Annotated in this window: 179 protein-coding genes, 1 tRNA gene, 11 pseudogenes and 1 CRISPR repeat array (1 of these 192 cut by a window edge); of the genes and pseudogenes, 165 read left to right on the top strand and 26 right to left on the bottom strand. The window is 42.9% G+C overall.

The annotated features are described in order from the left end of the window. The 3 genes from HF992_RS00960 to HF992_RS00950 all read left to right on the top strand — a co-directional run. A protein-coding gene (locus HF992_RS00960) for a beta-glucuronidase (protein WP_168548199.1) crosses the window boundary here: on the top strand, positions 1–390 show its 3' end. The gene continues 1,146 nt to the left of window position 1, outside the view; 390 of the gene's 1,536 nt are visible here — the last part of the coding sequence; its start codon lies off the left edge, out of view; it ends in the stop codon at positions 388–390. 78 nt (positions 391–468) lie between these two features. Then, positions 469–1,209, top strand: a complete 741-nt coding sequence (locus HF992_RS00955) for an HAD family hydrolase (RefSeq protein WP_168548231.1) — start codon at positions 469–471, stop codon at positions 1,207–1,209. Positions 1,210–1,219: 10 nt separating this feature from the next. Further along, on the top strand, positions 1,220–3,034 hold the full coding sequence (locus tag HF992_RS00950) for a glycoside hydrolase family 3 protein (protein ID WP_168548198.1): 1,815 nt from the start codon (positions 1,220–1,222) through the stop codon (positions 3,032–3,034). 444 nt (positions 3,035–3,478) lie between these two features. Here the strand turns inward: HF992_RS00950 and HF992_RS00945 are convergent, their stop codons facing one another. Beyond that, positions 3,479–3,652, bottom strand: coding sequence for a DUF3042 family protein (locus HF992_RS00945; protein WP_168548197.1), 174 nt, complete (start codon positions 3,650–3,652; stop codon positions 3,479–3,481). Between the two features lie 125 nt (positions 3,653–3,777). Here HF992_RS00945 and miaA point away from each other — a divergent pair, with 125 nt between their 5' ends. From miaA to HF992_RS00840, 21 genes are all read left to right on the top strand, one after another. After that, complete coding sequence (miaA, locus tag HF992_RS00940) at positions 3,778–4,686, top strand: tRNA (adenosine(37)-N6)-dimethylallyltransferase MiaA (RefSeq protein ID WP_168548196.1); 909 nt, start codon at positions 3,778–3,780, stop codon at positions 4,684–4,686. Further along, positions 4,679–5,926, top strand: coding sequence for a GTPase HflX (gene hflX / locus HF992_RS00935; protein WP_168548195.1), 1,248 nt, complete (start codon positions 4,679–4,681; stop codon positions 5,924–5,926). The genes miaA and hflX overlap by 8 nt, the downstream gene beginning before the upstream one ends. After that, positions 5,910–6,551: a cystathionine beta-lyase gene (locus HF992_RS00930; RefSeq protein ID WP_168548194.1), complete on the top strand. Its 642-nt coding sequence runs from the start codon at positions 5,910–5,912 to the stop codon at positions 6,549–6,551. Before hflX ends, HF992_RS00930 begins: the two co-directional genes overlap by 17 nt. A 26-nt stretch (positions 6,552–6,577) precedes the next feature. Further along, positions 6,578–7,507: a ribonuclease Z gene (gene rnz, locus HF992_RS00925; protein WP_168548193.1), complete on the top strand. Its 930-nt coding sequence runs from the start codon at positions 6,578–6,580 to the stop codon at positions 7,505–7,507. After that, on the top strand, positions 7,504–8,259 hold the full coding sequence (locus HF992_RS00920) for an SDR family NAD(P)-dependent oxidoreductase (RefSeq protein WP_168548192.1): 756 nt from the start codon (positions 7,504–7,506) through the stop codon (positions 8,257–8,259). Before rnz ends, HF992_RS00920 begins: the two co-directional genes overlap by 4 nt. Positions 8,260–8,476: 217 nt before the next feature. Next, on the top strand, positions 8,477–10,219 hold the full coding sequence (locus HF992_RS00915; protein WP_168548191.1) for an ABC transporter ATP-binding protein: 1,743 nt from the start codon (positions 8,477–8,479) through the stop codon (positions 10,217–10,219). A gap of 1 nt (position 10,220) precedes the next feature. Beyond that, positions 10,221–11,984, top strand: coding sequence for an ABC transporter ATP-binding protein (locus HF992_RS00910; protein ID WP_168548190.1), 1,764 nt, complete (start codon positions 10,221–10,223; stop codon positions 11,982–11,984). Positions 11,985–12,578: 594 nt separating this feature from the next. Continuing rightward, positions 12,579–13,439 (top strand): glycerophosphodiester phosphodiesterase family protein, encoded by an 861-nt coding sequence (locus tag HF992_RS00905; RefSeq protein WP_168548189.1) that lies wholly within the window; start codon positions 12,579–12,581, stop codon positions 13,437–13,439. Then, the gene (locus HF992_RS00900) at positions 13,426–14,487 is read left to right on the top strand and encodes an extracellular solute-binding protein (protein ID WP_168548188.1); all 1,062 of its coding nucleotides are present in this window, start codon (positions 13,426–13,428) and stop codon (positions 14,485–14,487) included. Before HF992_RS00905 ends, HF992_RS00900 begins: the two co-directional genes overlap by 14 nt. A gap of 28 nt (positions 14,488–14,515) precedes the next feature. After that, positions 14,516–15,529, top strand: coding sequence for an ABC transporter ATP-binding protein (locus HF992_RS00895; RefSeq protein ID WP_168548187.1), 1,014 nt, complete (start codon positions 14,516–14,518; stop codon positions 15,527–15,529). Between the two features lies 1 nt (position 15,530). After that, on the top strand, positions 15,531–17,228 hold the full coding sequence (locus HF992_RS00890; RefSeq protein ID WP_168548186.1) for an ABC transporter permease: 1,698 nt from the start codon (positions 15,531–15,533) through the stop codon (positions 17,226–17,228). After that, positions 17,228–17,932, top strand: coding sequence for an MgtC/SapB family protein (locus tag HF992_RS00885; protein ID WP_168548185.1), 705 nt, complete (start codon positions 17,228–17,230; stop codon positions 17,930–17,932). Before HF992_RS00890 ends, HF992_RS00885 begins: the two co-directional genes overlap by 1 nt. 113 nt (positions 17,933–18,045) lie before the next feature. Continuing rightward, the gene (locus HF992_RS00880) at positions 18,046–18,645 is read left to right on the top strand and encodes an HAD family hydrolase (protein WP_168548184.1); all 600 of its coding nucleotides are present in this window, start codon (positions 18,046–18,048) and stop codon (positions 18,643–18,645) included. An 11-nt stretch (positions 18,646–18,656) separates the two neighbouring features. Then, entirely contained in the window at positions 18,657–20,690 is a 2,034-nt protein-coding gene (locus tag HF992_RS00875) for an extracellular solute-binding protein (RefSeq protein WP_168548183.1), read from the top strand. 154 nt (positions 20,691–20,844) lie between these two features. After that, positions 20,845–21,279: a PTS sugar transporter subunit IIA gene (locus tag HF992_RS00870; protein WP_168548182.1), complete on the top strand. Its 435-nt coding sequence runs from the start codon at positions 20,845–20,847 to the stop codon at positions 21,277–21,279. Next, positions 21,263–21,736 (top strand): PTS sugar transporter subunit IIB, encoded by a 474-nt coding sequence (locus tag HF992_RS00865; RefSeq protein ID WP_168548181.1) that lies wholly within the window; start codon positions 21,263–21,265, stop codon positions 21,734–21,736. Before HF992_RS00870 ends, HF992_RS00865 begins: the two co-directional genes overlap by 17 nt. Then, a complete protein-coding gene (locus HF992_RS00860; protein ID WP_168548180.1) occupies positions 21,733–22,506 on the top strand; it encodes a PTS mannose/fructose/sorbose/N-acetylgalactosamine transporter subunit IIC in 774 nt (257 codons plus the stop codon). The genes HF992_RS00865 and HF992_RS00860 overlap by 4 nt, the downstream gene beginning before the upstream one ends. Next, complete coding sequence (locus HF992_RS00855) at positions 22,503–23,309, top strand: PTS system mannose/fructose/sorbose family transporter subunit IID (protein ID WP_168548179.1); 807 nt, start codon at positions 22,503–22,505, stop codon at positions 23,307–23,309. Before HF992_RS00860 ends, HF992_RS00855 begins: the two co-directional genes overlap by 4 nt. 3 nt (positions 23,310–23,312) lie before the next feature. Beyond that, complete coding sequence (locus tag HF992_RS00850; protein ID WP_168548178.1) at positions 23,313–24,356, top strand: tyrosine-protein phosphatase; 1,044 nt, start codon at positions 23,313–23,315, stop codon at positions 24,354–24,356. A 19-nt stretch (positions 24,357–24,375) separates the two neighbouring features. Beyond that, positions 24,376–26,241: an HTH domain-containing protein gene (locus HF992_RS00845; protein ID WP_168548177.1), complete on the top strand. Its 1,866-nt coding sequence runs from the start codon at positions 24,376–24,378 to the stop codon at positions 26,239–26,241. Positions 26,242–26,259: 18 nt separating this feature from the next. After that, positions 26,260–28,155, top strand: a complete 1,896-nt coding sequence (locus HF992_RS00840; protein ID WP_168548176.1) for an ElyC/SanA/YdcF family protein — start codon at positions 26,260–26,262, stop codon at positions 28,153–28,155. Between the two features lie 112 nt (positions 28,156–28,267). Here the strand turns inward: HF992_RS00840 and HF992_RS11850 are convergent. Continuing rightward, positions 28,268–29,444: pseudogene (locus tag HF992_RS11850) on the bottom strand (IS3 family transposase); the annotation flags it as partial. A gap of 330 nt (positions 29,445–29,774) precedes the next feature. Here HF992_RS11850 and HF992_RS00820 point away from each other — a divergent pair. From HF992_RS00820 to HF992_RS00795, 6 genes are all read left to right on the top strand, one after another. Further along, positions 29,775–30,845 (top strand): FtsX-like permease family protein, encoded by a 1,071-nt coding sequence (locus HF992_RS00820; RefSeq protein ID WP_168548172.1) that lies wholly within the window; start codon positions 29,775–29,777, stop codon positions 30,843–30,845. Between the two features lie 9 nt (positions 30,846–30,854). Next, positions 30,855–31,544 (top strand): ABC transporter ATP-binding protein, encoded by a 690-nt coding sequence (locus tag HF992_RS00815; RefSeq protein ID WP_168548171.1) that lies wholly within the window; start codon positions 30,855–30,857, stop codon positions 31,542–31,544. A 46-nt stretch (positions 31,545–31,590) separates the two neighbouring features. Then, positions 31,591–32,211, top strand: coding sequence for a hypothetical protein (locus tag HF992_RS00810; protein WP_168548170.1), 621 nt, complete (start codon positions 31,591–31,593; stop codon positions 32,209–32,211). A gap of 521 nt (positions 32,212–32,732) precedes the next feature. After that, the gene (locus HF992_RS00805) at positions 32,733–34,277 is read left to right on the top strand and encodes a peptide chain release factor 3 (RefSeq protein ID WP_168548169.1); all 1,545 of its coding nucleotides are present in this window, start codon (positions 32,733–32,735) and stop codon (positions 34,275–34,277) included. Between the two features lie 916 nt (positions 34,278–35,193). Then, positions 35,194–38,037, top strand: a complete 2,844-nt coding sequence (locus tag HF992_RS00800) for a C39 family peptidase (RefSeq protein WP_168548168.1) — start codon at positions 35,194–35,196, stop codon at positions 38,035–38,037. Positions 38,038–38,466: 429 nt separating this feature from the next. Then, on the top strand, positions 38,467–38,847 hold the full coding sequence (locus HF992_RS00795; protein ID WP_168548167.1) for a PH domain-containing protein: 381 nt from the start codon (positions 38,467–38,469) through the stop codon (positions 38,845–38,847). Positions 38,848–38,995: 148 nt separating this feature from the next. Here HF992_RS00795 and queA read toward each other — a convergent pair whose 3' ends face one another. Beyond that, positions 38,996–40,042, bottom strand: a complete 1,047-nt coding sequence (queA, locus tag HF992_RS00790; RefSeq protein WP_168548166.1) for a tRNA preQ1(34) S-adenosylmethionine ribosyltransferase-isomerase QueA — start codon at positions 40,040–40,042, stop codon at positions 38,996–38,998. Between the two features lie 148 nt (positions 40,043–40,190). Here queA and HF992_RS00785 point away from each other — a divergent pair, with 148 nt between their 5' ends. Further along, positions 40,191–40,901, top strand: coding sequence for a glucosamine-6-phosphate deaminase (locus HF992_RS00785; RefSeq protein WP_168548165.1), 711 nt, complete (start codon positions 40,191–40,193; stop codon positions 40,899–40,901). Between the two features lie 191 nt (positions 40,902–41,092). Here the strand turns inward: HF992_RS00785 and HF992_RS00780 are convergent, their stop codons facing one another. Next, on the bottom strand, positions 41,093–42,544 hold the full coding sequence (locus HF992_RS00780; protein WP_168548164.1) for a UDP-N-acetylmuramoyl-L-alanyl-D-glutamate--L-lysine ligase: 1,452 nt from the start codon (positions 42,542–42,544) through the stop codon (positions 41,093–41,095). Between the two features lie 98 nt (positions 42,545–42,642). Between HF992_RS00780 and HF992_RS00775 the strand changes: the two genes are divergently transcribed. The 39 genes and pseudogenes from HF992_RS00775 (at position 42,643) to HF992_RS00585 (ending at position 91,210) form a co-directional block, all read left to right on the top strand. Continuing rightward, positions 42,643–44,274 carry a putative polysaccharide biosynthesis protein gene (locus tag HF992_RS00775; RefSeq protein WP_168548163.1) on the top strand — a complete coding sequence of 544 codons (1,632 nt, stop codon included), beginning with the start codon at positions 42,643–42,645 and terminating at the stop codon, positions 44,272–44,274. Positions 44,275–44,453: 179 nt separating this feature from the next. Then, on the top strand, positions 44,454–45,554 hold the full coding sequence (locus HF992_RS00770; protein ID WP_425505543.1) for a cystathionine gamma-synthase: 1,101 nt from the start codon (positions 44,454–44,456) through the stop codon (positions 45,552–45,554). Then, positions 45,544–46,707, top strand: coding sequence for a MalY/PatB family protein (locus HF992_RS00765; protein ID WP_168548161.1), 1,164 nt, complete (start codon positions 45,544–45,546; stop codon positions 46,705–46,707). The genes HF992_RS00770 and HF992_RS00765 overlap by 11 nt, the downstream gene beginning before the upstream one ends. Before the next feature lie 103 nt (positions 46,708–46,810). Further along, positions 46,811–47,440, top strand: coding sequence for a uracil phosphoribosyltransferase (gene upp / locus HF992_RS00760; RefSeq protein WP_168548160.1), 630 nt, complete (start codon positions 46,811–46,813; stop codon positions 47,438–47,440). A 394-nt stretch (positions 47,441–47,834) separates the two neighbouring features. Then, positions 47,835–48,425: an ATP-dependent Clp protease proteolytic subunit gene (locus HF992_RS00755; protein ID WP_168548159.1), complete on the top strand. Its 591-nt coding sequence runs from the start codon at positions 47,835–47,837 to the stop codon at positions 48,423–48,425. 378 nt (positions 48,426–48,803) lie between these two features. After that, the gene (locus HF992_RS00750) at positions 48,804–51,650 is read left to right on the top strand and encodes an endonuclease/exonuclease/phosphatase family protein (protein ID WP_168548158.1); all 2,847 of its coding nucleotides are present in this window, start codon (positions 48,804–48,806) and stop codon (positions 51,648–51,650) included. Positions 51,651–52,098: 448 nt separating this feature from the next. Then, on the top strand, positions 52,099–53,007 hold the full coding sequence (locus HF992_RS00745; RefSeq protein ID WP_168548157.1) for a magnesium transporter CorA family protein: 909 nt from the start codon (positions 52,099–52,101) through the stop codon (positions 53,005–53,007). A gap of 583 nt (positions 53,008–53,590) precedes the next feature. Next, positions 53,591–55,057: an LCP family glycopolymer transferase CpsA gene (gene cpsA, locus HF992_RS00740; protein ID WP_168548156.1), complete on the top strand. Its 1,467-nt coding sequence runs from the start codon at positions 53,591–53,593 to the stop codon at positions 55,055–55,057. 1 nt (position 55,058) lies between these two features. Continuing rightward, the gene (gene cps4B, locus HF992_RS00735; RefSeq protein ID WP_168548155.1) at positions 55,059–55,790 is read left to right on the top strand and encodes a capsular polysaccharide biosynthesis protein Cps4B; all 732 of its coding nucleotides are present in this window, start codon (positions 55,059–55,061) and stop codon (positions 55,788–55,790) included. A gap of 8 nt (positions 55,791–55,798) precedes the next feature. Then, on the top strand, positions 55,799–56,476 hold the full coding sequence (locus HF992_RS00730) for a Wzz/FepE/Etk N-terminal domain-containing protein (protein ID WP_168548154.1): 678 nt from the start codon (positions 55,799–55,801) through the stop codon (positions 56,474–56,476). A gap of 12 nt (positions 56,477–56,488) precedes the next feature. Further along, the gene (locus tag HF992_RS00725; protein ID WP_168548153.1) at positions 56,489–57,187 is read left to right on the top strand and encodes a tyrosine-protein kinase; all 699 of its coding nucleotides are present in this window, start codon (positions 56,489–56,491) and stop codon (positions 57,185–57,187) included. A gap of 20 nt (positions 57,188–57,207) precedes the next feature. Then, positions 57,208–59,007, top strand: coding sequence for a polysaccharide biosynthesis protein (locus HF992_RS00720; protein ID WP_168548152.1), 1,800 nt, complete (start codon positions 57,208–57,210; stop codon positions 59,005–59,007). Between the two features lie 2 nt (positions 59,008–59,009). Continuing rightward, positions 59,010–59,729 carry a Fic family protein gene (locus HF992_RS00715; protein ID WP_168548151.1) on the top strand — a complete coding sequence of 240 codons (720 nt, stop codon included), beginning with the start codon at positions 59,010–59,012 and terminating at the stop codon, positions 59,727–59,729. Between the two features lie 17 nt (positions 59,730–59,746). Continuing rightward, complete coding sequence (locus HF992_RS00710; protein ID WP_168548150.1) at positions 59,747–60,973, top strand: DegT/DnrJ/EryC1/StrS family aminotransferase; 1,227 nt, start codon at positions 59,747–59,749, stop codon at positions 60,971–60,973. A gap of 8 nt (positions 60,974–60,981) precedes the next feature. Then, a complete protein-coding gene (locus HF992_RS00705) occupies positions 60,982–61,689 on the top strand; it encodes a sugar transferase (RefSeq protein ID WP_168548149.1) in 708 nt (235 codons plus the stop codon). Then, the gene (locus HF992_RS00700) at positions 61,682–62,509 is read left to right on the top strand and encodes a glycosyltransferase (protein ID WP_168548148.1); all 828 of its coding nucleotides are present in this window, start codon (positions 61,682–61,684) and stop codon (positions 62,507–62,509) included. The genes HF992_RS00705 and HF992_RS00700 overlap by 8 nt, the downstream gene beginning before the upstream one ends. Positions 62,510–62,513: 4 nt before the next feature. Beyond that, positions 62,514–63,608 (top strand): glycosyltransferase, encoded by a 1,095-nt coding sequence (locus HF992_RS00695; protein ID WP_168548147.1) that lies wholly within the window; start codon positions 62,514–62,516, stop codon positions 63,606–63,608. Between the two features lie 45 nt (positions 63,609–63,653). After that, positions 63,654–64,475 (top strand): LicD family protein, encoded by an 822-nt coding sequence (locus HF992_RS00690; protein ID WP_168548146.1) that lies wholly within the window; start codon positions 63,654–63,656, stop codon positions 64,473–64,475. A gap of 6 nt (positions 64,476–64,481) precedes the next feature. Further along, complete coding sequence (locus tag HF992_RS00685; RefSeq protein WP_168548145.1) at positions 64,482–65,405, top strand: glycosyltransferase family 2 protein; 924 nt, start codon at positions 64,482–64,484, stop codon at positions 65,403–65,405. An 81-nt stretch (positions 65,406–65,486) separates the two neighbouring features. Next, positions 65,487–66,737, top strand: a complete 1,251-nt coding sequence (locus tag HF992_RS00680) for an O-antigen polymerase (protein WP_281346958.1) — start codon at positions 65,487–65,489, stop codon at positions 66,735–66,737. Between the two features lie 50 nt (positions 66,738–66,787). Continuing rightward, entirely contained in the window at positions 66,788–67,516 is a 729-nt protein-coding gene (gene ispD / locus HF992_RS00675; protein ID WP_168548143.1) for a 2-C-methyl-D-erythritol 4-phosphate cytidylyltransferase, read from the top strand. 3 nt (positions 67,517–67,519) lie between these two features. After that, positions 67,520–68,563: an NAD-dependent epimerase/dehydratase family protein gene (locus HF992_RS00670; protein WP_168548142.1), complete on the top strand. Its 1,044-nt coding sequence runs from the start codon at positions 67,520–67,522 to the stop codon at positions 68,561–68,563. 7 nt (positions 68,564–68,570) lie between these two features. After that, on the top strand, positions 68,571–69,986 hold the full coding sequence (locus HF992_RS00665; protein ID WP_168548141.1) for an oligosaccharide flippase family protein: 1,416 nt from the start codon (positions 68,571–68,573) through the stop codon (positions 69,984–69,986). A 605-nt stretch (positions 69,987–70,591) separates the two neighbouring features. Then, a pseudogene (locus HF992_RS00660) lies at positions 70,592–70,846 on the top strand (ISAs1 family transposase); the annotation flags it as partial. 198 nt (positions 70,847–71,044) lie between these two features. Further along, positions 71,045–72,337 carry a glycosyltransferase gene (locus HF992_RS00655; protein WP_168548140.1) on the top strand — a complete coding sequence of 431 codons (1,293 nt, stop codon included), beginning with the start codon at positions 71,045–71,047 and terminating at the stop codon, positions 72,335–72,337. Continuing rightward, positions 72,330–73,214 (top strand): glycosyltransferase, encoded by an 885-nt coding sequence (locus HF992_RS00650; RefSeq protein ID WP_168548139.1) that lies wholly within the window; start codon positions 72,330–72,332, stop codon positions 73,212–73,214. Before HF992_RS00655 ends, HF992_RS00650 begins: the two co-directional genes overlap by 8 nt. Before the next feature lie 36 nt (positions 73,215–73,250). Then, on the top strand, positions 73,251–74,399 hold the full coding sequence (cps2T, locus tag HF992_RS00645) for a beta 1-4 rhamnosyltransferase Cps2T (protein WP_168548138.1): 1,149 nt from the start codon (positions 73,251–73,253) through the stop codon (positions 74,397–74,399). After that, on the top strand, positions 74,396–75,334 hold the full coding sequence (locus HF992_RS00640) for a glycosyltransferase (RefSeq protein WP_168548137.1): 939 nt from the start codon (positions 74,396–74,398) through the stop codon (positions 75,332–75,334). The genes cps2T and HF992_RS00640 overlap by 4 nt, the downstream gene beginning before the upstream one ends. A gap of 25 nt (positions 75,335–75,359) precedes the next feature. Then, positions 75,360–76,163 (top strand): ABC transporter permease, encoded by an 804-nt coding sequence (locus HF992_RS00635; protein WP_168548136.1) that lies wholly within the window; start codon positions 75,360–75,362, stop codon positions 76,161–76,163. After that, positions 76,163–77,389 carry an ABC transporter ATP-binding protein gene (locus tag HF992_RS00630; RefSeq protein ID WP_168548135.1) on the top strand — a complete coding sequence of 409 codons (1,227 nt, stop codon included), beginning with the start codon at positions 76,163–76,165 and terminating at the stop codon, positions 77,387–77,389. Before HF992_RS00635 ends, HF992_RS00630 begins: the two co-directional genes overlap by 1 nt. Before the next feature lie 45 nt (positions 77,390–77,434). Next, positions 77,435–79,099, top strand: coding sequence for a glycosyltransferase family 4 protein (locus HF992_RS00625; protein ID WP_168548134.1), 1,665 nt, complete (start codon positions 77,435–77,437; stop codon positions 79,097–79,099). Next, entirely contained in the window at positions 79,096–80,844 is a 1,749-nt protein-coding gene (locus tag HF992_RS00620; RefSeq protein ID WP_168548133.1) for a rhamnan synthesis F family protein, read from the top strand. Before HF992_RS00625 ends, HF992_RS00620 begins: the two co-directional genes overlap by 4 nt. Next, complete coding sequence (locus HF992_RS00615; RefSeq protein ID WP_168548132.1) at positions 80,841–83,351, top strand: LTA synthase family protein; 2,511 nt, start codon at positions 80,841–80,843, stop codon at positions 83,349–83,351. The genes HF992_RS00620 and HF992_RS00615 overlap by 4 nt, the downstream gene beginning before the upstream one ends. Before the next feature lie 9 nt (positions 83,352–83,360). After that, on the top strand, positions 83,361–84,296 hold the full coding sequence (locus HF992_RS00610; RefSeq protein ID WP_168548131.1) for a glycosyltransferase family 2 protein: 936 nt from the start codon (positions 83,361–83,363) through the stop codon (positions 84,294–84,296). Next, complete coding sequence (locus tag HF992_RS00605; protein WP_246201192.1) at positions 84,277–86,316, top strand: DUF7657 domain-containing protein; 2,040 nt, start codon at positions 84,277–84,279, stop codon at positions 86,314–86,316. Before HF992_RS00610 ends, HF992_RS00605 begins: the two co-directional genes overlap by 20 nt. Positions 86,317–86,341: 25 nt before the next feature. After that, complete coding sequence (locus HF992_RS00600) at positions 86,342–88,174, top strand: hypothetical protein (RefSeq protein WP_168548130.1); 1,833 nt, start codon at positions 86,342–86,344, stop codon at positions 88,172–88,174. Further along, a complete protein-coding gene (locus tag HF992_RS00595) occupies positions 88,161–88,601 on the top strand; it encodes a GtrA family protein (protein ID WP_168548129.1) in 441 nt (146 codons plus the stop codon). The genes HF992_RS00600 and HF992_RS00595 overlap by 14 nt, the downstream gene beginning before the upstream one ends. Before the next feature lie 100 nt (positions 88,602–88,701). Further along, positions 88,702–90,384, top strand: coding sequence for an ABC transporter ATP-binding protein (locus HF992_RS00590; RefSeq protein WP_168548128.1), 1,683 nt, complete (start codon positions 88,702–88,704; stop codon positions 90,382–90,384). After that, positions 90,374–91,210: an energy-coupling factor transporter transmembrane component T family protein gene (locus tag HF992_RS00585; RefSeq protein ID WP_168548127.1), complete on the top strand. Its 837-nt coding sequence runs from the start codon at positions 90,374–90,376 to the stop codon at positions 91,208–91,210. Before HF992_RS00590 ends, HF992_RS00585 begins: the two co-directional genes overlap by 11 nt. Positions 91,211–91,927: 717 nt before the next feature. Here HF992_RS00585 and HF992_RS00580 read toward each other — a convergent pair. Next, positions 91,928–93,012 (bottom strand): annotated as a pseudogene (locus tag HF992_RS00580) (IS3 family transposase). 309 nt (positions 93,013–93,321) lie between these two features. On the opposite strand from HF992_RS00580, the gene HF992_RS00575 reads away from it, so the two are divergent. After that, positions 93,322–93,513 (top strand): hypothetical protein, encoded by a 192-nt coding sequence (locus HF992_RS00575; protein WP_168548126.1) that lies wholly within the window; start codon positions 93,322–93,324, stop codon positions 93,511–93,513. Positions 93,514–93,549: 36 nt separating this feature from the next. On the opposite strand, the gene HF992_RS00570 is transcribed toward HF992_RS00575, so the two are convergent. Beyond that, positions 93,550–95,874, bottom strand: a complete 2,325-nt coding sequence (locus HF992_RS00570; protein ID WP_168548125.1) for a hypothetical protein — start codon at positions 95,872–95,874, stop codon at positions 93,550–93,552. Between the two features lie 665 nt (positions 95,875–96,539). Next, positions 96,540–99,026: pseudogene (locus HF992_RS00565) on the bottom strand (pneumococcal-type histidine triad protein); the annotation flags it as partial. 136 nt (positions 99,027–99,162) lie between these two features. Between HF992_RS00565 and HF992_RS00560 the strand changes: the two are divergent. Beyond that, the gene (locus HF992_RS00560; RefSeq protein WP_168548123.1) at positions 99,163–100,095 is read left to right on the top strand and encodes a DHH family phosphoesterase; all 933 of its coding nucleotides are present in this window, start codon (positions 99,163–99,165) and stop codon (positions 100,093–100,095) included. A gap of 406 nt (positions 100,096–100,501) precedes the next feature. Here the strand turns inward: HF992_RS00560 and HF992_RS00555 are convergent, their stop codons facing one another. Both HF992_RS00555 and HF992_RS00550 read right to left on the bottom strand, forming a co-directional pair. Next, the gene (locus tag HF992_RS00555) at positions 100,502–101,656 is read right to left on the bottom strand and encodes a hydroxymethylglutaryl-CoA synthase (protein WP_168548122.1); all 1,155 of its coding nucleotides are present in this window, start codon (positions 101,654–101,656) and stop codon (positions 100,502–100,504) included. A 15-nt stretch (positions 101,657–101,671) separates the two neighbouring features. After that, a complete protein-coding gene (locus HF992_RS00550) occupies positions 101,672–102,847 on the bottom strand; it encodes an acetyl-CoA C-acetyltransferase (RefSeq protein WP_168548121.1) in 1,176 nt (391 codons plus the stop codon). A 219-nt stretch (positions 102,848–103,066) separates the two neighbouring features. Between HF992_RS00550 and HF992_RS00545 the strand changes: the two genes are divergently transcribed. The 4 genes from HF992_RS00545 to HF992_RS00530 all read left to right on the top strand — a co-directional run bounded on the left by HF992_RS00545 (position 103,067) and on the right by HF992_RS00530 (position 107,850). Next, positions 103,067–103,762, top strand: a complete 696-nt coding sequence (locus HF992_RS00545; protein WP_168548120.1) for a phosphoglycerate mutase — start codon at positions 103,067–103,069, stop codon at positions 103,760–103,762. A 357-nt stretch (positions 103,763–104,119) separates the two neighbouring features. Continuing rightward, positions 104,120–105,337, top strand: a complete 1,218-nt coding sequence (gene sstT, locus HF992_RS00540) for a serine/threonine transporter SstT (RefSeq protein WP_168548119.1) — start codon at positions 104,120–104,122, stop codon at positions 105,335–105,337. 124 nt (positions 105,338–105,461) lie between these two features. Further along, positions 105,462–106,229, top strand: a complete 768-nt coding sequence (locus tag HF992_RS00535; RefSeq protein WP_168548118.1) for an ABC transporter ATP-binding protein — start codon at positions 105,462–105,464, stop codon at positions 106,227–106,229. Further along, positions 106,219–107,850: a hypothetical protein gene (locus HF992_RS00530; RefSeq protein WP_168548117.1), complete on the top strand. Its 1,632-nt coding sequence runs from the start codon at positions 106,219–106,221 to the stop codon at positions 107,848–107,850. Before HF992_RS00535 ends, HF992_RS00530 begins: the two co-directional genes overlap by 11 nt. 378 nt (positions 107,851–108,228) lie before the next feature. Here the strand turns inward: HF992_RS00530 and HF992_RS00525 are convergent, their stop codons facing one another. After that, a complete protein-coding gene (locus HF992_RS00525; protein WP_168548116.1) occupies positions 108,229–109,695 on the bottom strand; it encodes an alpha-amylase in 1,467 nt (488 codons plus the stop codon). 324 nt (positions 109,696–110,019) lie between these two features. Between HF992_RS00525 and pbp2b the strand changes: the two genes are divergently transcribed. From pbp2b to HF992_RS00455, 14 genes are all read left to right on the top strand, one after another. Then, a complete protein-coding gene (gene pbp2b, locus HF992_RS00520; protein ID WP_210729376.1) occupies positions 110,020–112,107 on the top strand; it encodes a penicillin-binding protein PBP2B in 2,088 nt (695 codons plus the stop codon). A 9-nt stretch (positions 112,108–112,116) separates the two neighbouring features. Further along, the gene (gene recR / locus HF992_RS00515; RefSeq protein ID WP_168548115.1) at positions 112,117–112,713 is read left to right on the top strand and encodes a recombination mediator RecR; all 597 of its coding nucleotides are present in this window, start codon (positions 112,117–112,119) and stop codon (positions 112,711–112,713) included. Positions 112,714–112,740: 27 nt separating this feature from the next. Continuing rightward, the gene (locus HF992_RS00510; protein WP_168548114.1) at positions 112,741–113,784 is read left to right on the top strand and encodes a D-alanine--D-alanine ligase; all 1,044 of its coding nucleotides are present in this window, start codon (positions 112,741–112,743) and stop codon (positions 113,782–113,784) included. A gap of 102 nt (positions 113,785–113,886) precedes the next feature. Beyond that, positions 113,887–114,618, top strand: coding sequence for a hypothetical protein (locus HF992_RS00505; protein ID WP_168548113.1), 732 nt, complete (start codon positions 113,887–113,889; stop codon positions 114,616–114,618). Between the two features lie 378 nt (positions 114,619–114,996). Beyond that, entirely contained in the window at positions 114,997–115,155 is a 159-nt protein-coding gene (locus tag HF992_RS00500) for a hypothetical protein (RefSeq protein ID WP_168548112.1), read from the top strand. Between the two features lie 89 nt (positions 115,156–115,244). Then, complete coding sequence (yycF, locus tag HF992_RS00495; protein WP_168548111.1) at positions 115,245–115,949, top strand: response regulator YycF; 705 nt, start codon at positions 115,245–115,247, stop codon at positions 115,947–115,949. Next, positions 115,942–117,324, top strand: coding sequence for a cell wall metabolism sensor histidine kinase VicK (vicK, locus tag HF992_RS00490; protein ID WP_168548110.1), 1,383 nt, complete (start codon positions 115,942–115,944; stop codon positions 117,322–117,324). The genes yycF and vicK overlap by 8 nt, the downstream gene beginning before the upstream one ends. Next, positions 117,311–118,114 carry an MBL fold metallo-hydrolase gene (locus HF992_RS00485; RefSeq protein ID WP_168548109.1) on the top strand — a complete coding sequence of 268 codons (804 nt, stop codon included), beginning with the start codon at positions 117,311–117,313 and terminating at the stop codon, positions 118,112–118,114. The genes vicK and HF992_RS00485 overlap by 14 nt, the downstream gene beginning before the upstream one ends. A gap of 344 nt (positions 118,115–118,458) precedes the next feature. Beyond that, positions 118,459–119,157 (top strand): ribonuclease III, encoded by a 699-nt coding sequence (rnc, locus tag HF992_RS00480; RefSeq protein WP_168548108.1) that lies wholly within the window; start codon positions 118,459–118,461, stop codon positions 119,155–119,157. Continuing rightward, on the top strand, positions 119,148–122,687 hold the full coding sequence (gene smc / locus HF992_RS00475; RefSeq protein WP_168548107.1) for a chromosome segregation protein SMC: 3,540 nt from the start codon (positions 119,148–119,150) through the stop codon (positions 122,685–122,687). Before rnc ends, smc begins: the two co-directional genes overlap by 10 nt. Positions 122,688–122,914: 227 nt before the next feature. Then, positions 122,915–123,718, top strand: coding sequence for a Cof-type HAD-IIB family hydrolase (locus HF992_RS00470; protein ID WP_168548106.1), 804 nt, complete (start codon positions 122,915–122,917; stop codon positions 123,716–123,718). Beyond that, the gene (locus HF992_RS00465; protein ID WP_168548105.1) at positions 123,706–124,524 is read left to right on the top strand and encodes a Cof-type HAD-IIB family hydrolase; all 819 of its coding nucleotides are present in this window, start codon (positions 123,706–123,708) and stop codon (positions 124,522–124,524) included. Before HF992_RS00470 ends, HF992_RS00465 begins: the two co-directional genes overlap by 13 nt. Continuing rightward, positions 124,524–126,215: a signal recognition particle-docking protein FtsY gene (gene ftsY / locus HF992_RS00460; RefSeq protein WP_168548104.1), complete on the top strand. Its 1,692-nt coding sequence runs from the start codon at positions 124,524–124,526 to the stop codon at positions 126,213–126,215. The genes HF992_RS00465 and ftsY overlap by 1 nt, the downstream gene beginning before the upstream one ends. Before the next feature lie 9 nt (positions 126,216–126,224). Continuing rightward, the gene (locus HF992_RS00455) at positions 126,225–126,953 is read left to right on the top strand and encodes a class I SAM-dependent methyltransferase (RefSeq protein ID WP_168548103.1); all 729 of its coding nucleotides are present in this window, start codon (positions 126,225–126,227) and stop codon (positions 126,951–126,953) included. Between the two features lie 248 nt (positions 126,954–127,201). Here HF992_RS00455 and zwf read toward each other — a convergent pair whose 3' ends face one another. Next, complete coding sequence (gene zwf / locus HF992_RS00450; RefSeq protein ID WP_168548102.1) at positions 127,202–128,695, bottom strand: glucose-6-phosphate dehydrogenase; 1,494 nt, start codon at positions 128,693–128,695, stop codon at positions 127,202–127,204. Between the two features lie 554 nt (positions 128,696–129,249). Next, on the bottom strand, positions 129,250–130,305 hold the full coding sequence (locus tag HF992_RS00445; RefSeq protein ID WP_168548101.1) for a zinc-dependent alcohol dehydrogenase family protein: 1,056 nt from the start codon (positions 130,303–130,305) through the stop codon (positions 129,250–129,252). A 534-nt stretch (positions 130,306–130,839) separates the two neighbouring features. Between HF992_RS00445 and HF992_RS00440 the strand changes: the two genes are divergently transcribed. Together HF992_RS00440 and HF992_RS00435 are read left to right on the top strand one after the other, a co-directional pair. Further along, positions 130,840–132,180: a UDP-N-acetylmuramoyl-tripeptide--D-alanyl-D-alanine ligase gene (locus HF992_RS00440; protein WP_168548100.1), complete on the top strand. Its 1,341-nt coding sequence runs from the start codon at positions 130,840–130,842 to the stop codon at positions 132,178–132,180. A 10-nt stretch (positions 132,181–132,190) separates the two neighbouring features. Beyond that, on the top strand, positions 132,191–132,886 hold the full coding sequence (locus HF992_RS00435; RefSeq protein ID WP_168548099.1) for a TMEM164-related integral membrane acyltransferase: 696 nt from the start codon (positions 132,191–132,193) through the stop codon (positions 132,884–132,886). 258 nt (positions 132,887–133,144) lie between these two features. Here HF992_RS00435 and HF992_RS00430 read toward each other — a convergent pair whose 3' ends face one another. Genes HF992_RS00430 through HF992_RS00415 form a run of 4 tightly spaced genes read right to left on the bottom strand, consistent with a single transcriptional unit; the run spans position 133,145 to position 137,716 of the window. Then, on the bottom strand, positions 133,145–134,374 hold the full coding sequence (locus HF992_RS00430) for an aminoacyltransferase (RefSeq protein WP_168548098.1): 1,230 nt from the start codon (positions 134,372–134,374) through the stop codon (positions 133,145–133,147). After that, the gene (locus HF992_RS00425) at positions 134,374–135,594 is read right to left on the bottom strand and encodes an aminoacyltransferase (RefSeq protein WP_168548097.1); all 1,221 of its coding nucleotides are present in this window, start codon (positions 135,592–135,594) and stop codon (positions 134,374–134,376) included. The genes HF992_RS00430 and HF992_RS00425 overlap by 1 nt, the downstream gene beginning before the upstream one ends. Beyond that, a complete protein-coding gene (gene yidA / locus HF992_RS00420) occupies positions 135,594–136,403 on the bottom strand; it encodes a sugar-phosphatase (protein ID WP_168548096.1) in 810 nt (269 codons plus the stop codon). Before yidA ends, HF992_RS00425 begins: the two co-directional genes overlap by 1 nt. A 5-nt stretch (positions 136,404–136,408) precedes the next feature. Beyond that, the gene (locus tag HF992_RS00415) at positions 136,409–137,716 is read right to left on the bottom strand and encodes an HD domain-containing protein (protein WP_168548095.1); all 1,308 of its coding nucleotides are present in this window, start codon (positions 137,714–137,716) and stop codon (positions 136,409–136,411) included. A gap of 677 nt (positions 137,717–138,393) precedes the next feature. Between HF992_RS00415 and rexB the strand changes: the two genes are divergently transcribed. From rexB to HF992_RS00360, 11 genes are all read left to right on the top strand, one after another. Beyond that, complete coding sequence (gene rexB, locus HF992_RS00410; RefSeq protein WP_168548094.1) at positions 138,394–141,627, top strand: ATP-dependent nuclease subunit B; 3,234 nt, start codon at positions 138,394–138,396, stop codon at positions 141,625–141,627. A 179-nt stretch (positions 141,628–141,806) separates the two neighbouring features. Then, positions 141,807–145,472 carry a helicase-exonuclease AddAB subunit AddA gene (gene addA, locus HF992_RS00405; protein WP_168548093.1) on the top strand — a complete coding sequence of 1,222 codons (3,666 nt, stop codon included), beginning with the start codon at positions 141,807–141,809 and terminating at the stop codon, positions 145,470–145,472. Between the two features lie 28 nt (positions 145,473–145,500). Next, entirely contained in the window at positions 145,501–146,205 is a 705-nt protein-coding gene (locus HF992_RS00400; RefSeq protein WP_168548092.1) for an ATP-binding cassette domain-containing protein, read from the top strand. After that, a complete protein-coding gene (locus tag HF992_RS00395) occupies positions 146,192–147,841 on the top strand; it encodes a hypothetical protein (protein WP_168548091.1) in 1,650 nt (549 codons plus the stop codon). Before HF992_RS00400 ends, HF992_RS00395 begins: the two co-directional genes overlap by 14 nt. Positions 147,842–148,092: 251 nt before the next feature. Next, entirely contained in the window at positions 148,093–149,205 is a 1,113-nt protein-coding gene (locus HF992_RS00390) for a 5-methyltetrahydropteroyltriglutamate--homocysteine S-methyltransferase (protein ID WP_168548090.1), read from the top strand. Between the two features lie 342 nt (positions 149,206–149,547). Then, positions 149,548–150,834: a peptidase U32 family protein gene (locus tag HF992_RS00385; RefSeq protein ID WP_168548089.1), complete on the top strand. Its 1,287-nt coding sequence runs from the start codon at positions 149,548–149,550 to the stop codon at positions 150,832–150,834. A 265-nt stretch (positions 150,835–151,099) separates the two neighbouring features. Further along, positions 151,100–151,840, top strand: coding sequence for a response regulator transcription factor (locus tag HF992_RS00380; protein ID WP_168548088.1), 741 nt, complete (start codon positions 151,100–151,102; stop codon positions 151,838–151,840). Beyond that, positions 151,833–153,176: a sensor histidine kinase gene (locus tag HF992_RS00375; protein WP_168548087.1), complete on the top strand. Its 1,344-nt coding sequence runs from the start codon at positions 151,833–151,835 to the stop codon at positions 153,174–153,176. The genes HF992_RS00380 and HF992_RS00375 overlap by 8 nt, the downstream gene beginning before the upstream one ends. Before the next feature lie 130 nt (positions 153,177–153,306). After that, complete coding sequence (locus HF992_RS00370) at positions 153,307–154,047, top strand: ABC transporter permease (protein WP_168548086.1); 741 nt, start codon at positions 153,307–153,309, stop codon at positions 154,045–154,047. 21 nt (positions 154,048–154,068) lie between these two features. Further along, positions 154,069–154,944: an ABC transporter ATP-binding protein gene (locus tag HF992_RS00365; RefSeq protein WP_168548085.1), complete on the top strand. Its 876-nt coding sequence runs from the start codon at positions 154,069–154,071 to the stop codon at positions 154,942–154,944. A 1-nt stretch (position 154,945) separates the two neighbouring features. Next, positions 154,946–155,719, top strand: coding sequence for a hypothetical protein (locus HF992_RS00360; RefSeq protein ID WP_168548084.1), 774 nt, complete (start codon positions 154,946–154,948; stop codon positions 155,717–155,719). A 43-nt stretch (positions 155,720–155,762) separates the two neighbouring features. Here HF992_RS00360 and HF992_RS00355 read toward each other — a convergent pair whose 3' ends face one another. After that, positions 155,763–156,077 (bottom strand): hypothetical protein, encoded by a 315-nt coding sequence (locus HF992_RS00355; RefSeq protein WP_168548083.1) that lies wholly within the window; start codon positions 156,075–156,077, stop codon positions 155,763–155,765. An 88-nt stretch (positions 156,078–156,165) separates the two neighbouring features. On the opposite strand from HF992_RS00355, the gene HF992_RS00350 reads away from it, so the two are divergent. Further along, complete coding sequence (locus tag HF992_RS00350) at positions 156,166–156,378, top strand: YdbC family protein (protein WP_168548082.1); 213 nt, start codon at positions 156,166–156,168, stop codon at positions 156,376–156,378. A gap of 52 nt (positions 156,379–156,430) precedes the next feature. Here HF992_RS00350 and HF992_RS00345 read toward each other — a convergent pair whose 3' ends face one another. Beyond that, entirely contained in the window at positions 156,431–156,976 is a 546-nt protein-coding gene (locus HF992_RS00345) for a biotin transporter BioY (protein ID WP_168548081.1), read from the bottom strand. Positions 156,977–157,194: 218 nt separating this feature from the next. On the opposite strand from HF992_RS00345, the gene HF992_RS00340 reads away from it, so the two are divergent. From HF992_RS00340 to HF992_RS00250, 19 genes are all read left to right on the top strand, one after another. Next, positions 157,195–158,325: a 5-methyltetrahydropteroyltriglutamate--homocysteine S-methyltransferase gene (locus HF992_RS00340; RefSeq protein WP_168548080.1), complete on the top strand. Its 1,131-nt coding sequence runs from the start codon at positions 157,195–157,197 to the stop codon at positions 158,323–158,325. A 258-nt stretch (positions 158,326–158,583) separates the two neighbouring features. Then, on the top strand, positions 158,584–159,618 hold the full coding sequence (locus HF992_RS00335) for a DUF6574 domain-containing protein (RefSeq protein WP_168548079.1): 1,035 nt from the start codon (positions 158,584–158,586) through the stop codon (positions 159,616–159,618). A gap of 31 nt (positions 159,619–159,649) precedes the next feature. Then, positions 159,650–161,371, top strand: coding sequence for a TcaA second domain-containing protein (locus tag HF992_RS00330; RefSeq protein WP_168548078.1), 1,722 nt, complete (start codon positions 159,650–159,652; stop codon positions 161,369–161,371). 23 nt (positions 161,372–161,394) lie between these two features. Further along, positions 161,395–162,231: an LD-carboxypeptidase LdcB/DacB gene (gene ldcB / locus HF992_RS00325; protein WP_168548077.1), complete on the top strand. Its 837-nt coding sequence runs from the start codon at positions 161,395–161,397 to the stop codon at positions 162,229–162,231. A 286-nt stretch (positions 162,232–162,517) separates the two neighbouring features. Continuing rightward, positions 162,518–163,357 (top strand): thymidylate synthase, encoded by an 840-nt coding sequence (locus HF992_RS00320; protein ID WP_168548076.1) that lies wholly within the window; start codon positions 162,518–162,520, stop codon positions 163,355–163,357. A 9-nt stretch (positions 163,358–163,366) separates the two neighbouring features. Then, positions 163,367–163,918, top strand: a complete 552-nt coding sequence (locus tag HF992_RS00315) for a YdeI/OmpD-associated family protein (protein ID WP_168548075.1) — start codon at positions 163,367–163,369, stop codon at positions 163,916–163,918. Positions 163,919–164,005: 87 nt separating this feature from the next. After that, entirely contained in the window at positions 164,006–164,509 is a 504-nt protein-coding gene (locus HF992_RS00310; protein ID WP_168548074.1) for a dihydrofolate reductase, read from the top strand. A 340-nt stretch (positions 164,510–164,849) separates the two neighbouring features. Next, complete coding sequence (clpX, locus tag HF992_RS00305) at positions 164,850–166,079, top strand: ATP-dependent Clp protease ATP-binding subunit ClpX (RefSeq protein WP_168548073.1); 1,230 nt, start codon at positions 164,850–164,852, stop codon at positions 166,077–166,079. Between the two features lie 107 nt (positions 166,080–166,186). Further along, complete coding sequence (gene yihA, locus HF992_RS00300; RefSeq protein ID WP_168548072.1) at positions 166,187–166,786, top strand: ribosome biogenesis GTP-binding protein YihA/YsxC; 600 nt, start codon at positions 166,187–166,189, stop codon at positions 166,784–166,786. Positions 166,787–167,211: 425 nt separating this feature from the next. After that, on the top strand, positions 167,212–167,535 hold the full coding sequence (locus tag HF992_RS00295) for a hypothetical protein (RefSeq protein WP_168548071.1): 324 nt from the start codon (positions 167,212–167,214) through the stop codon (positions 167,533–167,535). Next, positions 167,525–169,522 carry a V-type ATP synthase subunit I gene (locus HF992_RS00290; RefSeq protein WP_168548070.1) on the top strand — a complete coding sequence of 666 codons (1,998 nt, stop codon included), beginning with the start codon at positions 167,525–167,527 and terminating at the stop codon, positions 169,520–169,522. The genes HF992_RS00295 and HF992_RS00290 overlap by 11 nt, the downstream gene beginning before the upstream one ends. Next, positions 169,523–170,002: a V-type ATP synthase subunit K gene (locus tag HF992_RS00285; protein WP_168548069.1), complete on the top strand. Its 480-nt coding sequence runs from the start codon at positions 169,523–169,525 to the stop codon at positions 170,000–170,002. Between the two features lie 33 nt (positions 170,003–170,035). After that, entirely contained in the window at positions 170,036–170,614 is a 579-nt protein-coding gene (locus HF992_RS00280) for a hypothetical protein (protein WP_168548068.1), read from the top strand. Positions 170,615–170,626: 12 nt separating this feature from the next. Beyond that, on the top strand, positions 170,627–171,637 hold the full coding sequence (locus HF992_RS00275; RefSeq protein WP_168548067.1) for a V-type ATPase subunit: 1,011 nt from the start codon (positions 170,627–170,629) through the stop codon (positions 171,635–171,637). Further along, a complete protein-coding gene (locus tag HF992_RS00270; protein WP_168548066.1) occupies positions 171,627–171,947 on the top strand; it encodes a V-type ATP synthase subunit F in 321 nt (106 codons plus the stop codon). Before HF992_RS00275 ends, HF992_RS00270 begins: the two co-directional genes overlap by 11 nt. Before the next feature lie 79 nt (positions 171,948–172,026). After that, complete coding sequence (locus HF992_RS00265) at positions 172,027–173,817, top strand: V-type ATP synthase subunit A (RefSeq protein ID WP_168548065.1); 1,791 nt, start codon at positions 172,027–172,029, stop codon at positions 173,815–173,817. Continuing rightward, positions 173,804–175,204, top strand: a complete 1,401-nt coding sequence (locus HF992_RS00260) for a V-type ATP synthase subunit B (protein ID WP_168548064.1) — start codon at positions 173,804–173,806, stop codon at positions 175,202–175,204. Before HF992_RS00265 ends, HF992_RS00260 begins: the two co-directional genes overlap by 14 nt. Before the next feature lie 73 nt (positions 175,205–175,277). Next, positions 175,278–175,910 carry a V-type ATP synthase subunit D gene (locus HF992_RS00255; RefSeq protein WP_168548063.1) on the top strand — a complete coding sequence of 211 codons (633 nt, stop codon included), beginning with the start codon at positions 175,278–175,280 and terminating at the stop codon, positions 175,908–175,910. A gap of 537 nt (positions 175,911–176,447) precedes the next feature. Next, complete coding sequence (locus HF992_RS00250; protein WP_168548062.1) at positions 176,448–176,690, top strand: DUF6171 family protein; 243 nt, start codon at positions 176,448–176,450, stop codon at positions 176,688–176,690. Positions 176,691–176,753: 63 nt separating this feature from the next. On the opposite strand, the gene HF992_RS00245 is transcribed toward HF992_RS00250, so the two are convergent. Further along, a complete protein-coding gene (locus HF992_RS00245; RefSeq protein WP_168548061.1) occupies positions 176,754–177,644 on the bottom strand; it encodes an ArsR/SmtB family transcription factor in 891 nt (296 codons plus the stop codon). 284 nt (positions 177,645–177,928) lie between these two features. Between HF992_RS00245 and HF992_RS00240 the strand changes: the two genes are divergently transcribed. The 16 genes from HF992_RS00240 (at position 177,929) to HF992_RS00165 (ending at position 198,894) form a co-directional block, all read left to right on the top strand. Continuing rightward, the gene (locus HF992_RS00240; RefSeq protein ID WP_168548060.1) at positions 177,929–179,263 is read left to right on the top strand and encodes an ABC transporter substrate-binding protein; all 1,335 of its coding nucleotides are present in this window, start codon (positions 177,929–177,931) and stop codon (positions 179,261–179,263) included. A 162-nt stretch (positions 179,264–179,425) separates the two neighbouring features. After that, complete coding sequence (locus tag HF992_RS00235; RefSeq protein ID WP_168548059.1) at positions 179,426–180,337, top strand: carbohydrate ABC transporter permease; 912 nt, start codon at positions 179,426–179,428, stop codon at positions 180,335–180,337. A gap of 9 nt (positions 180,338–180,346) precedes the next feature. Then, positions 180,347–181,180, top strand: coding sequence for a carbohydrate ABC transporter permease (locus HF992_RS00230; protein WP_168548058.1), 834 nt, complete (start codon positions 180,347–180,349; stop codon positions 181,178–181,180). Positions 181,181–181,184: 4 nt separating this feature from the next. Beyond that, a complete protein-coding gene (locus HF992_RS12310) occupies positions 181,185–181,799 on the top strand; it encodes a DUF624 domain-containing protein (protein ID WP_168548057.1) in 615 nt (204 codons plus the stop codon). Beyond that, the gene (locus HF992_RS00220) at positions 181,792–183,228 is read left to right on the top strand and encodes a glycoside hydrolase family 43 protein (RefSeq protein WP_246201191.1); all 1,437 of its coding nucleotides are present in this window, start codon (positions 181,792–181,794) and stop codon (positions 183,226–183,228) included. Before HF992_RS12310 ends, HF992_RS00220 begins: the two co-directional genes overlap by 8 nt. After that, a complete protein-coding gene (locus HF992_RS00215) occupies positions 183,225–184,199 on the top strand; it encodes a glycoside hydrolase family 43 protein (RefSeq protein WP_168548055.1) in 975 nt (324 codons plus the stop codon). The genes HF992_RS00220 and HF992_RS00215 overlap by 4 nt, the downstream gene beginning before the upstream one ends. A 47-nt stretch (positions 184,200–184,246) precedes the next feature. Beyond that, a complete protein-coding gene (locus HF992_RS00210; RefSeq protein ID WP_168548054.1) occupies positions 184,247–186,574 on the top strand; it encodes a family 43 glycosylhydrolase in 2,328 nt (775 codons plus the stop codon). A gap of 33 nt (positions 186,575–186,607) precedes the next feature. Then, a complete protein-coding gene (locus HF992_RS00205; protein ID WP_168548053.1) occupies positions 186,608–187,810 on the top strand; it encodes an arabinan endo-1,5-alpha-L-arabinosidase in 1,203 nt (400 codons plus the stop codon). 14 nt (positions 187,811–187,824) lie between these two features. Continuing rightward, positions 187,825–189,333 (top strand): arabinosylfuranosidase ArfA, encoded by a 1,509-nt coding sequence (gene arfA / locus HF992_RS00200; RefSeq protein ID WP_168548052.1) that lies wholly within the window; start codon positions 187,825–187,827, stop codon positions 189,331–189,333. Between the two features lie 61 nt (positions 189,334–189,394). Further along, positions 189,395–190,834: an alpha-N-arabinofuranosidase gene (locus tag HF992_RS00195; protein WP_168548051.1), complete on the top strand. Its 1,440-nt coding sequence runs from the start codon at positions 189,395–189,397 to the stop codon at positions 190,832–190,834. 16 nt (positions 190,835–190,850) lie between these two features. After that, entirely contained in the window at positions 190,851–191,669 is an 819-nt protein-coding gene (locus tag HF992_RS00190) for an aldo/keto reductase (protein ID WP_168548050.1), read from the top strand. 95 nt (positions 191,670–191,764) lie between these two features. Continuing rightward, on the top strand, positions 191,765–193,354 hold the full coding sequence (locus HF992_RS00185; RefSeq protein ID WP_168548049.1) for a xylulokinase: 1,590 nt from the start codon (positions 191,765–191,767) through the stop codon (positions 193,352–193,354). A gap of 8 nt (positions 193,355–193,362) precedes the next feature. Beyond that, a complete protein-coding gene (locus HF992_RS00180; protein ID WP_168548048.1) occupies positions 193,363–194,058 on the top strand; it encodes an L-ribulose-5-phosphate 4-epimerase in 696 nt (231 codons plus the stop codon). 48 nt (positions 194,059–194,106) lie between these two features. Next, positions 194,107–195,528 carry an L-arabinose isomerase gene (gene araA, locus HF992_RS00175; protein WP_168548047.1) on the top strand — a complete coding sequence of 474 codons (1,422 nt, stop codon included), beginning with the start codon at positions 194,107–194,109 and terminating at the stop codon, positions 195,526–195,528. A gap of 245 nt (positions 195,529–195,773) precedes the next feature. Then, entirely contained in the window at positions 195,774–197,123 is a 1,350-nt protein-coding gene (locus HF992_RS00170; protein WP_168548046.1) for an MATE family efflux transporter, read from the top strand. A 367-nt stretch (positions 197,124–197,490) separates the two neighbouring features. After that, a complete protein-coding gene (locus tag HF992_RS00165; protein WP_168548045.1) occupies positions 197,491–198,894 on the top strand; it encodes a polysaccharide deacetylase family protein in 1,404 nt (467 codons plus the stop codon). Positions 198,895–199,380: 486 nt separating this feature from the next. On the opposite strand, the gene HF992_RS00160 is transcribed toward HF992_RS00165, so the two are convergent. Together HF992_RS00160 and HF992_RS00155 are read right to left on the bottom strand one after the other, a co-directional pair. After that, complete coding sequence (locus HF992_RS00160) at positions 199,381–200,481, bottom strand: DEAD/DEAH box helicase (protein WP_343032935.1); 1,101 nt, start codon at positions 200,479–200,481, stop codon at positions 199,381–199,383. Next, positions 200,465–201,457 carry a Gfo/Idh/MocA family protein gene (locus tag HF992_RS00155; protein WP_168548043.1) on the bottom strand — a complete coding sequence of 331 codons (993 nt, stop codon included), beginning with the start codon at positions 201,455–201,457 and terminating at the stop codon, positions 200,465–200,467. Before HF992_RS00155 ends, HF992_RS00160 begins: the two co-directional genes overlap by 17 nt. A gap of 360 nt (positions 201,458–201,817) precedes the next feature. Here HF992_RS00155 and HF992_RS00150 point away from each other — a divergent pair. Further along, positions 201,818–203,070, top strand: a pseudogene (locus HF992_RS00150) (IS110 family RNA-guided transposase). A 440-nt stretch (positions 203,071–203,510) separates the two neighbouring features. Beyond that, positions 203,511–204,607, top strand: a pseudogene (locus tag HF992_RS00145) (IS3 family transposase). 49 nt (positions 204,608–204,656) lie between these two features. Here HF992_RS00145 and HF992_RS00140 read toward each other — a convergent pair. After that, positions 204,657–205,043: pseudogene (locus HF992_RS00140) on the bottom strand (helix-turn-helix domain-containing protein); the annotation flags it as partial. A gap of 174 nt (positions 205,044–205,217) precedes the next feature. On the opposite strand from HF992_RS00140, the gene HF992_RS00135 reads away from it, so the two are divergent. Beyond that, a tRNA-Arg gene (locus HF992_RS00135) sits at positions 205,218–205,289 on the top strand. 258 nt (positions 205,290–205,547) lie between these two features. Here HF992_RS00135 and HF992_RS00130 read toward each other — a convergent pair. The 4 genes and pseudogenes from HF992_RS00130 to HF992_RS00115 all read right to left on the bottom strand — a co-directional run. After that, positions 205,548–206,260, bottom strand: a pseudogene (locus tag HF992_RS00130) (transposase); the annotation flags it as partial. 46 nt (positions 206,261–206,306) lie between these two features. Next, positions 206,307–207,399, bottom strand: a protein-coding gene (locus HF992_RS00125; protein WP_168548042.1) for an IS3 family transposase whose coding sequence is annotated in 2 segments (ribosomal slippage) — positions 206,307–207,129 and positions 207,128–207,399 — 1,095 coding nt in all. Because the reading frame shifts where the segments join, the coding sequence is not laid out codon by codon here. Between the two features lie 73 nt (positions 207,400–207,472). Continuing rightward, a pseudogene (locus HF992_RS00120) lies at positions 207,473–207,808 on the bottom strand (IS110 family transposase); the annotation flags it as partial. A 458-nt stretch (positions 207,809–208,266) separates the two neighbouring features. Next, entirely contained in the window at positions 208,267–209,103 is an 837-nt protein-coding gene (locus HF992_RS00115) for a Cof-type HAD-IIB family hydrolase (RefSeq protein WP_168548041.1), read from the bottom strand. A 184-nt stretch (positions 209,104–209,287) separates the two neighbouring features. On the opposite strand from HF992_RS00115, the gene ybeY reads away from it, so the two are divergent. The 23 genes and pseudogenes from ybeY to HF992_RS00005 form a co-directional block, all read left to right on the top strand. Further along, entirely contained in the window at positions 209,288–209,782 is a 495-nt protein-coding gene (gene ybeY, locus HF992_RS00110) for an rRNA maturation RNase YbeY (RefSeq protein WP_168548040.1), read from the top strand. After that, positions 209,766–210,242 carry a diacylglycerol kinase family protein gene (locus tag HF992_RS00105; protein ID WP_168548039.1) on the top strand — a complete coding sequence of 159 codons (477 nt, stop codon included), beginning with the start codon at positions 209,766–209,768 and terminating at the stop codon, positions 210,240–210,242. Before ybeY ends, HF992_RS00105 begins: the two co-directional genes overlap by 17 nt. Positions 210,243–210,254: 12 nt before the next feature. Next, positions 210,255–210,789, top strand: a pseudogene (locus HF992_RS00100) (NUDIX domain-containing protein). A 124-nt stretch (positions 210,790–210,913) separates the two neighbouring features. After that, positions 210,914–211,225, top strand: coding sequence for a DUF6881 domain-containing protein (locus HF992_RS00095; RefSeq protein WP_168548038.1), 312 nt, complete (start codon positions 210,914–210,916; stop codon positions 211,223–211,225). A gap of 18 nt (positions 211,226–211,243) precedes the next feature. Beyond that, entirely contained in the window at positions 211,244–212,143 is a 900-nt protein-coding gene (era, locus tag HF992_RS00090) for a GTPase Era (protein WP_168548037.1), read from the top strand. Positions 212,144–212,351: 208 nt separating this feature from the next. Next, on the top strand, positions 212,352–212,717 hold the full coding sequence (locus tag HF992_RS00085) for a GNAT family N-acetyltransferase (protein WP_281346957.1): 366 nt from the start codon (positions 212,352–212,354) through the stop codon (positions 212,715–212,717). Positions 212,718–213,130: 413 nt separating this feature from the next. After that, positions 213,131–214,033, top strand: coding sequence for a hypothetical protein (locus tag HF992_RS00080; RefSeq protein ID WP_168548036.1), 903 nt, complete (start codon positions 213,131–213,133; stop codon positions 214,031–214,033). A 138-nt stretch (positions 214,034–214,171) separates the two neighbouring features. Next, the gene (locus HF992_RS00075) at positions 214,172–214,510 is read left to right on the top strand and encodes a DUF2500 domain-containing protein (RefSeq protein WP_168548035.1); all 339 of its coding nucleotides are present in this window, start codon (positions 214,172–214,174) and stop codon (positions 214,508–214,510) included. 75 nt (positions 214,511–214,585) lie between these two features. Continuing rightward, complete coding sequence (locus HF992_RS00070; protein WP_168548034.1) at positions 214,586–215,059, top strand: 8-oxo-dGTP diphosphatase; 474 nt, start codon at positions 214,586–214,588, stop codon at positions 215,057–215,059. A gap of 482 nt (positions 215,060–215,541) precedes the next feature. Further along, entirely contained in the window at positions 215,542–219,639 is a 4,098-nt protein-coding gene (cas9, locus tag HF992_RS00065; protein ID WP_168548033.1) for a type II CRISPR RNA-guided endonuclease Cas9, read from the top strand. Next, positions 219,636–220,505: a type II CRISPR-associated endonuclease Cas1 gene (cas1, locus tag HF992_RS00060; protein WP_168548228.1), complete on the top strand. Its 870-nt coding sequence runs from the start codon at positions 219,636–219,638 to the stop codon at positions 220,503–220,505. Before cas9 ends, cas1 begins: the two co-directional genes overlap by 4 nt. Beyond that, the gene (cas2, locus tag HF992_RS00055; RefSeq protein WP_168548032.1) at positions 220,502–220,858 is read left to right on the top strand and encodes a CRISPR-associated endonuclease Cas2; all 357 of its coding nucleotides are present in this window, start codon (positions 220,502–220,504) and stop codon (positions 220,856–220,858) included. The genes cas1 and cas2 overlap by 4 nt, the downstream gene beginning before the upstream one ends. Continuing rightward, positions 220,830–221,495, top strand: coding sequence for a type II-A CRISPR-associated protein Csn2 (csn2, locus tag HF992_RS00050; RefSeq protein ID WP_246201189.1), 666 nt, complete (start codon positions 220,830–220,832; stop codon positions 221,493–221,495). Before cas2 ends, csn2 begins: the two co-directional genes overlap by 29 nt. 88 nt (positions 221,496–221,583) lie before the next feature. Then, positions 221,584–222,280: a CRISPR direct-repeat array (repeat unit 37 nt; unit sequence TGTTTTAGAGCTGTGCTGTTTCGAATGGCTCCAAAAC). Positions 222,281–222,360: 80 nt separating this feature from the next. Further along, positions 222,361–222,579, top strand: a pseudogene (locus HF992_RS00045) (class I SAM-dependent methyltransferase); the annotation flags it as partial. A gap of 9 nt (positions 222,580–222,588) precedes the next feature. Beyond that, positions 222,589–223,416 carry a DNA-formamidopyrimidine glycosylase gene (gene mutM / locus HF992_RS00040; protein ID WP_168548030.1) on the top strand — a complete coding sequence of 276 codons (828 nt, stop codon included), beginning with the start codon at positions 222,589–222,591 and terminating at the stop codon, positions 223,414–223,416. A gap of 61 nt (positions 223,417–223,477) precedes the next feature. Then, on the top strand, positions 223,478–223,612 hold the full coding sequence (locus tag HF992_RS12140; protein ID WP_281346956.1) for a hypothetical protein: 135 nt from the start codon (positions 223,478–223,480) through the stop codon (positions 223,610–223,612). Positions 223,613–223,702: 90 nt separating this feature from the next. After that, complete coding sequence (gene coaE / locus HF992_RS00035) at positions 223,703–224,305, top strand: dephospho-CoA kinase (protein WP_168548029.1); 603 nt, start codon at positions 223,703–223,705, stop codon at positions 224,303–224,305. Between the two features lie 139 nt (positions 224,306–224,444). Then, a complete protein-coding gene (locus HF992_RS00030) occupies positions 224,445–225,956 on the top strand; it encodes a helicase HerA-like domain-containing protein (protein ID WP_168548028.1) in 1,512 nt (503 codons plus the stop codon). Positions 225,957–226,114: 158 nt separating this feature from the next. Continuing rightward, positions 226,115–226,264 carry a 50S ribosomal protein L33 gene (gene rpmG, locus HF992_RS00025; protein WP_168548027.1) on the top strand — a complete coding sequence of 50 codons (150 nt, stop codon included), beginning with the start codon at positions 226,115–226,117 and terminating at the stop codon, positions 226,262–226,264. Between the two features lie 45 nt (positions 226,265–226,309). Next, positions 226,310–226,543: a preprotein translocase subunit SecG gene (secG, locus tag HF992_RS00020; RefSeq protein ID WP_168548026.1), complete on the top strand. Its 234-nt coding sequence runs from the start codon at positions 226,310–226,312 to the stop codon at positions 226,541–226,543. A 54-nt stretch (positions 226,544–226,597) separates the two neighbouring features. Further along, positions 226,598–228,919: a ribonuclease R gene (gene rnr, locus HF992_RS00015; protein ID WP_168548025.1), complete on the top strand. Its 2,322-nt coding sequence runs from the start codon at positions 226,598–226,600 to the stop codon at positions 228,917–228,919. After that, positions 228,882–229,349, top strand: a complete 468-nt coding sequence (gene smpB, locus HF992_RS00010; protein ID WP_168548024.1) for an SsrA-binding protein SmpB — start codon at positions 228,882–228,884, stop codon at positions 229,347–229,349. Before rnr ends, smpB begins: the two co-directional genes overlap by 38 nt. 861 nt (positions 229,350–230,210) lie before the next feature. Then, positions 230,211–230,686 (top strand): helix-turn-helix domain-containing protein (locus HF992_RS00005; protein WP_168548023.1); only part of this gene is annotated, 476 nt, incomplete at its 3' end.

Genomic DNA, 230,686 nt, shown 5'->3' with positions numbered 1-230,686 from the left:
GTGGTCTTTACCCCACGGCCAAATTACTTTGCTGTGCTTCTTTGGAATCGCTTGATGGGAGAACAGGTCTTTGCCAGTGGAGAGCCTATCCGAGAAGGCGCACATGTTTTTGTTCACTCTCGTCAAGACGGCAAGGCAGGCTACGCCTACCTGATTGTCAATAACTCAGAGACGGCAACGACAAGTGTGACCTTGCCGACTGCAGCAGACCTTTACCTGCTTGCCCCTGCTGAGGGGAATCCCCGTTCGTCTGTCATGACCTTGAATGGACAGGTCTTGCAGTTAACGAATTCTGAGTGCTTGCCAGAGTTATCGGCTGTCAGACAGTCTGCAGGAGAGGTGGAGTTGCCACCGATTAGCTGTGCCTTTATCCTAGTTGATGCCGACTAAGCAAATCATTCGAATAAGGAGAACACTGTGACAAAACAAACAACCTATCTTTTCTGTGTGGATTCGGATGGCTGTGCCATGGATACCATGACTTACAAGCACGAGCTTTTCTTTGGTCCTTTAATAGCGAAGCATTTTTCGATTGCAGATCCTGAAAATTTTCAAAAGCATTGGGAGACGTTGAACCTTTATTCACGGACACGGGGCGTCAACCGTTTTACGGGATTGGTCATGGCCCTTCAATCAGCAGGACTATCAGACATTGATCATTTAGTCGCATGGGCTGAAACAACGGATTCACTCTCTAATGCTTCGCTGGAAAAGGCTATTGAAAAAGAGGCGTCAGCTGATTTAGAAAAGGCTCTTGCCTGGTCTAATGATGTGAATCGCCATATCAAAGCTTACGAGGGTGAGGCGCTCGCTTTTCCCAATGCCAGAGAAGGGCTGAAAAAACTCAGCCAGCTGGGCCAGGTCTATGTGGTCAGTTCTGCCAACCGTGAAGCAGTGGAAGAAGAATGGCATGAGCAGGGATTGATGCCCTATGTGACAGACCTCTACTGTCAAGACCGCGGGAAGAAGGAAGATGTCTTGGCACAGTTGCTTGATAAGGTTGAGTCACCGAGTCAGATTTTAATGATTGGTGATTCCCCAGGTGATTGTTATGCAGCTGAACAAAATGATGTTAGTTTCTACCCGATTATCGTGGGAGAAGAGGCGACGTCTTGGTCAGATTTGATGAGTATGGAAGCGGAAAACTTTGTAGCTGGGTGTTATGATGAAGCAGCTTACAAGGAACGTTTTTGGAAAAACCTAGAGTAAGGAGAAGAACATGACAAACCTAGTTGATTTAAGAAAAAAGCCCTACAACTTGGATGACCAAGCTGTTGAATGGGTGGAAGAAACCATTGCGAATATGACCTTAGAGGAGAAAATCGGTCAGCTTTTTGTCAATATGGGAAGTCTTCGGACAGAAGAATACTTGACTGGGGTGCTCGATGATTATAAAATTGGAGCTGTCCGCTATGCACCGGGGCCAGCAACAGATATTTGGGAGCAGAATTACATTCTCCAAACCAAGTCAAAAATCCCTTTATTAATTGCAGCCAATACCGAATCGGGTGGTAATGGAGCTGTGACAGATGGGACTAAGATTGGTGATGAGGTCAAGATTGCAGCCACCAATGATCCTAAATATGCTTATGAGTTGGGACGTATTGCTGGTCTAGAAGCATCAGCAGTCGGCTGCAATGCATCGTTTGCGCCGATTATGGATTTGAGTCGCAACTGGCGCAACCCCATCATCGCCAACCGTACTTGGGGGGCTGATGTTGACCAAGTCATTGAACTCTCCAAAGAATACATGCGTGGTATTATGCAGCATGGGATCATTCCTTTTGCTAAACATTTTCCTGGAGATGGGATTGATGAACGTGACCATCACTTGTCTTACGCTTCAAATCCCATGAATAAGTCAGAATGGATGGAAACCTTTGGTCGTATTTATGGAGAAATGGCTGAAGCTGGTTTGCCTGGTATCATGGCAGGGCATATTCATCTCCCGAATGTTGAGAAGGAAATGCATCCTGATCGAGACTTGGATGAGATGTTACCGGCTTCACTCAATAAAACCTTGCTGGATGAACTTTTGCGTGGGGAGTTGGGCTATAATGGCGCTATCGTAACCGATGCGTCGCATATGGTAGCCATGACAGCTTCTATGCCAAGGCGCGAGTTGTTGCCGACAGCTATCGAGGCAGGGTGTGACCTCTTCCTCTTCTTTAATGATCCAGATGAAGACTTGCAGTGGATGAAGGAAGGTTACGAAAACGGCCTCCTCTCAGACGAACGTTTGCACGACGCCCTCCGTCGTACCCTAGGCCTAAAAGCCAAGCTAGGTCTCCATACTTTTGAAGGCCGTCGCGAGGCAATCATGTTGCCTAAGGAGGAGGCTCTGAAGCTTATTGCGACCGCTGAAGCGGCAGAAATCGCTGCAGAAGTAGCAGACAAGGCAATCACGCTGGTCAAGGCAAAAGAAGAAGGCATTTTCCCAGTGACTCCGGAACGCTACAAGCGGATTTTACTGGTTGAAGTTGATGGTTACAAGGGTGGCTTTGGTGCCCTGATTAATTCTGGTAAAAAGCGCGCTTCAGATACCTTGAAGGAGGTATTGGAAGCACGGGGGCATGAGGTCTCTATCTGGGAAAACACAGAAGAACGCATCAAAAAGCTTCCAGAAAATGAGCGCCCTGCGGCCATTCAAAATGTCTATGCCTCCAAACGTCCGATTGCTCAGATTACGGATCATTATGATCTGATCATCAATCTGGTTGATGTTAACTCTGGAGGAACCACCCAACGGATTATTTGGCCTGCTGCTAAAGGGACACCGGATCAACCTTTCTATGTTCATGAAGTACCGACAATCGTGGTCTCCGTTCAACACCCATTCGCGTTGGCGGACATGCCACAGGTCGGGACCTACATCAATGCTTACGATGGCCTGCCAAGCACGATTGAAGCCTTGGTTGCCAAGCTGGCTGGGGAATCAGAATTTACGGGTGTCTCGCCAGTTGACGCGTTCTGCGGTCTGATAGATACCCAGATTTGGCGGAAACCAAGTGTACCAAGAACAACTCAAAACTAACTTGATAAAACCTCCTTTATAAAATACAGTTAATCCAAAAATCCTCCGCAGAACATCTAACCTGTGGAGGATTTTGGGTATAGATTTGTCCTCTGATACTGGTCAGTACACTATATGGCAAGTAAGTTTTTGTAGTCTCACTATGAAGCAGCTGGTAACGAGGTTGTCCCTGTTTCATGGTATGTACAGTCAAACCTCAAAGTGCGCTATTTACAGATTTTAAATAACATGAATCTGCCTTGTGTTTGCTTTGGTTGAAGAGTATCCGTACTATTAGATGACCATCCATCTCTGAGTGAGTCGGTAGTCAGGGAGTCCCTATTTTTAAGCCATATAGCAAGCCAAAATAGCTTTGAAGAGGCCATTATGAGTATAAAGTTTTTCTAACGTGAAGCTACAGAAAAAAAACCACCAGCTATGCTGATGGTTGAGGGAGGCTCTTACTTAGCGAGAGACGCGACGGCGAGCTGCTTTCTTACGGTTTTCTTCGATGAAGGCTGCTTTTTCTTCTTCGGGTTGAATCACTTTTTTGTTAAATGTGTAGACAGCCCCTGCCACAGCTGCAACTGTACCAGCGACACCTGCTGCAAGACCTTTGATAAAACTATTTTTAGCCATGAGCATTCTCCTTTCGTTTCGATGAATGGTCATTTGGCCAGTTCTGGTGAACGGACGTTTGAATGACCCACATCTTGTGTTATAATAAATAATAGCGAAAAAATGGTTAATTTTCAAGGAAAAAGATGAAAAAAAAAGTTATAGTTGTGTTAGGGCCAACAGCTGTCGGAAAAACGGCTCTGGGGATTGAACTCGCTCAGCGCTATGGAGGTGAAATTATCTCAGGAGACAGTCAGCAGGTCTATCGAGGGCTTGATATAGGAACAGCCAAGGCGACTAGTGAAGAACAAGCTGCAGCCAAGCATCACTTGATTGATGTCCGTGAGGTGACACAGACTTACTCGGCCTATGAGTTTTGCCAAGAGGCCAAACAGGCTATTGAAGTGATCAACTGCTCTGGCAAGATTCCCTTGATTGTAGGTGGGACTGGGCTTTACTTGCAAAGTTTGCTAGAAGGGTACCATCTCGGTGGGGAGGTTGATCAGGCCCAAGTGTTAGCTTATCGAGCTCTTCTGGAACAAGAAAGCGATGTTTCTTTACTAGCGCTTTTAGAAAAGGAGTCGGTGCAGCTGGAACAGTTTAGCCGCAGGCGAGCGATCCGTGCTCTGGAACTAGCTAAATTTGGTAAGGATTTGGCTAATGAAGAGCCACCTTACGATTACCTCTTAATTGGATTGACAGATGAGCGAGAGAGGCTTTACGATCGGATTAACCAGCGGGTCGATCGGATGGTTGAGGAGGGGCTTTTGACAGAAGCGGAGTGGTTGTACAGGCATCACCCGACGGTCCAAGCAACGCGAGGGATTGGCTATAAGGAACTTTTTCCTTATTTTGCAGGAGAACTTTCGTTGCAAGAAGCTTTGGACCAGCTCAAGCAAAACAGTCGTCGGTTTGCTAAAAGGCAGTTGACTTGGTTTAAAAACCGTATGCAGGTTTCGTTTTATGAAGTTGGGACAGCTGACTTTAAGGAGCGGGTTTATAGGGCAGTGGAGACATTTTTAACCGATGAAGCAAGGGAGGAAAGTCATGATTGAAACCCAAAAAGGACAAGAACGTGTTCTTCTCGTTGGGGTTGACCTGCAGGAGTCAGACCACTTTGCTATGTCCATGCAGGAGCTGGAAAGTCTTGCTAAAACAGCAGGAGCAAAGGTCAAAGGAAAAGTGGTGCAAAAGAGAGAGCGCTATGACAGCAAGACCTTTGTTGGCTCAGGGAAATTGGAAGAAATTGCCGAGTGGATAGAGGCTGAGGAAGTTGATACGGTCATCGTTAATAATCGCCTTACGCCACGTCAAAATAGCAATTTAGAAGCCATTCTAGGCGTTAAGGTGATTGACCGGATGCAGCTGATCTTGGATATTTTTGCCCTGAGGGCGCGTAGCCATGAAGGAAAACTTCAGGTCCATCTAGCTCAACTGAAATATATGCTTCCTCGCTTGGTTGGTCAAGGGATTATGCTCAGCCGACAGGCTGGGGGAATTGGGAGTAGAGGTCCCGGCGAGAGCCAATTGGAGTTGAATCGGCGTTCCATTCGAAACCAGATACATGATATTGAGCGTCAGCTTAAGGGCGTTGAGAAGACGCGGACGCGGATTAGGGAAAAGCGCTTGTCGTCTGGAATCTTTAAGGTTGGGTTGATTGGCTACACCAATGCAGGGAAGTCGACCATTATGAATGTGCTTAGCCGTAAGGCACATTATGAGGCTGATGAGCTCTTTGCGACGCTGGATGCGACAACTAAGCAAGTCCAGCTGGCAGACCAGTTTCAGATGACCCTGACAGATACGGTTGGGTTTATTCAGGACTTGCCAACCGAGTTAGTTTCGAGCTTTAAATCAACCTTAGAAGAAAGCCGCAATGTGGATTTGCTTCTCCATGTTATTGACGCTTCTGATTTTGACCATGCCAGGCAAGAAGAGGTCGTCTTAAAGATTTTGGAAGAGTTGGATATGTTGGAAATCCCTCGGATGACGCTCTACAATAAGGCAGACTTGGTTGAGGAATTTATCCCGACCCTGACACCCCATGTTTTATTGTCAGCCAAGTCTGCTAGTGCGAAGCAGGATTTGCAAGAAGCGATTCAGCAAAAAATTAAGGACTTATCTGAACCTTTCAACTTGCTAGTCCCTTTTTCAAAATCCTATTTACTTCATGAGTTAACCCAATTTGCTCTCATAGAAGAAAGCCAATTGACGGAAGAAGGGGAGCACATTTCAGGCTATATCCTTCCTGAGAATCGCTGGCGTCTGGAGGTGTTTTATGATGGAGCTACTTGATTTAGCCTTGACATATGGCGGCTTTACAAGTCTAGATAAGGCTTATCTCAGCCAGCTTTTTCAAGGGTTATCAGAGGCTGAGTGTTTGCGTTTGATTACCCCACCGCCCAGTGTTTTGAACGCCTACTTTGCAGAGACCTACGAAAAGCAAGGACCTGAGGCGGCGACTGCCTACTTCTTCCAAGTCAGTCAGGCCTTGGGCCTCTTTCAAACCGCCCCTAGCTTTGAAGAAAAAAAGCCCTTTATCCGTCTCAATCTCCTTGGAAAATCCTATGGGTTTTGTTATGAGAACGACCAGGAGGTTGCGGTGGTTTTTCCGGAAATAGCTGAGCAGATGACTGATATAGACTTGTTGGAGTTGGCCCAGATTTTTCCGCATTATCAGGTTTATCAAGAAAAAGGAAAGATTAAGATGTCGCCCCTTTGTTTGGAAGACGAGGTGGTAGAGGTTATTGTTTTAGATCAATCGGTCTCTCTTCTAGCCGAAGCTCACAAGTTGGTTTCAGGTGCCGTTCGTCTCTCTAGTTTCAACCGTGACGATCTTTTGGCACTGATCGATCATTTTCCTCAAAGGAAACCTTATTACGCTTATGCCAATCGGCAATTTAAGGTCTACCTTGTTTAGATTTAGAAAGAAGTTTATTACCCACTATGCAAATTCAATTTTTAGGCACCTCAGCTGGTCAGCCGTCCAAAATGCGAAACGTCTCTAGTCTAGCACTCAAGCTCTTGGATGAAATCAATGAGATTTGGCTCTTTGATTGCGGCGAAGGGACGCAAAATCGTATCTTAGAAACCACTATTCGCCCGCGTAAGGTAACTAAGATTTTCATTACTCACCTGCATGGTGATCATATTTTTGGCTTGCCAGGTTTTCTGGCCAGCCGTTCCTTTCAGGCGAATGAGGAACAAACAGATTTGACTATTTATGGGCCGATTGGGATTAAATCGTTTGTCCTCAACAGCCTTAAGGTTTCGGGAACTCGGTTGCCCTATAAGATTCATTTCCATGAGTTTGGAGAGATTTCGCAAGAGTTGATTATGGAGAACGATAAATTTCAGGTGTTTGCGGACAAGCTAGACCATACAGTTTTCTGTGTCGGTTATCGTGTGGTCCAAAAAGATTTGGAAGGTTCCTTGGACGCAGAGGGCTTGCGCGCTGCTGGTGTGCCCTTTGGTCCTTTGTTTGGTCAACTCAAAAACGGGAATAATGTCACCTTGCCAGATGGCCGAGAAATTATTGCGAGGGACTATCTTTCGCCGCCTAAACCTGGTAAGGTTGTGACCATTTTAGGCGATACACGTCAGACGGCAAGTAGTGTGCGCTTGGCAGTGAATGCGGATGTCTTGGTGCATGAGGCGACTTACGGCAAGGATGACTACGTTATTGCTAAAAAGCATGGGCATTCGACCAATGTTCAGGCGGCCCAGGTGGCTAAGGAAGCAGGTGTGAAGCGCCTTTTTCTCAATCATATCTCTCCACGCTTCTTATCTCGGGATGTTAAAAAACTTCGTCTGGAAGCGAGTCAAGTTTTTGAAAAGGTCTGGGTGGTGAATGATTTGGAGGAGTATGACTTATGAGAACAATTCTGATAACAGGTGCAACAGGTGGACTTGCTCAGGCGATTGTGACGCTCTTGCCAGATGACCACCTTATCTTAACTGGACGGAGTTTAGCGAAACTGTCAGCGTTGTATGGACAACGGCCAAAAACCACCTTGCTCGAAATTGATCTAACAGATCCTCAAGCGATTGACCAGATGGTAGCTGGCTTCGACCAAGAGGGAATTAGTGTTGATATCCTGATTAACAATGCCGGTTATGGGGAGTTCAAGGCGTTTGATCAAGTGAGTGATGAGGAAGTCAGAAGCATGTTTGAAGTAGATGTCTTTGCGCTCATGCAGTTGTCACGATTGATTGGGCTGCGGATGAAGGTTGCTGGGAAGGGCCATATTGTCAATATTTCGAGTGTGCTGGGGCTAATGGCGACCAGCAAAGCTAGCGTCTACAGTGCTGCTAAATTTGCAGTGACAGGGTTTTCCAGCGCCTTGCGCTTAGAATTGGCTGATTATGGCGTCTATGTCACCACGGTTAATCCGGGTCCGATTCGGACAGGTTTCTTTGATCAGGCAGACCCGTCAGGCACCTACCTCAAACGGGTTGAACGTTACGCTTTGAATCCGGACCAGGTGGCTGCGCGCATTGTTCGCAGTTTAGGGCACAATCAACGAGACCTTACTCTCCCTTTTTCGCTGAAGGTGGCTCACCGTTTCTATCATTTGTTTCCAACGATTGGTGATTATCTGGCCAGGAAAGTTTTTAATTACAAATAATTCAAAAGTAAAACGCAACCTCTAAAGTGTTTTTCGAAAGAAAAACAGAAAAAAGGCTTGCCTGCCAGTTTAAATTACGTTACACTGGAAACAACTGAAAATTGAGTATTCCCAACTGAGTCTAGGATCTTTTCCCAGGCTTAGTCTTTTTACACTCTACAGAGTAAAATCTTAGGGGCCGGTTTTTCGGAAAAGACTGTTGAAAAAAGGAGGAGATATGCGTTATATTTGGTCTTATTTGAAAAGACATCCCAAGCTATTGATGCTCAATATCTTTGGTGCGCTGATGTTTGTCATGGTCAACTTGGGTCTGCCGACCATTCTGGCTCGGATGATTGATGAGGGATTGACCCGCAACCAACCAGCTAAGCTTTATTATTGGGCTTTTGTGATGCTTGTGATCATTTTAGTTAGTGCACTAGGTCGGGTGGTACTTACTTATGCATCTAGTAAAATGACCACCACTATGATTCGGGATATGCGGGTGGATCTTTATCAGAAGCTACAGACATACTCCCATCACGAGTATGAGCAGATTGGGGTGTCTTCCCTAGTGACTCGGATTACAGGAGATGCTTTTGTCCTCATGACCTTTGCTGAGCAAGCGTTGCGAATGGGAATCATCACTCCCTTGATGATGGTGTCTTCAATGATGATGATTATCCTATCCAGTCCATTTTTGGGGTGGGTTGTAGCTGGATGCCTCCCCTTTCTCGTAATTGTGGTGTGGTATATTGCCCATAAAACAGGGCCGCTATCTGAAAAGCAACAAAAGACGCTGGACAAGATTAACCAATATGTCCGTGAGAACTTGACAGGATTGCGCGTGATTCGAGCCTTCGCACGGGAGGATTTCCAAGAGGAACGCTTTGGTCAAGCCAATGAAAGCTATGCCGCAACGTCTAGCAAGCTCTTCAGATTGACGGGCCTTGGAGAACCGCTTTTTGTTCAGCTGATCATTGTGATGATTGTGGCTATTGTCTGGTTTGCCTTGCCGCCAATCAGTCGAGGCGATTTGCAGGTCGGTCATTTAGTCGCCTTTATTGAGTACGCCTTTCACGCTCTCTTTTCTTTCTTGCTTTTCGCCAATCTCTTCACCATGTACCCGAGAATGGCTGTATCAGCTAAGCGATTGCAGGAAGTCATGGATATGCCGATTTCGATTGATCCGAATGAGGGAGGGATCACACAGACAAAGACGAAGGGCTATCTGGAATTTGACAATGTGACCTTTGCCTACCCTGGTGAAACAGAGAGCCCAGTCCTCCATAACATCAGCTTTAAGGCTAAGCCGGGAGAAACGATCGCCTTTATCGGATCAACTGGATCAGGCAAGTCGTCCCTTGTTCAATTGATTCCAAGGTTTTACGATATTACACTAGGTCGGATTTTGATTGATGGTGTAGATGTGAGGGACTATCATCTCAAAGCCCTGCGTAGCAAGATTGGGTTCATTCCACAGAAGGCACTTCTGTTTACTGGCACCATTGGAGAGAATCTGCGCTACGGAAAAGAAGATGCCAGCCTTCCTGAGTTAGATCAGGCCATTGCGGTTTCACAGGCAGAACAGTTTGTTAAATCAACCGAAAAAGGTTATGAACATCACTTGGCAGAAGGTGGTAGCAACCTATCTGGAGGCCAAAAACAGCGTCTGTCTATTGCGCGTGCAGTGGTCAAAAAACCTGACATCTACATCTTTGACGATAGTTTCTCAGCACTGGATTATAAGACCGATGCGGAACTTCGCCGCCGCCTCAAAGAGGTCACTGGAGAAGCTACCGTGCTCATTGTTGCCCAACGGGTAGGAACCATTATGAATGCGGACCAGATCATTGTCCTCAACGAGGGAGAAATCGTCGGGCGTGGAACCCATGAGCAGCTGATGGCAAGCAATGCCATCTATCGTGAAATTGCGGAGAGTCAGCTCAACAATCAATCATTGACGGAAGGAGAAGCCTAATATGCCAACAGAAAATGTGTATAAACGCCTCTGGCACTATTTAAGGAGTTATCGCCGTTCTCTCTTTCTCTCTGTCTTTTTCAAAATTTTGAGCGCAGCCATGAATGCCTTGGAACCCTTGACCTTTGGTTTGATCATCACAGAGATCACTGCTAATGTCAAGGACATGATGGCTGGTGTCCAAGGAGCCGGGATTAACTACCGTTACATTATCCTAATTTTAATCATCTACTACATACGTGGAAGTCTTTATTCGTTGGGATCATGGTATGCCAATGTCTTCATCACGAAAGCAGTGCAGTCTACGATTAGGGACCTTCGTAAGGAGATGAGCCAAAAGATCAATCGGATTCCGACCTCTTACTTTGACCGTCATCAGTTTGGGGATATGCTAGGTCGATTTACTTCAGATGTGGAAACGGTCTCTAACGCTCTGCAACAGTCTTTTCTTCAAATTATCAATGCATTTTTGACGATTATATTGGCTGTTTCTATGGCGGTTTACATTAGTCCTAGCCTTTCTCTAATTGTGATTGCTAGCATTCCGTTGACTTATTTTTCAGCCAAGTTTATCATGACCAAGTCCCAGCCTTATTTTAAACGTCAGGCTCAGCTTTTAGGTGACATGAATGGTTTTGTTCAAGAAAATTTAACCGGATTCAATGTGATCAAACTCTATGGACGTGAGGAGCATTCTGAGGCAGAATTTGGTCAGATTATGGACGACTTGCAAGCGACGGGGTTCAAGGCGAGCTTTACCTCTGGAATTATGATGCCTGTCTTGTCTACCATCTCGAATTTGGCCTATCTGCTCATTGCTCTTTTGGGAGGATTTCGAGTTTTGGCAGGTCAACTGACTGTTGGGAATCTGCAAGCCCTGGTTCAGTATGTCTGGCAGGTGAATCAACCGATTCAGACGATTACTCAATTGGCAGGTCAATTGCAGTCGGCTCAATCTTCTCTCGAGCGGATTTTTGCGGTATTGGATGAGACAGACGAAGTTAACCAGGTTACTGAGCGCTTAGAGAAGCCTTTGACAGGTCAGGTGTCTTTTGAGGCCGTTGATTTCCAGTACTTGCCCGATAAACCTTTGATCCGTAACTTTAACCTTGATGTCCAGCCGGGTGAGATGGTCGCTATAGTCGGTCCAACTGGCGCGGGTAAGACGACCTTGATTAATCTCCTGATGCGCTTTTACGATGTGACTTCAGGAGCTATCAAAGTCGATGGGCATGATATCAGAACCTTGTCTCGTCAAGATTACCGTAAACAGTTTGGGATGGTGCTCCAAGATGCCTGGCTCTATGAAGGCACCATTAAGGAAAACCTTCGGTTTGGCAATCTAGAAGCTACTGATGAAGAGATCATTGCAGCAGCAAAGGCCGCCAATGTGGATCATTTTATCAGAACCCTTCCTGGTGGCTACAACATGGAAATGAATCAGGAATCCAGCAATATTTCATTGGGGCAAAAGCAGTTGTTAACCATTGCCCGTGCCCTCTTATCTGATCCTAAGATTTTAATTTTAGACGAAGCAACGTCATCTGTGGACACCCGTCTAGAGCTCTTGATCCAAAAGGCTATGAAGCGTTTGATGGAAGGTCGCACGAGCTTTGTGATTGCCCATCGTCTATCCACCATTCAAGAAGCGGATAAAATCCTAGTCTTAAAGGATGGTGAAATTATCGAACAAGGTACGCATGCCAGTCTTTTAGCTGATAAAGGTTTTTATTACGACCTCTATCAGAGCCAATTTGCGGACTAGATCAAACTGGTTTCTCACTTAAGGGATATTATAACAAGTCAAGCCTCTTCTAGTTAAACCTAGGGGAGGTTTTATGATTTTCGATCAGATCGCTCCTTGCTTTCACGCCGTTAATGGGCGAATGCATGCTTATTTAAACACAGAATCTGAACATAGTAGCCTTTCCAACTATTTTGAGGTTGCTGCATGGCTTAAACAATAGTTACCCGATGACCACCAAATGATTCGGATTTTGATTTTTGTTAAGCGATGAGCATAAATTCTGGTTAGGGGCTTACTCTAAAGACAGCCCTAACTTTTGGAAAAGGGAAGCAGTTAATCCTGTTCTTGCTAGTTGTAGAGTTGCCTGTGGGTTAGTGTACTGTTAATGAGTTAACATAGGTTTGAAAATTTTCTATATTGGAATAAAAGTAACTCGGTTGGTGACAATGTCCTGTTTTATAAGATTTTGGATATAAATCATAAGTTTAATTTAGTACTTCCTACATAAATACTAATCTACAAAATACGAAACTAAGAAAACCTCAAAAAAACTTGACACGTTCCAAAAAATCGCTTACAATATTCTTGTAAAGAAATAAAGGAGGAAGTGAGATGAATCTGTTACAGAAATATCAGGAAGAAAGGGGGGTGCTAATTGCGGTTCATCGTGGTACAAATGGTGGTAACATCATTCAAAATACTACAAAGGCTTACCTGAACGCCATTCGTCACAAAGGTGATATGGTTGAAGTTGATGTCATCCGAACGGTTGATGGTGAATTTTTTGCATTTCATGATGGCCAAGAAAAGTTGGTTTTTGATATGGATATTGATCTTCGTCTTTTGCCGGCGGAACAAATTAAAGGTTTACCTTGTTTCAACTCGCTTGCTGAGCCAGTAGATCAAAGATTAGAAACGATTGAGGAAGTTCTTGCCAATCTTGAAGGGAAGAGCCTAATAAACATTGATAGGAGTTGGTTCTATTGGGATACCTTCCTTGATAAACTTAAAACCTATAAGTCATTAAGCCAAGTCTTGCTCAAGGCACCGGCAAAAAGAGAGTTGCTGGAACAATTGCGAGATTCTGAATTAGATGTTATGTTTATGCCGATTGTCAAAACGGTTGAAGAACTTGAGTTAGTTCTGAACTTTGGAGGTATTAACTTAGTTGCAGTAGAATTGATTTTTGAAGATTTAGATTCAGAATTGATTAGTCCTGCCACTATGCAACGACTTCGTAATAAAGGCATTCTTACCTGGGTAAATGCTCTTCGTCTAAATGACACGATTGTACTGGCTGCAAGAATTGATGATGAAGTAGCTCTGTTTGATAATGGCTATTCTTGGATCAAATTAGTTGAACTGGGTTTTGATATTATTCAAACAGATTGGCCATACTTATTGTATTCTTGCTTAATTGAAAATAACTACAAAAAAATATTAAATAGGAGAAATTCTTATGAAACACTTTAAAAAACTTTGCATGTTCGCTAGCGCAGCACTCTTGTTGACTGCTTGTAGCACATCTAAATCAGCTGAGCCAGCTAAAGAGAGTGCACCAGCTGAAATTGACTACTCACAAGAGATTGTCATCTATTCTAACTCAACAACTGATGGCCGTGGTGAATGGCTCAAAGAAAAAGCAGCTGAAAAAGGCTTTAAAATTTCATACGTTGATATCTCTGGTGGTGAATTGGCTGACCGATTGATTGCAGAGAAAAACAATGCGATTGCTGATATGGTATTTGGTTTGAACAACTTGGAGTTCAACCGTATCAAAGATGAAAAATTACTCGTTAAATACAGTCCAGAGTGGGCTAACGAAGTAGATGCTACACTCGGTGATGCTGATGGTTATTACCACCCAATTGTTGTTCAACCATTGGTACTGATCGGTAACGCAAAAGCTGATATGCCAAATGACTGGACAGATTTGACCAAAGATTCTTATAAAGGGACTTATGGTATTTCTGGCTTGAACACAGGTACTTCTAAAAACATCTTTGCAAGCATCGTTAGCCGCTACGCTGATGAAAAAGGTGATTTGGGTATTTCCGATGAAGGTTGGGAAGTAGCTAAGAAGTACATTCAAAATGCACATACTTATGCACAAGGTGAAGATTATATCTCTGCTCTTATCGACGATAGCAACCCATTGAACTACAGCATGATGTGGGGTTCAGGTGTTCTTCAAAACCAAGCTGAACGTGGCTATAAATTCCAAGTCATGAGTCCTAAGGTGGGGGTTCCTTACGTCACAGAGCAAGTTGGAATTTTGTCAACTAGCAAGAAAGAAGCCCTTGTCAAAGAATTTGTCAACTGGTTTGGTAGTGCAGAGGTTCAAAAAGCATGGAGTGACGATTTTGGTTCAATCCCTGCTAACAAGACAGCTCTTGAAGGTGCTAAGGCTGAAATTAAAGAATTTGCAAGTAGCGTTAAATCTCAGAAATTGGATTGGGAGTTTATCGGTGAGAATATCAGCTCATGGGTGGAAAAAGCTGAACTGGAATTTGTAGAATAGTAACATTTAAAAGTGAGGAGAGGTGTATATGATTACCTTTAACGATATACAAATCAAATATGCAGATTTTATTGCGATTGACAATTTGAATTTAGAAATCAAGGAAGGGGAGTTCTTTACATTTCTCGGACCAAGTGGTTGTGGTAAATCAACAACCTTGCGTACCTTAGTGGGGTTTATTAACCCCTCTAAGGGTACTATTTGTGTTGGTGATAAAGACATCACGAATTTGGATCCAGAAAAACGTGAGATTGGTATTGTTTTCCAAAGCTACGCGTTATTCCCTACAATGACAGTGTATGATAATATTGCTTTTGGTTTGAAGGTTAAGAAGGTTTCGCCTGAAATCATAAAAGCCAAGGTTCATGAGGTTGCTAAGAAAATCAAAATTTCGGATGAGCAGTTGAAGCGTAATATTTCGGAACTTTCTGGTGGACAGCAGCAACGGGTTGCTTTGGCTAGGGCTTTGGTCTTAGAGCCTAAAATTCTTTGCTTGGACGAACCGCTTTCGAATTTGGATGCCAAATTACGGGTAGATCTTCGCTTAGAGTTGAAGCGACTGCAAAAAGAACTAGGTATCACAACCCTTTATGTCACTCACGATCAAGAAGAAGCCTTGACCTTATCGGATCGTATTGCGGTCTTCAATAATGGTTTCATTGAACAAGTGGGAACACCGTATGAAATTTACAATCAGTCTAAGACAGAATTTGTCTGTGATTTCATCGGTGATATTAACCACCTGTCAGAGCAAACCTTGGCTCTACTTGCTAATGGGTTGCCAATTTTTGAACCAAACAGTGGCTATGTTCGCTTAGAACGTGTACGACTGGAAAGACAAGCTGAAAGTGATTTATCTATTCAAGGGAAAATTGTTGATCTGGAATTCAATGGTGTTTTCATCAAATATACTGTTATATTGGAGAATGGACAGCAAGTTAATATCATTGAAAAGAATGACGGGCATTCCAGCCATGTTATCGATGATGTCGTGACGCTATTTATCAATCCGAAAGACATTATGCAATACGGAGGTCAGTAGCATGTTCAAAGATATCAAATGGAAAGACTGGTTACTACGGATCGGTGTTCTGTGGCTACTGGTAGCCTTCATCATTTATCCCAATATCGGACTTCTGACAAATGTCTTTTTCAAAGATGGTGAGTTCTCCTTACGGGCTTTGGATAAGATTATGAGTTCGGAAAGGGCTCTAAACAGTATTGCGAACAGTTTCAAACTAGCTATTTCTATGGTGATAACTGTTAACATTGTTGGGACTCTGGTAGTTCTTTTGACTGAGTACTGGGATATCAAGGGAGCCAAAGTTCTCAAACTTGGCTACATGTCTTCTTTGATTTACGGTGGTATTGTTCTTGCGACTGGCTATAAATTTGTATATGGTAGCAATGGGCTTATCACTAAGTTATTGCTATCAGTCTTTCCAAGTTTGAATCCAGATTGGTTTCATGGTTTCGGAGCGGTTTTATTTATCATGACTTTCGCTTGTACCTCAAACCATATCATGTTTTTGACGAATGCTGTCCGTAGTGTTGACTACCATACGATTGAAGCTTCTCGAAACATGGGTGCGAAACCAATGACCGTATTTTTCAAGGTGGTGCTTCCTACCTTTAAGCCAACCTTGTTTGCCTTAACGATTTTGACCTTTTTGACGGGCTTGTCAGCCGTTTCTGCCCCACTTATTGTAGGTGGAAAAGAGTTTCAAACGATTAACCCGTTGATTATCAGTTTTGCAAAATCAAATGGTTCACGTGACCTAGCAGCTTTCTTAGCCATCATGTTGGGCTTAGCAACAATTTTGTTGTTAACGTTACTTAACAAGGTAGAAAAAGGTGGCAACTATGTTTCTGTATCAAAAACAAAAGCAGGCCTAAAAAAACAAGCAATCACCTCTCCAGTTTGGAATGCCATTGCTCACATTGTTGCCTACGTGCTATTTGTGATCTATATGTTGCCAATTACCCTGGTTGTCCTTTATTCCTTCACGGATGCATTAACAATTAAGACTGGTAATCTAAGCCTATCAAGTTTTACGTTGGCAAACTATCAGGAGTTGTTTTCTAATGCGGAGTTCTTCAAACCTTATCTAGTAAGTTTGATCTATGCAGCTTCAGCAGCCTTTATTGTTACTGTTATTGCCATCATTATTTCAAGAATTGTTCATAAAAACACTTATAAGTTCGATAAATTTTTTGAGTATGGCGCTTTAATTCCATGGATTTTACCAAGTACATTGATTGCACTGGGGCTGATGTTTACTTTTAACGAGCCTCGTTTAATTGTCTTTAATCAGGTTCTGATTGGGACCTTAGGTATGATGCTTATTGCTTACATTATCCAAAAACTTCCGTTTTCTTATCGGATGATTCGAGCAGTATTTTTTAGCATTGACAGTGATATGGAAGAAGCAGCTCGTAGTATGGGAGCATCAAGCTTTTACACCATGATAAAAGTCATTATTCCATTTATCATGCCAGTTGTACTCTCTGTTGTGGTGTTAAATTTTAACTCCTTACTCTCAGATTATGATTTATCGGTTTTCCTCTATCACCCTTTGTTTAAGCCGCTTGGTGTTGTCATTAAATCGGCAACTGATGAGACGGCCACTGTTAATGCAATTGCAATGATGTTTGTCTATTCGGTTATCTTAATGGTGATGTCAACCTTGGCTCTCTATCTTAGTCATCGTTTTAGAACGCAAAAGGGAACACGTCAGTAATGGAGACTCTAGGAGAATTAACCCTGCCAATTATTTTACTGAGAATTCTCTTGTCTGTCGTTTTAGGTGGTATTATCGGTTTTGAACGAGGTGTTAAAAACCAAGCGGCAGGTATTAGAACATACATTCTGGTTTGTTTGGCATCTGCGATGGTAATGATGACCAACCAGTATATTGTCTTGAAATATGGCATAGGAGATCCGACACGAATGGGAGCACAGGTCATTAGTGGTTTAGGATTTTTAGGTGCTGGAACGATCTTAGTCACCGACAACCAAAAAATTCGTGGCTTAACGACAGCAGCGGGCCTATGGGCGTCAGCTGTTGTGGGATTGGCTACTGGTATTGGTTTTTATTCAGGTGCTCTGATTTCAACAGCTACTTTAATTGGCATCATGACCTTGGTTTCACCTTTAAAAGATTACTTGAATAGTCGTTCAAAAGTTGCTGATTTTCATATTATTTTTAATTCATTGGAGGGATTTAATCGTCTTCTGATTTTTCTAAACACCTCCGATATAAAAATTTTAGATATGCAAAATGGGCTTAGTTATAGTGATAAAAAGCAGAAAATTTATCAAGCAGAAACTAGTCAAGTGTCTTGTTATTTGTCTTTAAAATTGAATGAGTCCTTTAATCATTTAAAATTGATGGAGGATTTATCGAAGATACCTGGTGTGATTTATTTGGAGGAATTGAAATAGGGTGTTGTTTTGACAGCACCTTATTTTGATAAAGTGACTACGAAAATGTTTTGAAATTTGGTAGAATAGAAAGTGACATACGACTGCTGTAAAGTGAAATATGGGGTATTGAAATGAATTTAGTATTTGATTTTGGCAATGTGATTATTGAGTGGGATAAGAACGTTTTTTTAAAAGCTTTGTTACCCGTAGATGAATCACGCCGTCGCGTAGACGCGGCTATTTTTGGCTCAGGTTTATGGGAAGAGATGGATGCCGGGCTGTATACAATTGAAGAAGTTGAAAATAAAGTTAATGAAGCCTTATTAAATGAATTTGAAGAAGAAGTTCATCAAATCATGTGGTATTGGTATCGTTATGTCAGTTTCTACGATGATGTTGTTAAAAAAATGGTTTCCCTAAAACAACATGGACATAAGTTATTTATTCTTTCAAATACGTCTCAATTATTTTATCCATGTATGGAAGAACGAGCGCCAGAACTCTCATCAATTTTGGATGGTAAAATTTTATCTTATAAGGTTAAGCAATCCAAGCCAGATCCTAAGATTTATCAGACTTTATTAACTACTTTTGAGCTTGAGCCAAGCCAAACTTATTTCTTTGATGATCTAGAGAAAAATCTTGAGGCGGCTCGAAATCAGGGGATAAATACCTATCAGGTAACAGATATAACATTATTTTTAGAGTATTTGGATGGTTTTTTAAAGTAAGAGGCTAATTTATGGTTACTATTAAAGATATTGCACGTGAGGCTGGAGTTTCACATGGTACAGCATCAAATGTCTTAAATAAACGAGGAAATGTTAGAGCCTCAAAAATTAAGTTGGTAGAAGAAGCAGCAAAGCGACTTGGTTACCAATTAAATTCTCAAGCTCAAGTCCTTAGAAAAGGTTTATCAAAAAAAGTCTGCGTTTTTATTCCCTATTTTGGTCGTTTCCATTACTCAGACCTTATTGATTTTCTAGTGACCTTTGATAGTGATGACTATGATATTGAATTGTTTTATTTCAAAAATCAGGTTGATTTAGATGAACGAATTGCTAAGATTAGTTCTCTTTTACCACTTGCTGTTGTTAGTCTTGGGCTTGAACCAACACGAGCCACTGACTTAGACCAGCAAGGAACTAAGCTTATCTTGATTGATACTGATAACGATGCTGGCATCAACTTTAATAGTGATCATATCCAAAAACTTGTGGTAAATTTTTTAGAACCACGTTCCGATGGAATTGTTACACTTATAAGTCCATATGCAGGTTTTGCCCTATTTGCTAATCTGCATAGAACGTTACTCAAATCTGATTTCAGAGTACGGCTATTGACTGATTCTGACAATACCAATATTGTGATGATGTATTCCAAATTGTCTCATCTAACGTCTAAAGACACTTTAGTTGTCTCTGATAGAAAGGTTGTTAAGGAATTAAACGACTTATTAGACTGGTTTGGAAAAACAGAACGGCCTCATATTTTGGTTCTTGGTTGCCGTGATATCATCGGGCAGCAGAATATTTCGTATTTGAACTTAGATTATAAATTAGTTGCCAAGCGGTTGATAGCGGCTTTGGACACCGATAATTATTCTCTTATTGAACCCAAAGGTGTTGAGAACCAGAATGAGGAAATGACGAATCCAGTCGCTATAACTTTAACCCTTGCAATCGTTGAATCACCAATGTCAAACGCCATTAAGGTACTTGTTGAAAAATACAAAACTCTAACCGGCATGACGATCCAGATTGAAGAGTTTACATATCAAGAATTGCTTGTCAACTTATCAAATCAAGATTTTTTGAATCGGGTTGATTTGATTCGTGTCGATATGGCTTGGTTACCCAATTTTGCTGAAACGGTTTTTCAGGAGGTGACAAATCAGGAGCTTACTCAGGTGATTAACAGCAAGTTGATGCCTAATATTGCCTCAGAGTATAGCCATCAGTCAGATAGACAGTACACTTTCCCATTTGATATTTCCAGTCAAGTCTTGGTTTATCGGAAAGACCTATTTGATAATACGCTACTCCAGCGACAGTTTTACGAGAAGTACAAAAAGCAATTGGATGTGCCAAAAACATTTGAAGAGTTTGATCTAGTTTCTTCTTTCTTTAGTAAGTCTTTTAACAAAGATTCGGAGACAGATTTTGGTCATACACTAGCAGTCAAGACCCCTATTGTAGCAACTTGTGACTTTATGCCAAGATATAGAGAAAAGTTATTGGGCAATAACATGGATTTGTCTGTTATCAATGAGACATTTAAAGACTATAAAAATAGTGTGACATATACCAACGGTAAACTGGACTTATGGTGGGAAGACCATGTGAGACATTTACGTCTAGGTCATACCGCAATGGAAATTGTCTTTTCAAACTATATCTCACCCTTGTTCTCGGGTTCAGAAAAACATGATGTTGCCTACCAATTTGATATTGCTAGTGTTCCAGGCAAGCAAGCGATGACCGGAGGTGGTTCTATTGGTGTTAGTCTATACTCTGTCCAAGTTTCTCAGTGTTTAAACTTTTTGAATTGGCTGTATTCTGCTGAGGTTTCACGCTTATTAGCCTATCTTGGAGGTGTGCTTCCTGTTGAAACAGTTATTGAAGATAGTAATCTAGGACAAATATATCCATGGTTTGAGAATTTTAATGAGACTTTCAGTCAGGGAAGTAGAAGTCATTGGCATGATTTTGTTACTGATTTAGACTTTGAAACGATTTTAGGACAAGAGTTGATGGAGAGAGTTTCTAAATTATAAGAGTAGCAGTTAGTCTGTTGGCTAGTTGCTTCTTTTTTTCAAAGCCTTCACTTTATAAAGTGAAAAACCTTTCATTGAAACCGTATTCCGTTCCCTTTATAATTAACTTATAAAAACCAAGTTTTTATTTGATTAAAAAAAGCAGGAGGATAATATGGCAGACAGTATTGCACTACTTCTAATGTCGCACGGTAATTTTGCGAAGGCAGCAATTGAAAGTGCAGAGTTGATTGTCGGTAAGCAGAACAACTTTCAGACATTAGGGATATATACAGTTGATGATGTCGAGGTTTTAAAAGAAGAAATGCTTCAGAAGGTTTCCTCGTTGGATACTTCTAAAGGACTGGTAGTTCTTACGGATATTATCGGAGGAACACCAATAAACTTAGCATCACAGCTACTATCTCAAGAAGAGGTGGTTGTGGTTTCAGGGTTAAATTTACCTATGCTTTTAGAAGTTCTGATGAATCGTGGACAGCAAATTGAATCATTAGCTGCTGTATTAAAGACAGCTTATGACCAAGGATTTAGTGTCAGGACTAAACAAGATTTAATTGAAGAAGGAGAAGAAGATGACTATAGTCTTTAGTAGGATAGATGATCGCTTAATTCACGGTCAAGTAGTTACGACCTGGGTTAATATGCATAAGATTGAGCAAATTATTGTTTTGAATGATAAAGTTGCTGGCGACAAAACTCAAAAAAGTATTTTGACTATGGCAGCTCCACAAGGAATTTCTGTAAAAGCATTTCCTGTTGAAAAATTTGGTGAAATTATCAAAACAAACAAAATTACTAGACGAACAATGCTACTATTTACGACTAGTGAAGATGCATTAAGAGCTTACGAAGCTGGTGTTCCAATTCCTTCTCTTAATGTGGGTGGAATGAGGTTCCAAGAAGGTAGGGAGAAGCTAACTAAGTCAGTTGCTGTTACACCTTCCGAGAAGGAAGCATTCAAGAAATTATTGGAAAACTCAGTGGAAGTAACAATTCAGATGGTTCCAAACGACGAAAAAATTAAATTAGAGGAGGTCATTTTATGATTCAGGCATTACTAATTGCAGCGTGGGCTGGTCTATGTGCAATTGATGATATTGGTACTCAGATGTTGAGACGTCCTTTGCTAATTGCTCCTGTCATTGGTTTGATTATGGGGGATGTGCATACATCATTACTCATTGGTGCTTCGCTAGAAGTAATGTGGATGGGGATTGGTAACGTAGGAGCTTATTCAGCACCTGACATCATTTCAGGTACTGCAATCGGGACGGCATTAGGTCTTGCATCAGATGGTGTTGCGACTGCTGTAGCAGTTGCAGTTCCAGCTTCTCTATTAGCTCAACAATTACTCGTACTATATCGTTCAAGTATTGTTTATTTGAATCCAATCGCTGAAAAAATCGCAGAGACTGGTGACTTTAGTAAAGTTTATCGTATTAACTATATTCCAATGGTAATTGCCTTCCTTATTCGTGCAGTTCCAACTTTCATTGCTGTATATCTCGGTGCTGGTGTAGTAGACCAAGTTGTTGCTGCACTTCCAAAAGAAATTATGTCAGGTCTTTCAGTAGCAGGTAAGATTATTCCTGCTGTGGGTATTGGTCTCTTGATGCTGATGATGTTGAAAAAAGCTGAGCTTTGGACATTCCTAATCGCTGGTTTTGCTCTAGCAGTTTATCTGCAGCTCTCAGTTTTACCAATCACTCTAATCGCTTTACCGATTGCTTTGATTTACGACTTGGCAACTCAAAAAGCTCAAGTTAAAGAAGTGTTCGGACAAATTGATAATGATGAGGAGGACTATGATCTATGAGTAACAAAATTACAAAGCAAGATTTAAACAAAGTATTCTGGAGAATGCAATTACTAAACGTAACTAATAACTTCCAATCAATGCAAGCTATTGGTTTCTTATCAAGTTTTACACCTGTTCTTGAACGTTTGTACAAGGATAAGCCAAAAGAGTTGCGTGTGAAAGCTATGAAGCGCCATCTTGAATTCTTTAACAGTCATGTTAACTCAGATGCCTTGATTCTTGGAATTTCAGCTGCCGTGGAAGAAACGACAACTGAAGATCAGAAGGATACTGTAACTGGTATCAAAACTGGCCTAATGGGACCACTCGCAGGTATTGGTGATAGTGTATTGAAATTCACTTGGTTACCAATTTGCGGAAGTATTGGTGCAGCCCTAGCATTAAATGGTAGTGTCCTCGGTCCGATTGTAATGTTCTTACTCTATAACTTTGTAAACATTGCGTCTAAATATTATGGTATCCACTTAGGCCACGCTAAAGGTGTAGAATTGATTGAAGGAGTAGGTGGCAATATCCTGCAACGTCTATCAAATATTGCGAATGTTGTCGGTCTTATGGTTATCGGAGGACTTATTGCTTCTGTCGTTAAAGTAAATGTTGTCTCTGAAATTAAGGCTGGTGACAACGTTATCCTCTTCCAAGAAATGTTTGACAAAGTTATGCCTGGGCTGTTTAGCATTCTGTTAACTTTTGTTATCTATAAAATTTTGAAGAAAACAAATGGCAAACATGCTCCACTATTGATCTTTGGAATTATGGTTATTTCTATCCTCTTGACCTATTTGAAAGTGTTAGGTTAGATTATGGCTAAAGAGTTTGAAGTGAAACAGTTTCAGAAGAATATCTACACTTTTATTAGAGAAAGTGATTCTGAAAATGGAGAAGTCGAAGTATTTCTGTTAAGTAGCTCAGACGGTGAGCCAATTAAGTTTCTAAAGAAAACTGATGATAACAAATTTGAAATTCTGCTAGAGTTAGATAGAAGACCGTATTTCCTGATTAAATCCAAGTCAGGCGAGTACAAAGTTGCTGAAAGAACTTTACCAGTGTCTGGAATGAATAATTTTAGAGATATGGGTGGTTATAAAGCTAATAACGGTAAGAGAGTAAAATGGGGGGTGTTATATCGTTCTGATCATATTCACAATGCAACAGAAGATGGTTTAGAATATCTAAGACAGTTGAACTTAAAGACAATTGTTGATTATAGGAGTGATAATGAGGTGTCAAAGTACCCCAATCCTATAATTCATACAGGTGTCACGAGCTTTCAACTAGATCCATCTGCTCATGTTGCAGAGCTCGCAGCTCAATTTCAGTCTTCTAAAGAGGATGAGGACATTAACCTTATCAATAAAATAATTGAGCAACAAAAATCAGGTCAATTAGTTGATCACTCAGAAGTTGTCTATTCACAATATAGAACATTTGCAGAAGGTAAAGAATCTAAAACAGCATTTTCTAAAATGCTAACGGTTCTTGCAAATCCAAATTCACCAGCTAGTGTTCAGCATTGTCGAGGAGGCAAAGATCGTACTGGTTACGGAGCTATGTTACTCTTAGGAATTCTCGGTGTCAGTAAGGAGGATTTAATTCAAGATTATCTCATTACTGGAAAAAATCGTGAGGAACGAAATAGAGTAAAAATGGAAGGGTATAGAAAACTAACAACCGATGAAAAAGTGTTAGACCATCTCTATTCTTTTATTGATACAAAGTCAGATTTTATTGAAGCCTCTATCAATTCTATTTTTGATGGTTATGGTTCAATTGAGCAATATGCTATCTCAGAGTTAGATATTGATAAGGAAATTATCGATAGACTGAGAGAAATGTATTTAGAGTAAAATATAGGAGGATAATATCGTGGGTAAGGAAGTATCGGAGAGACTAAAAATCTTAGATAGCAAACCTAGACTTAAGGCTTTATTTATCCTCCTTTTTCGTTCGGAAGATTTTGTAACGAGTTCGTATATAGCTGAAAAGTTAAATGTAACATCACGAACAATAAAATCAGATATCAATGAATTAAAATCATGTATCCAGGATTTAGGAAGTATTGAATCCAAACGGTCATTTGGTTACAAATTGCATATCAACAATCCTAGTTATATAGAGCAAATCAAAGAGCTATTTCAGATATTTCCCTCTGTCAAGTTAGAAAATGAGAAAGATACATTTGTCTTACATATTCTTAGAAGGCTGGTATCATCTACAATACCACTCAAAATTGAAGACTTTCAGAGTGAACTACTCACGACTAGTCCTTTGACAAGAGAATTACAGGAGGTGAAAAATCTCGTTTCGAAATATGGACTAACACTCCAGATGCGTCCGAAGTATGGTATCGAGATTGTTGGCCCACAATTTAAGAAAGTGATGCTGACAATCAGAATATATAGGTATTTTGATAGATACACTACTTATAAGTCAGGGGTACCTGATTATGAAAATTTGTTTGCTTGTTCCGATTTTGACAAGGAACTTATCCGAAAAACAATTTTAAGCTCAATTACTAAATCTCGGATAGTTTTTTCGGACCTTAATATTGAAAGATTTATCATCTATTTAATTTATTTCCGAAATAATTATTATCAGAAAAATCAGGATCTAGAACTACAACCAATAAATTTTTGTTATGAATCTACGGATGAACATAAATTGGTTGTTGAAATTATTGAGAAATTAAATAGCCGTCTGTATGGATTTGTTTTCGAAAAAGAAATAATTCAGTTTTTAACTTACATTGCTGTTATAAGTACGGATTTATATAGATTCTCAGATTGTTCTAGTGAAAATTATAGTCAGCTTATTATACTTGCTCAAGAAACAAGAAACTTTATCCTTAGAGAGTTATCAGATTACTTCCGATTTGATTTCTTTGAAGATTACACTTGTTTTAAAGATACTTTGAAAATAATGCTTCCGATTAGCTTAAAGATACTGCTGAAAGTATCTGACAGTATTGATTTACGCTATAAGGATTTTAGCAGGAACGATGAGCAACCAATTCTAAGGTATTTTGTAGAGAAATTATCTTCAAAATTTTATGAGAAGTATGCTTATGAGTTTTCTAAAAGGGAACTAGATATACTATATCTGACATTTTTAGGTGTCTTTAATCGGATTGTTCTTGATCGAAAAAAATTAAGGCTTGCCATTATTGCTATTGATGGTAGATTATCAACTCAGCAACTAAAGTTCAATCTACAACACTATTTTTCAAATTATATAGAAAGGATCGAAACAAAAACTTTATATGAACTAAATTACAGTGACGATAAAAACTATGACTATTACCTTTGTTCCAACTTTGGTAAGAATTTAAATATTTCACAAAGTCCAATTTACTATGTAAAAGATGGATTATCAGAATTTGATTATGATGATTCCTTTAGTACGATATTTTTTGATTCGTATTCGTATGATACAAAATTCCCAGCAATAGAGTTTAGGAATAATTTTATTGAAATTGAACCTACGGATAATTTTGAAATCATTGAAATTGAAAAAAATGGTACAAAAATTAGATTTAACCTGGAGCTTTCATCTGAGGAGAATAATATTATTGTCTATCGGAATCTATCTCAAGAATATATTATTGATGTAGATATAAACGTTGAAAATAATCCTCAGCGTTTAAAAATGCTGTTAAATATCCTTAATAGTATGGTCTTAAGAAGTGATTTGCTTTCTAATAGTCATGTTTCTTATCGTGATTTATTGATATAAAAATTTTGGAGGACACTCATGTTCAATACAAATAATAATTCTTACAGAGCAAGAAAGTTTAGAGCATTGAAATTAACTTCAATTTCTACACTAGCTTTATTCTGGCTTTTGTCATCAGGACCAAATGTACAGGCTTTAGATAATAATAGCGAAAACTTGTCTACTAGCGTTTCTGTTACTAGTACTATTGATAGCTCACAAAGTATTGATACTACTACTTCAGAAATTAGTACAGAGACAGGAGTAGCTGAAAACGAAACAACTACTTTAATCAGTACTGATGATTCAGCACCTGGAGTGCAAACTAGAGCTTATTCAGCTGCATCAGATACCGAGGAAGCTTCAATTTCAAAAGATTTTTATGAAAATCTTACGAATGAACGAGTTGACTATACTAGTGAAATCGGTTTTGATTTCTACTCAGAATTGCCTGCTCCAGGTGCAAAAGCCGATGGTAGAGGTGAACCTTTGGAAAAATTGATTTCCAACTATGGTGATTCTTATGCCAATGATTCTGTTCTAAGTGAAGATGTTACTAGATTTAGACGTTGGGAATGGCAAGATCTGTATAAATCTTTAGATCAGAAAGCTCAGGAAAATCCTGACTATTTGAACACTTATCGTTTACAGGCAGAGGTTTATTTAGTAAATAAAAATTATAAGGAGGCTTTTTCACAGCTAGATAGAATCTTAAGAAGAGATCCAAGCGATATTCATGCCTTATCTTTGTCTATTCTTGCTGCTAAAGTGACAGGTGAAAAGGAGCAAGTAAAAAACCGCTTAGCTGCTTTAAAATATATCTCACCAGAAGCAGAAGAAGCTGTTCATAATGTATTAAAATTTTCTGATGCCAATAATGCTAAAAAAGTAAACTATGGCTCGGACCAGCTTACCGATATGGTTCCAGACGTCATTGCAGTTTTTGGTCAATCCCCAAATCCTGATGGTACACCTTCACCAGCATTAATTACTCGTCTCGAAAAGACAAAAGAAATGGCTGAAAGGTATCCAAATATTCCAATTGTTCTTAGTGGAGGTCCAGTACGATATGAATATGCAGAAGCAGATGTAATGGCTAAGTGGCTTATCGAAAATGGAATCTCTGCGGATCGATTGATTTTGGATGATATAGCTCGCGATACTCCGGGTAACGCAGTCGGAATGGTTAAAGCATTCAAAGAACATGGAGCTAAAAAAGTCCTAGCTGTTGGTACAATTTTACATTTGCCACGAGCCACAACAGTTTTAAAAGCTTATGCGGATGCAGTTGGATACGATATTACTATTGATTCTGCTGGTGGCGGCACTCAGCCTTCAGGTTCTAAACAAGAGAGTGAAAGACTGTATACCTATGTAAATGCTTTGCGTGCAGGTTTCTTATATACCAAGGATGACTTTGCTAAGTTTTCTAGACGAACAGTTAAAGTTTCCTACAAGGACCAGGATGAAAAAGTAATTGAAGAACGAGAATACAAGCTAGGTGAAAAAATTGAGTTCCCTACTTTTGCTAGAGATGGCTTTACTTTAAAAGGTTGGACAACCAATTCAGAAGGCACAAAACTAGATGAGTTCTTCCCTAAATCAGATGCAACACTTTACGCAATTTGGGAGAAAAATCCTGAGAATTTACCTTCAGAAAAACCAAAAGAACTAAGCCAAACTGGTTCAAAAGCACTTGTAATTGAAGCTCCAGGTGATAAAGAAAGTTATAAGAAAGCAGAATCTTCAACTATCGTAATAAAGGTATCTGAAGAGAATAAGCATTCATTACCTGAAACTGCCTCTACAGTAGCTCAAACAAAATCTCTACCTAAGACAAATTCAGTTAATAATTTTGCTTACTCTTTGTTTGGCTTCTGTTTGGTTGGACTATCTTTTGCCGGTCGTAAAAAAAGATTCAAAAATAATGTTTAAAAATAAATGATATTCAGAGGTTGAGTAAAAACTAGTTTCAGAATCGAAAAAACTAGCATTTCCGCAGTTGGTGAACTGCTCCCTGTCAAGTGGACAATGAACTAATAAAAGATTAGGCAACGGCCTTGTTTCTCATTTCAAGAGGGGCAAGGCTGTTATGCTTCTCTTGAAATAGTTCATTGTTGTAAAAATAGCTATATTCATCACTATCAGCGACTAACTCCTCAAATATTTTGTAGGTCTTCAAATCATAACATTCTGTTTTAAAGTGATCAAAGAAGCTCTCGATAGGGGCATTGTCAATGCATTTGCCAACTCGTGATATAGAGCGAGTTAATTCATACTATGTTGTTACCATTCGTTAGTCTCGTGAAGTGTATTGGGAGCCTCAATCACTATGAAGCAGTAGCATCGCTCCTAGATTGGCTTCTATAGTCTTTCTTAGATTTTCCATAACTAAGGGCTTATCATTGTGCTTACTGATGTGATAAGCCACGATGGAGCTATCATAAAGGTCTTTAATAACACTTAAATAAGCCTTACAGCCTCATCCATATTGCAAGAAAGTCGCATCTGTACACCATTTGATTAGGGACCATGAGCTGTGAAATCTTTATTGAGACTGTTCTCTTCAATATTCACAAAATTGGTCTTCGTGCAATTGTCTTAAGAATGACGGATAATTGATGAGATACCAAGAATTCGCTTCTTGTTATAAGTAGTTCCAAGTTTACGATTAATAGCTCGTGTCATTCGACGGTACCCTAAAATACCTTTGTGTTTCAGATGAAAATCCTTGAGGATCTCCGATAGTGATTGATTTGTTCGCTCTGAGTCTGTTCCATTGTGGTTAGCCACTTGTAATAGCCTGATCGAGACACTCCAAGCAATTGGCATAACTGGCTAATAGGGGCTCCACTATGCTTATCTGAATAATCTTTGATGGCTTGAAATTCTTCCAAGTAACGTCCAATCCTTACCGTCGGTTTCTGCGTCTGCTGTCTTCCAACTTTTTGGCGCTAGCCGTTCGAAGCAAAGCGAGTTACGGATAGCCCTGCAAGGCTTGTCCAAGCGTTAGGAACAAGGTGACGACACGATTGGCAACAAGCAACTGCAAGCAGTCCTACCTCCATCTCTAAATAGCGGTTGCGCTCTTCTAGTTGCTTGATTTTGAGCTGTAACGCTTCTTCTGGGGTAAGATTCGGTTTACTGTTTAATCCTTTACCTCTGCGATCTAGGAGTCCTTGACTACTATCCCTTAACCAAGTTGGGGCGTTTTGAAGGGCGATAGTAGTTATTCCAAAGTTTTTCTGAGTTTTTAAAAGTTTTTTTGGTATCAAGTGGACCATAAAGGATACAACAAACAATAGATTTTTGACGGACATTGATTTCAGAATAAGTTTCAATCCTAACTTTTGGAAAAGGGAAGCAGATAATCCTGTTCTTGCTAGTTGTAGAGTTGCCTGTGGGTTAGTGTGGGGTCTTTTAAAATGGAAACAAGACAGGAAAAATCCTTTTTTAATCAGTGATTTTTGTTCCCCTCTCTTTTTGTGCTATAATGGTAAAATAATTTACTGTTTCAGAAACGTTATCAAGCGATGGAAACAGATGGAGGAAAGATGTTTTTAGCAATCGAAGAAATGAAGCAAAACAAGCTACGCTACGGCTTGATATTGGGGCTCTTGGTTTTGGTCGCCTATCTGGTCTTTTTCTTGACAGGATTGGCTTACGGTTTGATGCAACAGAACCGAGCGGCCGTCGACAAATGGCAGGCGGATACGATTTTCCTGTCAACAGAGGCCAATAAATTACTGGCACCATCAATAATGGATGAGGCATTAGTGGACCAAGTTAAAGCCGAGGAGAAGGCCTCACTCTTTTTCCGGTCGGGTGTCGTCTGGGCAGAAAACAATCCAGTCAGCGATGAAAACAAGGAGCGGGTAGCCGTTTTTGGTGTCGATGCAGCAACCTTTTTGATGCCTTCTATTATTGAGGGACGGGGATTTGAAAAGGAAAATGAGGCAGTCGTTGCCCTGGAATTGCTAGAGGAGCTGGACTTGTCGATTGGTGATCAGTTAGCCTTGGGGGAGAGCGATAAAGAATTGACTGTCGTAGGAATAACGGATCGAGCAGCCTACGGTGTGGCACCTGTAGTTTACCTCTCTCAGTCAATGTTCAAAACCATTTACCAGAAGGGGCAACCGATGAACCTAGCCAGTGCGATTGTGGTCAGGGGAGAAGTGACCAGCTATCCTGAGGATAGTCTTGAACAGCTTGACATACCAGCGTTTATTGACAAGCTCCCAGGATACACGGCACAGAACTTGACCTTTGCCTTTATGATTGGTTTTTTGGTGGTTATTGCAGCAGTCGTTATCGGCATTTTTATCTTTGTCTTGACAACACAAAAGGCACCGATTTTTGGGCTGATGAAGATTCAAGGCTTGTCAACGCCTTATATTGCTAGCTCTGTACTAGGACAAACCTTGGTCTTGGCTGGTTTAGGAACAGGTATTGGACTTGGGTTAACTCTTCTGTCTTCCCTAGTTTTACCCTCGGCGGTTCCTTTTGAGCATAACTGGCTCTTTTACAGCGGCATTTCAGGGGGCTTGATTCTCTTTGCTCTGTTGGGGGCACTCTTCTCGGTCGGTGCTATCGTTAAGGTGGATCCGCTGGAGCATATTGGGTAGGAGGTTGACATGACTATTTTAAGATTAACAGCCGTTAGTAAAAGTTTTCAGGATGGTGATAGCATCATTGAGGCACTAAAACCAACAGACTTTGACATAGCTGCAGGAGAGTTTATCGCTATTATTGGTCCGTCTGGCTCTGGCAAAAGTACTTTATTAACCTTAGCTGGCGGGTTGCAAACACCAACAGCTGGTCAAATCTTGATCAACGGAACAGATTACTCCCAGCTTCCTGAAAAGGAGCGGGCTCGCTTACGTTTTCAAGATATTGGCTTTGTCCTTCAATCGTCTAACCTCATTCCATTTCTGTCGGTGGAGAAGCAGTTGGATTTGGTTGATCGGATAAATGGCAGAGCTGATAAGCAGAGACAGCTCGAGTTACTTGAGGAGCTAGGGATTGATCACTTGGTCAAAAAGTTTCCCAAAGAGCTCTCAGGCGGCCAGCGGCAACGAGTGGCTATCGCACGAGCGCTCTACAATGATCCAGCTCTGCTATTAGCAGACGAACCGACAGCCAGCCTCGATACTGACCGTGCCGTCGAGGTCGTTGAACTACTGGCTAAAGAGTCCAAGGAACGTCAAAAAGCGGTTATCATGGTAACCCACGATCATCGCATGACGACCTATTGCGATAAGGTTTATGAGATGCGTGATGGTGTCTTGCGTCAAGTTGAAAAAGACAAATCTTCAGTATTATAGTATAATAGAGAGTGCATGGCACTCTTTTTTGAGGAGGGACTGAAAGATGTTGAGTTTTATCTGGTTTATCCTTATCCTCATGTTCCCGTTTCATTTGCTCACGATTCTGCTAATGGGAATCGCTAGCTATCAACAGTGGTCACGGAGATGGCAACTCTCGATCGCTTTGATCGGGATGTTGGTGTCACTCGCTCAGTTGCAGCCTATTTTTTACCTTGGTCTTTATGGATTTGCCTGTTTGGCGCTTGGTTATCTCATCAGCTTTTTAATAGGAAAAATCCGTCGATGCTATTGGCGGTACCTGCTCAGTGTTCTCAGTGTCTTGATGACACCTGCTGTTGTGTATTTGGGGACAGCTCTAGCTGTTGTCCTGTTGACTATTGGGCAATGGTCCTATGGCTACGCTGATGTCGTCTATCAAGGGCAGGCTTACACCATTGTTTATACCCATAAGACCTCTGGTTTTCTTTTTTCAGAAAACCAAGCCTTAACCGAGTATTTGTACCGTAAAAACACCCTTTCACCAATCGGTGAGCGACAAGCAACCATCAGTTACGACCCTAGTTATGCTCATGATAACTTACAATTTCAGCTACCAGAATCGGCGGAGCTGGCTGGTTACCTGGATAGCTTTACCGATCTTGATGAGAATTTGGAGAATCAATGAAATTAACCTGACACGAAATCGCCCCAGTGGTGGGTGCTAAAAATGATGTGGCTATCTTTGCTGACCTGCCACTGACAGGACTAGAGTTTGATAGGCGAAAGATTGCGTTGGACCTTCTCTTTGTCACTGGTCGGTTTTATCTGCTTGGTAAATAGAAAGAAGACCACCTTAATATACTAGTAATTTTATCTTATCGTTTGGTGATTAACCTGTCCCTCTTGCTGGTCAACCAGCTGACAGGCGGAAATTACGGTTTGCTAGCGGTATCCCTCTGGTCAACAGCCACCATATCTGGCTCAATTTTATCCTTGTCACACTTGCCAACCTCGCCTTGGTAGCCTTGGTGCAGAAAGGGCAGAAGCGATTGCTAGAGCTTAGTTAATTAATTCCTTCTGGTTTTCAGGAGGAATTTTTATAAGGTTTGAAAAAGTCCTTCTTTTTAGGTATAATAGGAGGGTTAAGAAAAGAGAACATCGACAAGCAGACCAGCTCTGCTATGTGTCAAAAAAGAAAGAAATACCATGAGTTTACAAGAACAGATTAAAAAACGCCGCACTTTTGCCATCATCAGTCACCCGGACGCAGGGAAGACCACCATCACTGAGCAGCTCCTCTATTTTGGGGGTGAGATTCGCGAGGCTGGGACGGTCAAGGGCAAGAAGACTGGTAACTTTGCCAAATCCGACTGGATGGACATTGAGAAGCAGCGGGGGATTTCGGTGACCTCGTCTGTCATGCAGTTTGACTATGCCGGCAAGCGGGTCAATATCCTGGATACCCCAGGGCACGAGGACTTCTCTGAGGACACCTATCGGACCCTGATGGCGGTGGATGCGGCGGTCATGGTCGTTGACTCTGCCAAGGGGATTGAGGCGCAGACCAAAAAGCTTTTTGAGGTCGTCAAGCACCGCAATATCCCTGTCTTTACCTTTATCAATAAGCTGGACCGCGATGGTCGTGAGCCTCTGGATCTGCTCCAGGAGCTGGAGGAGGTGCTAGGCATCGCTAGCTATCCCATGAACTGGCCGATTGGGATGGGCAAGAGCTTTGAGGGGCTCTATGACCTGCATAACCAACGTCTGGAGCTGTACCGTAGTGAGGAGCGGTTTGCGCCTTTGGAAAATGGCGGAGCGCTCTTTGCCAATAACCCCTTTTATGAGCAGGTTTTGGAAGATATTGAGCTCTTGGCTGAAGCTGGCAATGAGTTCTCCCGTGAGGCGATTTTGTCTGGAGATTTGACCCCTGTTTTCTTTGGGTCGGCTCTTACCAACTTTGGCGTGCAGACCTTCCTTGATACCTTCTTAGAGTTTGCACCAGAGCCGCACGGTCACAAGACCACGACAGGTGACGTCATTGACCCACTGGACAAGGATTTTTCAGGCTTTGTCTTCAAGATTCAAGCCAACATGGACCCGCGTCACCGTGACCGGATTGCCTTCGTTCGTGTGGTGTCAGGCGAGTTTACCCGTGGGATGGCGGTCAATCTCCCTCGTACTGGCAAGGGAGCTAAGCTGTCCAACGTGACTCAGTTTATGGCGGAAAGCCGTGAGAATGTCGAAAATGCCGTGGCTGGCGACATTATTGGTGTCTACGATACAGGAACTTACCAAGTCGGCGATACCTTGACGGTTGGAAAAAATAAGTTTGAATTTGAACCTCTGCCGACCTTTACCCCTGAGATTTTCATGAAGGTCTCCGCTAAGAATGTCATGAAACAAAAATCCTTCCACAAAGGCATTGAGCAGCTGGTGCAGGAGGGGGCGATTCAGCTCTACAAGAACTACCAAACTGGCGAATACATGCTGGGAGCAGTCGGGCAGCTCCAGTTTGAAGTCTTTAAGCACCGCATGGAAGGGGAGTACAATGCCGAGGTTGTCATGACCCCGATGGGCAAGAAAACGGTTCGTTGGATCAAGCCAGAAGACCTAGACGAGCGCATGTCTTCTAGCCGCAATATCCTAGCCAAAGACCGCTTTGATCAGCCCGTCTTCCTCTTTGAAAATGACTTTGCCCTGCGCTGGTTTGCGGACAAGTATCCCAAAGTGGAATTGGAAGAGAAGATGTAGCGGAAAGACAGAAACCACATCAAGCCGTTGATGTGGTTTCGTTGTCTTTCCCTCGCAAGGCTGTCCCAAGAGAACAAGTGAAGCGCTGTTCGATTGGCAGACAACTACTGCGCCTAGCTCATCTCCTTGAACGATAGTAGGATAGGTTTTCTCGATTTCGTCGTAGTGCCTCCGCACAGTTGAGTAGGCCTGTAAAAGCTGATGAAATCAGCGAATTAGAGGCCACTCAACCACTGCGCCAATATTTTTCCTCTTCACTTTTTGGGCATGATGTCCTTGTCTTTCCCGCGTGAGACCCCAGTAGTATGGGGATAGACTGCTGGAGGTGCGAGCCTAGAAATGCGAAAGCGAGTAACAGTCAGGGGAGTGACTGTTTGAGGTACGAGCCTAGAAATGCGAAAGCGAGTAACAGTCAGGGGAGTGACTGTTTGAGGTACGAGCCTAGAAATGCGAAAGCGAGTAACAGTCAGGGAAGTGACTGTTTGAGGTGCGAGCTAGCCCCTTCCTATTTTGGGGGCAAGGGTTAACAAGAGAAGGTTCACCTGTGATATAGCTAAGGAACATGCTGGTCCGTAAAGAATATATCTTTCCAGAAAAACATACTGTTTAGCCATCTATTCAACATGGGTGGTTTTAATGTCAGGGCATCAAATTACAGGCATATTTCAATTTTATGTCAGTTGTTTAAGCCACTTGTATTACTCTGTGATTTTTGTTACAATTATGGAGCGAACACCGAAATAGTTTGCAAAAAAATGGCTTGTTTTCTATCCCACTAGGTTAATTTTGACCGAGTGGGTATTCTAGTATCTACTTGCTCAAGAATGAGGAACACCCATTCAAACGGAGAGGGAAGACTTGATAAATTAAAGCGAATAAGCACTTGTAAACAAGATGATGAAAGGATAAAAACCAGATGAATAAGTCTCAAACATTATTGGCAACAGTTGCTGTCGCGGCGACAAGTCTCAGCGTAGCCAATCCAGTCAGGGCTGAAGAGCAGGTCAAGCCTGTTTCGCCCCAAACGGAGGGAGCAACTCAGCCGGTCACTCGAAAGGATCTTGATGAGGCTAAGGCGGATTTAGAAGCTTCGAAAGCTGAAACTGCGGGGCAAACAGAACTGGTAGAGGCGAGAAAAGAGGAACAAGCAGAGGCTAAATCTGAGGTCAACCAATTGACAACGGAAGCTTCTGAAGCGGAACGTTTGGCTGAAGTGGCAACTCCTGAAGCTGTGGAACAAGCAACTGAGGCGGTTGAGAAAGCAGATACAGAGCTAAAAGAGACGATGGAAGCTGTTGAGCGTACTGAAACAGTAATGACCCAGACAGAAGAAGCTGTTAAGGCACAAGAAACCATCGTTCAAGAAGCTGACAGTCAGGTGGATGCTGCACAGGCTGCCGTTTCAGAGAGTCAAGGGCAAGTTGATCAAGCTAAGAAACTGGTCGATGGTCAAGCTGAACAGGCTGTTAAGGAACAATTAGAACAAACTCAGACTGCTGTTAAAACAGCAAATGAAGATGTTCAAGAAGCTCGGACAGCATTGGAAGAGGCTAAAACAGCAGATCAAAATCATGCTAAAGAGTTAGAGCAGGCTAAGGAAAGAGTTGAATCACAACAAGAAGCGGTTGAGCAAGCAACTGAAAATTGGACAACTGCAACGTCAGATTTGAAAGAAGCGCAACTGGTTGAAGATGGCTTAGCGGTCGATGTTGCAGCTGTTCAAAAACAAATCGCAGATTTAAAAACTTCGCTTAATGCTAGTGAAACGCAAGCGACCAAGCAATTGGATACAGCCTTGAATGATTTGTCTAAGGCTCAGAGCATGGTTAAGGCTGCGGAGCAAGCATTGGCGACAGCGCAAGCATCGGCAACAAACCAGGCTCAAGCTCTCCAGCAAGCCCAAGAAGAATTAAAACGAAATCGCACACAGCTAGCTCAAGCTACTCAGAACTTAGCGCGTTTAACCCAGGCCTATCAAGCAGCTAGCCCGTCTGATCCTGGAAGTCTGCAAACTTATGTTCAAACGGATCCAAATTGGATCACCTACCGTATCGGAAACGGGACTTTTGGTGCAACAGGCTGTGCGCCGACTGTTTTGGCGATGGCGATCACTGAACTGACTGGAAAAACAGTCATGCCATTGGAAGTGGGACACTATCTCTACAATAACAGTAATCACTTTAACAAGAATTTCCAAGGGACTTCTGGTCAGGGCTTACTCCAAGCAGCGCGTCACTATGGCCTAGAAGCGACAACCTTAGGCAACTATGCGAGTGTCGTGCAGGCTTTAGAAGCTGGAAATTTAGTCACAGCGGCTGTTCAGCAAAATAAATTTAGCCCTTGGGGTGTCGGCTATACACACCAGATCTTACTACATGGCCTCTCCAATGGTTATACCTATGTTTATGATCCTTACACGCGGACCAATAATGGCTGGTATCCATTGGCTAATCTCTGGGCTGAGCAAAGCACAGATGCTATCGACACAGCGGGATTGGGTACGCCGTTTGTCCAATTTACGACAGCTAACTTAAGACAACTTAAGTCTGGACTAGCTCAGGCACGAAACACAGTCAATCAGTTGACTGGGGCCGTTGCAAGTAAAGAAGGTGAAGTTGCTCGACTGTCTCAATCAGGCAATCAACTGTCTAGTGCAAAAAACCGCTTAGAGAGAGCAAAAGCGGTTGAGGCAAACCGTCAAGAAACCGTCAATGAGGCGCGCCGAGCTGTAGCAAAAGCCCAGGCGGACAAGATACAACTTACCCAAGAATTAAAGAATGCTCAGGAACGTTATCAAAACTTGTCTACTCGTTTAACTGAGGCCAAGAAAGTGACCGCTACTAAGACAGAGGCACAAGCAGGTGCTCAATCTACTCTTGCTAGTTTAAAAGAGTCTCTAGGTCAAGCTCAAGCCTCCCACAAGGCTCTGTTGGCTAAGGAAGCTAGTGTACCTACTGCTCAAAATCGCTTATCCAAGGCCTTAGCAAACCAAGCACAAGCCCAGAAAAATCTGGCACTTACTCAAGAGGCTGAACGACAACTCAACTTAAACTTCCAAGAGCGTGAGGCTGCATTGGATAAGGCTAAGGAAGCTCTGAAAGCGGACCAGAAAGCTTTGGAAGAGGCGCAAGAGAATCGTAATCAGGAAAGGGCAAAATTAGAAGAGTTGCGGAAGATTTTAGCGAAATCAAATCAACAACTGCAAGCTCTAAGACAAGCCCAGGCTGAAAAAACAGAAGCTCTGAAACAGGCACAAGCTTATTTAGAAAGTCTACAACAAGCTCCTCAAATGTTAGCTAAGAAACAAAGTCTTCTAAGTGCTGCACAGCAACGATTGAAAGAAGAGAGTGCCTTATTAGACCAAGCAGAAAAAGAACTGCAAGAACGAGTTGCTACTCAAGAACAGTTGCAGAAGGTTTATGACGACTTATTGGCGCGGTACAGGGCTGAGCAGTTAATCACTCCAACAGTCTATCAGTCTCCTGAGACGGTGTCTTATATCCCTTCAAAATATCAGCAATTACAACAATCTATTCCTTCAGCCTCGGGAGTTCCAGTGGTTAATGAACTGGGGCAGATTGTTGCCGTGACACCGTTGTTAAAAAATACCACTCCGGTAAGCAAGGCAAAAATGAACTTTATGGACTCTGCAAAGATTAAAACCTTGCCTCAAACTGGGACTGTTGATTCATTCCATCTACTGGCTTTCGGAATCGTTTCCTTGTTGCCTGTGCTGGGATGGCATCGTAGAGAAGATTAGCAAGTTTTTGGGTGAGTGGTCGTAGAGTGAGAGTCTTGGAAAAGGCCTCCTCATCAAGTGTGTCATTTCTTGTGATTACAGGGAGGTACTTAGGTGGTTGGTGCTGAATTGACTTGCCTCTTTGGCTTGGATTAACTTCTCTATAGAGTTCCTGTGCTTCAAAGAGCCATCCTGTTTCCTTGCCTGAAAAGCCATCTTGTCACCACAGACTTGTGAGGTTTCCTTCTTTGAGATGCGCCAGAAATCATAACTTGAGCAAGAATAACCCCTGGTAATAGAGGCGCTTTTCAGGACCTAAGTCGTATTTATACTAGTGGCTACCGTGCGATTTTCTAGATCGTTTTCCCTTATTCGCAGAAGAGAGTTGGAAATGATTGTCCAGCCTCTTCTTTTTCGGTATAATAAGGTAACAAATGATTGGAGGATTTTATGGGACTATTTTCAGGTTTGTTGGGCAATGCCTCTCAAAAAGATGTGGAGAAGGTTGAGCAACAATTAGCAGATATTTTGGTGCCGGGTGAACAGGTCAATCTAGCGTTTCAGTTGGTCAGGGACTTGATTGTGTTTACAGAAAAACGGTTGATCTTGGTAGACAAGCAAGGGGTGACAGGAAAAAAAGTTTCCTACAAATCTCTGCCTTATCGGTCTATTTCCCGTTTTACGGTAGAAACATCAGGCCATTTTGACCTGGATGCTGAGCTCAAGATTTGGATTTCTTCAGCTAGCCAGCCGGCAGAAATCTTACAATTTAAGAGTGACAAAAGTGTCGTTCAAATTCAGCAAGCCTTGGCTGCTGCTGTCCTAGCTTAACCTGAGTTGCAAATGTGAGAGATTGCTTGAGATATCTTTTGATAGGCTAAACATGCAACAATCAGGTATCATAAATAAAATCTTTTAACAGAAAAGTCTCAACCGTGATTCCTAGAATCTTATGGTTGAGACTTTTTGTAATGATTTTTTAGTTATTTTCAGATGATTTTTCAATAAACATAGCATCTCCGAAGCTGAAGAAACGGTAACCTTCACGGACAGCATGGGCATAGGCTTCCAGGACGAATTCTCTTCCAGCAAAGGCGGCGACCAGCATGACCAAGGTCGATTTGGGCAGGTGGAAGTTGGTCGAAAAGGCATCGACGATTTTAAAGGAATAGCCGGGCTTGATAAAGATATTGGTCCAACCAGAGTCTGCTTGGATCTGACCGTCGAATTTAGAACCGATGGTTTCCAAAGTACGGATGGAAGTAGTGCCGACAGCGACAATCCGTCCGCCAGCAGCCTTGACCTCATTCAGTGTCTCTGCAGCTTCCTGGCTGAGACTGTAAAATTCGGAATGCATCTGATGATCGTCTAAATCATCCACAGAAACGGGTCTAAAGGTCCCAAGGCCAACGTGAAGGGTCAGTTCAACAAGTTTGACGCCCTTGGCAGCAATCCGTTCAAGAAGCTCCTGAGTGAAATGAAGGCCTGCTGTAGGTGCAGCAGCGGAGCCGTTTTCTTTGGCATAGACGGTTTGATAACGGTCACGATCCTCCAGTCGTTCATGAATGTAAGGGGGTAAGGGCATTTCTCCCAAGGATTCCAGCACTTCTAAGAAAATCCCGTCATAGCTAAAACGGACAATTCGGCCACCATGTTCTAACTCTTCTAAGATCATTGCCGTTAACCGCCCGTCGCCAAAAGAAATCTGGGTACCAACCCGAAGGCGTTTGGCAGGCTTGGCTAAAACCTCCCAGTCGTCCCCTTCTGTATTTTTTAAGAGTAGCAGTTCGACATGCCCACCGGTTTCAGTTTTTTGGCCATAGAGACGCGCCGGTAAAACTCTGGTGTTGTTCATGACCAAAGCGTCTCCGGGATTGAGGTGGTCGATAATCTGATCAAAGTGCTTATCAACCAAGCTTTTTTGATGGGTATTAAGTACTAAAAGTCTTGAAGCATCTCGCTTAGCTAGAGGCGTTTGAGCGATTAATGCTTCAGGAAGTTCAAAATCAAAGTCGTTTGTATTCATAGTTTTCCCTATCGGAGTAAGATTTGTCGAGAACCAGAGTTCCTTAGACAGCTTTCTCATTATATCATTTTTCAGCGGATTAGGCTTGACAAAAATTGGTCTATACCATATAATGGAATTAGAAAAGGTTTTCAATAGGAGGCAGAGCATGAAAATTATTGAGGTGAGAGATCAAGTGGAGGGCGGCAAGATTGCCTACGACTTGGTGCGCGATAAGATCGCGATGGGCGCTAAGGTATTGGGTTTAGCTACGGGTTCGTCTCCAATCGAGTTGTATCGTCAATTGGTGGCGAGCGATGTGGATTTTTCAGATTTGGTTTCAATTAACTTAGATGAGTATGTTGGATTGTCTGCAGACAATGACCAAAGTTACCGCTATTTCATGGAAGACAAACTCTTTAAAGCCAAACCTTTCAAGGCGAGCTATGTGCCAGATGGGTTAGCAGAGGATTTAGATGCAGCAGCCTTAGCCTATGACCGCTTAATTGCAGAACATCCGATTGATGTGCAGATTTTAGGAATCGGTCGTAATGGCCACATTGGTTTTAACGAGCCTGGAACGCCATTTACTCAGACGACCCATGTGGTTGATTTGCAAGCGTCGACCATTGAAGCCAATGCACGATTCTTTGAAGATGAAGCAGAGGTGCCACGTCAGGCAATCTCCATGGGTATTGCTTCCATCATGACGGCCAAGACCATTATTTTACTGGCCTATGGTGCTGAGAAGGCTGATGCGATTGCAGGTTTGATTTCGGGGCCAGTGACGGAAGAGTTGCCAGCTTCGATCCTTCAGCGCCATGAGGATGTGGTTATCATTGCTGATAGTGCAGCCCTTAGCCAGTACAAGAACAACTAAACAGAAAAAGGAGCAGTCTTCTCGGTTAGAAAAGAGCTCCTTTTTGATCGCTTAAAATGATGGAAGGAAACGAAGTCTTTTGGGATTCAGGACTTTTGAAGGGGTCATCAAGGGGTGAGAGCTCCCTTTTTTAGGGTGCTTTTGACGATCGCTATTTTGGAGCTCCAAGAGCCGTTTGCGCTTGATTTGCTTTAATCAAGCCATTTTCTGGCAACTTCCAGATCCCCAGGGTAGGTTTCGTCTCGTTGCCCCTGGACAATCTGGTAGGCATCCGCGCCTTTTCCAGCGATGATGACAGCATCATTTGCAGATTGGGTCTTGGAAAGGGCTTCTTTGATAGCTTCTTCACGATCAACGATGATATGATAAGGACGTTGTAAATGGTTGGCGATTTCTCGGCAAATCTCAGCAGGATCCTCAAAATTGGGATCATCTGCGGACAGGATGACCTCAATGTCAGGAAACCTGTTGAGCAGGTCTCCAAAATCCTTACGCCGGCTCTGCCCCTTATTGCCAGGTGCCCCAATGATTAGCACAAGCTTGCCTTTCTGGAAGGTTTGAACGACTTGGATCAGCTTTTCAAGGCTGTCTTTATTATGGGCGTAGTCTACAAAGACCTTGGCACCATTGGCCTGGGTCAGCACTTCCATCCGGCCTGGGACAGTAGTAGTCGCGATGCCTAAGCGGATATCTTCAGGACTAGCTCCTAGTCTGAGGCAGGCAAGTCCAGCAGCTAGCGCATTTTCTTGATTGAAATGTCCGATGAGTTGGCTGTCGTAGTGACCAGCTAATTTTCCGGTCACATCGAAGGAAAAAGCTTGGGCATTGCTGATGCGATTGTCTGAGTCATTCCCATAAAAATCGTGGGGACGATTGGCGACCTGTGCTTTCACCAGGGAGAAATGCTCCATCTGGCTATTGACAATCACTGCTCTGCTATGCTCCATCAGGAGGCGCTTATGGTAAAAGTAATCTTCAAAGGTCGGGTGTTCAATCGGTCCGATGTGATCAGGGCTGATATTCAGGAAGACACCGACATCAAAGGTCAGTCCGTAGACGCGTTTGACCAGATAGGCTTGACTGGAAACTTCCATGATGAGGTGAGTGCGGCCGTTGGCAAGGGCCTCTGCCATCATACGAAAGAGATCCAGACTTTCAGGGGTGGAAAGTTGGGATTTGAAGAAAGTCTCACCGTCTAAAGTTGTGTTCATTGTAGAGAGCAGGGCAGGCTTATGGCTTTGGCTCAGGATATTGTAGGCATAGTAAGCCGCAGTGGTTTTCCCCTTGGTTCCTGTAAAAGCTAGCAGCTTAAGCTTGTCTTGGGGATTGTCGTAGAAGGCCATCGCTAGGAGGCTCATTGCCTGTTTGACATCGTTAACCATGATGAGGGGAATCGCAACCTCATAGTCTTTTTCCGAGATATAAAAGCTTAATCCGCCCTTGATAGCTTGTTCCAAATAGGCCTTTTGAAAGTTCGCTCCTTTGACAAAAAAGAGCGTGTCTGGAGACACCTGACGGCTATCGTAGGAGATGGCAGAGAATGTCTGGTCTTCCCAATCAAAAGCGTATTGGTCTTCAAAGATAATCTGGCGGAAGTTATGGTCGTTTTTTAAAATCGAAAGGATATTTTTTAGATTTAACATACTCTTATTGTAAAACTAAAGTCAAAGTTTTACAAGTCCCAAAGAATGGTTTATAATGAGAAAGATAAAATGTCTGTCTAGAAAGTGTGGAATAGATCATGTCCAATCAAGCTGTGACCCAACAAGACCAGATGGTGAGAGGTACCCTTTGGCTGACGGTTGGCAATTTTGCTAGTCGCCTGATGGGGGCCTTGTATGTCATCCCTTGGCTCATCTGGATGGGGGAGCATAGCCATCAGGCGAATGCCCTTTTCAGTATGGGGTATACCATTTATGCAATCTTTTTGAACATGTCAACGGCTGGGATAAACGTTGCCGTGGCCAAGCAGATTGCTAAGTATAATTCAATGGGTAAACCTGACATGAGTTTTAAGCTTATCAGAGTCGCTTTAGCTTTTATGATGGGACTGGGACTCTTTTTTGGGGCTTTGATGTACCTAGGAGCACCACTTTTTGCAAGGCTGTCAGGGGTTGAGGTCGAGCTAGTGCCAGTTATGCGGAGTCTGTCCTGGGCGGTGTTGATTTTCCCTGCGATGAGTATTGTCAGAGGGATTTTCCAAGGTTTGAATGACATGAAGCCCTATGCCATGAGTCAGGTTGTCGAGCAGTTGATCCGTTTAATTTGGATGTTGCTTGTGACTTTCTTCATCATGCAGGTGGGATCAAGAGATTATGTCAAGGCGGTCACCCAGTCGACGTTTGCGGCTTTTATTGGAATGTTGGCTAGTGTAGTGGTGTTGCTCTACTATCTGTGGAAAGCAAAGTTAATGAAGCCGATTTTAGAAACAGCGGCTCCTTCAGAAGCCATTAACAGCAGAGCCATTTTGCTGGAGACGGTAAAAGAGGCAATCCCCTTTATTGTGACTGGCGCAGCGATTCAAATTTTTCAGCTGATTGACCAGTTTTCCTTTATCAATACCATGTCTCTGTTAACGGACAGGAGTCAGGCGGAGTTAGAGGTTCTCTTTTCCTATTTTTCAGCCAATCCCAATAAAATCTTTATGATTCTGATCTCGGTCGCGACAGCTATCGGTGGTGTAGGTATTCCCTTGTTGACGGAGAATGTAGTCAAAGGGGAGCGCCAGGCCTCAGCTAAATTGATTCTCAATAGCTTAACGATGCTGATAGTCTTCCTATTGCCAGCGGTCTTGGGCTCCATTCTTTTGGCCAAACCCCTCTACACAACCTTCTATGGTCTTCCTGATAGCATGGCCTTAAGTCTTTTTGTCTTGGCTATGTTAACGACTCTGATTTTAGGGGTCTACACAGTTCTTGCACCTATGCTTCAGGCTTTGTTTGAAAACCGCAATGCAGTCAAGTATTTCCTTTATGGGGCTCTTGTGAAATTGACGTTGCAATTGCCTCTCATTGTCATTTTTCATGCTTACGGTCCAATTCTAGCAACGGCAGCAGGATTGGCTATCCCAGTGGTTCTAATGGCTAGAAGAATAAAGGAAATTACAGGGTTTGACCAGGTCTTGTTTTTCAATCGGGGGCTTCTGATTATTCTTCAAACCTTAGCAATGGGCCTGGTTGTGCTAGTGCTTGAGCTCTTGCTCAATTGGTTGCTTCCTGTAACGAGCCGTTCTTCAAGTATGGTTCATCTTATCTTGGGAGGGACCATTGGAGGTGGTCTTTATGTGCTGATGAGTTTGGCAACCCGCTCGATTGATTTCGTGATTGGTAAACCCAAGGCAGATCGCCTACGCCATCGCTTAAAAATGAAGTGATAATACCCTTCTGGTTTGTTTAAAAATCAGAAGGGTTTTTGTGAACAGAAGGCCTTGTAATATTCCTATAGGTGATAGCTATAGCTAGCCATGGTCAATAACAATAAGGCAGGCTGTCCCCTTGCTTTTAAAAACGTGCTACAATAGAGGAAACGCAAATGCATTTGGAGGCAAAGAACGTGAGAGCATTAGAAACGATTTTGGCACAAGCAGGTATTAATAAGGATCCCAGAACGGGTGCCTTGGTCAGTCCGGTTCATTTTTCGACGACCTACCAACATCCAGAGTTTGGCCAGTCTACAGGATATGATTATATTAGAACCAAGAATCCGACCCGCTCGAACCTCGAAGAAACCTTGGCGGCTATTGAATATGCTAAGTATGCTCTGGTGACCAGTTCGGGCATGTCGGCGATTAGCTTGGCCTTTAGTTTATTTCCAATTGGAACTAAAATTTTGGCGGTACGTGATCTTTATGGAGGCTCTTTTCGTTGGTTCAATCAAGAGCAAGCGGCCGGGCGTTTTGACTTTACCTATGTAGAACGTGAAGAAGAGTTGTTAGCGGAGCTTAAACAGGGGGAGTATGATGTCGTCTATGTTGAAACACCAACGAATCCCCTGATGGTGGAGTACGATTTGCCAGCGATTATTCAAGCTTCGCATGCTAAAGGGGCTAAGGTCATCGTCGACAATACCTTTTACAGTCCTATTTATCAGAATCCGATTAAGGATGGGGCTGATTTGGTTCTACATTCAGCGACCAAGTACCTATCGGGCCATAACGATGTCTTAGCTGGTGTAGTGATTACGGATCAGACGGAGCTTTATGAGAAATTATTTTACAACCTCAATACGACAGGTGCTGTCTTATCACCGTTTGATAGCTATCTTTTGATGCGAGGATTGAAAACCTTAGCTTTGAGAATGGAGAGAGCAACAGAAAATGCTCAAAGCGTAGTGGCCTTTTTAAAGAGCCATCCACAGGTCAAGGAGGTACTCTATCCTGGAAAAGGGGGCATGGTTTCCTTTAAAATAGCTGATCCAAAGAAAATTCCAGACTTCCTCAATCACATCAAGGTCTTTACATTTGCAGAGAGTCTTGGTGGGGTAGAGAGCTTGGTGACGTATCCGACAACGCAGACCCATGCGGACATTCCAGCTGAAGTGAGAGAAAGCTACGGCTTAACCGATGACCTTCTGCGCTTGTCTATTGGGATTGAGCATGCAGATGACTTGATAGCGGATCTAAAAGCCGCCTTGGAGGTGTGTAATGGCCTATGATTTTTCGCAAACAACCGATCGTCTAAAGACACATGCTATCAAATGGCAGGAAGTGGCAAAGGATTCAGCCTACATTCCACTAGGGATTGCTGATATGGATTTCCCAATTGCTCCGGAGATCCAAGAAGCGCTGTTAGATTATGTAAAAACAGGCGACTACGGCTATGCTTACAGCAGTCAAACCATTTATCAGGCAGTGATTGATTGGGAAGCGGAGCATTTTTCAAATCCTGTTTTAGAAGAAGAAATCCTCTTCGTTTCAGGGGTAGTCCCTTCTATTTCTATTGCCCTGCAAGCTCTGACCCAGCCTGAGGATAGTGTCCTCATCAACACGCCTTACTATGGCCCGATTCCAAGGACTATCCAGCTATTGGAGCGGCAATTGGTGAAAAATGAGCTAGTTAAAGTTGAAGGACGCTATCAAATTGATTTTGAACGTCTGGAGAAACAGCTGACCGAGCAGGATGTCAAAGCCTATGTGCTCTGCAATCCCCAAAATCCAAGTGGCCGCGTCTGGACTAGAGAAGAATTAGAGCGGATTGGGAACTTATGTCTGAAACACGATGTCCTCTTGATTATCGACGAGATTCACCGCGACCTTACCCTCTATGGCAATCAGCACACCAGCTTTAATACCATAGACCCACGCTTTAAGGCTATTTCGATCGTTTTAAGTAGCGCTACTAAAACCTTTAATCTGGCTGCGACTAAAAATAGTATGGCCATTATCGCCAATCCGAAATTGCGCAAAGCTTTTATTGGCCAAAGACTGGCCAATAATCAACACGAAGTGCCAACTCTTGGTATGATTGCTACAGAAGCGGCTTTCACAAAAGGGAACCCGTGGCTGCAGGCATTGCGCAAACAGATTGAGCAGCATGCTGATTACGTGGCGGAACGCTTAGAAACAGCGACTCGGATTCAGGTCATGAAGCCAGAAGCGACTTATCTGATGTGGTTGGATTTCTCGGCTTATGGCTTAGATGATAAGGCCTTATATGCCAAATGGCATGACCAAGCCAAACTCCTTTTCAATGAAGGGACGGCCTTTGGCCAGGCAGGGCGTCAACACGCACGGATGAATTTGGCTCTTCCTTTTGAAAAAATCGTAGAGGCCTGTGATCGTTTGGTTGAAACGTTCAGAGACATTTAACCGTACACCAAAATAGAGAAACCTGTCAAAAATATCGTTTGATGAGCGATTTTTTGGCATTTTTTTGATATACTTTTATGAAGTAAAATAAAAGGAGGTCCACATGGGACATTTTCAAGTTATTTCACATCCACTCATTCAGCATAAGCTTTCTATCTTGAGACGCAAGGACACTTCGACCAAGGATTTTAGAGAGTTGGTCAATGAGATTGCCATGCTGATGGGCTATGAAGTCCTACGCGATTTACCAGTAGAAGACGTTGAGATTGAGACGCCTATCACAAAGACGGTTCAGAAACAAATCGCAGGCAAGAAATTGGCGATTGTCCCAATTTTGCGAGCAGGTATCGGGATGGTTGATGGGCTCTTGAGTTTGACACCGGCAGCTAAGGTTGGTCATATCGGTATGTACCGTGATGAGGAAACACTCCAGCCTGTTGAATACCTCGTTAAATTACCAGAAGATATTGACCAGCGAGTTGTTCTTTGTGTGGACCCTATGTTGGCGACAGGTGGTTCGGCTGTCCTAGCAGTAGATTCCCTCAAAAAACGTGGAGCGACTAGCATCAAGTTTGTCGGTCTCGTCGCAGCACCAGAAGGGGTAGAGATGCTCCAAAAAGCGCATCCAGACGTGGAAATCTATGTTGCAGCCCTCGATGAAAAACTCAATGAAAACGGCTATATTGTTCCAGGCCTTGGAGATGCGGGCGACAGATTGTTTGGGACTAAATAGGTCCAGTGGACCTATTTAGGTCCTTGCCTAGAAATGAAAGCGCAAGGAAGGTCCAGTGGACCTATTTAGGTCCTTGCCTAGAAATGAAAGCGCAAGGAAGGTCCAGTGGACCTATTTAGGTCCTTGCCTAGAAATGAAAGAGCGAGGAGGTCCAGTGGACCTATTTAGGTCCTTGCCCAGAAATGAAAGAGCGAGGAGGTCCAGTGGGCCTATTTAGCAGACTCCTGAAAATGAATTGCTGAGGGGAGAAATAGAAATCTCCTGGAAGAAAGAGGCGACATCTGTTGAACCCTTTCTTTTGAGCTAACCAGGCAAGAGTTTTTGTTTGACCTTTTTTGACCAAACTAGTATAATAGTCCCCATAATAGAATTGAAAATGAAGTGAGGGAAGTATATGATTCCAGTTGTTATTGAACAAACCAGTCGTGGTGAGCGCTCTTATGACATTTACTCACGGCTCTTGAAAGACCGTATCATTATGTTGACAGGGCCAGTTGAGGATAATATGGCGAATTCCGTCATTGCCCAGCTCCTCTTTTTGGATGCCCAAGATCCGACTAAGGATATTTACCTCTATGTCAATACGCCTGGTGGTTCTGTTTCAGCAGGACTTGCCATTGTGGACACCATGAACTTTATCAAGGCAGATGTGCAGACCATTGTCATGGGAACAGCGGCCAGCATGGGGACTATTATTGCTTCAAGCGGTGCCAAAGGCAAACGTTTCATGCTTCCAAATGCGGAGTACATGATTCACCAACCAATGGGTGGTACAGGTGGTGGAACCCAGCAGACAGACATGGCCATTGCTGCAGAACATTTGCTTAAGACACGTGACCGTTTGGAAAAAATCTTGGCGAAAAATTCAGGCAAAACGGTTAAGCAAATCCACAAGGATGCCGAGCGTGACTACTGGTTGACGGCTGAGGAAACCTTGGCTTATGGCTTTATTGATGCCATTATGGAAAAAACAGAGTTGAAGTAGGCTCGCTTTCACCAGCAATCGCTTCTTAAAGCTGACAAGTCTCTTGGTGAATAGGGAACCGGAATGCTCAAAAGGAGACCAATCTAAATGGTTAAAAAATCTGTCAAGTTTTCTTGATAGATTTTTTTGATTAAGAATGCTTACAATGACTCGATTGCCTTAAAGAATAAATAATGGTAGTATTAAGCAGACATGTTCCTAAGATTTGACGACTGTCGTACGATCTTTCTAATCGTTTCCCTTTAAAGGATAACTAGCTTGAGGCATTTGAGGAATAGGTTGTTAAAATTGTGTTGAAGGCTGAAAAAATCTTGTCAGACAATCTGGCGATATGGTATAATAAACTTTGAAAACGCTTAAAAAAAGAAAGGGATTCTTATGAAAAAGAGCATATATCTCATTAGTGCCTCAGTCTTGACAGCGGCGCTAATTCATGGCCAACCCATAACTCAAGCTCAGTTTGAAGTGCCTAGCTATGTTCAAGCGACAGAGCAAGAACGCCCAGTCACAGCGCTCTCGGATTTGCGGACGACTGGTGAGCAAGGACAAGTCTATACGGTATCAGGTAAGATTATCAGTGCTGTTAATGCTTGGGGAGGTAATGGTTTTTACATTCAGGATGCTTCTGGTGCTGGTCTTTACATCTATCCCAATAAGAACGCTCTCGGTTACAATGAGGGGGATTCTGTTCAATTAACAGGAACCCTGAGTCACTTTAATGGGGAACTGCAATTGATTTCCATTGCAGAACATCAATTGATTGCTCCGACTCATGAAACTGTTGCGACTGAGACGACGATTGGAGGACTCGTTCCTGAGTTGCAATCAACGCTAGTCAGTCTAAAAGGATTGACAGTAGGTGAGATTGCAACAGACCGCTTTAAAAACGCCACTTTTACTGTAACAGATCCAAATGGCCAAGAGTTAGCTGTGCGGTTGGATAGTCGTTCTGGGGTTAATGCTGAAACTCTGATGGGAAAAATTGGAGCAGGAGACAAGATCAATCTGACAGGGATTTTGTCAACTTATCAGGGCAATAATCAGCTCAAACCGTTTACATTAGACCAGTTTGAGGTGGTTGAAAAGGCAGGAAGCTCTGCTCTTGAACCAACAACGGAGAGCTTGAAAATCGGTCAAATTCAAGGCACCAGCCATGAGTCGGCCTATGCCAATAAATCGGTGACAGTCAAGGATGTTATCGTAACCTACATTGACACGAATAACCGATTCTTTGTTCAAGACTTAGTGCCAGATGGAGATATTCATACCTCTGATGGGATCAATGTCTATCTTCCCAAACATGGCGTAACAGTTGGAGATGTATTGACGATTACGGGAACGGTGGAAGAATACTTTGGTAGTGGTTACGCTGAAAAAGAAACGACGGATTTAACCATTACGCAAATTAAGGCCAACCAGATTGAAAAGACAGGCACTGCAGAAGTGCCAGCTCCAATTGTTCTTGGTGTTGATCGTCTGATTCCTGATGGAATCATTGATAATGATGGTTTGAGTAGCTTTGATCCTGAGGAAGATGCGATTGATTTTTGGGAATCCCTTGAAGGAATGTTGGTGGCTGTAGACGATGCTAAAATTTTAGGGCCATCTAAGTACAAGGAGCTCTATGTTCTTCCTGGTAACTCAACGGCACAACTCAACGGTTCGCATGGGATTTCCTTAAGAGCTGATAAGGAAAATACCGGAATTGTTCCTGTGCTGCTGAAGAAAGATTTTGTAGCTAAGGCAGGAGATTCCTTTACTGGACGACTAGCTGGGCCAGTTTCTTATAGTTACAGCAATTATAAGGTTCTTGTCAACAATGACACCTTGCCAACCTTTAATGATGGCGGTCTTTTGCCTGAAAAGACGGCTCTAGTCAAAGCTGAGAATAAGCTCAGTATCGCGTCTTACAATATTGAGAACTTCACAGCTGACCCTGCACAAACTTCAGAAACAAAGGTGAATCGCATTGCAAGATCCTTTGTGGAGGATTTGAATGGGCCAGATATTATCGGACTCATTGAGGTGCAGGATAATAATGGGGCTACAGATGACGGCGTCGTTGATGCTAATCAAAGTGCTGCTCGCTTGATTGCAGCTATCGAAGCGCTCGGAGGCCCTCAGTATACTTATGTGGATATTGCACCTGAAAATAACGCTGATGGTGGTCAGCCAGGTGGGAACATTCGGGTAGGATTTTTGTATAACAAAGCGCGTGTCCAATTATCAGAAAAACCAATTGGTGGGCCCAATGAAGCCGTTAACTGGGCAGATGGTAGCTTGATGCACAGTGTCGGTCGCATTGCCCCAACGGACCCTAGTTTTGCAGGTGTCCGTAAATCCTTAGCGGCAGAATTTCTCTTTAAAGGTGAAAAAGTGGTGGTTGTCGCCAATCACCTATCCTCAAAACGGGGCGACAACGGCTTGTATGGCCGTGTGCAACCACCAGTATTGGGCTCAGAGGTTGCTCGGCATCAGCAAGCTCAAGTCCTTAACCAATTTGCAAAAGCTGGGATCGCTCAAAACCCTAATGCCAATATTGTGATGTTAGGTGATTTTAATGACTTTGAGTTCCGTAGAACTCTTCAATTGATTGAGGGGGATGTCCTGTCCAACTTGGTCAGCCGTCACGATGAAGCGGATCGGTTCTCCTATTTTTATCAAGGGAATAATCAGTCTCTAGACCACATTCTGATTAGCAATAATCTCTTGGAACGAGCTGAGTTTGATATGATTCATGTAAATTCGCCTTTTATGGAGGAACATGGCAGAGCTTCAGATCATGATCCTTTGCTCCTGCAACTGCAATTGGAACCAAAAGAACAGACTAAGCCTCAGGAACCCACACCAACGACACAAAATCCTGTAACCACTGAAACACAAACCTCAGTGACTGAGCCTGCGACAACACAGACCCCTCCAACAAGTCAATCAACCCCTCAAACGTCTGTAACCACTAGAAGGCCAAATGACCAATCAGTTGGCACGCCAACTACACCAACGACAGGTCAGCAACCTGGGGGTAAGAACCAAAACACCTCAGCTAGCTCTCGTCAAGAAAAGGCAACAGATGCCAAAGAGCAAGAAGCCCTTCAAGAAACCCGTAACCGTGGTAGCAAACGAGTCCTACCAAGAACGGGCACTACTGAGAACAAGGGAATAATGATTGGTCTGCTGTTATTGGGAAGTTTGTTGTCAATAAGGGAGTTGCCTCGCAAAAAATGAGAGTGATCTGCCATCGGTGAGTGTCAGAGTAGGATGAGTCCATAACTTACCGATGCTTAGCTCAAACAGCAGAAGGATAGCTGTTTGAACTCTCGGATGCTCGCTACAATTGTGAAAGCTACTTGATTAGTCTAGTAGGTCAAACGGCTTCGCTACCAGAACGGTTCCCTTGTTAAGCTATTTGCTTTGGAGATACTGAGCAGTGGTTTCGTTGGTCCTAGTGTGTCGAGCGAACGGGCAAGGATAAGTTTAACTATGGCACAGTAGGACCAGAATGGTATCTAGTTGCTTGATCTTAAGGGATTGAGCTTCAGAAAATGAAGGCTCTGGGACCTTGGTTCACGTTTTTTGAGGAGACCCTTCACTTGCCCTGCCAAGCACTAGCAGAAATAAATAAAAAAGAACAAGCAGTCCGCTGTGGCTGCTTGTTTTGATAGATGGGAAAATCATGTACACTAAAACATTTTCAACCAACACTTGGCTAGCCATCAATCTGGATAGCTTATCCGATATCACTAGCCTCGAAGATCGACTGGCCATTGATGAGGAATTAGCAGCCTACATCACCGACGAAAACGAGATGGCGCGTCTGGAGTATGATAAAGACCAAGGGCGTCTGGTCTTGATTTACAATGTCATTCACCAAGAAAAAGAGGATAACAGCTATGACAGCAGTCCTATAACCTTTATCCTCAAGCCAAACCGCGTGACCACTTTGGTAACGAATAAAACGGCTTATTTGCTTGAGAGACTCAATCAGATGATGACCAAGTACCGACCTGAAACCGTCTACGATTTTCTCTTTTGGAGTTTGGTCGTCATTTCTAAAGACTATGTCAAAATTCTCGATCGCCTTGACAAGGAATTGACCCAAACCAATCATCTTATCCGCCAAAGGACGACCAAAGACCGGCTTTTGGCACTCTCTGATATCGAAATGAGCATGATTTACATTCGCTCCGATAGCAAGCAAAATCTCTTGGTCTTAGAGCAACTAACGGCGCACGGTCTAATCCGTCAGCTCAGCGATGAGGAACGGGAAAAGCTGGACGATGCCTTGATTGAGGCGCGACAGATTTTGGAAATGGCAGAGCTCAATACCCAGACCATGGGGCAGCTCTCGTCTACCTATAACAACGTCCTCAACAACCAGCTAAACGACACCATGAAGATTTTGACAGTCCTGTCGATTTTACTAGCGACTCCAGACATTATCACGGGTTTTTTCGGCATCAATGTGCCACTGCCTGATTTCTTGGTCAACAGCAAACTAGGCTGGCTAATGGTTATCGGGATAATCGTTTTAGTCTTTCTAGTCGTCTATCGGATGGTGAGAAGTATTTTAAAAGAAAAATAAGGCAATTGCGTTGATGTATGAGAGGTGGTGGTCCTGGCATAGGACATCGTCTAAGTCTTCGCCGTCAACTGATCCGGTGTTTATTGATGGCAAAGAGAGTAGACCGTTTCAGTTTGCTCACTCTCAATCATCGGAAGGGTTAAAACAGGTCAAACAGTCAAGAGATTGCCTAACTTTTCACGGTCTTGTTCTTGAACGGCTAAGTCTTTCTTAAAACAGCCACTTTTTAAGGTCGACCAAGTGGTTAGAATAGGGCAGTTAAAGAAGTTTTTAAATGCGCAAGCGCGGTTTTTTGAGGCTTGAGAGCAGCTGGTTTGCGGTCTAGGCGCTTGCTTACACGTAAGTCGTCTAACAGAACTTCTGTAAGCTAAGGTTTTATTCTGATAGACACTAAATAAAACCAAACAAGAGTCCACTTATAGAAAATATAGTACTCATTCAAATGTTTTGAAAAATGGATGTGCCAGAAAAAGGTTGCATCCATTTTTTATGAATTTAGCGTGATTTTAAACGGCGTGGCTTGACATCTGCTAGTGATAGCGGTATGATAGAATTGGTTTATTTTAGAAAGAATGGTAATCGTATGTCGAGACACAGAAGCTCTAAACAAAGACGAGAAAGCTGGAAAATTCCCTTAGGGATTTATGTTGGAATTATCGTTATTTATGCACTTATAGCTGCTTTTTTTCTGTTTAATGCCTATAAACAGCATTTCTTGGTTTTGAAGGGACTTTCCTTGTTGATCCCTGCGGTGATCATAGGGGTCTTTTTGTTGGGGTTGTTGCTCTTGATTTGGCGTAAAACGAGATGGGTGAGCGCAGTTCTCCTTCTTCTTGGGACTATAGCCTTAGGGCTGGGGTTATACGTGCAAAAAACAACTGAAACAGTCAGTGTTAAGCTCAACCGTTCAGCGGCTGTTTCAGAGACCGTAATGAGTGTTGTTGTCCCAGTAGACAGCGAGATTTCAGAACTTTCTCAAGTCAGTACAGTTCTAGCAGCAACGGATAACGATGCGAGTAATATAGAACAGTTACTCGCCCAGGTTAAATCAGAAAAATCACTAGACTTGCTCACCAAACCAGTTGCTTCTTATCAGGAAGCGTATGAGAAACTATTGGCCGGTGATGAGAAAGCCATGATTCTAAACAGTGCATATGGTGGTCTCCTTGAGACAGTCTATCCTGACTATGCCGAGAAGCTCAAAACGCTCTACACCTATACTGTCAAAAAAGAAGTTCCAAAAGAAGAGGCGGCAGCCAAGCCTATTAGTCAGAGCGATAGTTTTAACATCTATGTCAGTGGGATTGATACCTATGGACCGATTACCTCTGTATCGCGCTCAGATGTCAATATCATTATGACAGTGAATCGAACAACTAATCAAATTGTCCTAACGACTACTCCGCGAGATTCCTATGTGCCTATTGCCGGTGGAGGCAATAATCAGTATGACAAGTTGACTCACTCAGGAATCTATGGGATTGAATCCTCTATTGCAACGCTTGAAAATCTCTATGATATTGATATCAGCTACTATGCGAGAATCAATTTCACTTCCTTCCTTAATCTGATTGATGTCCTTGGCGGGATTGAGGTTTATAACGATCAAGCCTTTAGCAACGGCTCAGGTGATTACCCCGTTGGCAATATCACCTTGAATTCACAGCAAGCCTTAGGTTTTGCGCGTGAGCGCTATGGATTGGCTGGCGGGGACCGTGACCGTGGGCGGAACCACAACAAGGTTATATCAGCGATTATCAATAAATTAACCACAGTCGGAGCTTTGACCAACTTTAATAGTATTTTAAGTGGTGTTGGGGATTCCGTCCAGACTAATATGCCTTTGTCCACTATGATGGCTCTGGTTAATGATCAGTTGGCCACAGGCAAAAAGTATACGATTGTTTCACAATCTTTGGAAGGGACAGGGTCGACAGGACAATTGCCATCTTATGCCATGCCGGGCGCTAGCCTCTACATGATGTCCATTGATGAAGCTAGTCTTGCTAAAGTGAAGTCAACTATTCATCAAACCTTAGAAGGGAAGTAACATGTTTGATATTCATAGCCATGTCATTTATGGGGTAGATGATGGTCCGAAAACACTGGAAGAGAGTATAGCCCTGTTGGAGGATGCTTATCAACAAGGTGTCCGGGTTGTGGTTGCAACGTCTCACCGCCGGAAAGGAATGTTTGAAACGCCTGAGACAACGATCTTAGAGCACTTCCGACATGTCAAACAAGCTCTAGCTGATCGGTTGCCAGATTTGCAACTGCTCTATGGAGCTGAGCTTTATTTTACGTCAGATATTTTAGACAAACTAGAGCAAAAGCAAGTCCCAACCTTAAACGATACCCGCTTTGCTCTGGTTGAGTTCAGTGGCCGAACGCCTTGGAAGGATATTCATAAGGGCCTTCAAAAACTGCTTTTTCAAGGCATTACTCCAGTGGTAGCGCACATTGAACGTTACGATGCGTTAGCCTTTGAAAAAGACAGAGTAGCCGAACTGATTAAGATGGGCTGTTACACTCAGATTAATAGCCTCAGCGCAACGAAACCTAAGCTGTTTGGAGATGGTGCAAAGTTGCATAAAAAAAGAGCTGCGTACTTTTTAGAAGAAGGCTTGGTTCATGTAGTATCAAGTGACATGCATAATCTGACCAATCGACAGTCCTATATGAAAGACGCTTATCAGCAAATCCTTAAGCGTTACGGGCAAGCCAAGGCAGATGACTTGTTCATTCACAATGCAAAAACTTTATTAAATAATGAATATATTTAGGAGAATTCATGGAAAATAGTCAACTAGAAATCGATGTGATACAGTTACTCAAGAAACTCTGGAGTCGGAAGTTCAGCATTATCTTTACCTCTCTCATTTTTGGAGGTCTTGCGTTAGCGGCTAGCGCCTTTCTGATGACACCAGCCTATACCTCAACCACTCGCATCTATGTAGTCAATCAGAAAACAGAGAGTATTACCACTCAGGACCTTCAAGCTGGGGATTATTTGGTTAAGGACTATCAGGAAATCATCAAGTCCAATGACGTGATGACGGCTGTTGTTGAAAACGAGGGCCTGCCTATGACACCAATGCAGTTAGCAGACAAGGTTAGGGTGCAGGTTCCTACTGGTACGCGGATCATCTCTATCTCAGTAGAGGACAATGATCCAGAAGAAGCTAGTCGTTTGACCAATGCTGTTCGAGAAGTTGCAGCTGAAAAAATCAAGACCATCACTAAGGTTGAAGATGTGACTACTTTGGAAGTGGCGGAACCAGCAACTAAACCTTCATCTCCTAATATCAAGCGTAATGTGCTATTAGGAATTTTATTGGGTGGTTTTATCGCTGTAGCTTTAGTGCTATTGCGAGAAATTTTAGACGATCGGGTAGCTCGACCTGAAGACGTAGAGGAAATTCTTGGGATGACCCTCTTGGGAGTTGTCCCAGAAATGGATGGAAAGTAGGAACAAAAGAACATGCCACAATTAGAACTTGTTAAGACTAAGGCCCACTTGGCTAAGCAAGTGGAAGAGTATTTTAACGCGATACGGACTAATATTCAGTTTAGCGGAAGAGACATTCGTACGATTGTTCTGACCTCTGTCCAGCCAAACGAAGGAAAGAGTACCACATCTGTCAATTTAGCGATTTCACTGGCTAATGCGGGCTTTAAAACCCTCTTGATTGACGCGGATACACGGAATTCTATCTTGTCAGGGACCTTTAAGGTCAACGGAAAAATCCAAGGGCTAAGTAGCTACCTATCAGGAAACTGCGGATTGGCAGACATCCTTTGTGAAACAGATATTGCTAACCTTATGGTGGTAATGGCTGGACAGGTACCGCCTAATCCAACGAGTCTCTTGCAAAATACAAACTTTAGAGAGTTGCTGAGTATAGCGCGTGAGGTCTTTGATTACGTTATCGTCGACTCGCCACCGATTGGTTTGGTAATTGATGCCGCTATCATCGCCCAACAGTGCGATGGTGCCGTCTTGGTCACAGAAGTAGGTGCTATCAAGCGGAAATTTATACAAAAAGCCAAGGAGCAATTGGAACAGAGTGGTACCCAATTTTTGGGCGTGATTTTAAACAAGGTCGATCACCGAGTTGATAATTACGGTGGTTATGGTTCATATGGTCAGTATGGACAATATGGGAATTATGGGAAATAGGGAAAGTAGGAAAAAGAAAAATGAAACGGTCCACAAAACGTTTAGTATTGATAGTGCATGATAGTCTAATGATTCTATTATCGCTCTTTTTTGCTAAAGCGTTTGTAGCTGTTTTATTAGAGACTCCGATTGATTATATCTGGTTTTCAGCTGCAGTCTTAATCGTGGGATATTTTGGTATTGCCATCAGTGGTAAGGTTTTTTCAACCATCACCAAGTACACGGATTCAAGAGTTTTGGTTACGATTGCTTTTGCCTTGACAGTAGCCCATGTTATCTTGTGGATTCTTTCAGATCTATCTTGGGGAGCAACTAGTTATCGTTTTTTAGCGGTCAGTTTGGTCTTGTGTTTACTACTGATAATTGCACCCCGAGTCATTTGGAAGGCGCTGTATGACCATCGAGTCAGAAATAAAGGGCGGGCCAAAGAGTCATCGCTGAGAACCTTGGTCGTCGGAGCCGGTGAAGGCGGTAAGCTATTCATCAAAACAGTACAAGAACGCTCCAAAGACATCCATGTGGTAGGGATTGTTGATGGAGACCCTGATAAGCTCGGAACCTTTATTCACGGGGTCAAAGTCTGTGGCAATCGAAATGATATCTCACGCTTGGTCAAAGAGTTAGAAGTTGACCAGATAACGGTAGCTATTCCGTCGCTTTCTCCAGAAGAGCGCGAGCGTATCTTAGAGATTGCTAATGAAACTGGTGTTAAAATCAATAACATGCCCAGTGTTGAGGACATCATATTAGGAAATGTTTCCAATCAAACACTTCAAGAAATCAATGTCGCAGATCTTCTAGAAAGAAAAGAGGTAGTCTTGGATCAGGAAGAGTTGGGAAGTTATTTTGGCGACAAGACTGTTCTAGTAACTGGAGCTGGAGGTTCTATAGGCTCCGAAATCTGTCGTCAGGTGGCATCCTTCCATCCCAAGTGTTTACTCTTGCTGGGACACGGTGAGAACTCTATCTATTTGATTCACAAAGAATTGGCGGGTAAATATGGTTCTCAGATGGAGTTAATTCCAATTATTGCAGATATCCAGGATAGGGCTCGCATATTTGAAGTGATAGCGGAGTACAGGCCCGATGTTGTCTATCATGCAGCAGCCCATAAACACGTCCCGTTGATGGAATACAATCCGAAAGAAGCGGTGAAGAATAATATCTTTGGGACAAAAAACGTAGCAGAAGCAGCCAAAGCTGCAGGAGTCCCTAAGTTTGTCATGGTCTCTACAGACAAGGCGGTTAATCCGCCTAATGTCATGGGTGCAACTAAGCGTGTAGCAGAGATGATTGTGACAGGGCTTAATGAAGACACTCAAACGCAGTTTGTTGCGGTTCGGTTTGGTAATGTCTTGGGGAGTCGGGGCAGTGTCGTGCCTGTGTTCAAAGAGCAGATTGCCCAAGGTGGTCCAGTGACTGTGACAGACTTTAGGATGACCCGCTATTTTATGACTATTCCTGAGGCTAGTCGTCTAGTGATTCAAGCAGGTTACCTTGCTAAGGGTGGAGAGATTTTCGTTTTAGATATGGGAGAACCTGTTTTAATTAAAGATTTGGCTAAAAAAGTCATCAAGCTCAGCGGTTATACAGAAAAAGAAATCGAAATTGTGGAGTCTGGTATTCGTCCAGGCGAAAAACTCTACGAAGAATTACTATCAACTGACGAAAGAGTGGCTCAGCAAGTTCACAAAAAGATTTTCGTCGGTAAGGTCACGACTAAGCCTCTTGATGAAGTTGAAACTTTTATTGCCAGCTTGGGTGCTAAAAATGAAGAGGAATTACGTCAGGCTCTGCTAGCCTATGCCAAGCAGGAGTAAGCATGTTATTAGACCATTTACGGAGCGAGAAGGCGAGTCAACTTCGAGGCGGCCTTTATCATAAAATGCAGATTGAACTAGCCTATAATTCCAATCAGATTGAGGGGAGTCAGCTGACAGAAGATCAAACACGCTATATCTATGAGACCAATACCATAGGTGTCGACAAAAATGAGGTCATCAATGTAGATGATATCATTGAGACCACGAATCATTTTGGAGCTGTTGATTACTTACTGGAAACAGCTGATCAGGAACTGACCGAGGAGTGGATCAAAAAAATCCACAGCCTTTTGAAACAGGGAACATCAGATGCACGCAAGTCTTGGTTTCAGGTTGGTGATTATAAGCAGGTCCCCAATGAAGTCGGAGGGCGTATAACCTCCTTGCCTGAGATGGTACCTAAGGACATCGCGACGCTTTTAAAAGCCTACCATCAGAAAACTAAGGTTGATTTGGAAGTAGTCCTTGATTTTCACGTCCGATTTGAACGGATTCACCCCTTTCAAGATGGGAATGTCCGTGTCGGTCGCCTCATTATGCTAAAAGAATGCCTGAAGCATGGTATAACGCCGTTTATCATCACAGATGACTTGAAATATTTCTACTACCGAGGCCTAAACGAATGGGTCGAGGTCAACGGCTATCTGATGGACAACTGCCTCACTGCCCAGGATTGGTTTGAGGAGTATTTGAAGTATTTTAGAGTTGAAGAGAAATAAGATAAGGATAAAAATTGATGAAGCCATTTGAACGTAAAGTATGGTTGTCATCTCCAACGATGCATGGGGATGAGTTGAAGTTTATGCAAGAAGCTTATGATACGAATTGGATGACAACTGCAGGTAGCAATATCAATGAGATTGAAAAGCAATTGTCAGGCTACCTAGAGGGGAAAGAAGTGGTTGCTCTCTCTTCTGGCACCTCCGCTCTACATCTAGCCATGAAATTAGCCGGTGTGAAAAGGGGAGACAAAGTTTTTTGTTCTGATCTGACCTTCTCAGCAACAGTGAATCCTGTCGTTTATGAGGGTGCGGAGCCTGTTTTTATTGATTCCGAATATGATACTTGGAATATGGATCCAGCAGCACTTGAAAAGGCTTTTGAAATTTATCCTCATGTTAAAATAGTCGTTTTAGTTCATCTCTATGGAGTACCTTCTAAGCTTGATGAAATCAAGGCGATTTGTGACAAGCACGGAGCTATCTTAGTGGAGGATGCTGCTGAATCTCTTGGTGCGACTTATAAGGGACAGCAGACGGGTACCTTTGGCCAGCATGCGATTATTTCCTTTAATGGGAATAAGATTATCACTGGCTCAAGCGGAGGTGCTTTAATTACTGGGACGAAGCAAGAAGCAGACAAAGTTCGGAAGTGGTCTACTCAAGCAAGAGAAGCAGCTAGCTGGTACCAACATGAAGAAATTGGTTATAACTATCGTATGAGCAATGTCATTGCTGGTGTTGTACGGGGGCAGTTGCCTTATTTGGAAGAACATATTGCGCAGAAAAAAGCGATTTATGAACGTTATAGAGAAGGATTGAAAGGTTTGCCAATCAGGATGAATCCTTTTGATGTGGAGAATAGTGTTCCAAACTATTGGCTTAGCTGTCTGATAATTGATCAAGAAGCTATGGCTAAGCAAGTACGTTCTGATCAAGAAGCCCTTTATATTCAGGAAGAGGGCAAAACGACACCGACTGAAATTTTGGAGGCTCTTGATAAGCTGAATGCAGAGGGGCGTCCGATTTGGAAGCCAATGCATATGCAACCTATTTTCCGTAATCATGAGTTTATTACAGTTAAGGGCAGTGGTCGGGCTAATAGTAATGCCTATATTGCTAGTGATTTTAACAAGGTTTCAGAAGATATTTTTGAACGAGGACTTTGTTTGCCATCTGATAATAAAATGACAGCTGAAGAGCAAGACATTATAATCGAAGCAATTAAAGCTTGTTTTAAGTAAGGAAAAAAATGAAAATTGACAACCGATCCATAGGTTTATATGAAAAGTATTTTAAACGTCTGCTAGATATACTACTCTCTGCTAGTGCCTTAATCATACTATCACCTGTCATGTTTTTAGTAGCTATTCTGGTCCGTGTGAAACTGGGAAGTCCTGTTATTTTTAAACAACAAAGACCAGGGAAGGACGAAAAAATCTTTTCCATGTATAAATTTCGAACGATGACAGATGAAAGAGATGAGGAAGGTGATCTGCTTCCAGATAGTGTGCGACTAACACCATTTGGGAAACTTTTGCGCTCAACCAGTCTTGATGAACTTCCAGAACTTATCAATATTCTAAAAGGTGATATGAGTATTGTGGGACCTAGACCGCTACTGGTTCGAGATATGGTTTTTATGTCAGAACAGCAGCGCAAGCGTCATCTTGTCCGCTCAGGATTGACTGGATTAGCGCAAATTAATGGTCGTAATAATATTTCCTGGGAGGAAAAACTACGTCTTGACGTTACTTATGTTGAGAGCACAACCGTTATCGAAGATATGAAAATTATTCTAAAAACTATTGGAAAAGTTTTGAAACGAAGCGATACCATTCGTGAAGGAACTGATAGTGATATGGATTTTGGGGATTATCTACTGTCTCAAAATAAGATTAATTTAAAAGAATATTCAATTAAAATGGAAGAAGCAAAAAAGTTAATTGAACATGGATAATAACAAAAACAAAATTTCAGTACTGATGTCAGTGTACAAAAATGATAATGTTACTTATTTGTATCGTGCAGTGTCGAGTATTTTGAATCAGACCCTTCCTCCTGATGAGATAGTTCTAGTAATAGATGGGCCTGTGAATGAAGAGCTTGAAGCACAGATTGAAGCTTATGAGAAGAATCAGTTGTTCAAGATTGTACGCTTACCTAAAAATGTTGGGCTTGGTTTAGCCTTAAAAACAGGTTTAGAGGTTTGTTCCTATAGTATCATAGCTCGTATGGATAGTGATGATGTGGCATTGCCAACACGCTTTGAGAAACAGCTTGGCTTTTTAATCTCTAATCCGACAATTGATATTGTAGGAAGTGACATATCCGAATTCATTGGAGAGGAAACAAATATTGTTTCTTATAGACGGGTTCCAACTGACGATCAGTCAATTAAGAAAGAGATGAAATACCGCTGTGCCCTAAATCATATGACGGTCATGCTTCGTAAGGAGGCTGTTCTTAAGGCTGGCAGTTATCAGGAACTTTTCTGGAATGAAGATTACTATCTTTGGATTAGGATGCTATTAAATGGAGCTGTATTTGCCAATATCGCTGAACCTTTGGTAAATGTAAGAATCGGCAAAGAAATGTTTGCGAGACGTGGGGGATATCCTTATTTCAAAAGTGAGCATTTTCTTCAGCGTTTAATGCTTAAATCGGGCATGATTAACATTGGTGATTATATAATGAATACTGCTAAACGTTTTATTGTACAGCTTGTGTTGCCCAACTCATTACGAGCCTATGTTTTTAAAAAGTTTGCGAGGAAATAAGCTTATGGTCTTAAAAATTTTACATATCACTGCAACTTTAGGCGGAGGTATTCCGATAGCCTTGAGCGGTCTCGTTGAAGCGCAAAACCGTATTGAAAATATGGAATCAAGAGTAATCTTCGTGGGAGATAAGGCTGATAATAAAAAAATTTCTTTTGGTTTTGAATGGCAGCAAAATTCGGAAGTGTCTCTTTATTTAAAGAACTATTCTCCAAATGTGGTTATTTTTCATGGTTTTTACTTTACAGTTTATCTCAAGTTATTTAAACAAGTAATGAAAACAGGCATTCCTTATTTTATTGAACCGCACGGTTCCTTTGGACACGAGGCAATGAGAAAGTCCTATTTGAAAAAAAAATTAGCCAATAAATTGCTATTTGATAAATTTGTAAGGTTTGCTAAAGGGATTATATTTTTGAATGAATTTGAAAAAACAGACTCTATCTATCGTACAAATGTAGATGTTGTTATTCCTAATGGACAGCATAGTGTGTCAAAAACAATTTCTACGACTGCAGAAATTGTTCCAGAGAAAGTCAAGTTTTATTTTTGTGGGCGTTTTGATTTTCGTCAAAAAGGTTTAGACGTTTTATTTGATGCTTTGAGTATTATAGATAAAAAACCAGAAGCGTCAGACATTGTTTTTGATATATATGGTTATGGTAGTAAATCTGAGGAGCAATTGTTAAATTCAAAGCTAGCGACATATAAAAATATATCTGTTATAAATCATGGGAAAATATCACCTGTTGAATATGAAAAGCAACTTCCAGGTAAAATAATGGTTTTACCTTCACGTTATGAAGGTTTTCCAATGACTATTTTGGAGGCTTGGTCTCTTGGAAATCCTTGTTTAGTGACTTCAGGAACAAATATGCTAGACGAAGTTATAAAAAACAAATTGGGTTGGGGCTGTGAACTCACTGCTGAGAATATCGCAAATACTATGATAAATGCTGCAATAGAATATAGGAATAATGATAGGGAATATATTCAGAAATGCCAGGAATATGTTATCAAAGAATATTCTTGGAAAAATGTGGCTGAAATATCTTTTAGGGTTTTAAGAGAATTCTCCAGTGAGAAAATGAGTTATTAGGGTGTTACAACCGTTGAAAAATACGGCAAAGGTAGAGGTGTTGTAGTGAAAGAATTAACGCTAAAAGAAGTTCAAAAGATTGCCTTGAACTTATTGAAAGAATTTGACCAAATATGTCGAGAGCAGTCTTTTGATTATTCTTTAGGGGGAGGGACATTACTTGGTGCTGTCAGACACGGTGGCTTTATTCCCTGGGATGATGATGTTGATATTATGATGCCTCGTCCTGACTATGAGAAATTTTTGAGTTATTGCCAAAAAAATAATGTCCCTTTTGATTGTCTATCGTGCCAGTACTCTCCAGGATATAATGATTTATTTGCTAGATTGAGTGATAAAAGTACTGTAGTTGTTGCAGACCATCTGTCCGTTGCTTCGCAGCAAATTGGTATCTGTATTGATATTTTTCCAATTGATGGATTAGGCGACACTGAGGAGAAAGCTTTGAGACAATTTAGAAGGAACCGTTTCAGACAAGAATTATTGATTGCTTCTAAATGGAAAAATTACTTTAGAAGTCAGACAAGGTCTATTTGGTATGAACCGATTAGGATGCTCTTTTTTCTGATCAGTCGGATGGTTGATTCTAGTAAATTATGTAGAATATTAGACAGAGAATTTCAGAAAGTAAAGTTTTCAACCGCTAACTATTCAGCATGTATAAGTGGTACTTACAGAGAACGAGAGATTATGAAGACTTCAATATTTTCTAAATTATCAAGAATAGAATTTGAAGGAATAGAGTTTTTGGCTATTGCAAATTATCACTCTTATTTAACAAAGCATTATGATAAATATATGGAGTTACCACCAGAGCATAAGAGAAAAGCGCATCATAATAATAAAATTTATTGGAAAGACTTTTAAAAAATTATGACATTAAAAAACGTCGCAGTCTTAATGAGTACCTATAATGGAGAAAAGTATTTAAAAGAGCAATTAGATAGTTTATTTACTCAAAAAGGAGCAGTCGTGTCTGTGTTTGTCAGGGATGATGGGTCAACGGATAACACATTAAGTATATTAAAAGATTACGAAAAAGATGGGAAGCTAACGATTCTTGAAAGCACGCAAAACTTAGGGGTAGGTAATAGTTTTATGGAGTTAGTCTACAGGGTTCCACTCTGTTATGACTACTATGCTTTTTGTGATCAAGATGATGTTTGGTTGGAAGATAAAGTGAAGAGAGCTATTAGTCTCTTATCAAATTATGATAAAGCAGCTCTTTACTGTTCAAACCAAGTAGTTGTTGACAGCAATTTAACTGTAGATAGATTAAGATATAAAAGTAGTCCCAATACGAGTTACTTACAAATTTTGACAAGCAACCAGTTGACCGGGTGTACGATGTTGTGGAATCGCTCATTGCAACAACTCCTTGCTGATTCAAAGAGACGTCCGAATACTAGTCTCTTACAGACTCGTATTCACGATGTATGGGTAGCTATGGTGGCTAGTGTTATTGGAGAGATTGTTTATGATGATGAAGCACGGATTCTTTATAGACAGCATGGCAACAATGTAGTTGGTGTTAAAAATGGTAGCTTAATGAAAAACTATTTAAAAAAAATAAAGAATGTTGCCGTAAGAAATGGTAGAAGTAAACTTGCAACAGGAATTTTAGATAATTATCCTGAATTTTTGTCAAGAGATACAAAAGAAAATTTAGCTAAATTTTCAAACTCTAAAAAAGGCTTTAAAGAAAAATTAATACTATTTAATAGCCCAGAATTATTTCAATTTTCTAGTGAGACTAGAGTGGGGATTTTGTTGAAAATTTTGTTCAACTTAATATAAAAAGAAGAGAAATGAAAGTAGATTGAGGTTTTTAATACGGTGCTTTATCTGTTGTTAGTTGTTCTAATTGTCTTATTTGGGATGGATCTTATTCTAGGACAAAACCTTGTTAGACCAGCTTCTATCTTTTTGTTATCAATTTTAATGTCTACAATTCTGATTTTGTTGAATAAAAGTAACTGGGATGTAGTGTTGAGTTGGAAATTTGTAGTTTATGTCTGTACAGCAGTTTTCTCTTTTTTGGTAGCGACTGTTTTCGTAGATATTTTAAAAGAGAAAAAGGTCAAAATGCTTAGAAATAAAGTCCCTTCTTCAAGTATTCAAGAGAGACGTGCTTACCCAAGTAAACTTTTACTTTTTATTTCATTTTTAGTTTCGATATTATTTATAATATTGAAATTTAGAGAATTAGGCTTTTCATTAGAACTATCTAATATTTTAAAACAAGCCTATGCTACAACGGTAGAACATAATGGTTCACAATCTTTTCTGCTAAATCAGCTATTGAAGGTTAGTACAGCGATAGCTTACGTTAGTGTTTTTCAGATATTATTCAATCGTTATGCTATAAATAGAATTTTTAAACAACACATAAATTATATTAACGTATTCCTTTTTGTGATTGTTACAATTGTTTCGACTGATCGAAACATTTTGCTCCGCTTTTTCATATTTACAGCAGTTTTATGGGGATTGTTCTTCACGCATAGTTTTAAAAATAAGTTCAAATATATTAATTTGAAGATGATTAGGAAGTCAATACCATATATAAGTTTAATTATACTAGTGTTCTTTTTTGCAGGAAGATTGAAAGGCTATACTTCTGATTTAAATAGAGTTATAGGCTTATACGCAGGATCTGGGTTGTACAACTTCAATATTTTTTTAACTAATTTTGATGGAACTGTATTGAAAATGGGAGGGGCAACTTTTAATCAGTTATTAAGCTTGTTGTCTGTCTTTGGTTTTGTAGATTATGCAGGTGGATCTCCTTTCGAATCGTTTATTATATTTAAATCTAGTACTGGCTTTATATATGCTTCCAATATATATTCTGCTCTGAAACCTTTTGTTGAAGATTTTGGCTATGCAGGAGTTGTTTTTTATCCTGCTTTTTTAGGGATGTTCTACCAAAATTTATATAACTGGACTCAGAAGAAAGCGTACGATTTTTCTTGGGGAATCTATAGTCTTCTGATATATCCTTTAGTCTATGTTGGGATTGCCGAACAATTTTTTGCCCGATTACATTTAGGTTTGTTCTATGAAATTATTTGGTTTACTATATTTTATTTTTACTCTACACGAAGAGTTGTTTTTAAAATAAAATAGAGGGATATTAGTTTTTGAAATTGTATTAATTTATCCGAGGTTGAATGAATATGAATAAGACAAATTTTGCGTTAATATTGGCTGGTGGCACTGGTAGTAGGATGAAAACGACTGCTAAACCAAAGCAATTTTTAGAGTTACATGGAAAACCTATAATCATTCATACTATTGAACATTTTGAGCAACATCCTGAAATTGATTATATCGTTGTGGTTTGTGTAGAGGGATGGATTGATTATCTGGAAAAGTTAGTTTCAAAGTTTCAAATAAAAAAAGTTGTTAAAGTGGTTCTTGGTGGAGAAACAGGTCAACTATCTATCTATAATGGACTATTAGCTATTAATTCAATAAAAAAATCTGAAAATGATATTGTTTTGATTCATGATGGTGTTCGTCCTTTAATTGATGCTGAAATTATTTCAAATAATATAAAATCTGTTTTAGAGAATGGCAATGCTATTACTGTTAAACCGGTTATAGAAACAGTTATTCAGGTTGATGAAAACAATGTTATCCAAAATGTTGTGGATCGAGATAGTTGCCAGACAGCAGTAGCTCCGCAAAGTTTTTATGTAAATGATATTTATAATTTACATAAAAAAGCACAAGAAGAAGGATTTCTTTCAGCAACAGATTCAGCTTCTTTAGTAAGACATTACGGTGTGTCTCTCAATACTGTTATGGGGGGACCTGAAAATATAAAAATCACAACTCCTTCAGATTTCTATATTTTTAGAGCAATTTATGAATCAAGAGAGAATGCGCAGATATTTGGGTGAAGAATGAAATTAAAATTTGAAGAAGAAGCTATAGACTTAGGAAAAAATAACTTAGATTTGTTTAAAAGCTTGTCGGGAAAAACAATTTTTATCACTGGGGCTACTGGATTGATTGGCTCGCAACTAATAAATGTTTTAACAGTTTTAAACAAAAATTTTGAACTTAATATGAAAATTGTTGCTTTTGTAAGATCTATAGAAAAAGCTCATAAAAAATTTAATGATATTGTTGATCAAATAGAAATTTTTCCTGGAGATATTAAAACTAGAATAGATTATCCGTCTCGGATAGATTATATTATTCATGGAGCTAGTGTGACGGCATCACGAGATTTTGTTGAAACACCAATAGATACTATTTTAACAGCAATTGATGGAACTAAGAGTATTTTAAATTTAGCTATCGAAAAACAAGTGAGTGGTTTTGTGTATCTATCATCTCTAGAGATTTATGGAAATTTAAATAAAGTAGAAATTAATGAGTCTGATTATGGGACTATTGATCCACTAAATGTTAGAAGTAGCTATTCTGAAAGTAAAAGAATGGTAGAAACTTTATGTATTTCTTATGCACATCAGTATGGTGTGCCAGTTAAGATAGCAAGGTTAACTCAAACATTTGGGCCAGGTGTTGAATACACTGATAGTCGTGTCTTTGCTCAATTAGCAAGATCTGTGATCGAAAAAAAGGATATCATTTTGCATACTACTGGTGAAACGATGAGAAGTTATTGTTATACGCTCGATGCAGTATCAGCAATAGTTCATATTTTATTGCGAGGAGCTATAGGTGAAGCATATAATGTTGCTAACGAGGAAACATTTATTTCTATTAGAGATATGGCAGAACTAGCTTGTACATTGGAAAAAGAAAAATCTATAAAAGTTATCATAGATATGCAAGACACTTCATCTTTTGGCTACAATCCTACAATAAAAATCAACTTGAAGACAAATAAGCTAAAGTCTTTAGGATGGTTGCCTACAACTGATTTAAAAGGGATGTTTAATACTTTAATTGAATCAATGTTGGAAAATAAGGTATAATATTTCTATGAATCCAAAATTAAAATCTATTTTAAGAAATTCTAGCTATGCTATTTCATCAAATTTAATTTCTCTTTTAATTTCATCGCTTGTTATTTTAATTCTTCCAAATTTGATTGGTGTTGAAGATTATGGATATTGGCAATTATATCTCTTTTACGTGAACTATATTGGTTTTGCGCATTTAGGTTGGATTGATGGTATTTATCTTAGATATGGAGGGGAATACTACGAAGAGCTAGAAATAAAGAAGTTTTACTCACAGTTTATTATGTTTGCTTTGATGCAAGCGGTTATTGCACTGACAATCTTTATTGGTAGCTTGGCGCTTCCAAGTAGGGATGATAAAGGATTTATTTTCAGCACTATTGCAATTACACTCTTGTTTACTAATCTGAGATTTTTTATTATATATATACTTCAAACGACAAATAGAATAAAAGATAGTTCTAGAATTACTATTTTGGATCGGATTATTTATCTCATACTTCTAACTGTTTTAATATTGTTTGGAGCTCGCAATTATCAAACGATGATTTGGGTTGATATAATTGCTCGTTTTCTCTCATTGTTTTTCGGTATCTATCTGTGCCGTAATATTATTTTTAGAAGATTTTCCCTGTTTGAGTTTGATTTGCAGGAAGTTTTCTCCAACATTGTGGCAGGCAGTAACTTAATGTTTTCAAATATTGCGAGTATGCTGATTATTGGTACAGTCCGATTAGGCATAGAGTATCGCTGGGATGTGGCAACTTTTGGTAAAATTTCATTAACTCTAAGTATTTCTAATTTGATTATGATATTTATCAATGCTGTCGGGATTGTCATTTTTCCAATGTTGAAGAGAATGAAGGAAGAATATCTAGCAGAAGTATATATCAGTTTGAGAGATTTATTAATGGTAGGCTTATTATCAGTGTTGCTACTGTATTTCCCTTTAAGAGTACTATTAAATCAATTGCTCCCGGCTTACAACGATAGTTTAAAATTCATGGCTTTAGTATTTCCTATGTCGCTATTCGAAGGAAAAATGGCTCTTCTCATTAATACTTACTTAAAAGCTTTACGTCGTGAAAAAGATATTCTGAGAGTTAATATTGTTAGCATGTGTTTGAGCTTTATGATGACTTTTTTATCAACTATTCTTTTAAAAAACCTTGAATTTTCAATCACATCAATAGTCCTTCTTCTATTTTTTAGGTGTCTTCTAGCGGAGCTAAAACTGTCTAAACTATTGGGGATTTCTGTCATAAAAGATGCTTTAACAGAAGGCTTGATGGCTATAATCTTTATTATCGCTGGATGGTTCTTTAATCTTCCAGTGGGTTTAATCCTATATTTTATTGCCTATGTTTTTTATGTGCTTCTCAAGAGAAAAGTTATTTCAGAATCAGTGCAATCCTTAAAAACAGTATTGAATTGATTCGCAACTATAGCGTATCTAATAATGGAGTATATTGAAATACCTGCGTGCTGAGTCACTCGAAATTATGGCTCTTTTCTACCATTTGTCAAGTCTACCGAGGGTTTAAAGCACGCCAAACGCATGAAGAAAATGCATGCAACCATTTTCTAGTCACATGCACTTTTTTCAAAAAATTTCTTGAAAATATTCCTATAGTCGGTACTATTTTGTTCATCTCACAGAAATTATACCACAAGTTTCACCTAAAAAGTATACCAATTCCCTGAAAATTTGTTTTCTGAAACCGAAGCTTTCTTCATGCGTACGGCGTGGGGGTTAAAGCAAAACTATTTTGAGGCCCGTCGATAAATGTCGGTTATTGTCCTCTTTTTCTGTGCTAAGCAACGATAAAAGGGTACCCAAAAGGGAACCCCTAGATTGAAGACAAACTTTGTCCTCTCTCGGTGTTAAATTGGTCAACCCACTACAAGAGTCCTCACTACTTTTTCTTTGCGATAAGTAACCGCCCAATAACGGAGTATATTGAAAACACCCCATAGTCTATTTAACTGTGGGATGTTTTTCTATTTACAGTTCCGTTGAATGGTTGAAAAGGGTTACCTTTTCACTTGAGCACTCCAGTGAGTGGTCGAGAATTGGCTGCTTGTGTTCGTGGGCATTGGGCTATTGAAAGTCTTCATTGGTAATTAGATGTCGTTTTTAGAGAAGATGCCAATAAAACCTTGAACAAACAACTCGCTTTTAACCGAAATGTCATGGATAAGTTCTGCCTAGCCGTCTTAAAACAACTGGATGTGGGCAAAAAGATGAGCCTCAGACGTAAGAAATGTCACCTTAGTTTGGCTTTTGATCAATAGTTGAGAAAACTCATCTAGTCAAAAAAGGGAGGAGGGAAGATAAAACACCAAACAGAGGTTCATGCGTTTGGCCTGTCACCAACATGAAAATAATGCCAATTAAAGGAAATCATGGTATAATGATATGATTAAGAATCGAAGGGATTAGCTTTTTTAGTGAGCGAAGGTGATTCGAAAATGGGGTGAAGGGAGTCGATCGTGAAGATTTTGCACTATACCTTGGGGTTTGCGCCTGAGCGCAGTGGGGGCTTGGTGCGTTATGCGACGGATTTGATGCAAGCACAGGTTGCTCAGGGGCATGATGTGACCGCCTTTTACCCAGGAATCTATCATCCTTGGCAGAAGGCTTGCAGTATTCGACCAGGGAAAAAAGGTTTGGGGGTTCAGACCTATCAAGTGGTTAATAGTCTGCCACTTCCTATATCTGGTGGTATTTTGTCTCCTGCTGATTTTATGACGAAGGCTGACCAATCTGTCTACCAGCGCTTTCTAGCAGACATTCGGCCAGATATAATCCATCTCCACACCCTGATGGGACTCCATCAGGAATGCTTAGAAGTGGCAAAAGAGATGGGGATTCCCTTGGTGATGACTAGCCATGATTACTTTGGGTTAGCACCTGTTCCTAGCTTTTATGGAGGAGGGCAGTCTCTGACGCATAAGAATGGTCAAGAGGCTTGGCGGTTAATGTCCCAAGGAGGCTTTTCAACAAAGCAGTTACGTCTCTTTCAAGCGCCTTTTTACCCTCAGATTCGCTCTTTAGTGCGTCGGCTAAAGCGCCAGACGGGTCTTTCTAAAGTGGGAAGAGACCTCTCAGCGGTTGACTACAGTGCTTTGATGGCCTATTACCAGTCCATGTTTGCCCTGATTGATGGCTATCATTTTAACAGTCAATTGGCCCGTCAGGTCTTTGAGAAGCAATTGCCCCAGCCACCAGCCCTTTCTAGGGTCTTGACCATCACCCACGGAGGGATCAAGCCTCTCAAGAGTGTTCCAGCATGGACGACTCCTCCGCGTTTGGCTTATATTGGACCGGATAGCGCCCATAAAGGGTTTGACTTTTTTGTGGCTTTGGCGGAAAAATGGCAGAGCAGGTCAAGAGTCTTTGAGTGGCATACTTGGGGACATGAGCTCAGGCAGGAGTTGGCAGGGGTTATCCAGCAACATGGCAGTTTTAGTCAAGATCAAGTCAGTGAGGTTTATCAGAGTTTTGATATTCTGATTGTGCCTAGCCAGTGGGCGGAGACCTTTGGGTTTATTGTCCTAGAAGCTTTGAGTTATGGCAAGATGGTTCTAGCGAGCAACCAGGTCGGAGCAAAGGACTTACTACCAGAGGCCTGGCTGTTTCAAGAGGAAGCAGACCTCCTGAATCTACTAGAGACCATGACCGAAAGTCACTACGATCGCCCCATCAAGCGACTAGCGGAGCATGTGCGTGAGCTCGATGCTTTTTACCAAGAGGTCATTCAAGGAGGACAAAAGCATGCCTAAGGTAGCGCATGTCGTAGTTGTTTTAGCCTATAACGACAATCAAGCTGTCAAGGAATACTTGGAACAGACGCTTCCTCTGCCTAGTGTTGACAAGGTCATCTTAGTGGATAACTGTTCAACAACGGGCCTCTACCAGGATTTGCGAACCTTCATTACGGCTCACTCTTGGACCGACAAGGTGGATTGCCTCCAAACGACGCATAATGGGGGCTACGCTTTTGGCAATAATGTCGGCTTGCGTTACGCTATTGAGCATTATCAGCCGACCTATATCAGTCTATCCAATGCAGATATCACCCTCAATGAGGAAGCTCTACAAGCTTGTATGACAGCCTTAGCCAATCAAGAGAATCTGGCCTTTGTAGCGCCGAAGATGATCAGCCAACGTCCTGAAAAGGCCAGCTGGCCAGTGCCGACTTATTGGGATTTGGTGGGGGATAACCTGATTCTCCTTCGTGGGCTAATGAAGCATTTGAAGCCTGCCAAAGAACAAGCTTCAGGCACGCAGGAGGTCGGTGTACTTGCTGGTTCCTACTACATGGGTCGGGCAGAAACCTTTGCAGACTTGGGTTTTCTTGATGAAAGGACCTTCCTTTACGGGGAGGAAAATATCCTAGGTTTCAAGGTTCGGCGGGCTGGGATGATCAATCAGATTATCCATGATGTGCATTTTACCCATCACCATTCAACCTCTATCAATACGACGATTCAATCTGTGGGCAGGCGTTTAGATATTCTAAAAGCGAGTTGTCACATCTACTTGAAGCATTATCTGAATTGCCGTCCCTGGCAAATGGCTCTCTTTGATGCCAGTCATCTCATCGGTAAGGTGACTTACCTTGGTGTTAAGCTGATCAGAGATGCACTAAACGCTTAAGCATATTTTGTCAGCTCCGCTGTAGAAAGGATAGCAATGCGACACGTCTTTATTATCGGTAGCAGAGGTTTGCCTGCCACTTATGGTGGCTTTGAGACCTTTGTTTCCGAACTGGTCAAACATCAGCAGTCGACAGACCTCAAATACCATGTCGCCTGTTTGACCGATGGAGAGCCTTATCAGCATTTTGACTATGCTGGGGCAGATTGCTTTACCATAAATCCGCCTAAATTAGGCCCTGCTCGGGTCCTTGCTTATGATATGCTGGCCATTCGGTATGCTCTTAAATTGGTCAAGGAACAGGCTATGGAAGCTCCGATCTTTTACCTTTTGGGTAATACTATCGGAGGGATGATTGCACCCTTTGCTAAGCAGATGCGAGCGGTTGGTGGCCTATTTTTCATCAACCCAGATGGACTCGAGTGGAAGCGGTCTAAGTGGTCTAAGCCTGTTCAGTGCTATTTAAAGTACGCTGAGAAGCTGATGACCAAACATGCCGATTTGGTGATTGCGGATAATCGAGGCATTGAGGCCTACCTGAAGCAAATCTACCCATGGAGTCAGACGACATTCCTGGCTTATGGCACCGATTTAGCCCTGTCTGAGTTGACAGAAGATAGGCCTGCTGTTCGAGACTTTTACCAAAGGTTTGAGACGCAGGAAAAGGACTATTACCTGATTTTGGGACGCTTTGTTCCTGAAAATAACTACGAGACCAGTATTCGTGAGTTTATGGCCTCATCAACTAAACGTAAACTATTAATCATCGCTAACTACGAAGGAAGTGCCTACTGGCAGACCTTGGCGGAGAGGACTGGCTTCAAGAAAGATCCCAGAGTTAACTTTGTGGGGACGCTCTACGATCAGGAGCTGCTGAAGTATATCCGCCAGAATGCTTTTGCCTATATTCATGGCCATGAAGTTGGCGGAACCAATCCAAGTCTTTTAGAATCCTTGGCCCAGACGGATTTGAATCTGGTGCTGGATGTCAGTTTTAACCGTCAGGTAGCTCTGGATACAGCCCACTATTGGACCAAGGCACCGGGCAGCTTATCTCGCTTGATCGACACGTTAGATAATCAGACAGACTTTAAAGCTTTAGGGCAAAGGGCTAGGGCTCATATGTCCAATCACTATACTTGGGAAGCCATCGTGGCCGCCTACGAGGAGTTGTTTTTATCGTGAAAGTCCACATTCTTATGTCTACCTATAATGGAGAACGGTTTTTGGCCCAACAACTGGACAGCATTATAGCCCAGACTTACACAGACTGGCGCCTTTTGATTCGCGATGATGGGTCATCGGATGGAACAAGGGGAATCATTGCAGACTATGTGGCCAAGGATGAGCGGATATGCTGGGTGGACCAGGATTCGCAAGAAAATCTAGGCGTTATCAAGAGCTTTCATCGGTTGGTCAAGCTAGAAGATGCAGATGTCTATCTCTTTAGCGATCAAGATGATGTCTGGTTATCAGATAAGGTGGCTAGTCAGCTGGAGCTGGCTCAGCGGTATCCTGTGGAGGAGCCTCTTCTGGTTTACATGGACCTCAAAGTGGTAGATGACTCCCTCCATGTTTTGGAAGAAAGTATGATTAAGCGGCAGTCTCACCATGCCAATACTAGCTTAGAGGCCATCTTGATTGAAAATACAGTGACTGGCGGTGTCACTTTGATCAACCATGCTCTGGCTCAGCGCTGGACTAGGACGGATGGTCTCATCATGCATGACTGGTATCTGGCTATTTTAGCGGCCAGCCTTGGCCATCTGGTTTACCTGGATCAGCCCGGCGAGCTCTATCGCCAGCATAGCCAAAACGTGGTTGGTGCAAGAACTCAGGACAAACGCTTTAAGCTCTTTCGTGAGGGGCCAAGAACCGTATACCAGCGTTATTGGCGCCATATCCATGAGATTCAAGACCAAGCAAGGACTGTTTTGGCAGAAGTAGGCGACCGTCTTTCGCCAGACCAACATGCCATTCTAACGAATTGGATTTCCATTGACCAGCAACCCCTAAGCGAACGCTACCGTCGCCTTAAAACTTACGGCTACCGAAAGAACAAGAGGTTGCATCAGCTGGTCTTTACGAGCCTTATTTTAAGTAAAATCTATCATCAATAGTCTCTATTGATTTTTAGGAGAATTCATGAATTTATTCAGTAAAACGAACCGAATCTTGTTAAAAGAACTCATCAAGACAGATTTTAAGTTGCGCTACCAAGGAAGCTTTGTCGGCCATTTGTGGTCTATTTTACGTCCCTTGTTGCTTTTTACGGTTCAGTACTTTGTTTTTGTACGTTTTTTAAACCTTGGGCGTGATGTGCCCCATTTTCCAGTTGCCCTTTTACTAGGGATGGTCATGTGGACCTTTTTTCAAGAAGCCACATCAATGGGGCTGGTTTCGATTGTTAGTCGTGGGGACTTGCTGAGAAAGTTGAACTTTTCAAAGCAGATTATCGTTTTGTCTGCTGTTGCCAATGCCGCCATTAACTTTGGGATCAACGTTTTGGTGGTTATGGTCTTTGCGTTGATCAATGGGGTTTCTCTAAGTCTCAATTGGTTGTGGATACTTCCTTTATTTGCCGAATTAGCCCTCTTGGCATCCGGTTTGGCCTTCTTTTTATCCACGCTCTTTGTCAAATACCGTGATATTGGTCCAGTTTGGGAAGTCGTCATGCAGGCTGGAATGTACGCGACACCGATTATCTATTCAGTGTCCTATGTTCTGGATTTTAGCCCTAGGGCAGGAAAACTCCTTATGCTCAACCCCTTGGCTCAGATGATTCAGGATGCACGGTATCTCTTGGTCGATTCAGCTAATTTGACGACCTGGCAGGTGGTAGAGCAGCCGTATCTGATTTTGATTCCTTATCTCTTGCCAGTCTTGATTTTTGGAATTGGCTGGACCTTCTTTAACAAAAATGCGAAACGCTTTGCGGAGATTTTATAATGACCAGTAAACCAATCGCTGTTAGCGTCAAAAACGTTAGCAAGTATTTTAAATTGCCTACAGAAAGCACCCACAGTCTGAGGACCGCCTTGGTCAACCGTTTGAAAGGGATTAAGGGCTACAGAGAACAACATGTTCTCAGGGATATTAGTTTTGATGTGGAAGAAGGGGATTTCTTTGGGATTCTTGGGCGAAATGGCTCAGGAAAATCGACCCTTCTCAAAATCATTTCTCAGATCTATGTGCCAGAAAAGGGCTCTGTCACGGTTAAGGGAAAAATGGTTTCCTTCATTGAGCTTGGGGTAGGGTTTAACCCAGAGCTGACGGGCCGTGAAAATGTCTATCTCAATGGTGCCATGCTAGGTTTTACTAGCCAAGAAATTGATGCCATGTATGAGGATATCGTGGAGTTTGCAGAATTGCAGGACTTCATGAATCAAAAATTGAAAAACTACTCCAGCGGGATGCAGGTCCGCCTAGCCTTTTCCCTAGCCATCAAGGCCCAAGGGGATGTTTTGGTGCTAGATGAGGTGCTTGCAGTCGGTGACGAAGCCTTCCAGCGCAAGTGTAACGACTATTTCCTCGAACGAAAGGCCAGTGGCAAAACAACTATCCTTGTGACCCATGATATGGGTGCCGTCAAAAAGTATTGCAACAAAGCAATCTTAATTGAAGATGGCTTAATAAAAGCTCAAGGCGAACCTTTTGATGTAGCAAACCAGTATAGTTTGGATAATGTGACTGTTGAACGTGTAGCAGATGAACTTTCATCAGAAGGTGAGGCACATAAAATAGAAGTCATCACAGATTTCGAGGCGAAATTATTAACGCCGACAGTTGTCTCTCCAGATGATGAAATTGCCATCGAATTTTCATATACACTCTGCCAAGAAGCTATCAACACCCACATTGCTTTCTCTTTTGTGGATATTTCAACGGGAAATGGCTTATACAATGATAATTCATGGGATTTTTCACAAGAGGGTGCCGGAAGAAAGACCTTGCTTTATAAGTGTCGTCTGCCTTATTTCAATAATGTCAAATTACGCCTTCAAGCCTATATTCGTGATGAACACCAACAGGATCTAACGATTCTGACAATGCCTAAACCCCTAGTTTTTATCATTCAGCGTGAGATTGATGAGACGGATTTTTCACTAAAAGATTCCTCAACAGGGCTTTTGGTCCGTCAAGGGAAATGGGATGTTGAAGGCCATTCAGGATAAAATACATCATAGATAAGCTAGTAATCATTAAGGAAATGGTTTGGTATGAAAATATTATTTGTGTCGCCAGTAGGAGCATTTTTTAGTGGCGCAGAAGTCGCAATAACTAATCTGATGGCTTATTTGGCTAGTCGAGGTCATCGCGTTTATAATGTCATTCCTGACAATGGTGCCGGATCAGACCAGACCTATATTGATTTTATGGCGCAATCAGGGATTGAACTCTTTCAGTTGCCCTGCAAACATTGGTGGTGGCAGGAAGCTCATCTTGTTGAAGACTACGAAAAACCTTCTATTTTTGCTTATCAGCATCAGAATATTACCCAAGTTAGAGAGATTATTCAATCTGAGTCAATTGACCTAGTCATTTCAAATACGATCAATGTCTTTCAAGGGGCCTTTGCAGCTGCTTTAGAAGGAGTTCCTCACCATGTGATTATCCATGAGTTTCCTTATGGAGAGTTTGGGTATTATAAAGAAAAAATTCCCTTGATAGAGGCTTTGGCAGATAAGGTTTTTGCAGTGACAGGTGAACTATTTGAAGATCTATCTCAGTATTTTTCTAGCGAAAAGCTTCTGCCGTTTATTCCTTATTCGCATATGGAGACGATTGAATTAATTGAATCGGACACGCACCGTCTTGTATCTATTGGTGGGATTAACCCGCGTAAGAACCAACTGGAATTGATTCAGGCTTATAAGGAGCTTCAAGATAAGTCCCTTGAGTTGGTGTTTATTGGTAATTGGGACCAGAGCTACAAGAAAATATTGGATGCCTATATTGAAGAAAACGGTCTTGATCGCATTCGTTTCTTGGGTTATCAGGAAAATCCTTGGCAATTATTGACGAACAAAGATCTCCTTGTTTTACCGTCTCATCAAGAAACTTTTGGGTTAGTCTATGTGGAGGCTGTTCTTAATGGTTTACCAATTATTGTATCTAATAATTTGGGGCACCAAACTGTCTATCAATTACTAAAGGCTGGACAGCTTTATCAACTCGGCAATAAAAATCAACTTGCGCATACAATTCAGGAATTTTTGGATTCCTTTAGAGAAAAAGTGAAGTTCGCTAGGAATTATCGGGAAGATGCCCGTGAATTATACACCCTCAATAAGACCTGTGATGTCTTCGTCCAGGCTATCGAAGGTCCGCTTCCCTACACTTCAAAACCTTTTGTGACAGGTTTGGCTAGCCTTCTGGGATGGCAGGTAGAGCCGGAGTTGTTAGACCATATAGCAGCTCAAGAGATTAGAGTTTACCATAGCAATGTGACTCCCTATTACCAGATTGACACCTACCCCTACCGTAAAGAGGATGTCATTGACATTCTGGTGGGAGAAGCAGATTATATCAGGATTGATTTTCCTGAGGGGCTTTACCAGATTGCAATGTATCCAGATAACCTTGCTTTATCTCTGATACCTGTCCATAGTACAGCCATTGCTACGGAAAGTGGGTATCTGTTTCTGACAGAGGATAACCAAGTCGTGTATGATACTTCGACCTTGCATGGTTCAGCTTTGCATTTTCACTACGCACAAGTTCCCTTGAAGACCTTTGACGAAGAGTTAAAACAGCTTATCCAAGACAAGCAGCGCCTCAAAGCTCAGCTAATTGAGGCAAACAATGATCTTCAATCCCTCATCTCTTCCCGTCGTTGGAGATACACGACGAAGCTTATTAATTTATTGAGGAGAAAGAAATGAAGCGTTTATTGCTTTATATTCATTTTAATAAATACCACGACATCAGTGAGCATGTACTGTACCAATTGGAGCAGTTGCGGCCGCTTTTTGAGCATGTCTTGGTGATTTCAAATAGCCCTCTTTCTCTAGATAATCAGTCCCGACTTTTGGAAGCTCACTTGGCAGATGATTTTTTGCAACGAGAGAATTCGGGCTATGATTTTGCAGCTTGGCGTGATGGAATGAAGCGCGTGGGATTTGAACGGTTGCAAGATTATGATAGCGTGACTATCATGAATGATACCTGTTTTGGTCCGCTTTATGATTTGTCAAGTACCTACCAACGCTTTGAAACTAATGAGGCAGTCGATTTCTGGGGCATGACGAATTTTCGGGAGACAGAGCGGTTTAAGGAGCATATCCAGAGCTATTTTATGTCCTTTTCGCGTAAGGTTGTGCGGTCGGAGGTCTTTCAGGTATTTTGGCAGTCTGTTCAAGACTTCACGGATGTCCAAGATGTCATTGATCACTATGAGACAAGGGTGACAACAGTGCTCTTAGATAGTGGGTTTAAGTATGGAGCGGTCTTTGATACGACTCAAGAAGATGTCACCGGTATGCTTCATCCTGATTTTTCCTACTACCATCCTACGGCTATTCTTCACAAGCGAGTGCCCTTCATCAAGGTCAAAACGGTTGATGCCAATCAACACATTATGCCTTACATTTTGTCAGCGATTGAGCGGGAAACAGCCTACCCTGTTGACCTGATCGTCAGGCATATGTCTATGATCGGTCATCCGGATAGTAAATATCTTCTGGCTAGAAAGTATTTACAGCCTAGAGCCATCACACAGCCCATTTTAGGACGAGTGGCTGTCCATCTGCATGTCTTTTACACAGATCTTCTGGAAGAGTTTTTAAGGGCTTTTGAAAGTTTTGCATTCGCTTATGATTTATGGATTACAACAGATAATCAGGCGAAACAAGTAGACATTGAAGCTATACTAGCCGACTATGGTCGGTCTGCCCAGATTCGTTTGACAGGCAATATCGGTCGAGATGTCCTACCGATGTTAAGGTTAAAAAAAGAGTTGGAGACCTATGATTACGTAGGACATTTTCACACCAAAAAATCCAAAGAAGCTGATTTTTGGGCAGGAGAGTCTTGGCGGACAGAGTTGATAGACATGTTAATCAAGCCTGCTAATAACATCCTACAAACTTTGGAGCAGGAGCCGGAGTTAGGGATTGTTATCGCAGATATCCCAAGTTTTTTTAGATACAATAAGATTGTAGACGCCTGGAATGAGCATAACATTGCGCCGGAGATGAATCGTCTTTGGAAAGAAATGGGTTGCCAGAAAGAAATTGACTTTCAAGCCATGCATACCTTTGTCATGAGCTATGGGACATTTGTCTGGTTCAAATATGATGCGTTAAGGCCCTTGTTTGATTTGGAACTGAAGGAAGCAGATGTTCCTGCTGAGCCTCTGCCACAAAATTCCGTTCTTCATGCGATTGAACGCTTGCTGGTTTATATCGCTTGGGACCGTCAGTATGATTTTAGGATAGCCAAAAACCCGATCGAACTGACCCCTTTTATTGACAACAAATTACTGAATGAACGCGACGATATTCCGCGAACGTCTATCAATTTTGACCATATCGGTGGCCTGCGTGGCGCCCTAAAATACATTATCGTCGGACCGACCTTAGCGGTTAAGTATATTATTCGTCGCTTGATACAAAAATTAAAAAGATGAAAGATTACGTAAAGAACTTAAAAAACTTTAAAGAGTTAATCCTAGCCCTTCGGGCAAATTTAAGCCTCCTATTTTACCCATTAGTTGCCCTGTCAACCTTTGGGTTGAACCTTGTTCTCATGGCCCATCATTTGGTGCAGGATCAAGCTTTTAAGCTACCGCTCTTTTGGCAACAGGTGGGTTGGGGAATCTATAGTCTAACGCTTTTTGTTCTAGTGGTTCAATTATCCAAATTTATTGTTCCAAAGGATGTTTTGAAAGTAGGAATTGGCTATCTGATCTATTTGGTCTCCTCTTATTTTCTCCTCGTGACACGAAATATCAATAATCCCGACTTTAAGTGGGAAGCTTGGAGCAAGAATGGGTTTTATGAGACAAATTTTCTACCGACACTTAGCCTCATAGTGTTACTGGCTTTTCTTGTTAAATATGCCTTCAGGGCTCTGGGGCTCCACCGGAAAAGCCAGCGTTACCTACCTGAATATGAATCCAATCACTTTATCTTAGCTTGTCTAATTGGTTCCATAGCCCTTCACGATAGTCAGTTATTAGGTCAGATTCGAGACAACTTGGCACCATTTTTAAATGCACAACAATTCCCCTCTTTTGTGCTTCTTTTAGCTATTTTGGTCTTTATGTGCTTGTTGGCTTTTGTGGTTTTGGCTAATGCCTGCCTTAACGGCCTGCGAGATTTGAAGCATAACCGACCAAGTGTCAATTTGGTTATTGCGACTAGTGCCCTCTTTGCTTTGGTTTTCAATTATACCTTGCAACTAGGGGTTCAGGAAAAAGTAGACCTACTCGGCTATTATCTGTTTCCTGGTGCTAGCCTCTTTCAGCTGATTATCCTATTCCTTTTAGCAGTGGTGGTTTACTCCATCATCAACCAATATTTCTCTGCTTCCATTTTAATCTTAGGACTAGGAACAGTCCTCTCCATTGCGAACAGTATCAAAATGGCCATGCGTAACGAGCCATTATTGATTACCGATTTTGTTTGGTTGAAGGAACTTCACTTGGTCATGAGTTTTGTAGACAAAAATTTGTTCTACTACTTAGTCTCTCTTTTATTGCTTGTAGCTGCCTTAGCTTATTTGCTAAGAAAGCGTCTTGTTCCTGGCAAAATATATAGCACATGGCAAAAGCAATTAGCAATAGTTTTCTCAGTTTCTATGGTTTTTATAGGAGTTTTCTACATTTTTCAGTCAGAAAAAGATAAAAACATCCAGGAAGGTATCCCAATTCTCTCGAAACTAAATAATGGCATCCATATTGATTATCTAGGTTTTGCTACAAATGCAAGATATAAATCCTTGATGTATATTTGGGTAAAGCAGTTGACTAATCCTGTGATGGAAAAGCCTCATGATTATAGTTTTGAAGCAATTGCTAATTTAGCAGAAAGATACGAGATGGAGGCGGCTCAGATCAACCAAGAGCGAGAACAATCTATCTCTGAACAAACTGTGATTTATGTTCTTAGTGAGAGTCTATCTAATCCAAAAAGGGTACCAGGTGTAACTGTTTCGATGGATGTGTTAGAGAACATTAACCAAATTAAAGCAACAACAACTAGTGGTATCATGCAATCTGATGGCTATGGTGGTGGAACGGCCAATATGGAGTTTCAAAGTTTAACTGGCTTGCCATTTTATAATTTTTCGCCAACTGTTTCGACACTTTACTCGGAAGTGGTTCCTAAAATGAGCGTCTTTCCATCGATTAGCGATGCCTTTGAAGGCGATAACCGTTACGTCCTTCACCCTTCAGGGGCAAGTAACTATAACCGATATAACATTTATAGCAATTTAGGATTTGGAGAATTAGTTTTTTGGGAAGGCTCTAAAGATAAGTTTTCTAATATTCGAAAACAAGGCGTTAGTGTCAGCGATGAAACTGTTTATGATAACATCTTAGAACGCCTAAATGCAGATAAGAGCCAATTTTTCTCTGTTATCACTATGCAAAATCATGCCCCGTGGTCTGTTGGAAATCCAGAGGAAGTCGTTGCCCAAGGAGAAGGGTTTACAGAAAAAGAAAATGATACCTTAACAGAATATTCTCGTCTCCTTAGTCATACGGATCGTTCGACAAAGCAGTTTTTAGAGCGTTTGAGCGAAATTGATAAAAAAATTACTGTCGTTTTTTATGGGGATCACTTGCCTGGTTTTTACCCTGAACGCTTGTTTACTGAAAATCCGAATAGCCAGTATCAGACAGACTATTTTATCTGGAGCAATTGGAAAGAGGAGAAACGCGATTACCCTCTCCTTAATTCTAGCGATTTTACTGCAGCTTTATTGGACCACACCAATTCTAAAGTCTCTCCTTACTATGCCCTGCTGACAAGAGTGCTAGAAAAAGCGAGTATTAGCTCACCAGCTGATAATCCTGAACATGATCAGATTGCTCATGACCTAATGCTACTCCAATATGATATAACTGTAGGTAGAGGTTATATCAGAGATTATAAAAATTTTTTCTTACTCCCTAATGAAAAGAAATGAGGATAAAAAATGACAGAAAAGATTGCAGTATTATTGCCTGCCTATAATGAAGAAGTGACCATTCAAAAGGTTATTAGAGATTTTCAATATTATTTACCCCAAGCGGATATCTATGTCTATGATAATAACTCAAAGGATAAAACCAATCAGTTAGCTAGACAGGCAGGAGCGATTGTCCAATTTGAACCTAGACAGGGAAAAGGAAATGTAGTGCGTTCTATGTTTCGAGAGATAGATGCTGATTATTATATTATGGTTGATGCAGATGATACTTATCCAGCAGCAGAGGTTGAAAAATTATTGGAACCGTTACGTTCAGGGATGGCAGATATGACCATTGGTGACCGTCTTTCTAATGGTACATATGCCAAGGAAAATAAACGTGGTTTCCATGGCTTTGGAAATCATTTGGTAAAAACCTTAATCAATAAACTGTACAATGGCAACTACGAGGATATTATGACGGGGTATAGGGGCTTTAATCGTTTATTTGTTAAAACGTTCCCCGTCCTTTCACCTGGCTTTGAAATTGAGACTGAGCTGTCAATTCATTCATTGGACAAGCGGTTTAAGTTAGTTGAAGTACCGATTAATTATCAGGATCGCCCAGAAGGCAGTGAGTCAAAACTAAATACATTCTCAGATGGTTTTAAAGTTTTACGGATGATTTTTAATCTTTTTAAAGATTACAAGCCTCTTTTGTTCTTTAGCTTAGTGACCCTCATTTTCTTCCTGTTTGGATTGCTTTTTGGAATACCTGTTATCAGTGAGTTTGCCCAGACAGGCCTGATTGCAAAAATGCCTTCAGCAATATTAGCTACTGGTTTCATGATTTTAGCAGCCTTGTCCTTTATTGCTGGATTCATTCTGGATACTCTGGTTCGTCAGAACCGTATGCAGTACGAGTTAAAGGTTTACGACTATTATGAGAAAAATAAAAGCTAAAGTGTTGGATGTTGAATCATTTCTGCAGATGTTATCAAAGTTCTTACTAAAATGGCGCTATCTAATTGCTCTTCTTTTATTTATAATAGGTGTGTCTTTCGAATTACACGGGAGCTCGATCGGAAATTGGAACAATTTTGGTGTTTCCGAGATGGTTTCAGGAGAAAAAAATGTAACTTTTAATGATTTTTCTGGTTCTGATAGCGCTGACTGGATAGAGATTGCTAAAAACTGGGTTTCTATTCCTCCTCGAACTGACGGAACGGTAGTAGGTGTTCCACGAATGATTCGGACAGATGAGTGGTTAGTTCAAACGCCATATGCGATTTCGCAGGTATCAACAGGTAACCAATTCAATAATCCAACTTATGGACTTTCAGGGATGAATATGGTTCTTGCCTATAATTCTCCAGTTTTGGATATTTCAGTATTTGGGAAACCTTTTAATTGGGGGTTTCTCTTTCTAGGTGCTTCTAGAGGGTTGTCTTGGTATTGGTGTTTCAAATTATTAGGAATGTTGCTTTTATCATTTGAATTTGCCATGATTTTGACTAAGAAAAACCGATTTTTATCAGTGATTGGTAGTTTTTGGATAACTTTTACCCCCGCTATCCAATGGTGGTTTATGCAGCATTTGGGAGATATTGTTTTCTTTTCTCTAGCGATAATGGTAGGAACTCATCATTATTTTCTAACAAAGAGTAAATTATTCAAATGTCTTTTAGCAATAGGACTAAGTTCATCCATTATTGGGTTTGTGCTAGTCATCTATCCTGCTTTCCAAGTCCCCTTTGGCTACTTAATTGCTATCTTCTTCTTTATAGAATTTATTTCAGCCTTAAGAAATAGAAGGGTTTTAAGAAGTGATCTTATTATAATGAGTTTGACGCTTTTATCTGCGATGAGTATCGTAGGATGGACGCTTTATCGGAGTTTAGATGCCTTATCAGCTACCTTAAACACTGTTTATCCTGGTGGCAGAGTCTCTCTTGGGGGAGAATTAGAGATGTCCAGATTCTCTGATTTATTGCTTAATTTTATCCTTCCTTTCAAAATTCCGACATGGACAAATCAGGTAGAAGCAGCATCTTCTGTCAATTTACTTCCGTTCATAATTCCTCTATTACCTTTTGTGCTTCATAAGAAGGTTAAGCGAGAGCAAGTATTCGGTCTGTTCTTAACTGTTTATTGTCTGTTGTTGGCAGCTTTTGCGATTGTTGGGATTCCTGAGTTATTTGCTAAAGTAAGTTTATTTAGCTATGTGACTGGAGGAAGGGCATGGCAAGCCATGTCTGTTATGAGCGTCTTTGCTTCCTTATGGTTTATTGCTTTGGTTTGGGGGAGTTACGAACGGAGAGCCTTAAAGATTTCCAGCTTCATTGTTACAGCCGTAGTAGCTGTTTTGGGATTTTTATTTATAAAAAAAGCTGATTTCATAGGTTTTTTGGGCAAAAACTATCTATTATTATTTCTGATGCTCATTCTTTTTGCTGTATTGGCTGTTTTATTTAAAAAGAAAGTTATTTTTGGCTCTATCATGGCATTTTTGATTGCCCTTAGTGGTATGACAGTGAATCCTGTTGTAAAAGGTTTAGCTGTTATTGAGGATAAACAGTTAACGCGAGGCATTGATTCCCTAGTAAAAGAAAATCAAGAAGGCATTTGGCTTACAGAAAATAAAGCTTATAATTATCCTCAAATGTTTGGAGCAAAAACGATTAATAGTGTTAGGTTTTATCCTGACCTAGAATTGATGAAAATTTTAGACCCTCATGGAGATTTTGAATCAGAGTGGAATCGTTATGCCCATATGAATGTATCGGTGTCTCCGGATAAAACGCAGATTTCTGTGGGGGCAGCACCAGATGTTTTAGATATTAAGTTAAGTCTTGAGGATTTTGAGCGACTTGGGATTGATTACGTTTTGACGGATAGAGATTTGAACGCTTTATTTGGTTCATCGTTTAAAGAAATTTATCAGGATTCAGATTCGAATAAAATTTACGAATGGAATAGGTAAGAATAGAAAATAAAGGGGAGCTATATTGATAAGTTCAAGATTTAAACTAAAACGTCCTTATTTATTCTGGGGGCTACTGATCGTACTTGTTATCTATCGTATTGCCTTAATAGCAGGAAGTCCCTGGGCTTTATTTGCCACCTCAGGTTATGATGATATCATGCAGATGAAGCTAGGAGCCAGTATGGCAGCTTGGGAGTGGATGGGTGATAAATATTTCTATACCACTTTGGTTAAAAATATTGGGTTTCCCTTTTTCCTAGGTTTAAGTAAGTGGCTACATATCCCTTATGGAGTTTTGTATGGTATACTGATTACTGGTTCGTCCTATCTTTTCATAAGAGCGATTTCTCCTTTGGTTAGGAATAACAAGTTATTATTATTATTTTACGCTATCATTATTTTTATACCAATTAATCAAGATGCAGTCTATAGGGTTTATCGAAATGCCTTAGTGCCGTGGGTTTTCTTAATGGTTGTCTCTTGTATGCTTGCCTTATTTATCAGGCGTAACGATTCAATCTCCAAGCAGATAATATGGTCAATGGGGGCTGCTCTCTCTATTGCTATGTTCTGGACCTTGCGAGAAGATTCCGTTTGGATAATCCCTTTTGTGGTAGCAGTAAGTTTTACTATTATCCTTTGTCAGGTGATTGAAAACAGGCAAAGACTGCCTAGATTGTTAATACGGTGTTTGATCGCTGTTTTACCTTTCTCAGGGATTTTACTAATCCATAACATTGTGTCCACTATTAATTACCATCATTATGGCATCTATGCTATGAATGATAAAACTCAGACCTATTCTCCAAAGGTTATGAGTTTGTTGTATAAAATAGATGATGGTCAGACAACAGATCCCAATGTTTGGGCCTCTCGCAAGGCTTTTGAGATGGCCTTAGAGGCTAGTCCTACAATGAGGACAGAAGAAGATATTATCCTATCGGCTTATGGTCTATGGGCTGGAGGTGAGACTGATATTCGTGGAGATATTAGCCAGTGGGCGCTAAGGTATGCCTTGTCTGAAGTTGGATATTATAGGGATAATGCTCAAAAGACCAATGAATTTTATAAAAAAGTATACGAAGAATTATCGACTGCTTTTGAGACTGGAAAACTTACCAAAAAACCTGGTTTATATCTTTCCTCTCAAACGGGAGCTTTCCACTTGCGAGATATTTGGGAGTCAATCATCATGAGTTTGAAAGCATCCTGGAATATCTCTTTATATAGCCATACAGATTTAGAGAAGAAATATTTGGATTACCCAGATTTTACAGCTGGAGACATAGACTTCTTCGAAGATCTATTATCGACTGCTTTACCTAGAACAGAAAATCAGCTTAAAACACTAGGGTTTGATGGTTCTTATACGGATTACGATGAAGAACTTAGTTCTCTTGCTAATACTAACGTTATCAACAATCGTCGTATTTTGAGACAAAGAGAAAAAAACTATAGGAAGCAACAAAGAATTGTATCTATCTATAGATTTATATCCGTTATAGCTGTTCCCCTATCCTATTTGGGGTTTATCCTATTGCTAAAGGACTGTGTCTCTAGGAAGTGGAAACTATCAGAGGAGACTTTAACCATCCTTTTGACCATTCTAGGGTTGGCTTTAACAGGTTTTCTCAATATTTTTGTGGTTATTCTCTTTTCTCGCTGGATCACAACAGATCCCAACCATATTGTAATTGGATTTTATGCCTCATCTGCTTATTTATTGTTTGCGCTGGCTAATCTCTTTAGTTGTTGGATGGCTATAAAACTAGGTTATTCGAATATTTGCCTACTTTTAAAAGGCAATGTTAGTCCTGAAACAAGGGCAGTAGGGGAGAAGTATGAGAATTATTAAACACTTTATAAAGAGTGAGGTCTTTATCTATCTGTTTTTTGGGGTGCTAGCTACTCTTGTTTATACAGTGTCACGAACACTTCTCTTTACATTTTTAAGGGAAGCAACTGTGTCTGCTGTTCTAGCGAATGCTGTTGCGGTAATCTTTGCCTTTTTTACCAATGACCGTTTTGTCTTTAAGCAAAAACAGGTTGGCAGAGGACAACGATTTTTGAAATTTGTCGGAGCTAGACTTTTTACGCTTTTTCTTGATTTGGCACTGGCCTATCTCTTGGTTGAAAAATACCCTCAAATTATTGGTCAATTTGTTGGACAGCAGTTGGATTTAGTTAATCTGATTGAAACCTTGATTGCACAAGTTCTCATTATTTTATTGAACTATATTATTAGTAAGTGGTTTGTCTTTAAAAAGCCAGCAGAAGATTGATCATTTCAGGGAAGATATTCCAAAACTATAACTGGCTATAGAATTTTTTAAGAGAAGAAAAGGCTGACAATTCAGCCTTTTTAGTTTACAATAGGAGGTGATGAAAGAGACGATGATAAGTTTTAAGAATTTTTCTTTTCAATATGATGCTCAGGCTGAGCCAACCTTGAAAGCCATCGATTTGGAAATCTTGAAAGGCGAAAAGGTGTTAATAGCGGGACCTTCTGGTTCTGGAAAGTCGACACTTGGCCAGTTGCTGAATGGTATTATTCCTGCCATTCATCAAGGCACGATGTCTGGCGAGTTTTTGTTGGCAGGTAAGCCGGCCTTTGAACAGTCGGTCTATGACAAGTCGCAAGTGGTTTCGACCGTTTTACAGGATACGGATGGTCAGTTTATCGGTTTATCGGTCGCTGAGGATTTGGCCTTTGCCTTGGAAAATGACATGATCCAGCAATCTACTATGAAAGAACAGGTTGCTTCTTGGGCAGAACGATTGGAATTGCGGGACTTGCTAGGACACCGCCCCCAGGATTTATCTGGTGGCCAGAAGCAACGGGTCAGTCTGGGAGGGGTCTTGATTGATGAGAGTCCGATCCTGCTTCTTGATGAGCCATTGGCTAATCTGGACCCGAAAACTGGGCTGGATACTATTGCCTTGATTAAGCAGATGCATCAAGAAACGGGAGCGACCACCTTAGTGATTGAACACCGTTTAGAAGAAGTTCTAGCCCTGGAGTTGGATCGCATTGTCTTGATGGCAGATGGGTGTATTGTGTTCAATGGTGCCCCTAATCAGCTCCTAGCATCTAATTTGTTAGCTCAGCATGGGATTCGTGAGCCACTTTACTTGTCCGTTTTACGTGATTTGGCCTATCCAGTCTCTGATGACCAACCTTTAGACCGGCTCTCTGATCTGGACTTGTCCTTATTTGAAAAGCCTGCATTGGTAGCTAAAGCTCTGGATTTTGAACAAAGGGATGAGATTCTTTTAAGCGTGCGAGGAGCTACCTTTGGCTATGATGACCAGCTGATTTTGAAAGGGATTGACCTAGACATCAGAAAAGGCGAGCGTTTGGCGATTGTTGGTAAAAACGGTGCTGGCAAGTCTACTCTAGCTAAGGCACTTTGCCAATTCATCCAGGCAGATGGAGAAATGCTTTGGCGCGGACAGGATATTAGCCAAGATTCAATCAAGGAGCGGGCCGAAAAAATAGGCTATGTCCTACAAAATCCTAATCAGATGATCAGCCAGGCCCAGCTCTATGATGAGGTAGCCCTAGGCTTGCGCTTGCGTGGCTGGGAGGAGGCGCAGATAGAGGATAGGGTCTTTGAGGTGCTCAAGGTCTGCGGTCTCTATCCCATGCGGCACTGGCCGATTTCTGCCTTGTCCTTTGGGCAGAAGAAACGGGTGACGATTGCCTCCATTCTGGTCTTAGGGCCAGAAGTGATTCTGCTTGATGAGCCGACAGCTGGTCAGGACCAAGCTCATTACCAAGAGATGATGAGCTTCTTAGATCAGTTAGCTGAGGCTGGTCATACCATTGTCATGATCACTCATGATATGCAGTTGATGCTGGAGCATAGCGACCGCTGTCTGGTTGTTTTAGATGGTCAGGTGATTGCAGATCAGTCCCCCTTGTCGGTCCTATCAGATAAGGATTTAGTTGCTAAGGCCCATTTGCGAGAGACGAGTATTTTTGCCCTGGCTCAGCGTTTGGCGGTTGATCCGACTGCTTTGACGGCATTTTACAAGAAAAGGAGGGCGATTCATGGCGACTAATCACAATCTTCTTGGCTATCGACCAGGTGGCAGTGTCTTGTATCAACTGTCTGGTTCCAGTAAACTGCTCTTTTTTATCTTGGTATCTATCTCTGCCATGGTGACTTACGACACGCGCGTTTTGCTTTTGATTGCTTTTTTGGGGTTCTTGATTTTCCAGATGTCTGGCATTAAACTTCGTGAGGTTCGCTTTGTCTTACGTTTTATTGGCATTTTTGCCTTGCTTAATCTGGTGACCGTTTACCTTTTTAGTCCAGAATATGGGGTAACCCTCTACGGGACGCGTCAGGTGCTCTGGGAGGGATGGGGACGGTTTACGCTAACAGCGGAGCAACTTTTCTATTTGTGCAACTTGGGGATTAAGTATTTTTGCACAGTTCCTTTGGCGATTGTTTTTATGATGACGACTCATCCGAGTCAGTTGGCAGCAAGCCTTCACCAACTGGGGCTATCTTATAAGGTGGCTTATGCGGTAAGTTTGAGCTTGCGCTATATTCCAGATTTGCAGGAAGAATTTTTCCTGATCCGAAAAAGCCAAGAGGCACGTGGTTTGGAATTGTCTCAAAAGGCCACCTTGCGTCAACGCATCAAAGGCAATCTGCAGATTGTTCTGCCCTTGATTTTCAGCTCTTTAAATCGGATTGAGACTATTTCGACAGCCATGGAGCTGCGTCGTTTTGGGAAAAATAAGAGCAGAACTTGGTATATGAGTCAGTCCTGGTCTAGTTTGGATCAATTGGTTTTAGCTGTAGGTCTTTTGATCCTGGCACTGACAGTAGCACTGATGGTATACAATGGTAGTCGTTTTTACAATCCCTTTGTCTGATCAGTATTCAATAGTGGATCACGATAAGAACGACACTCCTAGTAGTCTGGGATAACTAAGCAGGTACAAATCCTTAAAAACACAGCTTGATCAGTTCCCTTAAGTAAGTGGGAACGATCAGGCTGTGTTTTTGTGAGCGTGACAATCGTTTATCGTTGATAAGACCAAACGAAAATCAAAATCTGGGTGATGTAGCGTCATCGATTAACTATTTTTTGACATATGCCAATCCCAAAATCGTTGAAGAAGCAGTGTATTCAGATGTTAAATTTTAATCAGGATTCATTTCTATTTAGGCAGTCTTACAATAGCGACAGAGCGCATAGAGTTGTTTTAGAACTAGTGGGACATTTAGTAAAATCAGAGACTCTAAAAGGCCATGTAGCCGAAGGAGAAAGACATGCGCCACTTTGGCCTTTTTTAATACGACTTTAAACTGAAATGGCTATGGCAATAACGGTGATGGACTTTTTGGCAAGGAGACAAAGAGACAACCATGAGTCCATTCCAAGACTCTATTGTTCTGGAAAACCTTGCAATAGTCAAGCGATAATATTGGTTACACTTGGGATTGAAATATCTCCATTAACTTATTTTACGAGGAGACATTCTATATAAAAAGTTAAGAGAAAAATTCTAAAAAAGTAAAAAACATCTCTGCTGCGATAAACTTGAAAAGGCGACCGTTTTCTGTACAGAAATTATAAAGTGTTTTTCTTAAACAATCACTCTCCTAGTCATCGGTGTTTGATAGTTGAGGCTGCCGTGAATACGATGATGGTTCCACCAGCGAACATAGTCTTTCGTTTTAAGGGTGAGCTCTTCCAGCGTATGAACATTCTCCTGTTGAACAAATTCAATTTTAAATGGCCGATAGGTGCTTTCAGCCACGGCATTGTCATAAGGGCAACTAGCTTGACTAAGAGAACGGGTGATCTCAAAGGCCGCTAGCATCTCATCAATTAGCTGATGATCAAACTCCTTTCCACGATCCGAGTGGAAGAGATTGACCTTGGTCAGAGCATAAGGAACGCTTTGAATAGCCTCTTTCACTAAATCCGCCGTTTTATATCAGCCCGCTGACAGGCCAATAATTTCACGATTAAAGAGGTTGATCATGAGGCAAACGTAAGCCCATCGCTTACCAACACGGACATAGGTCAAGTCAGTGACAAGGACTTCTAAAGGCTAGTGTTGGTCGAATTGTCGATTTAAGAGATTAGCCTCGTTCTTCCCTTTAGAACGAGGCTTGAAGGCGGCTTTCAGGTAAGCAGAGACCAAATTTAGACGCTTCATGATGCGCCGAATCCGACGACGAGAGAGTTAGATGCCTTCAGCTTCTAGACACTTCTTGATTTTCTAGCACCATATCTGGCCTTGCTTTCAAGGAAAATACTTTTGATTTTTTCTTCAAGTTCAGCTTCAGATACGGGCTCAGTGGCTTTATAATAATAGCTAGAACGCGGGATGTTTAAGTAACGGCCATGGGCCATAATGTTGTATTTATCTTTATTAGCGGTGATTATTTCCCTTTTGGCTCCATAACGCCTGTGCTTGCTTTAGGATGTCAACCTGCATCTCAAGCTCTTTGTTTCGTTTTCTGAGCGCTGTTCAGCAGTAAGGTTATCAACGGTCTTAAAGGAACCAGTTGTTTTGGATTGTTTCACCCACTTATCGAAGGTTGATGGGGTTAGCGGCTCATATTCTCTGATGAGCTCACGACGCTTTTTCCCTGCTTGGTAAAGGTCTACGATTTGTTTTTTGAAATCATCCGTGAAGTGACGACGTGGTTTTCTAGACATAAAGGATTCCTCTTTTCTTAAGTTCAGTGTAGAACACTTTATTCTTTTGTCTAGTTTAGTGAAACCGATTCATACCAACCCCCATGGCTAAACGAGTGATCGCTTAACCAAAAACACGTTATAAAAAGTGTGCAGAAAAGGGTTGCCTTTTCAAACCACTTTGTTTCTTCATGTCTAGGCCTCGCCTCCAGATGTAAGTTTTGGTCAACTAACTTACAAAGGGTCTATTTTTAAAAATAGTCTCACAGCTTTTGACTTCCATGCCTCATCTTCAGTTTTTACAATCATCCCAAAATATCATTCCGAATTATGGCTGGTGACGAGACTACGTTATCCGAAAACGATAATTTTGTCATGCGTTTAGGTGGAGGACGTTATCCGTTCATAAGTTTTTTGGAGTTGGATAAAGAAACAGCTGGTAACTCTTTAAAAGAGTACCAGCTGTTTGATCTTTCTGCTAGAGAAGTAAAAGGTGTCGTTATGATTGATTATACAGGTTAGCGAACCTTAGTTTGCTTCTGAGAGTTTATGTAAATATCAGATGCCTTCTCCCTCAGCCTCGTCTTGTTTATCCTCAGATATCTCAGCTCTGGTCTCTGAATCATCTGTATCAGGCACAGTTTCCTCTAAATGATGACGGTTTTCAATCAATTCGTCGGGCTGAGTGTCCTTGTTTTCCACGGGTTCGACTGGGACGGTCTCTTCTGATTTACCACTTTCCTCAACTGGCTGTTCAAGGTCTTTTTCGGATAGCGAAGCCTCTGCTGGTTTGGCAGGAGTCTTAGCAACTTCGTAGACGATTTCTTGATCAAATCCTTCTTTTAGCTCTTCTTCGGTGATCAAATGTCGCTTGATAAAATGATCCCTTCTCAGGTTTACCCAAGAAACTAAATCCTCTTTTTCGGTCATATACTGTTGATAAGCAGGGCTGTCCAACAGCTCGTAAGTTTTAGCAGCCATCTGTGCTGATTTTACCTTATTTTTTAAGTCAACCGTTTCTGCTAGAGATTTTTTATAATCCCAAGAATCTCCTGTGTGAATCTGGATAAGCTTGTTTGCCACACTCTGACGTAAAGGATGGTCCAAGTAATCACCCTCGATATGGCGCAAGAAATAGTCGATATGTGCTGTCCGAGCTCCAATGTCATTCTTTTGACTTTCGATACGATCAATGGCAGAGCTGTAAGAATGGTATCGGTCTAAGATAGCCTCATCCTTTTGATTCAGTGCTTCAAGCCAGATTTTTTGATCAATATTGTAATCACGGATAACCTCTGAGGTTTGCTTGTTTAGCCAGCTGGTCAGTTTTGCCTGACGCTCTTCTGTTGAAGGAGGTGTCTGGCTGTCATTCTCTTTCTCAGTGTCATTCGGACTAGGTATTGAGGGATTATCTGGAGTCTTTGGAGTGTCCTCTTTATCTGTTTGAGGTGTCTCAGGGATTTCCTCGGTTGTGACAGGTTGATGTTCATTTGGGGTAGTTTCTGGTTGGATGGCAGGAATAACTTGAAGGTTACGGTCAAGACCATCTGCTTTTTCTTCGTTTGTGATGGCGTAGTGGAAAATATTTGCCCAGTGGTTAACATGTCCCACTAAATCATATTTTGCTCTGTTAACGTCTTCATACGACGATTTAAGTTCAACAGGCTGTTTTTGAGCTTGCTCAATGGCTTGTTTCACTTGATTTTTTAAGTTAACAAGCTCTTCTAGCTGCGTTCGAAAGGTTTGGTTGCGTTCGTCTTTCCTAAGAACCAAGATTTTTTCAGCGACTGTTTCTCTTAAATCAGTAGGCAAGAACTCGCTATCAACATGACGCAAGAAATAGTCCATGTAGGCCACACGTGGTAAGTGATCATTAGGGGCTGCTTCTGTGCGGGCAATTGCCTTGAGATAATGATCGATTTGATCCATATCTGTTAGATTTTCGCTTATAGTAGCAGATTTTAAGCGTTCTATCAAGGTTGAACTCTCACTGCCATAGGATTTCAGCGTTTTATCGCCTAGCTTTTTGATTTGGTCAGATAATTGGTTATAACGCTCTTCTAAAGGATTTTCGGCCATTTCAGAAGAAACATCGGGTGTTTCTTTTAGTATGTGACGTTTCTCAAAGTCTTTTAGAGCTTCGAGATAAGCCTGTGTTGATGACCTAGAGCCGCTGTCGATGTCAGATCTCTGCTGGTCTAAGACACGTAAAACTCGACGATAATCTAAACTTTCCGGGTCAAATGTAGCCTTAGCCAGTTCTTGGATGCGATCTAATTCTGCTTCAACGGTTTCTTTTGAGAAGTCCCCGACAGCCAAATGTGGTTTGATTTCAGGGAGACTATTTTCCTTGTAGGCTTTTAAGCCTTTTTCAGCGTTTAGGATATTGATATAGTGGTCATGGTCATGACCAGGTAGGACAAAGAATTTATCTTGTTCAACCTTAACTCGACTAACAGGAATGCCACTTAACTTAGAGAAGGCAAGTAACTCATTTTCGTAATCAAGTTCTGGATTGCCAGTCTTCTTAGGTATTTCGATGCGATCCAGAGCGACAGCGTAAGGATGAACGTGACCTGCATCAAATCTTGGATCAGGTTCATCGCTGTAATAGTCAATGGCTGGATCATAAGGTTGGTGAGGATGAGGGATAGCAAAAGTAACCAAGCCATTTTTGATTGAAACAGGCGTTCCTTTCAATAGACCGTACAGTTTTCTGACATGTGCCTTTAATTCTTTTTCTTCTTCAAGATGATGTTCAGGTTTTTCCATCTCATCATTGGAGATCAGTATGGTATGGAAATGGTCTTCATGCGGGTACTCAAAACCGATAACTTTGCCGTTAGAGGTTAGTGGGACAATCTGTTCTACTGGTAACTCCAAACTCTCAGCTAATTCACGGCGTTTTTTTTTAAGTTCTCTGGCAATGGGTTAGCATCCATGTCAGCAGCTGTCTCAGGTTCTTTATCAGCCATTGTAGTTGGTGCAGTTGCTGTATTAACCTTATCAGCAGGTGTCTCAGCATCTTCATCAGCCACTGTAGCTGGTGCAGTTGCCGTATTGATCTTATCAGCAGGTGTCTCAGCATCTTCATCAACCATTGTAGTTGGTGCAGGTGGCATTGTTTGTTTGTTACCATGCCCATCATCAAACGGTTGGGTCACATCAATGTCCTTAAGGTAAACGACATGGTGGTGGTTGCCGTGAGGGTATAGGAAGGCTTGCCCCTTGTCTGTCTCCATCAGAACAATGTGTTCAGCTGGAAGGTTGGTGTGCTTAGCAATATAATTCCGCTTGATTTCAACGTCACTAAGCTCGGATTCAGAAACGGGTTGTTCTGGGGTATCTGTCTCGGTTGGGAGATCTTCTTTAGGACTATCTGCTACTGCGCTATTCTCTGAAATATCCCCGCCCCTCGTTAACGGGAAATTACGTGCAATCCCATTAGGAATGTTTTGCTCATTTGGCTCTAATTCTTCAGCTGGGATATGGTTGTTATTAACCTCGAGATAGGTAATCGTCTTGTTGGGCTGGCTAAGACTTAAGCTAGACAGTTGATTATGACCGGCATTGAGTTGTTCCAGTGCTGTGAAGTTCTGGATGCCTTCTAAGGTGGTCAATCGGTTATGGCTAACGTTTAATGTTTCCAGTTTGGCAGGAGCAGTTGGTAAACGAAGGCTTGAGATTTGGTTTTCAGAAACGTTAAGTGTTCTGAGATTGGTAGCTCTGTCTACGCCTGAGAGACTAGAAATCGCATTGTGATTGGCATTTAAATCAACCAAAGACGGCAAGTGCTTTAGAAATCCTAGGCTGGTTAACCCACTATGTTCCGCTGTTAACTCTTCTAAGTTTGGCGCTTTTAGCGTTGCTAGCTTGACACCATCATTATGTGACACAAAGAGCCGTGTTAAATCAGATTTTTGAGAAAGTGGTGATAGGTCTGTGATCTTGTTATGATCTAGGCTGACAACCTTGAGTTTTGATAGATTTGCTAATGGAGTTAAATCGGTTAATTGGTTATAATCAAGGTTTAAGGATTCTAAGTTTGGCAAGTGTGATAAAACACTAATATCTGTTAAGTTGCTTCCGGTTACTGCAAGGGTCTTTAACTGTGGGTAATCTTTTAAGAAATCCAGCGAGGTCAACCCATTTTGAGAGATATCAATGCCTTCAAGATTTGGCAATTCTTTTAAAAAGCTATAATCGGTGATACCAGTATCCGTCAAGAAGAGATTTTTCAGTTGTTTAAACTTCAAAATCGGTGTAACATCGTCAATCTTTGTGAACCCAACACCGAGTGTTTCAAGGTTAGGCATTAGGTCTAAGCCGAAGCGTTTCAAGGCGTTTTCGCGTTGACCGATGTTCAGACTGGTGACCGTTGCCAACCAAGCTTTCATCTTTTCAGGATTGGTCTCAGTTGCAGGGAATGGTGTTGGTGCATCAGCATGGAGAATATCTTGGATAATCTCATCGTCAAAACCGATTGTTTTCAAGGTAGTGGCGCCAACGGCTTGATGGGCATGCGGATCAGCATGAGGATCTTCAATTGGCTGTCCGATGATGACCTTATCAGCTGCGATAGCATGACTGTGGTTGCCGTGTGGATAAACGAAGAGCTTTTGCCCGTTTTGGTCAGTGATTTGGATATCCTCTGGATTCAGCCCCAATTCTTTGGCCAAGTAAGCCTGTTTTTCTGCTAAAATGTCTGCTTCAGAAGATTCTGGCTCAGCAGGTACTTCTGGCTTAGTTGTCCCCTCAGGCTCAGCGGGTGCTTCTGGTTTAGTTGATACCTCTGGTTTAGCGGGAACTTCTGGTTTGATTGGATCAACTGGTTGCTCAGGTGTCTGTGGTTTGTCAGTTACTATTGGTTTTTCAGGACTACTTGGTTTTGGTGTCACGGTAGGAGGTGTTGGTTTAGTAGTATCCTCCTTCAGCAGGTGCTTCCATTTAGACCTCGCTAAGTCACTCTTAGGAATCAGGTGGAGGTGCCCGTCGTGGTCAACTAAAAGTCCTAGGTCTGTCCAGCCCTTGATACCAGAACCATCAAAGAGGAAGCCATCACTAGTCGGATGATCGATCCCTGCAATTTTTCCTGATGGCGAGGATACGCCCGGCGATGTTGAGGAGTGTGGTTTTTCGGGAACGATTGGAGTGTGGCTATGCTCTGGTTCAGTAGGCGTTTCTGCTTGGTTACTTGGTGCTCCAGCAAGACCAGGAGCCTGAGAGTTGGTAGCAGGACCATTAGCCGGTTTTCCTGAAGCGTAAGCACCGCCTAGACTGGATTTTGGAATATAATGGAAATGGTCATCATGGCGAACGGTATAACCGAACTCATCTTCTGCGACGATATCAGCTGGATTGAAGACATAATGATGTCCGTCGTTGGCACTCGTCTTTCCTGAAGGTGTTGTGGCGCTAGCGATAGTACTAGAGGGTTTCTGACTCAGATCTGCACCTTGAGGAATAAGGTGAGCAAACTTAGTGTCTTTTAAATCAGAATAGAAAATAAAGTGAGAGTGCCCATCGTGGTCGACCACAATACCGTCCTTGGTCTTAGACAAAATCTTAGAATCATCCGCCAGCTGGAACCCGTCGCTGGTCGGTACAGTAACTCCAGGAATAGCTTTTTCAGTTCCTTTTGATGCACTAGCAGATTTTTCCTTAGGATAGTAATAGAAGCGGTCTTTGAGCTTAATGATGTAGCCTTGTTCAACTTCATACTGGACATCTTTTTTGTCTAGCTTATAATCTTTAGGTGCTAGCGTTTCTTCTGAGAATTTGGCGTCTTTAGGCACCTTCCCCTTGACAAACTTAGACTGGCCATCGACTAGGATGGTGTAGCCATCAGCCTTTATTTCAGTGATAAGACTCTCTTGTTTCTTGTCAGAAGAAGGTGTCTTTTTACTGGATGACGAGGTTGTTTGTGAGGTTGAGGTTGTAGTAGTTTCGGTTGCGGTCTTGGTCTGGCAAGCAGTCAGCGCCAAGTGGCAAACTAAAACTAAACCTGTTAAGGGGAGCCATTTTTTCTTTTTCATGATAATCCTTTCTACAGCTTTCAAGGTAATGAACTGGTTAATTATATGATTAACTAGTTCATTATATATCAAAAAAGGGATTATAGCAAGTCTTTTATGATTTTATGATAAAATAGTAGAAAAGGAGGCAGACGTTATGAAATCTACCATTTTACAAAAGATTAAAGATTACCCTACCATTATTATTCACCGGCATGTTAGACCTGATCCAGATGCCATCGGAAGCCAGGTGGGTCTCCAGAAATTATTGCAGCGTCATTTTCCAGAGAAAGAGATTTTAGTGGTTGGTCAGGATGAGCCAACTCTGTCTTGGTTAGCCGGTATGGACCAGGTGAGCAATGAGCAGTACCAAGGTGCCCTAGTAATTGTGACAGATACAGCCAATCTGGAACGAGTGGATGACCAGCGCTATAGCCTGGGAGAGTGTTTAATCAAGATTGATCATCATCCTAACGATGAGCCGTACGGGGATTTGGTTTGGGTAGACACGAGTGCCAGTTCAACTGCTGAGATGATAGCCCAATTTGCTTTGGACAATGGCTTGGATTTGGATGACTACACAGCTAAGCTACTCTACGCAGGCATTATCGGAGATACGGGACGTTTTCTGTTTCCCTCAACTTCTGCTAAAACATTGGAAGTCGCTAGTGATCTGAGAAAGTATTCCTTTGATGCGGCTGAATTGGCGCGTTATATGGATTCTTATCCTTATAAGATTGCTAAATTGCAGGGCTATGTTTATGATAATTTAGAGACAGATGGCAATGGTGCGGCGCGCGTGGTTCTGACTCGAGAGCTCTTACGCCAATATGATCTGACGGATGCGGAGACATCTTTGATTGTTAATGCTCCTGGTAAAATCTTAGACATTCAGGTTTGGGCTGTTTTCGTGGAGCAGGAGTCGGGAACTTATCGAGTTCGCTTGCGCAGCAAATTCGTTCCGATTAATCAGATTGCCAAAGCTCATGATGGCGGCGGCCACCCTCTGGCTTCTGGGGCTAATTCTTACTCCCTGGCTGAAAATGATGCCATCTATCAAGCCCTTCGTGATTTGGTAACTCCGAAATAGTTCATTCGTCTAACGGGTATATTTTTGACTGATTGTTGAGCGGATTAGCTAGCTTGGAGGGAGTGACATTTGATCTTTTAGAAGCTAGAAACGTTTCTCAGCCTAAGCATTCAGCTCATTGCTTATTGGTTGCTGTCATTTCTATTTTTTGGAAAGACAGACAGTTTGCCTGTGTCTCAATTGTGTAAAGACAACGGATGGACCAACTGACCAATACAGGTTTTAATTGTCATTTAAATTCAACACCTGACTATACGAGCTTGGGGTATTAGATGATTCAGTTGATGGCCACCAACTAACTCAGAATTTGCTTTTTATTTAGGATCAGACGATCTAAACCTCACTGCTGTAAAAATAATAAGCCCTGGCTAAATGGCCAAGGGCTATTTGTAGTAGTTGAAAGAGCTTAGTCAATCATACTTCGGTAAATGCGTTTGTGGTGGTCAATTGCAATTAGGGCAAAAGGACTAGGATCGTTTGGAAGCGGAGAGCTGTTGCCTTCTTCATCAATAACAATGGTCTCAAAGAAGACCTTCTCATAATCAGCCACTGAGATAGGGGTTCTGTTGGCTAACTTTTCTAAGCGATTAGATTGTAGCAGATTCTCGTAACCTTGGACAAGGGTACCTGAGAAGAGTTCGCAGACTGCCCCAGAACCGTAGCTGTAAAAGAGGATTTGGTCTCCAGCCTTGAGTGCCTTGCTTTGCTCAATAAGAGAAAGAAAAGAGAGGAAGAGAGAACCGGTATAGATGTTTCCTACCTGTTGATTGTAACGAATGGCTTCCATAAAGCGTTCTTCCTGCGCTGGGCTAGGGTTCAGAGCGCGTAAGCCTTTGAGTCCTTGTTTGGCAAAAGGAATATGTAAGCAGACTGCCGCAAAATCTTCCAGAGATTTTGCATGTTTTTCCTTATAGTAATTGAAAGTAGTCGTCAAGCAATCTGTGTATTGCAGCGTGGAGAAATGACCGTCTACTTGAGGATAGGGGCTGTAGTTTGGTCTCCAAAAGTCCATCACATCCCGGGTTTGGTAGACATTATCGCCGTTCAAGGCTAGGATGCGTGGGTTGGCGGTTACCAGCATGGCAATGGCACCGGCTCCCTGGGTTGGTTCGCCACTAGACTGAAGGCCGTATTTAGCAATATCGCTGGCGATGACAAGAACTTTTGAATCTGGACGTGCCAAGATATGGTTGTAAGCCATTTCAAGGCCTGCTGCTGCAGAATAACAGGCTTCCTTGAGCTCGATGGAGCGAGCAAAGGGCTGAATGCCAAGGAGACCATGAATGTAAACAGCTGCTGCCTTGGACTGATCAATACCAGTCTCAGTTCCTAGGATAATCATGTCAATATGGGCCTTGTCATCGTCATCTAGGATAGCAGCAGAAGCTTGGGCGCCAAGAGTAACAATGTCTTGGCTAAGAGGGGCGATAGCCATGGCTTCTTGCATCAGGCCTAATGTATATTTATCAGGATCAACTCCCCGAGCTTTAGCTAGGTCTGTTAAGCGCAAGACGTATTCTGGCAAAGCCAATCCGATTTTATCAATACCAATTTGTGTCATTTTTATACCTCATTTTTAGGGCAGGGAAACGGCCAAGCTAATGCCTTGACCACCTCCAATGCAAAGGCTGGCGATCCCTGTCTGCCCTTCTCGTTTTCGCAACTCGTGAATGAGTGTCACCAAAATTCGAGCGCCACTGGCACCGATAGGATGGCCAAGTGCGATTGCTCCACCATTAACATTGACCTTTTCAGCCTCTAAAGCTAATTCTTTTTGGACAGCTAAGGCTTGGGAAGCAAAGGCTTCGTTGAGTTCAAAAAGGTCAACGTCATTGACCGTTTTATTGAGTTTTTGAAGCAGTTTTTTGGTGGCTGGAATTGGTCCTAGTCCCATGACTTGAGGATCCACACCAGCCGTTGCCCAGCCATCAATATAGGCTAGCGGTACTAAGCCAAGCTCTTCCACCTTTTCTTGGCTGGCTAAGATGACAAACGCAGCACCATCGTTAATCCCCGAGCTGTTACCTGCTGTTAGTAGCCCCTCTTTTTGGAACGTTGGACGCAACTGTGCTAGTTTTTCCAAACTAGTCTCGCGGGGGTGCTCATCTGTGTCAAAGAGGATTGTTTCTCGCCCTTTTTGGACAAGGATTGGAACAATTTCGTCACTAAATCGTCCATTTTCCTGGGCCCTTAAAGCCTTTTCTTGACTGTGTAAGGCAAATTGATCCAATTGGTCACGGCTGAAGTGGTACTGCGCTGCAATGCGTTCAGCAGTCATTCCCATGTGTTCCCCGTCAAAAGCATCCGTGAGCCCGTCAGTCAATAAACTATCTTCTAGAGTTTGATGGCCTAGCTTGGCACCGAACCGCAATTGTTTGTCGAGGAAGGGCGCTTGGCTCATGAGTTCAATACCGCCGGCTACGACTAAATCACTGTCGCCGACTAAGATAGCTTGAGCAGCTAGCTGGACACTTTTTAAGCCCGAACCGCAGACCTTATTAACGGTAAAGGCTGGAGTAGTTTGAGGCAAGCCAGCTGCAAGTGCAATTTGGCGAGCTACATTTTGTCCTTGGCCAGCCGAGAGAACATGGCCTAAGATGACTTCGTCAATAGCTTGGGGAGGGATAGACTGTTTTTCCAAGGCAGTCTTTAGGACAGTGGCTCCCAAGTCAGCCAGTTTGATACGGGAGAGGCTGCCGCCGAAACTACCAATAGCAGAGCGGTAAGCCGCTACGATTGCAATTTTTGTCATGATTGCGCCTTTCTTTTTCATTGCTGGACTATTATACCATTTTTCAGCTTAAATTTTAATCGAAAGTCTCCTAACTCTAAAAATCAGTCTTCAGTCCGAGTCATTTCCGAGAAGATTGAAGAAAGAATTTTGAAAAAGGATAGCTTTTTTCATGTTTTTTTTGTAAAATAGTAAGAGTAATACAGGCGCAAGCCTTTAAAATATAAAGGAGAAACCATCATGGTAAAATTGGTTTTCGCTCGCCACGGTGAGTCAGAATGGAACAAGGCTAACCTCTTCACAGGTTGGGCAGACGTGGATTTGTCTGAAAAAGGAACACAGCAAGCGATTGATGCTGGTCAACTCATCAAAGCATCAGGTATTGAGTTTGATTTGGCCTTCACTTCTGTATTGAAACGCGCCATCAAGACTACAAACCTTGCTCTTGAAGCTGCGGATCAACTTTGGGTACCAGTTGAGAAATCTTGGCGTCTTAATGAGCGTCACTACGGTGGCCTCACTGGTAAAAATAAGGCAGAAGCTGCTGAGCAGTTTGGTGACGAGCAAGTTCACATTTGGCGTCGTTCGTACGACGTTTTGCCACCAGATATGGCAAAAGATGATGAGCATTCAGCACACACAGACCGTCGTTACGCTCACCTAGATGATTCTGTTATTCCAGATGCTGAAAACTTGAAAGTTACTCTTGAGCGTGCCCTTCCTTTCTGGGAAGACAAGATTGCACCAGCTCTTAAAGACGGCAAAAACGTTTTCGTAGGTGCTCACGGTAACTCTATTCGTGCTCTCGTAAAACACATTAAAGGTTTGTCAGACGATGAAATCATGGATGTGGAAATTCCAAACTTCCCACCACTTGTCTTTGAATTGGACGAAAAATTGAACATCATTGACGAATACTACCTCAGTGGAGAGTAATAAAAGAGTCTGGCTTGGGACAATTGACTTGCCAGTCATTCTACTAACGGAAGTTAGACAAAGAGTGCTAGCTCCTGTAGACAGGTTGTCACGGATGAGTGACGTCAAAAATATTCCAACTGAGGTTGGAAATGGAAAAACTCGCTAATAAGTGAGTTTTTTTCTATGGGTTAGAGTTTTAGGATGGTTTACTGAAAGAAAGGATAACTAGACGAGAGACTTTTTAAGATATTTGGTATTGTCAAATCCCAAAAATGCATGAATATAGAAATTATTTAGAAATTTTAAACAAAAACTCTTGACGTAGGGACTCTTTTGAGATAAGATGGGGAATATCTATTTTGAAAAGAGGTTATGATGAAAAGAGTTCTAATGATTTGGGGTCGAATGAGTTTGATCAGAAGGATTGTAGCTGGCGTCGTATTAGGTGTGATGCTTGGCTTGCTTTTGCCGAAGTTATCTGTCATTGGTTTGTTGGGGGATCTCTTTGTAGGAGGGCTCAAGGCGATTGCGCCACTCTTGGTCTTTGCTTTGGTTGCCAATGCCCTATCTCGAACGCGTCAGGGGCAAAAGACCAATATGCGGACAGTTGTCATGCTTTATCTATTCGGGACGTTTTTGGCAGCTTTTGTGGCTGTGCTAGCCCATTTTCTATTCCCGGTAAGTCTGGTTTTACCTGAAGCGGGTGTAGCAGACGTTACGCCACCGCAAGGTGTTGGCGAAGTTTTTCAAACCCTATTGATGCGTATGGTGGATAATCCAGTGAATGCCGTTGCTACCGGAAATTACATCGGGGTACTAACTTGGGCAGTGATTTTTGGTTTAGCCATGCGCTCTGTGAGTGAGGCCACTAAGCACCTCCTTGATACCTTCGCAGAGGTCACCTCTAAAGTGGTTGCTGGTATTATTAATTTAGCTCCGTTTGGGATTATGGGTCTGGTTTATAACACTATTGCGACAAATGGTCTTGGCATTGTAGCAGCCTATGGTAAGTTGCTTGTAGTTCTGGTTGGGTGTATGCTTTTTGTGGCTTTAGTAGCTAATCCACTGATGGCTTTTGTCATGATGCGAACCAATCCTTATCCCCTGGTTTTCCAGTGTTTGCGAGAAAGTGGTGTGACAGCATTCTTTACACGATCGTCAGCAGCCAATATTCCAGTTAATTTGAAGCTATGTGAAAAGCTAGGGCTGGATGAGGACACGTATGCGGTCTCTATCCCTCTCGGTGCGACGATCAATATGGCTGGTGCAGCTATTACCATCACAGTTCTTTCCTTGGCAGCAGTGACAACCTTGGGGATTGAGATTGACTTCGCCTCTGCTTTAATCCTTAGTCTGGTAGCTACTCTATCTGCCTGTGGTGCCTCCGGTGTTGCGGGAGGATCCCTGCTCTTGATTCCAGTGGCTTGTAGCCTTTTTGGAATTTCAAATGACATTGCCATGCAGGTTGTGGGGGTCGGGTTTATTATTGGTGTGATCCAGGATTCTTGTGAAACAGCGTTAAATTCATCGACAGATGTCTTACTAACTGCAGTAGCAGAACGCTCTATATGGAAGCGGAAAAAAGAGGTTTGAACCTCTTTTTTTGTTCAGCGAGCACTTGTGTCTTTAAACGAAGACACCTTGATTAAACGGTCTAGATGGATTATAATGGTTAATAGAAAAATATGGTTTTAAAGAAAAAGTTGGAGGTGTTGATATGATTGAATTTCATGGTGTGACAAAGGTTTACGATGATAAAGTGGCCTTGGATCAACTGAATTTAACAATTAAATCTGGCGAGATTGTTGGCTTAATCGGCCACAATGGGGCTGGAAAGTCAACGACCATCAAATCTCTGGTCAGTATTATCAATCCAACCTCGGGAACGATTACAGTTGATGGGTTGAATTTAGCGGAAAATCGTTTGGCCATCAAAAAACGGATTGGCTATGTTGCAGACTCGCCCGATCTTTTCTTGCGTTTGTCAGCGGATGAATTTTGGGACTTGATTGCCAGCTCATACGGTCTTAGCTTAGAGGAAAAAGAAACACAGCTCAATCGTTTTATGGACCTTTTTGATTTAACTGAAAATCGTTACCAAACGATTGAGTCCTTCTCACACGGGATGCGCCAAAAGGTCTTTCTTATCGGTGCTCTCTTGCCCAATCCAGACATATGGGTCTTGGATGAGCCAATGACAGGTTTAGATCCACAGGCTGCCTTTGACCTCAAGGGGTTGATGCGCCAGCATGCCGATGAAGGCAATACTGTTATTTTTTCAACCCATGTCTTAGAAGTCGCTGAACAAATCTGTGATCGTATTGCCATTTTGAAAAAAGGTCAATTAATTTACTTTGGGACCATAGCAGAGCTTAAAGCCTTACACCCTGATAAACCACTCGAAACGATTTACCTTGGGATGGCTGGTCGTGAAGCAGAAAGTGCTCCTGTAGCGCCTGTTGAGGAGGTGGCCTATGAGGCTTAATGTTGTTAGAAAACTAGCCCAACTCAACTTGATTTATTCGCTTCAAGCTACACAAATTGATAAATACCGCAAAAAGCAGGTGGCTAATCCAGACAAAAAGGCCAATGTGACGCGTAAAATTTTGAGGCAGTACCTCTTTTCAGGTATTGTTTATCTCTTTATTTTTGGGACTTACAGTTTACAAATCCCGTTTGAAACCCTGCCTGGGATGTTTACTCGGTTTTTAGGGATTTTTATGATCATGACCATGTTGCAGGCTTTTTTGAGCATGTACAATGTTTTTTATGAGAGTAAGGACTTACAGTCCTATCGAAGTTTGCCCGTGACAGAGCTAGAGGTTTTTCTTGGCAAAGGGGCAGTTGTTCTCATTGCTAGTTTGACCTTTCTCTTGCCGTTATTACTTTACTTGGTGCTGATTCATTGGCGATTTGGCAATGGCTTGTGGTGGGGGATTCCAGTAGCCTTGCTATCTTTTATTCTCCTGGTTTTGGTCATGACACTAATCACAATTTTAGCGGTTCATTTCTTGACCAAGACCAATGTCTTTCGCCAGTACAAGAAAATAGCTTCAGGAGCCATCATGGTCGTTTCGATTATTGGTTCGGTAGTTGCCATGCTCAGTCTTCAAAACACCTCTTTGTCCTATTTAGATGGGGAGATGGTTGAATCAGGTGCAGGTTTTGCTCCGTTATGGCTTTTTTATGGTTTAGCTGAGAATCCATTCTCCCTTAAAGTTGGTCTCCACCTTTTGGTATGGCTAGGAGTGGGAGCTGTCTTAGCGCTTATTGTGAAACACCGAGTCTTACCGAATTTTTATGACGCAGCTCTTGAAACGAGTACAGCTGTCTCTGTTCGTAAAGCTCCTAAAAAGGCAAAAAAACAGGCAGGACAACGGACTTGGAAGCAGCAGTTGTGGCATTATCATCTTGGCCTTATTGCCGATCCTACAACGCTTTTTACCTTTGTTATCATGGCATCGATGCTTGTTGTCATCATGATGGTGCCGACTCTTATAGGAGCACGTGACGTGCTGATCGCTATTGACTATCATATCGGGTATTTGTCGATGGCTGTTTTCTTCGGTATAGCCTATGCCATTATGTCAGCAGGGGGGCTATCTAGTATTATTATTTCCTTAGATCGGGAGAATTTTAATTTCTTCAAGACCATGCCCTTTGATATGAGGAGCTATTTACGCTTCAAATTCTGGTTTGCTTTTTTGATTGAAGCCATGATTCCAACGGTGGTTTTGCTGGCATTGACCATTTGGCTACAGCTGCCTTTCTACCTATTCTTGGGAGCTTTAGTTGCATGGCTGTTGACGGCTTATAGTATGGAAAGTTTCTATTTTATTCGCGATTATCGTTTGCTGGAGCTGAATTGGCAAAATGTTACCCAGTTAGCTAATCGTGGCATGGGAAATGTTGCTAAAACAATTATTCTTCTGGTCTCTTTTCTCGTTTTTATCGGTCTCATTGTTTTTGCAGGAATCCTACTTAACACGGCATCACTTCTTGTGAACCTCATGTTAGCTTGTGTTGGACTTGTGATATTGTTGGTGATCGCAGGTGTTACCTATCGGTTGTCTCAAAAATACTGGGAAAAACAGGATTTAGGATAGTTTACCAACTGTTGAATAGGCTTGTTTGACTATAAGAAAACACCCCTTGTTTCTAGTTAACTAGATTTCAATAGGGGTGTTTTTCTGATGTCTCACATTTTGGGAGGACTACAAAACGCTAAGTGGCATTTTTACAAGTGATAAAGAAGTCCAAACGAAGAAAAAATAAAGATTCTTTGCCAATATCAGAATGAAGGGAGAGCCCTGGCTTACCTTTGCCTTAGCTTAGGGCGTTCGGATAAGACCTAAGGAAGTGGTTGTATCACTATAAATTAGCTATTATTGACGGTGTAAAAGATAATCGAACTTGGCTCAGATAGCCTAAAGAAACAAAAGCACAAGTGCTTAAGAATTAGCTTATGAGTGATAGGTTGGTTTTCAGTTTTCTATCGCCTCTTTAGCCAGCCAAGCAGAGACAGATCCTGCCTTGACAGGGAATGTTCCCCAACCGTCTTCATCAATGGTGACTTCAAATTCATGATGTCCGAGACCGTCAACAAAGGTTTTGCCAGCATTTAAAATGCCAACATGCATTCGTTTTTCGGCGAAATTAGCATTGCTTAGGATAACTGCTAGGCCGTAAGGGTGTTCTTCCGTCCCTAATTGTGTCCAGCCGATACAGTTAGGATCATCAAAGTAGTCGATTTGTTCCCCATAGGCGTGATTAGCACGTAGGTAGAGGAGCTTGTCTAAAATATCTTGGAAGCTTGCCTGGCTGAACTCTCCTGAAATGCCATAATAGTCACCATAAAAGACGCAAGGAAGCCCTTCTTGCCTGAGGAGGATTAAGCTATAGGCCAAAGGTTTGAACCAGTCATCCACAGTGGATTCGAGGGCTTGTCCTCGCTGGGTATCGTGATTTTCCACAAAGGTCACAGCAGAGGTTGGAATGTGCTCAACGAGACTACCTTGGAAAATTTGGCGCAGGTCAAAGTGTTCCCCAGCTTGGCTAGCTTCGAAAAAGTTCATATGAAGTCCGACATCTACCAAATCAAAGGTAAAGTCTGTCTCATTCAGATACCGGTCATTTGACTTGAAACTGTCCTTCCAAAATTCCCCAAAAACGTAAAATTGTTCGCCGTAAAGGGCTTTGGCTTCCTGAATCAAGCCTTGGATGATGTCTTGGTCAATATGCTTGATGGCATCCAGTCGAAAACCTTCTATACCAGTTGTGGCGACAAACCATCGCATCCAGTCATAGGTATGGGCTAAGACATCGGGGTGACTGTAGTCAATATCGGTAAACATGAGGTAGTCGTAATTGCCTTTTTCGCCATCGACCAACTCATTATCAGCCCAGCCTTTATGATCGCCTAGAATCATGTAAATACCGGTCTCCTGATGCTTGGCATCAAAGTCAGTTCCTGAAAAGTGGTACCAGTGCCATTCAAAATCGCTGTAAGTTTTATTTCGACCCGGAAAGTAGAAATGGGTCCAAGCCTCTATTTCAAAAGGATCTGAAAGGGGAACTTGACGGTTATTGGGGTCCATCCTGAGGACCTGAAAGCTCTCCAAGTCATCTCCGTTAGCTTTGTGGTTGAGAACGATATCTGCAATCGGTGAGATACCAGCCTCTTTTAGAGCTCTGATGGCGGCTAAGTAGTCGTCTTTGTGGCCGTATTTGGTGGCAATGGTCCCTTTTTGGTCGAATTCGCCTAAGTCAAATAGGTCATAGACGCCGTAGCCGACATCATCTGGGCCAGTCCCCTTAAAAGCCGGTGGCATCCAGACCTTGGTGATGCCTATAGCCGCGAGGTGCTGACTATCTTGTGCCAAGCGTTGCCAGTGTTTTTGGTCGCTGGGCAGATACCATTCAAAGTACTGCATGATGGTGTGATTTTTCATTGCTTTCTCCTTTATTGCTCATTGTTATTATAGCATATTATTTTCTAAGCAAAGGCAATGAGGGATGGCGTCGGAGGATTAATACGGATTTTCCCTCTTTAGAGGGTTTATCAATTTTTCGTGTATAGACGTGCTCCTCTTATTTATCTAGTCGGGGAAGTGTAACTTTTGGATAGTCAGAGTCGGTGTAAATGGGATGAGGAGGTGAAAGGCAACCGGTAAAAGCTCCTTTAAATTCCTGTCCTAAAAGAAGGGTTGAGTGAGGAGAATTTTAAAAAATTGTGATAAAATAAGGATTGACTTTTAAGGGAGGGGGATTAATGGTTGGCTTTAGGGAGTAAGCTAAATTTAAACGAGCCGCGTTCAAAAGGCTATCAGACGGTTACAACCAAGCGCTTGTATGTCCTCTTTGCTCTGATTATTGTTCTGTTTACCGTTTTAGTTGCGCGTCTGGCGCAGATGCAATTGGTTCAGACGGACTTCTATCAAAAGAAACTAGCGACAGCTAGCCAATTGACGGTGACCAGTGCCTCTGTTAGGGGGCAGATTTATGATAGCAAAGGCCTTCCCTTAGTTGATAATAAGAGTTTTCAGGCAGTGGCTTTTACCCGTTCTAATACGATGACGGCCGCTCAGATCAAGGCAACAGCGAATGCCTTGGTGACTTTAGTTGACCTAGAGGCAGTTACATTGTCAGATCGGGACAAGATTGATTACCATCTGGCTGATCCTGAGGTCTATGCTGAGGTTGTTAATGCGCTGCCCAAGGAGCAACGTTACGATGCAGCTGGGAATCGCTTGTCTGAAGGACGAATTTATGCGCATGCGGTAGCCAGTGTCTCTGCCGAGAATTTGACCTACAGCTCAGATGAGGAAAAGGCTGTTAAACTGTTTAATCAAATGAATGCAGCAGCTAATTTTGAGACCGTTACTTTGCATACCAAGCCCCTATCTGCGAGTCAGATTGCAAGGATTGCCAGTCAAGGGGATACTCTTAAAGGAATAGCAGTCAAGACTGCTTGGCAAAGAGAGGTTTTACCAACTTCGCTAGCTAGTATTATCGGCAATGTTTCCACAGAGCAGGCAGGCTTACCGCAAGAGGAAGCGGATTATTATTTAGCACAAGGTTATTCCCTAAATGACCGTGTCGGAACCTCCTATCTTGAAAAACAGTATGAGGCTTATCTGCAAGGAAGACGTGAACTCAAAGCTGTCCATTTGGATAAGTACGGTAATTTGGAATCGACTAGTATTGAGAGTGCTGGCGAGAAGGGAAAAAATATCCAGTTGACCATTGATTTAGCCTTTCAGGATGGAGTCAATAAGATCCTCGAAGCCTACTTCCGAAAGGAGTTAGCCAATGGGCATACGACTTATTCTGAAGGCATTTATGCAGTTGCGCTCAATCCTGAAACGGGAGCTGTCCTTGCTATGTCGGGGTATCAGCATGATGTAGGAACGGACAAGCTTAAAGAGAATGCTTTGGGGACAGTGACGGATGTCTTTGTGCCTGGCTCTGTGGTCAAGGGAGCAACCCTTTCCACTGCCTGGCAGCAAGGAGTGCTTCAAGGCAATCAAACCTTGGTTGACCAGCCGATTGTCTTTGCAGATTCAGCGCCGATTACATCTTGGTTTACTCAGTTTGGCAATCAAAGCATTGATGCGATCCAGGCACTGCAGTATTCTTCTAACACCTACATGGTCCAACTAGCCCTCAAGTTGATGAAGGAGGATTACACGCCGAATATGATTCTTAGCACGAGCCACCTCACAGAAGCTATGATGACCCTTAGAGAAGGCTTTGGTCAATATGGTTTAGGGGTACCAACAGGAATTGACCTGCCGGTTGAATCGCAAGGAATCGTCCCAGATCAATACAGTGTCGGCAACTACTTGACCAATTCTTTTGGGCAGTTTGATAACTATACGACGATGCAATTGGCCCAGTATGTTGCGACCATCGCCAATGGCGGCCATCGTATGGCGCCTCGCTTGGTTAAAGGCATCTATGACAATACAGAAGAGGGAGGACTGGGAGAATTGATTGAACCGGTTCCCTATGCTTTGCTTAATCAGGTGCCTTTAACAGGAGAGCAACTGGCTCTCCTGCAAGAAGGGTTTTATCAAGTGGTGCATAATCCTTCGGGATACACTACAGGCAAAACGATTGGGCAAGGGGAAGCAGTGCCCATCTCTGCTAAAACGGGGACTGCCGAGACCTTTGTCACCACCAAAGAAGGAGAGCAAAAAGCAGCTATTAACTCGAATGTTGTGGCCTATGCTCCTAGCCATAACCCCCAGATTGCAGTTGCGGTTGTCCTGCCTCACAGTACGGATTTGGAGACCAAGACCAGCCATCTAGTGACGAGAGATATCATCAATCTCTACCATCAACTTTACCCTATGAACTAAAGGAATTCTATGCTTTACCCTACACCTATTGCAAAATTGATTGACTCTTATTCCAAATTACCAGGCATCGGTATCAAAACAGCGACGCGTTTAGCCTTTTATACGATTGGGATGTCGGACGAGGATGTCAATGAATTTGCCAAGCACCTTTTAGCGGCCAAACGTGAATTGACTTACTGCGGGCAATGTGGCAATCTCACCGATGAAGACCCTTGCGCTATCTGTCAGGATGAGACCAGGGACCAGACAACTATTTTAATTGTCGAAGACAGCAGGGATGTTTCTGCTATGGAAAATATTCAGGAATATCACGGGCTCTACCATGTCTTGCAAGGCTTGATTTCTCCGATGAATGGCATCGGGCCTGACGACATCAATCTCAAGAGCTTGATTAATCGACTCATGGATGGTCAGGTGACGGAGGTGATTGTCGCAACCAATGCGACAGCGGACGGAGAAGCAACGGCCATGTATATTTCGCGGGTTTTGAAGCCTGCGGGGATCAAGGTTACACGATTAGCACGCGGTTTAGCGGTTGGTGCCGACATCGAATATGCGGATGAATTGACCCTGCTAAGGGCCATTCAAAATCGAACAGAATTATAACTAGTTAAAAAACAGAAGGAGATCAGAATGGTTAAGGAAACCTTGATTTTACTATATGGCGGTCGCTCAGCGGAGAGAGAAGTGTCTGTCTTATCAGCTGAGAGTGTCATGCGGGCAGTTGACTATGACCGTTTTAGGGTCAAAACTTATTTTATTACTCAAGATGGTTCCTTCATCAAAACGCAGGTTTTTGAGGAGAGGCCGGTGGAGACAGTGCGTCTGATGACTAATAGCACAGTGGTCTGGGAAGACAAGATTCCTGCTTCCTTGATCTATGAAGAAGGAGCTGTAGTCTTTCCGCTCCTTCATGGTCCCATGGGGGAAGACGGTTCCATGCAAGGTTTCTTAGAAGTTTTGAAAATGCCTTATGTAGGGACCAATGTTTTAGCATCCAGCCTTGCTATGGATAAAATTGCGACCAAGCAGGTGCTATCCAGTATCGGCATTCCACAAGTCGCTTATGTGGCTATAACCTCTCAGCAAGAACGTCCAAACAAGGTGGCCGAAATCAATAAATCGTTGACCTATCCGGTCTTTGTCAAACCATCCAATATGGGATCAAGTGTTGGTATTTCCAAGGTAGATCGTCCAGAGGATCTTGATGGAGCCCTAGATTTGGCCTTTCGTTATGATAACCGTGTGTTGGTAGAGCAGGGGCTTGTGGCGCGTGAAATCGAAGTTGGCCTTTTAGGCAATCATACCATTAAAACGACGGAGCCAGGTGAAGTAGTGAAGGATGTAGCCTTTTACGATTACGATGCCAAGTATATTGACAATAAGATCAAGATGGCTATCCCAGCAGAGATTGATACGGTCATCGCTGGACAAATGCGCCAGTATGCTCAGATGGCTTTTGCAGCAATTGGTGGTACAGGACTGTCGCGCTGTGATTTCTTCTATACCAAAGACGGGCAGATCTATCTTAATGAATTGAACACTATGCCAGGATTTACCCAGTGGTCTATGTATCCCTTGCTCTGGGCCAATATGGGTCTAGCCTATCCGGACTTGATTGCTGAATTGGTTGATCTCGCTAAACAAGCTTTTGTGGAGAGAGAGAGCCATTTATAAATGTGCAACCGGTAAGCGATCGGGCTTGCTGGTTTGCTTTTTGCTATCAGGGGCTTGAAAAATATGCTATAATACTGAAAAAGAAAGGATAAGGCAAAGAGTATGCTTGAATTAGGGATTGGTCTGGCTATTTTAGTGGGAATCGGTGGTCTGGTAATTCCTTTCTTTAGGAGTGTGGACCGAAAGCGGACCGAAGCACGGTTGAATTTCTTGACAACCCGTCTGGCTGGTAACACTCGTCAGTTGAAGCAGACGACGGCGTCGAAATTTCCAACGGATTACTTACGCCTGCAACAACAGATAGCGACAGACCTATCTGATCTCAGCAAGCTCTTAACAGCCAAACAAGCAAAACTGGCTCTACCGACGAGTCAATCCGCTTGGGACTTGATTGAGGAAGCTAGGAGCCTCTTACCGACGAAAGGGCAGTTAGAGCGTCCTAAGATTCTTCTTCCTAAAGCAGCCACTAAAGATCTGACAGATGAGCAATTAAAGACTTTGGTGCCCGAAGTTTGGTCTTCTATTGAGAGCATTCGGCACGATGATCAAGCTATTCGGCAAAAATTGGCTAGTCCCACCATTCCTAATAAGCAGGAACTCTTGGCTATCCATGAGGCCAACATGAACCGTTATGTGGAAGTTCTGGAAGCTTATCTTAAAATGAAGGCGTCGCCTAAGGACTACTATCAGGTGGAGGAACGATTGGCTAAGAGCAAGCAAGCCTTTCAAACCTTTGATCTTCAGCTAGATGAGACCCTGCGCCAAATCAATGAAGGGGATATGATGGGCTTTGAGGTTAGCCTGCGTATGATTACCCAAAACACCATGGAATAGGCAATCCAGCTTCCAAAAGGAGGCTGGATTTTGAGATTTTTGAGGTTGCCTCTCGTCGGTCTGAATGACTTCGCCTGAGTATAGGAATCTTACTTTGTACAATGGTTTGCCGTAAATAAGTGAACTCTTATGACGTTCATCATATGACGATCTAAAGTTTTTTTGGAGATCGTTTCAGATAGAAAAGACTTAAATTTAGGAAAATTTAGGTTTTTTATAGTATCATAAAGAAAAGCTACAAAGCTGGTCAAGAAACAAACTTAAGCTCATTCTACGGCTGTATTGGCTTTAAAAACCTTGCAATCGGCAAGCTTAAGAATCGTTTTAAAACGTGGGATTACAAGTCCCCACGACCTTATGTTGAAGTGGAGGCGCGTCATGGTTACGATTGAAGAATTGTTATCGGGTGAGTTAGATGCAGTGACATCAGCTAGTAGAGCTTTTCAAGAAGATACCTTGGAACTGGTTCGTCATGCACCAGAAGGTCTGACAGCTTACGATCTCCTCTTGGCTCAGTTAGATGAGGAAGAGGAGTGATTGTCGCCTTAGCCTTAAAATGATAAAAAGTGCTATTTATTTGAAATTTTGATATGATATAATGGAGAGAACTACTTGAGGATACAGCTATGAAAAAAATACTAATCGTTGATGATGAAAAACCGATTTCGGATATTATAAAATTCAATATGACACGGGAAGGCTATGATGTTGTGACAGCCTTTGATGGACGTGAAGCCTTGGCTCAGTTTGAAGCAGAAAAGCCAGACATTGTTATCCTAGATTTAATGTTACCTGAGCTAGATGGGCTTGAGGTTGCACGAACCCTCCGTAAGACCAGTAATGTCCCTATCATTGTCTTGTCCGCCAAGGATAGCGAGTTTGATAAGGTGATTGGTCTTGAAATCGGGGCGGATGATTATGTTACAAAGCCGTTTTCCAATCGAGAGTTGCAAGCTCGGGTTAAGGCACTTTTGCGTCGCAGTGAGATTTCTGAACAGCAGACAGATACAGAGACCAAACCTCTGTCTGAGATCGTGATTGGGAACCTGCAGATTCTCCCAGATGCCTTTTTGGTACGTAAGGAAGGGCGTGATCTGGAGCTGACCCATCGTGAATTCGAATTGATTTATCACTTAGCGACTCACACGGGTCAGGTGATGACCAGGGAGCATCTCCTAGAGACAGTCTGGGGCTATGATTATTTTGGAGATGTTAGGACAGTGGATGTGACGGTTCGGCGTCTACGTGAAAAGATTGAGGATGTGCCGAGTCGCCCAGAGTACATTTTGACCCGCCGTGGTGTTGGTTATTACATTAGAAATAATGATTGAAAAACTTAGACTCTTTATTTTCTCCCCAGGATTTATCTTTGGCCTTATTGTCTTTGGGTTTTTAGCGATTTTGGTCTTTTTGCTTCTTGAAAACCATAAGGACAATAAGCAGATCAAGTTGCTTAATCAAAAGGTCCAAGACTTGATTCAAGGGGATTACTCTGAAGTTTTGGATGTTTTAGGAAGTCCAGAATTGACTGATATGACCAATAGCCTCAACGATTTGTCTGAGGTTATTCGTCTAACCCAGGACAGTTTGGAGCAAGAAAAAAATCGTCTCTCCTCTATCTTGACCTATATGAGTGACGGGGTGATGGCCACTGATCGCCAAGGGCGTATTATTCTGATCAATGAGACAGCCAAGCGTCAGTTAGGCTTGCTGGACCAGACGGTTATGGGGGAAATGTTTTTAGTGGATGTTTTGGATATTGCTGAGGACTATAGCTTTAGCGATCTCTTGAAAAACACGCCTGAACTTTTTGTGGACTTGCCTGGTCAAACAGGGGAATACATGACTTTCAGGGCCAATATTGCTTCTATAAAGCGAGAATCTGGGTTTACCGCAGGGCTAGTTGTGGTCCTTCATGATATGACCAAGCAGATTAAGGAAGAACGGGAGCGCAGACTCTTTGTTTCGACGGTTAGTCATGAGCTGCGAACGCCGCTGACCTCGGTTAAGTCTTACTTAGAAGCCCTTCATGAAGGTGCCCTGACTGATGCCGTGGCACCTAGTTTTGTCAAGGTGTCGCTGGATGAGACTAATCGCATGATGCGGATGATTACAGACCTTCTCAATCTCTCACGGTTTGATAATCAAACGATTGAATTGGAGTTAGAATTGGTCAATTTTACGGCCTTTATGACCTTTATCCTCAACCGTTTTGACCAGATGAAACAGCAGGAAGACCGAAAACACTATACCATTATCCGAAATTACCCTATTAAGCCAATTTGGATTGAGATTGACACCGATAAGATTTCGCAGGTCATTGATAATATTGTCAATAATGCCATTAAGTACTCACCTGATGGCGGAAATATCACTATTAGCATGAAAACGACGGAAAATCAGCTAATTATTTCTATTGCGGATGAAGGCTTAGGGATTCCAAAGAGTGACTTGTCTAAGATTTTTGACCGTTTTTACCGGGTGGATAAGGCTAGGAGTCGAGCTCAGGGCGGAACGGGTCTTGGATTGGCTATTGCTAAGGAAATCATCAAAGCGCATCAGGGCTTTATTTGGGCTAAAAGTGACTATGGCAAGGGGTCAACCTTTACTATGGTACTACCTTATGATAAGCTGGTTTCCGAAGATTGGGAGGATACGGAGGTATTGGATAAATTAGAAATGACGGAGACAGATGCAGGGATTTAAATACAGTATATTAGCTTCGGGCTCAACAGGAAATGCCTTTTACTTGGAGTCTGATCAGAAAAAAATATTGGTTGACGCTGGTTTGACCGGTAAAAAGGTTGAGCAGCTGTTAGGTGAGATTGACCGGAGAGCCGAGGACTTGGATGCTATTTTAATCACCCATGAACATAGCGACCATGTGAAAGGCGTTGGGATTTTGGCACGAAAGTATGGTTTGGATGTTTATGCCAATGCCCAGACTTGGCAGGTCCTAGAAGCTAAAAACGCTTTGGGAAAACTTTCCAATGAGCAAAAGCATATTTTTGAACGGGACAGCCTCAAAACGCTTGGCGACTTAGACATTGCCTCGTTTGCTGTTAGCCATGATGCGGTTGCCCCTCAGTTTTACCGTTTTATGAAGGATGGCAAGAGCTTTGTTATGTTGACGGATACTGGCTATGTCAGCGATCGGATGATAGGGATGATTGAAAATGCGGATGGCTATCTGATTGAGGCTAACCATGATGTTGAGATCTTGCGAGCAGGCTCTTATCCTTGGAAAACCAAGCAACGCATCTTGTCGGATATAGGGCACCTCTGTAACGAAGATGGTGCGGAAGCCATGATTCGTAGCCTAGGTCATAAGACCAAGAAAATTTATTTGGGGCACTTATCTAAGGAAAATAATATCAAAGAACTAGCCCATATGACAGTTTTTAATCAGCTAGCTCAAGCAGATTTACGAGTTGGTGAAGATTTTCACCTCTTTGACACATCGCCAGATACCGCGACCCCGTTGACCGATATTTAGGAGAATGACGGTCTTAACTTAAAGAGCAGTGATTTTACTCCGATAGGTAAGGTTTTAAAAACTGGAGCAAGACATCGCAAGAAAGTGGCCGTTGACCTAGTGAAAAGGTATCTGTGAGATGTTATGAAAAGGCAAGTCGATACTGTTTGAAGTAGGCATTCAACAACATACGGAGCACTTATTTTTAGACATGATTTGTGTCAATTGTCCTAGAGGCAGGGCCTTCCCCGCCTCTAGATATGATTAGTCAGAAATAAAAGGTTTAGGGCGATAGGGTTCTCTCTGAAATGCCGAATAGATTCGTGCTCTTACTTCTTATTCCTCAAAAATAGAAAGAGTTACACATGCACCAATTAAATCAAAAATTGTTAAAAGATTATGGGATTCATTTTCAGGATATTTCTCTCTTGGAAACGGCTTTTACCCATACTTCTTATGCCAATGAGCACCGCCTCTTAAAAATTTCACACAACGAGCGCTTGGAATTTTTAGGAGACGCTGTTCTCCAATTAATTATTTCACGTTACTTGTTTGAAGATTCCCCTGAGAAACCCGAAGGGGAGATGTCTAAATTGCGTTCTACTTTTGTGCGCGAGGAGAGTTTGGCTGGTTTTGCGAGAACCTGTGGTTTTGCTCCTTACTTGCGTTTGGGCAAGGGCGAGGAAAAATCGGGTGGTCGCGATAGGGATACAATCCTAGGTGATGCGTTTGAAGCCTTCTTAGGAGCTCTGCTATTAGACCAAGGTCTAGAAGCGGTTGAGGGCTTCCTTAAGCAAGTTATGATCCCGCATCTGGAGCGAGGGACCTTTGAAAGAATTGAGGACTATAAGACACGTCTACAAGAGATGTTGCAGGTCAATGGAGAAATTGGCATTGACTATCAGGTCGTAGCTGAGACTGGTCCAGCTCATGAGAAATTATTTGAAGTAGAAGTTAGGGTACAAGGTAAACCTATTGGCCGAGGTCAGGGGCGCTCGAAGAAATTAGCTGAGCAAAATGCCGCCCGTGCTGCTGTCGAGCGAGGAGATGTGAAATGTATTTAAAAGAAATTCACATGCAAGGCTTCAAATCATTTGCGGATAAGACCAAAGTAGTTTTTGACCGTGGGGTGACAGCTGTTGTGGGACCGAATGGTTCAGGCAAGTCCAATATCACAGAAAGTTTGCGATGGGCCTTGGGAGAATCATCTGCTAAAAGTTTGCGTGGGGGCAAAATGCCTGATGTCATTTTTGCAGGAACCGAGAACCGTAAGCCCTTAAATTTTGCGTCTGTCACAGTAGTCTTGGACAACAGTGATCAGTTTATAACAGATAAGGGCAAGGAAATTAAGGTAGAGCGGCAAATTTACCGTAACGGAGATAGCGAGTACTTGATTGATGGCAAAAAGGTGCGCTTGAAGGATATCCACGATCTTTTCATGGATACAGGTCTGGGGCGGGATTCCTTCTCCATCATTTCCCAAGGACGGGTAGAAGCTATTTTTAACTCTAAACCTGAGGAGCGTCGTGCTATTTTTGAAGAGGCGGCTGGTGTCCTTAAATATAAGACCCGTAAGAGAGAGACCGAAAGCAAGCTCAATCAGACTCAGGATAATCTGGATCGCTTGGAAGACATCATTTATGAATTGGACACTCAAATAGCGCCTCTGACTAAGCAGGCTGAGACCGCTAGGCAATTTTTAGCCTTGGATGGTGAGCGAAAAGACCTCTACCTCAACGTTCTTGTTGGGCAGATTAAGCTTGGAAAAGACCAGTTAACTCAGCTGGAAAATCAGCTTGATCAAGTTCAGGTGGCTCTACAAACCTACTATAGCCAAAGAGATCAGATGGAAGCTGATAATCAGGCACTCAAGCAGAGACGCCAAGAACTACAAGTTAAAGGCGAAAAACTTCAAGGAGATTTGGTCCATCTGACTCAGCTGATAGCAGACCTAGAACAAAAAATAGCCTTGCAGGATTTGGAAGCTAACCAAAATGAAGCTAGCAGGGCGGAAGCCAGCGAGCGTTTGGAGGTTCTGAATGACCGTTACAACAAGACTCAAGAAGACCTGAAAGCCAAGGAAGAGGCCTTGGCTGACTTAGATAAGCGTTTGAAGCAGGTGATTCTTGAGATAGAGGGGTTAACTCAGGAGTCACGCCAATTTTCAAAAAGTCCAGACCAAGTGATTGAATCGTTGAGAGAAGACTTTGTCCAACTTATGCAAACGGAAGCAGACAAGTCAAACCAGCTGACAGCTCTTACTAATCAGGTTAAGCATCTGAAGGAGCAGTCAGTTAGCCAGGCAACAGAGCTTGTTAAATTGGAAGAGGAAGTTAAAGCAGTTCGTCATGCGACAGCTGACAGCCAAACCACCTACCAGAAGGCTCAACAAGAAGTTCAAAATCTAATGGTGACTTATCAGCAGGAAGCCAAAGCAGAAGCTAGTCTGAACCAAGACTATCAGACCAAGCAGGAAGCCATGTTTACCCTGATGGACCAAATCAAGACTGCCGAAGCGAGAGCGCAGACCTTGGCCAATATCCTGAAGAACCACACGAACTTTTTTGCAGGTGTTCGCAGTGTCTTACAGGCCTCAAACCAGCTATCGGGTATTATAGGAGCAGTCAGTGAGCATGTTACCTTTAATCCCAAGTACCAGACAGCTATTGAAATCGCTATGGGAGCTGCTAGCCAGCATGTCATGGTAGCAGACGAAAAAGCGGCGACTCAAGCGATTGCCTTCTTGAAAAAAAACCGCCAAGGGCGAGCTACTTTCTTGCCTTTGACGACTATAAAACCGCGTCAGCTAGCGAGTCACCAGTTGAGTCAAGTGACCAACCAACCTGGTTTTTTGGGATTAGCAGTGGATCTAGTTGACTTTGACCCTACCCATGCTAATATTTTTCAGAACCTCTTGGGGACGACCGCTATTTTTGAAAGCTTAGAAGAGGCCAATCAGGCAGCTCGAAAAACCCAGTTTCAAGTTCGTCTCGTCACTCTAGACGGCTCTGAGATTCGCACAGGTGGAGCCTACGCAGGTGGTGCCAGTCGCCAGAACAATAGCAATTTTATCAAACCAGAACTGGATCAACTGCAAGGGACCCTTCTTCGGCTGAAGGCTGAACTAGGCCAAGTGGAGAGCCAGGTGGAGCAAGCAAAGAGTGATTTAAACCAACAGCAACTTGCCTTAGCTCACCTCAAAGAGGCTGGCGAAGTAGCACGTTTAAACGAACAAAAAGCCCAACTCCAGCACGAGAGTCAGGCGAAGCACTTGGCGGATTTGGAGACATTATTAACCTTAAAAGCGAATGAGAATGGACTTTCAGACCTCTCACGGTTAGAAGAGGCACGCCAGGCTTTGAAGAGTGAGTTAGATCAGATCGAAGCAGATAAGCAGGCGCTGAGCCAGCGTATTGAGCAGGTCAAGGGGGATAAAGAGGCGGTGGAGAGCCATCTTCAAACCCTCCAAGCGTCCTTGTCAGCAGCTAAGCTTCAAGAAAATCAGCTCCAGAGCGAGAAAGGTTTTGCCCAGACTGAACAAGCCCGTCTTCAAGAAGACTTGACGCGGCTGCACCAAGAAATAATTGCTTTGGAGGCAGTCATTGCCGACAAGACCTTGCAATTAAGCACAGCGGATAAGGAGAGCCTTCTGGCGCAAATGGCAGATTGTCAAAGCCGTAAGGAGGTTCTATCACAGGAACAGATCCGTCATCGTTTTGAGATGGAGGATTTAGAGGGCCAAGCAGAGGATTTAGCGAGTCGTTTGGCTGAGAGTCGCACACGCAATGAAGACCTCATCCGTCAGCAGACAAAATTAGAGGCAGAAATCGAGCATTTGTCTGAGCGTCTGCGACAGTTTCTTGCCAAGTTGGCGGAGGAGTTTCAGCTTACTTTTGATGCAGCCCATCATCAGGCCCAGCCTCTTGAAGACCTAGAAGGGTCAGAGCAAGCTCTTAAACAACTGGAAGGTAAGATCAGGCGTTTAGGTCCGGTCAATCTGGAAGCTATCGCCCAGTTTGAAGAAGTTAGTCAGCGTTTAGCCTTTCTCTCTGACCAGAGAGAAGACCTCTTATCTGCTAAAACCTTGCTCCTAGAGACCATTAGGGAGATGGATATGGAGGTTAAGGAACGCTTTAAAGAAACGTTTGAGGCGATTCGGGTCTCCTTCCAGCAGACCTTCCGACAGATGTTTGGCGGTGGATCCGCAGATCTGATTTTGACGGACTCAGACTTGCTGACGGCTGGGATTGAGATTTCGGTTCAGCCTCCAGGAAAGAAAATTCAATCTCTCAACCTTATGTCTGGTGGGGAGAAAGCTCTCTCGGCCCTAGCTCTGCTATTTGCTATCATCCGTGTCAAAACTATTCCTTTTGTCATTTTAGATGAGGTAGAAGCAGCACTTGATGAGGCCAATGTCAAACGGTTTGGCGATTATCTCAACCGCTTTGATAAGGCGAGCCAGTTTATCGTGGTAACGCACAGAAAGGGCACAATGGCGGCGGCAGATGCCATGTATGGTGTCACTATGCAAGAATCAGGTGTATCCAAGATCGTCTCAGTCAAATTGAAGGACGTTGAGGGGATTGTGAAGTAGTCTAAACGCAGGACTTAGGCCAGATTTACACCAAGTAACAATGTAGAGAAAGAAAAGAGCGAGGGAGACCGAGCTCTTTTTCTGCGATAGACGATTCTCTTATTGGATTTTTTACAGGACATCGAAGCTTTACAGATTTTTGCCAGCACATGAAGAGGGAGAGAATTAGGCTGTATTATTCCTGATGAGATATGATATAATGATAAATAGAAATAGTGAGGTTTGGGATGATTAAACTAATAGCATCAGATATGGATGGAACCTTTTTGGATGGCTCCGGTCAGTTTGATCGAGCGCGTTTTGAGCGAATTTTAGATGGTTTGGATGCTCGAGGTATTCGTTTTGCAGTGGCTAGCGGTCGTCCTTATTTAGCCTTGGCAGCGCTTTTTGAGGGATTCGAGAAACGCGTGATCTTTATTGCAGAAAATGGGAGTCTGGTCGTGGAAAAGGAACAGGTGCACTTTGAGGCCTTGATGCCACCTAGTCTCTATCTAGCGATAGTGGCAAGCCTCGAGAGGAATCCCTTTGCCCGCCAAGGTCAATGGCTCTTATCTGGTAAGCGGGCGTCTTATGTTTTAGAAACAGCGCCGCAAGAGTATGTGGCACATATTGCCCATTACTATGAGAAGGTCACACGGGTTAGGGATTTTGCGGCTATCGAGGATGATATTTTTAAAATCACAGCTCAGTTTGATGAAGAACTGGTCCAGCAGGCAGCGCAGTGGCTCAATCAAGACGTTCCTGGTGTGACCGCCCTGGTTACTGGTTTTGATGCCATCGATATTGTCCGTTCGGATGTGGATAAGCAGACTGGCCTAGAAAAGCTTTGCCAAGATTTGGTGCTTTATCCCGCAGACTTGCTAGTCTTTGGCGACAATCTGAATGATTATCGGATGATGGAATATGCAGGCACCGCTATTGCTACCGCCAATGCCCGTCAAGAAATCAAACAACTGGCTGATTTAGTGATTGGTCCCTGCGATCAAGAAGCGGTTCAGGCCTATTTAGAGGAGTTTTTATGGCAACAATAAAATTATTAGCCTTAGATTTGGATGGTACCTTGCTGACATCAGACAAAAGGATTTCAGCTAGGAACAAGGAAGCTCTACAAGCAGCTAGCCAGAAGGGAGTCAAAATCGTTTTAACCACGGGGCGCCCTCTAGCTGCGATCGGCTCTTTTCTAGAAGAGCTGGATTTGCTTCATGAAGATGACTACGCCATCACCTTTAACGGAGGACTCATCCAGAAAAATACTGGTGAGGTATTGGATAAGACTGTCTTTTGCTACGATGAGGTGAAGGCCATTTACGATTTGACAACAGAGTTAGGCTTGCCACTTGACCTATTGGACGATGAGGACGTTTATGCGCTCTCTGCAAAAGTTGCTAGTCTGTATCCGACATGCAATCCTAATCTGAATCATATGCCGACTCACTTTTCTGATTTGCATCAGGAGATGACTTTTAACAAGGCAGTGACCTCCTGTGAGGCAGAGCTGATTGACAGTAAGCTTGACCAGATTCCTGCCATCTATCATAAGCAGTTTGAGATTTTTAAATCACGGCCGATTATTCTAGAATGGAACCCGAAGGGCGTGCATAAAGCCAATGGGCTTGCGAGCTTGATTGAGCATTTGGGAATGAAGCAAGAAGAGGTCATGGCTTGTGGTGATGAAGCTAATGATTTGACCATGGTGGCTTGGGCTGGTTACGGCGTTGCCATGGCTAATGCAACAGAGGACTTGAAAGCTGTTGCAGATATTGTTACGCCAGTGACCAACGATGAGGATGCCATTGCCTGGGTGGTTGAGCACTATATTTTGAAAGAGGAAGCATAATGGGATTATTTGATCGTTTATTTGGAAAGAAAAAGGATAACATGGCCGACTTAAGCCATGAGATGTTAGAGCAAGAAGGAACTTCTGATCAAGAGGAGCTTGTAGAAGAGCACAACTGGGGAACGATTCAAGAAGTGACTGAACATTCCTTGGACGAAGTGGCTATTGACTTACCAGAACCAGAGGCAATCGCTTTGCCTAACGACCAGTATACAACAGATTTTGATCGGGTTCAGGATATTGTTGAGGATAACCTGGCAGAGCTGAACCAGAATTTATCAACTGCTGAGGAAATAGCACTTGACCAGCTAGATTGGGATATGGCTCAGGAAGTCGCTGAAGACAGCTTTACAGAAGAGATTATCCAGTCAGAGGAAGAATCTGACAAAGAAGAAATCCTGTTTGCTTCGCCAAATTGGCTAGAAGAAGGTCTTCCTAGTGAGACAAGTGCTGGGGAAGAAGTGCCTGTTTGGGACTCTTTTCTAGAGCAAGACGATGTTCAACCCTCAAGTCGAGCAGAAATGAACGATCAAAATAGTTCAGCTACAGATACAGAAACCAGGGAAGATCTCCCTGCTAGCCAAGTTTCGGAAGGTGTAACTACTTCTATACCATCTAGCTTGGAGCGGGCCGTTGAGATTCTCCGTGATAAGGAAAAGCGCGCAGCAGCTGTTCAGGAGGCGCAGGCTAAGAAAGAGGAAGAAGCGAGGCAAGCTGCCCTGCTTGAGGAGGCTATCGCAGGTGAGGAGACAGCAATTGTTGAAACGACGCAGGAGAAGTACGATCGGAGCCTTAAGAAGACCAGAACCGGATTTGGTGCTAAACTCAACGCCTTCTTTGCCAATTTCCGCTCGGTAGACGAGGAGTTCTTTGAAGACCTTGAGGAACTCTTGATTAGTAGCGATGTAGGTGTCCAGGTAGCGACTAAATTAACAGAAGACTTGCGCCAGGAAGCAAAGCTGGAAAATGTCAAAAAAGGCGAGGACCTTCGCCTTCTCATTATTCAAAAACTGGTGGAAATCTACGAGCAAGATGGTAATTTCGAGGCAGAGAAGATCCATTTCCAAGAAGGTTTGACTGTCATGCTCTTTGTTGGAGTCAATGGGGTTGGCAAGACCACTTCGATTGGAAAGTTAGCTAATCAATACAAAAAAGCTGGGAAAAAAGTGTTGCTGGTTGCTGCCGACACCTTCCGTGCAGGAGCAGTTGCCCAGCTGGTCGAATGGGGGAAACGTGTTGGCGTTGATGTCGTGACAGGTCCCGAAAAATCAGATCCAGCCAGTGTGGTTTACGATGGCATGGAGCGAGCGGTGGCAGAAGGAGTAGATATCCTGTTGATTGATACAGCAGGTCGCCTCCAAAACAAAGACAATCTCATGGCAGAGCTTGAGAAGATTGGTCGCATTATCAAGCGAGTTCTTCCAGAAGCGCCACATGAGACTCTCCTGGCTCTAGATGCCTCAACAGGTCAAAATGCTCTGGTTCAGGCCAAAGAATTTTCAAAAATCACTCCTCTAACAGGTTTGGTACTGACCAAGATTGACGGTACTGCCAGAGGGGGTGTAGTCCTGGCTATCCGTCAGGAACTAGATATTCCTGTTAAATTGATTGGTTTTGGAGAGAAGATTGATGATATTGGTCAATTTGATTCGGAAGACTTCATGCGTGGTCTCCTAGAAGGGCTGATATAGGGGAAGGGTATGCTAACAGAACATTACAAGGATAATATCTACGCCCCTTGGGGACAAGTTTTTTATACGATCTTATTCGCCCAGCTCATGGACATCAAGGGAAAACGGGTTCTTGATTTTGGATCTGGATTTGGGCTGACGGCAGATTTCCTATCAGCGACCAATGACGTTCTGGCTATTGAGCCTAACCAAGATATGGTCAAGGATCGCTTTGGAGCCGATGGTTATCAGCAACTGACCGGTAGTTTAGAATTGCTGAGCCAGTTTCCTGATGATTATTTTGATTATGTGCTCTGCCATAATGTCCTAGAATACGTTTCAGGCGAAGGTCGACCTCATTATTTGAGGGAATTGGCGCGTGTTTTAAAACCTTCGGGGGAACTCTCTCTAGTCAAGCACAATGCAGCTGGCAAGGTTATGCAAAAAGCTGTCTTTGAGAACCAGAGCATCCATGCTCTGCGCCTAATTTCTGGTGATTTTCGCTATGAATCAACAGCTTTGGGGCACGGGGAAGTTTATGAATTAGAGGCTCTGTTAGACCAAGCAAAGCTGTCTGTCAAGGACTATCAAGGGATTCGGACGTTTTACGGTCTTCAGTCCAATGACTACAAACGTGAACCAGACTGGATTCAGCGTATGACCAAGTTGGAGTTGGCGGTAGCCAAGCTCTCACCCTATAAGGAAATTGCATTCTTCCACCACTACCGCTTGAAGAAAAATGGAAAGCATAGCAAATGACCACCTTTTTGACAAAATGAGTAAACCAACGAAGAAAGCTTAAAGGCAACTCTCGTGAAATCTTGGCTCTAGGGTTCATGTTATCCAACGGAGCATCAGCATGAAAGACATCTAGAGTGCTCAGTCTCTGTATTGGAAGGGAAATTAAAGCCTTACTTAACCTAAGAAGGCCTGAAAACTTGTCTTGACGACTTGTTTTCAGGCCTTCTTTTATGCGTTAATGAAGCAAAGACTAGGATTGCGTAACTTTACTGCTGATCTAAGAGACCGTGTTCGCGGTACCAGTCATCTGGATGCCAATGCCATTCAGTGTCAAAGCTCTCCAAGAGCTCAAAGGCGGCTTTTGGCCCCATACTGCCAGCAGGGTAGGTATGTAAAGGAACGTGATTATTTTTCCAAAGGTCAATGACGCGGTCAATTAAACGCCAACTAGCCTTAACTTCACGCCAATGGCTGAAGTTAGTTGAGTCGCCATTTAAAGCATCAAACATCAGTTTTTCATAGGCCTCAGGAGAGTTGACTAGGTTTTCAGCGCTATGGCGGAATTTAAGATCAACGGGTGTCATTTTAAAGTCAGTTCCGACTTTCTTACCATTGATATGGAGAGAGAAGCCTTCGGTTGGTTGGATATAGATGGTTAAGACATTACGGTCAAAGGCTTGTCCGAAGATATTATCCGTCTTTTTGAAGATAATATTAACTCGCGTGCCTTTCTCCGTCATACGTTTGCCAGTACGGAAGAAGAAGGGAACGTCCTTGAAACGATCCGTATCAACAAAGAATGCACCTGCGGCGAAGGTCTCGGTTTGAGAGTTTTCGGCAATATTGGGTTCATCGAGATAGCCGACAAAGTCCTTGTTATTGATGCTACCAGCAGTATATTGGCCACGCACAAAATGTTGCTTGAGGCTATCTTCATCTTCGAGACGTAAATTTTCAAAGACCTTGATTTTTTCTTCGCGGATATCGGTCTCATCAAAGGAAGCAGGTTTGTCCATAGCGAGGATCGAAAGGAGTTGGAGGGTATGGTTTTGCACCATGTCCCTAAGGGCACCAGAAGTATCATAATAACCTGCCCGATCCTCGACTCCGATGCTTTCAGAGAAGGTAATCTGAACATTTTCAATATACTGGTTACTCCAAATCTGCTCAAAAATAGGGTTGGCAAAACGGACTGCAAAGATATTTTGCACCATTTCCTTGCCGAGGTAATGGTCAATCCGATAGATCTGATTCTCTTCAAAAGCTTCCGCTAAATCTTGATTGAGCTGCTCAGCTGTTTCAAGATCTGTTCCAAACGGTTTTTCAATAATCAGGCGTTCAAAGCCCTGACCATCAACAATTCCTTCAGATTTAAGGTTCTTGGCGATGGTCCCAAAAAATTCAGGGGCCATGGACAAGAAGAAAATTTTATTGTGGTTGGTTTGGTACTTTTGTCCCAATTCGTTCTGGAGGTCTTTGAGAGCTTGGTAATGCTCCGTATCGTTGACATCGTGGCTTTGATAGTAAAAGTGGCTGGCAAATTCGCTAGCTTGTCTTGGACTATCAGCTAAATCAGTAATCGATTCAATGACAACTTCTTCAAAATACGCCTTTGACCAAGGCCGCCGAGCAGTTCCAATCACTGCAAAATTCTCTGTCAGATGGCCTGACTTATAGAGTCTAAAAAGCGCTGGGTAAAGTTTGCGTTTGGCCAAGTCGCCACTGGCACCGAAAAAAGTAAATAACACATTTGCTGGCATAAGAATCTTCCATTTCTAAACGGCTAATCATGACGTTAGTATCATCAATCTAACCTTGCTTATTCCATTTTACCATAAATTGTCAGATAATTCATAAATAGAGAATGAAAAATTGGAAAAAGATTGGTTGAGGAAGATGGCGGATTTCTTCAGTGTCTTTTGACAGTTCTAGTTATCAAAACGAACAAGTGAAAAGGTAATAATTTTCTATATCGAAACGATAATCTATTTTCGGAAGGAAATGTTTTCTTAGTGATTTGGGCTAGACTAAAGCTCATTAAAGATAACTGCTCGTACCTATATAGTCCTTGATTATATCAGAGGGAATTCTTCAAGGAATGGAAGGATTCTCATCTAAAAGAATTATAGGAACGTCTTTTTGGATAAGGTATTGGGTTATAGACAAAACTCGCTACTTGACTAAGGTAAACCGAAAGGGAAGATTTTTTAACAGTTTAGCTCATCCATTACAAAAACTCCCGTGCTCATTATCTGATGGGCCAGGAGTTTCTTGTTGCTATGACGAGTGCACAGGATAGGAAGCCTTTTTCTTCCTAAGCTGGGCTGATATCATTTTCGATAATCACCTTGAGGGATTTGTTAGCTTCTGCATTTTTGAAGACGTCGTAGGCTTTTTCGATTTCAGATAGTTTGAAGTGGTGGGTCACCAGTTGGGTTGCGTCAATTTTTCCTGATTTGATAACATTGAGCAACATTTCAGTGGTATTGGCATTAACCAAGCCAGTACTGAGAGTGATATTCTTAATCCATAAATCTTGCAAGTCAAAGTCAACTGGTTTGCCATGAACGCCTAAGTTGGCGATGTGACCACCGATACTGATAATTTTCTGGGCGACATCAAATGTTGCAGGGTATCCAACACATTCCATGGCGATATCAACCCCATACCCATCTGTGATGGCATCGATTTGAGCCTTAATCTCGTCAATATCAGACGAGCAGATAGTGTGAGTTGCACCAAATGCGAGGGCGGCTTCTAAGCGTGATTGAGACAAGTCGATCATGATAATCTTGGCTGGTGAGTAGAATTGTGCAGTGAGGAGGGCTGCCAAACCAATTGGGCCAGCTCCAATGATACAGACGGTATCACCTGGTTTGACATCAGATGACTGAACCCCGATTTCAAAGGAGGTTGGGAAAATATCAGACAGCATGACAAGCGCATCGTCTTCAACCGTCTTAGGGGCATGGTAAAGAGAACCATCAGCATGTGGAATATGGACATATTCTGCTTGAGTCCCAGGGATCAAATGCCCTAAAATCCAACCGCCTGTTTCGCAATGGGATGGCAAGGAGCGCTTACAGTAATGGCAGACATTACAAGATGTGATACAGGAAACGATAACCTTATCGCCAACCTTAAAGTTGTTAACGGCTGAACCGACTTCTTCGACAATACCAATTCCTTCGTGACCAAGTATGGAACCAGGTGGTGTTTCAGGAACATCGCCACCTAAAATGTGGAGGTCTGTTCCACAAATGGTTGTTTTTAGAATGCGAACAACAGCGTCTGTGGGTTTGATGATAGAAGGTTTTGGATGGTCTTGGAGTTCGATACGTCCAAGTTCTGCGAATGTTGCTGCTTTCATAGAAAGTCTCCTTTTATAAAATGGTTGGATAGTGTCACTGGATAATCAGCTATTCAATCCTTTCTTATTTTTACAAGATTATTATACCTGAAAAAGAAATCGTTTTCAAGAGTTTTGTGAAAAAAATATCAATATTTTTAACCAACAAACCCCTTGGAATTACTGAACTAGTTAACTTTTTTGAGGCGTTAAGATACTGATTGTGCAAAGAACAAATGAGAGCGATTTTCAAAAATTTTCATACATACTAGAAAGAAAACCATAACGGATGTAAAAAAATCAGCATTTAGAAAGTGAAGCGTCATCTAAATTGTAAATGTTTCAAATAAAGTTTTTGGCATAGGGCTAATGAGGTTGAAAGATTTCTACTGGTATTCAGTTGTCTTTGGGGCTATTTTTGAAAAATGCGTATGTGCCCAAACGGTTGCAGCATGCATTTTTCGTGCGTAAGGCGTGAGAGAAGACTGAGGAAGTTTTACGATTGATGGAAATTGTGGTACAATAGGGTCGATTGAGAAAAGAAGAGGATGCGCTATGCGTTTAAGTTTTTATGAGGTCGGTGAGATTGTCGGAGCACAAAATGACTTTCGAGTCTATCCAGATAGTTCGCTGACGGGGATGGAATTTGATAGTCGTCAGATTAAGGCGGGAAACCTATTTATGCCACTAAAAGGTGCTCGAGATGGGCATACGTTTATAGGCCTTGCCTTTGAAAATGGAGCAGTAGCAACTTTGTCAGAGAAGTCTTTAGATTGTCCTCATCTCTTAGTTTCAGATGTTCTTTTGGCGATGCAGCAATTGGCCAGCTATTATATTGATAAATTACAAGTTGACGTGATTGCGGTTACCGGTTCTAACGGAAAGACGACAACCAAAGACATGATTCATGATGTCTTGGCAACTACCTATCAGACCTATAAAACCCAAGGGAATTATAATAATGAAATTGGTTTACCTTATACGGTTTTACACATGCCAGATAACACGCAGAAGCTGGTCTTAGAAATGGGGCAAGATCATCTTGGGGACATTGAATTGCTCTCCAAGATAGCGCGGCCTAGAATCAGTGTGGTTACCTTGATAGGAGAAGCCCATCTAGCGTTTTTTGGGAGTCGAGATAAGATAGCTCAAGGGAAACTGCAAATTACAAGCGGGATGCCAAATGGTGGTCTCCTGCTGGTACCTGATGATCCCTTGGTAGAACCTTACCTTCCTAGTCAGCAAAAAGTGGTTCGATTTGGTCCAGAAGCCGAACTTCGCTTGACTGACTTATGTGAAGGCAAGCAGAGTTTGAGATTTGAGAGCACTGCAGTTGAAGGAACCATCGAACTTCCAGTGACTGGTAAGTACAATGCTACCAATGCTATGCTGGCGGCTTATGTCGGCAAGGTCTGTGGCGTTTCAGATGAGAAGATCAAGCGCGCGTTTTCTCAGCTGCAGTTGACTCGCAACCGAACCGAATGGAAAAAAGCCAAGAATGGTGCAGAGATTTTATCCGATGTTTACAATGCGAATCCGACAGCCATGCGCTTGATTTTGGAAACTTTTTCAGCCATTCCTAAAAATTCAGGTGGCCGAAAGTTAGTCGTCTTGGCAGATATGAAGGAATTAGGGGATGCGTCTTGTCAGCTCCATGCAGGTATAGCAGATAGCTTGGGGGAAAATTTGGATAAAATTTACCTCTACGGGCCAGAAATGCGTCCGCTGGCAGAAGCTTTAATAGGAGATAAACGGTTATCTTATTTTGCCTCTGTAGAAAGCTTTGAGGCTCTCATTGAGTCTTTGCAAAACGACCTTAAGCCTCAGGATCAGCTCTTGTTAAAAGGTTCCAATTCGATGAATTTAGCGGCTATCGTAGAGGCTCTAGAAGGCTAGGAGGGGCAAAGTGCTGAAAGATTTTTTTAGTTCACAAGCGACTCATGCGCCCTCTCTGTCTTTGCTAGGACATTTCGCTTGTTTCATTTTTTGTCTCGCTCTGATTTTGTTAGCCTTATTTCAACACGAAAAACCACGATTTAGTCGTTTTTTTCAAGGGTTGCAATGGATCCAGTTGATTAGTCTTTATGGTTGGTATGTTGCAACTCAGGCCCCTTTGTCTGAGAGTTTACCTCTTTACCATTGCCGTCTGGCCATGTTGTCGCTGTTGTTATTGCCTAAGCACTGGCTGTTGAAACGCTATTTTGCTTATTTGGGTGTAGCAGGATCTATCTTAGCTTTTGTTTATCCGGTTTTTGATCCCTTTCCCCTTTTTCATGTGACGACGTTTTCCTTTATCTTCGGCCATGCAGCACTCTTGGTGAACAGTTTGGTTTACCTGTTGGATCAAGGAGAGATTCCAACTCTTCAGCTGCGCTTTATTGTTCGGACGACTGTCATCATCAATTTGCTACAGCTTTGCGTCAATGCTGTGACAGGAGGAAATTATGGTTTTTTGCGTCAAACGCCTATTATTGGGGGAACTGATCCTATGATTAATGTCATGGTGGTTACGACTGTTTTAAGTTTCTTGGTTGGTTTGGTTCAATGGACTTGCCTTCATTTTCAAGGTCAGGGCAATCTTCTGCACCAGGAAAAAATGTAAAAGATAAACCTGTCCAGGCTCTGTTTATAGACAATGGGCAGGTTTTATAGGTTCTTTGTTAATTGTAGTGGGGTGTTGAAAAGCTAACCGCTGAGGTTGGGACAAATACGCTTATGCCATATGATTCTTTTTAAAATGATGGTTTGAACGCTTTTCATTAGAGATTATATGGTTTTTTGACACTCAAAAACGGCTCATACTCTCCATAGGTTTCTCCACTATGGAAAGGATAGAGCCGTTTTTCAGTAGTGATAGTCACTAGCGTCCAAGCAGTTTCTTGAGTGCTTGCAGGAATTTAAATTTTAAAGGCCTTGGATAGTAGCGAAAGGTTCCCGTTTTCCGGGTAATGTAACCACTGAATTGTTGTTTAAAGCGAAGGACGCTATCAGTGCCGTCAAATTCACCTGTGATACCTAAAAAGTTATAGGTGTCAAGATTACGTTTGAGGCTCTCTGCCATTGCTTCATACTGGAGGACCATCGGAGCATAGAAGCGGTTAAACTCTGGATAGGAGCCAGAAAAGAGATAAGCGGTCTCATTTCCAAGGTAGATGAAGAGAGCGCCAGCAAGGACCACTTCTTCTTGCCCGTATTGCTTAACCAGCTGTTGTGCTTCTGAGATTCTAGTCTTAAACGTTTCAATCTGATTGTTCAGCTCACGAGAGATATTTTTGTGCTTGGCCGAATTAGGGTAATTTTGAAGTTGGGTTTCAACTTTGCTGAGCTTTTCTTCCAAGGCATGATGGTCTGCTAGGAGATTGTCTAGATAATCCTGGAATTGGATAGTGGCGATCATGAATTGGGCTTTGTCTCCAAAGCTATCATAGAAATCTTGGTAGTAGTCTAGGGACTTGTCTGTGTAGTCACGGCGTTCAGAAGTTGCAGCAGTAATAGCTTTGAAGAGGTGGAGTTCCTCTTTTGTCAGAACTTTTGTCCGGATACCGAAACTAAGAGCCTTGTTAGCTTGAGGTCTGCCTTTTTTATTGAAGGATTGGATTAAGGTTTCTGGTGTTAAATTTGTTAAGTCCTTAACATAGTGCCAGTCAGGCTCACCATTAGGATAGCCAGTTAATAACCCATCGTGCTGGTAGCCTAAGTCAGTCAGATCAGAGATAAGGCGAGTCTTTTCCGGGCTGGTAGGATTTCCTTGACTATCAAACGTCTGGTAGGTGTCGTAGGGTTTGACGAGAAGCTGAAGAGCGCCTTTTTCTTTAGCGAAAATCTGTAATTCTCGATAGAACGCTTTGAGATACTCATTCTTTCGACTGAGGGGACCGGAGTTGATTTCCATATGGAGTCCACCAGTCATTGGAAGTGTGTAAACCAGGCCTGCCACTTGTAGTTCCTGATTGATCTCTAAACCTAGAAAATAAGTGGTGAAGCCACGTTTTTTATACAGTTTTGCCATCTCGATACTCTGCATAAAAGAGCCTGGAAATTGGCGAGCAAAGGTTTCAAAAGCTGTTGCTTCTAACTGAATAAGTATCATTAGTGTCTGTTCCTTAATTTTTTTCGGGTTTGGTAAGCAAAGCGGGAGAGTTTGTACAAGAGGCTGTTGACAGGGATGTCAAATTCACCGATGTATTCTTCAAACATTGGGGCAAAATTGGCCTTGAACTTTGTCAAGCCATCATCAAGACTTCCCTCAACTCCTCCCATGTTGGCCCAGGCAACGCCATCATGAAAGGCATCCTGAAAGACTTTAGGGTAGAGAGAGTACTGGGGATAGAATTTTTTGAAGGCCTCATTCATCCCCGCATATAGCATCTCCATGCTGTGTCCGAATCGAATGGAGAGGATCCCTGCGATGACTAATTCGTCTGGGTAAGTCTCTGTAAACTCCGAAAATTCTTGGATATATTTTTCAATAGAAGCTTTTTGCTGCTGGAGTTTGGTTAAGCGTTTCTTCTGGTGGTCAGCGGTCTCTGCTAAATCACGGTTGACTTGCTTTAGTTGCGTTTGATAGTCTGTTAAACGCTGAGATAAATTGACCTTGGCCAAGTGGAGATAGGCATCCTGGCCATAGATGGTCATCAGTTTCCTGAAGTAGGCTTCATTGCGCAGAGCAACCCCCTTGCGGCCTTCCGTCAGGGCCACTACCTTAGCAAATTCTGGGAGGTCTTTCAAGTCGCCGCGACTAGTGATGACGCCTCGATTGTTAGCATCTTTCATCAGGCGCTTTGTGTGCTTGGGAAATTGCTCTGCTAAATTGGCTGCGGTATATACATTAGCTTGAAAACGTGGCTGGATGGATTCAGCTATATGGCTGGTTCTTCCTAACCAAATAGCACCTGCGTTCTCTAGGTTTTTTAAATAAATCTGGGTTTCTTCTTTTTCAGGACTTGATGGAGCGTCTTGAAGGGCATACTGTCGGAGCAAGAGTGCTGGATCAAATTTGATAAAGAGCGCCCGCTTGGTTTTGCCATAGGTCTTGAGCGACTGGATGACAAATTTAACCAAATCTTGATCAGAATAGTTCATAATCGGACCACGCGGGATATAAAGCATGGTGAAGCCTAGGGGCAGTAGCTTTATGAGGAGGCTACAAGAAGCGACGAGCGTGCCATCTTCGTAAAACCCGATGCGCTCATTTGCCCAGTTATCTTTAACCTTGGCCCAGTTGCTGCTTTGTAGCAAGTTGGTCTGATCAGAAGCCATGGCAAATTGGTCATGCTCTTGGGCAGAAATGCCAACTTTATAGGAATACATTAATCTAATACCCACTCTCTAAGGGCGTGTGCCACGCCACTGTTGTTATTGGATTTGGTGATGTGTTTGGCAAGTTTTTTAATTTCAGGATTACCGTTTTCCATGACGACAGGTGTGCCGACCACTTCTAGCATGGTACGATCGTTTTCTTCGTCCCCGATGGCCATGGTCTGACTCATATCAAGGCCTAATTTATCTGCTAAATGCTGAATGGCAGAACCCTTGCTGACCGTTTTTTTAAGAACTTCCAAGTAGAAAGGAGCTGATTTAACTAGATTGTAGCGCTCGTAAAGCTCGGTTGGCAGTTTTTCGATAGCAGCATCTAAGACCTCGGGATCATCGATAAACATCATCTTGACAATAGCCTTGTCAGCCATTTCTTCAGGTGTTCGATAGAAAATCGGCATGTTGACCAGGTTGGCTTCATGGACAGTGTATTTCCCAATGTTACGGTTAGCGGTGTAGATGCCGTCTTTGGTGATAGCATGCATGTGGATGCCGAGTTTGCGGCTAAGAAACTCAATTTCCATATAGTCTTCATAGGTCATGGTTTCAGAAACGATATTCTCACCAGTAGCGGTTTCTTGGACCAGGCCACCATTGAAGGTAATCACATAGTTGCCGGGTTCATCCAATTTGAGTTGGGCTAGGAGTTCTTTGACGCCGGCAATTGGACGTCCTGTAGCAATAACTACCTTGACCCCTTGCGCCTTAGCGTCTTGAACTGCTTCAAAGACTTCAGGTGTAATCTGGCGTTGGTCAGTAATGAGGGTGCCATCAATATCGACAGCAACAAGTTTAATAGACATAAGTATTAAGCATCCCTTCTAAAGCGGAAATGGTTGTTATCAATCTGAGACGAAAAATCATCTAAAATATGGGAGAAAAGGCTGGTGTCAGCCAGCATTTCTTTCGGGAAATAGAAGCGTTGATCCCCTTGAATGGTGCCGGATAGGGCTTCAACTAGTGGGGAGAGCTCAGACAATTCAATCAGGCTCTTATCCTTTTGTAAGAGTTCAATCTGGGTCTTAGGCTGCTCGGCTTCTGGATGGTAGATGTCGTAGGGCAGATCAAAATTCCGATGGACTGCCGTATAGTATTCTGGGTCGAAACCAATTTGGGCGACCAAATATCTCAGGCTATCAAGTTCTTGCTCGTCTTGGTGGTCAAAGGTGATGGATTTGAAAACCTTGCGGTTGACAAATCGACTTGCCAGATCTGCCAAGATTTGATCAGATGAGCTAGTCCAGGCCTGGAAGTAAGTATTCATTACCCCATCGTCGATAGCCAAATAGTCAAAAAGGTCAAAGTCGTGACGGAAGAAGGGCAAAAGCAGAGGGGAAGTCTGCTGGAAAAAGCCTGGTTCAACTGGATAGAGCACCTTGGCGCGTTTGAGCAGATTTTGTAAGAGGACTTCCATAGCGCGTGTCGCTGGGTGAAAATAGACCTGCATGTACATTTGGTAACGGCTGACGATGTAATCTTCAATCGCGTGCATGCCTTGACTGTCAAAGACAATCCCATCCTCAGTTGGCCGGATGACCCGAAGGATACGCGTTAGGTCAAATTCACCGTACTTGACCCCAGAAAAGTAGGAATCTCGCAATAAATAGTCCATCCGATCCACATCAATTTGACTGGAAATCAGCTGTTCGATTTTTTTATTCGGGTGGTTGTGGCTGATAATAGAAGCTACCTGGTAAGGGAAGTCTGGCGCAATTTTTTGTAGGATTTGGCAAATCTCTGTCTCAGGGTCTGTGATAACTAACTGTGACATAAGCTCATGATCCGTGTCAAAAAGACGTTCAAAACTATGGGAATAGGCCCCATGGCCGACATCATGCAAAAGCGCCGCTACCTTAGTCAGCAGGGTTTCTTCCTTGGACCAAAGCTCGGGATATTTCTTTTCAAATTTGGCCGTGATCTGACGGGCAATCTCATAAGCGCCTAAGCTGTGAGAGAATCGGCTGTGCTCGCCCCCATGAAAGGTGAAGCCAGACGTTCCTAATTGTTTGATTCGGCGTAGGCGCTGAAATTCCTTGCTGTTGATCAAGGCATAGATAACCGGATGGTCCACATTGATATAGTTATGGACAGGATCTCGAAAAACTTTTTCAATCATGGCTTCATTATAGCAAAATTCCCCTTATTCTGCCATTAAAAGGTGACAGGAGACCAATCAGGTCAAGTATTTACAAGTCTTTTCACGGATAGAGTGGATTGACTCAGTTGGTTTTTTAAGCAGGAGGATTGAGCTGAAATCTTAGGGGACTGCTCCCCAAAGGAACCAATGACTGGAATCTAGTCATTGCCCTAGATTTCCGGCTTACTTTGATCATCGAATAATGAAATGTTAACCTATTGCTACTTTTTGAGTGTTTTTAGTGTTGGGGTATCCTTTCAAACGGTCTACCTTCAGACTGCTTTTGGGAGAGTACAGACACCAGTAGATCCTTTAAATCTTGAGTTATCCTTGCTTGGTCATTTCTAGATGGAGAGCCTCTAGTGTCCATTTGTTGATCGTGTAGAATTTCACAATTCTATCGCGACCTGAGCTGGAATAACTGTGTTTTGTTACTGCTAGGTGTGGAGCTTCAACTGTGCATTGGGCAATTGAACTGCTACGCTGTCAGAAGCATGATTAGCTCGTCATGGCTAGCTGTGCTCATCTGTCAAGCGGAAGCCCTAAAAATGACAATCCTGTGACGCTGGGCATGAAGGGAGGAATGATTTGGTTTAGGCTATTCTCCTTGATTTTTGATATAATAGACGCTAAGAAAGCAGAAAAGGAAGGGGCCTATGAAACTGATTTACACAGATATTCATCAGGATTTAACCGCTATCTTGACGAAGGAAGCCCTAAGCCTGTCGGCAGACGGTCGCAGAGTTTTTTACATTGCCCCCAACTCATTGTCCTTTGAAAAGGAGCGGCAGGTGTTGACTTATCTGCCCGAGGGGGCAAGTTTTGATATCTTGGTAACACGGTTTAGCCAGATGGTGCGATACGTTACCCTCAATGGGCTTAAGCAACAAAAAACGCTAGATGACACAGGGTTAGTCATGCTTTTTTATCGAGCCCTGGCCAATTTACCAGAAAATAGTCTCAAGGTCTATGGCCAGTTAAGCCAATCCATTGATTTTTTGCAACAATTGGTTGAACTCCACAAAGAACTGCAGTCAGCAGGAATGAGTGCCGCTGATTTGACAGAGTTGGATGCTCCCGAAAAAGCAGAAGATTTGCAGACGATTTTTCAAGCCTTTTATCAACTGTTCAATCAACAAGACTATCAAGAAGAGAGTAAAGTAAGCTTCCTGATTCGCCAAATCCAGTCAGGAGAGTTGGGAGATGATTTGAAAAGGATAGCCTTGGTTATTGATGGGTTTACCCGATTTTCAATAGAAGAGGAAAATCTAGTTAAGGCTCTGGAAGCAGCTGGCGTTCCCGTGGTCATTGGGACTTATGCCAGCCAAAAAGCCTATAAGGCTTCCCAAAGTTCAGGTGGGCTTTACCAGGCTGGGGTTGATTTTTTAAGAGATCTGGCTCAGATATTTGCTGTTAAGCCAGATTATGTAATTTCTGAAGAGGTTTCTACAAATCCTAGACTGATGGAGCTTTCCCAACAGTTTCAATCCTGCTATGATTTTACCTTGCTGGAAAATTCCTTATCGAATGAGGCAAAAGAGACTGTGAGTCTCTGGGAAGTAATCAGTTTGAAGGAAGAAGTGGTTCATGTGGCCAAGCAGATTCGTGCTGCCCTTGAGAAAGGTTATCGCTACAAGGACATTCTGGTTCTTCTGGGGGATGTAGACAGCTATCGTTTGCATATTGGGAAGTTATTTGATCAATATGAGATTCCTTATTACTTCGGTCGGGCAGAAGCTATGAGCCAGCATCCCTTGGTTAATGTGATTGATAGCCTTTGGCGCTTGAAACGTTACCATTACCAGGCGGAAGATTTGGTCAATCTACTCAAGACAGGACTTTATGGCCAAGCGCGTCAGGATGAGATTGATCGCTTGGAACACTATATTCACTACGCTCAGCTAAAAGGAGCTAGTCAATTTGGAAAGCCGTTTAGGATTAACCCTAAAGGCAAGTATGACCTAGAGCGATTGAATGAGCTCAAAGAAAGCTTGATTGATCCTGTGCTGACCTTGCTGCAGGCAAGGCCACAAACTGGTCAAGCGTTTCTTGAACAGCTGAACCTTTTCCTAGAAACGGGACGAGTGTCCAACAATCTAGCAGAAATGGCTCAGGAAGCTGGTTCGCAAGCATTGGAAGAAGCTGAGCAGGTCTGGCAGGTCTTTAGCAATAGTTTGGTGCAGTTCTACGAGATTTTTGGGGACCAGATTCTTAAGGTGGAAGAAGCGCTCAGCTTGATTCGAGCGGGTCTTTTAGGAGCACACTTTCGAGCAGTGCCTGCTACAGTGGATGTGGTGACGGTCAAATCTTATGATTTGATTACACCAGCAGCTAATCGTCTGGTCTTTGCCATCGGGCTGACGCAGAGGCATTTTCCTAAGCTATCTAAGAACTCGAGCCTACTCTCAGACGAAGAGCGCTTGAGGATTAATGAAAAAGTAGGTCGGCGTCTATTAGACATCAGTAGTCAAGAACAGGGCAAACGAAACCATTTTACTGCCCTTTCTTTACTACATTCTGCGACGGATCACTTGGTTTTGTCTTACCCGCAACTGTTCAATGAAACAGATGAGGTTATCTCGCCCTACCTCAGCCAATTGGAGGCTTTAGGCCTGCCTAAAATCATTAAGGGGCGGGCCAGCTTTGATATGGATCTGGCAGATATCGGAAATTACAAGGGGTTATTATCGCAAGTCATTGAGCTCAATCGTCAAGACTTGCCAGAGGTCGTGACGGAGGCTCAGGAGACCTTTTGGGCAGTTGCTGTTCGTTATTTACGCCAAAAATTGGCTAAGGAGGGACTGAGTCTTCCACAGATCAGTCCGAGCCTTGAAACGCAGCCCCTAAAAAAAGAGACACTAGACTATCTCTATCCGAAGAATCAGCCACTGCGCTTATCGGCATCCAGTTTGACAGATTACTACAATTCTCAGTACAAGTATTTTTTGAAGCATGTTCTTGGTCTTCAAGAAATAGAAACGATTCTACCGGATGCTCGGATACATGGGACGTTTTTGCATCAAGTATTTGAAGAAATCTTAAGAGATCAATCACCTGTTGATTTTGATACCAAGGTTAGTAGGGCTTTGGAAAAGACAGGACGTGAGGAAGTCTTTCGCCAAGTCTATGAGGTATCTGCTGAAACTGCCTTTACTCACGAAATGTTAGAGGATATTGCCCGATCAACTGCTAGAGTCTTGAGAGATGATCACTTGGTCGATACCATCGCAGAGGAAGCCGGTTTTGAAGCAAGACTAGCAGGGTCCGGGGAGCAGCCTATTAGCCTTGTCGGTAAGATTGACCGGATTGATCGTCTAAAGGCTTCTGAAACAATCGGTGTGATCGACTACAAGTCTAGTGCCCAGACCTTTCAGTTGGGACGATTTTTCAATGGCCTCAGCCCACAGTTGATGACCTACCTCCTAGCTATGACCAAACAAGACAAGGCAGTTTCGCTGGATCAAATTTTTGGAGCGGTATACCTGCATATGACAGATCCAGTGGTGGATCTTCAGAACGTAAAGACCTTGGAAGAACTGCCTAAATTAAGGCGAGATCTTCTGCAGTTCAAGGGGCTTTTTGTCGAAGAAGCAAGCCAGGGACTAACCAGCCAATACGGCAAGACCTCGGCTAATACCTATAGCCAAAACGAGTTGGACTTGCTTCTCCGATTTACAGATTGGCTTTATAGCAGAGCAGCCAAAGGGATAGCAACGGGGCATTTTGCCATCAATCCCTACAGCGAAGATGGGCGTTCAGTGGCTGGGGACCAATACAATAGCATCACCCACTTTGAGGCCGACCTTCATCTGGGTCAAGCGCGGAAATTGGCCAAACTCGGCCGTAAAAAAGAAGATTGGCTGGACAAGATATCCCAGATTTTAGAATAAGAATCTCACAGACCTGCTAATTTTTCACAGATAACTTAGTTTTCGGCCGACACAGCTCGTCTTGGTGAAGAATCCTTCTTGAGTGTTTGAATACGGAGCGATTGGCTAACTCGAAGGATGAAGACAAGTTCTGAGCTAATCTCGTAGCTTGATTAACTAAGATAAGAAAAGGAGAGACCATGCTTTTTGAGCCCTTTTTAACAGACCAACAAATTTCAGACTTACAAGTCCAAGAAGCTCAGTCTGACAAGCTCCAAAAACGGACTCCGGAGCAAATAGAAGCGATATACACCCATGGGACCAATGTCTTGGTTTCGGCTTCAGCTGGTTCAGGAAAAACGTTTGTGATGGTTGAGCGGATTTTGGACAAGATCAAGCGCGGTGTGACTATCAAGGAACTTTTCATTTCAACCTTTACGGTTAAGGCGGCAGGAGAACTTAAAGACCGTTTAGAGAAAAAACTCAGTGCAGAGATCGCAAGGACATCTGATCAGACCTTGCGTCAACACCTGATGGCCCAACTGGCTGACCTTCATCTGGCAGATATCGGTACCATGGATGCCTTTACGCAGAAACTGGTGATCCAATATGGTTATCTTTTGGGGCTGGCACCACGCTTTCGGATTTTAACGGATAAGAGCGAGCAGGATATCCTCAAGAAAGAAGTGTTTAGTCAGCTCTTTGAGCAGTATTTCCAAGGTCCAACCGCTCAATCGTTCAAGGTCCTGGTTAAAAATTTTTCACGAAATAGCAAATCGACCCAGCCTTTTTTTCAAATGGTGGATAAGGTTTACCAGTTTATGCAATCTACCAGCCGCCCAGAAGAATGGTTGAAAGATCTGTTTCTTAAGGGATATGAGACCTTTCAGACTGAGGCGGACCTGCCCCAGTATTTCAAAGAACGTATCTTGTTATCGCTTCAACGAACGGCTCAACAATTGGAAGATGTTACCTTGTTGGATGACTACAAGCGGCTGACTGCTAAGGGAGAGCCGACTGCGGCCTTCAAGAAACATCAAGCTATCATTGATAACCTCAATCAATGGAGTCAGGAGTTAGCCGTTTTCTCTAGCCTTTCTGAATTGGCTCAGGCAGTGACGCTCTTGATCCCCGCAGGAGATGATGTGACTGTCAAAGGAGTCAAGTATCCTATTTTCAAGCAACTCCACAGGGAATTGATTAACCTGCGCCATTTGACAACGATTCTGACCTATCAGGAACAGGCTTTACCCATGCTTCAGTGTTTTCAGGCTTTCTTGCTGGACTTTAGAACAGCTTATCTGGCTCGTAAAAAACAAGAAGCAGCTTTTGAATTTGCAGATATTAGCCACTTTGCCATCGAGATTTTAAGCCAACAGAAAGCTATTCGGGAACTGTACCAGCAAACCTACCATGAGGTGATGGTGGATGAATACCAGGATAATAACCACACTCAAGAAGCTATGCTGCATCTCCTATCTAAAGGGGATAACCGCTTTATGGTAGGAGATATCAAGCAGTCTATTTACCGTTTTCGCCAGGCTGATCCGCAAATCTTTAACCAAACCTTTAAAACGTATCTGGAAAATCCTCAAGCCGGAAAACTGATCCTACTCAAAGAAAATTTCCGCAGTCAATCAGAAGTCCTGAATGCTACTAATGATTTATTTAGCCGTCTGATGGATGAAGCTGTTGGAGACATTGATTATGATGAGAGTCACCGTTTAGTTGCCGGAAGTCCGCAACAGAAAATTACTCAGCCTAATCATGTCACAGAACTTCTCATCTATGATACGGACAGTCCGGTAACAGACAGTCAAGAGGAAAGCAATCTTGCTAAGGATGATTCGCTAGCTAACCTTGGCAATCAGGAGATCCAGCTGGTCATCAAAGAAATCATCCGCCTTCATAATCAAGAAGGTGTAGACTTCTCAGAGATTACTCTCCTAGTACCTTCGCGGACGCGCAATAATGGTATTCTAACGGCCTTCGCCCAACATGGGATTCCCTTAATAGCGGATGGTGGGGAGCAACATTACCTTAAATCTCTGGAAGTCCAGTTGATGCTGGACACCCTCAGGACAATTAACAATCCCTTGAACGATTATGCCCTGGTGGCCCTCCTGCGCTCTCCTATGTTTCGGTTTGATGAGGACCAACTGGCACGGCTTGCTTTGCAAGCTGACAAAAATCAACTGGAGTTTACCCTATACGATAAGCTCCAGTTGGCTTTAGCAGGAACAGGTCAGGCGCCCGAGCTGATTAATTCAGATCTTAAGCAACAACTTCACCTGTTTGATCAGATGTTTCAGACTTGGAGAAAGGCTTCGAAACGCCTGAGCCTTCACGATCTTATCTGGCAGATTTACAACGATAAATTTTATTATGATTATGTCGGAGCTCTCCCTAATGGTGAGCAGCGCCAGGCCAATCTTTATGCCCTAGCCCTGCGAGCAGATCAGTTCGAACGGACAGGCTTTAAAGGTCTGCCGCGTTTTATTAGCATGATTGACAAGATTTTGGCCAGTGACAATGATTTAGCAGATGTACCAGTCAGCAAGCCTAAAAACGCTGTCCAGCTCATGACCATCCATAAAAGTAAGGGATTAGAGTTTCCTTATGTATTTTTGCTCAATTTGGATAAAAGCTTTTTCAGCAACAAACGAGAAGCCAGCTCGCCTTTAAACATCAGCCGGGACAAAGGAGTCGGTATCAAGTTGGTGGCTAACCTGGTCTTAGACACGGAAGCGACTGCCCCTGAGAGAGCCAGCACCCCGCTTAGGGTCTCCATGGACACCCTGCCTTACCAAATCAACCGTAGAGAGGAGCGCCTCAGCACCCTGTCTGAGAGTATGCGTCTGCTCTATGTTGCCATGACTAGGGCGGAGAAAAAACTTTACTTAGTCGGAAAAGGGAGCCAGAAAACCTTAACAGAGGCCTTCAATACAGAGACAGAGCATGGCTATCTGCCATTGGCTCTTAGAGAGCAGATGGAGAGTTTTCAGGATTGGTTTTTAGCGCTTTTAACGGCCTTTGGAGAAAAGGGAAACCTAGCTTACAAGCTCACCTATTATGCGTCCCAAGACTTGACGCCAGAGGCAATCGGTCAGCTTGCGCCAGCGCAGGCTATCAACCCAGATAAGCTTGCCAATAACCGCCAATCCACAGATATCTCAGCCATGCTCCGCCAATTAGAAAACGTTGACCAGCTCAACCGTACCTACGCAGCAGCTATCAAGTTGCCAACTGTGCGAACGCCTAGCCAGATTAAAACCTTCTACCAACCTGTTTTAGAGAGCGAAGGGATAGACATCATGGACAAGGAGCCCCGTCAACCGGACTGGCGTCTGCCTGATTTTAGTGGGCAGGCACCAGTGACTAGCAGTGAGGTCGGCTCGGCCTTGCATGAATTCATGCAGAGGATTCCTTTGGATGGCCCGATCAACCAAGACGTGTTAGGGAACGTTTTGGGCCAGGTGCAGGCGAGAGAGGCAGTCAAGCAAAGACTGGATCTGATTAAGATTGAGGCTTTTTTTAAGACAGATTTGGGTTGCATGATTCTGGAGCATCAGGACAAGGTTAAACGGGAAGCGCCCTTTGCGATGCTGGTGACGGATCCTACCAGTCAGGAGGATTTCGTGGTTCGGGGGATTGTGGATGGCTATATTGTCTTGGAAGACCGCCTGGTTCTCTTTGACTATAAGACCGACAAGTACCAAGATTCCCAAGTGATCCATGACCGTTATAAGCCTCAGATGAACCTTTATGCTCAAGCCCTATCGCGTGCCTACGCCATTGATCAGGTCGATAAGTATTTGATCCTACTGGGCGGGACAGAGATTCAGGTCATAGCCGTATCTGATTGAAAACGACTTGTTAGGAGGAGATGATAAGATGCAACTGCACCTCAACCATATTGGCAAGAGTTTCCAAGGGACAGAAGTCCTAAAAGATTGCCACCATAGCTTTTCTTCGGGTCAGATCATTGGTCTGTTAGGGCGAAATGGAGCCGGGAAAACCACCCTTTTTAATCTGATTAACCATGAGCTAGAAGCTGATCAGGGGGAAATTCTCCTGGAACGCGATGGAGAGACCAGGCCCATCCAGGTGGGCGATGTTGGTATGGTTTTTGCGGAAAATTACCTGCCAGATTTTTTAACAGGTTATGAATTCATCCAGTTTTTCTTGGACCTTCATGGGGATAGCAGTAGCCTGACACCTGATGAATACCTGGACATGGTTTCCATCTCAGAGGAAGACCGCCATCGCATCATCAAGGGCTATTCGAGCGGGATGCAGAGCAAGCTCTCCCTGCTAACGGTCTTTATCATGCAACCGCCAGTTATCTTGCTGGACGAGCCCTTGACCTCGGTCGATGTGGTGATTGGGATTGAGCTGAAAAAGTTGCTCAAGACCCTGAAAGAAGGGCGGGTTATTCTTCTATCGACCCATATTCTCCAACTGGCCATGGATCTTTGTGACCAGGTGGTGCTCTTGAGGGATGGGGTGCTTAGTTCCTTAGATGTTAGTACCCAAGATCCTGATTTTGAGGCGAGACTGCTGGCTGAGTTCAAAGGAGATCACTATGCTGAAGGATAAGGTTCTCCATTTTTACCTTAGGCTGGGATTTGCCCAGTCCTATAACCAGCTGATTTATCTCCTCCAAAAACTTCCCCTTATTGGGAAGTATTTGTCCAACCGTCTATACAGTAGCAAGGCGCTAAGGATAATCTTGCTGATTTTAGGGCTTTTGAATGCAGCTGCCAAACTGATTTTCGGCCCAGCCCTTTACTTGGGAATCCTCTATTTCTTAGGCATCGGTCTAGGGAAAATGGGCCAAGAATTTTCCTTCATAGAGAATCCTCTGTCTAATAGCGATAGCTTTCTTCTCCTGTTGCTAGTCTTTAGTTTAGGGATTGGCAGCTTGATTAAGGCTGACTTGCTGGAGCTTGGCAATCGGGACAACACCTTGGCCATCAAGGTCTTTCACCTGCCAGCCAGAGACTACCTCCTGACCAAGGCGGTGCTGGATTGGTTGCGCTTTTTGCTGATTTTCGGAGGCTGGTTGATGGTGGCTTTTGGCCTCGCTGGTCGAGCAGCTGGGCAAGCCTGGTCTTTTGTTGTTTTGATCTTGGGGGTCCGTCTGACCTTAGCCTATCTTTATCTCCACCTTTATCGGCCAGAGCAGGAAAAACCATCCCAGTACCTGGCCTGGACCATGGGCTTTGGGACTGTTATCTCCGTTTTTATCGGCTTTCTGATCTACTGGCTGGGTTGGAGAGGACTATTAGCAGGAGTGACCAGCTACTGGGCCATGGGGCTCGGTCTGGCCTTAATGACTATTTTTGGCTTGCTCCTCTTACGAACGACAGGCTTGCAGTCTTTGGCTAATCGCCTCTTGACCCTAAGCTCTCTCAAAAATATCTTGGAAACACGACCTGAAACGGTCGGCGTGGAGGTCAAGGAAAAGGACTATCAGATCGATCAGGTAGTAGCTGCTACAAGCACAGACCGTAAGGATTACGGAATGGTCTATCTTAACCGTATCTTTTACGAGCGTTTTGCAGGGCATTTTAAGAAGAAAATGCGCCTGCGCCAAGGCATTATCCTACTTGTTGTGCTTGGGCTGAATCTGCTCACTTATTTCGGTAGCAAGCAGGGTTCGGAGCCCTTCCCAGTTAGCAGTGACTTTTTTAGCCATATCCTTCCAGCCAGTCTATCAATCGGCTATCTGCTCTATTCTAGTGAGCATTATACCAAGTTCTGTTTTTACCACTTGGATCGGCTCTTGCTCAAATACAGCTTTTATCGTCAAGCAGAATATGTCCTGGCTTCCTTGAAAATTCGCTTTTTAGCTTTGATCAAGCTACACAGCCCCCTGTTTGTGATTTTTGTGCTGGGACTCTTTGGCATCTACTGGCAGATCGGACAGGTTTCCCTGTTAGGCATACTGGGACTTTTCCTGCTAGAACTATTGATCATGCTTTTCTTTAGTTTCCACCACTTGGTGATGTATTACCTCCTGCAGCCCTTCACCGTCTCAATGGAAACGAAAAGCTTACCTTATCAGCTGATCAATACGTTTTTCTACCTCTTTTCCTTTCAGGTTTTTAGATTCAGCCAAAATATTTCCCTAGTCACCTTTGTGGGAGTTGTGGTCTTCATGCTCGCCTATGTCTTGATCAGTTTTTGGCTGGTCATGCGCTACGCTCCAAAACGCTTTAAACTGCGCTAACAGAGGGTAGGGAACGTTAAAAAATCACATAGTTTTAAACTATACCCTACCATAGAAATTTGGAATTTTACGGCTGGATTAAAAGGTGTTACAATGCTACTAAACTAACAAATTGCTCAGCAGAAGTGATGAGAGTGACGGAGATATGAGGGCTTGACAGAAGGGGTGACTCTAAAAAACCATCCCAAAATTCTGCCAACCAAACCTCGGTTCCTCAATCGCTACTGCTTGTGAAGTAAAAGAGGTATCTTATGGTAGTGAAAAAATTTGAACATGTCGGTTCCTTCTTACGCCCTGAAGAAGTGCTTACTGCGCGTGCCCAATTTGAGGCAGGAGAGATTTCAGCCGCTGATTTGCAGGCCATTGAAGATAAGGCAATTATCGAATTGGTGGACAAGCAAGTTGAGGCAGGCCTTGAGCGGGTGACTGATGGAGAATTCCGTCGTAGCGACTGGCATTTGGACTTTTTCTGGGGCTTTGACGGGATTGCTCACGAGCACTTTGGAGAGGGATTACGTTTTGATGGAGAAGAAACCCGTGATGACACGGCTGTTTTAACGGGAAGGATTGCCTTCAACAAGGAGACACATCCCTTTATTCGCCATTATCGCTTCTTGAAAACATTGGCAGATGAGCGAGGCGTGGAAGCAAAACTCTCTATCCCAGCGCCATCACAACTTTTGGTGGAATTGGTCCGTGGGAAAAATGCACAGACAACCTTTAGTCTCTATAGTAACCCGCAAGACCTTTTTGAGGACATCATTGTGGCTTATCAGGAAGCTATCCAAGCCTTCTACGATTTAGGGCTTCGAACCCTCCAGTTGGATGATTGCACCTGGACAGCCTTGGTGGATGATGAGTTCTGGGCGACTGTCGCAGCAGCAGGCGTTGATAAGGAGACCGTGATTCAAAATCACCTCTACATTAATAACGGAGCTATTGCTAAGAAACCAGCAGACCTCACTGTCAACACCCATGTTTGCCGTGGCAACTACCATTCAACCTATGCGACTAAGGGGCCTTACGACAAGGTAGCAGATGCTCTTTTCAATCAAGAAAATGCCCAAACCTACTTCTTAGAATACGATGATGAGCGCTCAGGTGGCTTTGAACCTCTGGCAAAATTACCCGCAGACAAGGCGGTAGTCTTAGGCTTGATCACAACGAAGACAGGAGACTTGGAAGACAAGGCAACCCTGCTCAAACGTATTGAGGAAGCCCGCCAATATGCAGACCTAGACCAACTCTGGATCTCAACCCAGTGCGGCTTTGCCTCAACCCAAGAAGGCAATATCCTGACCGAAGAAGACCAGTGGAAGAAATTGGCCCTAGTCAAGGAAGTGATCGACGAAGTTTGGAGATAGGTGCTAAATGGGATAGAATCAATTCCTCAAAGCTAAGGCTGAGAGGAATTTTTTCGTATGAGGGTCTTGGTGAGAATGGCAGAATTTTAAAGGAGGATCGTTTGTAGACTTTCAACTAGAACGTTTGGTGGTCAAGTTAGAGGCTAAAAGGACGATGGCTTCTCAAAGTGCCAGAGGGCAGATTGTGTTTGAGCTGTAGAAGCGATAGCTCAGACCTGCAAATAGTATCTTTCTCTATTTTCCATCTTTTTCTGAAAAAAGCTAAAAAAATCACAAAACCATTGCAATCACCTGTGATTTTATATACAATAATAAGGGACGATATTGTACGAGGAGAAAAAGATGACAAAGCAATTAAAACGACCAGAGGTGCTGTCACCAGCGGGGACCTTAGAAAAATTGAAAGTAGCAGTTGATTATGGTGCTGATGCTGTTTTTATCGGTGGTCAGGCCTATGGTCTTCGTAGCCGAGCAGGGAACTTTACCCCTGAGGAGATGCAAGAAGGGATTGCTTATGCCCATGAGCGAGGAGCTAAGGTCTATGTGGCAGCTAACATGATTACCCATGAAGGCAACGAAGTCGGTGCTGGGGAGTGGTTCCGTGATTTGCGTGATATGGGGATTGATGCTGTGATTGTGTCTGACCCTGCCTTAATTATGATTGCGGCTACTGAGGCACCAGGTTTGGAAATTCATTTATCAACCCAGGCGTCAGCTACCAATTACGAAACCTTTGAATTTTGGAAGGAGCTAGGGTTGACTCGGGTGGTATTGGCCCGTGAGGTCTCTATGGCAGAAGTGGCAGAGATTCGCAAGCGGACAGACGTGGAAATTGAAGCCTTTGTTCACGGCGCTATGTGCATTTCCTACTCTGGGCGCTGTGTTCTGTCCAATCACATGAGCCATAGGGATGCCAATCGTGGAGGATGTTCTCAGTCTTGCCGCTGGAAGTATGATCTTTATGAAATGCCATTTGGACAAGAACGCAAGAGCCTTAAAGGTGAAATTCCAGAGGAATACTCCATGTCTTCTGTGGATATGTGTATGATCGAGTACATTCCTGATTTGATTGAGAATGGTGTCGATAGCCTTAAAATCGAAGGACGGATGAAGTCCATCCATTATGTCTCTACTGTGACCAACTGTTACAAGGCTGCTGTAGATGCTTATTTGGAAAGCCCTGCTAAGTTTGAAGCAATCAAGCAAGACTTGATTGATGAACTGTGGAAGGTTGCCCAGCGTGAATTGGCAACAGGTTTCTATTACCATACGCCAACAGAGAATGAACAGCTCTTTGGAGCGCGTCGTAAAATCCCTGAATACAAATTTGTGGCAGAAGTGGTGGCCTTTGATGAAGCCAGTATGACAGCTACGATTCGTCAGCGCAATGTCCTCCACGAAGGAGATCAAGTCGAGTTTTATGGCCCAGGCTTTAGGCATTTTGAAACAGTGATTGAAAACCTTCACACTGCTGATGGGGAAAAGATTGACCGTGCACCAAATCCGATGGAGCTGCTAACCATTACTGTGCCTCAGCCGGTTGCTCCGGGAGATATGGTCCGTGCGTGTAAGTCTGGACTCATTAACCTTTATAAAGAGGATGGAACCAGTGAGACTAAGAGAGCTTAAGAAGTAGCAGATTGCTCAGCGCTAAGAAGACTGTAGATATCACTGGAACTTAGAGACATCTGTGTTTGGCTTGTCTTTTTGGAACCTATAAAAAACGTACACTGGCCAACTATCAGTGTGCGTTTTTCAGACTGTAAGGGTAGTCGTTAAACAATGAAAAGGGTTGCCTTTTCACCTGTTAATCGTAAGCTGGTTTGTTGCTCCGTCTAGTATCTCGGGTTTATTTATGATAAAATAAAAAGACTTTCTTGACAATGGAGTGCTTATGTTGAATATTTTTAGTTTAGAAGACGACCTTTTTCAGCAAGGCCGACTGGAACGAGCTGTGGCGGCCTGTGTTCAGTCTGGGCAAATCTGGTACCGACATTTTGAAACCTTTGGTAAACCAGACCAGTTGTTAGCAGCCATCAAGGAAACGGGTAACCACAACCTTTTTTTCCTGGATATTGAGATTCGGGGTGAGGAGAAGAAAGGAATGGAAATTGCTCGTGAGATTCGAGCCAAGGACCCCAATGCAGTCATCGTTTTTGTAACCACTCACTCGGAGTTTATGCCCTTGACCTACCGCTATCGGGTGGCTGCCCTAGACTTTATTGATAAGGGGCTGACAGAGCCTGATTTTAATCAAGCAGTAGCAGAGGTATTGACGCATGTTTATAACAATAGCGACAATACTGTGGCTAGCGACGCCTTTGTCTATAAGAACGAGCACTCCCATATCCAAGTGCCTTTTTCGGATATCCTCTACTTTGAGACGTCGCCGACCGTCCACAAAGTCATCTTGACCACCAAGAAGGGGCATATGGAATTCTACGGCAAGGTATCTGAGATTGCTAAGTCAGACCCAAGGCTTTACCAGAGCCACCGAGCTTTTGTGGTCAATCCTGAAAATATAACAGAGGTTGATCGAGTTAACATGATGGTGCACTTTGAGACGGGGGATAGTTGTTTGGTGTCCCGTTTGAAGGTTAAAGGCTTGATTGAGAGGTTGGTACAGAATGGTTGAGTTTCCCTTTTTTGCTCTGATTATCTTTTGCTTGGACTGGTTAGTTAAGGTTTATGTTTTTCATAAAATCAGCAATCTAGCAGTCAGTCGCGAGGCTATTGGTTTACTCTTGCTGGGTGTGTCAACCATCTACCTACTTAGTCCTCGGATAAGTCTGCTCTTAGAGCCCCTCTATCTCCTAGTCTGGATTTTCCTGATTTTAAAGCCCTCCTGGAAACCAAGTCAGATCTTCTATTATGGCCTCCTGCCCTTTGTCTTGGTCGAGCTCTGCCTGCGGCTCATGGGTGCCTATCAGGCCAAGTACCTTCTCTTAGTTGAAACCCCGATCTATCTGGAGGGGTTCTGGTTTACAGCCCTAGCCTACAGCTTGCTCTTCATGATGTACCAAGTATTCATGGCTGTCATGGCGGTGGATTTCAAAGTGGTTAACCAGATGTTCTATCATCGTCAGTTTGCCCGTTTGATTCGGATTTTGATTGGAGGCTTGTTGACCTATTCGGTCATTCTCCACCCCCTCTTGGTCCTATCTGGTCAGAAGCAGGAGGCGGTTCTCACTTACCAATCAGATGGTTTTGAGGCCTCTGTTGATGTGATTTTAAGTTACTTTATCCTATTTGTGGCTGGACTTGTTTATCTTAACTACAAGTCCAAGGATCTTTTGGCACAAGAACTGCAGGCTACTAAAGATAGTCAGCTAGCGGCACTCACTTCTTACAGCCAGCATGTCGAGTCTCTTTATGGGGAATTGCGGAGCTTCCGACACGATTATTCCAACGTTCTAGTTAGCTTAAGCTTAGCTATTGCCGATAGGGATATAGACCAGGTGGAGCGGATTTATCAGGCTGTCATGGCCGATTCTGACAAACCCTTTTACCATGGGAAGTACGATATTGCCAAGCTCTCCAATCTTCAAAATGATGCCATGAAGGCTATCCTTTCTGCTAAACTTATGGCTGCTCAGGCTCAAGGTGTTGATCTGGCAGTGGAAGTGGAAGAGCCGATTAACGCGCCAGCCATGGACCTTTTAGAAGTTGTCCAGATTCTGTCCATTTTTCTGGACAACGCCATTGAGGCGACGCTAGATGCAGCTCAGCCCAGCTTACTTTTTGCCTATTTTCAAGAGGGCAATCAAAAAATCCTGGTTATCGAAAACACGACCAAAGAAGAACGGATGGATACCAAGGGGATTTTCAAGGTCGGCCAGTCCAGCAAAGGTGATGGCAGAGGAATTGGCCTGGCCAATGTCCGTACCATTCTGGCCAAGTATCCCCAAATCAATCTTCAAACAACCAGCTATAAGCACCGCTTTAGCCAGGTCTTGACCTTCAGTGACTAGGGCAGGGCTTGTCTGTTGAGGCAAACCTACCATTCATGATTAGAGAGCTACCATTCATGACATTGTTCTCTGTCAGGGGTGGTTTTTTTGTATACTAAAACCATAAGAAAGCACGACAAGGAGTTCTGATATGACACTTTTCTCAGCCATCTTTCAGTCTGTCTTTAAGAGACGAGACGTGAGCATTCTCTTAGCCTTTAGTTTCCTGCCCCTTTTGGTGCCAACCCTGGCTGGTCTGGGAGAGACGGTCCAGGTTGATCAAGAGGCAACCAGTAGCCTACTCGGCTTTTTGATCTCGGTCATTGAGGTCCAGTACCAGTTTATCCTACCCGGTATCATGCTAGGCTTGATTACGGCTTCCGTTTTACGAGATGAGATTGATTCTCGCATCCTCTTCCTTTACAAGGACATTAAGCGGTCCAAGATTTTCAATGCCAAATTGCTCAGTCTCTTTGCGGTTTATGGTCTCTTTTTCCTAGCAACTCTCTTGGTGACGGTAGTAACTTATTTTATCTACAGGGTGCCACAGACAGGATTTCGCCTCTTACCACAGGAAGGGGCTGCAACCAGCCTTCACTACCTCCTTGTTCTGATTGGACTCAACCTGACTCTCATCACCGTGCTGGCTACTTGCTCAATCAAGAAGAAAACCATGGTAGCGGTCATGCTGGGCATCTTCTTCAACCTCTTTAGCAATACTGCCCCTATGTGGGTGGGCATCCGCTACCTCTTTCCTAACTCTTATGCGACAACCCTAGCGCAACAATTTCCTTTAGGCTCTGCTATTGGCCTTAGCCTTATCCTAACAGCTATCTACCTGGGTCTGGCTTATGGGTCAGCCCGCCGCAACTTTGACATGATTGAATTTTAAGAACAGAAAGAGAGATTAGCCATGCTAAAAATCCAAAACCTATCCAAGAAATTTGCTGGAAACGACTTTTACTCCCTCAAGGACGTGAGCCTTGAGATTAAGCAAGGTGAGATTGTTGGCCTGATCGGAAAGAACGGGGCAGGTAAGTCCACCCTCATGAAACTCATGGCCAAGTCCCTCAAGCCGACCGAGGGTTCTATTAGCTACAAGGGTGTGGATATCAACACTACCGACAATCTCTTGACGGACTTTGGTATCATGATTGACCCTGTTTTCTACCCAGAAATGTCGGTCATGGACAACCTGAAATTTTACCTCAAGCTCCATGGTAAGACAGAATACCTGGGCAATATCGAAAAAACCCTCAAACTCCTGGAGCTTTGGGAGGCTAGGAACCGCAAACCTAAGGGGTTCTCCTTCGGTATGAAGCAGCGGACAGCCCTGGCCATCGCCATGGTGGCTGAACCCAAGTTCCTGATTTTGGACGAGCCTTTTGTGGGGCTTGATCCTATCGGCGTGCAAAAGCTCATTGACATCCTCAAAGAGTGGTCTCAGGAACGTCACATTTCCATGCTGATTTCTAGCCACCAGCTGGGCGAGCTGGAAGCCCTTTGCCAGCGTTACGTCTACATCGATAAGGGGCAACTGGCCGATGCCTTTGAAGGGCAAGGGGCTCCTAGTGTCTTGATTGAGGTCAATAGCCGAGCTGACCGAACAGCCTTGTCTGCTTACTTGTCTGACACTATCCGCTTAAAGGGTCATGTCCTTGAGATTTCAACCAAGGCGACTGCGACAGAGCTAAATGCTGTCCTGGCCCACTTGTCCAGTCAGAACCTGATTGACCGCTTGACCGTCAAGGAAAACCAACTCAAAGAACTCTTTAGCCGAGGAGAATAAGATGCTAACTATTCTAAAACCTGTATTTGAAAGTATTTGGAAGCGACGAGAGACCAAGATTTTTATCGGTCTGGCTATCCTGACGCCGACCTTTATCCTGATTTCGACCTTTTTGCCCGAGGAAGCTAATTTTTATCAACCCTCTGTAGCAGAAGGCTATGAACTCTTCTCGTTCACAGGTATGGAAGCCATGATGCATGGCATTGCCAATTCGCTTGTCCTCCCTATTCTAGCCCTCTTTTACCTGACCTACACCGTTTTTCGGGGAGAAGTAGACAACCATACCCTCTTTCTCTACAAGGATATCAAACGCAGTGACATGTTCTGGGCCAAGGCGGTTAGTCTGATTGGAATCATCTTTCTCTATTCTGGAGCGATTTTCTTGACGAGTTTGGTCTGTTATTATGCCCGTATCGGTCACATGGACTACGCTAGTTTGAATTTCTGGGCTCAGGATCCTGCTATCAATGCTACTTTCTTCCAAACTTTCTTTGGAGAAAGTTTCAGCATGGTGGTCTGTGTCTTCTTGGCAACCTATCTGTCCTTGAAAAAAGGCTTGGGTGTGACTATGGCGACTTCTTTTGTCTATCTGATCGTCTTGATGGTCATCAACAATTTCGGACTGGGATTCTTGTCTCCTCTGGGGAATCGGGATGCCCTCTATGAAGGGGTTAATTTCGGACTCATCTTTGGGCTATCGGCTTTAGCGACCGTGGTTTACAGCTTAATGCTGGCTTATATAACCCTTAAACATTTTAAGAAAATGGAGTATTGAAAAATAAAAAGAGATGATTTAAAAAGACAACACCTTCTGATATTTAGAGGGTGTTGTCTCTGCTTCGAGCAATAGGAAGAATCGATACTTTCTGGATTTCCTTCATATGGATAATCATGGTAATGGAACCTTTGAAATGTTCAACGACCAGCTGTTCCTTGCTACGGTCAAACTTGAGGATATGGCCAGTAAAATCGCTATCTTGGTAGATGATATGGACAGCGGATCGTTTAGCTAGCGCTTTTTCAACTGTGGTGATTACCTGGGGACTAATGATTGGCTTGTCTTGAACAGGTTTGTCTTTGCCACTGACAAAGATCTTTAATTCATCCAAAAGACTGATGAAAAACTTTTTCATGGGAAAAACTCCAAAATCTTGATACAATTATTATATAACATTTTGATAAAATGACAAGTTCTGACGAATAGAAGATTAGGAGGTCAATATGGCAGAATTTACATTTGAAATTGTCGAAAAATTACTGGTATTATCCGAAAATGACAAAGGTTGGACCAAGGAGCTCAATCGGGTTAGTTTTAATGGAGCTGAGCCAAAGTATGATATTAGAGCTTGGAGCCCAGATCATACAAAGATGGGCAAAGGGGTCACCTTATCGAACGAGGAATTTCAGGTCTTATTAGAGGCCTTTCGTCAATAAAAAAAACTGACTGGAATGTTTTCCAGTCAGTTTTCACCTCTTAGTCTACTATTTAAGCTTTAAAGTAATCGACCGTAGACAAGGCCTTAGCTAGAAGAGGAGCCATTACGGTAATAAGGACAATTTTAATTGTGTCTGCTAGCAGGAAGGGCAGAACCACTGCTGTAAAACTATCTGCTAAGCTAACTTTGAGATGGAAGGCATAGACTAAGGCACCTAAGATAAAGACAAAGGTGTCGCCCACGATGTTGGCTATAAAAATGCGCCAGAGCGGACTGTTGGCAGAAGTCAGTGTGCTGGTGACGGCAGCGTAAATCACAAAGCCCCAAAGAAAGCCAGATGCAGGACCAAGGAGTGCTTGGAAGCCACTGCCTCCACCTGCAAAAACAGGTAATCCGATAGCACCAAGCAGCAAATAAATCAAGACGGATAGGCTAGCTTCCTTGGTTTTTAAGAGTGTGGCTATCAGACCAACGGCAAAGGTCTGTAAGGTCAAAGGAATAGGCCCTAGATTGATACTGAGCTGGGAAAGGACAGCGATAATGGCAGCACTCATGGCAACCAAAACAAGACTTTGCAGGGAAGTTGATTTTGTCATTTGTTAACCTCTTTTCTAATTATAGGTAACAGTATAGGAGATATTTCTCTTCCTGTCAACCCCTATTGGCAATAAAATACCTGATGAGGTTCTTTGTTATAGGCTTAGGGTATAGTCAAATTTTATATCTCTTCATAGAAAAGGAGTATTTCACAGCTTGACTAAACTTTGTTACAATAAAATCATAAAATGAAAATGATTGTCGAGGATTAATAAAGATGTGTCAAACACCCCCTTTTAGAGCAGATCATGTAGGCTCTTTTCTACGCCCTCAAGAACTGATTGAAGCTCGTGAAGCCTTTGCATCAGGGAAAATCAGTCAAGAGGATTTGACCCAGGTTGAAGATCAGGCGATTTTAGACCTAGTAAAAAAACAACAGGAACTAGGGATAGAAAATATTACAGATGGCGAGTTCCGTCGGTCATATTGGCATTTGGACTTTTTCTGGGGGCTCAATGGTGTTGAGCATGTCCAGGCTGCTGAAGGGTATCATTTCCATGATGAGACTACTAAGGCGGACTCTGCTCTCCTGTCTGGAAAGATTTCTGGAGAGGGCCATCCTTTTGTAGCACACTATAAGTTCTTGCGAGATGCTGTTTCTGATAGGGGTGGAGTTGCGCGTTTGACTATTCCAGCTCCGTCACAGTTCTATTTTGAACTGATTCGTGATCAGGAGCATGCGGAGAATCTCGCTCAGTTCTATCCGGACTTTGATCAGGTGGTAGAAGCAATCAAGTCAGCCTACTTAACCGTTTTGGAGGATTTGTACCAGGAAGGATTGAGGGCTATTCAAGTAGACGACTGCACTTGGGGCGTCTTGGTGGATGACAATTTCCTAACAGCTTGGGGTCGGGGAGAGAAAAGCAAGGAAGAGGTACGTTCTGAGTTGGCCCAGCAGTTCTTGACTCTGAACAACGCCTTTTACGATGCTGTTCCCGAAGATGTGACAGTGACTAGTCACGTTTGTCGAGGCAACTTCCATTCGACCTGGGCTTCCTCAGGTGGTTATGGGCCAATTGCTAAGGAATTGCTCGGTGATGAGAACGTTGATGCCTACTACTTGGAATACGATACGGACCGTGCAGGTGATTTTGAGCCCTTGAAGGCCTTGACACCAGGTAAAAAAGTTGTTCTCGGTCTGATTACCTCGAAATTCGGTCAGTTAGAGGACAAGGAAGCTGTGATTGCTCGGATTAAGGAAGCTGCTCAGTACGTTCCGCTAGAAAATCTCTGCCTCAGCCCACAGTGTGGCTTTGCTTCAACAGAAGAAGGCAACATCTTGACGGAGGAGGAGCAGTGGGCAAAACTGAAACTGGTCCAAGAAATTGCTCAAGAGGTTTGGGGGTAAACTCCCTAGTACACCATTCAGATTCAAGACAGGCGCAAAGAAGTAGTGCCTGTCTTTTTTTGAGCCTGACCAACTAGGTGGTTCTCAAAAAATAAAGCAGATTTCAGCAAGAAGTCTAGTAATCAGAACTTGTGCTATAAGGTGGGTTGATTAGTTGAAAATGGTTTAAAAATTTAGGAAAATAACATAGAAAACATTGCTTGTAAAGGGGTTTTCTGCTAAAATAAAATGAAAATGTACTTAAAAGGAGATAAGAAAATGAACAAACAAGATTGGCTAGATTATTTTGAAGCAATCAATGGCCGTACACCGAGTCAGGAGGAAGTGCAGCAAGCGTTGATTAATGGTGAGTTTTTGGATGAGGTAGAAGCTCCAGTGGTTTCTGAACCAGTAAAGGATATCCCAGAACCGGTTATCAGCGAACCTACCCAAGTTCAACCACAACCAGCAACACAAACCATGCCAAAGCCACCAGTAGCGCCTCAACCTGTTTACCAACAGCCAGTAGCGCCTCAACAACAGGCTGCATATGTGGGGCAACAACAAGTTCCAACTGGTCACCCCCAACAAACGCCTCCAGTGGCCTTCTCTCAAAATCAGCAAGGGCAGCAAGATGTCTATAATGTACAAGTGGCTGTTCCGAGTGCCTACTCTAACTTTTTAAAACAATTTTGGGCTTGGTTGGTATCTGCTTGGAAGGCTCCCACATCTGTGTTTCCAACCCACAAATATAATGGCTATTTTGCCTTGTTCTTGCTGACATTCTTTGCAAGTATGACAACCTATATAGCTAGTAGCAAGGCATACTCAGGTGTCACCTCATTAATGGGAGAGTTGAGCAGTTTAACAGGAGGTTACGGAGGTTACTATGGACAGGGCTTGGATCTCGGTTTCTTCTTTAAAACCTTCCTTGCTTTTGCGTTTATCTTCTTTTCTATTATTTTTGCAGGATTTGTTGCACGCCGTTTCGTTTACCAAGAGAAAACTTTGACCCTAGCGAGCAGTTTTGAACGTTATGGCCGTCTCTTTTCTGTCAGCATCCTTCTTTTTGCGACTAGCTCCCTTTTGGTGATGCTCAATATCTTTAGTTTAGCTAGCTTGGTTCTTGCGATCAATTTCTTCTTCTTGTCTGGTGCGAGCGCCTTTGCCTTGGCTAATTTCGATAATAAGAACACTCTTGATAAGTTCTATCAGTATTTATTGGCAATGCTGGTTAACGCTGTGATCATCATTATCTTTGTTTTCATTGGTCTCTCTGTTGCTGGTGAATCAATCATGAACGGCCTATTGTAAGCAACTTCTAGGATTTATTAAAGGAGACATCATGGCAACTAAAGAAAAATGGACTAGCCTGTTTGAACAGGTTGTTGGGCGGAAACCTAGCCCAGCTGAATTTATGGCGGGTAAAACGAGTGATTTTGACCTGAAACAGATTCGTCAAATTGCAGGTCTGGATGCTGTATCGGGCCAAAGTTTGACTGACTCATCCGTAGCAGAAACACATGGGCTTGAGCAGGAGTCGCATGCCATAACGGATGGTTTTATAGGTGCTGAGTTTTCCCCAGTAGAGGAAACGGCTATTCACCAAGAAATCCCTACGGCAGAAACTCCAGTTTATGAAACGCCAACCTATGAGCAAGTAGATCAAGTTCAGCCAGTTTACCAAGAGCAACCAGCACCTGCCTACAAGCAAGAATTAGTTTATACGACACCGCCTGTGAAAAAAATTCTCAGTCAAGGACAAAAGCTCAAGCGTCTTTTTATGGGAGTCGGTGTTCTTGCGGCTCTTGGTTTGGTGGCGGGTTACTATTACCTCGATCAGCAGACAGGACCAGAGGTGGCGGTCGAAACGTTTACCAAGGCTTTTGAGAGCAATGATTATGACCAGATGGCTAAGTTGCTCTCAACAAAGGAAACCAAGTGGACCAAAGAAGAGACCAAAGGTTTTCTGGATTACTTGGAGTCCAATAGTATCAATCTCAAATCAGAATTAGAAAAATTAGTTAACAGTGGTGGTGAGACCGTCTTCAACGATGATCGTGGGAACAAGCTTTTGGGACTAAAAGAGGTCGGTAAACGCTTCGGATTGTTTTCAGATTATCAGGTAGCTACCTATCCGGTTGACTTAGTGGTTACTGGTAATCTTGATAAGCTTTCCGTGGATGGGCAAACCATTGAAAAAAACAAGGATGTCAATCTGGGTCAGATTAAATTTGCACCTAAACAAATGGCAGTGACAGCTAAGACTGATTTGGGAGACCTAAAGACTAATGTTAGCCTTGATTTAGATGAAATTGAAAATAATCAGATTAAAATGGCCTTGGTCTCAGTACCTAAGCAACTCTCTGCTACTTTGCCGGATGGCTTAACGGATGTTGAGAAAGTTAAGTTGGTGGTCAATGGTAAGGAAGTTGCAGATAGCCTAACCAAGGAAGTCGCATTATTGGATAATCAAGAAATCAAAGTGCATGCTATCTTTACCTATGAAGGCAATGAGTACACATCCGAAAAAGCCAAATGGAATACTGGTCGAGAAAAGGATGTTCCAATTGAATTGACTCTCTCGGCCGAGACTCAAAAGCGGATTTCAGAGGCGAAAAAAGCCAAAGAGGCCAAAGATGAAGCTGCTAGACAGGCGGCAGAAGCCGAGAAGGAGAAGGAACGCCAATTGTTAGCGACTAAGGATAAAGCTTACAATTTCTTGACCAACTACCGTAAGGCTGTCTATGATTCGATCCGCAACCGGACCAATACTTATTCTAGCTACTATGATCCTAACAGTGCTGTTTATCAAGCTATGGTGAATTACACAGTCAACGGCGGTGCAAATGATAAGAAGGTGGATTATCTAAGCCCTGGTGACTTTTCTGTGACGGACATTGTGCAGAAAGATAATAACACCTATGAAGTCACTATGCACAATACCTTTACAGAATATTATTTCAGCGGGAAATCGGATTATGTTGAAAAATATCAGACCTTCTTTATTCGCACAGACGGCGATAGCTTCAAGATTTATGATATTCAAGAACGTATTGTCCAATAGATATGGGGATAAAAGGTGATGTGATGACTTCTAAAAAAAGAGTACTGGTCCTAACCCTACTGACTGTTTGCTTAAGCGGTTGTGGGCTACTAAAAGGTCCGTCTAAGGAACGAGAGGATCAGCCAACTGAGCGGCTATCCAAGAGCGAGTCTAGCTCGAATAACGAAAAAAATAGGACTAACAATACGGATTCCTCCCCAAAAGAGACACTGGCTGATAAAGGAGACGCTTCGTCAGGAGCGAATTTAGAAGCAGGCAACAGAGAATCTTCAACTGATGCGGCGAGTGAGGTGAGGCTGAAGAATCACGCAACTTCGGCTCAGTACAATGGTTCTTACTATACTGTTGAAGGGAAATATGGTCCAGTCTTGATTGTCAACAAAAAGCATCCCCTCAATCCCAGTTATGGTTATGGAGAGGATGCGACAGCCTTTTCAGCCTTTCAGCAACTTTTGTCGGCAATGAAGAGTCAAGGCTTTGCGGTTTCAGATAGTTATAGCGGCTTTCGGAGCTATGACACCCAGGCAGGCCTATACCAATCCTATGCAGCTCGTGATGGAGCAGCTGCGGCGGACCGCTATTCGGCTAGGCCAGGATATAGTGAGCACCAGACAGGCCTGGCTTTTGACCTTATGGATAGTTCAGGTGCTCTCCTAGAAGAACCGATGGCCAGTCAATGGCTTAGGGACCATGCTCATGAGTATGGCTTCATTGTTCGCTATCTGCCAGGTAAAGAAGCGATTACAGGCTATACGGCTGAGAGTTGGCACATTCGCTACATCGGTCCAGAAGCCACTGATATTCATCAGTCTGGTTTGACCTTAGAAGAGTATTTCGGTATTCCAGGTGGCGATTATTAGGAGCGAAGAGTATGAAAGTATAGGCCATTCCCTTGCCTTAGTTCTAGTAATGGTTCTAAATTCAAAATGGGACAATATGGAGAACCTAAATGGAGGCTGTAAAGGCCTCTTTTGGTTTACACTCTTTGAAAATCAAGAATAGACTAGGCTAGGTTAACTCGTCTTGCCATACCACCAGTACTGTCTGCAGCTCGTTGTCTTCTCTAATTTTGATTTTCTTTGAGCATTATTTTAAATTTAAGAGGTTTTTATTAGCAAAATAGGTCGTTTTTGGTACAATATCACTATGACTAGAGCAGATATTATTTTCAAAGACAACATTCGAAAAATCATGAACGAGGGGGTCTTTAGCCAGCAGGCTAGACCCAAGTACAAGGACGGCACAACGGCTAATTCTAAATACATCACGGGTTCTTTTGCTGAATACGATTTGAGCAAGGGTGAGTTTCCTATCACAACCCTGCGCCCTATCGCCATCAAGTCGGCGATTAAGGAGATTTTCTGGATTTACCAGGACCAGACCAGTAACCTCGATGTTCTACGGGACAAGTACAGGGTCAATTACTGGAACGACTGGGAGATTGGGGAAACAGGCACTATCGGCGAGCGCTATGGGGCTATCGTGAAAAAACATGACATCATCAGAAAATTGCTCAAGCAGTTAGCTGACAACCCTTGGAACCGTCGGAATGTCATTTCTCTCTGGGACTATGAAGCCTTCGAGCGCAGCGAGGGGCTCTTGCCCTGCGCCTTCCAGACCATGTTTGATGTGCGGCAAGTGGGTGATGACATTTACCTTGATGCGACCCTGACCCAGCGGTCTAATGACATGCTGGTGGCCCACCACATCAATGCGATGCAATATGTAGCTCTCCAGATGATGATTGCCAAGCACTTTGGTTGGAAGGTTGGGAAATTCTTTTACTTCATCAACAATCTCCACATTTATGACAACCAGTTTGAACAGGCTGAGGAATTGCTCCGCCGTGAGCCAACAGCTTGTCAACCACGGCTGATGCTCAATGTGCCAGACGGTACCGATTTTTTTGCTATCAAGCCAGAAGATTTTGAATTGGTAGACTATGATCCAGTCAAGCCCCAGCTCAAGTTTGATTTGGCCATTTAGGGGGCGCCCATGAAGAACCAACTGAACCTAAGGAACCGTCAGGCCTTTAGGGCTTGGCTGTCGGAACATGGCAGAGCTGAGACCGAGTGTTGGCTCCAGCTCAAACGGGGACGGCCGACGGCGGAGGATGTCTTTTACTATCTGGATGCTGTTGAAGAAGCCCTGTGCTTTGGCTGGATTGACAGCACCCAGAAAAAAGTGGATGGCCAGACCTGGCAACGTTTTTCACCCAGGCGGCCCAAGTCTAACTGGACAGCCCTCAACAAGGCCAGGGTCAAGCGGCTGGAAAAACTGGGCCTCATGACCGACCAGGGTCGGGCCGTCCTGCCTGATTTGACCGTTGACTTGGACCAGGACTTGGTGGCCATCCTGAAAGCAGAAGGGGTCTGGGAGACCTTTTCCAGCTTTCCTCGGCTCTATCAGGAGGTTAGACTTAGTAATCTGGTCTTCCAACGGAAAAACCAAGCCCAAAACTACGACAAGAGCTTAGCTCGGCTATTGACCCAAACCCGCCAAGGAAACTTGTATGGGGAATGGGATGATTATGGCCGCCTGTCTTAAGAACAATGCTCGAAAAGTTTTTTTCCAGCACATTTTGCTAAAATCTGGTAGAATAGTAGGACTAAGAGTGTTTTACTGGGAGTTGGAATGAAAGAAATTGTGGCTATCTGGGCTCAGGATCAGCATGGTCTAATCGGGAAAGGTAACAGCTTGCCTTGGCGATTACCCAAAGATTTGAAGCATTTTAAGGAAACCACCATGGGGCAGGTTATTCTCATGGGACGTAAGACTTTCGATGGCATGAATCGTCGCGTTCTGCCTGGCCGGACTACTTTCATCTTGACCAGAGACCATTCCTACAAGGTGGAGCATCCAGATGTCCAGGTTTTTCACAGCTTGGAAGATGTTTTGGAGTGGTTTCAGAATCAGGATAAGTCGCTCTATATCACTGGTGGTGCAGAAATTTATGCCCTTTTTGCACCCTATTTGGACCGCATCATCACAACAGAGATTCAGGGAGAATTTTCAGGAGATACTTATTTTCCGAGTCTTGAGTGGACCGATTTTGAAGAAAAATGTGTTACCTTTTTTCCAAAAGATGAGCAAAATGCTTATGATTTTTGGATTAGGGTTATGACGAGAAAAGGATAAACATGCAACGGAGTATTTTTGGGATATTTACTGCTTTTTTGTGTGGTATTTGTGTCCTGTGTGCTATGCAGGCCTTTCGCAAGAAAAAGACAGGTCTAGGGATTCTATTTCTACTGAATGCCTTTACCAATTTGGTCAATAGCATTCATGCGTTTTATCATACGTTATTTTAGCCCTTGTCTCAGCAGGGCTTGTCTAATGGATTCTATTCTTCGCTCAGGGCTGCTAGGGCCAGTAATCTTGCTCATAATTGAGCGAATACGGGAAAGGACTTGTTTCACTTGCTTTGCTAGTGAGTACATGTTCTTCAGTTATTTTGAAAAAGAAAGTTATAGGGAATATGCCAACTAAGAAAAATGAAATAATGGTTTACTGCTCATTTTGTGGCAAGAACCAAGAGGAAGTTCAAAAAATCATTGCAGGAAATAATGTGTTTATCTGCAATGAATGTGTCGAATTGGCTCAAGAAATTATCCGAGAGGAGATGGCAGAAGAAGTTCTGACAGAATTGTCAGACGTGCCAAAACCGCAGGAATTGCTCAATATTCTAAACCACTATATCATTGGTCAAGAAAGAGCCAAACGTACCTTAGCTGTTGCGGTTTATAACCATTATAAGCGCATTAATTTTCAGCATAGCAAGGATGAAAGTCAGGAAGTAGACCTGCAAAAATCTAATATTCTTATGATTGGGCCGACGGGATCTGGGAAAACTTATCTCGCTCAGACCTTAGCACGGAGCTTAAATGTTCCTTTTGCGATTGCCGATGCAACTGCTTTAACAGAAGCTGGTTATGTCGGTGAAGATGTGGAAAATATCCTTCTCAAACTTTTGCAGGCTGCCGACTTTAATATTGAGCGCGCCGAGCGAGGGATTATCTATGTCGATGAAATTGACAAGATTGCAAAAAAAGGTGAAAATGTCTCCATTACACGGGATGTCTCAGGGGAAGGCGTCCAACAAGCCTTGCTCAAAATTATTGAGGGGACTGTTGCTAGTGTTCCCCCACAGGGTGGTCGTAAGCACCCCAACCAAGAGATGATTCATGTCAATACGCAAAATATTTTATTTATCGTTGGTGGTGCCTTTGACGGGATTGAAGACATTGTCAAACAGCGTTTAGGCGAAAAGATTATCGGGTTTGGTCACAATAACAAGGCCATCGAAGACGGTGCCTCGTATATGCAGGCTATTGAAGCAGATGATATTCAGAAATTTGGGATCATTCCGGAGTTAATCGGTCGTTTGCCTGTCTTTGCGGCTCTTGAGCAGCTGACAGTCGATGATTTGGTTCATATCCTTAAAGAGCCTAAGAATGCTCTGGTCAAGCAGTACCAGATGTTATTGTCTTATGACGATGTGGAATTGGTTTTCGAAGATGAGGCACTTCAAGCTATCGCTGAGAAGGCTTTGTCGAGGAAAACGGGTGCCCGTGGGCTACGTTCAATCATTGAAGAGACCATGCTAGACGTCATGTTTGAGGTACCTAGTCAAGAAAACGTCAAGGTCGTAAGGATCACTAAAGCGGCGGTAGAAGGACTAGAAAAACCGATTTTAGAAACAGCCTAAGGCCTAGAGGTTGGGATTTGGATCCTGGCCTCTTATGTTTACGCTGATGCTAGTAAAAAAACTCTCGGTTTGTAGAGCACCGAGAAACGTTAGAGAAAGGAAATGTTATGCCGATAAATCTTCATCATGCAGAAATCATGCTCTCTGCAGTTTCAAAAACTCAATATCCTCAAGATGATTTGCCAGAGATTGCTTTGGCCGGTCGTTCAAATGTTGGAAAATCAAGTTTTATCAACACTCTGCTAAATCGAAAGAATCTAGCCCGGACCTCCAGTAAGCCTGGAAAGACCCAGCAACTGAATTTTTATAATATTGATAATCAATTACGATTTGTTGATGTGCCTGGTTATGGCTATGCGAAGGTTTCTAAAGCTGAGCGTGCCAAGTGGGGCAAGATGATTGAGGAGTATTTAACCAATCGGGAAAACCTACGTGCGGTAGTCAGTCTGGTTGACATGCGTCATGAGCCGACAGCAGATGATATTCAGATGTATGCATTCTTGAAGTACTATGAAATCCCTGTTATTATCGTGGCGACCAAGGCTGACAAGGTTCCTCGTGGCAAATGGAACAAACAAGAATCCATCATCAAAAAGAAGCTAGGATTTGAAGCTGAGGACCATTTCATCGTGTTCTCATCTATTTCTAAGGCTGGTTTACAAGAAGCCTGGGATAAAATTTTACAAGTCACAGGGTTAGAAGATTAGCTAAAAAACATATAAATGTTAGCAATCAGTCTGTTTATTCTGGCTTTTTATCAGGCTTCCTTGAAATCTAAGGTATTTTCTGGGGTTTAAGGAAGTGTTCTTGATGGTGACACCTATGAAAGAAAGGATTGCTTAGGGAAGCCAGGTTAAAATCCCTGATTTTAGATCGTTTACGGTTAGTTTTACTTAGAGGAAAGATTTGACGGATGTTGTTAGAAATTGTTAAAAAAATTTTTTTCAAAAAATCGGTCTCTTTTCTTCATATTTAATAATCTATGTCTAAATCATCAAAATGACTCAAAAAAGCAGGCAAACAGGAAATGCATATTTTTATAAGCTCACAAAGTGGAAAAAATATGGTAGAATAGATGACAGGTAGTTTTTTGATGGATACCCATTGAATCAAGTGGAAAAGGAGGAAGGATATGGCAAATACAACCTTGGCCATGATGCAGGCCATTGAAGCGGAAGCGCAAGCTGTATTGGCTGGCTATGAGTTGGAAATTGACACTTTAAAAAAACAAGCTGAACAAGACTTATCAGCTCTTGCTCAAGCTTATGACCAAGAGACAACAGAAGAAGTTGCTCGGCAAGAAGAAATTGCTCAGGTTGAATTAGAGCGTCTGCGTCAAGAAATTCAGGCAACTATTTCAGCAAACGAAGCTGCCGTGCGTGAAGCTTTAACAGATCGAAAAGATGACTTGGTTCAGGCAATTGTAGAAAAGGTGGTAGCGCGCTATGGCCATTAGTCCAATGAAAAAGGTGTCTTTGATTGCTCCTAAGGAATGGATAGATGACCTCTTGCTTTCCTTGCAGAGCTTGCGACACCTTGAAATAAAGGATTTAAATCAGGATCAGGCTTGGCAGGATGCGTTTTTAAACCAATCGGTCCAATTACCAGAATTACAGCTCCAAGCAGGAGATGCGTTGGTTTTGTCTGGCGAGGAAGTCCTCAATCACCTCCTCAAGCGGCAGCAGACGATTGAAGGAACCATTAATCGCCTAAGGACATTCCTGCCGCCAGAAGGCTTTTTTGAAACACTACGGAAGCCAAGGCGGGAATTGACTTTTGAACAGGTGGAACTTGCCAACCGTGAGAGCTTGGAGCAAGATTTGCTTCATCAGGTCAAGGGCTTGTTCAAAGAGCATGGGAAGCTCCTTGAGCGGATGGCTGATTTAGAAAAACGGCAGGATGAGCTTTTAAAATGGAAAGAGCTTGAAACGACACCTAAAGCTTTAAAAAATTTCAAGCACATTGAAGCTGTTATTGGTACTATTCCAAACACAGCAGATAATGCTTATTTCAAATCGCTTGTGGCGCAAGAAGGGCTAGATTTTCAAGAGGTTTACCGAACAGATACAGAATATGGCATCATTCTTTTTCGTCATCCAGGTGCTGAGAGCTTGGATTTAGATCAGTTCGGATTTAAGGCATTGGACTATGACTATGATGAATTGCCTGCGGAACGTTTGGAGATTTGGCAAGAGGAACTCTCAGTAACGAGAGAACGTCAATCGTCTATCGAACAGCAACTAAAAGAGGCTAAGATTAGTCTAGAGGTGTTAGAAAGCGAGTTAGAAGCGACAACCAATCGTCATGCTAGGGAAATAGCTAAGAAGCATCTGGCCAAGAGCCAGTACTTGGTTGCCATTGAGGGATGGATTGAAGAAGCCTCGGTGGCTGATTTGAAATCCAACCTCTTGGCTCAATATGGAGGCAATGTTTGGGTCGAAACTACGGTTATAGAACCAGATGATTTAGACAATGTACCAGTCAAGTTGGTTAACCATCCCTTAGTGGAACCATTTGAGATGATCACAGAGATGTACGCTCTGCCTAAGTATACTGAAAAGGATCCTACACCTTATCTAGCCCCTTTTTACTTTACCTTTTTCGGGATGATGGTGGCTGATTTGGGTTATGGCCTTCTGATGTTTCTTCTGACTGGACTTGCTCTTAAGTTCTTTCATTTTGAGCCTAGTATGAAGCGATTTCTTAAGTTCTTTAATATCTTAGGTGTTGCAGTTAGTCTCTGGGGATTAGTTTATGGGTCGTTTTTTGCCTATGAATTGCCGATTCAACTCATCAGTACAACTAATGATGTCATGACGATCCTTGTTCTGTCAGTTGCTTTTGGTTTTGTGACCGTTTTGACCGGTCTTTACCTAGGTGGTCGCCAAAAGCTGCGGGTCAAGGAGTATGCTGAAGCCTATCATTCGGGCTTTGCTTGGTGTTTGATCTTGATTGGGATTTTGGGCCTGGCTTTAGGAAACTTGATTCCAGGGCTGGCCTTCTTAGCTCCTATCGGTCAATGGTTAGCAATTCTGAATGCTATTGGTATTTTGGTAGTCTCTGTTATTCAAGCCAAGGGTCTAAGTGGTCTAGGATCAGGTCTCTTTAACCTTTACAATATTTCAGGTTATGTTGGTGACCTGGTCAGTTTCACACGTCTCATGGCCTTGGGTTTATCAGGAGCTAGTATTGGGCTTGCCTTCAACTTGATTGTTGGCTTGTTACCAGGTTTATCGCGTTGGACGATTGGCATTTTACTGTTCCTTTTGCTTCATGCGATCAATATTTTCTTATCTTTGTTATCAGCGTATGTTCATGGGGCTCGACTCATGTTCGTCGAATTCTTTGGTAAGTTTTATGAGGGAGGCGGTCGCGCTTTTAATCCCTTAAAACCTACTGAAAAATATTTTACTATCAAGAAAGTTCATTTGGAGGACAAATAAATGGAAAACTTAGCGTCATATTTCTCACAGTACGGTGGTGCCTTCTTTGCAAGTCTCGGTATTGCACTTGCGGTAGCCTTCAGTGGCATGGGATCCGCTTACGGTGTTGGTAAGGCTGGACAAGCAGCAGCAGCGCTCTTAAAAGAACAGCCTGAAAAATTTGCACAGGCGCTGATCTTGCAACTTTTGCCAGGTACCCAAGGGCTTTATGGCTTTGTTATTGGGATCTTAATTTGGTTGAAGTTAACACCAGAAATGCCTTTAGCAACGGGTGTGGCTTACTTTTTTGTAGCTTTACCGATTGCGATTGTTGGTTATTTTTCAGCAAAACATCAAGGCAATGTCGCTGTCGCTGGGATGCAAATTTTGGCTAAACGCCCTGAGGACTTCATGAAGGGCGCGATCTTGGCGGCTATGGTTGAGACTTATGCCATTTTAGCTTTCGTAGTATCCTTCATTTTAACCCTCCGTGTGGGTTAATCGCATTAGCCTAATAGAAAAGGAGGGCCTGACATGTCTGATATGACAGGACTAAAAGCATCTGTCTTGGAGCAGTCTCATGAAAAAGGTCGCCTCAATCTGACAGCTGCCAAAGAAAAGCTTCAAGCAGAATTTGAACAAAAACGCCAGCACTTAGTCATTGAAAAAGAAGGATTACGTCGTCAAAAGCTAGAAGCGATACAACGCTTTAAGCAACGCGACAGTCAGCAGTTAGAAAACAAGGCACGCCAGTCGAGTTTGGTGACCAAGCAAAATGTTTTAAAAGAATTGTTTGAAGAGGCCAGAGCTAACATGGAGGCTTGGCCGGAGGAGCAACATCTGAACTTCTTTAAAACGGTTATAGTCAATTACCCAGAAACAGTTGAGGTGCGTTTTGGAGGCTTGACAGCAAAGACATTTTCAGAGGGAACCTGGCAGTCTTTGAGGGAGGCTTACCCTCAGGTCATCTTTTCAGAAGAGACGATTGCGCAGGAAGCTGGTTTTCTCATTTCTAAAGGTCAGGTGGACGATAACTTCTTATATGCCCATTTGATTGCAGATATTTGGGAAGAAGAAAGTTTCCGTCTTGCGTCAGAAATTTTTCAACAATAGGAGGTGCCCAGGATGGATGCAAGCCTATTTTCACAGGTTAATACGCTGATTAGTACCCGTGAGTCTAAAATGCTGACCAGAGAGCAGTTTGAACGTCTCTTATCGGCCCAAGATCAAGAAGCCATGGCCATAGTCTTACAGGAGACGGACTATTTGTTTGATCAAGAAGACTTGTCAGATCCTAATCGGATTGAGAAAGTCCTTATGAGTCACCTAGCCAAGGTCTACCGGCAAGCTTTTGAGGAGGCACCTGCACAAGAAGTCGTACAACTGTTTACCTTGCCTTATACCTATCATAATTTAAAGGTCTTGTTAAAAGCGAGGGCAACCGCTTCAGACTTGAAGGATCTGCTGATCCCAATCGGAGCTTATTCTATGGAGATTTTGGAGCATTTGGTTGATACTTTGGCCAGTGAAGTCTGTCCAAGTGTCATGCAGGAGGAGGTCTCTGCAACTTGGTTCGAATATCAAGACTACAAAGATATTCGAGTCTTGGATATTGGGATGGATATGGCTTATTTTAGGCATATGAAGGTTTTGTCGGAGGCTCTGGAGCAGGAACCACTGCAACAATTTGTAGCCTTGACCATTGATTTTTATAATGTCACTACTGTGAAGCGTGGTCTTAACCAGAATAAGCCACGTAGCTTTATGCGTCAGCTTCTTTCAGAAGAGGCCTTGCTTAAGGCTAGAGAATATTTGAAGTTGTTTGCAGATCAGGGGCTGTTGTCTTGGTTTAATCAGCTTTATCCTTATGGGGAAGATCTCGCGGTAGCACCTTATGAGGAGAATCTCAAGCTTGGCACTATTTCAGCTGTTCAATTAGAATACCTCGAAGACCTCTTGCGGTTTCAGGTCTTAGAGCAAGGGCGTTTTGAGACCGAAGGACCATTGCCCTTAGCCCGTTACCTTTATGGAAAAGAAATGGAAATCAAAAACCTGCGTTTGATTTTAACGGGCCGCAGCAATGGATTAAACGCTCAAGTCCTAAAGGAAAGGATGCGACCAATCTATGGCCAATAAAACCTATAAAATCGGTATCGTTGGTAACCGTGATGCCATCTTGCCTTTTCGGATGATCGGCTTTGAGACTTTTCCCGTGGTAGATAGTCAAGAGGCTATTAATACCTTGAGGCATTTAGCTAGGTCTGGTTTCGGCATTATTTATTTGACAGAAGATATTGCGGCAGAGATTCCAGAGACCATCCGTTATTATGATAGTCAGTTAACACCTGCAGTAATTCTCCTGCCAACCCATAAAGGGAGTCTTGGTTTAGGATTACAAAGGGTGCAGGATAATGTGGAAAAAGCTGTCGGTCAAAATATTCTCTAAGCCAACTCAAAAATGCAAACAGAGATAGTTTATTTGCCTATTTCGCAAAAAAAGAATAAGAATACAAGGAGGAGCGGACTTGAATCAGGGAAAAATTATTAAAGTATCGGGTCCCTTAGTCATTGCTTCTGGGATGCAAGAAGCCAATATTCAAGACATTTGTCGTGTTGGTGAATTGGGCTTGATCGGTGAAATTATCGAGATGCGCCGAGACCAGGCATCAATTCAGGTGTATGAAGAAACCTCTGGCCTTCGACCAGGAGAGCCGGTAGTGACTACGGGTAGTCCATTGTCTGTGGAGTTAGGACCTGGTCTGATTTCTCAAATGTTTGATGGGATTCAGCGTCCTTTGGAGCATTTTAAGGCAGTGACCAACTCAGATTTCCTTATAAGAGGGGTGGCTATTGCCAACCTTAATCGTGAAGTTAAGTGGTCCTTTAAGCCAAGTAAGGCTGTAGGGGATGAGGTCGTTGCGGGTGATATTGTCGGTATTGTCCAAGAGACTGAGGTTGTAGAGCATCGCATCATGGTGCCTTACCGTGTGTCAGGGCGCATTAAGGCGATCTACGAAGGAGAGTTTACGGTTGATCAAGTAGTCTATGAAATAGAGCAGGAAGATGGCAGTCTCTATCAAGGCACTTTGATGCAAAAATGGCCAGTTCGCCGAGGCCGTCCCTTTGCTCAAAAACTCATTCCTGTAGAGCCTATGGTGACTGGTCAGCGGGTTATCGACACCTTCTTCCCAGTTACTAAAGGTGGTGCAGCAGCTGTTCCTGGACCATTTGGCGCAGGTAAGACAGTCGTTCAGCACCAAGTTGCCAAGTTTGCGGATGTGGACATCGTGATTTATGTTGGTTGTGGTGAACGTGGTAATGAGATGACGGATGTTCTGAACGAATTTCCAGAACTCATTGATCCGGCGACAGGCCAGTCGATTATGGCTCGGACGGTTCTTATTGCCAATACCTCAAACATGCCCGTAGCAGCGCGTGAGGCATCTATCTACACAGGTATTACCATTGCTGAATATTTCCGTGACATGGGTTACAATGTTGCGATCATGGCTGATTCGACTTCCCGCTGGGCAGAGGCCCTTCGTGAAATGTCTGGTCGTTTGGAAGAAATGCCAGGGGATGAAGGTTACCCTGCCTATCTGGGCAGTCGTATCGCTGAGTATTATGAACGAGCAGGCCGTGTGATTAGCTTAGGGAGCGAAGGTCGCGAGGGGACCATTACGGCAATCGGTGCTGTATCGCCTCCTGGTGGAGATATTTCTGAACCAGTTACACAAAACACCTTGCGGATAGTTAAGGTTTTCTGGGGATTAGATGCTCCTTTGGCCCAACGGCGGCATTTTCCAGCTATCAACTGGCTCAGTTCCTATTCCCTCTATGTGGATGAGATTGGGCAGTACATTAACCAGAAGCAAAATATGCAATGGGCTGAAAAAGTGACCAAGGCCATGAATATTCTCCAAAAGGAGAGTGAGCTGGAAGAAATTGTTCGGTTGGTCGGGATTGATTCCCTTTCTGAGCGTGATCGCTTGACTATGAATGCGGCGCGGATGATTCGTGAAGACTACCTTCAGCAAAATGCCTTTGACGATGTGGATACTTATACTTCTTTCCGCAAGCAGGTGGCGATGTTAACCAACATTCTCTTCTTCGATGAAGAAGCCAATCGGTCGTTGGATTTAGGGGCTTATTTCACCGAAATTATGGAAGGGACAGTTGTGCTGCGTGACCGTATCGCTCGTAGTAAATTTATTCCAGAAGAGCGAATCACTGAAATTGAAGGGTTGCAAGAGACCATTAAGACAACCTTGCATGATATTGTGGCGAAAGGAGGGCTGACGCATGAAGGTGATTAAAGAATATCGGACAGTCAGCGAAGTTGTTGGCCCCTTGATGATTGTGGATCAGGTAGAGGGGGTTCGCTATAACGAGCTCGTTCAGATTAAACTACACAATGGTGAAGTCCGCCAAGGGCAGGTTCTTGAGGTACAAGAAGACAAGGCCATGGTTCAACTCTTTGAGGGATCCAGTGGCATTAACTTAGAACAGGCTAAGGTTCGCTTTACGGGCCGTCCCTTGGAATTAGCCGTATCAGAAGATATGGTGGGCAGGATTTTCAATGGAATGGGTAAACCCATTGATGGTGGACCTGACTTAATTCCTGAGAAGTTTTTGGACATTGACGGGCAAGCGATCAACCCTGTGGCACGTGATTATCCAGATGAATTTATACAGACGGGGATTTCAGCCATTGACCACTTGAACACGCTTGTTCGTGGTCAAAAATTGCCTGTTTTCTCAGGTTCTGGATTGCCACATAAAGAACTAGCTGCTCAAATTGCTCGCCAAGCAACTGTGCTAAATTCCCAAGAAAATTTTGCGGTAGTCTTTGCAGCCATGGGAATTACCTTTGAAGAAGCGGAATTCTTCATGAACGATTTGCGGGAGACAGGAGCTATTGACCGTTCGGTTCTTTTTGTGAATTTGGCTAATGACCCAGCGATTGAGCGTATCGCGACACCGCGTATCGCCCTGACAACAGCAGAGTACCTGGCTTATGAAAAAGACATGCATGTCCTTGTTATCATGACGGATATGACCAATTACTGTGAGGCGCTTCGTGAAGTGTCTGCCGCTCGTCGTGAGGTGCCAGGCCGTCGGGGTTACCCAGGTTATCTTTACACTAACCTGTCTACCCTTTATGAAAGAGCTGGGCGCCTGGTTGGCAAAAAAGGTTCTGTGACCCAGATTCCAATCTTGTCCATGCCGGAGGATGATATTACCCACCCGATTCCGGACTTAACTGGTTATATCACGGAAGGGCAGATTATCTTGTCGCGTGACCTCTACAACAGTGGCTATCGTCCGCCGATCAATGTTCTCCCATCCCTTTCGCGTCTTAAGGATAAGGGATCTGGTGAGGGTAAGACGCGTGCAGACCATGCGGCGACCATGAACCAGCTCTTTGCAGCCTATGCCCAAGGTAAACAGGCCAAGGAATTGGCTGTCGTTCTCGGGGAATCGGCCCTTTCTGAAACAGATAAGCTCTATGTCAAATTCACTGATCGTTTTGAAAAAGAGTACATCAACCAAGGCTTCCAGACCAATAGGACCATTCAGGAGACATTGGACTTAGGTTGGGAACTCTTAGCTATCCTCCCTCGTACCGAGTTGAAGCGGATTAAGGATGAGATGATTGACCAATACCTGCCTAAGCAGATGGCAGACCAAGAAAAGGTTTAAGGAGCAGGAGTAGAGAGTCATTGGAAAGTGATACAGTTTCCTGCGACTTCTTTCTTCAAATGGAGGACAACTGATGGCACGCTTAAATGTTAAACCAACTCGGATGGAGTTGAGCCGTCTGAAAGACCGCTTGAAAACGGCCATCCGAGGACATAAATTGCTCAAGGATAAGCGCGATGAACTGATGCGTCGCTTTATTGACCTCATTCGAGAGAATAACCGCCTTCGAAAAGAGGTTGAAGCAGGTATGGTAGAGAGCATGCAAGACTTCGTGTTGGCTAAGTCTTTAGAAAATGATAAAATGGTCGAGCAGATTTTTGCGGTACCAACCAAGACTGTCGATCTTCATATTGAGACGGAAAACATCATGAGTGTCAATGTTCCACGCATGCATATGGCGATTAATAGCCCTTATGGAGACGATGAAGGCGATGTAGTTTACAGCTATTTGGCGTCTAACTCTCAGATGGATGCTGCAATTGAGCAAATTGAAGACTCGCTTTATCAATTGTTGCGGTTGGCTGAGATTGAAAAATCTTGCCAGCTCATGGCGGATGAAATCGAAAAAACACGCCGTCGGGTGAATGGTTTGGAGTACGCTACCATTCCGCAACTAAAAGAAACCATTCATTATATCGAAATGAAGCTTGAAGAAGCTGAACGTGCAAACGTCGTTCGCATGATGAAGGTCAAAGATATGGGATAGCTTTCGGGCTATCTTTTTCTGTTAAAAAGAGGAGGGAAATGATGATTACAGCTAACAAGGACGGGGCGGTAGAACTAGATTTAATATGAATTGAAAATTATTGCTCTTAAATCTTATGGACAATATAACCCAAAATTTCATGATGGGGTTTGAGTGTAGCTTCAATTGCTTGTATTGGGTTCTTTACAGTTTGTTAAAATACTGATAAAATGGCTATGTAAACGTTGTATAATTAGAGTTTGTAACAACGAAGAGCTAGTAAGAACTGTTACCAGAATCAACTAGTAATCTTATTTTTAAAAATTAGTGATTGTGCTTATCTTTTGTCAATTGCTTGCTTCTAGGTATGAGATTATTCGTTATTCTAAATAGAGGGTAAGAATGACTACTTGTCTAATGTTCGGAATGTTTAGAAGCATACAAGTTGTTAGTCTGGCAGGTTTGAAAATAGGGTATTTAGGTTATCTTATTGAAATTATTTGATTTCTTGATGTTTAAAAACATGAGATTAAACTTATGATTTAAGGGAGGCTTTTGATGGATAATTTATGTTTCGGATGTGATGTCAAACAGCAAATAACAGATACAGAAATTGAAGAAATGATTGCTTTCCAATTAGCGATGGAAAGCGAAAAAGTCAATAGGGAAGAATGGTTGAGGCGACAGTCGATTTGTGAACACTGTTCAGCTAGACAAGGGCCTACTTGTGGCAAATGTGGTTGTTTTTATAAGTTTAGAACAGCTCTAGAGGGTAAGTCTTGTCCTATTAGCCTTTGGTGATAGAAAAAACTAGCGATGGGTGGTTACTAAAGATCTTGTGACCACCCATCGCTAGTTTTTGTCTTAGTTGTAAAAGAGTTTTATCTTAATATCCTGGTCATAGTTGCCAAAAGCTTTACCAAATAAAGTACAACCACCCACATTTTTAGCTGAAGCTTTCACTTCAACTTTGAATTTCCAAGTGTCAACCGAGCTGTCAACATCAGAAATCGCGAATTGAGAAATACAGTCGCCATCTATGTAAGTCCCATGGCTCATAATACGAATAGTTTTTAGTAGCCCATATTGATTTAGATTGTCAGGATACCAATCAGGAGTATATTTTCCTCTGATATCGGCGAAATCACCCGGACTAGTCCAGGTACCTAGCTCAATATCGTTGAGTGAAAAAGTGATGTCTGATGGCCAATTGTCATTGGCAAAAGGAAATTCTGATGAAATTTCAAAAGAAATCTCCATCATCGTCAATTTTTCATCATCATCCAGTAGATTGGGTGATTTATACTCTAGAAATCCTTTAGTGAACCACACTATTTGAGCATCCATTCGTTCAGGGACAATAAAATATTTAGGTTGATCAACTGGACCGATAAATTGCTGGGCACTGGCTAAGCCACAAGTTGGTTCAACTGAATAATCCGTGTAATGCCCGATAGGAATAGAGGTTTCCTTGATTGAGTAAGTGCTGAACAGTTGCTTAGGAAAGTTGATTACAACTCGTTCAACACGTAAGCTACATATTTTTTGATGTCCAATTCGTTCTGTTTTGATGAGTTGGGCTTTTTCTAACTTTTGAATATGCTTCGTTGTGATAGCGCTGCTGAGATTAAGGGTATCAGCAAGGTCTCTGATGTTCATTTTTTTCTTTGCTAGTAACTGAAGAATTTCTATCCGGACATTGCTTGCTAAAGCTTCATAGACTGGTAATGCATCTTTCGTAATCTCTAATTCCATAAAATACCTCCACATTAATAATAACAAAAACGCTAATTTCTGTAAATCAAATAGTCACCAATCTCCTTAAATTTAATAAATAAATTAATCTAAAACAAAACCTGCATATTTTTTGTTAAAAAGCTTGACAAAGCGTGATAAAAGGATTAGAATTAGTTTATAAAAAATAAAGCGTTTGCAAAAATGTTCAAAAAAGGAGGTTATGGGTAATAAGATTAACAAAAAAATTAATTAAAAACAAGCGGTAGATTATCTTTTAGGTTACTATAAAAGGAGAAATATAGATGAAAAAATGGTTAAAAAGCGCAATTGCTCTTGCTGGATTAAGTTCATTAATCTTAGCGGGTTGTAGCAGTGGAGGATCATCCTCTAAAGACGGTGATTCTGAAACGCTAACCTTTATGTTTCGTGGTGGAGAAGATGAGAAAAAAGCCTACCAAGCTGCGATTAGTAAGTTTGAAGAAGCCGAAGATATTAAAGTAAAAATTATTGCTACAGATGCAGATCAGTATGCCACCAAACTTCAGGCGGCTATCTCAGGAGGAAATATACCAGATGTATTCTATGTAGAGCAACATAACTTGATGGCTTATGTTGATAATGGAGTTCTTCTTGATATCACTGGCTATGTTGAAGATTCAGGTTTTGACCTTGATAATATCTGGGAATACGGTGTAAACACTTATCGCTATGATGGCAAGAAAGTTGGTCAAGGGCCAATATATGGGCTTCCAAAGGATTTAGGTCCGTTTGCTCTTGGCTACAATAAAGATATGTTTAAAGAAGCTGGTATTGAATTGCCTGACACAGACACACCATACACTTGGGATGAGTTCGTCAATGTTTCTAAAGAACTCACCAAGGATACAGATGGCGATGGCAAAGTTGATCAGTGGGCAACTGGTTTCAACGTTAACTGGAGTTTACAGGCTTTTGTTTGGAGCAACGGTGGTGATTGGGTTAATGAAGCTAAAGATACTGTAACTGTTGATACACCAGAATTTGCGGAAGCTCTTCAATACTTCGCTGATCTTCAAAATGTTCACAAGGTAACTCCTTCTATTGCAGATGCCCAAACACTTGATACTTACCAACGCTGGATGAATGGTGAAATTGCTTTCTTCCCAGTTGGACCTTGGGATATGAGTACATATGCTAAGTTAGGATTTGAATATGACTTGATTCCTTGGCCAGCTGGAAAAACTGGTAAGCCAGCAACATTCATTGGTTCGCTAGGTATTGGTGCATCTAGCAAAACTAAAAATCCTGAAAAAGCAGCAAAGTTAGTTGAATATTTAAGTGCTTCTAAAGAAGGTCAACAACAATTAGTTGATGCACAAATTCAAATTCCTAACTTAATTGATATGGCTGAAGAATGGGCTTCAGACAAATCAGCAATACCTAATAATCGCCAAGAATTTCTTGATGTTGTTCAAGATTACGGTCATCCAATGCCTGCTGCATGGACATACACAGCTGAATGGTATGATGAGTTCTTCATTAACATTCAATCTGTCTTAGATGGTGATGTTACGGCTAAGGATTATGTCAAAGAGGTACAACCTAAGATGCAGGAAAAACTGGATGCGGCTAATCAGCAAAAAGAAATGGCCCAGTAGTTAATTCTGAAACTGCTGAAGTATGATTCCTAAAACTTATGTGATTTGTATTAAAACAAGGTACATCGAAGAGTATTTTTCTTGTTTCTTGTCACTCTATAATGAATAGATGGGGCCGAGAATCAACAGTATTCTCGGTCCCATTTTAAAAGGAGAATTAATATGTCTCAGACCCAAACTGTTAAAAAGTCCAAAAGTAAACTTCATGCAAATGAGCATAGGGCGGCTTTCCTGTTTGTCATATTGCCTATAGTAGGTTTCTTAGCATTTTCACTCTTACCATTTCTCTACTCGATTTATGCGTCCTTAACAGATTGGAATGGTCTTGGAAGAATGAACTTTGTAGGCCTTAGCAATTTCCAAAAATTATTTAATGACCCTTACTTTTACCAAACAATGGGAAACACTATCTTTCTTATGATTGGCATTCCTATTGGGTTATTATTGTCCTTTGCTCTAGCTTCAGCTTTGAGTCGTGGGATTAAGGGAACAACAATTTTCAGAACCATTTATTATATTCCAGTGATTTCATCATTGGCGGCGATTTCCATTTTGTGGCAGTGGGCTTATAATGGTGACTTTGGTTTGGTGAACCAAGTTCTGGAAATTTTTGGGATTGATGGCCCTAACTGGTTACAAAATCCTATAACTGTTAAACCAGCTATTATTATCATGACGATTTGGAAAGGGCTTGGATACTCTATGTTACTTTATTTAGCGGCTATTCAAAGCGTTCCTAAAACCTTTTACGAAGCGGCAGAACTTGACGGTGCCTCCTCCTTCCAAAAGTTTACCAATATTACATGGCCAATGGTTAAACCAGTGACATTCTTCCTGATTGTAACTAACATTATCGGTGGTTCACAAATCTTTACTGAAATTAACATTATGACACCAACTGGTGGTCCAAAATATGGCTCAGCTACCATTGTTTGGTACATTTGGCAAAAAGCCTTCAAAAATTTCCAAATGGGTTATGCGAGTAGCATGGCTTTGGTATTGGCGGTTATTGTTTTTGCTGTAACGGCACTTCAATTCTGGATCAATAAACGTTCAGAGTATAAATTAGATTAGGAGAAGAAAATGAAACGAATAAAACTTTCAAATGTCCTAATTGTGATTATTTTACTAATTGGCTCAATTGTTATGGTTGGTCCGCTATTATGGATGGTTTCGACATCTTTAAAAGATAAGGCGGGGGTTTTTCAATTGCCGCCTCAATGGATTCCTAATCCTATCAAGTGGGATGCCTATCAACGGCTCCTCGAACTTGATACCTTGATATCTGGTATCAAGAATACGGTTATTGTTTCCTTGACTGTTACCATAGTTGGTACAATAACATCTAGTATGGCGGCCTTTGCGTTTGCAAAATTAAGACTCCCATTTAAAAACTTGCTATTTATTGTGCTTTTAGGGGCATTAATGGTTCCTTATCCTGTTGTTATGATTCCGCAGTTTATGTTGTTCTCGAAAATTGGATGGGTAGACACCTTGCTTCCTTTGATTATACCTGGTTTGTTTGGGAATATCACGATGATTTTCTTTTTGAGACAGTATTTATCTAACATTCCAGATTCTGTTGTGGAAGCAGCCAAGATCGATGGCGCTAGCTATACAAAAATTTTCTTCAATCTTATTTTTCCCTTGATTAGACCAGCGGTTGCTGCTCAGTTTATCTTATGGTTCATGGGAGTTTGGAATGATTACCTTGCACCGTTAATTTATCTAAACACTCCAGAAAAGCAAACTTTGCAAGTGGTTATTGCAAACTTGAATGCAGCTTATGCCATTCAAACGGATTACCCACTGATCATGGCAGCGTCAGTAGTTTCATTGTTACCGGTGCTGATAGTATTTATCATTTTCCAAAAACAAATTATTGAGTCTATTGCTTTATCTGGCATGAAAGGTTGACGTTATGGTGTGGAATAGATTAATGGAGTGGCTTCATATTGCAGTCTTATTCATCCTTTTGAATATCTTATGGGTCTTTGGGTGTATTATTGGACTGGGAATTTTTGGTCTTATTCCGAGTACAGTTGCCACTATGGATGTTATAAAAGATAGAATGTATTTTAAAACTGACTACAGTTATTTTGAAATCATGAAACACTTTTTCAAGTGTTTTAGCCGAGTCTTTAAACACCATAAATTAGTTTCATTCGTGCCAAGCGTTCTACTAATCGTTTTTATGCTTGAATGGTTTCTAATTAGAGGAGTTGCTATTCTCAGAGCAGGTTTTATAATTCCGATAACCTTGATTATTTTCTATCTAATAATCATGATTCTTAATAGTTCCTACCTGATGACTGTGGAAAAAAATATTGATTTGTCTTATGCCAAGTTTATTGTTTTAAGTCCATTGGTATTTCTAAAATCTTCGTTGGTTATCGTAATTAGCCTCATAACTTTCTTCATTTTATCCATTTCCTATCCTTTGTTAAATTTATTTTCAGTGGCTCTGTTTATTTTCACGGTTCATAGAGTTCTTAAAATGGACTATGCCAAGAAAGGATGGGGAGTTCTTGAATAAAAAACGATTAGTCTTATTTTGTTTACCTTTATGCATGTTGGCTGGTTGTAAAAGCCAAGTAGAGCCGGTAAAACAACAACTTCAGGATCCGAAGTTTGAAAACGTCAGTGTTCATGACCCATCCATCATTCAAAGTGACGATGAATTTTATATTGTAGGATCCCATGCGATGCTTGCAAAGTCAGCGGATTTAATCAAGTGGCAACAATTAGCAAATTCTGTCTCAACAGATATGTTGTTTGAAGATATTCGAGAAGAATTAAAGGAAGAATTTGCTTATGCAAAAACGAATACACTTTGGGCAAGCGACCTTGTTCAATTCAAAAATGGCAAGTATTATCTTTATTACTGTCTATGTGTTGGAGATTCTCCCTTGTCTGTTTTAGGAGTTGCTGTAGCGGATTCTGTTGATGGACCTTTTAAGAAGGTGGAGTCGTTCCTTTATTCTGGAACGAGCCCGCAGTTTGGAAAAATCTATGATGCAACAAAGCATCCAAATGTTATTGATCCCCATGTTTTCTATGATAATGATGAGAAATTATGGATGGTCTATGGATCTTATTCTGGGGGTATCTTTATTCTTGAGCTGGATGAGGCAACTGGATTACCAAAAGAAGGCCAGGGATATGGAAAACACCTGCTTGGTGGTAATCATAGTCGAATCGAAGCGCCCTATATTCAGTACAACAAGGATACAGGTTATTATTATCTCTTCACTTCCTTTGGTGGTCTGACAGCAGATGGTGGTTACCAAATAAGGGTAGCACGCTCTAAAGCCCCAGATGGACCATATGAAGATATGGAAGGCAATCCCATGGCGTCTGTAAAAGGTGCTGTTGGAACTGTGTTTGATGATTTCAGTATCCAAGATTACGGCGTTAAATTGATTGGTAATTTTAGCTATGAACCAGACGATGGTTTGACGAATGCAGGCTACATATCTCCGGGGCATAATTCTACTTATTATGATGAGGAGACGGATAACTATTATGTCATTTTTCATACTCGTTTTTTAAATGCTGGGGAAATGCATGAAGTTCGAGTCCATCAGATGTATTTTACAGAAGACGGATGGCCTGTGTTGGCTCCACTGAGATATAGTGGCGAGGCTATTGATCGCTATCAAATCAATCAAGTGGCTACTTCCTATCGTTTGTTGGCCTTTGATAAAGAGATTACGGCAGATTTTATAGAACCTCAGTTTGTTCAATTAGGCAGAAACGGGAAGTTAACGGGAGATTTATCGGGAGATTGGCAAATCTCATCAGATAATATCACTGAAGATTCTAGTATTAAGATTGAAGGAGTAACCTACCGAGGGAAGTTTGTCTCGAATTGGGATGAACAGCAAGAAAAACAGGTGATGACTTTTACAGGTATTTCTGACAAGGGGATTCCCTTGTTTATGATAGAGGAGAAAGAAAAATGAGCATTAATAGCATTTATAAAAACCCAATCGTATTAGAGCGAGCAGATCCTTGGGTTTACAAACACACCGATGGGTATTATTATTTCACAGGGTCAGTCCCTGGCTACCAGTCTATTGAATTGCGTCGTGCCAAAACCTTAAATGATTTGAGCGATAATGCTGAAATCGTGACTGTTTGGGAAGCGCATGAAACAGGGCCTCTCAGTGAGTTGGTCTGGGCGCCTGAGATTCACTTCCTTCAAGGAAAGTGGTACATCTACTTCGCAGCGAGTAACCATGCGGTTGAGCGCAACCAACACAATCATCATAGGATGTTTGTCATTGAAAACAGCAACGCTGACCCAATGGCAGGTGACTGGGTGGAAAAAGGTCAGATCAAAACTCAGTTTGAAAGCTTCAGTATTGATGCGACCGTTTTTGAACTGGACGACGAGTTGTACTATATTTGGGCTCAGTTGGATCCTAGAATTCCTGGCAACTCCAACCTTTACATTTCAAAAATGGCAAATCCATGGACCTTAGAAGGTAAACAAACCATTTTGACCATTCCTGAATACGATTGGGAAAAAATCGGCTTTATGGTCAATGAAGCACCAGCAGCGATTATCCGTAATGGCAAAGTCTTTGTGACCTTTTCTGTCAGTGCAACAGACGAAAATTATGCCGTAGGCTTGTTGTGGGCTAATGTTGGCGATGATCTTTTAGATGGCTATTCTTGGAACAAACTGGATAAGCCAGTCTTTGTATCGTCGGAGAAAAATAGCCTCTATGGTCCAGGCCATAACTCCTTTACACGCAATGAAGATGATACTGAAGATGTGATTGTCTTCCATGCTCGTCCAGAAAAGAACAAAGAAGGCGATCCTTTGGACAATCCAAACCGCCATGCCAACGCTCAAGTCTTCACTTGGGATGAGAATGGTTTCCCTGTTTTTGGGGAACCTGGTGATGCATACTGTAACAATAACTAAGGATTTGCAATTCTGTCAGAGTTAAATAAGTGGTAGAGGAAAATCAAATGAAATATAATCTGTTTGCATTTAGGAATAGTCGCCAACGTTACTCGCTTAGAAAAAGCTATCTCGGTACTTGCAGTGTTTTGTTGGGAACTATGATTTTACTTTCGGGTGTCCCTTCTGTTGAAGCTGATGAGATAGGAAACGATACTGTTGAACTATCAAATAGGGTAGAAAATACAATCGGAAACATTGAACCTATTCTTAACGAAAATAGTTCTTTCTCTGGAGTAGAAAATCTTGCACCATCTCCTTTGGCTGAAGACGCGCAGGTTGGAGAAACTATTGAAGCTGTTTTTCAGCCCGAGTCTATAGAAGAAGTCTTAACAGCAGACACAGAGAATCTGAAATCAGTGGTTGCAACACCTGTTTCTACTAGGCAAGCTGTAGTACCTGAAGAAGAGAAAGAAGCTTTTAGTCGCGTGTCTGTTCACGATCCATCTATTTTTTACGATGAAAAGACAGGAACTTACTATGTCTTTGGCTCTCACTTAGCTCAGGCTAAGTCAGATGACTTACAGAATTGGACAGCACTATTTGGCAGAGAATATGACAATCCGTCTAGTGTTCTCGGAGATCTCAATGAGAACTTAGCGCCAGTCTTTGAATGGGCAGGCTATGATGATGCGGATACTGCTGGGGGCAGATATTCTGTCTGGGCACCAGATGTACTGTGGAACCCTTCTTATCAGTGGGAAGACGGAACGACTGGGGCCTACATGTATTATTTCTCCTCATCTTCGACATGGAGACGTTCTGTCATTGGTTATGCAGTGTCTAAGTCAGTAGAAGGTCCTTACGACTTTAAAGATACACTGATTTATTCAGGTTTTACCAAAGAAAATGCAACGGATGGTAGCAGTCGAAACATTCACTATAAAAATACTCATATCGATGAATTAATTGATTCAGGCGTCATTGTGGATGGCTTCAATAATAAGTGGAATCGTGACAACGGTCATACTTATGACAATGATTATGCGCCAAATGCGATCGATGCTAATGTCTTTTTCGATAAGGATAATCGCCTCTACATGTCCTATGGATCGTGGTCTGGGGGTATCTATCTTTTAGAGCTTGATCCAGTGACTGGTAAAGCGATTTACCCCGGTGTCGATGGTGTAACGCCTGATGGACGGCGGATTGATCGTTATTTTGGAACCCATTTGCTGGGAGGATGGCACCAATCGGGTGAAGCCCCCTACATTGTTTATGATGCCAATACGGATTATTACTACCTCTTTGTTACTTATGGTGGCTTGACACGTGAGGGTGGCTACAACATGCGCTTGTTCCGTTCTAAAACGGTAGACGGCTTGTATGTAGATACCCAAGGCAATAATCCCCAATACACTGGCTGGACGCCTGATCCGATTAATACGGCCTACGGTCTCAAGGTGATGGGGAATTATAACTTTAATGATTTTGATGCGGCCTATATGTCTCCAGGACATAACTCAGCCTTCATTGATGAAAATGGTGACTGGTACCTCGTGTACCATACCCGATTTGATCAAGGTAGCGAGTATCATGAAGTGAGAGTGCATCGCATGGTCATGACAGAAGACGGCTGGCCGGTAGCCTTGCCGTATGAATTTTACGAAAAAGAAAAAGCGCTTACCTTGACTTCTGATAATGGGTTGACGGGCGAGTATGAATTTGTCAATCACGGAACAGATAGCAGTGGTCGTGCGATTCCAAAAGCTTCTGTCACTTTACATGAGGACGGTACAGTCTCAGGAGGATTCACAGGAACTTGGACATCTGTATCTCAAGATGGTCTTTATCGCCTTAACCTCACAAGTGCGGATGGTCATGTCTATAAGGGCCAATTCGCGCTTCAATATGCTGAAAAGTCTAGTCAAGTGAAGCTTGTTTTTGCACTTGTCGGTGATGATAATACGGTTCTTTGGGGGAGTAAGGATTACGAAGTCAAAGAGCCTGTTGATAATACAGAAGAGGACGAACTTGGGCTTTCTGAAACCATTGATAAACCAGAGGGAGAGCCAACTCCTCAAGAAACACCTAAGGGAGATGTGATTTACTTTGTTAAACCTTTAATTCCCAACCATATTAGTCAGGGAACAATTGGAGAAGCAAAGGTCTCTCATAGCGGTCAATCTGAAGTGGTGTCAGAAGTTGTAAAAGACTCAGAGGTCTTAAGCCTCCCACAAAGAATAGAGACGGATGGTGAAATGCTTCTTAACCTAACCACCCCGTCAAAATATTTACCAAAAACAGGGGATCAATCTCGTCTAACAACAAGTTTAGGTGCTCTACTGATAAGTCTTTTCGGAGTCCTTCCAATTAGTCGGAAAAAGAGAAAATAGCATTTCTTGAGCAAGAGAGAAAGAGATAAGATTATGGTAAAAGAAAGTCAACTGGAATTCGGTGTTCATGACCCGACGATTATCGAAGCTGACGGTGTCTTCTATCTGATTTCAACAGATACCAAACAACCTGAAACATCAGGGGTTCCGATTAGGAAATCCAATGATTTGGTAAATTGGGAATTTGTGACAAGTGCGCTAGAGGGTGTACCAGAGGTTGCCAAAGCCTGGAGCAAGGCTGTCGGGTTGTGGGCTCCAGAAATCATCAACTACCAAGGGGAGTATCGCATGTATTATTCGGCATCGACCTTTGGCAGCACTACCTCTTATATAGGACTTGCTACGTCTACCTCACCTACGGGACCTTTTATAGATCAGGGTGTCGTGGTCAAGACAAGTCCAGATCTCTGCACGCATAATGCGATTGATGCTAACATCGTAACAGACCGTGATGGTGAGCAGTGGATGGTTTACGGGTCTTTCTTCGGAGGGATTTACATTCTACCGATTGATAAAAAAACTGGGAAACCGAGTCAAGAGGGATTTGGCAAACGGATAGCAGCGCGACCTAAGAGTGTCGATACAGCCATAGAAGGTTGCTTTGTTTACTACCATCCAAAAACGGATTATTTCTACCTCTTTAGCTCTTATGACTCCTTGAGCAACACCTACCATATTCGTGTGGCACGCTCTCGCAATGTGGATGGCCCTTATGTGGACATCAAGGGACAAGACATGAACGATTTAGAGATTGATCCGCTCTTAAATGGTGTGAAACTCTTGGGTAGTTTCCAGTTTGAGGACGAATTGCCAGTCTATGCGCCAGGTCATAATTCTATTTTAAAACGCTCAGATGGCCGATTGTTTGTTGTCCATCATGCTAGACGGAAAACTTTTTCGGATCAATTTTTCTTAAACGTCAGGGAATTGAAATGGTTGTCCAATGGATGGCCTGTTATTTCGCCATTGCTTTATGATGGTGGTCAACCGCAATTCGTTAATGATTTAGAAGGAGAATGGGAACTTATCCGTTTTGAAGCTGACAGTGACTTAAAACAAAGTGAACTGGTTTTTCTTAGGGAACAAGATCTGATAGCTGTTACAGATGATGAATATGTTTGGGAAGGGTACAGACTTCTTTTCTGGCAGGAGCTAGAAAATGGTGTGATGACACCATGCCTGGCTGGTCTGAATGACGACGGTTTTGCTGTTATCGGAAAAAAACGATTAACATAAGGAAAGGAGCAGATATGCAAAAAGCATCTTTAAAACTTGTGAAAGACATGCAAATTTCACAAGTGGATAAACGGATTTACGGCTCTTTCATTGAGCACATGGGACGAGCAGTTTATGGAGGGATTTACCAACCAGATCATGCGTCGAGTGATGCCAATGGGTTCCGTAATGACGTCAAAGAATTGGTCAAAGAATTAGGAGTTACCCTGGTCCGTTATCCAGGCGGGAACTTCTTATCGGGTTATAACTGGGAAGATGGTGTTGGGCCTAAAGATAAGCGTCCTAGACGTACAGATTTAGCTTGGCGAGCGATCGAGACCAACGAAGTCGGCATCCATGAATTCTTTGATTGGGCGGAAGAAGTCGGAGCAGAGGTCAATATGGCGGTCAATATGGGAACGCGTGGGATTGACGAAGCCAGACAACTCGTCGAATACTGCAACTTCCCAAGTGGGACAGAATGGAGTGACCGACGCATTGCCAATGGTCGTCAAGAACCGTTTGCCATTAAAACCTGGTGTATCGGAAATGAGATGGATGGTCCATGGCAAATCGGCCATAAAACAGCTGAAGAATACGGTCGTGCAGCGAGTGAAACTGCTAAAGCGATGAAGTTGGTAGATGATTCCATTGAACTGGTTGCTTGTGGTAGTTCTAATAGCCAAATGCCGACCTTTGGGGACTGGGAACTAACCGTTTTAGACCATACCTATGATTATGTGGATTACCTGTCTCTTCACCAGTATTACGGCAACCCTGCCAACAACTTAGAAGAGTATCTGGCTTGCTCTCTTGACATGGATGAATTTATCAAGGGGGTAACCGCTATGTGTGATGCTATCAAGGCTAAAAAACATAGCAAGAAACAAATGAACCTTTCCTTTGACGAATGGAACATTTGGTACCACTCTAATGAGTTTGACAAGACCATCAAGCCTTGGTTGATTGCCCCACCACAGTTAGAAGATCATTACAACTTTGAAGACACACTAGTTTTTGGGACGCTGTTAATCACGCTTCTGAAACACGCTGATCGTATTAAAATCGCTTGTTTGGCTCAGTTGGTTAATGTTATTGCGCCGATCTTTACAGAAGAAAACGACAATGACAGTCCAGCATGGCGTCAGACCATTTTTTACCCGTTCATGCAGGCTGCCAAATATGGGCGCGGGACTGTGTTGACACCACTCATCCAAACCGATTCCTATAGTGCTGGTCACTACGATGCCATTCCATATCTGGAATCTATTGCAGTCCTCAACGAAGCTGAAACCGAAGTCACTGTCTTTGCGGTAAACCGCTCAAGAGAGGAAATGGCTTTTAGCATTGACAGTCTAGGTCTTAAGGTGACAGGTGTCACTGCCTTTACTCAAATTGCAGGACATGCCATTAAAGCAGTCAACACACTGGCCTCAAACGATGTCAAACCTGTTGACTCAACTCGTTATGCAGTGTCAGAAGAAGGTGTTACTCTGCAATTAGAGCCCTTATCTTGGAATGTGATCCGCTTGGCAGTTAACTAAATCGTTTGGCCACTCACAACTAGCGAAAATCAGTTGGTATGACATTTAAAAAGGAGCAAACATGAAAGTAACATTGACCGACCAACAAGGTCCAAAAATTTCAAAATACATCTATGGCCATTTCGCGGAACATCTTGGCCGTTGTATTTACGAAGGTCTCTATGTGGGCGAAGACTCGTCTATTCCTAATGTCAATGGCATGCGCATTGATGTGGTTGAAGCCTTGAAAAATATTCAAATTCCAGTTCTCAGATGGCCGGGTGGTTGTTTTGCAGACGAATACCACTGGAAAGACGGGATCGGCCCTAAAGAAAATCGTAAAAAAATCGTCAACACCCACTGGGGTGGCGTCACAGAAAATAACCATTTTGGGACCCATGAATTTTTCGAGCTAACCAAGCAACTCGGCTGTGAGGTTTATGTCAACGGTAACGTTGGTAGTGGCACCGTTCAAGAAATGCAAGAATGGGTTGAATACATGACCATGGGAGGTGAGTCTCCTATGGCTAACCTTCGTCGTGAAAATGGCCAAGAAGAGCCGTGGTCTGTCAAGTTCTTTGGTGTGGGTAACGAAAGCTGGGGATGTGGTGGAAACATGCGTCCCGAGTATTATGCGGATGAATACAGACGCTATCAGACTTATGTTCGCCAATATGGTACTGAAAAGATTTACAAAATTGCTTGTGGGCCAAATATTGATGATTACAACTGGATGGATAAGGTCATGCAAATCGCTGCACCATTTATGGATGGCATCAGCTTACACCACTATGCCTTGACGGGTGAGTGGTTGGATAAAGGGCCTGCTACTGGCTTTAAAGAAGACCACTGGTGGTCTCTTCTCAAGAGTGCTCAGAAGATGGATGAGTTGATTACTAAACACAGCACCATCATGGACAAATACGATCCTGAAAAACGGGTTGGTCTCATTGTCGATGAGTGGGGGTCATGGTTGGCGGTTGAACCAGGAACGAATCCAGGCTTCCTTTACCAGCAAAACACGATTCGTGATGCGATGGTAGCAGCAGTGACGCTCAATATTTTCCATAAACATGCTGAGCGGGTTCACATGGCCAATATTGCCCAGACTGTTAACGTCTTACAATCCATGATCCTGACAGAAGGGGATCAAATGGTGAAAACCCCAAGTTATCACGTTTTTGATCTTTATAAAGTCCATCAAGAGGCAGAGTTAGTTTCCTCGTATGGGGAAACCGATGACACCGTCTCATATACTGTTTCTAAGAAAAATGGCCTTGTCTCTATTTCTGTATGTAACTTCTCCTTGGATGAAGAAAAGACCTTAGACTTTTCAGGGGCATATTCTGGTAAAGTAGTGGATGCACGCTATATTACCGCAGAGACCATGGATGCTCATAACGATTTTGATCATCCAGAAACGATTACCATTCAATCCTTTGACGGTGTATCAACAACGGATGAGACAGTGAGCTTAACAGTACCACCGATGTCTGTTGTGACTGTACAGATCGAACAATAATGAAAGAGGAGATCTCATGTCTATCTTAAAAGAAACCTTTACCTTAGCAAACGGTGTAGAAATCCACAAAGTGGGCCTTGGAACTTGGCAGTCTGCGCCTAATGATGCCTACCGTGCTACCAAATTTGCTCTTGAAAACGGCTATTACCATGTGGATACTGCTTATGTGTATGGCAACCAAGAAGAAGTCGGTCGTGGTGTTAAAGATAGCGGTCTTGCCCGCAAAGAGGTCTTTATTACGTCAAAAATTCCTGCGGAATGGAAATCTTATGAGGAGTCTGTTCGTGCCATTGATGAGAGTTTAAAGCAACTCGGAGTGGATTACATTGATTTGATGTTGATCCATGCTCCTCGTCCGTGGAGTGAAATGCATAAACGTCCTATCATTAACCACTATTATGACGAAAACGCAGAAATGTGGCGCGCTTTAGAAGATGCCTACGAAGCTGGAAAACTCCGTGCGATTGGTGTGTCTAACTTTAGCGTTGACGATTTGGAACATCTGCTTGAAAAAGCGCGGATTACACCAATGGTTAACCAGATCATTTACCATATCGGAAATACCAATCCTGAAGTACTGGCTTTTTGTGAAAAACACAATATCCTGGTAGAAGGGTATTCTCCCATTGCGACAGGGCGTTTACTCGGTGATGAAGGGATTCAGAAGATGGCAGATAAATATGTGAAATCAATCCCTCAAATCTGTATTCGTTACCTATTGGAGAAAAATATTCTCCCCTTGCCAAAATCTGTCCATGAGGAGTACATCCTTCAAAATGGTCAAGTCGACTTTACGATTGAACCAGAAGATATGACTTACTTAGATAGTTTGTAAAAGTTAATCGCTAAACAGTATCGGTGCTTTTGATCAGTTATTTCCTCATTTAGATCAATATATTTCTTCAAAAATTAAAAATATAGGAGGTTATCATGCTTCAAGAAAAACAAGATATTCTCAGTGGCCAAACAGCTCTTGGGATTGAATTTGGATCAACACGAATTAAAGCTGTGCTGATTGATAGCCGTCAATTGCCGATTGCTTCTGGGAGCCATGAATGGGAGAACCAGTTGGTAGATGGGGTTTGGACCTATGATTTGGAGGCTATCTGGAAAGGTATCCAGGATGCTTATGCCAAATTGGCGGAAGATGTCCAAGAAAAATATGACGCCTCATTGACGCAGGTTGGTAGTCTGGGCATTAGTGCTATGATGCATGGTTACATGGCGTTCGACAAAGACGATCAGTTATTGGTACCCTTTCGGACTTGGCGAAACACCATGACCAGTCAGGCTGCTGAAGCCTTGAGCGAGCGTCTGGGATTCAATATTCCAGAACGTTGGAGTATTGCCCATCTTTATCAAGCTATCTTAAACGAAGAAAAGCATCTTCCAGAGTTGCATTTCTTGACAACGCTTGCAGGATATGTTCATTGGCAATTGACGGGTGAAAAAGTATTAGGGGTTGGGGATGCATCAGGCATGTTCCCCATTGATCCTAAGACAGCGGACTACCGTCAAGACTATGTTCAAAGCTTTAATGATCTGATTGCACCGAAAGCTTTCTCATGGACTTTAGAGCAAGTTTTGCCTAGTGTTTTAAGCGCTGGTCAATCAGCTGGTCGATTAACAGAAAAAGGGGCGAAACTTCTTGATCCATCAGGTCACCTAGAGGCTGGGATTCCACTCTGTCCACCGGAAGGCGATGCTGGAACAGGAATGGTCGCAACCAACAGTATTGCCCCTAGAACTGGGAATGTTTCCGCTGGAACCTCCATCTTTGCTATGATTGTTTTAGAAGAGGACCTCAAAAGCCGATACCCTGAAATTGATGTGGTAACAACGCCAGTTGGCGATACTGTCGCCATGGTTCACGCCAATAACTGTAGTTCAGACATCAACGCTTGGGTGAAACTTTTCCATGAATTTAGTCGATTAGCAGGTCAAGACTTGTCTATGGATGTTGCTTATTCAATGCTCTTTAAAGAAGCATTGAAAGGTGAAAAAGACTGTGGGGAACTCTTGAGCATCGGTTATTATTCAGGAGAAAGCATTACTGGCATCGACGAAGGCCGTCCGATGTTAGTTCGCACGCCAGAAAGCCGTTTGACAGTGGCTAACTTGATGCGTAGCCATATCCTATCAGCCTTTGCGACCCTGTCCTTAGGGATGGATATCTTAACTCAAAAAGAAAACATCCATATTGACCGTATTTTAGGCCATGGTGGCATCTTTAAAACACCAGAAGTGGCTCAGCGTCTCTTGGCCTCAGCTATTGAAACACCCGTTTCTGTGATGGAAACAGCTGGAGAAGGAGGAGCGTGGGGAATTGCTCTCTTGGCCGATTACCTCAATCACTCCGACCTTTCGTTGGCAGAATATTTGGAAACGAAAGTATTTGCGACAGCCGTAACAGAAACCATCGCTCCAGAAGCAGATGATATTGGTGGTTTCAAGCAATTTATGGAGCGTTACAAACCAGGTTTAGAGCTGGAAAAATTAGCTGTTGACCTGATCAAATAGGAGGAACCATGTTAGAAGCATTAAAAGAAGCCGTATTTCAGGCCAATCTTGAACTCCCTAAGCGCGACTTGATTAAGTACACTTGGGGAAATGTCAGTGCCGTCGATCGTGAATCAGGATTGTTTGTCATCAAGCCATCTGGTGTTGACTATGCTATTATGACTGCCAATGATATGGTGGTCTGTGACTTTGATGGAAATGTCATTGAAGGTAAACTACGCCCATCATCTGACATGCCGACACATGCAGTCTTGTACAAGACCTATGACAGCATTGGTGGTATCGTCCATACCCATTCGCCATGGGCAGCCAGCTGGGCCCAGTCTGGTCAAGATGTTCCTGCCATGGGTACAACTCATGCCGACACCTTTTATGGAACGGTACCCTGCGCCCGATTTTTAAGCAAAGAAGAATTAGATGCGGGTTATGAGCATGAGACGGGAAATGTTATCGTTGAGACTTTTGAAAAACGTGGTCTTGATCCGGTGGCCATTCCAGGTATCTTGCTGCAAGGACACGGCCCCTTTACTTGGGGGAAAGATGCAGCTGACGCTGTCATGCATGCCGTTGTCCTAGAAGAAGTGTGTAAAATGAATTACTATACGCGCATGCTTAATCCATTTGCCCCTGAACTGCCACAATATGTCTTGGATAAGCACTACCTCCGTAAGCACGGTAAGAACGCCTACTACGGTCAAAAATAATCGTAAACATAAAAATGAGAATCATCTCAAACAAAGGAGAAATACAACATGTCAGATAAGAACGTTTTTTGGTTTGTCATCGGTTCCCAACACCTCTATGGGGAAGAAGCGCTAGAAGAAGTGCGTAAACACGGTCGTGAAATGGCTGATGTGCTTAACAAGTCAGGGCATTTGCCTTATCCTGTTGAATTCCAAGAAGAATTAGCCGTGTCAGCAGATGTCATCACGAAGCTTATGAAGGAAGTAAACTACCGTGACGATGTAGCTGGTGTTATTACATGGATGCATACCTTCTCACCAGCTAAAATGTGGATCCGTGGCACGAATCTGCTTCAAAAGCCGTTGCTTCACTTGGCAACCCAATACAATGAATCAATTCCGTGGGCAACCATCGATATGGACTTCATGAACTTGAATCAAGCGGCTCACGGTGACCGTGAATATGGCTTTATCAATGCTCGCCTCAAGAAAAACAACAAAATTATCGTTGGTTATTGGCAAAATGAGTCTGTCCAAAAAGACATTGGTGCCTGGATGGATGTTGCAGTTGCCTACAATGAAGGGTTTAATATCAAAGTTGCGCGGTTTGGGGACAACATGCGTGATGTGGCTGTAACAGATGGTGACAAAGTTGAAGCTCAAATCAAATTTGGCTGGACTGTGGATTACTATGCAGTCGGTGATTTGGTTGAAGTCGTCAATGCTGTGACAGACGAAGAAGTTAACGACTTGTTTGCAACCTACGAAGAGTTGTATGACTTTGACTATGCAGATTATGACAAAGAAACTTGGGAACACCATGTTAAGGAACAAGCAAAATATGAAATTGCCTTGAAGCGTTTCTTAGATGAAGGGGGATACACAGCCTTTTCGAGCAATTTCCAAGATCTTTATGGTTTGGAACAATTGCCAGGTCTTGCGGTGCAACGCTTGATGGCTGATGGTTATGGGTTTGCAGGAGAAGGTGACTGGAAAACTGCAGCGCTTGATCGCTTCATGAAAATCATGTCTCATAACCAAAACACCGGTTTCATGGAAGACTATACCTATGAGATGGGGCTTGGCAAAGAAGCTATCTTGCAGTCACATATGCTTGAAGTAGACCCAAGTCTTGCGAAAAACAAGCCGAAAATCTTGGTATCACCACTGGGTATCGGTGGTAAAGCAGATCCAGCGCGTCTTGTTTTTGATGGTAAAGCTGGTGACGGTGTCGTTGTGTCAATGGCTGACTTTGGTACTGAGTTTAAACTCTTGATCAATGAAGTGACAGCCTTTGAGCCAACAGTTGAAGCGCCAAACCTTCCAGTAGCGCGCGTGCTTTGGGAAGTGAAGCCTAACTTCCAAGACGGGATTAAAGCTTGGATTGAAGCGGGTGGCGGTCACCATACGGTAGTTTCACTTAACTTAACCAGCGATCAAATCATCACTTGGGCTAAGTTAGTTAATCTCGATTATGTTTTAATCAACTAGTAAAGATAGTTTTAATTCCCTTTATCAAGATTGAACACCATAAAATTTATGTCTCTAGTTAGAGAGTTTTATGGTGTTTCTTTCGTATATAATGTAATAATCTGTAAGAGTATCTCTAAAGCATAAGACTTGCATTTAAATCATCCAAATCATGCGAAATGTTTTTGTGATTCCATTGACAGAATGGCCTAATTAAGATATGCTAATCTTTGCTAATAAAGAATAATAAAATATAGGAGAACAAGATGCAGGATTTGACAGTAGGAAAGCCGATTAAGGTGATTCTTGCCTTTGCCTTGCCATTGGTGATTGGTAGTATTTTTCAGTTGTTCTATAATTTTGCAGATAGCATGATTGTTGGGCATACTTTAGGGGAAAAAGCCTTTGCGGCTGTAGGCTCGACAGGTAGTATTGTTTTTTTCATTCTGGGCTTTGCACAAGGGCTGACTGGCGGATTTTCAGTGATTTTGGCACAACGTTATGGTGCCAAAGATTCGGTTGATATCAAACGTTCTTTTGCTACGGGCTTAGTCTTATCCCTTGCTATTGGCCTTATACTGACAGTGTTCTCCCAAATTTTTTTGGAAAGTCTCTTGAGATTGATGCAAACACCTCAAGAATTGCTCGCTCAATCGAAACAGTTTTTAAGGGCTATTCTTGGAGGGATGTTGGCAACGATTCTTTATAATTATTTGTCTAACAGCATTAGGGCTTTGGGAGATAGCCGCACACCTTTGTTTGCTTTGATTGTAGCGGTCATCCTTAATGTGGCTCTCGACTTTATCTTTATCCTGAATTTTAAAATGGGGGTCTTCGGTGCTGGTGTGGCTACCATTCTTGCCCAGATGCTCTCCGTTCTTTTCTTATTTTGGCATATCAACAAACGGGTCCCTCAGCTTCAGCTCGCCAAAAAGGATTGGACTCTCCTTTCAAAAGGAGAATACCAAAAGCATCTTCAATTAGGTTTGCCAATGGGATTTCAAGCATCTATCATTGCAATTGGGACTATGACCTTGCAGTACGCCCTTAACCAGCTTGGGACGGAGGCAATTGCGGCACAATCTATCGCTAGTCGGACAGACCAATTAGCCATGTTACCCATGATTAATCTTGGACAGGCCATTTCTACCTTTGCTGCTCAAAATTATGGTGCAAAGTTCTATGGGCGTATCTTTGAAGGGGTCCAAAAAACAGTTGCCTTGTCTGTTGCTTGGTCGTTGTTATTTGCAGCTATTCTTCTGATGGGAAATCGATTTTTTTCTGCTCTTTTCCTACCTAATGGCTCAGAAGCAATCTACCAGATGGCATTCTCTTATTACGTCATTAATGGCTTATGCTACTGGATTCTAGCCATTCTCTTTGTGTTGAGAGGTTTTATTCAAGGGCTTGGAAAAAGCTTTGCTCCAACCTTGGCAGGCATTATGGAATTGATTATGCGAGTAGTGGTGGCTTTAATCGGCTTACATTATTTTGGTTTTACCGGTATAGCTGCCGCTAATCCAGCGGCTTGGCTTGGTAGTGTACTAGTCTTAATACCAACAACCTACATCGTCACCAAACAGCTAAAAAAATACCTCCGTCGTCAAGGTGATTAAAGACAAGAGACGAGCTTTTGGCTCGTTTTTTGTTGTCTAATGCCCAGATTCATTATGGAGATCATATTTTATATAAATCTCAACTACCAAACCCCAATAGCTACGCGAATCATCGCTTAACAAAAACACTTTATAAAAGTTATATAGAAAAATGTTGCCTTTGCTGTTTGACCTTGCTATGGAGTTAGTGTAGAGCGTAAGTCTGATACCTCATAGGATTTAGTGTGAAACAGATGTTCTTGGTTATTCTTGTTCTTTTATTTACGTTGCTTTATGAGATAATAACTTTCTCTTGATTGGTACTTTGTCTAGGATAGACAGATCACTTGTGTTATAATGATTAAATACTGCAACTGAAAGGACAGCTATGTTTCGCAAGAATCAAAAAAGGGTGTTTGGGATTTTCAGTGGGCTTGTCTTGCTTGTTGTGATAGGATTTTTGGGAAAAATGGTCTATGATCAGCAGGTTCGGACAAAGGCTATCGAGACTCTCATAGAGACAGAGCAAATGGCTCATGAGCAACAAGGGCTGAAGGTTAGGCAAGAGGTCATTGAGGAAGGAACGAAGCATTATCTGAGACAGGATTTGGTTAATCAGAATGGCTCGGCACTTAGCTGGTCCAAAGAGCTTCAAGCGGGACATTTGGAGCAACTGAAAGCGTCATCGAATCAAGAAGAGGAGGATTTCTGGGCCTTTTCGTATAGCAGTCAGGAGACAGCCTTGACAGGTGTCCGGCAGGTGGAGTTGCTGGAGAAGGGCTACCGATTTGATAGAAAAAGCCATCAATTTGAGCTTAAGGGACAAGAGTTACTGGGGAGCACCTATCTCAATGCTGAAGGAGATAGAATGACACTGGAGCAACTGATCAAGGATCGAGACGCTTTTACCCAATTAGTTTTAAATCATTTGAGGGATGTAGGGAAAACGGAAGACGACATCTATAACGATCAGGCTTATTTGGAGCAGACCTTTTCGAATCTGCCGTTTGCGGTAACATCTTCTGGATTGGAAGTGGCATTTTCGCCTGGAGAAGAACGGATTGAACTCTTTTATACAGAGCTTTTTGAGATTATGGAAACGGATTTTTTAAAGGACGAAGCCCGTGCGCATTATGACGCCTACTTGGCGGAGAAGGAGGCGGCTCGTTTAGCAGAAGAAGCTCGACTAGCCGCTGAAGCAGCGGCGAGAGCACGTGGCCCTAAACCGGTAGCCATCGGTAAGGTTATCGCCCTGACCTTTGATGATGGACCGAGGCCAGAAACAACCCCTCAGGTCTTGGATTTATTGGCTAGTCACCAGATTAAGGCCACTTTTTTCCTGCTGGGGCAGAGTATTTTGGGGAATGAATCCATCGTCCAGCGTATGGCGGCAGAAGGTCACCAGCTGGCTAACCATACTTGGAGTCACCCTTATTTGACCAAAATCAGCCCTGACCAAATCAGGGCTGAGGTAACTCAGACACAGGACTTGATTCTACGGGTATCTGGGCAATTACCAACTGTGCTAAGGCCACCTTACGGCAGTTTCAATGCAGTAGTAGAGCAACATGCTGGTTTACCCATTGTGACATGGACGATCGATACTTTAGATTGGCAGTCACGAAATCCTGCTTCTATTCTTGAACGTGTCAAAGCACAAGCTACCAGTGGAGGGGTAATTTTGATGCACGATATCCATCAATCCACTGTAGATGCCCTTCCAGCTGTTATTGAATTTCTAAAATCAGAAGGGTATCAGTTTGTAACCCTCAACGAACTATATGGTTATTGATGCTCAGTAAAAATCAAAAATAGCAAATCTAAGATACTAATAACCTATCAGAGTCTAATATCAAAGGTGAAGGCAGGAGTCATGGCTGTTAAGTAGCTATTTATGAGTTTAAATGAGTATGAGCATCGTTCTAGGAACTGCTACTGAGGGGTAAACCCGATAAGAAGGATCGGAGTCACGAGGACCAAGATCGGCTAATAGAATCTGGATTGGATGAAACAGTCTCGGTTTCTAGCAAAATTAGCCTGAGTTTAGCAAAAATGAAAGCAGCCCTTTCGTCAAGAGAGAGGGCTGTTTTTGAGTATGACGGATGTACGAAGAAAATGCAAGCAACCATTTTTGACGCGCACACACTGTTCAGGAACGTTCCTAAAAAGAGGTTGGTTTCAGGCAAAAAGTGATTCATTTCATTAGCCAGGTGTAACTATCATCCTGAAAGCAGCAATGTCTTCAGGCGTCTGGCGTGGGAGTTTGATAAGGTGTTTTTTACTGAGAATCGTCAAAATAGAAGGTTTGATTTTTTAGGAAAATCGGCCGAACCTGAGCATACTTTTTAAGCGTTTTGAGCTCTTCAGGATGAGAGATGAGAGTGACGACAACACCATTTTTGCCCATGCGACCTGTTCGTCCTGCACGGTGTGTATATGTTTCTAAGTCTCTAGGTAAGTCCACATTGATGACGCATTCGAGGCTGTCAATATCAATGCCACGGGCAACCAGATCTGTTGCTAAGAGAAGAGTGAGCTGGCTAGCCTTGAATTTTTCCAAGATGGTTTTACGGAATTTGACATTAACATCGCTAGCCAATGACACCACGTTAGCGGAGCGGTAGGTGAGCTTTTCTTCGGTAGCACCGAGGTCAGACAAACTGTTAAAGAAGGCTAAGGCTCTGAAATCAGGGATATTACTCATCTTACGTAGGAGCTCTGTCTTGTCCCGTTTAGCAACTTCTAAGTAAACGTGTTGAATATTGTCAAGTTTTCCTCCGTCTCGCACATCGATGGTCAAAGTTGCGGGGGCAATCTGATTAGAGTCAAAACGATCTGTTGCAGACATGTAGATCATCTGGTATTCCCGTGGAGAATGTTTGAGGATCCGATTGACGAACTGGGCCTGACTATCGCTAAAGAGCTGGTCAAATTCATCCAAGACAATCTTATCAATGGCCATCGTCTTAATTTTTTTAAGTTTGACGAGTTCCCAGATACGGCCAGGTGTTCCGATCAAAATTTGAGGCCCCTTTTTGAGGCGTTCCATTTGACGCTTTTGGCTGGAGCCTGAGAGGAAGACTTGGCAAGTCAGGTTGAGGGGCTCAGCCCATGTTTTAGTGACGTCAAAAATTTGTCCAGCAAGTTCTGTATTTGGTGCTAGGATAAGGATTTGCTGAGCTTTTTGACTGGTCACGGAAGACAGTAAGGGCCAGAGATAGGCCAGAGTCTTGCCGGTTCCTGTCGGGCTGATGCCGAGGACTGATTTGCCGTCACGAATCGGGTCAAAACTTTGAGTTTGAATCGGCGTAAAATGAGTAAAGCCGAGTTGGTCAATCTGATCTTGCCAGACAGGTGGGAATTTAGTTTTCATGTTGATCTGCCTCAAAATGGATACCAGAGTCCTGACGCATGGCATAAAGGGTTTGGTTAACGGATTGAGCTGTACTGAGGAGCTGTTTGTAGAGCTCTTGGTGCTTATTTGGATGCATCAGTATATCTGCAAAAACTTGCGTTTCCTCAGCCATCAGATGGCCAAGTGGTGCAAGTTCTAAGTTGGTAAGTCTACCATCTAAATCATGGAAGCTAGCTTTCTCAATCCCTTGGATATGATTGAGAATGAGTGTTCCCTGATTGGTGTAGATCTCGCTGGGAAGATTAGACTGGGCATTTTTACGGACAACCATGTTTACATGAAAGTCCTCATAAAGCAGCTGACCAGAGCCTGCTATGTCAACGCCGGTTTCTAAGAGGTCTGCACAATAGCGAGCAGCTTTGGGTTGGCCAAAAAGTTTGTGGGCAGCATAGATTTGGTAGATTCCTAAATCAACTAGAGCACCGCCAGACATTTTAGCTTGAAAGGCATTGTCGTAAATCCCTTGGAGAAGATTTTTCATTCGGGAGGAGTATTGAGAAAAGTGGAAACTGGCTCCATAAATCACTTTATCTGCCAAGAAATCTTGAATTGGTTGCCAATTTTTTTCGTGGTAATTACGAGCGGCTTCAAGCACTAGGACTTGCTTCTCCTCAGCGAGCTTGATGATGGCTTGGAATTCGCTTGGATTTGAAAATGCCGGTTTCTCAACAATCAAATGCTTACCAGCAAGAATTAGCATTTTTGCCTGCTGGAAGTGTAAGCTATTGGGGCTAGCGATATAAACCACATCCAGATTACTCTGGCTGAAAGCTTTGAGGTCTGTATAGAGCTCTATTTCGCCATAAGGCGCCGCAAAGCTTTGAGCTTTTTCGGTGGTCCGAGAGTAGACGGCGGCTAACTTATAGTGTTCTGTTAACTGGCAGGCTGTGATAAACTGGTGGGCGATATTACCTGTCCCAATAATTCCTAATCTGAGCATGTCGTTTCTCCTCGTAAAATAAGTTAATGGGGATATTTCAATCCCAAGTGTAACCAATGTTATCGCTTGACTATTGCAAGGTTTTCCAGAGCAATAGAGTCATGGAATAGACTCATGGTTGTTTCTTTGTCCCCTTGTTGCGTAGACTTCAAAATAAAGTCTGTTACCCAAAAGCCTTGTCCCTACTTCCAACACACTAGCTGTTTCCACTAGGCTCACTTCTGTATCTAGTAGGCTACAGGCGGCAAGTGAGTTAGTGCTCAGAATTCTCTTATGCGAGGCTGTTGATTCAAGGTGTTTCTGGGGAACCTTACAGTAGTCAAGAAACCTTCCAAATCCAAATGAAAGGAGACCTTCCACATGAAATGTTTTGTCGGTTTAGACGTTAGCGCAACCAAACTGGACGTTTGTATCATGCTCAGTGATACAACGCCCCCCTTCACTGCTTCGCTCCCTAATGACTTAACGGGTGCTTCTGACATCAAGAAACAGGTTCTTGAACTCAATGATATCCATGCCTTTGAACGCATCGTCATTGGCATGGAAGCGACCAGTCTCTATAGCTTTCATCCTGCCATGTTCTTTCACGAAGACAGCGACTTGAAAGCTCTTAAAGTTGAAGTCATGGTGGAACAGCCCAACAAAATCAAGAAGTATCGCGAAGCCTTCGAAGAAAACAAGAATGATGCTCTTGATGCCTTCTATATCGCAGATTATTTCCGTATTGAGCGATTTTCACCAGCTTTTCTCAAGGAAGAGAAATACATGGCGCTTCAGCACCTCACTAGAACCAGACTGCAACTCATTGAGCAGTCAACCAAAACCAAGCAGCACTTCATTGAGAGTATCTACTATAAGTGCAATACCTTATCTACTGAAATCAAGAATGAGAACCTCTCAACCAATCTCTGGTCAAGCACCATCATCTCCTTGATGACCGAAGACTATACCCTAGACGAATTAGCCGCTGTTCCTCTTGAAGAGCTGGCAGACTTTATCCAGAAACTGGGAAGAGGCCGGTTTAAAGCCCCTGAAAAGCTGCCAAAGCCATTCAAGCGGCCGTCCGTGGCTCTTACCGTCTGCCAAAGCTCCAACAAGATTCGGTCAATGTCGTTCTTGGACTGCTCGCTCGAGAAATTAGAAATCTTGAGAAAGTGATCAAGGACATTGACAAGGCTATCGAAGAGATGGTCGAAGTCATTCCTGAATACCAGTGCTTAACCTCCATACCTGGTGTTGGTAAAGTGTACGCTGCTGGGATAATCGCTGAGATTGGGCAAGTCGAACGCTTTACAGACCACCCTCAAGTCGCCAAGTATGCTGGGCTTAACTGGAAACAGAACCAGTCGGGTCAATCCAACTCCCAAAACACTTCGCTTGTGACCAGAGGCAATCGCTATCTCTGTTATTACCTGGTTGAAGCGGCCAACTCGGTCAGACGATACGATAGCGAGTATCAAGCCTTTTACAAGAAGAAGTGTCAAGAAGTGCCTAAACAGCAACACAAACGTGCCATCGTCTTAACCGCTAGAAAATTTGTGCGTCTGGTGGATGTGCTACTACGCAACCGCCAACCCTATCCGCCACCAAGGAGGCTTATGGAAGATAGCTAATATCGGCACAAGTCCTTGGGTAAGCTAGTGAAAAAAGCAATTTTCACTAGGTGTTTTTAGTGCACCCTGTTTTCTAGAAAATCAACTAAAGTTTTGAAAACTTTGGCTTGACTTTTTACCACTAGACTTAATAATACTTTCCTTATTATACCATGTTTTGAGCTTATAAAGGAAAAGTGTTGAAAGAAAAAGATATTCCCAGACTGTAACATCCCATTTGGAACTCCTAAAAAGTGTTGGGGTGGAAATTTCTAGTGAAGTAGTAATTTGGAAACTCTATTTTGCGGTCAAGGAAGTAGCTAAAAAAGAGACTCAGGTGAAATCAGAAATTTTCTACCCCTTAAAAAATATGTTTCAACAGCCGACAAGAATTATGAATCGGTTACACTAAACTAGACAGTCTTATAAAGTGTTCTACACTAAAGAAGTAGGAGAACTATATGTCTAGAAAAATCCGTCGTCATTTTACGGATGACTTCAAACACCAAATCGTTGACCTTGACCAAGCAGGGAAAAAGCGTCGTGAGCTCCTCAGAGAATATGAGCTAACCCCTTCGACCTTTGACAAATGGGTGAGACAAGCTAAAACAACAGATTCCTTCAAGTCTCTTGATAACCTTACCGATGAATAGCGGGAGCTGATCGCACTCCGAAAGCGCAATAAAGAGCTTGAAATGCAGGTCGATATCCTAAAGCAAGCAGCAGTGATTATGGCGCGAAGAGAGAAATAATAACTGCTAATAAGGATAAATACAGCATTTCAGCCATGTGTCGTTGGTTGAAAATTCCTCGTTCCAGCTATTACTACAAAGCCACTGAACCAGTATCTGAAGCGGAGCTTGAAGAGAAGGTGAAACAGATTTTCCGTGAGAGCAAGGCCAGATATGGTGCTCGAAAAATCAAGAAATGCCTAGAAGCGCAAGATATGCTCGTGTCTCGTCGTCGCATCATGAAGCGATTGAACTTGGTTTCTGTTTATCAGAAAGCCGCAGTCAAACCGCAGTCTAAAGGGAAAAATGATGCACCCATTCCCAATCATTTAGCCAGACAATTCAACCAAGAAAAACTCCTGGAAGTCCTTGTCACTGACTTGACCTATGTCCGTGTTGGCAAGCGATGGGCTTATGTTTGCTTGATCATTGACCTCTTCAACCGTGAAATCATTGGTCTGTCAGTCGGTTGGCAGAAGACGGCAGCACTCGTCAAACAAGCCATTCAGAGCATTCCTTATGCTCTGACCAAAGTCAAGCTATTTCATTCTGACCGTGGCAAGGAGTTTGATAATCAGCTGATTGCTGAGATGCTTGAAACCTTCGGAATCACCCGTTCCCTCAGTCAAGCTGGCTGTCCTTATGACAATGCCGTCGCCGAGAGCACCTATCGCTCCTTTAAACTGGAGTTTATCAACCAAGAAACCTTCCATTCACTCGAAGAACTAATTCTTAAAACCAAGGACTATGTCTACTGGTGGAATCATCATCGCATACACGGTAGTCTCAATTACCAAACACCTATGGCTAAGCGAGTGATCGCTTAACCCAAAAAACACTTTATAAAAATTGTACAGAAAAGGGTTGCCTTTTCAAGATGTGCTGCCTTTTTTTCACACCATCAGAAATGACTTTATCCATGTCCCAGAATGTTTGAGAGTTGAGGGGTGTTCCTTCTCGAGCCTCAACGAGGGTTTGTTCGTATTGTTTTTGAGCATGTTTAGCGAGGTATAAGATTTTCTTGTAGCCACAGTTTTGTCTTCTCTTAGGACAGCTGTTACAGACAAAGGGAGCTTTATCAAGGAGAAGACAAGGAAGAATGTCACTAGTAGAAGAGCGGACCTGTCTGTTACGTTTGACCTCTTTGGAAACGGTAGGATTTTTTAGGATAGTTTGTCCAATGGCTTTGAAGGTTTCTCCACGTTCTAAGCCAAGGTGGATGTCATTGCGGTCTGAGAGGGTAAGGTGTTTATATTTTGCCATAGTAAGGACTCATTTCTAGTACAAACGTCTCAGACTTAATTCCACCATAAAAATCCGTTTTAGGCTAAAGCTAAAGTGGAACTTACTTTGGGAAATTAGCGTTCATGCGTTTGTCCTGGTGTCACGACAAAGTACTTGTCAAACTTACAAACTTTTGATAAACTATAGTAGTTGCCACTCTTAGTGTAATGGATATCACGCAAGATTCCGGTTCTTGAGATAGGGGTTCGATTCCCTTAGAGTGGATAGACACGGTAACCGAAAGTGAACATATCCTATTATTTCAAATCTGCCTTGATATTTTAGAGGTGGTTTTTTTCTACCATTTGTCAAGTCTATCAAGGTATTTGACGAAAACTATTTTGAGCCCAGTAGGCAAAACAAGGAAATTATTTTATTTTGGTTCAAAGTTTGGTTTAAAAAGTGCACACAAAAGGAGCCCCTTATCTGGCATTTTTTGAAACAAGGTGCTACAATGATAGAGCATAGATGACTTTTGGCTAAAGTGTACTCGTAAAATTTGTTATGCGTAAAGAGGTAATACATTGTCCTGATGAGGCGATGTATGGCGGCAATCGTGTGCGGTTTCGTTGAAGCTGTTTGCGATTGTCTTTTTCGTTTCTCGTAAAAATCAGCGATATGGCAAGGCTTGGTGTGGCTGGCAGAAGCGATGTTGTGAATACACTTGAAGAGAATCTTTCTGCATAAGGATTGCCTCTTTTGGTGATACGTTCCTTGGCAAGGAAGTTCCCAGACTCATAGTGCCTCAAGTCAATGCCGATAAAGGCGTTGATCTGGTTGGCAGACTGAAACCGTCGAATGTCGGCGAGTTCGCCAATAATGCTTGTGGCTGTCGTTTCTGCGATACCAGGTATGGAGAGGAGAATCTCGTATTCTGGTAATGACTGAGCCAGTTTGACCCTGTCATCTAAAATAGCTTTCCGACGGTCAGATAGTCTAAGCAGTTCTTTTGCATAGTAACGAACCTCTTCAAGTATTGGAGAGGTTTTCTTGACCGCACAATAGTTTTGTTTAGCCAGTTCTTTGAGTTTGTCAGCCAGATAGGTGGCTCGCTTGTCAGAAATGCGTTTGGTCGTAGATTGACGAATACTATTATTCAATTGACTTTGAGTTAAATGTAATACAAATTCTTTAGATGGGAAAGCAATCACCAAGTTCCAGTATTGTTCGCCAGTTGGTGTTGACAAGATGCTTTGAAAAGGCAACCCTTTTCTGTACAATTTTTATAAAGTGTTTTTTGGGTTAAGCGATCACTCGCTTAGCCATAGGTGTTTGGTAATCGAGACTACCGTGAATGCGATGATGATTCCACCAGTGGACATAGTCCTTGGTTTTCAGGGTTAGTTCTTCGAGTGAATGGAAGGTTTCTTGGTTGATAAACTCCAGTTTGAAAGAGCGGTAGGTGCTCTCGGCGACGGCATTGTCATAAGGACAGCCCGCTTGACTGAGGGAACGGGTGATTCCGAAGGCCTCCAGCATGTCATCAATCAGCTGATTATCAAACTCCTTGCCACGGTCAGAATGAAATAGCTTGACTTTGGTCAGAGCATAAGGAATGCTCTGAATGGCTTGTTTGACGAGTGTTGCGGTCTTCTGCCAACCGACTAACAGACCGATGATTTCACGATTATAGAGGTCAATCATCAAGCAAACATAAGCCCATCGCTTGCCAACACGGACATAGGTCAAGTCCGTGACAAGGGCTTCCAGGGGTTTTTCTTGGTTGAATTGTCTGGCTAAGCGATTTGGGATGGGTGCCTCATTTTTCCCTTTAGACTGCGGTTTGACTGCGGCTTTCTGGTAAACAGAAACCAAGTTCAATCGCTTCATGATGCGACGACGAGACACGAGCATATCTTGCGCTTCTAGGCATTTCTTGATTTTTCGAGCACCATATCTGGCCTTGCTCTCACGGAAAATCTGTTTCACCTTCTCTTCAAGCTCCGCTTCAGATACTGGTTCAGTGGCTTTGTAGTAGCTGGAACGCGGGATGTTTAAGCAACGGCACATAGCCACAATTTTATATTTATCTTTATTAGCGGCGATCACTTCCCTTTTTGCGCCATAACACCTGTGCTTGCTTTAAGATATCAACCTGCATTTCAAGCTCTTTGTTGCGTTTTCTGAGGGTAATCAGCTCGCGCTGTTCAACAGTAAGGTTATCGGCGGTCTTAAATGAGCCAGTTACTTTGGATTGTTTTACCCACTTATCGAAGGTTGATGGGGTTAGTTCATATTCTCTGATGAGCTCACGACGTTTTTTCCCTGCTTGGTAAAGGTCAACGATTTGTTTTTTGAAATCATCCGTGAAGTGACGACGTGGTTTTCTAGACATAAAGGAGTCCTCTTTTCTTAAGTTCAGTGTAGAACACTTTATAATTTTTGTCTAGTTTAGTGTAACCGATTCACTTGGCTCTAACAATGTCTTCAGTCAGATTCTGATAAAAACGACTTAAATCTCTCAAGTGTTGATAGATTTCTTCCTGCACATCAGTTGGTTTACGATTCAGTACGAACTGAGATTGTGCTAGTTTTTCTGCATCAATTTTGTCTTACGGACACGTAGGCTGTCCAGTTATTTCTTAGCTCCTAGAGGATTTAGCTGTGTATAAACGTAGCCATTGTCCTCGAGAAAAGCCGATGGCGTCGTTGGTTATGGTGTAGCTATGAACCTTTTTGCCATTGACCAAAATGGCCACTTCTGAACTTGCTTTACTCACATCAATCCCAAATACGACTCGCATGATTTTACCTCTTTGTCTTGAATGATTCCTTGTTTTAGTGATGTCATTTTCAATACACGACATCTAGCGCCTAAAAGCCCTTCGACTTAACAAGACACCTCTACTTTAATATAAAGAAAAAGTAGTGAGTATTTTCTCCCGTCGGAGATTTCCTCACTACTAATCTTAGTATGTTTTGATACACCCAAAAAGCTCCATAATCTCCTTAGGGGAGCTACCCACTACAGAAATTATAGATCCAGTATTTCTAAGAGTTTTCTATTGTTAGAAGATAATGAGAGATGCTCGAACAATGATTGAACAGTATATTTTTTGATTTATCCAAGCTGAGTCTCTTTCTCCGGAACAGTTTCCCACTATCTGAGATATTTGAGCCTTCTTTTCATCGAAATGTTTTCAAAATCATAAAACAGCCCATTTTGGAGTATTTGAAAGGAGTTGGGCGTTTTTAGAGTTTCTCAGATTAATTCCAGATGTTTAAACGCTTGATAGATACCATCTTCATCAACGCCTGTTGTGATATAATCGGCGGCAGCTTTTGCTTCTGGACCACCACTTCCCATAGCGACGCTCTGGGCGCAATACTGAAACATCGGGATATCAATTTTGGCGTCTCCAAAAGCGATCGTATTTTTCTTGTCTGCCCCTAGATGGTTGAGGAGTTGGTCAATCGCAAAGGCTTTATCGATGCCTTTGACACCGACATCCCCAAAGAGGGCAACCTCCCCCTTTCCGCCCCAAGTATTGACTTCAAATTGACTAAAGTGTGTCTTGGCATCAAGGTAATCTTGGTAACTTTCAAGAATGAAAGAAATTTTGTTAACATCATCTCGGTAGTAATTAGTGCTGTCAAACACCATGCCGTGCATAACTGTTTCAGCAGTTACGTCCTGAACATTATCCATCCCTTTGCGTTTACAATATTCTTGTAATACAGGAATGGAGCGTTCAAAGAAGTTTTCAGAAGCATAGAGTCCGCTGTTGCTTTCTAAATAGAATTCTAATCCATGAGCATGCAGATAGTCCACAATCTCTGTACACTCCGCAAGGCTTAACGAATTGTGGTAGATGACCTGATTATCTGATTCGATGTAATTTCCATTGCCACCAATCATGCCATCAATGCCGATGTCCCAGATTTCTGGTTGCATTTCAGCTCGGCTCCGACCTGTACAGGCATAGATCCTGTGGCCATTTTGGCGCGCTAACTTGATGGCTTCGATAGCAGAAGCAGGAATTTCATTTTCGTAATTAACCAATGTGCCGTCAACATCTAGAAAAATAACCTGTGACATGTAGTGACCTCGTTTCTTAATGTAATTATATTATAAAAAAGGAAGGGCAAATTAGCTCGTATTAAAAAAGGGAAAATTGATACTATTCTATGATGTCTAAAGATCAAGCAGGTGGTAACCTGAAGGTAAGCGTTTCAAGAAAAATATGGTATAATGGAAGCAATAAAATAAAGTGAGAAAAAATATGCACATTGAAATCTACGATGAAACCAATCAGGTTAGCCAAGCGATTTTAAGGCAGACGGTTGAGGTATTGGAGGCTGCTGCTAAGCGGTTAGGGACAGAAAACAAAGAAATGGCAGTAACCTTTGTGGATAATGTTAGAAGCCATGAATTGAATCTCCTTTATCGAGAGACGGATCGTCCGACGGATGTGATCAGTTTGGAGTATAAGCCGGAAGAAAGTATTATCTTTGACGCAGAAGATCTGGCGGATAATCCAGATTTGGCGGAATTGATGGGAGAGTTTGATAGTTACATTGGTGAACTTTTTATTTCTGTTGATAAGGCGAAGGAACAGGCTGAGGATTACGGGCATTCGTTTGAGCGGGAGATGGGATTTTTAGCAGTACACGGCTTTCTCCACATCAATGGCTATGACCACTATACGCCAGAGGAAGAAGCAGAAATGTTTGGCTTGCAAGAGGAGATTTTGACAGCTTATGGACTCACACGATGATAAAAAAGAAGCGTTACGAATTTTTAATCCTGAGCAATTTCGCCAAGATCCTCCGCACTATTCCTATGAGGAAGAGGGGATTGATCAGCACTGGAAGAATAGGCATTTTTTATCCAGTTTAGACTTCGCCTTGACCGGGATCAGAACAGCGATTCGAGATGAACGCAACATGAAGAGTCATCTGGTAGGAGCTGTTTTGGTTTTTGGGTTTGGGTTGCTCTTTAGCTTGGAATTAGTGGAATGGCTGTTTATTTGCTCCGCTATTTTTGGGGTTATCGTGTTAGAATTACTCAATTCGGCTATCGAAAATCTAGTAGATTTGGTCTGTGGGAAAAATTTTTCAACCTTTGCTAAAAATGCTAAGGACATGGCAGCAGGTGCTGTCTTGCTGACCTCTATTTATGCCCTGATCGTCGGTATCATTATCTTTTTGCCCAAGTTATGGGCTTTGCTTTCCTGAGAAAGGACCATTATGACGCAAGATTATATTTCTTATATCCGCTCAAAAGTTGGACATGACAAGATTATGCTGACCTTTGCTGGTGGGATTTTAACCGATGATGCTGGTAGGATTTTACTGCAAAAACGTGGGGATTTTGGCAAATGGGGCTCAAACAGTCTGGGAGACTGTTTGAGGTTGGAAATAAGAAAAGCGTAGCTTTTGACAATCGTTTGGCGGTGCTATGGAGCTGGGTGAAAGCTCTCTGGAAACAGCCATTCGTGAGTTTGCTGAGGAGACAGGCATTAAGGTGACTGCCAAACGCCTGCTTAATGTTTATACGAATAGCGAGCATCATTATCCCAACGGTGATATTTGCCAGTCCGTCACCTTTATCTATGAAATGGTAGCAGAAGAGAACTATGACATTAGCACTCACCGTGATGATGAAAGTCTAGAGTTGCGTTTTTTCACAAAAGAGGAGATTGACCAGTTGGCATTGGCTTTTGACAGCCACCGTTTGATGATTGAAGAATATGTGTCTGGCAGCTTTGCCATGGGACACTAAAAGTAATAGAAAATGAAAGGAGTGGCGTTGGGCAGCAGGGGTGTTGAAATGAACACAGGCTACAACCGTCGGGAAAATGCGTAACCTTCTTGTGTCCAAGATTTGGGAGATAGTGTTTTAATCAATGATTTATTTAAAGTGTGACTGGTTTCACGACTGTCCAGAATATCCGATTCTATATTATAATGAACTAGATGAGAATCACTATATTACTCAGCAACTGGAGATATTTGCTTCCGGAGATTACAATTATTGGGATAGTAGAACTCCGTTTGCCTTAAGCGACCAACCGCTATGGGAGACACCTGAAGAAATCAACGAAAATCCAGAATTGTATATGGTAGAGATTACTGCAGAGGAATTTGAAGTAGTTCTAAGAGACCATCCGATGTCCGTAGAAGAGCAATTAGAGCGCTACAGTCGCTTTTTAAAGTAATTACAAAAAGGAGAAAAAATGACATTTAAATCAGGCTTTGTTGCCATTTTAGGTCGCCCGAATGTGGGGAAATCGACCTTTTTGAACTATGTGATGGGGCAGAAAATTGCCATTATGAGCGATAAGGCCCAGACCACCCGTAACAAGATTATGGGAATTTACACGACCGAGAGTGAGCAAATCGTCTTTATCGATACGCCAGGTATCCACAAACCAAAGACTGCTCTGGGCGACTTTATGGTGGAGTCTGCCTATTCAACCCTGCGTGAGGTGGAGACCGTCCTTTTCATGGTGCCTGCTGATGAAAAGCGCGGCAAGGGTGACGATATGATTATCGAGCGCTTGAAAAAGGCCAATATTCCTGTGATTTTGGTGATTAACAAGATTGACAAGGTGCATCCTGACCAACTCTTGGAGCAAATTGATGACTTCAGAAGTCAGATGGACTTCAAGGAAATTGTGCCGATTTCTGCGACCCAGGGCAACAATGTTAACCGCCTGATGGAGATTCTCAAGGACAATCTGGAAGAGGGCTTCCAGTATTTCCCAGAAGATCAGATTACCGACCATCCCGAGCGGTTCTTGGTGTCGGAGATGATTCGGGAGAAGGTCTTGCATTTGACCCGCGAGGAGATTCCGCATTCGGTAGCGGTGGTCATCGAGTCCATGAAGCGAGATGAGGAGACCGACAAGGTTCATATTCAAGCGACCATCATGGTTGAGCGAGATAGCCAAAAAGGCATTGTCATTGGAAAAGGTGGTGCTATGCTGAAAAAAATCGGCTCCCTTGCCCGCCGCGACATCGAACTTATGCTAGGCGACAAGGTCTTTCTCGAAACCTGGGTCAAAGTCAAGAAAAACTGGCGCGACAAGAAGCTGGACTTGGCGGATTTTGGCTATAATGAGAAAGAGTATTAAAATAGCCTACGGATAGGCTATTTTAACCCGAGCTTAGAAAGGCAAAGGTGAGACTTCCTTAATGGGGAGTTTTGGGTCATCGCCTGAAAAAAAGTGCAATGAGATTCAGTAAACTTTTTAACGCAAGCAAAGGAATGGGGAGGAGTGACTGATGATTGAACCTGTTACCTCAAATACGGTAACGCATTGAGCAGACCTCGCTAGCCAGCTGTGGTCGCCTGACCATCTCGACTTGGTGGCAGACTTTTTAGCTGGTCGATTCCCGTATGAGTTTCTTTTTTGGGACAATGGCAGAGCTGTCGCCTTTATCAGCTTGTCCATCAGATATGACGATGTCGAAGGGGCGAAAGGCTCTCCTGTTGCATTCTTAGAAGGAGTGTTTGTCTTACCCAGTTATCGTCGCCAAGGGTTGGCTAGAAAACTGGTTACTTTTGCGAGAGAATGGACAAAAGGACAAGGGCTGAGCCAGCTGGCCTCTAACTATGCTCTAGACAACCTGGAGAGCCATTCTTTTCATCAAGCGCTTGGCTTTCAGGAAGCCAGCCGAACAGTGAATGTGATACAGGATTGCTGAGAAGACCAGTTTTCTCAGAATATAGGCCTCCTCTCTAAATGATAGGAAAACATCAACTTCAGACGGCCTGTTTTACCTTTCACCAACTCTTAAAAAACGCTAATGCAGCGGTGTTTTTAAGAGTTTTTATATTTGTCAGCAAAAGAAAAAAAGATTGACGGAAATCATCACAAATGTCCCAAATATTGTGAGAAGAAATCATTTGATATTGAAAATATTGTGACATTAATCTTATTGGAGCTCATGTTTGAAGTGGAATAGCTAGGTCAAAGGGGGGCTATTTTTAGTGAGCTACAGGGTCCGATAGGGAGTGATGCTTGAGTGAGGTTGAAAAGTTTGCGTTGGTGTCTGAAAGATTTGTCTTAGGAGAACTTGATATGATATAATGAAAGCGATTAACAAGGAGGAAAAGGATGATTTTTTTGACCAACGACCGTTTACGAGTAGAAATTTCAGAACCTGGGGAGCGACCAAACGATACCCATCGTTTTGATCGTGCAGGCTATATTTCAAATGTTGTTTTGGATGGAGATACTCATTTTGGGGCTAATGAGCCCATGAACCTCAGGCATCCATCGTCAGGTGGACGAGGATTATGTTGTGAGTTTAGTGCTGATTTTAGTCAGGGCACTGAGATTGGTGAGTATTTCCCCAAATTGGGTGTTGGCTTGATTAAGCAAGATTCTAATCAGGGCTACCGTTTTGACTACACTTATCCTGAGGTGACGCCTTATCCTGTTAGCTTTACTCATACGGCTACCTCTGCGGAGTTTGTCACAGAAGCTCTGCCATGCCGCGGCATCGCCGCGACTATCCGTAAAACCATCACGATTGAGGACAACAGGCTGATTTTGGAAGGGAAAATCACCAATGTTGGCGAGCGTGTGATTGAGACCGAGGAGTACTGCCATAATTTCCTCAGCATTGATGGCATGGCGATTTCACCTGACTACCGTCTGGAATTGCCCGACATGCCTGATCTTGGGACAGAGCGCCTAGAGGGCTGGGGTGGTTACGACCATAATAATTTTATCGCGGATGGTCGTGCTATTCGCTTTGACAAGTGCGAGACTGATGTGTCACTCAGTGTCTTGTCAACTGAAGGAATCGCTGAGCAGGATACCTTTACGTGGAAGTTGCTGCATCAGGGAGCTAAGGCGAGTGTGACAGGGATTGACAGTGTCAAACCGACCAGTCTTCTGCTCTGGGCGACCGACCACATCGTCAGTCCAGAAATCATTCAGACGATTCGCATTGCTCCAGGTGAAAGTCACCAGTGGAAACGTTGTTGGATTTTTGAAGCCCAAGAGCGCTAATAACTTCAATCGCGCGAGACAATATTATGCTGGATAGCGGTAGAACAGGTTTAGCACCGCTTGTCTTCGATTTTTCGAGACTGACTGAAGCTGACCATGGAGGAGGCACCTTGTAAAGTTGCTTTTTAGGAGGTTGTGATGACAAACTTTATCTTTTACTACTTTCATCTCGTTCCCTTTGCTATATTTGCTATCATACTAGCTATTTTTGGTTTACAGCTGATTCGCTTTTTGTTCCAATGGCAGAGCGATAACCAAGCGGAGCGCTTGACGAGAGAAGCTCGCCTAGTGACCAAGCGTCAGCAGGTTAGGGGGACCAACAATGCTTACACCTACTACTATGTCACCTTTGAATTTTCTGATAAGACCCGTCAGGAATTTCGGGTCAAAAGCACCGATTACGGTCAGCTCGCGGAAGGTGATGAGGGGGAGTTAACCTATCAAGGCACACGGTTTGTAGCGTTCAAGAGAATATAATGGTACTGCTGACCAGAGCAATCTGGTCAGTTTTATGGTATCATAAGTATGAGATAAAGGATAAGGGAGAAGCTTATGCCAAGAAGTCAAGAAGTCATTTTAACCAATATGTGCCTGATAGAGGATGATGCAGGGCGCTTTGTTATGCAACTTCGCTCACCAGAACGCTATGCTTGGTCTGGCGCCGCTCTACCTGGTGGCCACATTGAGGAAAAGGAGAGTCTTCATGCCTCGGTTGTCCGAGAAATCAAAGAAGAAACAGGGTTAACCATAGTTAATCCTAAATTGGTGGGGGTCAAGCATTTTCATACCCGAGATGATGGTACCCGTTATTTAGTCTTTCTTTACCGAACGACAGAGTTTACGGGAGAGATTCAATCTTCTGAAGAAGGGGAAGTGGTCTGGGTGAATCGTGACGATATTGCCTCAGGTAGGGTAGAATTGGCGGACTCTATGGATGATTTGTTGACCTTTTATTTCAATGATGCCCACTCAGAACTCTACTATGAACGAGATGCAGACGGAATCTTGCAGCGGATTTTCTTTTAACTAACAAAAAATTGGTAAGCCTTGTTGCTAAATAGCAGAAGGCTTACCAATTTTTTTGATGCTTTGGTTGGTGTTGGATGCTTATTGTTGTTTCCCTTGAAAATATTAGTCGTATTTGGCATTCTATCTTTAGCGATCACAGCTGGCGGTGTCCTGTTATGGGACACGAGTGCTTTACCAGATTTTATGGGGTTAGTCGGCTTTGTGATAGCACAAAAAAACACCGAATCGGTGCGCAAAATGTATACGGACAAAGCCTTATTTTAACGTGCTGTGCTGTTTCGAATAGCTCCACGGGTTCAGTATAACATGAGTTATAAAACTTGTCAAGTAAATTTTTTAGAAAACCTACAGCTGTAAAACTAAGTAAAATCTTATTCTTATTCTATCAAAAAATAGGCCAATCGGGTAGCTAAATGCTTGCTTATTTTTAAAACAAGAGCATAATTTAACTATAAAGATTTTACTTAAGGAGTGTTTTTGTGAAGAAACCATATTCTATCGCTATCGACCTGGGTACCAATAGCGTCGGATGGTGCTTGATCACGGATGATTACAAGGTACCTGCTAAGCGGCTGCCGGTTATGGGTAACACTGGTAAGACCCATATCAAGAAAAACCTGATGGGTGTCTTGCTATTTGATGAGGGGCAGGTTGCGGCAGAGCGCCGTATGAAGCGGGTGTTTCGTCGTCGGCTAACCCGTCGTCGCAATCGTCTGCGTTACTTGCAGGAAATCTTTGCTGAGCCCATGCAGCAGGTGGATGAGACCTTCTTTCATCGGTTGGACGATACTTTTCTGCGTGTTGAGGATAAGCAGTGGCATAAGTACCCTATTTTTGGAACGCTAGCAGAGGAGCTAGCTTATCATGAGACTTTCCCAACAATTTACCATTTGCGCCAACACTTGGCGGATAGTCCTGAAAAAGCAGACCTGCGGCTGGTTTATTTGGCTTTGGCACATATCATCAAATTCCGCGGGCATTTTCTACATGAAGGGAAATTGACCTCTGAGCATACGGATGTTCAACCTTTATTTGAGCAATTTCTGGAAGTGTTTGATGGGCTACGGGGGACAGGGCTAAGCCGTCAACCCCTAATGGTTAAGGATATCTTAACTGCAAAGCTCAGCAAGTCGAAAAAAGTGGAGCAGGTTCTGGCCTTGACACAAGGACTGGATAAAGAGACGAAAGCAGCTCTCAAACAATTTCTGAACTTGACGGTCGGTTTGCAGGCTAATTTTACTTCGATTTTTAGCTTGCCTGAAGATGTGAAGCTGCAATTATCGAAGGACTCCTATGAGGATGATTTGCAAGGCTTGTTGACGCAGCTGGGAGATAGTCGCTATGAAGAGCTGTTTCAAGTGGTGAAACAGCTGTCGGATGCTATCGTCTTGTCAGGGATTCTAACCACAAATGAGGCGACTCACGCCAAATTATCGGCGGTTATGGTCAAGCGTTATCAGGACCACAAGGACGATTTACAAAAGCTGAAAGACTGTTTGAAGGAAACGTCGCGTGACCTTTACAGAGAAGTCTTTAGCGCCAAGAGCAAGACAGGCTATACTGCCTATATTGAACAGGGGTTATCTCAGGATGCGTTTTACAAATACCTGAAGGGCATTTTGAAAGCTGTTGAGGGGCGTGAGTACTTCCTAGAAAAAATTGAGCAAGATAATTTCCTTCGTAAGCAACGGACCTTTGATAATGGCTCTATCCCACATCAGCTTCACTTGGAGGAATTGCGGGCTATTCTAAACCGTCAAGGGAAACACTATCCGTTTCTTGAAGAAAACAAGGCAAAAATTGAGCAGATTTTGACCTTCCGGATTCCTTATTATGTGGGACCGTTGGCGAATGGTCAGAGCCAGTTTGCTTGGTTATCACGGAAATCGGATGACAAGATCCGTCCTTGGAATTTTGATGAGATTGTTGATAAGGAAGCGTCAGCGACCGCCTTTATCGACAAGCTCACCAATCGAGATACTTATTTACCAGATGAAAAGGTCCTCCCCAAGCACAGTCTACTTTACCAAGAATTTACCGTTTACAACGAGCTGACCAAGATTCGTTACGAGGCAGAAGGTCAAGAAAAACCACGTTTCTTTGGTGCCAACATGAAGCAGGAGATTGTCGACCATGTCTTCAAGGAGCACCGTAAGGTGACCCAGAAGGTCTTAATGGCTCATTTGGATAATGAATTTCCACAGTTTCGGATAACGGGTCTTATTGGCTTAGATAATGAAAAAGGCGCTTTCAATGCCTCCTTAAGCACCTACCATGATTTGAAAAAGATATTGGGACGTGACTTTTTGGATCAGCCGGATAACCAAGAGGTATTGGAAGAGCTTGTTCATACCTTAACGGTTTTTGAAGACAAGGAGATGATTAAACAGCGGTTGTCTCAGCATTTTTCGGGGACTATTCTGAAGCAGCTGGCGCGTCGCCATTATACTGGCTGGGGACGCCTATCGCGCAAACTCATTCATGGGTTGAGGGACGCTCACAGTCGTAAGACCATTTTGGATTATTTGATTGATGATGGCTATAGTAATCGTAACTTTATGCAGTTAATCAATGATGATGGGTTGAGTTTCAAAAAATACATTGCGGACGCCCAAGAACAGCATGATAGCGAAGATATCAAGCAGGTCATTGCTGATTTGCCAGGTAGCCCAGCCATTAAAAAAGGGATTTGGCAGAGTATCAAGATCGTTGATGAGTTGGTGAAGGTCATGGGATATGCACCTGAACATATCATCATTGAAATGGCACGAGAAAACCAGACGACAGCCAGGGGACGAAAAAATGCTCAGGAACGGTTGAAACGTTTAGAAGAGGCTTTAGGAGGTTTGGGAAGTGCCATCCTTAAGGAAAAGAAGCCTGATTATATAGAGGGTGACGTTCAAAACCATCATTTGCAAAATGATGCTCTCTACCTTTACTATCTCCAAAATGGAACGGATATGTATACAGGTGACGCACTAGATGTTAATAAATTACCGGATTACGATATCGACCATATTATTCCACGGAGCTTTATAAAGGACGATTCTCTGGATAACCGCGTTTTGACGATTTCTAAGGAAAACCGAAAAAAATTAGATAATGTACCGTCAATGGAAGTTGTTGCTAAGATGCGACCGTTTTGGGAGCAGCTGTACCGTTCTCGTCTTATCAGCAAGCGCAAATATGACAATTTGACAAAAGCTAGTCGTGGTGGGTTGACAGAGGAAGACAAGGCCCGTTTTATCAAGCGTCAGCTAGTGGAAACACGGCAAATCACCAAGCATGTTGCTCGCTTGCTGGATGAGCGTTTCAATCCAACAGTCCTTGATGGCAAACGTCAGCGAACCGTTCAGGTGTTGACCTTAAAAGCCAGTCTTACCTCACAATTTAGAGAGCTATTTGGTCTTCACAAGGTGCGGGAGATCAACGACTATCACCATGCCCATGATGCCTATCTCAATGCAGTGATTGGTAAGGCCCTTTTGACCCGATATCCTCAACTGGCTCCAGAGTTTGTCTATGGGGAGTATCACGTAAGAAAACGGTCAATAACTGATGCTAAAGCTACCGAAAAAACCTTTTTCTACTCCAACCTCATGAACATGTTCCAAGAAACCATTCGTTTGTCAAATGATGTTATCATCGAGCGACCGATGGTGGAAATCAATGAAGAAACTGGCGAAATTGCTTGGAATAAGAAGAAACACATGGCCACTGTTAAAAAGGTTTTATCCTATCCGCAGGTCAATATTGTTAAGAAGACAGAAATCCAGAGCGGTCGTTTCACGAAAGAAACGGTGCTACCAAAAGGGGATTCAGACAAGCTGATTGCTCGAAAAACCAAGGAGGTGTACCTGGATCCTAAAAAATATGGGGGTGTGGATAGTCCAACGGTGGCCTATGCCGTTCTTGTGGTGGCTTCTGTTGAAAAAGGCAAGGCGAAAAAGCTGAAGCAGGTCAAGGACTTGGTTGGTGTGACCATCATGGAGCGCCAGCAGTTTGAAAAAGATCCGATAGCCTTTTTAGAAGCAAAAGGTTATCGCCAGATTCAAAATCATCACATGATTAAATTGCCAAAATATAGTCTGTTTGAGTTTGAAAATGGTCGTCGACGCTTACTCGCTAGTTCTGGTGAATTGCAAAAAGGCAATCAGCTAGTTTTACCACATCATCTAGTAACTCTCTTGTACCATGCTCAGAGAGTAGACGGAAAAAATGCTGGCGATCATCTTACTTATTTGAAGGAGCATCGGGCTTTATTTGATGAATTGTTTGAAATGATTGTGGCGAATGCCCAACGGTTTGTGTCAAAACCAAAGGCTGTGGAGAGTTTAATAGAGCAATTTACCCAGAAAAAAGAGACGAGTGATCTCAAGGAGCTGGCCAAATCGTTTCTTGAGCTCCTGAAATTCACCGCATACGGAGCACCTGCTGAGTTGAAATTCCTAGGCAAGACCATTCCTCGTCAGCGTTACATGACGGTGACAGAGTGTCTCTCTGCTATCCTAGTGCACCAATCAGTGACGGGTCTTTATGAGACACGGATTGATTTATCTAAGCTGGGAGATGACTGATGGGCTGGCGGACAGTAGTGGTCAATACCCACTCAAAATTATCGTATAAAAACAACCATCTGATTTTCAAGGATGCCACTCGGACAGAGTTGATTCATCTGTCCGAGGTGGATATTCTCTTACTGGAAACGACGGATATTGTCTTGTCTACCATGTTGGTGAAGCGGTTGGTTGATGAGAATATTTTGCTGATTTTTTGTGATGATAAGCGCCTCCCTATTGCTCAGCTTATGCCTTTTGCGGCTCGGCATGATTCGAGTTTGCAGCTGTCTCGTCAGATTGGTTGGGCAGAGGATCTCAAAGCAAGGGTGTGGACAGAAATCATTGCCCAGAAAATTCTCAATCAGGCCTCTTTTCTCGGCGACTGTCAGTTTTTTGAGAAGGCGCAAGCGGTCATGGAGCTTTATCATGGTTTGGAAATGTTTGATCCTAGCAACCGTGAAGGACATGCTGCTAGAACCTACTTTAACACCCTCTTTGGGAATGATTTTTCGCGGGAGCAGGATAACCCTGTCAACGCAGGTTTGGACTATGGCTATAGCTTGCTCTTGAGCATGTTTGCGAGAGAGGTGGTGGTCTGTGGTTGCATGACACAACTGGGGCTTAAACATGCCAATCAGTTTAATCACTTTAATTTTGCCAGTGATATTATGGAACCTTTTCGTCCGATTATTGACCGAATCGTCTATGTGAATCGAGAGAAGTCCTTTATTGGCATTAAACGCGAACTCTTCAGTATTTTCTCAGAAACCTACTCTTATAGAGGGAAAGAGATGTACTTGACCAATATTGTGAGCGACTATACGAAGAGAGTTGTTAAGGCACTTAACAGTCAAGGAAAGGAGCTTCCCGAATTTAGGATATGAGTTATCGCTATATGAGAATGTTATTGATGTTTGATATGCCTGTTGAGACGGCAGATGAGCGCAAGGCTTATCGGAAATTTCGAAAATTTTTGCTGAGTGAGGGCTTCATCATGCACCAATTTTCGGTTTACAGTAAGCTTTTACTCAACAATACCGCTAGCAATGCCATGTTGGCACGATTAAAGGAAAATAATCCCCAAAAGGGGCATATTACTTTATTGACGGTGACCGAAAAGCAGTTTGCGCGAATGGTCTATCTGCATGGAGAAAGGGATCAGTCGGTTGCCAATTCTGATGCCCGAGTTGTCTTTTTAGGAGAAGGATTTGATGAAGCTGAATCTACCTATTTTTGATGAGCCGATAGCCTTATCTGGTTTAACTATCTTGACTGTTGAGTCGACGGCTGTCTTTGCCCGTCTTGTCCAGCTGTTTTATCAGTACAACGAGACCTCAGAGCTTCGCCTGTTTGATCAAAAAAGTCGGTCATTGAAGGAAGCAGAGGTGATGCTAGTGACAGATATTTTAGGATTTGATGTTAATGCGCCTAGTGTTTTAAAGCTTATTCATGCAGACCTTGAACAACAGCTTAACAATAAACCAGAGGTCAAGTCAATGATTGATAAGCTATCGTCTACCATCACTGAACTGATTGCTTATGAATGTCTCGAAAACGAACTGGACCTCGAGTACGATGAGGTGACCATCTTGGAGCTTATTAAAGCGTTAGGTGTCCGCGTTGAAACAGCGAATGATACCATTTTTGAAAAATGCTTTGAGATTCTTCAAATTGTCAAGTATTTAGCTAAAAAGAGACTGCTGGTCTTGGTCAATAGTGGTGCCTATTTCAGTTGTAAGGAATTGGCTCGGCTGAAAGAATACATTGACCTAAATCAGATGACGGTACTTTTTTTAGAGCCAAGGCGATTATATGACCTACCTCAGTATGTCCTAGATGATGATTACTTCCTAATCACAGAAAATATGCTATAATAGTGGTTATAAAGGAGCCAGACGAAACTGAAGTCTAGCTGAGACGAACAGTGCGATTACGAAATCTTATAGGCAAAAAAGCCTCCGAGGTTTTAGAGCTGTGCTGTTTCGAATGGCTCCAAAACATTTATGGTAAAGTAAACGAAACTGATTGGGTTTTAGAGCTGTGCTGTTTCGAATGGCTCCAAAACGAGTGTGGCTTCCTGTCGATTTTCTCTAGTGTTTTAGAGCTGTGCTGTTTCGAATGGCTCCAAAACGATGATCTCGATACCCTTAGCAACAATGTTGTTTTAGAGCTGTGCTGTTTCGAATGGCTCCAAAACTGCTTTTTCAACAGGTTTGAACTTGTCCTTGTTTTAGAGCTGTGCTGTTTCGAATGGCTCCAAAACATAGTTGGCCACGACCTTGCCTTTGAGACTGTTTTAGAGCTGTGCTGTTTCGAATGGCTCCAAAACGTTGACAAGACAATCAAATCAACAATGCCTGTTTTAGAGCTGTGCTGTTTCGAATGGCTCCAAAACTTTATGCTTTGCAAAAAGAAAATGCGGCGTGTTTTAGAGCTGTGCTGTTTCGAATGGCTCCAAAACATCGATTTAGTATCGATTGGCGCAAAGAGTGTTTTAGAGCTGTGCTGTTTCGAATGGCTCCAAAACTATAAGCAGTTTAGGTTTGCGGAAGGCTTTGTTTTAGAGCTGTGCTGTTTCGAATGGCTCCAAAACTAGCAGATAGTTCCTACCTCCAGCTTCTGTGTTTTAGAGCTGTGCTGTTTCGAATGGCTCCAAAACAGGGGAATATACCAAGATTGCAGAAGCCTTGTTTTAGAGCTGTGCTGTTTTGAGATTTCTATCAAACGTTTCTGTTGATCTATCCGCTCCCCTTTAATGCTAGACAGTTGGAACAGGCTGGGCGGTTAGCTATCAATCCCGACTACGGCTACGAATTTAGCCATACCCTTGACGCGCAGATTGGCGGTCAGCTGCGTGCTGGATTTGCCGTAATTGATTTTTATGAATCAAAAAATAGCCAGCATCGCCTATCAATTTATGGCAGTGATTATTTGGCCAATTTAAGCATCAAGTTGTAAAGGAGCATTATGCCAGAATTACCAGAGGTGGAGACGGTCAGAAGAGGGCTGGAGCGCTTGGTAGTCGGTCGTCGGATTGAGCGTGTGAGGATCCGCTATCCGAGGCTGGTTGTGACAGACCGTGATGAATTTGTCGCCAGTTTGACTGGTGCGACTATTGAGCAGATGGGGCGTCGGGGCAAGTACCTGCTATTTGGTCTCGGTCAGATGACCATGGTGTCTCATCTGAGAATGGAGGGCAAGTGGTTGCTCTTTCCATCTGACCAAATCCCTGATAACAAGCATTTTCATGCTTTTTTTGACTTAGATGGGAACGAGACCCTCGTCTATCAAGATGTCCGGAAATTTGGCACGCTGGAATTGGTCAAAACAGCTGATCTGCTCGGCTATTTTACCAAGAAAAAGTTAGGACCAGAGCCTGAAAAAGGCGTCTTTGCCTATGCGAGCTTTGAGCGGGCGGTAGCTGCTAGTAAAAAGCCAATCAAACCGCTCTTACTGGACCAGTCCTTGGTAGCGGGCTTGGGCAATATCTATGTGGACGAAGTGCTTTGGGCGGCGAAGGTGCATCCTGAGCGTGTGGCTAGCAGCCTGAAAAAAGCTGAAATCAAGCGTCTACACCATGAGACCATTCGGATCTTGCAGCTGGGGATTGAAAAGGGCGGCTCGACCATCCGAACCTATCGCAATGCTTTGGGGATGGACGGGACCATGCAGGAGTACTTGCAGGTCTATGGGAAGACGGGGCAGCCCTGTGCCAGATGTGGACGGGACATCGTCAAAATCAAGGTGGCAGGTCGGGGCAGTCATTTTTGTCCGAGGTGTCAGAAAAGATTGTGATTTTGTGAAAGTATCTGATTTATGGTATAATAGACTTAATCAATAACAGGAGGTATCTATTGTGGCTAATGTAGGAGTTTTTAGCATTATTGCTATGATCATCAGTGTTTTATCTACGGCGTTAACAGTGTTTATCGCTGCCCATATCGTCCGCTATGTTTTCCGGGATGTGATTGAGAAATTTTTGGAGAACTAAACGAATAGAAGTTCAAGATACTTTGGTACAGGTTAGGGAGTTTATTTCCCTAGCCTTTTATGGTACAATGAAAGAAAACAAGGAGCGATTATGGCAAGGGTTATTGGACTAACAGGCGGGATTGCCTCTGGGAAATCGACGGTGAGTGCTTACTTGAGACGCCAAGGTGTAGCAGTGGTTGATGCCGATCAATTGGTGCATAACTTGCAGGCCAAGGGAGGCAAGCTCTATCAGGCCTTGGTTGACCATTTTGGGTCAGGGATTTTGCGTCTAGATGGGGAGCTTGACCGTCCGAAGTTGGCAGAGTTAATTTTTTCCAGTCCAGAACAGTTGGCGACGTCCTCTGAACTGCAGGACGAGATGATCCGTCAGGCCTTGGCAGAAGAGAAGGTCCGCTTGGCTGCGCTACATGATGTGGTGGTGCTGGATATTCCGTTGCTTTTTGAAAAGGGATATGCTAGCTGGTGCGATGAGGTCTGGCTGGTGGCGGTCGATGAACAGACACAATTACAACGCCTCATGGCCCGCAATGGCTATACGCTAGCTCAAGCTCAAACACGTCTACAGAGCCAGATGTCGCTGGCTGAGAAGCAAACGCGCGCTGACCGAGTGATTGACAACACAGGGGACTTGTCAGTGACCTACGCGCAGATTGACCAGTTCTTGCAGGCATTGGCGAAGGGGAGGCGTTAAACTCTTCTCATTCATCGGCCTTCATCGTCCCAATGATGCTCGAGAGAGGGTGAGCTCATACGGTTGCCTAACCAACCTGACAGATGACTACTCGACAAGAGCCTAACTGCTCTGCAATTGTCCAAAAAAGGAGACTAAAATGACACAACTAACCATCGCTAAGGGAACTAATCCCGTTGCCCTCCAGCTCAATATGCTTAATCGTCACGGTTTAATCGCTGGTGCGACTGGAACGGGGAAAACGGTGACCCTCAAGGTTCTTGCTGAACAGCTGAGTCAGGCTGGCGTGCCTGTTTTTCTGGCAGACATCAAGGGTGATTTAGCCAATTTGGCGCGTGAGGGTGAGGTAACGGAGAAGCTGGCTGAACGCTTGACCAAGCTAGGCTTGACTGACACTTATGAGCCAAAGGCCTTTCCAGTTCGTCTCTGGGACGTCTTTGGCGAAGCTGGTGTGCCTATCCGTACGACTGTTTCAGAGATGGGGCCATCACTTTTGGCGCGCCTCCTGAACCTTAATGACACCCAGACGGGCATTCTCAACATCGCTTTTAAGGTGGCTGATGATAACGGTTGGCTTTTGACAGATCTCAAGGATTTGAAAGCTCTTTTACGCGAAATAGCAGAGCAGGCTAGCCAGTATTCCCAAGACTACGGGCATATTGCTAAGGCCTCTGTTGCTGCCATTCAGCGCAGTCTTTTGGTCCTGGAACAAGAAGGTGGTGATATCTTTTTTGGGGAACCTGCCCTAGAGTTGGCGGACTTTATGCAGAATGATCAGGATGGCCGAGGCACTATCAACGTCCTAACTGCTACCAAGCTTTTTAACTCACCGACCCTTTACTCGACGTTCCTTCTTTGGATGATGGCAGAGCTGTTTGAAAACATGCCTGAGGTGGGGGATTTGGATAAGCCTAAGCTAGTTTTCTTCTTTGACGAAGCTCACCTACTCTTCAAAGATGCGCCAAAAGTCTTTGTGGATAAGGTGGAGCAGATTGTCCGATTGATTCGCTCAAAAGGGGTGGGAATCTTCTTTATTACGCAGAATCCGGCGGATCTCCCTGAGCCTATCTTAGCCCAACTGGGTAACCGTGTTCAGCATGCACTTCGTGCTTATACACCTAAGGAGCTAAAAGCCGTCAAGTCAGCCGCGGAAAGCTTCCGTCAGAACCCAGATTTAGAGATAGAAACTGTCATCACAGAATTGGAAGTGGGGGAAGCCTTGGTGTCCTTCCTCAACGAAAGAGCTCAGCCGAGTATGGTGGAGAGGGCTTTTATCTATCCACCACAATCCAGCTTTACCCCTCTCACAGGCTTAGACATACAGGGGTTGGTTAATGCTTCGCCTTTCTACGACAAGTACGCTGAAAGCTTGGATGCCGAGTCAGCCTATGAGGTCTTGGAAGCCAAATTGACTCAAGAAAAAGCTGAAAAGGAAGCTCGGGCTATGGCTGACGCTCAAGAAAAAGCTGAAAAAGCCTTAGCCAAGGAACAAGAACGGGCACGCAAGGAGGCTGAAAAAGTCGCTCGTGCCAATGCCCGTCGACCAAAATCAGCTGTTGAAAAAGCTGCCGATAGTTTTATCAATTCTGCAGTCCGAGCTGTCGGCCGCGAGTTGGTGCGTGGGATTTTTGGTAGCTTGAGAAAACGCTAGTGAGAAAACGTTGGCAGGTCATCTTTGTGATGGCTTGTCCTTTTATTTTGTGATATAATGGGCAGGTGAAAACGATTGGTTAAGACTCTCAGCAGCTTGGTAGAGAGTCTTCCACCATTTATAAAAATGCAAACGATTCTAGCAGGAAAGGAGTGACCATGCGCATTAAGGTCAATTTAAAATGTAGTAGTTGTGGTCAACTCAACTACCTGACCAGTAAAAACAATAAGACACATCCAGATAAGATAGAGGTCTTGAAATACTGTCCCAAGGAAAGAAAAGTAGCTTTACATATTGAAAGTAAATAATCTTTATGGTAAAATAGAGAGAATTGATTATAGAAAGTGACGATTATGTATAACTTATTATTAACAACATTATTAGTTTTATCGGTATTTCTCGTGATTGTAATCTTTATGCAGCCGACTAAAAACCAGTCATCAAACGTTTTTGATGCTAGTTCTGGAGCGCTTTTTGAGCGCAGTAAGGCGCGTGGATTTGAAGCCGTGATGCAACGATTAACAGCTATCCTTATCTTCTTGTGGTTAGCGATTGCACTCATCTTGGCTATCTTGTCCAGTCGATAATCACAAGGACCGCAAGGTCCTTTCTTTTTTACCGAATCGTCTAGGAAAGGAATTATGAAAAAACAGATTATCGCTTACCTAAAGGAAGCGGGACCCGTCACGATGACAGACTTATCCCAGGCTCTAGGTATAGATACTGCTAGTGATTTTAAACATTTAGTGAAATCAGTATCTAACTTAGAACATAAGAAAGAGATTGAATTTTATGAGGATGGGCGAGTTGCTCTTAAAGTCAGACATCAATCTTTAACGCTGAAGGGGCGTTTTTCTGCCCATAAAAATGGGTTTGGTTTTGTAAGCTTGTCAGATGGTAGTGAAGAGCTCTTTATTGGTCGCAATGATGTTGGCCATGCCATTGATGGTGACTTAGTAGAACTTATCATCACCAAGCCTGCTAATCGCTTGAAAGGGACTGTTGCTGAAGGTCGAATTATTGATGTCATTGAACGGCAACTGACGACTGCGGTTGGCGCGGTTGTTCTGGATGATGAAAAGTCGGATTTTATCGGCTATATCCGAAGCAAGAATCAGAAAATTTCCCAATTGATTTATCTAAGGCCGACAGCCTTGATAATGGATGGAACCGAAGTTGTCAAGGTTGATATTGTGGATTACCCAAGCGCCAAACGTGATTTCTTTGTGGCTGAGATAAGAGATATTATCGGTCGTATCGATGATCCAGGGATTGATGTGCTGGAAGTGTTAGAGAGTATGGAGATCGTCTCTAGTTTTCCAGATGCTGTTTTGCAAGAAGCGCAAGCTATTGCGGAAGCACCAACGGAAGAAGATCTAATAGGACGCTTGGACCTCCGCGGTGAAGTGACCTTTACCATCGACGGGGCTGACGCTAAGGATTTGGATGATGCTGTTCATATCAAGCAGTTGCCCAATGGCAACTTTGAGTTGGGAGTCCACATTGCTGACGTGTCCTACTATGTGACCGAAGGCTCAGCACTGGATCAGGAAGCCTTGCGTCGGGGAACGTCTGTCTATGTGACAGACCGTGTAGTTCCCATGCTTCCTGAACGTTTGTCTAACGGTATCTGCTCCCTCAATCCCCAAGTGGATCGTTTGACCCAGTCAGCCATCATGGAAATTAATGCTAAAGGGCAGGTAGTCAACTACCAATTGGCTCAAAGTGTGATTAAGACAACCTATCGGATGACCTATGGAGATGTCAATGACATGCTCGCTGGAGATTCGGAAAAGTTGGAACGTTATGCGAAAATTGCACCATCCGTCAAGGACATGGCAGAACTACATACCATTTTAGAGACCATGCGTTACCGAAGGGGAGCCTTGAATTTTGACACCAAGGAAGCCAAAATTCTTGTTAATGCCCTTGGAAAACCAGTTGATATTGCACTTCGCCAAAGGGGAATTGCCGAACGCATGATTGAATCTTTCATGCTAGTTGCCAATGAAACGGTTGCAGAGCATTTTGCAAGATTAAACCTCCCTTTTATCTATCGAATTCACGAAGAGCCAAAGGCTGAAAAATTACAGACATTTATCGACTATGCCTCGATTTTTGGCATTCCAATAAGAGGCACAGCAGCGAAAATCAGTCAGGAAGCCTTGCAGGATGTCATGGCTAAGGTGGCTGGTCAGCCAAACAGTGAGGTTCTGTCTATGATGTTGTTGCGGTCCATGCAACAGGCCCGTTATTCTGAGGAAAACCACGGGCATTACGGGCTTGCGGCTGAATTTTATACCCACTTTACCAGTCCGATTCGGCGCTATCCCGACCTCATGGTTCACCGCATGCTGAGGGATTACATGCGAGGAACTAAGCAAGAAGTAGCAGAGCATTTTGCTGGAATTTTACCTGAAATTGCTAGTGAATCCAGTCGCTTGGAACGGCGAGCAGTTGATGCTGAACGCGAAGTTGAAGCGATGAAAAAAGCAGAATTCATGACAGACTATGTCGGAGAGGTCTTTGATGGAGTGGTGTCTAGCATTGCCAAGTTCGGTCTCTTTGTTGAACTCCCAAACACTGTCGAAGGTTTGATTCATGTGACCAATCTGCCAGAGTATTTCCAATATCATGAGCGGACTCTGACGTTACAAGGAGAACGCACAGGTCTGGTCTTTAAAGTAGGCCAACCTATCCGAGTGAGGGTGACCAAGGCAGATAAGGCCACAGGAGAAATTGATTTTGAATGGGTGGCTTCTGAACTTGATTGGTTTGACAAGCCTCAAAAGGCCCTTAGAGATAAGCCGAAACCGACACGGAAACGAGCCTCCAAAGAAAGGCAAGTATCTAGCAAAAAGAAATCTCATTCTACTAAAGGGAAAAAACCATTTTACAAGGAAGTCGCTAAAAAAGGAGGACAACATGGCAAAGGGCGAAGGAAAGCTCGTCGCGCAAAATAAGAAAGCACGTCATGACTATACGATTGTTGATACCATTGAAGCGGGAATCGTTCTAACTGGAACGGAAATCAAGAGTGTACGTGCCGCACGGATTCAGCTCAAGGACGGTTTTGCTCAAATCAAGCGAGGAGAAGCTTGGTTGGTTAATGTTCACATTAGCCCTTTTGAACAGGGGAATATCTGGAACCAAGATCCCATACGGACACGTAAACTTCTCTTACGTCGCAAGCAAATTGATCAATTGGAACAAGCATTAAAGGGATCAGGTATGACCTTGGTTCCCTTGAAGGTCTACCTTAAAGATGGTTTTGCCAAGGTTCTTTTAGGGCTAGCTAAGGGCAAGCACGACTATGATAAGCGCGAGTCAATTAAGCAACGGGAACAAGACCGTGATCTTAAACGCACCATGAAACAGTTTAATGCTCGCTAGGGTTTCATCACTCGTTAGCTAAGTATAGACGCAATAGGCTTATAAAGACTTTGAAGCCTTGTCACGAAGGGGAAGTTGTACACACATCTTCTTTCTCTGTGTAAGGCTTTTATCAGTCGTTCAGATTTGTCTTATTTTTAGCATATGGCGGGATTTTTGCGAGATTTTCTATGGTGACAAGTAGCTACTGAGAGACTGGGGAATAAGCTACTCATTGAGTTAGGCCTTGTTCAGAAAATGTTCCAAACTTTTGGAAGGCAAAGCAATAGCGTTTTTGAAAGTGAGTTTTGCAGCGCATGTCATTTCTTGGATGGTGGGCAATTAAGGGCTGGTAGTTGAGCCTGAGATAGAATTCTGAATAGTCTACGATAGCGTATTGGATACCGAGGCCGAAGCTCTGTACTATGCGTCTAGGTAACATTGACCCAGGCAGCAATTACTGAAGCTGTTGCGGTCCTTTAGATCCAAAGCTTTGATAATAACCTAGAAGCAGGCATGCCTGTCAATCTCTCGTGAGAGGGAGACTTTCCCCTATCCAATCAAGCTGGGTAGATAGTTATTGGCTCAACAGACTGAGGCTAGGCTTAAGAGAGGGGGATTTGGCAATTGGTTTGTCCAGACAGTTATGAAAGAGCTAGCACAGATGGCGTCTACCCTATTAGTTAACTATTCCATCAGGTATAGGATTGCTAAATTGTTTTACCTCAAAAAATAGCTTATTGACAAGTCCGTAGTGGTCTCTATAACGGATGGTTGGGCAAGAGAAAGTTCTAAAATGAAGTTAGCCAGTTGAGAGTATGCAAAAACATCTCAGAGAGATATAATGTAGTTCACCACAAACACATTAAAAGGAACTCTGAGATGCAAAACCATTATACTACAAAAGGCAAACATTTGACACTAACAGAACGTCGTTTGATTGAACGATGGAAATCTGAAGGAATCAGTCATCGTCAGATTGCCGCTTTACTTGGAAAAGCCCCGCAAACGATTCACAACGAAATCAAACGAGGACTCGTTAGGCAACAAGTGCGTAAAGGAAAGTTTGAGAGGGTCTATCGGGCTGATGCAGCGCAAGCTACTTACGAGGAAAACAGAACTAAATCTGTTCGGCCAGTCACCTTGACTAAGGAATTGAAAGAGCGTATTGTCCACTACTGGAGACAGAAATATTCGCCTGAGATGATGGTCAAGGCTAAAGGTATTTCTACGCCAATTTCCACCATCTACTACTGGATTCACCACGGACACTTGGGGATTGCACCATCTGAGATGCTTTATCCACGCAAAAGCAAAGTAGAGAAAAAGCAAGCTAGTCCAAACTTTAAACCTGCTGG

Source organism: Streptococcus ovuberis, from assembly GCF_012396585.1.
Lineage (GTDB): Bacteria > Bacillota > Bacilli > Lactobacillales > Streptococcaceae > Streptococcus > Streptococcus ovuberis.
Note: the sequence above shows the minus strand (reverse complement) of the source record. Positions and strands in the feature narration are given on the sequence as shown.

Coding starts and splice junctions, on each gene's coding strand:
- HF992_RS00955 (WP_168548231.1), top strand. CDS start 469: ATGGATACCATGACTTACAAGCACGAGCTTTTCTTTGGTCCTTTAATA.
- HF992_RS00950 (WP_168548198.1), top strand. CDS start 1,220: ATGACAAACCTAGTTGATTTAAGAAAAAAGCCCTACAACTTGGATGAC.
- HF992_RS00945 (WP_168548197.1), bottom strand. CDS start 3,652: ATGGCTAAAAATAGTTTTATCAAAGGTCTTGCAGCAGGTGTCGCTGGT.
- miaA (WP_168548196.1), top strand. CDS start 3,778: ATGAAAAAAAAAGTTATAGTTGTGTTAGGGCCAACAGCTGTCGGAAAA.
- hflX (WP_168548195.1), top strand. CDS start 4,679: ATGATTGAAACCCAAAAAGGACAAGAACGTGTTCTTCTCGTTGGGGTT.
- HF992_RS00930 (WP_168548194.1), top strand. CDS start 5,910: ATGATGGAGCTACTTGATTTAGCCTTGACATATGGCGGCTTTACAAGT.
- rnz (WP_168548193.1), top strand. CDS start 6,578: ATGCAAATTCAATTTTTAGGCACCTCAGCTGGTCAGCCGTCCAAAATG.
- HF992_RS00920 (WP_168548192.1), top strand. CDS start 7,504: ATGAGAACAATTCTGATAACAGGTGCAACAGGTGGACTTGCTCAGGCG.
- HF992_RS00915 (WP_168548191.1), top strand. CDS start 8,477: ATGCGTTATATTTGGTCTTATTTGAAAAGACATCCCAAGCTATTGATG.
- HF992_RS00910 (WP_168548190.1), top strand. CDS start 10,221: ATGCCAACAGAAAATGTGTATAAACGCCTCTGGCACTATTTAAGGAGT.
- HF992_RS00905 (WP_168548189.1), top strand. CDS start 12,579: ATGAATCTGTTACAGAAATATCAGGAAGAAAGGGGGGTGCTAATTGCG.
- HF992_RS00900 (WP_168548188.1), top strand. CDS start 13,426: ATGAAACACTTTAAAAAACTTTGCATGTTCGCTAGCGCAGCACTCTTG.
- HF992_RS00895 (WP_168548187.1), top strand. CDS start 14,516: ATGATTACCTTTAACGATATACAAATCAAATATGCAGATTTTATTGCG.
- HF992_RS00890 (WP_168548186.1), top strand. CDS start 15,531: ATGTTCAAAGATATCAAATGGAAAGACTGGTTACTACGGATCGGTGTT.
- HF992_RS00885 (WP_168548185.1), top strand. CDS start 17,228: ATGGAGACTCTAGGAGAATTAACCCTGCCAATTATTTTACTGAGAATT.
- HF992_RS00880 (WP_168548184.1), top strand. CDS start 18,046: ATGAATTTAGTATTTGATTTTGGCAATGTGATTATTGAGTGGGATAAG.
- HF992_RS00875 (WP_168548183.1), top strand. CDS start 18,657: ATGGTTACTATTAAAGATATTGCACGTGAGGCTGGAGTTTCACATGGT.
- HF992_RS00870 (WP_168548182.1), top strand. CDS start 20,845: ATGGCAGACAGTATTGCACTACTTCTAATGTCGCACGGTAATTTTGCG.
- HF992_RS00865 (WP_168548181.1), top strand. CDS start 21,263: ATGACTATAGTCTTTAGTAGGATAGATGATCGCTTAATTCACGGTCAA.
- HF992_RS00860 (WP_168548180.1), top strand. CDS start 21,733: ATGATTCAGGCATTACTAATTGCAGCGTGGGCTGGTCTATGTGCAATT.
- HF992_RS00855 (WP_168548179.1), top strand. CDS start 22,503: ATGAGTAACAAAATTACAAAGCAAGATTTAAACAAAGTATTCTGGAGA.
- HF992_RS00850 (WP_168548178.1), top strand. CDS start 23,313: ATGGCTAAAGAGTTTGAAGTGAAACAGTTTCAGAAGAATATCTACACT.
- HF992_RS00840 (WP_168548176.1), top strand. CDS start 26,260: ATGTTCAATACAAATAATAATTCTTACAGAGCAAGAAAGTTTAGAGCA.
- HF992_RS00820 (WP_168548172.1), top strand. CDS start 29,775: ATGTTTTTAGCAATCGAAGAAATGAAGCAAAACAAGCTACGCTACGGC.
- HF992_RS00815 (WP_168548171.1), top strand. CDS start 30,855: ATGACTATTTTAAGATTAACAGCCGTTAGTAAAAGTTTTCAGGATGGT.
- HF992_RS00810 (WP_168548170.1), top strand. CDS start 31,591: ATGTTGAGTTTTATCTGGTTTATCCTTATCCTCATGTTCCCGTTTCAT.
- HF992_RS00805 (WP_168548169.1), top strand. CDS start 32,733: ATGAGTTTACAAGAACAGATTAAAAAACGCCGCACTTTTGCCATCATC.
- HF992_RS00800 (WP_168548168.1), top strand. CDS start 35,194: ATGAATAAGTCTCAAACATTATTGGCAACAGTTGCTGTCGCGGCGACA.
- HF992_RS00795 (WP_168548167.1), top strand. CDS start 38,467: ATGGGACTATTTTCAGGTTTGTTGGGCAATGCCTCTCAAAAAGATGTG.
- queA (WP_168548166.1), bottom strand. CDS start 40,042: ATGAATACAAACGACTTTGATTTTGAACTTCCTGAAGCATTAATCGCT.
- HF992_RS00785 (WP_168548165.1), top strand. CDS start 40,191: ATGAAAATTATTGAGGTGAGAGATCAAGTGGAGGGCGGCAAGATTGCC.
- HF992_RS00780 (WP_168548164.1), bottom strand. CDS start 42,544: ATGTTAAATCTAAAAAATATCCTTTCGATTTTAAAAAACGACCATAAC.
- HF992_RS00775 (WP_168548163.1), top strand. CDS start 42,643: ATGTCCAATCAAGCTGTGACCCAACAAGACCAGATGGTGAGAGGTACC.
- HF992_RS00765 (WP_168548161.1), top strand. CDS start 45,544: ATGGCCTATGATTTTTCGCAAACAACCGATCGTCTAAAGACACATGCT.
- upp (WP_168548160.1), top strand. CDS start 46,811: ATGGGACATTTTCAAGTTATTTCACATCCACTCATTCAGCATAAGCTT.
- HF992_RS00755 (WP_168548159.1), top strand. CDS start 47,835: ATGATTCCAGTTGTTATTGAACAAACCAGTCGTGGTGAGCGCTCTTAT.
- HF992_RS00750 (WP_168548158.1), top strand. CDS start 48,804: ATGAAAAAGAGCATATATCTCATTAGTGCCTCAGTCTTGACAGCGGCG.
- HF992_RS00745 (WP_168548157.1), top strand. CDS start 52,099: ATGTACACTAAAACATTTTCAACCAACACTTGGCTAGCCATCAATCTG.
- cpsA (WP_168548156.1), top strand. CDS start 53,591: ATGTCGAGACACAGAAGCTCTAAACAAAGACGAGAAAGCTGGAAAATT.
- cps4B (WP_168548155.1), top strand. CDS start 55,059: ATGTTTGATATTCATAGCCATGTCATTTATGGGGTAGATGATGGTCCG.
- HF992_RS00730 (WP_168548154.1), top strand. CDS start 55,799: ATGGAAAATAGTCAACTAGAAATCGATGTGATACAGTTACTCAAGAAA.
- HF992_RS00725 (WP_168548153.1), top strand. CDS start 56,489: ATGCCACAATTAGAACTTGTTAAGACTAAGGCCCACTTGGCTAAGCAA.
- HF992_RS00720 (WP_168548152.1), top strand. CDS start 57,208: ATGAAACGGTCCACAAAACGTTTAGTATTGATAGTGCATGATAGTCTA.
- HF992_RS00715 (WP_168548151.1), top strand. CDS start 59,010: ATGTTATTAGACCATTTACGGAGCGAGAAGGCGAGTCAACTTCGAGGC.
- HF992_RS00710 (WP_168548150.1), top strand. CDS start 59,747: ATGAAGCCATTTGAACGTAAAGTATGGTTGTCATCTCCAACGATGCAT.
- HF992_RS00705 (WP_168548149.1), top strand. CDS start 60,982: ATGAAAATTGACAACCGATCCATAGGTTTATATGAAAAGTATTTTAAA.
- HF992_RS00700 (WP_168548148.1), top strand. CDS start 61,682: ATGGATAATAACAAAAACAAAATTTCAGTACTGATGTCAGTGTACAAA.
- HF992_RS00695 (WP_168548147.1), top strand. CDS start 62,514: ATGGTCTTAAAAATTTTACATATCACTGCAACTTTAGGCGGAGGTATT.
- HF992_RS00685 (WP_168548145.1), top strand. CDS start 64,482: ATGACATTAAAAAACGTCGCAGTCTTAATGAGTACCTATAATGGAGAA.
- HF992_RS00680 (WP_281346958.1), top strand. CDS start 65,487: ATGGATCTTATTCTAGGACAAAACCTTGTTAGACCAGCTTCTATCTTT.
- ispD (WP_168548143.1), top strand. CDS start 66,788: ATGAATAAGACAAATTTTGCGTTAATATTGGCTGGTGGCACTGGTAGT.
- HF992_RS00670 (WP_168548142.1), top strand. CDS start 67,520: ATGAAATTAAAATTTGAAGAAGAAGCTATAGACTTAGGAAAAAATAAC.
- HF992_RS00665 (WP_168548141.1), top strand. CDS start 68,571: ATGAATCCAAAATTAAAATCTATTTTAAGAAATTCTAGCTATGCTATT.
- HF992_RS00650 (WP_168548139.1), top strand. CDS start 72,330: ATGCCTAAGGTAGCGCATGTCGTAGTTGTTTTAGCCTATAACGACAAT.
- cps2T (WP_168548138.1), top strand. CDS start 73,251: ATGCGACACGTCTTTATTATCGGTAGCAGAGGTTTGCCTGCCACTTAT.
- HF992_RS00635 (WP_168548136.1), top strand. CDS start 75,360: ATGAATTTATTCAGTAAAACGAACCGAATCTTGTTAAAAGAACTCATC.
- HF992_RS00630 (WP_168548135.1), top strand. CDS start 76,163: ATGACCAGTAAACCAATCGCTGTTAGCGTCAAAAACGTTAGCAAGTAT.
- HF992_RS00625 (WP_168548134.1), top strand. CDS start 77,435: ATGAAAATATTATTTGTGTCGCCAGTAGGAGCATTTTTTAGTGGCGCA.
- HF992_RS00620 (WP_168548133.1), top strand. CDS start 79,096: ATGAAGCGTTTATTGCTTTATATTCATTTTAATAAATACCACGACATC.
- HF992_RS00615 (WP_168548132.1), top strand. CDS start 80,841: ATGAAAGATTACGTAAAGAACTTAAAAAACTTTAAAGAGTTAATCCTA.
- HF992_RS00610 (WP_168548131.1), top strand. CDS start 83,361: ATGACAGAAAAGATTGCAGTATTATTGCCTGCCTATAATGAAGAAGTG.
- HF992_RS00605 (WP_246201192.1), top strand. CDS start 84,277: ATGAGAAAAATAAAAGCTAAAGTGTTGGATGTTGAATCATTTCTGCAG.
- HF992_RS00595 (WP_168548129.1), top strand. CDS start 88,161: ATGAGAATTATTAAACACTTTATAAAGAGTGAGGTCTTTATCTATCTG.
- HF992_RS00590 (WP_168548128.1), top strand. CDS start 88,702: ATGAAAGAGACGATGATAAGTTTTAAGAATTTTTCTTTTCAATATGAT.
- HF992_RS00585 (WP_168548127.1), top strand. CDS start 90,374: ATGGCGACTAATCACAATCTTCTTGGCTATCGACCAGGTGGCAGTGTC.
- HF992_RS00575 (WP_168548126.1), top strand. CDS start 93,322: ATGGCTGGTGACGAGACTACGTTATCCGAAAACGATAATTTTGTCATG.
- HF992_RS00560 (WP_168548123.1), top strand. CDS start 99,163: ATGAAATCTACCATTTTACAAAAGATTAAAGATTACCCTACCATTATT.
- HF992_RS00555 (WP_168548122.1), bottom strand. CDS start 101,656: ATGACACAAATTGGTATTGATAAAATCGGATTGGCTTTGCCAGAATAC.
- HF992_RS00550 (WP_168548121.1), bottom strand. CDS start 102,847: ATGACAAAAATTGCAATCGTAGCGGCTTACCGCTCTGCTATTGGTAGT.
- HF992_RS00545 (WP_168548120.1), top strand. CDS start 103,067: ATGGTAAAATTGGTTTTCGCTCGCCACGGTGAGTCAGAATGGAACAAG.
- sstT (WP_168548119.1), top strand. CDS start 104,120: ATGAAAAGAGTTCTAATGATTTGGGGTCGAATGAGTTTGATCAGAAGG.
- HF992_RS00535 (WP_168548118.1), top strand. CDS start 105,462: ATGATTGAATTTCATGGTGTGACAAAGGTTTACGATGATAAAGTGGCC.
- HF992_RS00530 (WP_168548117.1), top strand. CDS start 106,219: ATGAGGCTTAATGTTGTTAGAAAACTAGCCCAACTCAACTTGATTTAT.
- HF992_RS00525 (WP_168548116.1), bottom strand. CDS start 109,695: ATGAAAAATCACACCATCATGCAGTACTTTGAATGGTATCTGCCCAGC.
- recR (WP_168548115.1), top strand. CDS start 112,117: ATGCTTTACCCTACACCTATTGCAAAATTGATTGACTCTTATTCCAAA.
- HF992_RS00510 (WP_168548114.1), top strand. CDS start 112,741: ATGGTTAAGGAAACCTTGATTTTACTATATGGCGGTCGCTCAGCGGAG.
- HF992_RS00505 (WP_168548113.1), top strand. CDS start 113,887: ATGCTTGAATTAGGGATTGGTCTGGCTATTTTAGTGGGAATCGGTGGT.
- HF992_RS00500 (WP_168548112.1), top strand. CDS start 114,997: ATGGTTACGATTGAAGAATTGTTATCGGGTGAGTTAGATGCAGTGACA.
- yycF (WP_168548111.1), top strand. CDS start 115,245: ATGAAAAAAATACTAATCGTTGATGATGAAAAACCGATTTCGGATATT.
- vicK (WP_168548110.1), top strand. CDS start 115,942: ATGATTGAAAAACTTAGACTCTTTATTTTCTCCCCAGGATTTATCTTT.
- HF992_RS00485 (WP_168548109.1), top strand. CDS start 117,311: ATGCAGGGATTTAAATACAGTATATTAGCTTCGGGCTCAACAGGAAAT.
- rnc (WP_168548108.1), top strand. CDS start 118,459: ATGCACCAATTAAATCAAAAATTGTTAAAAGATTATGGGATTCATTTT.
- smc (WP_168548107.1), top strand. CDS start 119,148: ATGTATTTAAAAGAAATTCACATGCAAGGCTTCAAATCATTTGCGGAT.
- HF992_RS00470 (WP_168548106.1), top strand. CDS start 122,915: ATGATTAAACTAATAGCATCAGATATGGATGGAACCTTTTTGGATGGC.
- HF992_RS00465 (WP_168548105.1), top strand. CDS start 123,706: ATGGCAACAATAAAATTATTAGCCTTAGATTTGGATGGTACCTTGCTG.
- ftsY (WP_168548104.1), top strand. CDS start 124,524: ATGGGATTATTTGATCGTTTATTTGGAAAGAAAAAGGATAACATGGCC.
- HF992_RS00455 (WP_168548103.1), top strand. CDS start 126,225: ATGCTAACAGAACATTACAAGGATAATATCTACGCCCCTTGGGGACAA.
- zwf (WP_168548102.1), bottom strand. CDS start 128,695: ATGCCAGCAAATGTGTTATTTACTTTTTTCGGTGCCAGTGGCGACTTG.
- HF992_RS00445 (WP_168548101.1), bottom strand. CDS start 130,305: ATGAAAGCAGCAACATTCGCAGAACTTGGACGTATCGAACTCCAAGAC.
- HF992_RS00440 (WP_168548100.1), top strand. CDS start 130,840: ATGCGTTTAAGTTTTTATGAGGTCGGTGAGATTGTCGGAGCACAAAAT.
- HF992_RS00430 (WP_168548098.1), bottom strand. CDS start 134,374: ATGATACTTATTCAGTTAGAAGCAACAGCTTTTGAAACCTTTGCTCGC.
- HF992_RS00425 (WP_168548097.1), bottom strand. CDS start 135,594: ATGTATTCCTATAAAGTTGGCATTTCTGCCCAAGAGCATGACCAATTT.
- yidA (WP_168548096.1), bottom strand. CDS start 136,403: ATGTCTATTAAACTTGTTGCTGTCGATATTGATGGCACCCTCATTACT.
- HF992_RS00415 (WP_168548095.1), bottom strand. CDS start 137,716: ATGATTGAAAAAGTTTTTCGAGATCCTGTCCATAACTATATCAATGTG.
- rexB (WP_168548094.1), top strand. CDS start 138,394: ATGAAACTGATTTACACAGATATTCATCAGGATTTAACCGCTATCTTG.
- addA (WP_168548093.1), top strand. CDS start 141,807: ATGCTTTTTGAGCCCTTTTTAACAGACCAACAAATTTCAGACTTACAA.
- HF992_RS00400 (WP_168548092.1), top strand. CDS start 145,501: ATGCAACTGCACCTCAACCATATTGGCAAGAGTTTCCAAGGGACAGAA.
- HF992_RS00395 (WP_168548091.1), top strand. CDS start 146,192: ATGCTGAAGGATAAGGTTCTCCATTTTTACCTTAGGCTGGGATTTGCC.
- HF992_RS00390 (WP_168548090.1), top strand. CDS start 148,093: ATGGTAGTGAAAAAATTTGAACATGTCGGTTCCTTCTTACGCCCTGAA.
- HF992_RS00385 (WP_168548089.1), top strand. CDS start 149,548: ATGACAAAGCAATTAAAACGACCAGAGGTGCTGTCACCAGCGGGGACC.
- HF992_RS00380 (WP_168548088.1), top strand. CDS start 151,100: ATGTTGAATATTTTTAGTTTAGAAGACGACCTTTTTCAGCAAGGCCGA.
- HF992_RS00375 (WP_168548087.1), top strand. CDS start 151,833: ATGGTTGAGTTTCCCTTTTTTGCTCTGATTATCTTTTGCTTGGACTGG.
- HF992_RS00370 (WP_168548086.1), top strand. CDS start 153,307: ATGACACTTTTCTCAGCCATCTTTCAGTCTGTCTTTAAGAGACGAGAC.
- HF992_RS00365 (WP_168548085.1), top strand. CDS start 154,069: ATGCTAAAAATCCAAAACCTATCCAAGAAATTTGCTGGAAACGACTTT.
- HF992_RS00360 (WP_168548084.1), top strand. CDS start 154,946: ATGCTAACTATTCTAAAACCTGTATTTGAAAGTATTTGGAAGCGACGA.
- HF992_RS00355 (WP_168548083.1), bottom strand. CDS start 156,077: ATGAAAAAGTTTTTCATCAGTCTTTTGGATGAATTAAAGATCTTTGTC.
- HF992_RS00350 (WP_168548082.1), top strand. CDS start 156,166: ATGGCAGAATTTACATTTGAAATTGTCGAAAAATTACTGGTATTATCC.
- HF992_RS00345 (WP_168548081.1), bottom strand. CDS start 156,976: ATGACAAAATCAACTTCCCTGCAAAGTCTTGTTTTGGTTGCCATGAGT.
- HF992_RS00340 (WP_168548080.1), top strand. CDS start 157,195: ATGTGTCAAACACCCCCTTTTAGAGCAGATCATGTAGGCTCTTTTCTA.
- HF992_RS00335 (WP_168548079.1), top strand. CDS start 158,584: ATGAACAAACAAGATTGGCTAGATTATTTTGAAGCAATCAATGGCCGT.
- HF992_RS00330 (WP_168548078.1), top strand. CDS start 159,650: ATGGCAACTAAAGAAAAATGGACTAGCCTGTTTGAACAGGTTGTTGGG.
- ldcB (WP_168548077.1), top strand. CDS start 161,395: ATGACTTCTAAAAAAAGAGTACTGGTCCTAACCCTACTGACTGTTTGC.
- HF992_RS00320 (WP_168548076.1), top strand. CDS start 162,518: ATGACTAGAGCAGATATTATTTTCAAAGACAACATTCGAAAAATCATG.
- HF992_RS00315 (WP_168548075.1), top strand. CDS start 163,367: ATGAAGAACCAACTGAACCTAAGGAACCGTCAGGCCTTTAGGGCTTGG.
- HF992_RS00310 (WP_168548074.1), top strand. CDS start 164,006: ATGAAAGAAATTGTGGCTATCTGGGCTCAGGATCAGCATGGTCTAATC.
- clpX (WP_168548073.1), top strand. CDS start 164,850: ATGCCAACTAAGAAAAATGAAATAATGGTTTACTGCTCATTTTGTGGC.
- yihA (WP_168548072.1), top strand. CDS start 166,187: ATGCCGATAAATCTTCATCATGCAGAAATCATGCTCTCTGCAGTTTCA.
- HF992_RS00295 (WP_168548071.1), top strand. CDS start 167,212: ATGGCAAATACAACCTTGGCCATGATGCAGGCCATTGAAGCGGAAGCG.
- HF992_RS00290 (WP_168548070.1), top strand. CDS start 167,525: ATGGCCATTAGTCCAATGAAAAAGGTGTCTTTGATTGCTCCTAAGGAA.
- HF992_RS00285 (WP_168548069.1), top strand. CDS start 169,523: ATGGAAAACTTAGCGTCATATTTCTCACAGTACGGTGGTGCCTTCTTT.
- HF992_RS00280 (WP_168548068.1), top strand. CDS start 170,036: ATGTCTGATATGACAGGACTAAAAGCATCTGTCTTGGAGCAGTCTCAT.
- HF992_RS00275 (WP_168548067.1), top strand. CDS start 170,627: ATGGATGCAAGCCTATTTTCACAGGTTAATACGCTGATTAGTACCCGT.
- HF992_RS00270 (WP_168548066.1), top strand. CDS start 171,627: ATGGCCAATAAAACCTATAAAATCGGTATCGTTGGTAACCGTGATGCC.
- HF992_RS00260 (WP_168548064.1), top strand. CDS start 173,804: ATGAAGGTGATTAAAGAATATCGGACAGTCAGCGAAGTTGTTGGCCCC.
- HF992_RS00255 (WP_168548063.1), top strand. CDS start 175,278: ATGGCACGCTTAAATGTTAAACCAACTCGGATGGAGTTGAGCCGTCTG.
- HF992_RS00250 (WP_168548062.1), top strand. CDS start 176,448: ATGGATAATTTATGTTTCGGATGTGATGTCAAACAGCAAATAACAGAT.
- HF992_RS00245 (WP_168548061.1), bottom strand. CDS start 177,644: ATGGAATTAGAGATTACGAAAGATGCATTACCAGTCTATGAAGCTTTA.
- HF992_RS00240 (WP_168548060.1), top strand. CDS start 177,929: ATGAAAAAATGGTTAAAAAGCGCAATTGCTCTTGCTGGATTAAGTTCA.
- HF992_RS00235 (WP_168548059.1), top strand. CDS start 179,426: ATGTCTCAGACCCAAACTGTTAAAAAGTCCAAAAGTAAACTTCATGCA.
- HF992_RS00230 (WP_168548058.1), top strand. CDS start 180,347: ATGAAACGAATAAAACTTTCAAATGTCCTAATTGTGATTATTTTACTA.
- HF992_RS12310 (WP_168548057.1), top strand. CDS start 181,185: ATGGTGTGGAATAGATTAATGGAGTGGCTTCATATTGCAGTCTTATTC.
- HF992_RS00215 (WP_168548055.1), top strand. CDS start 183,225: ATGAGCATTAATAGCATTTATAAAAACCCAATCGTATTAGAGCGAGCA.
- HF992_RS00210 (WP_168548054.1), top strand. CDS start 184,247: ATGAAATATAATCTGTTTGCATTTAGGAATAGTCGCCAACGTTACTCG.
- HF992_RS00205 (WP_168548053.1), top strand. CDS start 186,608: ATGGTAAAAGAAAGTCAACTGGAATTCGGTGTTCATGACCCGACGATT.
- arfA (WP_168548052.1), top strand. CDS start 187,825: ATGCAAAAAGCATCTTTAAAACTTGTGAAAGACATGCAAATTTCACAA.
- HF992_RS00195 (WP_168548051.1), top strand. CDS start 189,395: ATGAAAGTAACATTGACCGACCAACAAGGTCCAAAAATTTCAAAATAC.
- HF992_RS00190 (WP_168548050.1), top strand. CDS start 190,851: ATGTCTATCTTAAAAGAAACCTTTACCTTAGCAAACGGTGTAGAAATC.
- HF992_RS00185 (WP_168548049.1), top strand. CDS start 191,765: ATGCTTCAAGAAAAACAAGATATTCTCAGTGGCCAAACAGCTCTTGGG.
- HF992_RS00180 (WP_168548048.1), top strand. CDS start 193,363: ATGTTAGAAGCATTAAAAGAAGCCGTATTTCAGGCCAATCTTGAACTC.
- araA (WP_168548047.1), top strand. CDS start 194,107: ATGTCAGATAAGAACGTTTTTTGGTTTGTCATCGGTTCCCAACACCTC.
- HF992_RS00170 (WP_168548046.1), top strand. CDS start 195,774: ATGCAGGATTTGACAGTAGGAAAGCCGATTAAGGTGATTCTTGCCTTT.
- HF992_RS00165 (WP_168548045.1), top strand. CDS start 197,491: ATGTTTCGCAAGAATCAAAAAAGGGTGTTTGGGATTTTCAGTGGGCTT.
- HF992_RS00155 (WP_168548043.1), bottom strand. CDS start 201,457: ATGCTCAGATTAGGAATTATTGGGACAGGTAATATCGCCCACCAGTTT.
- HF992_RS00115 (WP_168548041.1), bottom strand. CDS start 209,103: ATGTCACAGGTTATTTTTCTAGATGTTGACGGCACATTGGTTAATTAC.
- ybeY (WP_168548040.1), top strand. CDS start 209,288: ATGCACATTGAAATCTACGATGAAACCAATCAGGTTAGCCAAGCGATT.
- HF992_RS00105 (WP_168548039.1), top strand. CDS start 209,766: ATGGACTCACACGATGATAAAAAAGAAGCGTTACGAATTTTTAATCCT.
- HF992_RS00095 (WP_168548038.1), top strand. CDS start 210,914: ATGATTTATTTAAAGTGTGACTGGTTTCACGACTGTCCAGAATATCCG.
- era (WP_168548037.1), top strand. CDS start 211,244: ATGACATTTAAATCAGGCTTTGTTGCCATTTTAGGTCGCCCGAATGTG.
- HF992_RS00080 (WP_168548036.1), top strand. CDS start 213,131: ATGATTTTTTTGACCAACGACCGTTTACGAGTAGAAATTTCAGAACCT.
- HF992_RS00075 (WP_168548035.1), top strand. CDS start 214,172: ATGACAAACTTTATCTTTTACTACTTTCATCTCGTTCCCTTTGCTATA.
- HF992_RS00070 (WP_168548034.1), top strand. CDS start 214,586: ATGCCAAGAAGTCAAGAAGTCATTTTAACCAATATGTGCCTGATAGAG.
- cas2 (WP_168548032.1), top strand. CDS start 220,502: ATGAGTTATCGCTATATGAGAATGTTATTGATGTTTGATATGCCTGTT.
- mutM (WP_168548030.1), top strand. CDS start 222,589: ATGCCAGAATTACCAGAGGTGGAGACGGTCAGAAGAGGGCTGGAGCGC.
- coaE (WP_168548029.1), top strand. CDS start 223,703: ATGGCAAGGGTTATTGGACTAACAGGCGGGATTGCCTCTGGGAAATCG.
- HF992_RS00030 (WP_168548028.1), top strand. CDS start 224,445: ATGACACAACTAACCATCGCTAAGGGAACTAATCCCGTTGCCCTCCAG.
- rpmG (WP_168548027.1), top strand. CDS start 226,115: ATGCGCATTAAGGTCAATTTAAAATGTAGTAGTTGTGGTCAACTCAAC.
- secG (WP_168548026.1), top strand. CDS start 226,310: ATGTATAACTTATTATTAACAACATTATTAGTTTTATCGGTATTTCTC.
- rnr (WP_168548025.1), top strand. CDS start 226,598: ATGAAAAAACAGATTATCGCTTACCTAAAGGAAGCGGGACCCGTCACG.
- smpB (WP_168548024.1), top strand. CDS start 228,882: ATGGCAAAGGGCGAAGGAAAGCTCGTCGCGCAAAATAAGAAAGCACGT.